The 164,224-nt window shown below is 51.9% G+C and carries 130 protein-coding genes and 2 tRNA genes; 74 read left to right on the top strand and 58 right to left on the bottom strand.

The genetic code is table 11. The annotated features are described in order from the left end of the window. Positions 1-69: 69 nt before the first annotated feature. The 3 genes from BM123_RS14455 to obgE all read left to right on the top strand — a co-directional run bounded on the left by BM123_RS14455 (position 70) and on the right by obgE (position 12,863). Positions 70-10,998 carry a T9SS type A sorting domain-containing protein gene (locus BM123_RS14455; RefSeq protein WP_217642170.1) on the top strand — a complete coding sequence of 3,643 codons (10,929 nt, stop codon included), beginning with the start codon at positions 70-72 and terminating at the stop codon, positions 10,996-10,998. 202 nt (positions 10,999-11,200) lie between these two features. Then, positions 11,201-11,782 carry an adenylate kinase gene (locus BM123_RS14450; RefSeq protein WP_090169743.1) on the top strand — a complete coding sequence of 194 codons (582 nt, stop codon included), beginning with the start codon at positions 11,201-11,203 and terminating at the stop codon, positions 11,780-11,782. A gap of 43 nt (positions 11,783-11,825) precedes the next feature. Continuing rightward, positions 11,826-12,863, top strand: a complete 1,038-nt coding sequence (obgE, locus tag BM123_RS14445; protein WP_090169741.1) for a GTPase ObgE — start codon at positions 11,826-11,828, stop codon at positions 12,861-12,863. 115 nt (positions 12,864-12,978) lie between these two features. Here the strand turns inward: obgE and BM123_RS14440 are convergent, their stop codons facing one another. Continuing rightward, the gene (locus BM123_RS14440) at positions 12,979-14,331 is read right to left on the bottom strand and encodes a peptidoglycan-binding domain-containing protein (protein WP_090169740.1); all 1,353 of its coding nucleotides are present in this window, start codon (positions 14,329-14,331) and stop codon (positions 12,979-12,981) included. Between the two features lie 186 nt (positions 14,332-14,517). Here BM123_RS14440 and BM123_RS14435 point away from each other — a divergent pair, with 186 nt between their 5' ends. From BM123_RS14435 to BM123_RS14420, 4 genes are all read left to right on the top strand, one after another. Beyond that, entirely contained in the window at positions 14,518-15,078 is a 561-nt protein-coding gene (locus BM123_RS14435) for an RNA polymerase sigma factor (protein WP_090169738.1), read from the top strand. Further along, on the top strand, positions 15,068-15,448 hold the full coding sequence (locus BM123_RS14430; protein WP_090169736.1) for a hypothetical protein: 381 nt from the start codon (positions 15,068-15,070) through the stop codon (positions 15,446-15,448). The genes BM123_RS14435 and BM123_RS14430 overlap by 11 nt, the downstream gene beginning before the upstream one ends. Positions 15,449-15,451: 3 nt before the next feature. Further along, entirely contained in the window at positions 15,452-15,916 is a 465-nt protein-coding gene (locus BM123_RS14425) for a hypothetical protein (protein WP_090169734.1), read from the top strand. A 176-nt stretch (positions 15,917-16,092) separates the two neighbouring features. After that, positions 16,093-17,505 carry a tetratricopeptide repeat protein gene (locus BM123_RS14420; protein ID WP_175489400.1) on the top strand — a complete coding sequence of 471 codons (1,413 nt, stop codon included), beginning with the start codon at positions 16,093-16,095 and terminating at the stop codon, positions 17,503-17,505. A gap of 28 nt (positions 17,506-17,533) precedes the next feature. On the opposite strand, the gene BM123_RS14415 is transcribed toward BM123_RS14420, so the two are convergent. Both BM123_RS14415 and BM123_RS14410 read right to left on the bottom strand, forming a co-directional pair. Continuing rightward, complete coding sequence (locus BM123_RS14415; protein WP_262490474.1) at positions 17,534-18,001, bottom strand: TrmH family RNA methyltransferase; 468 nt, start codon at positions 17,999-18,001, stop codon at positions 17,534-17,536. 69 nt (positions 18,002-18,070) lie between these two features. Beyond that, a complete protein-coding gene (locus tag BM123_RS14410; RefSeq protein WP_090169727.1) occupies positions 18,071-18,520 on the bottom strand; it encodes an FKBP-type peptidyl-prolyl cis-trans isomerase in 450 nt (149 codons plus the stop codon). 267 nt (positions 18,521-18,787) lie between these two features. On the opposite strand from BM123_RS14410, the gene BM123_RS14405 reads away from it, so the two are divergent. Next, entirely contained in the window at positions 18,788-20,026 is a 1,239-nt protein-coding gene (locus BM123_RS14405) for an ADP-ribosylglycohydrolase family protein (protein ID WP_175489399.1), read from the top strand. 810 nt (positions 20,027-20,836) lie between these two features. Here the strand turns inward: BM123_RS14405 and guaB are convergent. The 5 genes from guaB to BM123_RS14380 all read right to left on the bottom strand — a co-directional run bounded on the left by guaB (position 20,837) and on the right by BM123_RS14380 (position 30,724). Continuing rightward, on the bottom strand, positions 20,837-22,318 hold the full coding sequence (guaB, locus tag BM123_RS14400) for an IMP dehydrogenase (protein ID WP_090169723.1): 1,482 nt from the start codon (positions 22,316-22,318) through the stop codon (positions 20,837-20,839). Between the two features lie 111 nt (positions 22,319-22,429). Further along, the gene (locus BM123_RS14395; protein WP_090169721.1) at positions 22,430-23,143 is read right to left on the bottom strand and encodes a ComF family protein; all 714 of its coding nucleotides are present in this window, start codon (positions 23,141-23,143) and stop codon (positions 22,430-22,432) included. Continuing rightward, positions 23,133-23,921, bottom strand: coding sequence for an outer membrane beta-barrel protein (locus BM123_RS14390; protein ID WP_090169719.1), 789 nt, complete (start codon positions 23,919-23,921; stop codon positions 23,133-23,135). Before BM123_RS14390 ends, BM123_RS14395 begins: the two co-directional genes overlap by 11 nt. 330 nt (positions 23,922-24,251) lie before the next feature. Continuing rightward, positions 24,252-25,694, bottom strand: coding sequence for a glucosaminidase domain-containing protein (locus BM123_RS14385; RefSeq protein WP_175489398.1), 1,443 nt, complete (start codon positions 25,692-25,694; stop codon positions 24,252-24,254). A 113-nt stretch (positions 25,695-25,807) separates the two neighbouring features. Then, positions 25,808-30,724 (bottom strand): T9SS type B sorting domain-containing protein, encoded by a 4,917-nt coding sequence (locus tag BM123_RS14380; RefSeq protein ID WP_175489397.1) that lies wholly within the window; start codon positions 30,722-30,724, stop codon positions 25,808-25,810. Between the two features lie 663 nt (positions 30,725-31,387). Between BM123_RS14380 and BM123_RS14375 the strand changes: the two genes are divergently transcribed. The 7 genes from BM123_RS14375 (at position 31,388) to BM123_RS14345 (ending at position 37,513) form a co-directional block, all read left to right on the top strand. Further along, the gene (locus BM123_RS14375) at positions 31,388-31,627 is read left to right on the top strand and encodes an acyl carrier protein (protein WP_090169714.1); all 240 of its coding nucleotides are present in this window, start codon (positions 31,388-31,390) and stop codon (positions 31,625-31,627) included. A 102-nt stretch (positions 31,628-31,729) separates the two neighbouring features. After that, positions 31,730-32,995 (top strand): beta-ketoacyl-ACP synthase II, encoded by a 1,266-nt coding sequence (gene fabF / locus BM123_RS14370; protein WP_090169712.1) that lies wholly within the window; start codon positions 31,730-31,732, stop codon positions 32,993-32,995. Between the two features lie 6 nt (positions 32,996-33,001). Continuing rightward, positions 33,002-33,751, top strand: a complete 750-nt coding sequence (rnc, locus tag BM123_RS14365; protein ID WP_245748566.1) for a ribonuclease III — start codon at positions 33,002-33,004, stop codon at positions 33,749-33,751. A 124-nt stretch (positions 33,752-33,875) separates the two neighbouring features. Beyond that, complete coding sequence (locus tag BM123_RS14360; RefSeq protein ID WP_090169710.1) at positions 33,876-35,042, top strand: sensor histidine kinase; 1,167 nt, start codon at positions 33,876-33,878, stop codon at positions 35,040-35,042. 161 nt (positions 35,043-35,203) lie between these two features. Next, complete coding sequence (mnmE, locus tag BM123_RS14355; RefSeq protein WP_090169709.1) at positions 35,204-36,601, top strand: tRNA uridine-5-carboxymethylaminomethyl(34) synthesis GTPase MnmE; 1,398 nt, start codon at positions 35,204-35,206, stop codon at positions 36,599-36,601. A 335-nt stretch (positions 36,602-36,936) separates the two neighbouring features. Continuing rightward, entirely contained in the window at positions 36,937-37,170 is a 234-nt protein-coding gene (locus tag BM123_RS14350; RefSeq protein WP_090169707.1) for a hypothetical protein, read from the top strand. After that, positions 37,148-37,513 (top strand): type II toxin-antitoxin system PemK/MazF family toxin, encoded by a 366-nt coding sequence (locus tag BM123_RS14345; RefSeq protein WP_090169705.1) that lies wholly within the window; start codon positions 37,148-37,150, stop codon positions 37,511-37,513. The genes BM123_RS14350 and BM123_RS14345 overlap by 23 nt, the downstream gene beginning before the upstream one ends. 173 nt (positions 37,514-37,686) lie before the next feature. On the opposite strand, the gene BM123_RS14340 is transcribed toward BM123_RS14345, so the two are convergent. After that, on the bottom strand, positions 37,687-38,457 hold the full coding sequence (locus BM123_RS14340) for a glycoside hydrolase family 73 protein (RefSeq protein WP_217642169.1): 771 nt from the start codon (positions 38,455-38,457) through the stop codon (positions 37,687-37,689). 150 nt (positions 38,458-38,607) lie between these two features. Between BM123_RS14340 and BM123_RS14335 the strand changes: the two genes are divergently transcribed. Further along, positions 38,608-39,108, top strand: a complete 501-nt coding sequence (locus BM123_RS14335) for an OmpH family outer membrane protein (RefSeq protein WP_090169703.1) — start codon at positions 38,608-38,610, stop codon at positions 39,106-39,108. Between the two features lie 38 nt (positions 39,109-39,146). Here the strand turns inward: BM123_RS14335 and BM123_RS14330 are convergent, their stop codons facing one another. The 3 genes from BM123_RS14330 to BM123_RS14320 all read right to left on the bottom strand — a co-directional run bounded on the left by BM123_RS14330 (position 39,147) and on the right by BM123_RS14320 (position 43,255). Further along, the gene (locus BM123_RS14330) at positions 39,147-40,187 is read right to left on the bottom strand and encodes a M50 family metallopeptidase (RefSeq protein WP_139211893.1); all 1,041 of its coding nucleotides are present in this window, start codon (positions 40,185-40,187) and stop codon (positions 39,147-39,149) included. A gap of 336 nt (positions 40,188-40,523) precedes the next feature. Then, positions 40,524-41,576: a lysylphosphatidylglycerol synthase transmembrane domain-containing protein gene (locus BM123_RS14325; protein ID WP_090169699.1), complete on the bottom strand. Its 1,053-nt coding sequence runs from the start codon at positions 41,574-41,576 to the stop codon at positions 40,524-40,526. 209 nt (positions 41,577-41,785) lie between these two features. After that, positions 41,786-43,255: a TlpA family protein disulfide reductase gene (locus tag BM123_RS14320; protein WP_090169696.1), complete on the bottom strand. Its 1,470-nt coding sequence runs from the start codon at positions 43,253-43,255 to the stop codon at positions 41,786-41,788. Positions 43,256-43,496: 241 nt separating this feature from the next. On the opposite strand from BM123_RS14320, the gene BM123_RS14315 reads away from it, so the two are divergent. The 6 genes from BM123_RS14315 to def all read left to right on the top strand — a co-directional run bounded on the left by BM123_RS14315 (position 43,497) and on the right by def (position 51,627). Next, positions 43,497-44,123 (top strand): TetR/AcrR family transcriptional regulator, encoded by a 627-nt coding sequence (locus BM123_RS14315; RefSeq protein WP_090169694.1) that lies wholly within the window; start codon positions 43,497-43,499, stop codon positions 44,121-44,123. A gap of 103 nt (positions 44,124-44,226) precedes the next feature. Continuing rightward, entirely contained in the window at positions 44,227-45,576 is a 1,350-nt protein-coding gene (locus BM123_RS14310) for a TolC family protein (RefSeq protein ID WP_090169692.1), read from the top strand. A gap of 77 nt (positions 45,577-45,653) precedes the next feature. After that, positions 45,654-46,826, top strand: coding sequence for an efflux RND transporter periplasmic adaptor subunit (locus BM123_RS14305; RefSeq protein ID WP_090169690.1), 1,173 nt, complete (start codon positions 45,654-45,656; stop codon positions 46,824-46,826). Between the two features lie 181 nt (positions 46,827-47,007). After that, entirely contained in the window at positions 47,008-50,484 is a 3,477-nt protein-coding gene (locus BM123_RS14300; RefSeq protein ID WP_090169687.1) for an efflux RND transporter permease subunit, read from the top strand. Positions 50,485-50,615: 131 nt separating this feature from the next. Beyond that, positions 50,616-51,026, top strand: coding sequence for a Holliday junction resolvase RuvX (gene ruvX / locus BM123_RS14295; RefSeq protein ID WP_090169685.1), 411 nt, complete (start codon positions 50,616-50,618; stop codon positions 51,024-51,026). 46 nt (positions 51,027-51,072) lie between these two features. Further along, positions 51,073-51,627, top strand: a complete 555-nt coding sequence (gene def, locus BM123_RS14290) for a peptide deformylase (RefSeq protein ID WP_090169683.1) — start codon at positions 51,073-51,075, stop codon at positions 51,625-51,627. A 29-nt stretch (positions 51,628-51,656) separates the two neighbouring features. Here the strand turns inward: def and BM123_RS14285 are convergent, their stop codons facing one another. Next, complete coding sequence (locus tag BM123_RS14285) at positions 51,657-52,313, bottom strand: ribonuclease H1 domain-containing protein (RefSeq protein ID WP_090169757.1); 657 nt, start codon at positions 52,311-52,313, stop codon at positions 51,657-51,659. An 82-nt stretch (positions 52,314-52,395) separates the two neighbouring features. Here BM123_RS14285 and BM123_RS14280 point away from each other — a divergent pair, with 82 nt between their 5' ends. From BM123_RS14280 to BM123_RS14235, 10 genes are all read left to right on the top strand, one after another. Next, a complete protein-coding gene (locus BM123_RS14280; RefSeq protein WP_090169680.1) occupies positions 52,396-53,214 on the top strand; it encodes a TatD family hydrolase in 819 nt (272 codons plus the stop codon). 121 nt (positions 53,215-53,335) lie between these two features. Beyond that, positions 53,336-53,422 (top strand) — tRNA-Ser (locus tag BM123_RS14275). 469 nt (positions 53,423-53,891) lie between these two features. Continuing rightward, positions 53,892-54,605 carry a MotA/TolQ/ExbB proton channel family protein gene (locus tag BM123_RS14270; protein WP_090169678.1) on the top strand — a complete coding sequence of 238 codons (714 nt, stop codon included), beginning with the start codon at positions 53,892-53,894 and terminating at the stop codon, positions 54,603-54,605. A 30-nt stretch (positions 54,606-54,635) separates the two neighbouring features. Then, on the top strand, positions 54,636-55,139 hold the full coding sequence (locus tag BM123_RS14265) for a hypothetical protein (RefSeq protein ID WP_090169677.1): 504 nt from the start codon (positions 54,636-54,638) through the stop codon (positions 55,137-55,139). A gap of 20 nt (positions 55,140-55,159) precedes the next feature. Next, positions 55,160-55,717 carry an ExbD/TolR family protein gene (locus BM123_RS14260; RefSeq protein ID WP_090169675.1) on the top strand — a complete coding sequence of 186 codons (558 nt, stop codon included), beginning with the start codon at positions 55,160-55,162 and terminating at the stop codon, positions 55,715-55,717. 124 nt (positions 55,718-55,841) lie between these two features. Continuing rightward, positions 55,842-56,318, top strand: a complete 477-nt coding sequence (locus BM123_RS14255) for an ExbD/TolR family protein (RefSeq protein ID WP_090169673.1) — start codon at positions 55,842-55,844, stop codon at positions 56,316-56,318. A gap of 75 nt (positions 56,319-56,393) precedes the next feature. After that, positions 56,394-56,609, top strand: a complete 216-nt coding sequence (locus BM123_RS14250) for a hypothetical protein (protein ID WP_090169671.1) — start codon at positions 56,394-56,396, stop codon at positions 56,607-56,609. A 218-nt stretch (positions 56,610-56,827) separates the two neighbouring features. Beyond that, complete coding sequence (gene uvrA / locus BM123_RS14245; RefSeq protein ID WP_245748564.1) at positions 56,828-59,758, top strand: excinuclease ABC subunit UvrA; 2,931 nt, start codon at positions 56,828-56,830, stop codon at positions 59,756-59,758. Positions 59,759-59,842: 84 nt separating this feature from the next. Next, positions 59,843-60,859 carry a PDDEXK nuclease domain-containing protein gene (locus BM123_RS14240; RefSeq protein WP_090169669.1) on the top strand — a complete coding sequence of 339 codons (1,017 nt, stop codon included), beginning with the start codon at positions 59,843-59,845 and terminating at the stop codon, positions 60,857-60,859. A gap of 44 nt (positions 60,860-60,903) precedes the next feature. Beyond that, positions 60,904-61,503, top strand: coding sequence for a YdeI/OmpD-associated family protein (locus BM123_RS14235; protein ID WP_090169667.1), 600 nt, complete (start codon positions 60,904-60,906; stop codon positions 61,501-61,503). A gap of 45 nt (positions 61,504-61,548) precedes the next feature. Here BM123_RS14235 and BM123_RS14230 read toward each other — a convergent pair whose 3' ends face one another. Further along, complete coding sequence (locus BM123_RS14230; RefSeq protein WP_245748563.1) at positions 61,549-62,703, bottom strand: hydroxymethylglutaryl-CoA reductase; 1,155 nt, start codon at positions 62,701-62,703, stop codon at positions 61,549-61,551. A gap of 178 nt (positions 62,704-62,881) precedes the next feature. Between BM123_RS14230 and BM123_RS14225 the strand changes: the two genes are divergently transcribed. Next, the gene (locus BM123_RS14225) at positions 62,882-63,616 is read left to right on the top strand and encodes a metallophosphoesterase (protein WP_090169663.1); all 735 of its coding nucleotides are present in this window, start codon (positions 62,882-62,884) and stop codon (positions 63,614-63,616) included. Positions 63,617-63,640: 24 nt separating this feature from the next. On the opposite strand, the gene BM123_RS14220 is transcribed toward BM123_RS14225, so the two are convergent. The 5 genes from BM123_RS14220 to gpmI all read right to left on the bottom strand — a co-directional run bounded on the left by BM123_RS14220 (position 63,641) and on the right by gpmI (position 68,857). Beyond that, positions 63,641-64,372 carry a TIGR04283 family arsenosugar biosynthesis glycosyltransferase gene (locus BM123_RS14220; protein WP_175489396.1) on the bottom strand — a complete coding sequence of 244 codons (732 nt, stop codon included), beginning with the start codon at positions 64,370-64,372 and terminating at the stop codon, positions 63,641-63,643. Further along, entirely contained in the window at positions 64,365-65,396 is a 1,032-nt protein-coding gene (locus tag BM123_RS14215; RefSeq protein WP_175489395.1) for an aldose epimerase family protein, read from the bottom strand. Before BM123_RS14215 ends, BM123_RS14220 begins: the two co-directional genes overlap by 8 nt. 105 nt (positions 65,397-65,501) lie before the next feature. Next, complete coding sequence (locus BM123_RS14210; protein WP_175489394.1) at positions 65,502-66,635, bottom strand: methylmalonyl-CoA mutase family protein; 1,134 nt, start codon at positions 66,633-66,635, stop codon at positions 65,502-65,504. A gap of 47 nt (positions 66,636-66,682) precedes the next feature. Next, a complete protein-coding gene (locus BM123_RS14205; RefSeq protein ID WP_090169657.1) occupies positions 66,683-67,156 on the bottom strand; it encodes an META domain-containing protein in 474 nt (157 codons plus the stop codon). A 165-nt stretch (positions 67,157-67,321) separates the two neighbouring features. Continuing rightward, positions 67,322-68,857 carry a 2,3-bisphosphoglycerate-independent phosphoglycerate mutase gene (gene gpmI, locus BM123_RS14200; protein WP_090169655.1) on the bottom strand — a complete coding sequence of 512 codons (1,536 nt, stop codon included), beginning with the start codon at positions 68,855-68,857 and terminating at the stop codon, positions 67,322-67,324. Between the two features lie 267 nt (positions 68,858-69,124). On the opposite strand from gpmI, the gene BM123_RS14195 reads away from it, so the two are divergent. After that, entirely contained in the window at positions 69,125-69,520 is a 396-nt protein-coding gene (locus BM123_RS14195) for a DUF4783 domain-containing protein (protein WP_090169654.1), read from the top strand. Positions 69,521-70,124: 604 nt separating this feature from the next. After that, positions 70,125-72,413: a zinc-dependent metalloprotease gene (locus tag BM123_RS14190; protein WP_175489393.1), complete on the top strand. Its 2,289-nt coding sequence runs from the start codon at positions 70,125-70,127 to the stop codon at positions 72,411-72,413. Here BM123_RS14190 and BM123_RS14185 read toward each other — a convergent pair. The 7 genes from BM123_RS14185 to BM123_RS14155 all read right to left on the bottom strand — a co-directional run bounded on the left by BM123_RS14185 (position 72,397) and on the right by BM123_RS14155 (position 76,344). Then, positions 72,397-73,422, bottom strand: a complete 1,026-nt coding sequence (locus tag BM123_RS14185; protein ID WP_090169751.1) for a glycosyltransferase family 9 protein — start codon at positions 73,420-73,422, stop codon at positions 72,397-72,399. The genes BM123_RS14190 and BM123_RS14185 overlap by 17 nt on opposite strands. 29 nt (positions 73,423-73,451) lie before the next feature. After that, positions 73,452-73,820 (bottom strand): PRC-barrel domain-containing protein, encoded by a 369-nt coding sequence (locus BM123_RS14180; protein WP_090169649.1) that lies wholly within the window; start codon positions 73,818-73,820, stop codon positions 73,452-73,454. Between the two features lie 145 nt (positions 73,821-73,965). Beyond that, positions 73,966-74,418 (bottom strand): hypothetical protein, encoded by a 453-nt coding sequence (locus BM123_RS14175; protein WP_090169648.1) that lies wholly within the window; start codon positions 74,416-74,418, stop codon positions 73,966-73,968. Beyond that, on the bottom strand, positions 74,415-74,783 hold the full coding sequence (locus BM123_RS14170; RefSeq protein ID WP_090169646.1) for a hypothetical protein: 369 nt from the start codon (positions 74,781-74,783) through the stop codon (positions 74,415-74,417). Before BM123_RS14170 ends, BM123_RS14175 begins: the two co-directional genes overlap by 4 nt. A gap of 102 nt (positions 74,784-74,885) precedes the next feature. Further along, entirely contained in the window at positions 74,886-75,299 is a 414-nt protein-coding gene (locus BM123_RS14165; protein WP_090169644.1) for a YtxH domain-containing protein, read from the bottom strand. Positions 75,300-75,477: 178 nt separating this feature from the next. Continuing rightward, positions 75,478-76,011: a response regulator transcription factor gene (locus BM123_RS14160; RefSeq protein WP_090169642.1), complete on the bottom strand. Its 534-nt coding sequence runs from the start codon at positions 76,009-76,011 to the stop codon at positions 75,478-75,480. A 12-nt stretch (positions 76,012-76,023) separates the two neighbouring features. Further along, positions 76,024-76,344 carry a thioredoxin family protein gene (locus tag BM123_RS14155; protein ID WP_090169640.1) on the bottom strand — a complete coding sequence of 107 codons (321 nt, stop codon included), beginning with the start codon at positions 76,342-76,344 and terminating at the stop codon, positions 76,024-76,026. Positions 76,345-76,675: 331 nt separating this feature from the next. Here BM123_RS14155 and BM123_RS14150 point away from each other — a divergent pair, with 331 nt between their 5' ends. Together BM123_RS14150 and BM123_RS14145 are read left to right on the top strand one after the other, a co-directional pair. Next, positions 76,676-77,188: an RNA polymerase sigma factor gene (locus BM123_RS14150; RefSeq protein WP_090169638.1), complete on the top strand. Its 513-nt coding sequence runs from the start codon at positions 76,676-76,678 to the stop codon at positions 77,186-77,188. A gap of 471 nt (positions 77,189-77,659) precedes the next feature. Then, positions 77,660-79,192 carry a hypothetical protein gene (locus tag BM123_RS14145; protein ID WP_139211891.1) on the top strand — a complete coding sequence of 511 codons (1,533 nt, stop codon included), beginning with the start codon at positions 77,660-77,662 and terminating at the stop codon, positions 79,190-79,192. A gap of 156 nt (positions 79,193-79,348) precedes the next feature. Here BM123_RS14145 and BM123_RS24725 read toward each other — a convergent pair whose 3' ends face one another. From BM123_RS24725 to BM123_RS24715, 3 genes are all read right to left on the bottom strand, one after another. After that, on the bottom strand, positions 79,349-79,483 hold the full coding sequence (locus BM123_RS24725) for a hypothetical protein (protein ID WP_262490473.1): 135 nt from the start codon (positions 79,481-79,483) through the stop codon (positions 79,349-79,351). A gap of 215 nt (positions 79,484-79,698) precedes the next feature. Beyond that, positions 79,699-79,833 (bottom strand): hypothetical protein, encoded by a 135-nt coding sequence (locus tag BM123_RS24720; protein WP_262490473.1) that lies wholly within the window; start codon positions 79,831-79,833, stop codon positions 79,699-79,701. Positions 79,834-80,047: 214 nt separating this feature from the next. After that, positions 80,048-80,182 carry a hypothetical protein gene (locus BM123_RS24715; protein WP_262490473.1) on the bottom strand — a complete coding sequence of 45 codons (135 nt, stop codon included), beginning with the start codon at positions 80,180-80,182 and terminating at the stop codon, positions 80,048-80,050. 183 nt (positions 80,183-80,365) lie between these two features. Between BM123_RS24715 and BM123_RS23950 the strand changes: the two genes are divergently transcribed. Beyond that, positions 80,366-80,563 (top strand): hypothetical protein, encoded by a 198-nt coding sequence (locus BM123_RS23950; RefSeq protein ID WP_139211890.1) that lies wholly within the window; start codon positions 80,366-80,368, stop codon positions 80,561-80,563. Between the two features lie 181 nt (positions 80,564-80,744). Here BM123_RS23950 and BM123_RS24710 read toward each other — a convergent pair whose 3' ends face one another. Next, on the bottom strand, positions 80,745-80,879 hold the full coding sequence (locus tag BM123_RS24710; protein WP_262490472.1) for a hypothetical protein: 135 nt from the start codon (positions 80,877-80,879) through the stop codon (positions 80,745-80,747). Between the two features lie 214 nt (positions 80,880-81,093). Then, positions 81,094-82,137 (bottom strand): PhoH family protein, encoded by a 1,044-nt coding sequence (locus BM123_RS14140; protein ID WP_090169635.1) that lies wholly within the window; start codon positions 82,135-82,137, stop codon positions 81,094-81,096. Between the two features lie 202 nt (positions 82,138-82,339). Here BM123_RS14140 and BM123_RS14135 point away from each other — a divergent pair, with 202 nt between their 5' ends. Further along, complete coding sequence (locus BM123_RS14135; protein ID WP_175489392.1) at positions 82,340-83,119, top strand: SAM hydrolase/SAM-dependent halogenase family protein; 780 nt, start codon at positions 82,340-82,342, stop codon at positions 83,117-83,119. Positions 83,120-83,211: 92 nt separating this feature from the next. Here BM123_RS14135 and BM123_RS14130 read toward each other — a convergent pair whose 3' ends face one another. Further along, positions 83,212-83,763, bottom strand: a complete 552-nt coding sequence (locus BM123_RS14130) for a DUF1572 family protein (RefSeq protein WP_090169631.1) — start codon at positions 83,761-83,763, stop codon at positions 83,212-83,214. A gap of 178 nt (positions 83,764-83,941) precedes the next feature. Further along, complete coding sequence (locus BM123_RS14125; protein WP_090169629.1) at positions 83,942-84,643, bottom strand: alpha/beta hydrolase-fold protein; 702 nt, start codon at positions 84,641-84,643, stop codon at positions 83,942-83,944. Positions 84,644-84,860: 217 nt separating this feature from the next. On the opposite strand from BM123_RS14125, the gene pyk reads away from it, so the two are divergent. From pyk to BM123_RS14110, 3 genes are all read left to right on the top strand, one after another. Beyond that, entirely contained in the window at positions 84,861-86,294 is a 1,434-nt protein-coding gene (gene pyk, locus BM123_RS14120) for a pyruvate kinase (protein WP_090169627.1), read from the top strand. 220 nt (positions 86,295-86,514) lie between these two features. Further along, on the top strand, positions 86,515-88,068 hold the full coding sequence (locus BM123_RS14115) for a tetratricopeptide repeat protein (RefSeq protein WP_090169626.1): 1,554 nt from the start codon (positions 86,515-86,517) through the stop codon (positions 88,066-88,068). Positions 88,069-88,176: 108 nt separating this feature from the next. Beyond that, positions 88,177-88,935 carry a DUF4292 domain-containing protein gene (locus tag BM123_RS14110; RefSeq protein ID WP_090169624.1) on the top strand — a complete coding sequence of 253 codons (759 nt, stop codon included), beginning with the start codon at positions 88,177-88,179 and terminating at the stop codon, positions 88,933-88,935. Positions 88,936-89,006: 71 nt separating this feature from the next. On the opposite strand, the gene BM123_RS14105 is transcribed toward BM123_RS14110, so the two are convergent. Continuing rightward, positions 89,007-90,353, bottom strand: a complete 1,347-nt coding sequence (locus BM123_RS14105; RefSeq protein ID WP_090169623.1) for an HlyD family secretion protein — start codon at positions 90,351-90,353, stop codon at positions 89,007-89,009. Positions 90,354-90,423: 70 nt separating this feature from the next. Beyond that, positions 90,424-91,866, bottom strand: coding sequence for a TolC family protein (locus tag BM123_RS14100; protein ID WP_090169620.1), 1,443 nt, complete (start codon positions 91,864-91,866; stop codon positions 90,424-90,426). Positions 91,867-92,038: 172 nt separating this feature from the next. On the opposite strand from BM123_RS14100, the gene BM123_RS14095 reads away from it, so the two are divergent. Further along, positions 92,039-92,527, top strand: coding sequence for a hypothetical protein (locus tag BM123_RS14095; RefSeq protein ID WP_090169619.1), 489 nt, complete (start codon positions 92,039-92,041; stop codon positions 92,525-92,527). A 21-nt stretch (positions 92,528-92,548) separates the two neighbouring features. Beyond that, positions 92,549-93,607: a M20/M25/M40 family metallo-hydrolase gene (locus BM123_RS14090; RefSeq protein ID WP_090169617.1), complete on the top strand. Its 1,059-nt coding sequence runs from the start codon at positions 92,549-92,551 to the stop codon at positions 93,605-93,607. A 334-nt stretch (positions 93,608-93,941) separates the two neighbouring features. On the opposite strand, the gene BM123_RS14085 is transcribed toward BM123_RS14090, so the two are convergent. Then, positions 93,942-94,706, bottom strand: coding sequence for a Bax inhibitor-1/YccA family protein (locus BM123_RS14085; protein ID WP_090169615.1), 765 nt, complete (start codon positions 94,704-94,706; stop codon positions 93,942-93,944). A gap of 81 nt (positions 94,707-94,787) precedes the next feature. Then, on the bottom strand, positions 94,788-95,210 hold the full coding sequence (aroQ, locus tag BM123_RS14080; protein WP_090169613.1) for a type II 3-dehydroquinate dehydratase: 423 nt from the start codon (positions 95,208-95,210) through the stop codon (positions 94,788-94,790). Between the two features lie 127 nt (positions 95,211-95,337). Here aroQ and BM123_RS14075 point away from each other — a divergent pair, with 127 nt between their 5' ends. From BM123_RS14075 to BM123_RS14055, 5 genes are all read left to right on the top strand, one after another. Beyond that, on the top strand, positions 95,338-96,813 hold the full coding sequence (locus tag BM123_RS14075) for an oligosaccharide flippase family protein (RefSeq protein WP_090169611.1): 1,476 nt from the start codon (positions 95,338-95,340) through the stop codon (positions 96,811-96,813). Between the two features lie 69 nt (positions 96,814-96,882). Beyond that, on the top strand, positions 96,883-97,977 hold the full coding sequence (gene hemH, locus BM123_RS14070; protein ID WP_090169609.1) for a ferrochelatase: 1,095 nt from the start codon (positions 96,883-96,885) through the stop codon (positions 97,975-97,977). Positions 97,978-98,121: 144 nt separating this feature from the next. After that, positions 98,122-98,502, top strand: coding sequence for a four helix bundle protein (locus BM123_RS14065; RefSeq protein WP_245748562.1), 381 nt, complete (start codon positions 98,122-98,124; stop codon positions 98,500-98,502). Positions 98,503-98,603: 101 nt separating this feature from the next. After that, positions 98,604-99,230, top strand: a complete 627-nt coding sequence (gene bioD, locus BM123_RS14060) for a dethiobiotin synthase (RefSeq protein WP_090169607.1) — start codon at positions 98,604-98,606, stop codon at positions 99,228-99,230. 167 nt (positions 99,231-99,397) lie between these two features. Next, on the top strand, positions 99,398-100,294 hold the full coding sequence (locus tag BM123_RS14055; RefSeq protein WP_245748561.1) for a sugar phosphate isomerase/epimerase family protein: 897 nt from the start codon (positions 99,398-99,400) through the stop codon (positions 100,292-100,294). Positions 100,295-100,442: 148 nt separating this feature from the next. Here the strand turns inward: BM123_RS14055 and BM123_RS14050 are convergent, their stop codons facing one another. Continuing rightward, positions 100,443-103,898 (bottom strand): DUF7133 domain-containing protein, encoded by a 3,456-nt coding sequence (locus tag BM123_RS14050; RefSeq protein WP_090169604.1) that lies wholly within the window; start codon positions 103,896-103,898, stop codon positions 100,443-100,445. Positions 103,899-104,110: 212 nt separating this feature from the next. Here BM123_RS14050 and BM123_RS14045 point away from each other — a divergent pair, with 212 nt between their 5' ends. The 3 genes from BM123_RS14045 to BM123_RS14035 all read left to right on the top strand — a co-directional run bounded on the left by BM123_RS14045 (position 104,111) and on the right by BM123_RS14035 (position 106,672). Continuing rightward, positions 104,111-104,848 (top strand): phenylalanine 4-monooxygenase, encoded by a 738-nt coding sequence (locus BM123_RS14045; protein ID WP_090169603.1) that lies wholly within the window; start codon positions 104,111-104,113, stop codon positions 104,846-104,848. 292 nt (positions 104,849-105,140) lie between these two features. Beyond that, positions 105,141-105,719, top strand: a complete 579-nt coding sequence (locus tag BM123_RS14040; protein WP_090169602.1) for a TetR/AcrR family transcriptional regulator — start codon at positions 105,141-105,143, stop codon at positions 105,717-105,719. Then, positions 105,716-106,672, top strand: coding sequence for an alpha/beta fold hydrolase (locus BM123_RS14035; protein ID WP_090169600.1), 957 nt, complete (start codon positions 105,716-105,718; stop codon positions 106,670-106,672). Before BM123_RS14040 ends, BM123_RS14035 begins: the two co-directional genes overlap by 4 nt. Positions 106,673-106,706: 34 nt before the next feature. On the opposite strand, the gene BM123_RS24255 is transcribed toward BM123_RS14035, so the two are convergent. Further along, the gene (locus BM123_RS24255) at positions 106,707-106,859 is read right to left on the bottom strand and encodes a hypothetical protein (RefSeq protein ID WP_175489391.1); all 153 of its coding nucleotides are present in this window, start codon (positions 106,857-106,859) and stop codon (positions 106,707-106,709) included. A gap of 71 nt (positions 106,860-106,930) precedes the next feature. On the opposite strand from BM123_RS24255, the gene BM123_RS14030 reads away from it, so the two are divergent. Continuing rightward, positions 106,931-107,566 carry a peroxiredoxin gene (locus BM123_RS14030; RefSeq protein ID WP_090169748.1) on the top strand — a complete coding sequence of 212 codons (636 nt, stop codon included), beginning with the start codon at positions 106,931-106,933 and terminating at the stop codon, positions 107,564-107,566. 119 nt (positions 107,567-107,685) lie between these two features. Here BM123_RS14030 and BM123_RS24250 read toward each other — a convergent pair whose 3' ends face one another. From BM123_RS24250 to BM123_RS14010, 4 genes are all read right to left on the bottom strand, one after another. Continuing rightward, on the bottom strand, positions 107,686-109,134 hold the full coding sequence (locus BM123_RS24250; protein ID WP_090169598.1) for a hypothetical protein: 1,449 nt from the start codon (positions 109,132-109,134) through the stop codon (positions 107,686-107,688). Positions 109,135-109,216: 82 nt separating this feature from the next. Then, positions 109,217-110,629, bottom strand: a complete 1,413-nt coding sequence (locus BM123_RS14020; RefSeq protein ID WP_090169596.1) for a glycosyltransferase 87 family protein — start codon at positions 110,627-110,629, stop codon at positions 109,217-109,219. A gap of 25 nt (positions 110,630-110,654) precedes the next feature. Beyond that, positions 110,655-112,229: an NAD(P)/FAD-dependent oxidoreductase gene (locus BM123_RS14015; protein WP_090169594.1), complete on the bottom strand. Its 1,575-nt coding sequence runs from the start codon at positions 112,227-112,229 to the stop codon at positions 110,655-110,657. Positions 112,230-112,268: 39 nt separating this feature from the next. Continuing rightward, complete coding sequence (locus tag BM123_RS14010; protein WP_090169592.1) at positions 112,269-112,688, bottom strand: hypothetical protein; 420 nt, start codon at positions 112,686-112,688, stop codon at positions 112,269-112,271. A gap of 284 nt (positions 112,689-112,972) precedes the next feature. Here BM123_RS14010 and BM123_RS14005 point away from each other — a divergent pair, with 284 nt between their 5' ends. The 3 genes from BM123_RS14005 to BM123_RS13995 are packed head-to-tail and all read left to right on the top strand — an operon-like array spanning position 112,973 to position 114,720. Beyond that, positions 112,973-113,572: an RNA polymerase sigma factor gene (locus BM123_RS14005; RefSeq protein WP_245748560.1), complete on the top strand. Its 600-nt coding sequence runs from the start codon at positions 112,973-112,975 to the stop codon at positions 113,570-113,572. Beyond that, the gene (locus BM123_RS14000) at positions 113,572-113,865 is read left to right on the top strand and encodes a hypothetical protein (protein ID WP_090169590.1); all 294 of its coding nucleotides are present in this window, start codon (positions 113,572-113,574) and stop codon (positions 113,863-113,865) included. The genes BM123_RS14005 and BM123_RS14000 overlap by 1 nt, the downstream gene beginning before the upstream one ends. Before the next feature lie 6 nt (positions 113,866-113,871). Beyond that, positions 113,872-114,720 (top strand): mechanosensitive ion channel family protein, encoded by an 849-nt coding sequence (locus BM123_RS13995; protein WP_090169589.1) that lies wholly within the window; start codon positions 113,872-113,874, stop codon positions 114,718-114,720. A 779-nt stretch (positions 114,721-115,499) separates the two neighbouring features. On the opposite strand, the gene BM123_RS13990 is transcribed toward BM123_RS13995, so the two are convergent. The 4 genes from BM123_RS13990 to BM123_RS13975 form a co-directional block, all read right to left on the bottom strand. Continuing rightward, positions 115,500-116,471 carry a DUF3078 domain-containing protein gene (locus BM123_RS13990; RefSeq protein WP_090169587.1) on the bottom strand — a complete coding sequence of 324 codons (972 nt, stop codon included), beginning with the start codon at positions 116,469-116,471 and terminating at the stop codon, positions 115,500-115,502. 298 nt (positions 116,472-116,769) lie between these two features. After that, positions 116,770-116,843 (bottom strand) — tRNA-Met (locus BM123_RS13985). Between the two features lie 79 nt (positions 116,844-116,922). Further along, the gene (gene bshA, locus BM123_RS13980) at positions 116,923-118,086 is read right to left on the bottom strand and encodes an N-acetyl-alpha-D-glucosaminyl L-malate synthase BshA (RefSeq protein ID WP_090169585.1); all 1,164 of its coding nucleotides are present in this window, start codon (positions 118,084-118,086) and stop codon (positions 116,923-116,925) included. Between the two features lie 200 nt (positions 118,087-118,286). Beyond that, entirely contained in the window at positions 118,287-121,088 is a 2,802-nt protein-coding gene (locus BM123_RS13975; RefSeq protein ID WP_090169583.1) for a T9SS type A sorting domain-containing protein, read from the bottom strand. Between the two features lie 284 nt (positions 121,089-121,372). Between BM123_RS13975 and BM123_RS13970 the strand changes: the two genes are divergently transcribed. Next, positions 121,373-122,272, top strand: a complete 900-nt coding sequence (locus tag BM123_RS13970) for a MerR family transcriptional regulator (protein WP_090169581.1) — start codon at positions 121,373-121,375, stop codon at positions 122,270-122,272. A gap of 167 nt (positions 122,273-122,439) precedes the next feature. Here the strand turns inward: BM123_RS13970 and BM123_RS13965 are convergent, their stop codons facing one another. Then, positions 122,440-122,970 carry a hypothetical protein gene (locus BM123_RS13965; RefSeq protein ID WP_090169579.1) on the bottom strand — a complete coding sequence of 177 codons (531 nt, stop codon included), beginning with the start codon at positions 122,968-122,970 and terminating at the stop codon, positions 122,440-122,442. Positions 122,971-123,142: 172 nt separating this feature from the next. Further along, positions 123,143-124,003, bottom strand: coding sequence for a tetratricopeptide repeat protein (locus BM123_RS13960; protein WP_090169577.1), 861 nt, complete (start codon positions 124,001-124,003; stop codon positions 123,143-123,145). 215 nt (positions 124,004-124,218) lie between these two features. Between BM123_RS13960 and BM123_RS13955 the strand changes: the two genes are divergently transcribed. The 3 genes from BM123_RS13955 (at position 124,219) to BM123_RS13945 (ending at position 128,575) form a co-directional block, all read left to right on the top strand. Further along, positions 124,219-126,864: a sensor histidine kinase gene (locus BM123_RS13955; protein WP_175489390.1), complete on the top strand. Its 2,646-nt coding sequence runs from the start codon at positions 124,219-124,221 to the stop codon at positions 126,862-126,864. Between the two features lie 169 nt (positions 126,865-127,033). Continuing rightward, a complete protein-coding gene (locus tag BM123_RS13950) occupies positions 127,034-127,771 on the top strand; it encodes a LytR/AlgR family response regulator transcription factor (RefSeq protein ID WP_090169574.1) in 738 nt (245 codons plus the stop codon). Positions 127,772-127,912: 141 nt separating this feature from the next. Further along, positions 127,913-128,575 (top strand): hypothetical protein, encoded by a 663-nt coding sequence (locus BM123_RS13945; protein WP_090169573.1) that lies wholly within the window; start codon positions 127,913-127,915, stop codon positions 128,573-128,575. Positions 128,576-128,709: 134 nt separating this feature from the next. Here BM123_RS13945 and BM123_RS13940 read toward each other — a convergent pair whose 3' ends face one another. Continuing rightward, entirely contained in the window at positions 128,710-129,348 is a 639-nt protein-coding gene (locus tag BM123_RS13940; RefSeq protein ID WP_090169571.1) for a VOC family protein, read from the bottom strand. Positions 129,349-129,471: 123 nt separating this feature from the next. On the opposite strand from BM123_RS13940, the gene BM123_RS13935 reads away from it, so the two are divergent. Next, on the top strand, positions 129,472-130,008 hold the full coding sequence (locus BM123_RS13935; protein WP_090169570.1) for a hypothetical protein: 537 nt from the start codon (positions 129,472-129,474) through the stop codon (positions 130,006-130,008). 82 nt (positions 130,009-130,090) lie between these two features. Here the strand turns inward: BM123_RS13935 and BM123_RS13930 are convergent, their stop codons facing one another. The 6 genes from BM123_RS13930 to BM123_RS13905 all read right to left on the bottom strand — a co-directional run bounded on the left by BM123_RS13930 (position 130,091) and on the right by BM123_RS13905 (position 138,365). Next, complete coding sequence (locus BM123_RS13930; protein WP_090169567.1) at positions 130,091-130,594, bottom strand: hypothetical protein; 504 nt, start codon at positions 130,592-130,594, stop codon at positions 130,091-130,093. A gap of 432 nt (positions 130,595-131,026) precedes the next feature. Further along, entirely contained in the window at positions 131,027-133,903 is a 2,877-nt protein-coding gene (locus tag BM123_RS13925) for a M1 family metallopeptidase (protein ID WP_090169565.1), read from the bottom strand. A 267-nt stretch (positions 133,904-134,170) separates the two neighbouring features. After that, positions 134,171-135,352, bottom strand: a complete 1,182-nt coding sequence (locus tag BM123_RS13920; RefSeq protein ID WP_090169564.1) for a hypothetical protein — start codon at positions 135,350-135,352, stop codon at positions 134,171-134,173. A 93-nt stretch (positions 135,353-135,445) separates the two neighbouring features. Continuing rightward, positions 135,446-135,919: a hypothetical protein gene (locus BM123_RS13915; protein ID WP_090169562.1), complete on the bottom strand. Its 474-nt coding sequence runs from the start codon at positions 135,917-135,919 to the stop codon at positions 135,446-135,448. Further along, positions 135,909-137,096: an RHS repeat domain-containing protein gene (locus BM123_RS13910; RefSeq protein WP_090169561.1), complete on the bottom strand. Its 1,188-nt coding sequence runs from the start codon at positions 137,094-137,096 to the stop codon at positions 135,909-135,911. Before BM123_RS13910 ends, BM123_RS13915 begins: the two co-directional genes overlap by 11 nt. Positions 137,097-137,285: 189 nt before the next feature. Further along, on the bottom strand, positions 137,286-138,365 hold the full coding sequence (locus tag BM123_RS13905) for an IS110 family RNA-guided transposase (protein ID WP_090169559.1): 1,080 nt from the start codon (positions 138,363-138,365) through the stop codon (positions 137,286-137,288). Between the two features lie 498 nt (positions 138,366-138,863). Between BM123_RS13905 and BM123_RS13900 the strand changes: the two genes are divergently transcribed. After that, complete coding sequence (locus tag BM123_RS13900) at positions 138,864-140,396, top strand: Do family serine endopeptidase (protein ID WP_090169558.1); 1,533 nt, start codon at positions 138,864-138,866, stop codon at positions 140,394-140,396. Positions 140,397-140,565: 169 nt separating this feature from the next. Continuing rightward, a complete protein-coding gene (locus BM123_RS13895) occupies positions 140,566-141,021 on the top strand; it encodes a DUF2141 domain-containing protein (protein ID WP_090169556.1) in 456 nt (151 codons plus the stop codon). Positions 141,022-141,158: 137 nt separating this feature from the next. Here BM123_RS13895 and BM123_RS13890 read toward each other — a convergent pair whose 3' ends face one another. Both BM123_RS13890 and BM123_RS13885 read right to left on the bottom strand, forming a co-directional pair. Further along, on the bottom strand, positions 141,159-142,013 hold the full coding sequence (locus BM123_RS13890) for an SDR family oxidoreductase (protein WP_090169555.1): 855 nt from the start codon (positions 142,011-142,013) through the stop codon (positions 141,159-141,161). A 134-nt stretch (positions 142,014-142,147) separates the two neighbouring features. Beyond that, entirely contained in the window at positions 142,148-142,681 is a 534-nt protein-coding gene (locus tag BM123_RS13885; RefSeq protein WP_090169553.1) for a flavin reductase family protein, read from the bottom strand. Between the two features lie 264 nt (positions 142,682-142,945). On the opposite strand from BM123_RS13885, the gene BM123_RS13880 reads away from it, so the two are divergent. The 11 genes from BM123_RS13880 to BM123_RS13830 form a co-directional block, all read left to right on the top strand. After that, on the top strand, positions 142,946-143,704 hold the full coding sequence (locus BM123_RS13880; protein ID WP_090169551.1) for an MbnP family protein: 759 nt from the start codon (positions 142,946-142,948) through the stop codon (positions 143,702-143,704). A gap of 162 nt (positions 143,705-143,866) precedes the next feature. Next, positions 143,867-144,976 (top strand): cytochrome-c peroxidase, encoded by a 1,110-nt coding sequence (locus tag BM123_RS13875; RefSeq protein ID WP_245748559.1) that lies wholly within the window; start codon positions 143,867-143,869, stop codon positions 144,974-144,976. Between the two features lie 9 nt (positions 144,977-144,985). Continuing rightward, positions 144,986-146,116 (top strand): cytochrome-c peroxidase, encoded by a 1,131-nt coding sequence (locus BM123_RS13870; RefSeq protein ID WP_090169547.1) that lies wholly within the window; start codon positions 144,986-144,988, stop codon positions 146,114-146,116. A gap of 771 nt (positions 146,117-146,887) precedes the next feature. Further along, complete coding sequence (locus tag BM123_RS13865; RefSeq protein WP_175489389.1) at positions 146,888-153,430, top strand: SdrD B-like domain-containing protein; 6,543 nt, start codon at positions 146,888-146,890, stop codon at positions 153,428-153,430. A gap of 304 nt (positions 153,431-153,734) precedes the next feature. Beyond that, on the top strand, positions 153,735-155,366 hold the full coding sequence (locus BM123_RS13860) for an ABC-F family ATP-binding cassette domain-containing protein (RefSeq protein WP_090169542.1): 1,632 nt from the start codon (positions 153,735-153,737) through the stop codon (positions 155,364-155,366). A gap of 82 nt (positions 155,367-155,448) precedes the next feature. Next, a complete protein-coding gene (locus BM123_RS13855; RefSeq protein WP_090169540.1) occupies positions 155,449-156,354 on the top strand; it encodes a hypothetical protein in 906 nt (301 codons plus the stop codon). Positions 156,355-156,395: 41 nt separating this feature from the next. Then, positions 156,396-157,922: a bifunctional phosphoribosylaminoimidazolecarboxamide formyltransferase/IMP cyclohydrolase gene (gene purH / locus BM123_RS13850; RefSeq protein ID WP_090169538.1), complete on the top strand. Its 1,527-nt coding sequence runs from the start codon at positions 156,396-156,398 to the stop codon at positions 157,920-157,922. A gap of 69 nt (positions 157,923-157,991) precedes the next feature. Beyond that, a complete protein-coding gene (locus BM123_RS13845; protein ID WP_090169536.1) occupies positions 157,992-158,786 on the top strand; it encodes a type III pantothenate kinase in 795 nt (264 codons plus the stop codon). Further along, the gene (locus tag BM123_RS13840) at positions 158,767-160,146 is read left to right on the top strand and encodes a hypothetical protein (protein ID WP_090169535.1); all 1,380 of its coding nucleotides are present in this window, start codon (positions 158,767-158,769) and stop codon (positions 160,144-160,146) included. Before BM123_RS13845 ends, BM123_RS13840 begins: the two co-directional genes overlap by 20 nt. Positions 160,147-160,152: 6 nt before the next feature. Next, entirely contained in the window at positions 160,153-161,574 is a 1,422-nt protein-coding gene (locus BM123_RS13835; RefSeq protein WP_090169533.1) for a tetratricopeptide repeat protein, read from the top strand. A 356-nt stretch (positions 161,575-161,930) separates the two neighbouring features. Beyond that, the coding region (locus BM123_RS13830) for a hypothetical protein (RefSeq protein ID WP_139211888.1) at positions 161,931-164,224 on the top strand (2,294 nt) is incomplete at its 3' end.

Genomic DNA, 164,224 nt, shown 5'->3' with positions numbered 1-164,224 from the left:
GCTGAGATCAGCGCTGCTACTGACGAGACGGGTGATCCACAGGATGACACTGACTCTACACCAGATGACATGAATGACGAAGAGGTTGTTGATAATGACGACATCGACGGTAACGGCATGGAAGGTGGAGATGAAGATGATCACGATATCGAAACGGTCACTATCGAGACCTTCGACCTTGCACTGATCAAGACGCTTGCTCCAATGCAGGCAGCTACGGTTGAGCCAGGTGATACAATTGCCTACACCATTACGGTGATCAACCAGGGAGACATTCCTGCCGATAATATTGTAGTTACAGATTATCCATCTACGGAGCTCGTCTTTGAGACTATGGCCGGTAACGGAATGGACGATAATACGACCCTTGGTTGGTCAGTAGTTGGCGGTTTCCCCACAACGACTCTTACGGTTGCTGACGGTGAACTTCCTGCTGGCGGCCTTGCTCCTGGCGCATCTGCTACGATTGATATCTTCCTGACATTAACTAGCCCACTGCTACCTCCGGGCCTGCAGATCGATAACTTTGCTGAGATTAGTGGAGCTACCGATGAGAACGGTGATGAGCAGACGGACGATGACTCTGTCTATGATACTGATCCTGATGACGATACGCTGACTTCTGATAATGAAGTTGACGGTAACGGCAACAACCCAGGTGAGGATGATGATGATCACGATATCGCCAGTATTACAATTGAAGGCTTCGACCTTGCCCTGACGAAGGGACTTTCTGATGGTCAGTCTGACGAGGTTCGTCCTGGTGATACGATCGCTTACACGATCACGGTGATCAACCAGGGGATGATTGCCGCAGACAACATCGAGGTAACGGATTACCTGGATGCTGACGGTAACCTTTCTTTCGAAGCCGGAGTAACGGGCAACGAAGACTGGATGCTGGTTGGTGGTTTCCCCACCACTACGCTGACGGTTGCTGATGGAGAGCTTCCTGTTGGTGGTCTTGCTCCCGGAGCAATGACTACGGTAGAAATCTTCCTGACGCTGGCGAACCCGCTGCCATCTGGTGCGGTGATTACCAACGTTGCTGAGATCAGTGCTGCTACCGATGAGAACGGCGACCCACAGGACGATACAGACTCTACTCCGGACACTACGCCCGGAGATGATGAAGATGATATTGATGATGTATCGGTAACGGTTCAGACCTTTGACGTTGCCCTGATCAAGGAGCTTGCTGCTGGCCAGGACATGATTGTAGCACCTGGTGATACGGTTGCTTACACCATTACGGTCTTCAACCAGGGAGATATTCCTGCGGATAACATTGAGGTGACGGACTATGTCCCTGCCGATATGACCTTCGAACCCGGTGCCGGCAACGGAACGGATGATAACACCAGCCTTGGCTGGGCAGTAGTTGCAGGTAACCCAACGGCGACGATCACCATTCCTGGTGGTCTTGCTCCTGGAGCATCTACTACAATTGATATTTACCTGACGCTTGCCAGCCCATTACCTGCGGGATCTGACATCAGCAACTTTGCTGAGATCAGTGATGCAACGGATGAAAATGGCGATGAGCAGGTTGACATTGACTCTGAACTGGATAATGATCCGGATGATGATGACCTGACGTCTGACAACGAAGTTGACAGCGATGGCTCTATTCCTGGTCAGGATGATGACGACCACGATGTGGCCGTAATCACGACGGCTGAGTTTGACCTTGCGTTGACGAAGACGCTGTCTTCCGGTCAGTCTGCCAATGTTCGTCCTGGTGATACGATCGCTTACACGATCACGGTGATCAACCAGGGAGATATCGCAGCGGATAACGTCCTGGTTACGGATTACCTGCCAGCGGATATGAGCCTGACTTACGATGGTACCATCACTGGTAACGATGATGCTGGCTGGGCTGCTGCAACGGCTGGTGTTCAGCGTACGCTGACGGTTGCCGCTGGAGATCTTCCTGCAGGTGGTCTTGCTCCCGGAGCAACGGCTTCTGTAGAAGTGTTCCTGACACTTGCCAGTCCACTACCCGCCGGCTCTACTGTAGATAACTTCGCAGAAATCAGTGGTGCTACTGATGAAACAGGTGATCCACAGGATGACACTGACTCTACACCAGACGACATGAACGACGAAGATGTTGTCAATGACGACGACATCGACGGTAACGGCATGGAAGGTGGAGATGAAGATGATCACGATATCGAAACGGTTACTATTGAAACCTTCGATCTTGCGCTGACGAAGACTCTGGCTGTAGGGCAGTCTTTCGATGTGCGTCCCGGAGATACGATTGCATACACTATCACAGTGATTAACCAGGGTGATATTGCTGCGGATAACGTACTGGTTACGGATTATCTGCCAGCGGATATGAGCCTGATCTATGAAGGTGGAGTAATGGGTAATGATGATGCCGGTTGGGCAGTAGCTGCAACTGGTGTTCAACGTACGCTGACGGTTGCCGCTGGTGATCTGCCTGCAGGTGGTCTTGCTCCCGGAGCGACTGCCTCTGTAGATATCTTCCTTACGCTTGCCAACCCGCTACCTGCCGGTTCCACAATCAGCAACTTTGCTGAGATCAGTGACGCGACGGATGAGAATGGTGACCCACAGGTCGATGAAGACTCTACGCCAGACGACATGAACGACGAAGACGTTGTCAATGACGACGAAATCGACGGTAATGGTATGGAAGGCGGAGACGAGGATGACCACGATATTGCCGACGTTATGGTACAGTCCTTTGACCTGGCACTTATCAAAACACTTGCTGCAACTCAGTCTCCTGTAGTTGAACCAGGTGATACGGTTGCCTACACTATTACGGTTATTAACCAAGGCGATATCCCCGCTGACAATGTTACTGTAACGGACTACCTCCCAGCAGAACTCAGTTTTGAGATGATGGCTGGTAACGGAACGGATGATAATACCAGCTTAGGCTGGACTGACGTAGCAGGCAACCCAACAGCGACGCTCAGCGTCGCTGGCGGACAACTTCCTGCTGGTGGTCTTGCTCCTGGTGCATCTGCTTCAATTGACATCTTCCTGACACTGGCTAGCCCACTGCTGCCACCAGGAACACAAATTGACAACTTCGCTGAGATCAGTGATGCTACCGATGAGAACGGTGATGAGCAGACAGATGATGATTCTGTTTTTGACACTGATCCTGACGACGATACGCTGACTTCTGATAACGAAGTTGATGGTGACGGCAACAATCCCGGTGAGGATGATGACGATCACGATATCGCCAGCATCACCATTGAAGGATTTGACCTTGCATTGACGAAAACGCTGTCTCCTGGGCAGTCCTCCGATGTTGCTCCTGGTGATACGATCGCTTACACGATCACGGTCATCAACCAGGGAATGATTGCTGCTGATAACATTCTTGTAACTGATTATCTTCCTGCTGATGGTAGCTTGACCTACGAAGGAGGAGTAATGGGTAACGATGATGCTGGTTGGGCTCTTGCGTCTGCCGGTCCTCAGCGGACATTGACAGCTGGTAATGAACTGCCTGTTGGAGGCCTCGCTCCTGGTGAGACGGCTAGTGTTGAAATCTTCATTACGCTTGCTAATCCGCTCCCCGCAGGAGCTATGATCAGCAACTTTGCTGAGATTAGTGCAGCTACGGATGAGAACGGTGATCCACAAGACGACATCGACTCTACTCCGGATGATATGAACGATGAAGATGTTGTAAACGACAATGAGATCGACGGTAATGGCAATGAAGGTGGTGATGAAGATGACCACGACGTTGAAGTAGTTACCGTTCAAACGTTCGATTTAGCATTGCAAAAAATGTTAGCTGCAGGCCAGTCTAACATGGTTAACCCAGGTGATACAATCACTTATGACCTTGTAGTAACGAACCAGGGAGACATTGCTGCTGACAACATTCCTGTTGTTGACTTCATCCCTCCCGGAATGACGCTTGATGAAACCTTCGGAAACTATGTACTTGATCCTGCAACGATGACTGCTACGGATACCTTTACGGTGGCTGATGGCGAAATCCCCGCAGGAGGACTTCTTCCGGGAGAATCTGTGACTTTCCAGATTCAACTGGTAGTGACGGCTCCGGTTGCTGCGGGTACCAGCTTGCGCAACATTGCGGAACTTGGCGAGTCTACTGACCAAAACGGTGACCCACAGGTTGATGATGACTCTGTGCCAGTTGATCCTAATAACCCAGATACCATCGACGATAATGACGACGATGATATTGACGGTGATGGAACAAATGGTGGAGATGAAGACGAATCTGACTTCGAGGACGTCATCATTAATACTTTTGACCTTGCTTTGGCTAAGATTCTTAGCCCAGGACAAAGTGCACAAGTGCAGCCAGGGGATACTGTTTCCTTCGATATTGTAATCACCAACCAAGGTGATATCAATGCAGACAATGTGATGATTGCTGACTTCATTCCTTCCGGAATGATGTTTGACGGAACCATTTCTGGTAACGAAGTATGGTCTGAAACGGGTGGTGTTGCTACCACGGTTCTTACCGTTGCCGAAGGTGAGCTGCCTGTAGGTGGCATCGCTCCTGGCCAAACGGCTACAGCAACCATTATGCTTGTGCTTGCTTCTCCACAGACAGCAGGAATGAGCTTACGCAACTTCGCTGAAATTCAGGACGCAACGGACGATCTGGGCAATGAACAGATTGACGACGATTCTGACTACAACGAAAACGGTGAGCCCGTTGATGAAATCGCTGATACTGACAATGATAACATTGATGGTGACGGACAGAACGGTGGTGACGAGGACGAATCTGACTTTGAGGATGTTGAAATCCTGACGTTCGACCTTGCTCTTCAGAAAATGTTAGCTGCTGGTCAGTCTAACATGGTTAATCCTGGAGATACTATTACCTACGATCTGGTCATTACGAACCAGGGTGCGATTGCTGCTGACAACATTCCTGTTGTTGACTTCATTCCTGCTGGAATGAGTCTTGACATGAGCTTTGGCAATTTCGTATTCGATGCAGCCACCAACACCGCTACGGATACCTTCACGGTTGCTGACGGCGAACTGCCAGTAGGCGGTCTGGCAGCAGGTACTTCTGCTACCTTCCAGATTCAACTGGTACTTGACGCACCGCTCGCTGGTGATCTCACTTTCCGCAACATTGCCGAATTGGGTGAGTCTACTGATGAGAACGGTAACCCACAGGTTGATGATGATTCTACTCCTGTAGATCCTAACAACCCGGATGTCATCGATGATAACGACGATGATGACATCAACGGTGATGGAACCAATGGTGGTGATGAGGACGAGTCTGACTTCGAAGACATCATTACGAATACCTTCGATCTGGCCCTGACCAAGACACTTTCTCCTGGTCAAAGCGCAAATGTGGATGCTGGTGATACAGTAGCCTTCACTATCAGGGTATTCAACCAGGGTGCGATTGCTGCTGATAACATCCGTGTTTCTGATTACGCACCTTCCGCAGTTGATGGCTTTATGTTCGATCCTAGCCTTAACCCGGACTGGATGGTATATGCTGATATCAATGATACTACTTACATCGAAACAACACTCACTGACTTTGACGGGGCAGATGCTCTTGAGCCAGGAGCCTTTGTTGATGTTGAGATCTTCCTGACGGTTAACCCCGCAATGGAAGCTGTAATGTCACTGACGAACATTGCTGAAGTCAGTGATGCAACGGATGGCGTTGGTAACGATGTGATTGAAGTTGACTCGCCAATGGATACGATCCCTGGCAACGATACCTTCACAGACGATAATGATGTCAATGGCGACGGACTGGCTGGCGGTGATGAGGATAACTCTGACCCTGCAACCATCTTCGTTGGTGGCTTCGACCTTGCTCTGATCAAGACACTTGCCGACGGTGAGTCTAATGTAGTCAGTGCTGGTGATGAAGTAACGTTCGATATCACCGTTATTAACCAGGGAGCGATTACCGCAGACAACATAGTCGTTGTAGACTACGTGCCTGCAGGCTTCCTGTTTGACCCCGCGCTTAACCCGGGATGGGCACTGAATGATGATGGTAACCCGATTGATACACTGAGCATCGCTAACGGAGACCTTTTCGAAGGTGGACTTGAGCCCGGTGAATCGACCACAACTCAGATTACGCTAACGGTTGCACCGGAAATGTTCCCTGATTACACCATGGGTGTAATGGAAGATCCTGAAGGTGTTGAGTCCGGACAAGTTCTGATTAACGAAGCGGAGATTGCTTCTGCTACTGACGAAGATGGCAACGAAGTCGATGATATTGACTCTACGCCTGATGATACGCAGGGTAACGATGGAGACATCGATGATGATGATGTTAACGGCGGTGGTGACACTGACGGAGACGGCATTATCGACGATGACGAAGACGACAATGACATCGCTATTGTAACAGTAGAATGTTACCAGGATCCAGGCGTAGACAATACCATTACGGTATGTCTGGGCTGTGATGAGGCAGAAGTGGTCATCAACCTCTTCGAGTCTCTCGCTGGCCTGCCGAACATCGGAGGAACCTTCACGGAAGGTGACCTGTTCTTCATGGATGAAGACGGTAACCCAATCGCAGTTGACCTCAGTGATCCTGAGAATGTAGTGATCCCAGGTACGCTTGACCGTAGCCGAGACTACTCCATCGATTACACAATCGCTGCGGTAAATGATTGTCCGGAAATGACAGCAACCATCACGATTGACATCTTTGATATTCAGAACCTCTCTTGTAGTGGCTTCCAGAATATCTCTCTCGGTGAAGATTGTGAAGCTGAAATTACCCCTGACCTGATTCTCCAGGGTAACCTTGTATGTGCTAACTCACTTGAAGTTGTCCTGCTGACCAGCTCCGGAGATACCCTCCGTGATGCCAACGGAATGCCAACCTCAATCGTCGGTAACGACCAGGTTAATGAGACCTTATTCGTAAGCCTCGTTGACCCAATGTGTGACAATAGCTGTTGGGGACAAATTCTTGTAGAAGACAAGAAGCGTCCTGAGATTGAATGTCCGGATGATGTTTCCGGCTTTGACGGTAAAGACTTTATCTGTACCGATATTGATCAGATCCTCAACCAGGAGAGCAGCCTTGACTTTACCGGCCGTCCGTTTATTGCTGACAACTGTACACCAACGGATGAACTGATTCTTGAATTCAGTGACTTCCTGATTCCTAACCCGGATCCACAGTGTACTGTACAGACCATCCTCCGTACGTTCACGGTAACTGACGAGAGCGGTAACTTCAACAGCTGCGTCCAGGAAATCACTGTTCGTCCGGCTACGCTTGATGATGTGACGATCCCAACTGAAGAGGTTATTGAAATCTCTTGTGGCACGGACTATGAGACGCTGCCTAATGGTAACCCAGTTCCTTCTTTAGGAGGTGAGCCTACCATTATGACCGCATTAGGTATGTACAATATCCCAGGTAACGAAGGGTACTGTACTATTGCTGCCGGATTTACGGATGGTGAGCGTATCGTTACTTGTCCTGAAACGTTCAAGTTCGTTCGTACCTACCGCATTTTCGACTGGTGTGATCCAGATGGTGACCCAATCACTTACACACAGGTTATTAAGGTTGGTGACTTCGATGCACCAGTCTTCACTGGTCCTACCCAGGATAATGACTTTGACGGTGTGGCTGATGATGGCCCGCTGGTATTCCCAACCAACACGGGAGATGAGTGTACGGCCATCTTCCGCCTGGATGATGCGAGTATTACACTTACGGATAACTGCTCTGAGACGATCCTGCTGAGTGCTACGATCTACCCGAATGGTGATCTTACCAGTACGCCAATCGGAACGTTCACGGTTGACCTCAACGACGGAGATGCTGAAATCACTTCTCCGATCCCCGTTGGTACTCACATACTGCGTTACACCTACGTAGACGCCTGTGGTAATAGCGACTTTACGGACCTTGACTTCACGGTTGAAGACCGTACGGCTCCTGTTGCTATCTGCGAAGATGGACTTAACATCAGCCTGACGAGTGGCGCTGAAGACGGTGGCGTAAGCACGGGTGTTGCCATTCTGACACCTGATATGATTGACGCTGGTTCCAGCGATGACTGTTCTGATGTAACGCTGATGATTGCCCGCGTAAACGCGGATAACATCGCGACGGAAGCATACGATCAGGAAATCACACTGACCTGTGCTGACATCGGAGTTGTTCGTGTCGGCCTGAAAGTGACGGATGCACTCGGCAACGAGAACTTCTGTTGGCTTGACGTATTGGTTGAGGATAAGAATGCACCAACCTGTATTGCTCCTGCTCCAATTGAGATTAGCTGCATCGTAGCCCGGGCTACACTACCATCTGATATTATGGAAGCAACGGAAGAAGAGCTGAATGCAGCCTTTGGATTTGCTACCGGCGTCGATAACTGTAGTGTAACGGTTACTTCTACGATCTCAGGTGATGTGAACAGTTGTGGTGTGGGTAGCCTAACGCGGATCTTCACGGCTACGGACGGTGAAGGCTTTACCAACACCAATAACTGTCGCCAGCGGATCACGATCTACGGTGTACATGATTACCGTCTGACCTTCCCAACGGATGAAGAAGGTACTTGTGCTGAAGTTCCTGATTACAATGGAATCGTAGCGGACGAAGACGCTTGTGACCTGATCACAACTGATGTTGTGGTTGACACGCTCCGTACGCTTGAGGCCGGAGAAGAGTGCTTCAAACTGCGCGTGACTTATGATGTGATCAACTGGTGTGAGTACAACACACTCGGCCAGCCTTACCTGATCCCACGGGACGGTGATGGCATCCGAAACCCAGAGACACAGGTTCTTTACCTGAATGTCAACCCTGGAGCGGATGACCAGACTACTGCTGATGACTTTGCCTTCCTGAGTCGCTTCAGCGATCGCAATTACAACCCGAATGCTCCACAGCGTGATCAACTCCTTGATGACGGTGATGACACGGATGGTTCTGACGACGACAACGGAAGCGATAACATCGATGATGATGCTTACGCAGCTGACGACAGCCGCGGTCACTTCCGCTACATCCAGTTCATCAAGATTTACGACGAGGTGGCTCCGACCATCGATGCTGACGCTCCGGCTGAATGCTTCGCTGGAACTTCCGCTACCTGTACCGCAGATGTTGAACTGACCTTCACGGCCATTGACGAGTGTTCTGCCGCAACTGTAGCACTTGAACTTGATGCTAACTATGTAGTCGCTAATGGCTTCAACGCTGACAATGCTGCTGCCTTAGGCATCACGATCACCCGCAATGATGATGGTAACGGAAACTTCACCGTTAATGCTACCAACGTACCTGAGGGTAACCACGCTATCCGTGTAGTTGCCTCTGATGGTTGCGGAAACTCAGATGTTGAGATCATCGAGTTCTGTGTAACGGGAGACAAGGCTCCGACGCCAATCTGTATCCAGACGCTGACTGCTACACTGATGCCTGACGGCAACGGAGGTGGTATGGCCGCTATCTGGGCTTCAGACTTCATCGCTTCTGACGTAGAAGATTGCTTCGGTAACGTGATTGACAAGTACAGCATCTACACGGAAGTGGAAGCTGGTGCTACTGGATTCGGCCCTGCTGCCGGACGTGACGGTATTGATCTGACTTGTGCTGACCTGGGCGACCTGCCAGTACGTGTCTACTCTATCGACGATCGCGGAAACGCTGACTACTGTAGTGTTGTCGTTGAAGTACAGGCCTTCCAGGAAGGACTGTGTGAAGACACTGGTGGTAACCTCGCTGGTGTAATTATGACCGAATCCATGAATACTGTGGAAGACGTTGTGGTGAACCTGGAAGGTGTTGATGACATGACTCGTACCATGACGACGCTTGAGGACGGTGCATTCATCTTTACTGGTCTGCCAGTTGATGCTGATTACACCATCACGCCAACGCACTTCACTGATTACCTGAACGGAGTACGTACTTCCGATATCGTGGCCATCACCCGCCACATTCTCGGAGTCAACCTCCTGAACTCTCCTTACAAGTACGTCGCTGCTGACGTCGATGGTAATACCGAAATCAACGTCGGTGATATCATCAGCATCCGTCGATTGATCCTTGGATTGAGCGATGCTTACCCGAACGAGATGCCTAGCTGGTCGTTCATCCCTGCTGATTACGAGTTTGCTACCCTGGATAACCCATGGGCTGAAAGCTTCCCATCAGTAATTAACGTGAATGACTTTAACGCCAACATTGTGGATGCTGACTTCATCGGTGTCAAGTTGGGTGACGTAAACAGCAGCGCAGTAGCTAACGCTCAGCAGCCAGCCGTTCCACGGAGCCTCAACGGTGCCCTGGAACTGGAACTGGACGAAACGGAAATGATGCAGGGGGAAACCTACCGCATCCCCGTTACGGCTCCGGACCTCACGGAGGTAGATGGCTATCAATTCACCTTCGAATTTGACCAGACTGCTGTGACGATTGAATCCATTGAAGCCGGACTGGTCGGTCAGGGTAACTTTGGCTGGCGCTTCGCCAACCAGGGCCTGATCACTACCAGCTGGAACTGGGATGAAGTTGACGCTCCTGCTAACTGGACGGGCGAAGAGGTTCTCTTTACCGTAGTCGTACGTGCTGAAGCTAGCGGAAAGCTGAGCGAAGCGCTTGATGCGGGAAGCCGCTACACGGAAGCGGAAGCTTATACCCGTGGCGGAGAAGGTCTGCGGAACCTCAGCCTGATCTTCAACGAAGAGACGGTGGAAGTTGGTGGATACAGCCTGCTGCAGAACGTTCCTAACCCCGTTCGTAAGGAAACCACGATCGGATTCCAGCTGCCAGTTGCCCATGATGAAGTGACGATCTCCGTTACGGACGCTGCCGGCCGCCTGGTGAAGGAATTCAATCAGGAAGGCTTCGTTGGCTACAACAGCGTTCGCGTAAGCAAGCGTCAGCTTGGCGGTGCTTCCGGTGTGTACACTTACACGGTAACGGCCGGAGAGTGGATTGCCACCAAGCGAATGGTTATCGTGAAGTAACTAAACTACCCGCCCCGGGCAGTAGCCCGGAGGCTGATTTAATAGGAATTAACCCGCTCTTCCATTCCGGAGGAGCGGGTTTTTTTTATCCTTGCTCGCTAAAGAAGACACTTTGCACCTGCGGCCGCGCCTTATTCACTTACCTTAAATTCAATACTAAGACCCCGATGGCGTATCTTTGCCGTTCACACAGCAAAATCTTATGTACAATTTAATACTCTTCGGCCCTCCCGGATCCGGGAAGGGAACTCAGGCTGCCAAATTGGTCGAAGCCCATGGTTTTCTGCACATCAGTACGGGAGACATGTTCCGGTACGAGCTGAAGAATAATACGAAACTAGGACAGGAAGCCCGGGCCTACATGGACCGGGGAGACCTGGTACCCGATGAGGTTACGATTGCTATGCTGCGCAAACGGGTGGAAGATAACCCAGGGGTTCCGGGCATCATTTTTGATGGCTTCCCGCGAACGCCGCCCCAGGCAGAAGCGTTGAATGAATTGATGGATCAGCTGGATACGCAGATCAATGCGCTTATCTTATTGGACATCAACGAAGAAACCGTTGTTCAGAGAATACTGGGCCGTGGCGCTACCAGTGGCCGGGCTGATGATGCGGCAGTGGACACCATTAAAACCCGCTACGCTAACTTCCTGAAGTATACTTCTCCGGTTTTTGCGTACTACGAGGAGCTGGAGCTGGCGCACCGCGTCGATGGCCTTAAATCCATTGAGGAAGTAGCAGCCTCCGTTAAGGAGATTGTTGAAAAAGAAATGGACAAATAGGGTCCGGCTCCAAATTGGAGGAATAGAGAATTAGTAAACTGATATGGCAAACGGGAATTTCGTTGATTACGTGAAGATCTATCTCCGTTCCGGAGATGGAGGTCCCGGTTCTGCTCACTTCTACCGTGCTAAAGGCATTACGAAAGGCGGACCGGATGGTGGCGACGGTGGCCGTGGTGGCCATATCATTTTGCGGGGCAACCGGAATCTCTGGACCTTGCTCGGTTTTAAGTACCGCAAGCACACCAAAGCAAGCCACGGTGGTAACGGAAGTGGTAACCATCAACATGGTGCCAACGGAGAGGATGTTATTCTTGAGGTGCCGCTAGGAACGATCGTCCGGGATGCAGAAACCGGTAAGGTCGAGTTCGAGATGACGGATCACCTGGAAGAAAAAATTCTCGTTCCGGGCGGAAGGGGAGGAAAAGGAAACTCTTTTTTCAAGTCTTCAACCCATCAAACTCCCCGGTACGCCCAACCAGGAGAACCAGGTATTGAAACCTGGAAGGTGTTGGAGCTGAAAATTTTGGCGGACGTAGGCCTGGTGGGGCTTCCCAACGTGGGGAAGTCTACCTTGCTCTCGGTCGTCTCTGCTGCTAAGCCAGAGATCGCCAACTATGAGTTTACGACACTGGTGCCCAACCTGGGAATGGTGCAGTACCGCGACGGGAAATCGTTCGCGATGGCCGACATCCCTGGTATCATTGAGGGGGCCCACCAGGGAAAAGGGCTCGGACATCGCTTTCTGCGACATATTGAGCGCAATGCCTCACTGCTTTTTTGTATCCCGGCAGATGCTGATGATATTCAGGGGCAATACAATATTCTACTTAACGAATTACGGGAATACAATCCGGAACTACTGGATAAGCCCCGGATACTGACACTCACCCGGGCTGACCGGGTAGACGAGGAGCTGAAGGAAATGAGGAAAGACGAAATCCCCGATGACCTTCCGCATATTTATACTTCGGCCGTTACCGGAGAAGGACTCACGGAGTTAAAGGACATGCTCTACAAGCTGATTATTGCTCAGCGGGAAGAATCCGATGGGCGGCAGGTTCCTTTGGAGGAAGAGTGAAAACAGTGGGGTAGTAATAATCTTATTCCTGCAGAAGCTACCGCAGTTGCAGGTATCTTGCTGCGCGACCGTTCGGTAAGAAAGTCAAGCCAACATGTTCCCCTTGTCAATGGGACTACAGGAATCGATCCAATTGTGCGCCGATCAGGTTTTGCAGCATCGCCGTAGCGGTATCACGTGCGTCCGTTGCGCTCATGCCGGCGTCCATATAGCGATCTTCAAGGCGAACCTGGGACTGATGATAGCCCATGCGAAAGGCACCAAAAATTTTGGCGTGCATCGGGTCTTCTGTAGCCCAATCTTCAAGATTTGCCCATAAGGTTGTCGCCCAGGCGCGGGCCCGGGTAGCGGCAGCAGGAGTTAGTGCCGTTCGGGAATTAAATAAGGTGGCACGCAGTTGTTCCATTTGCTGTTCACGGGAGGTATTGGCGGTCCCTGCGGCAATATCTTGGGCTACGGCTACTAATACGGTGATTTCCGGCCAGTTTCCTACTGCGTCAGTCGACACATCGTTAAGGCTGGAGAGGAGACGGTATTTCCTTACCTCCGGCATTTCGTCCCAGGCACGCCGGTAAGCAGCGGTGGTGCCGGGGCCGTAAAATCCATCAATGCTCGCTTCATAGTATCCCTTCTCCTTGAGCAGTCGTTGTAATTCAGCAGCGCTGTGGCGCTTCGTTTTTCCATCGATGGCCGGCAGGCCAGCAGCAGTGGCAGCAGCAGGCAGGGAAGGAGTAGCGGGTGTAGTATTATAAGTTGCAGGCGCGGCCGCAGGTGCAGGGGAACGTGCTTCAGCAGTGGAGCCATAGGTGGCCGGTGTTGCCGCCGGCACGTTGTCTGTGTTGGCCGCAGGGCTCGTCTGCTGAGCCGCAGGAGTAGGCGTCGCTGCCGGAGGCGTATTCTGCAGGTTGATGGGAATCAATGGCTTTTTAATGCCCGTCTCGAAAGTAGACACAGGAATTAGCCGGACATTATTGATGCGCTTAACGAAAGCATCCTGATAGCCAAGCTCCCGAATGGTGGAAAGGAACTTCAGCGCCGTGGGGCCGTCAGGGTAAATACCGGTGACTATCTTGGAAAGCCCGTTCGCTGATTCGACGTAAAGTTGCCCCGCTCTTTCAAAGCCGGCCCAGTCAATGGCGCGTTCGCCCGAATGTAGCCCCAACTGAATAACGGTTACCTGCTGGCCCGTATTAGTTGGCAGTGTAAAGGCCTGGGCATTTCGGAAGCCTTGTTGCACCAGATTACCGGCAATGCTGGTTGCCTTGGCCTGATCGTTGTAGTGGCCCACGAACACTTCGGTGGTGTTGTCTTGCCCGGGAGTACCATAGACGAAGCCCAGTGACTTGAGATTGTTAAAGTCGCTGGCTTTGACGTCCCGAAAAATGCCTACCCGAACCGTAAAGAGGTCCTGGGCACTTAGTCCGGTGACGAAGCTGCAAAGAAGGAGGAGTAGAATAAATCGTTGCATGAGTTCTTGTCTATGGGTTGATACAAATAGAGTAACACCGAGAATAACGGTATGTGCACCAATGATGGTATCAGGCAGGTAAAACAGTGCTGATGAATTCCTCTCCCTTTTGTTTTTTGCTGAAGAGCGGATTAAACCATCAGGATTGATCGGTGTCCTATAACAGAACAGACTAAACGGATAACCTTGCCTGATCTGCCAGAGGAGAAAAAAATGTTGTCACAGCTGCAAGATACGCGTAGCCGTGCTTCAGCTTTTAGCCAAATGGTTAAGGCGTACGGCCCGATGTTGCATCGGCATCTGCTGCGGATGTTACAGTCATCAACGGATGTGGATGATGTTCTGCAGAACACCTTCGTGAAGGCATATCGTAACCTGGATAAGTTTCGGGGAGATAGCAAACTGTCGACCTGGCTTTACCGTATTGCGACCAACGAAGCCCTTAGCTGGCTGCGTAGCCGACAGCGAAGAGGGCAAAGGTTTTTAAGCGAAGGCCACCAGGACATGGCGCAGCGACAATTGAGTGCAGACCCCTATTTCGATGGTGATGCTGCGCAATTGGAATTACAACGTGCCATAGCAACTTTACCAGATAAGCAACGAGCGGTCTTTGTGTTCCGGTATTTTGATGACCTGCCTTACCGGGAGATCAGTGAAATTACGGGCACTTCCGAAGGAGCCCTGAAGGCCAGTTACCATCTGGCAGTAAAAAAAGTAGAAGAAAAATTGAAAGCGTATGTCCAATAAGGAAATGCGGGAATTGCCCGAGACACTGCGGAATCTTAAAGGTGCAGGTGATGGACTGAAGAGCCCTGATCCCGCTTACTTTGAGGCCCTGGCTAAAGCCAGCCTGGCCGAAGGACAGCGGACCGCAGTGGTAAGAAGACTACCTCTTCGCCAACTACTCGCTGCTGCCGCTGCGATACTCTTGCTGATCGGATTTTGGGTGTTCAGCCCGGGCGGGGAAGGAGCAGGCACTGATGGCGTGGCTGTAGCATCTTTGAGTAGCGAGGAGCTTCTCAACCAGCTGACGGCAGAAGACATCGATGCCTATATCGACGATCAATTATATGACTTTGAATCTGAGCTTTACGCAGAGGCTCCCCTAAATCAATAAGCTATGTGGAAGTATTTGCTATTACTTTTCTTTATGAGCTTAAGCTCTTTCAGTTCTGCTCAACCGGTTGGGCAGGCGCGAGATGATATGAGAGAAAAGCGACACGAAAGAATTCACCTGGCTCGTCAGGCTTTTATTACTGAGCAGTTAGCATTAAGCGAGGCCGAAGCAGCGGCCTTCTTCCCCGTTTTCTGGGCTTATGAGAAACAACTGGAAGCAATTAGAAAGGAAGGACTTCATGGCCGAAGATCCTCTGAACCGGTTTCAGAGATGACAGAAGCAGAGGCTAAGGCTGCTCTCCGTAAGCTGCAGGGAGAACGGAAGCGTATCACTGATTTGAGCATAGAAGCTGAAAATAAGTACATGGAAATACTTGCCGCGAAAAAAGTCTTAAAACTGGAAGCAGCGGAGCGGGCCTTCCGGAAAAAGCTTTGGGATAGAATGGGGAACCATAGAAAGCGTAACTAGGGGCTACCTGAAGCTCTAATGGCGGTTTTCGGACTAACTGCAAAAGTTTTTGAAGTCTTAAAACAACACAAAAAGTTTATTGCTAAAGGCAACTTTTATACGCTTCATATCGTATGTTTAGCAAGAGTTTCAGCCAATGGCCCGGGAGGTTATGCCGAAGCCTTTCTTCAGCCCTTATGAGTAATAAAAGAAATGACCAGCGGGACCTCGCCTTACAAGCATTGGTTAGCCGCTTCGAAAAAAGAAAAGAGCCCGGAAATTCTCTTTTTCTGTCAGCAGAGGAATTTGATGAATTACTGGTTCATTACTTCAATAAGCATGACTTTGACCGCACGCTGGAGGCCGCTGACCTGGCCATTACTCAGCATAACTTCACGCCTGAGTTTTACAAATGGAAAGCGTTAATTCATAAAATTAACCTGGAAGAGGATGAGGCATTAGCTGCGCTGGACAAGTTGAGTATTTATGCTCCTAATGATGAAGAGTCGCTGATGCTCCGGCTTGAAGTGTTGATTCATTTTGAAAAAAGGGAAGAGGCAAGATCCATTCTGGACAAGCTCCAAAGCGTAGTTGAAGGAGACGCCAAGCACAGTTTACTCGCTTTTTTTGATGGTCTGCTACTCATGCAGGTGAATCGATACGACGATAGCTGGCACGCTTTTGTAGAAGCAGTGAGACTGGATCCTTATCAGGAGCCTGCTCTGGATGAATTATTGAACGCGACTGAATTCGAATATCTCCGCTCACAGTTGGGGAAAGTATTGCAGCGCGTGTTGAATAAGGATCCGTTTAACGATCTGGTCTGGTATTACCTTGGGCTCTGGTATGACGATAAGGGGAATGACCACAAGGCCATGGAAGCCTTTGCTAACGCTCGTTCGCTGCAGGAAAACCCTCGTTACAATCTGGAGTATGCGGACAAACTCTTTGATCTGGATCATTATCAGCGGGCGCTGAAGGTTTATGGCACCTACTTTGATTCTCCGGAGTCAGAAGAAAGTTATGAGACCTACATGCGGGTGGGAAGGTCTTATCAAATGCTGGGAGATATTGATAAAGCCAAAGCCTCTTTTTTTCGGGCCATTGAGTTGGATCCTAATATGTACGACACCTACCAGCATCTGGGAGAATGCTTCGTTGTGGAAGAGAAATGGGGGGTAGCTGCTTATAACTATGGTCGTGCCGTTGAGCAATTGAACCATACGGCGGATTGTTGGATGGGGCTGGCGCTTTGCCAGGCAGCCATGAATGAAACGGAAGAAGCAGAAACGGCCTTCCGGCAAGCGCTGGAGATGAATGATCGCTACAGCGAAGCGATTGTAGCCTATGCTATCTTCATGGTCGATTGTGGGCGGGAGAGAGAGGCGCTTGACCTGATGACCGATTCTTTGGAACGATATCAGGATGCCGGCTTACTGTACGGTACGGTGGCTTTGCATCTCATGTGCAACAAGCGGCAATTGGCCCTGGAATACCTGAACGATGCTTTAGGTAGCTACTATGAAGATCACGATCTTCTGTTAGACTGGTACCCGGAGCTGAATAATGATGCTGAGGTACAGGCAATTTTCGCCTTGCACCGGCCTTAGCTAAAGGATGGTTTATGCCGTAATTGCCTTAAGCGTCAAATTGCGCTAAGAGGAGGTACACGGCAGCCCCCATTGCAACGGCAACGTTCATGGAGGTGTTTTGACCGAACATCGGTAAATGCACGGCTTGATCACAGATTGCCAGCAGCTCCGGCGCAATGCCTGCAGACTCAGAACCCGCGATGAGATATACTTCTCTGTCTCCGTTCAGAACGTGGTCGGGAAGCCGGTAGCTTAGCAGAGACTGGCTTTGATCCGTAATTTCAAGGACAATAATCAGGGCTCCCGCCTGCTGTTTAGCCACAAGCCAGGCAAGAGTGTCAATTGCAATGGCGTAAGGGATACTCCTTACCGTTGACCTTGCCGTCTTGTTAATTTTATTGTTGGGCGGAGCGGGGGTTTTTCCTCCTAAAACCAGGCCGGACAGCCCCGCAGCATCCGCCAGCCGGAACACGGAACCTACATTGAGGGGATCCCTCCAGTCCGGGCAAACCAGGTGAATGGGATGCCGACGGTCAGTGTTCCGTACTTCGTGATGTTCCAGCTGGCGGATGGGGATAGCTTTTTACTCAGAGAAAGAAACTAACTCGATGTCAAAAATCAAGTCGGAGTTAGGGCAGATAGAACCCACTGCGCGGCTGCCGTAGCCCAGCTCAGAAGGGATGAAAAGCTTCACCCGACCTCCCTGGCCGACGAGAGGAATACCCAGTTGCCAGCCCCGGATGAGGTTACTCAACCGGAAAGGCACCGCTGATCCGTTCGTTTCGTCAAATACAACATCATCAGTGGTTACACCACGGTAGTTGACCGTTACACTGGCAGTGGAAGAAGGGCGGTCAATACCTCCCGGGTCTTCGATGATATAGAGAAGGCCCTCTGCTCCTTCCTGTACGTTGAGGTTGTTATCCATGATGTACTGCTCAATAGTAATGAGGTTCTCACCACAGATGTCTTCTTTATTGCAGCCAAAGGCCAGAAACAAACAGCCCATAAAGAGCAAAGAGAAAAATTTCATTGGTTGGTTTTTTGAAAGAACGCAAAAATACGTTCGGATGCTGTCTGTTGAAGGAAAAGGAATACTGTATTTACAGTCTTTAGTCGTCTTTAACAGTAAACGGTCTTAAAGTGGTAACTAAGGCTTCCGTTGCCAGTGCCTCCGTTGTACCTTAACAGCATGGGTACCTCGCTTAGACAAGGTCTGTGCTTACTTCTGATCACGCTGATGGCTTGCGAGTCAGCGCCATCGACGGTAATGCCTGGCCAGAAACCGACCCAAAACGATATGAATACAGACTACACGGAAAGTGACTATCAGGATATTGGGCTAACGGATAGTTTGCTGTACGATAAAATTCTGGGGAGCCTCGTCGGCTCTGCCATCGGGGACGCAATGGGCGCGCCAACCGAGATGTGGAGCCGCTGGGACATTGGTGAAGAGTACGGCCACGTTGATGGTCTTGACCTGGTGCTCCGCGAACCGAGCCCCGAAGGCCCCTGGGACTTCAATCTCCCACCCGGTGCCGGAACCGATGACACCCGCTGGAAGGCCCTGATGATCAACTTCGTGCTCTCAGAGCATGATCTGATGCCCGACGGGACTGCCTTCCAACCTGAACCCCGTCGCTTCGCGGCCTACCTGAATGGGGCATACGAACGTAGCGTGCGGGACCTGAAGGAAACCGCCGGCCTTGAGCCGGAGCCCTTCGAAGACAATATGCGTCGCCTCACCTGGCTCCAGGAATGGGCCCGGGTAAGCCGCCCCTACGTGGAAGATGACATTGACGGCTATCGCAACGCACTCTCCCGGTTTTATGGCGGAGAAATGGCCTGTGGTGGAATGCTCTACGCCCCCGTGCTGGGGCTCTCCTTTCCCGGCCGCCCCGAGAAAGCTTACGCTGCAGCCTATGACCTGGGGCTATTTGACCTGGGCTACGCCCGGGACATTACCGGAATGACGGCGGCGCTGACCGCCGCCGCTTTCGCCCCCGATGCGACGACGGATACGCTGGCATCCGTACTCCGGGATGTAGACCCCGAGGGCTTCTTCCGCTCCCGCCTCTTGGGGCGGGTGGCTTACCAGCAGTACCGGCAGGCGCGCGCCATCGTCCGGGAAGCCCGTCGTGTAACGGAAGCTGACATGGAGGAAATGACCTTTCGCCTGCCGGATGGTTACCCGCACGACAGCCTCACCTTTGCCCAGACGCTAAAGGCCTACGAGCTTCTCAATAAAGCCAAGCAGGACGCTCCCTTCCACGCCGGAGAGATTCACTTGATTAACCTGACGGCGCTACTGTTTAGTAATCTGGAATTCCAATCCGCCATGGAGTTCATCACCAACTACGGCCGGGATAACGATACGGTGGCCGCCGTCACCGGCTCCATCCTTGGAGCGATGCACGGCTATTCTCAACTACCCCGCGATCAGCGGGAACTAGTCGTCAAGGTCAACCGCGAAGTATTGGGCATTGACCTGGAGCAATTGGGGTGGGAATTAACGGAGGCGGTGTTGGGACGGAGGTGAGTAGCCTCGTAGTGCTGGTAGTCTGCCGCGGGGGAAGCTTGCTTCGTTCGTAAAATCATGGCTTCTTCAACATCCCCTTGCACCTGCGTCCGCGCCAAAAAATATTCTGTCTCCGCGTTATCTGTGTAGTCTACGATCCTCGCCTGCCTCGTCCGGTAATCCACCATGCCACCTAAACGCGAGGCATTCCATCGCCTGCTACGCGGTGATTCCGTACCGTTGCAAAGAAGGAGACCCGTTCTTATCAGGACTAGTGATTTGCTGCTGCGTTACGGTGAGCTCTCTACCTAAAATTGCGGACTCAAATAAGCGAATGCGTGCTTATTCACCAGCTGCAAAGCAGCGTGTTTGCCCCATGCGGTAGCGACTACCGACTACCGAACTACATTACTACCAACTTCCTTTCCACCAGCTGCGAAGCAGCGTGCTTGCCCCATGCGGTAGCGACTACCGACTACCGAACTACATTACTACCAACTTCCTTTCCACCAGCTGCGAAGCAGCGTGCTTGCCCCATGCGGTAGCTACTACCGACTACCGAACTACATTACTACCAACTTCCTTTTCACCAGCTGCGAAGCAGCGTGCTTGCCCCATGCGGTAGCTACTACCGACTACCGAACTACATTACTACCAACTTCCTTTTCACCAGCTGCGAAGCAGCGTGCTTGCCCCATGCGGTAGCTACTACCGACTACCGAACTACATTACTACCAACTTCCTTTTCACCAGCTGCGAAGCAGCGTGTTAATCCCTTGCGGCAGCTACTACCGACTACCATACTACATTACTACCAAACTACCCCGGCGGTTACCGCCGCGAGTAATTAGGCGCCTCCTTCGTAATCGTAATATTATGCGGATGGCTCTCGGCCATACCGGCTCCACTGATCCGGACAAATTGCGCGTGCTGCAGAGCATCAATCGTGCCCGCACCACAGTAACCCATGCCTGCCCGCAGGCCACCGAGGTACTGGTTGACGACTTCGGCCAGGCTGCCCTTAAAGGGGATGCGACCTTCGATGCCTTCCGGAACGAGCTTCTTGACGTCGTCTTCTACGTCCTGAAAGTAACGGTCTTTGCTGCCTTTATTCATAGCGCCCAGGGAACCCATGCCACGGTAGACTTTGAACTTACGTCCGTCGTAAAGGATCGTTTCGCCCGGACTCTCATCTACACCGGCGAAGAGGCTACCCGCCATAATGGTGGAGGCTCCGGCGGCAAGCGCCTTAACGATGTCTCCGGAATAACGAATACCGCCGTCTCCGATGATCGGAACGCCGGTGCCTTTGAGCGCTTCGGCAGCGTTATGGATGGCACTTAATTGTGGAACACCAACACCAGCCACGATACGTGTAGTACAGATAGAACCGGGGCCGACGCCGACTTTTACGCCGTCCGCTCCGGCATCCGCCAGCGCGCGGGCAGCGGCACCGGTAGCTACGTTGCCACCAATGATCTGCAGATCGGGGAAAGTGGATTTTGTTTTGCTGACGGCATCAAGAACCCCACGGCTATGACCATGTGCGGTGTCGATTGTAATCACATCTACGTTAACATCGACCAGGGCTTGTACTCGTTCGAGCATGTCAGCGGTAACGCCGATGGCGCCCCCCACTACGAGACGACCGAAGCTGTCTTTACAGGCGTTGGGGTAGTCCTTCACCTTCATGATGTCTTTGTAGGTGATGAGGCCTTCCAGCTTTCCACTGTCACTCACTACGGGGAGCTTCTCAATCTTATGGCGCTGGAGAATGTCTTTGGCCTGGTCCAGGGTAGTGCCAACGGGAGCTGTGATCAGGTTCTCGGTGGTCATGATCTCACTGATGGGGCGTCCGGCGCTTTTCTCAAAACGGAGGTCCCGGTTGGTGAGAATACCAATGAGCATATAGGCGTCATTGACGATGGGAATACCGCCGATGCGATGACGCTTCATGAGTGCCTGGGCGTCTCCCACGGTAGCGTCGTGCTCCAGCGTGACGGGGTCGACAATCATGCCAGACTCTGAGCGCTTTACCATCCGGACCTGCTCGGCCTGCTCCGCAATGGTCATATTCTTATGCACAATGCCGATGCCTCCCTGGCGGGCTATTGCGATAGCCAGGCGGCCATCCGTAACGGTATCCATCGCGGCGGAAACGATCGGTGCGTTCAAACGAAGGCCGCGCGTTAGCTGGCTGGACAGATTCACTTCCCGGGGAAGTACTTCACTGTAAGCGGGGAGCAGGAGGACGTCGTCGAAGGTCAGGCCCTGCTCGGCAAATTTTGGGGGGTAGCTTTGGTTCGTTTCCATGCGCAAAGGTATAAAAGAGCATGGGACATGAGCAAGGGGTGCCGCATTAAGTGTTCATTAAGGGCGCGAACGCAGGTGCAGGGGGGAGTTGAAAGGCGATGAGCGTGCTGCTTACCCCTCCGTAATCGCCAATGTAGCAATACTCACCCGCGAGCCGGGGTAGGCTTCCAGCAATAGGTTACCACAGAAATCGAGGGTGGCCCCGGTAGTGATTACATCATCGACGAGTAACAGATGCTTACCGGAGAAGTCTCCCTTGTCAATGGCGAATGATTTACGCACGTTGTCCACCCGTTCGATGCGGCTCTTTTTTGTTTGCGAGCCGGTAAAACTCGTGCGCCGAAGCGCACGGTCAAAGACCGGAAGCCCCATTGCCGCTGCCATCCCGTCCGCTATTTTCTCCGCTTGATTGTAGCCCCGCTCATGGCGGCGGGTGGGGTGGATGGGAACGGGGATGATGCCGTGGAGGTCCGCCAGGGTGGGATGCTCCTTCAGATGGTTTCCCAGTTCTCTGCCCAGCTGAATCCCGACCTCCGGCCGCCGGTAATACTTAAGCGCGTGGATGAGGGATTGGCATACGGTCCCTGTATTAAAGAAATAGAGGGCGACGCCGAAGGTAAGGGGCAGGCGGCCGGTTAATCGGTCCGTAACCGGATTTTCGGCTTGCTTCCAGTAATTCGTCAGGGCCAGCTCACCGTAGCAGGAGATACAGAGCTGAGGCTCTTCCTTGCCGAAGAGGGGACGCTGACAATTAAGGCAAAGCGTAGGGTAGAGCAAAGACTGAAGCCCTGCCCCCAAAGAGGATAGTTGCTGTTTAATCGACATAGGTCCATTTGCGCAGGAAGCGGATGCCAAAGGAAATTTCAATGGTGAAATTCCGGATCTGCCGCTCCGGGATCGTCCGGTTACCCGCCCCGAAGGGATCGATCACGTTAGGAATGGCTCCTTGGTTATACTGGAAGCTAAGGTCCGGGTGAGCGGTGATTTCAACGAAACCTCCAATTTTATCGGAAATGGGGAACAGCGCTCCCGCACCGAAAGTAGCTCCGTAGGTGAATTCGTTGATGAACTCAGGGCTGTCAATCGGGTAATTGGCCCGGAAAGAAATTCCGAAGGAACTTTCCAGCTGGTCATACTCGCTCAGATTAGTGCTTAGGTTATACTCCGCTCTGAGGCCCAGGACGTAGTAAAGGTCGCCGAAACGGGCATACTGGAAAACAGATTTTGCCCCAAGCCCTAAGGAGATATTTTGAAAGCGGAAATCATCCGCGGGCAGCGTTACGCCACTCCCTCCGAAGGTGATGCCCCGTCGACGGCTGATTCTGCTGCCACGGGTATGGTAGCCCAGCTGCCCGTAAAGATTAAACCGACCGCTTGCAGGAACAGACTCTATGTAGAGAGCTCCATGATAACCAAGAAGTAATTCGGTCTCCAGCCCGGACCAGTCCTGACTACCCAGGCTGAGCCCTCCCTTCAGCCCGAAGAGGTAGCCTCCCCAGTCTACACCGTACTCTCCGTCCTGCTCAAGGTCTTGGGCGGAGAGGGCAGAAGGAAGCAGGAAAAGACAAAAGAAAAGCGGAAGCAGGAAGCGTATGCCAGTCACGGAGGTTGGATTGATTCTGCCGGCTAAGGTAAGGGTCTCTAAACTAAGTAAAGGGATGAGGCGTAAATCGTGATCGTTTATGAGAATTAAGGGCTAAAGTTGCAATAAAGATGGCTCATCCCGGAGTTTGGGCAGCCTTTTCTGTGTTTTCTCGGATGGAACCTGGTTCGGTCGGTATAAAAAAGCGATCAGCGGACAGCATTCAGAGCCGTTTTGCCTGAATGCTGTCCGCTGACCGCTAAAAATCCTATTATTTACCAGAAAACACCGTCATCTAATCCGAAAATTAGGGATGACTCATGTTTAGCTCCTAACTCACTTCTAATTTATCTACTTAATCTTCAGCTGCTGACCAATAGAAATGTTGTTGTTGGTCAGTTGATTAATCTGCTTGAGCCGATCTACCGTAAGACCGTACTTACGGCTAATGGCGTAAAGCGTTTCCCCAGCACTAACGGTGTGGTATTCCGGTTGCGGATTCGTTGGGTTCGTTGGGGGAACATTGACGGGAGGCTGCACAACCGGAGGGTTGACCGTAGTACCCGTTCCAGTAGAAGGAGTCGTTGTTGTCGGAGGGTAGCCAGTGCCGGAAGGGTAGGGGGTTGAAGGCGGATTCGTCGACGGATTGCCGGTTGTCGGATTCGGCGTTGTCGGCCGTGGCACTACCACCGGGCGGTTGCCCGTGGGGGTGGTGGTAGTTGTTCCGGTGTTCGTCTCATCGGTGGGCTCATCAATGATGATCCGACCGTCCGTATCGGTAGGGATTTCATTGATGATCGCATCAGGATCAGGGGTGCCCTCCAGACGGGGAGCATCTTTAATCTTGCTGCCCCGGAGCTTCACCTTAACTCCGGTGGCCGGGTTGTCAGTCTCCTGCAGACGGTTACGCTTGGCCAGCTTATCCAGTTTCAGACCGTACCGTTGGGCAATGTCATAGAGGGTCTCTCCAACTTCAACGGTGTGGTAGACTTCCTTACCGCGGTAACTATTCCGCTTCTTCTGCAGGTATACGCGATCGCCGGGAGGGATCTGCTGGTCATCCTTGCTCAGGCCTTCGTTATAATCCAGCAACCGGCGGGCACTCAGGTCTACCTGCTTAGCCACTTCCGCTACGCTAATGGGGGCTTCGCTGACGAAGTAGCTTACGTCATTCGCCCGCAGAATGCCGGTGATCATTTCATTGGTGGGCACTTCAACGTCTACGGGGTCTACCGCTCCCGGTGTATCGTATTGGTTAAGGTTGTAGCGCTCAATGAGGGAGATTAATAGCTCAGGGTAACGCGGGTTAGTGGCATAGCCTGCCTGGCGCAGGCCCTTAGCCCAGGCTTTGTAGTCGGTGGGCTCCAGGCGAAAGAGGAAGCCGTAGCGAAATGATTTGGCCGGGTCGCGCAAAAACTCAGAATGCGCCACGTAGCTGGCGTCCGGGTTACGGTACTGCCGGAAACAACTTTTAATCAGCTGACCATTGTCATCATAATCGTCATCCTTCTTATAGTACTCTTCTCCCTGCCAACCGCTTCCACACTTAATGCCGAAGTGATTGTTGGCGGATCTGGCAAGGGAGCTTTTTCCGGAATCGCTCTCCAGAATTCCCTGCGCCAGTTTGATGCTTGCCGGAACACCGGATCGCTCCATCTCACGGATCGCAATTTCTTTATAGCGCTTGATGTAGCGCTCCTGGTCTACGGTGAATATCAATTCTGATGGGATGGCCGAGGCGAAAACACTGCCGCCGAAAAGGAGCAGCAAACAGCCGAACAGATACTTAGTCATGATAATCGTGTTATTGGGTATGTGCGTAGTAACGTCAAATATGGGGCGCATGAGGCCTAACTCCCCCGGTTTTTAGTTTTTCTTATTTCTTTAGCCCGTCTTTTAGGAAAAATTTATCGCATCAGCACCAAGTCTCCCTTAAATGTCTGCGTAGTTCCGTTCGCAAAAGTAACCGTTATTGTGAAGACGTACACACCCTGTTCGTGTAACCGGCCCTCTTGGGTTGTCCCGTCCCAGCCCCAGTTGACGTCCTGGGGGCTGACTGGCCCATCCAGAATATAAACCTGTTGCCCCCAGCGGTTGAAAATGGCAAAGTTGCTGAAGGAGACCACCTCTTTGCGTCCGTAAATTCGGTAAGTGTCATTTACTCCGTCTCCGTTCGGGGAAAAAGCATTGGGAATATAGACGGGGACGTAACGGTCCACGACAACTTTAGCGGTCGTGGTCGTCGTACAGCCCAGCTCATCAATGGCGGTTATTTCGTAAGTAGTTGTTATCTCAGGAGCAACAAAAAAGGAAGAAGAACTCATGGGCTCCGGACTGCCGGGACTGACGAGATATTGATCGGCATTGAGGTCCGTGAGTACCTGAAGTCGGACACTGTCCCCCCGGGTGATGACCGAGAGGCCGGGCGTGACAACGATCTCTCCGGTAGGGGGCGGGGCAAAAGAGAAGTTCTCTGCCAGTCTGCAACCACGGCTGTCTTCCAGCTGAAAGCGGGTGGTCCCGACAATGGCGTCAATGGTGTTTGGAAGGCTCCCCACCTGGCGGAAACCATTCTGATCGTTTATGCTGTAAAGGTAAGGACCCGTGCCACCCGCAATGTCACGCAGGATGATCTGGGGGCTGGGCTGTAAGCAGCTGGCGGGTAAAGTATCAATACTGGCGACCAGCACCGGTGGTGCAAACAGGGCGGCTTGTGCAGTATCCTGACAGCCCCGGCTGCTGGTCACAATAAGAGAGTATACTCCGGCGGAGAGGCCATCCAGCGACCGGCCGTTTTCGCCGGTACTCCATTCGTAGGTGTAAGGGCCGAGATCGCCGCTGGGGGTAGCCAGCAGTGAGCCATCGGATTCTCCGGGGCAGCTGACGGCGTAGAGGCCGTCTCCACTCGTTACTTCAATACGGAGTTCCAGGTCAGAGGTTTCCACCTGGATGGAGCCACTGGTAATCGGTGCACAGGGCCCATCGTCGCTGGCGGATAAGATACTGATGGTTGTACCCGCCACTACCATTCGCTCGATCACCGTTTGACCGGGCGTAATCTGAAAAAACTCACCGGGTTGAGAACTGAGTTCCACCGTGGCAGTGCCCGTGCCATCATAGTTCAGGGTGATGTCCAGTAAGCCATCCGTACAGATAAAACCATCGCCACTGATGGATATCTCCGGAAGGGCGATCATGCCGACAGAAACTGACACCAGGCTATCACAGCCCTGCCCGGAAGCACCTGCTAAAGTAACTATCTGATTATTGGTAGGACCGTCAAAGCGGACGCTTCCGACGAAGAAAAAATCACCCTCACAAATCAGGGTGTCGATCGTGCTGGTTGCTAAAGGATAAAAATCAAGACTGACCGCGACGGTGCTGTCGCATCCGTTTACCGAGGGCAGGGGAATGATGACCTCATCGTTCGTTCTTCCGGCGTGGAAAATTTCGTCGAAATAACGAAGAGTGTCTCCGGTACATAGCGTGGTGTCCAGGGCGCCAAGCGCGGGTGCAAAGAAGGTTAGGGATACAGAGACCGTACTGTCACAACCGTTCACGGAAGGGAGGGGAATGATGACCTCATCATTCGTTCTTCCGGCGTGGAATAGTTCGTTGAAGTAGCGAAGAGTATCTCCGGCACAAAGGGTGGTGTCGAGGGCGCCGAGCGCAGGTGCAAAAAAGGTTAAGGATACAGAGACTGTACTGTCACAACCGTTCACGGAGGGGAGGGGAATGGTTACGTCGTCATTCATCCTGCCGAGGTGGAATATCTCGCCGAAGTAGCGCAAGGTGTCCTGGCGGCAGAGAGTGGTGTCCAGGCTGCCAAGGGCAGGCGGGAAAGGGGATACTTCCCGCGATTCATTCACATCTCTGCTGCAACCATTCGCATCCGTTACGGCCAAAAAGTCAATAGTGCTGCCGGCAAGGGTGCTGAGACCAAAATCACCGGGACAGAACTCCAGCAGGCTGTTCGCACTGCTTATTTCAATGGTCTCTGGCACCTGCGTCTGCGCCTGATTAACCACAAAACTCAGTTGGAATGGAAATGTCCCCTCCGCCACATAAGCAATCGAACTACAGTCGTCTTCACAAATCTGATTGAAGGCCGCAAGGCTCACACGGGGAAAGTTCTCAAAGGCATTGAAGGTAACCTGACCGATGGCTTCGCAGCCAAATATATCCGTTGCGGTAACGGTATAGCCACCCGGCAGCAGTCCCGTGACGGTGGCCGTTGTTTCGTTGTTACTCCACAGATAACGGACCGTTCCATTGGCGGCCATCGGGCTGGCCGTAGCTGATCCGGTAGCCAGATTACAATCAGGTTGGACGGCACTAACCGTCACGGTGAAATCTCCACAACCACCGGCATTCACCACGGCGTTGCAAGTCACACTACACTCATTGGCATCGAGAATGTCAATGCGATAATTGCCGGGAGAGAGCGCCCGGAAACTATCCATCGGTGGGCGCGCAACGGGCTGACCGTTCAGGCTGAAGCGATAAGGGGGCCTTCCGCCACTGAGCGAAAAGCCGACGACGCCATCGGCCAGCCCAATACTGGTTTCCGCCACTGCTCCACAGTTGAGCGTTAACAAGGCCGGTTGACTTACCATGATGTCATCAAGCGCCGTACAGCTCAGGGAATCAGTAACCGTAATGGCGTAGCTACCTGCCGGAAGATTGCCGGCAACGTTGTTGTCGCCCACTCCACCGACGCTCCACTGAAAGGAAAGTGTGCCCTGACCGCCGGAGGTTACGGCCTCTATTCTTGCCGTTTCCTCGCCAAAACAGTTGATGGACTCGGTTTGCATCAGGTCCACAAAGAAGGTATCGGGCTCGGCAATAGTAAAGCTGAGAGGAGCCACCGGGCATCCTGTATCATCACTGATGGTGACGGAGTAGTTGCCAGGGCTAAGTTGCTCAACGGTATCTCTGCCGTCGAGGGCATCTACGTTCCAGTCAATTTGCAGTCCTGTTCCGGCTCCACTAATGTCCAGGGTAATGATGCCGTCATCTTCGCCAAAACAGCTGATGTCGGTCTGGCCTCCGCTCATCGCCAGGTCACAGATCGGTTGATCAATAATGGCCGTACAGTTCTGCGTACATCCATTAGCGTCCTGAAGGGTGATTTGGTAAGCACCCGCCGGCAGATTGAAGAGGGTGTCTCCGCTCATCACCGGCCGGTCAGTAAGGGAGGGTAAAGCATTGCCATCCTGATCAGTAGCAACGTAACTGATAGAGTATCCGGCAGTGCCGCCGCTGATGTCGAACCAGATTCTGCCGTCATCGTTGTCAGGCAGCGTTTCGTTGGCGCGGTCGCAGGTGAAAAGCAGCGTTGGAGGATCAATGATGTCAAAGTCCCCCTCCAGGAAGCAGCCCCGGCTATCATTGATTTGATAGGCATAGTTTCCCGGACCGAGATTATCGAGGCTTGTGGTGTTGGAGCCATCAACGCCGGGCCCCGTCCAGAATATGACGGGGCTGTGGTCTCCGGTGAAGCTGATCTCTATCCGGCCGTCATTACGGCCATGGCAGCTTATTTGCCGCAATTCATTGAGGGTAAAGGTGAGGTCGCTGCAATCCGGCCCGGGAATTTCATAGAAGCGAAACTCACTACAGTCTGACCGCCCGGCTTCATAGACGGTGAAGACGTATTCGCCGATTTCAAATTCGCCGGCATTGATGAGCAGGCCGCCATTGTCGAACGGGCCAATGTCGTCCCGGAAAGTAGGCCCGGTATAACTGACGAAGTAATCCGGGGTGCCGTCCAGAATGGTAATGATGATGTTTCCGATGTTGTCTTCACTAACCGAAAAGTCAATGACGCAGGGCGGGTCCGGTAATACGATAGTACACATCTCGGAGCAGCTGGATATGACGTCGGTCACCGTAACGGTGTAACTGCCGGCCGGCAGGCCGGAAACGGTGTTGATCCCGTCTACCGCATTGTTTCTCATCCCGGATACGGGCCCGGTCCAGGAAATCGTATAGTCTCCGGAGCCGGAGAAGATATCTACGCTAAAGGACCCGTCGCTGGCGCCAAAAATGCTTGGCCCGCTCACCGGGCTACAGGTCATGGCTACATCATCGAGCTGAACAATGTTTCGGGTCCAGAAAGAAGTACAGCCGTAAAAGTCCATTACGGCAACCGTATAGATGCCGGGGGCCAGGTTGTCCACGTCGCGGGTAGTGGCGGTAAAGCCGTCAGGGCCGGTCCAGGAGAAGGACGCTCCACCTCCGTCACCATCCACACAATAAAGGTCGGCGGTTTGAAAGTTGAGCAGGTTGACGTATCCGCCGGTACCATTACAACCCAGATCTCGCACGTCAACGGTAAAGGGAGGGTTGGTCGTGGAAGGACAGGAAGGGAAAAAAGTATAAGAACACTCCGTGAAACAGCCAATAATGCCGCCATCCGGTCCTACATCGGGTTCTAGATCACCGTCAGCATCCATTACGTCCCAGACTTGTACCGTCCAGGTGCCGGGCTGCAGGCAGGCGTTGCTGCCGCCACCTGAGCCACCGATGGCCAAGCGCCCCCGGTAGGACACCCCGTCAGGTTCATTGGCAGGGTACACACTGCTGGAGGTGCCGGGCCTGACAATGTTAAAGGTGTCCGTGCCATTGTAAATTCTACTGAAGTAGAGGTTGTTCGTCCCCGTAGCGACCCACTCCATAAAAGCACCGTCGGATGGGTCCTCGTCTCCATTGATGGGCGTTTCTCCTTCGCAGCTAACAATGGTGATCGGACTGCTGGCCGGGTCACACGGCATTTTAGCAAGCGAAGCGGGCAAAGCTTCAACCTGGCGTTCAAGCCCCATTAATTCAATCGTTGGTTTTTGAGCAAAAACAGGCAAGTAGCCGAGAGTCGTCCATAAAACGCAACACATAAAACTTAACCTCATAATGCTGTTCGGACTTCTAGTGCAAAGAAGTAAATATGTAGATTTTTATCAAAGATAGCTTTTGAGAGGCCAATGTGGCGCTTGATCACCATTAAATCGGCCCTCCGGTCAGGGGAACATCAATTCTCATTCCATATTTCGTACTCTACCCTGCAGAATCACCTGTTTATCATAGAACCTGCCTTCAATAAAGTCATGAGTCAGGGTCGACCGGAGGCAAAAAAAACGGATTATAGTTATTTTTTACCCGCTCAGTAAGCAAGGAGCAACAGAAAATTTTGGCCTGTTTTTCTGGTTGAAAGGCCCAAAAAATCAAAAAAAACAGAAAAGGAGAAAAGTTTTTTGAGAGGTCCCCGGCTGGCGGGTTTAGTGTGGAAAACCAAGTTTTTTACGGTAAAAGCAGGTCATTTTAGAAGGATAATCGGTTCCAGTAGTAAAACCCTGCCATCAAATCGTATACTTACGCTGTTGTAATACTAAACCGCGGTATTCAAACCTTTTCTGAAGGCTTGGATTTGCTAAAGTAAACCTTTCGGGCTTTCTTTGCGCCGCAATTGTTCATTAAACGCCAATTATACTATGGCTAGCATTGAGGAAAAAGTGAAACAGATTATTGTCGACAAGCTCGGCGTAGACGAAGCAGAGGTCACCTCGGAGGCCAGCTTCCAAAACGACTTGGGAGCCGACAGTCTTGATACTGTAGAACTCATCATGGAATTCGAAAAAGAATTCGACATTAGCATCCCGGACGAGCAGGCGGAGAATATCCAGACCGTCGGCCAGGCTGTTACTTACCTTGAAGGCAGCGTAGACAAGTAATATTGTTCCCGTTCCCTTTCTTCCGCCGCCCGATGTGTCTGGTCTCCAGACCCCGGGCGGCGGTTTTTATTTTTGGTCGTTAGCCCAACAAAAGCAAAACCCATGAAGCGAGTAGTCGTAACCGGAATCGGTGCTCTGACCGCCATCGGGAATAGTGTTCCTGAATACCTCGAAGGTCTGCAGAGCGGTAAAAGCGGCGCTAAGCCCATTACCCAGTTCGATCCCGAACTCTTCAAAACACAGTTCGCCTGTGAAGTGACGGACTGGGATCCTACGCATTATCTCGATAAGCGAGAGATTCGACGTCTTGATCGCTACGTCATTATGGCCATGTACGCTGCGGAAGAAGCAATGCGTATGGCCGGTATCAAGAACGAAGACGGGACTACGGCTTTTGAGCTCAACCCCGACCGCGCCGGAGCCATTGTGGCCAGCGGTATTGGCGGGCTTCGCTCCCTGGAAAAAGAAATTGAGGATTTTGAAGGTGGGAGCGGAACGCCCCGCTACAATCCTTTCATGATCCCCCGGATGATCGCCAACATGGGCGCCGGGCACATCAGCATGGCTTACAATCTGCGTGGCCCTAGCTACGCAACGGTAAGTGCCTGTGCTTCCGGCGGTCACGCGCTGGCGGCTGCAGCTGACGATATCCGGCTTGGCCGGGCTGACCTGATGGTCACCGGAGGCGCCGAAGCCGTTGTCACCAAAGTAGGCATCGGCGGCTTCAACAGCATGAAAGCCCTGAGCACCCGTAATGACGACATGAAAACGGCCTCCCGCCCTTATGATGCGGACCGCGACGGTTTCGTGTTGGGCGAAGGTGCCGGTATTCTGGTCATCGAAAGCCTTGAGCATGCGCAGGCACGCGGAGCTACCATCCTGGCCGAAGTGGCGGGCTACGCCGCCAGCTCTGATGCGTACCACATCTCAGCACCTCACCCTGAAGGAGCAGGCGCTAAGATTGCCATGGAAAACGCCATGAAGTACGCCGGAATCTCTCCCGCCGAAGTGGATTACATCAATACGCACGGTACTTCTACTCCTCTGGGAGACACGGCCGAGCTGAAGGCCATTAAGCTCGCCTTCGGGGAAGATGTCTACAACCTGAACATCAGTTCTACCAAGTCCATGACCGGCCACCTGCTGGGAGCGGCTGCGGCCATCGAGTCGGTGGCTTGTATTCTGGCCATCCAGAATAGCTTCATTCCTCCTACGATTAACCACTTCACGGACGACCCCAATATTGACCCTCGCCTGAATCTGACCTTCAATAAAGCGGAGAATAAAACAGTGGATGTTGCACTGAGTAACACCTTCGGTTTTGGTGGGCACAACTCAGCCACTATCTTTAGGCGCTTCAAATCTTAGCCAACTGTGATCAAAGCGATCAGACGCTTTTATAATTATTACCTGTCTCCGGAGAAAGAATTCGTCCGGCGCCTAAGGCGTTTGTTGGGCTTCACCCCTGCTTATCTGCATTTGTTTAAGCTGGCTTTTCAGCATAAAAGCAGCAACCACGACAGCTCAACGAAGGCTTACGGCGGGCAGAACAACGAACGACTGGAGTACCTGGGTGATGCCGTTCTGGGGACCATCGTTGCGGAATATCTCTACAAGAAGTACCCTACGGAAGATGAGGGCTTCCTTACCAAAATGCGGTCCAAGATCGTAAAGCGCAAGAGTCTGAATGAGATCGGCTTCAATATGGGGCTGGACGAGATTCTCTCCACCTACAACAATACCCGCATCGCTAAGTCCATGCTGGGCAATGCCGTAGAGGCATTGGTGGGGGCCGTTTACGTGGAGCAAGGGTATAAACGGACGACGAGATTCATCGTCCGCAGAATGTTGCGCAGCTACGTAGACGTCGAGCATCTGGAGAGCTATGACGATAACTACAAAAGCCAATTACTGGAACACTGCCAGAAAAACGGACAGAAGGTGGACTACGCCGTCGTCAAACGTTTTAAACAGGACAAAAGAGATCGCTTCAAGGTAGCCGTAATGGTGAATGGTCGTAAAATGGCCGTTGGAGAAGATTTTAATAAGAAAAGTGCGGAGCAGATTGCGAGTCGCCGGGCCCTGCAGGACCTGGGGATTCAGGTTTCAGCTGCGGCAAGGTAGCCACCTTGCTTTTTACCCCACCTGGCACCTGCGCCATGCGCCCCCATTCTTCTCTCTTAAAAAACACGGGGACAAATACCCTATTCCGAAGGCCAATCGTTAGATTTAGGACCTTCTATCACGCATGAATATATTTCAAACTACTTCTCGTTGGCCCCTTTACCTTGCCGTTGTCGGACTGGTAATAGTGATCGCTTCGGTTTGGTATACCAATAATCTGGCGGCGCAACTGGCGACTACTGAGCAGAATTATGCTAACCTGTTTGGATTGGCCATTGAAGATCTTAATAAAATTGATACGGCAGAAGACCTGGAGCGGGATTTTACCCTGCAGAGCGAAATTCTTGACCGCATGGAAACGGTCCCTCGAATTCTGACTGACACAAAGGGGAACATTGAATCCTGGAACGGTTTCGGGAGCTGGGAGCCGGACACCAATGAGGTCCGAAAAATACTGGAAGAATGGATTGAGCAAGGAAGAGAACCCATTAGAATTGATGTGCAGATTATGTACTTCGGCGAAAGTCGCCTCCTCCGTCAACTCCGCTTCTTTCCTTACATCCAGGGTTTTCTGATCCTTTCGTTCATCATCATCGGCTTCATCGGCATTAACCAGGCCCGGAGAGCAGAGCAAAACCGGGTTTGGGTCGGGATGGCCAAAGAAACGGCCCACCAGTTAGGAACTCCCATCAGTGCCATTATGGGCTGGGTGGAGCACCTTAAGCTCATGTACGCAGAGGATGAAGATCTGATGGAGGTCTCCAGTGAGCTGGAAAAAGACGTAGACCGGCTTTCTATGGTCGCGAACCGATTCAGTAAGATCGGTGCCGCGCCGGAGTTGCAGTCCGTGAATGTTTACCTGGAACTGGCCCGGTGTCGGGAATACATGGAAAAAAGAGCCCCCCGGAAGGTTAATTTTGACTTTCCTGCACCTGATGCAGGGGAAGATATGATCGCGATCAATCCCTTATTATTTGATTGGGTGGTAGAAAACCTCCTCCGGAATGCACTCGATGCCATGGATGGGAAAGGAACCATATCCGGAGCTGTCCGCGTACTGGAAAACAAAGTAATGATTGACATCTCAGATACCGGAAAAGGCATCGCGCCCAAGGATATCCGCAAAGTCTTTAACCCTGGTTTTACCACAAAAAAAAGAGGCTGGGGGCTTGGGCTTAGCCTGGTGAAACGCATCGTGCAGGAATATCATAAGGGCAAAATTGCCGTCAGTCGGTCTGAGGTAGGGAAAGGAACCACTTTTACGATTACCCTGCCAAGAGTGATGAATTAGCGCGTTACGCGCTATTCAGACGCGGCTTCGCCAACTTTCTGGTATTTCTCAAAGAGGCATGCTAAAAGCGAAGCGTCTGCAAGGAGCGGAGCGACATCTAAAAGTAAAGCGAGCGCAGCGAGGCTTTACGTCTAAAAGGCGCAGCCGTCTATCTTTGCCCCATGCAAGAAACCATTGTCGCCATTGCCACTCCTTCGGGGGAAGGAGCCATCGGGGTCGTCCGTTTGTCGGGCGAAGGGTGTATTCGTATCGTGGATCCGTTTTTTCCGGCGCGGACGCTGGTGCAGAGTGAAGCCCGAAAAGCATGGTTTGGCATCCTGACCGATGAAACGGGTGAGGCGATTGACGAAGTCGTCATTACCCTCTACCGGGCCCCGGCGAGCTATACCGGAGAGGACGCCGTCGAAATCAGTTGTCACGGCAGCGCTTACATCCTCAGCAGGGTAGTGCAGCTTTGCCTTGATCACGGTGCCCGTATGGCGCAGCCCGGAGAATTCAGCCAGCGCGCTTTCCTCAACGGAAAGCTGGACCTGAGCCAGGCGGAGGCCGTTGCGGACCTGATCGCCAGTACCTCTGCAGCGGCTCATCGTATCGCCCTTGGGCAATTGCGTGGCGGCGTGAGTAACGAGATCGGAGAGCTGCGGCAGCAGCTGATCCATTTTGCCAGCCTGATCGAGCTGGAGCTGGACTTCGCCGAGGAAGACGTTGAATTCGCGGATAGAAACGAACTCCGCGAGCTGGTTGATCGCATCCGCGGCCGCATTGAAGCACTCACGACCAGCTTTCGCCTGGGCAATGCGATTAAGTTGGGGGTAACTACCGTCATCGCCGGCCGGCCCAACGCCGGCAAATCCACCCTGCTCAATGCCCTGCTCAATGAGGAACGGGCGATCGTCTCCGACATCGCCGGTACCACCAGGGATACCATCGAAGAGACGGTGAATATCGGCGGCGTAACCTTCCGCCTCGTAGATACCGCCGGTATCCGCGAAGCGACGGATACCATCGAAGCCATCGGCGTAGAGCGAGCGCTGGAAAGTGTCCGGACCAGCCAACTGCTGGTCTACGTTTTTGACGTCATCGAGACCGACCCCAAGACCCTCGCTGCAGACCTTGACCGGCTCTGGCAGCAGGACCTCCAGCTGATCATTGTGGCCAATAAAATGGACCTGAACCCTTACACTAAGTTTGAGCAATACTTCGGAGAAACTTACACGGGGAAGTGGCAGGTAGAGCAGGAAGACTTCGTCCCGATGATCGCCAGTGAGAAGAGTAATCTGGGCTATCTACAGGAGCGTTTGCTGGCGGCAGCAACGGGTGGGACGGCGCTGCTGGATCAGCAGCAGGTGATCCTCTCCAACGCCCGGCACTATGACGCTCTGCGGCGGGCGGATGAGGCACTCGTCCGGGTTTTAAATGGTTTAGCCAGCGGTGTGAGCCAGGATTTTGTGGCCATGGACATCCGCCAATCACTCCGGGAACTCGGCGAAATTACCGGCGAAATCACCACAGATGATTTGCTGGGAAACATTTTTTCCAGTTTTTGTATTGGGAAATAGACAGCCGTTTTCTGCTTAAACCCGACCGAATCGAAAATAATTCAACTTTTAGGAACTTTTTTTGCCGGCTAAGACATAAGCCTGTGTAAGCAGATCATTGATGCTAATCTGTCGGTTTTAGCCAGTATAAGGTGAAAAGAGAAGCCTGATTTTACTAACATCCCGTAGCGCGTAATCAAATAAGTGATTTTCGGCCTTTTAGGGCTGTGTCTGCCTAGTGTCATAACCCTTTCGCGATAAGGAACTTAGGCGTAGTTTTGTGTTACTACAGTTATAACAGCTCGTGACTTTTGTTTTTTGAAAGTCGTCATAAGAGCAAACTAAGGTTGCATAACGTGAATACAGGATTTGATACTTCTCTTCAGGCTTCGGCCGGCATTGGCTCGATTGCTCAAAAGCATTCGGATTTTCAGAACGAAACCAGTCGGACCGCAGAAGACAATAAATACGGACTCAGCGATCAGGAATATCGTGCTTACGTAAAGGACTGCCAAGAGTCCGTTGAGATGTGTTCCGACGTACACCACTTTTACAGTAACAACGCAGATGTCTTCAACTACTTCCTTTAAACCCCATCACGTTTACGCCCTAAGAAAACCGTTATCGCCTAATTCTCCCTTTAAGTTTGTCCTCGTCGTTACGAATGAGGAATTCGCCTACCGCCACCGTCAGCAGACCGTGACGGTTTTGCTTTTATCCCCAACCCCTCGGGAAACGGATAGCGAGATCAGGGTTCAGATACAGTCGAAATCTAACGGAGGAACAGCCACCCTGCCCGGAGACCACTGGGTTGCGGTAGACAGTTTGACCTTCATGCCTAAGGCAAATATGTTTGTTACCTCCGGTACGGAGATTTCTGAGCTGGAAAAAGGCATGGTCCGGAAGAAACTGGCGAACTGGCTGGCGCTATAAAAAATGCCCGCTCCCTGGCAGGGGAACGGGCCGTCACACTCAAAACGTCAAACCTATAATTCTTAAATGGTGGGTTGAGGCATAAGCAGCGCGTTCATCTCACAGTCAAGGGCCTACTTGCCTGCCTGTCCTCAGCCAGAGGGAAATCTCTCGGGCTTCCCACCATTATATCTTCAGAGCCGGTCGTATCGCCATAGCTCGAGGTCTTCGATCATGCGGATGAGTTTGTCCCCGTAGCGGGGATCGGTAGCGTAGCCTGCTTTACGCAGGCCGTGAGACCAGCCCTTATAATCGGTAATGGAAAGGTCAAAGAGGGGTTTGTATCTGCTCTTGAGCAAGACCTGACTGTGGGCACGGTAGCTTTCTTCGGGCGAGTCGAAATTTCTGAAGAAGTCTTTGTGGTGGTCGTCGCTGTGGTTGGAGCAATGCCCTTTGCGGCACTTCTTGCTGAAGCACTTGATGCCAAAGTGGTTGTTGTTCTTTCTGGCCAGGGTGCTACGGCCGGTCCCACTTTCCAAAAGACCCTGAGCGAGGGTTATACTGGCGGGGATTCGGTGAGTCTCCATCTCCGCCAGCGCGGTAAGTTTGTACAGGTCTACGTAGGCGAGTTGCTTTTTTTGCTTCTCGGTCCATTCCCTTTTGGGGGCACTGTAGCTGGTTAACTTTGCTTCCGCACCTCCCAATGCACCTGCGGACTGCGCCCCGGTAATGATAGGGCCATCGGTCATGTCTTTAAAAACGGATGTCTCGTTCAATGCAAAGAAATCCCCCCCATTAATACTGATACTCATGCTGAGTTCCTTACGGGTAACGATTATCGTTAAGGCGAACAAGAAAACCACCTTGGTCCAGGGACTATTGATCTGCTGCTGCACCCGACGGTATAATTCCCGGAAGAATAATTTCCATCCGGCAGGAATGGGGAGGTTAGCCTGATTAATCATTTTTGTTGCTTTATGTCCACAAGGTAGCAGTAAATGTTTTAAAATATCAAATTTTAAAACAAAAAAGTTTTAATTGTTTCTTTAACGCTTCCTTAAGGACCAGGGCTTTTCCATCGTGTTACCTTTGTTCATCAATCAGCCACGCCCCGAATGAAGCATTTACTCTTTTCTCTGCTGTTACTATTTGCTACCGTTTCCGTGAGCCATGCTCAGAAGTTCGGGCACGTCAATTTTGGCAATCTTCTCAGTGAAATGCCCGAAGTCAAGGCATCCGAAACGGAACTGGAAGCCTTTAACCAACAGCTTATTAAGCAGGGCGAAAAGATGGTGGAAGACTTAAAAGCGGCCGTTGCGAAAGCGGAAGCTAACAGCCTGAATACCACCCCCAAAGAGTTGGAGCAGATCAAGCAGAGACTCCAGCAGGACCAAGCTGCTATTCAGCAGTTTGAGCGGGAGATGGTGGTTAAAATCGAGCAAAAGCGGCAAGAATTATTGGGGCCTATCATCAAAAAAGCCCGCGAGGCCATCGATGCCGTTGCAAAAGAAAATGGCTATCAGATGGTCTTTGATTCCTCCCTGTTCAATTCTCTGTTGTTTACGGAAGATAGCAGTGATATGATGGAATTGGTAAAGGCAAAGTTGGGGATATAGCCTGATAATCCGGGAATTGCGACTGTTAACAACTGCCCTTATTTCCTCCATCTTTTAAGGAATCGCTTCCACGGCGTATCGAGCAGCTTCATCACGTCTTCAGTAAAGACGTAGCCTTCCAGCTGGCCGCGCTGACCGTAAATGGCCGCTCCGTAAACGTTGGCATGGACGATTTTTTCGGTGACGGCAAGAAGGTTCTCCGATGGCGAGGCCGTAACGAATTCATATTCACAATAAGGCTGAACGGAGCTGACCTCCTCCGTCGCTTCCTCCAGCAGAACGGTGGACTCCAGAAAGCCCCTTAGCTGGTTCCATTCATCGAATACGGGTAAGACCGGCCATCCTGCCTTCGTGAACAGCGCACAGGCCTGTTGGTAGTTGATCTGAGGAAAGACCCGGTAGCGTTCATTCGCTGGTCGTAAGACGGTAGAAAGCGCGTGTTTAGCGAGTCGGCGACGTTGCCACCCATTGCGATACTCTGCTATGGAAAGCAGTATGATGAAGCCAGCTCCTAGCATAAGTAAGGGGTCTCCGATCCGCCACCCGAGGTAGATTAAGGCCAGCCCGATAATCACGCCCAGAAAGGTAACAACAACGGTGGCCCGCCGTGCGCCCACTGGCCGGCGGAGCAGGGCACGCAGGATGCGGCCTCCGTCCAGGGGGTAGGCGGGCAGCAGGTTGCCGAAGGCAAGCAACAGATTGACGGAAATGGTGAGGCCGAGGAGCTGGTCTAACCATCCCGGCAAAACGACAATGTTCCCCGTAAGCTGGAAATAGTAGCGTAAGAGTAATTCCCCGTCAGGGCGGGAAAGAATCAGGGGGAAGGCGATCAGGGCCAGTGCAATGTTAGCCAGCGGACCTGCGGCATAAACCAGTACTTCATCCCGCACCCGCTCGGGCTGTTCTGGTAAATAGGCGCCACCGCCAAGTGGAAAGAGGACGATCTTCTCGGCCTGAACTCCCCGGTTGCGGGCCATGAGTGCATGACCCAGTTCATGAATGAGTACGAAGGCAAAAAGCAATAACGCGATGGCAGTCCACCAACCGGCTGCCCGCCAGTTTATGCCGTATTCCGGCACCCACGAAAAGTACAGGATCGCCGGAGGGAGTAGCAGGAAACTCCAGTGCAACTCTACGGGAACGCCGAAAATTCGGCCGGATCGCCAGGTGTAGGTGAGGATGGGAGGATTGGTTTGGGGTGAGTAGTCAGAAAATAACGCGGGATGCCGGCCGGTGGTTGCGGGGGCCGGGGTACCGGGTGCGGGTAGCGGGGTGTGTAGTATCGGGCGCGGGGTGGCGGTTAGCCAAAGGACGAAATTTTAGCTGATTTGATTTGGTGACGTATATAATACCTCGCTTTTTCCGGCACCCGGCACCCGGCACCCGGCACCCGGCACCTGGCACCCGACACCCGGCTACTCCGGTTCATAATCCGCATTGATTCTCGGCAGCGCCAGCAGGGCGATCAGGCCGATGAGCACATTGCAGCCAATGTTGATGGTAAAAAAGGAAATATTAGCCCAGCTGAAAGCATCCAATGAATGGATCCCGTAAAGTTTCAGGGCTTCGCCGGTGAGGAAGTGGTAGGTGCCCATTCCGCCCGGGCTGGGAATGACAATGCCCCAGCCACCGGAAACGAAGGTGACCAGCGCCGCCTCAATACTCAGGGCAGCGGTAGGAGAGAAGGCCAGAATGACGAAATAGGTCATCAGGATATACATCAGCCAGATGTTGAGGCTGTGGAAGAGAAACCAGAGGGGGCTTTCGACCTTGAGAATGGTTTGAATGCCTTCGCCGAAACCACGGATGATAGCTAATATTTTTTGCCCGATGACGCTGTCCATAATGCGTTGGCGCTGCCACCAGAGTAGGCCAAGAATCAGGATGCCGGCAATGGCACCAAAGATGGCCAGGTTGCGAAGCAGGTCAACTTTGTCTCCAAAGTCGGCTAATTCCATTGCGCGGTTCCACAACTTCTCCCGACCGAGGAGTAGGGCGATACCCGTTATGAGCAGCAGCATGATCACATCAACCATGCGGCCGACAACGACGGTGCCAATGACCCGTTCCAGGCTGATTTTCTCGTAGCGGGCCATGGCTGCAGGCCGCAGGACCTCGCCGAGCCGCGGAAAGCCGAGGTTGGCAAAGTATCCCAGGTTAATGGTCAGAAAAGCATTGGTGAGGCGGGGCGTTTTGCCGAAGGTGCGCAGCATCATGTTCCAGCGGGCGGCGCGGCTGAGGTTAGAGAGGGAAAAAGCCACCAGCGTCATGAGCAGCCACAAAGGGTTGGCGCTTTTGAAGTCATCGACCAGCTTGTCCAGCAGGCTACACTGATCGTCCGGCACTCCGTCTAAACGGCATTGTTCCAGATAGGCGGCCTGCTGGCTGCGATACATCAGGTACAGGATGCCGAAACCCACCCCGACGAAGAGGAGAAATTTCAGCGCGTTGGCCAGAGATTTATTCATGGGGGCAAAGGTAGGCTTGTTGACGGTTTGCTGGTAAGACGCCTGAAGACCCGTTATCGTTGCACGTAGATTTATTTGGCGCTCAACGCAGGTGCAAGGTTTTCTTTACCCATGGCTTCAGCCGTAGGGTAGTGGAATCATCGCTCTGCAACCCTTCCTTTGCACCTGCACGTTCAGCAGGCTTCGTACCCACGGCGAGCGCAAGAAGCCTAATCTAATAACTTGTCTACCTGTGCTTCCAGTCCATTCCCTGGCCCGCCGACTTTTGCCATTACCAGCTTCCCGCTCTGGTCAAATAGTGTGTGATGAGGAAAGCCACTAATGCCGAACAGATTGCTTAGGGTAGCTCTTTGTGCTTCGTTCAACTGATGGTGCTCAGCGGAAAAGGTTAATTCGCTAATTTGTTTCCGCCAGATGTTTTCCGGGCTTTTCACGGCCAGAAATACCAGAGCAACCTGATCCGCATCGTACTTTTTTGCAAATGCAGGGTAGTAATTCTTTAGTTCTGATACACAAGGAGGACACCAGGTGCCCCAAAAGTCAATTAGGACGACTTTACCCTTATGTTTCTCCAAAATGGCGGGTATAGGGTTGTCTTCCTCATTTGATAGCTCCTCGATTTGCTGTACGTACTGATTATGTGCCGATTTTTCTCCTTTGAGCACTGACAGCTTTTCTCGTAATGGAACCCGTAATGCGGGGTAAGGAGTCTGTCGCAAAAAGTTTTCCAGGTCCTCAATCAAACCGGTGGCGGTTGGCTCTACCATCATTTGCTGGTCATAGAAACGGGCGTACAATACATCCCGCCCAAAGCCGGAATACACACTGTCAATGGCTTTTCGGTACAGCTCGTAGTAGCGGTCCTTGCGCGCTTGTCCTTTCATGGACTTCGTCTGCAGGTAGCACTCGTGGGTAAGGGCCATGGCCTGGTAACTTAGGTCATTGATCTCTTCGTAGTTGTACACGGGCTTTTCGGTTACGACCGTTCCTGCGGTGGGGATCAGTAGCCGGGATAACTCTTCCTGCCCTGAGCTCATTCCCTTTTGCAGTGCCTGAACATTGAAATCATAGCGAACTTTGTTTTTGATAAATTCCTCGCCGTAGACATACACCAGTGGATTGTCGTAAGTATTCGCTTTCCGCAGGGAATCCAGGCGGGCTAGTCGTTGGGTGGCGATTTGTTGATTGACGGCCAGGATGGTGTCCGGATCGGTAGAGCCCCCCAGTTTTTCATTGATTGCCTCCCAGTCAAGCGGGGCGACGATGCTTATCATCTCTCCTATTTGTTCGGTCAGCGGGTTTTCGGGAGATTTAAAAACGAATGTCCCGTCGTCTTTACGGACCAGCCGGATGGTCAGGTCCTCCCCGGGAGGCAGCACGAGGTCATAGATCTTACTGCCGAGAATCAGGCTGTAGTTCGTCACCACGTTGGCGGTTGTTTCAAAGGTGAAACGCCCGCTTCTGTCTGCCGTAAGGTTTATGCTTTTCTGATCTTGTGTATGCCATGGATACCAGAACAGCGTTATACCAAGCGGGTCAACGGAAGCGTCGAAATCTTCTAGTTGCAGGTGGATGGTACTTGATTGAAGTTCGTCCCGGTAGGAATATTCAGGCATAGGCGGTGTTGAATGGCAGGCGAAGAGTATCGCCAACAAAAGAATAGTGCTTAGGTGTTTCATTCGTTGGATGGTCGGCGGTGGGCTATAAAAATAAGCTTATTTCAGGTGTTTGGTAAAAGAACAACCGGCCTGTACTTTTTAGTATTGGCGAGTTTTTTTTAGCACTCACCGTGGTCACTGAGCCAGCCGAACGTGCAGGTGCAAGGTTTTTTGTTCCCACGGCTTCAGCCGTGGGAACAAAAAAAACTTAAAAAACGAAGGAAACTTTAGAACCATTTAAAGTTTCCTTCGTTCTCGGTCGGTGAATGAAAACGAACAACTTCGACAAGAGCTGCTGAAAGCGGCCCACGATCTCTACATGCGCGTAGGGATTAAGAGTGTAAGTATGGACGATATCGCCCGGGAGGTGGGCGTATCGAAGAAGACCATCTATCAGATAGTGGAGAACAAGGAGCAACTCATCGAAATGGTGATGCAGCAGGATTCCTGTGAAGACCGAAGGATACTAGCCCGAAACCGATCAGAGTCCAAGGATGCCATCGATGAGTTTTTGCGCAACAGCCGTTTCTTCATTCGTCAGATGCGGCAGATCAGTCCGACGACCTTTCGGGACCTGCAAAAATATTACCCCAGTATCTGGAAGGAGCAAATGGAATCACACCATGCCGAGTTTCAGCAGTCCATTGCCGATAACCTTGAACGAGGTATGGAAGAAGGGCTGTATCGGGAAGATATTGAAAGTGACATCGTCTCTACGCTCTACTCCGGAATGATAAAAATGGTGATTGACCGGGCTCATTTTCCCGCTCAGGACAGATTGATCTCGGATATCATCAGCCAGCTAACCCGCTATCATTTTCACGGGATTACGAATCAATTTGGCCGGGAACGGCTTGAAAGTTACCTCAAGCAGGAAGCTTTGGAATAAATATTGAAACGCAATCAATCCAAAAGAAAACTCAGGAAGTTATCGGGATGCAACTTTTCAGCCCCGTTTCTGACATTACCTACAGTAATACAAGTACTTTAAGATGAACCTTTTTTCCCATCGTCCCGGACCGCTTCTGGCATTAATGCTGGCTGTTTGTTTGACGATTTCCCTCCGGGCGCAGGAATCCGCTCCTCAGGTTTTTAGCCTGGACGCTGCGGTAGAATATGCCATGGCCAACGGTACGGCCATAAAAAATGCCCGGGTGGACATTCTGGACGCGGAGCAAAACGTAAAGGAACGACTCAGTACGGGCCTGCCACAGATTAATGGCTCACTGGATTTTACCCACTACCTGAAAGTGCCCGTTCTGCCGCTACCCGAAGCCTTTGCCATGGGCGACCCCAATGCTCCGACGAGTATTGCTTTTCAGCTCAAGAATAGCTTTACGGCCGGGCTTAGCGCCCAGAGTATGCTCTTCGACGGGAGCTTCTTCGTTGGCCTGCGCGCAGCGCGCGCCAGTGGGGACTACTTCAACCTGCAGCTGGAAAATACGCAGCGGACGCTGCGGTCGCAGGTCGTAAAGGCCTACTTCCCTGTTTTGCTCCTGAAGACCAACGTCGGCATTCTGGATCGTAACATTTCCAACCTCGAAAAGCTGAAGAACGAAACCGAAGCACAGTATGAGGCAGGCTTTGTGGAGCAGCTGGACGTTGACCGTCTGGTACTTAGCTTGAACAACCTGCGTAGCCAGCGGGATCAGGTAGCCCGCCAGGGAGAGAACGCACTGCGTGCTCTGAAATTTACCCTCAATTATCCGCTGGAAGACGGCCTTCAGGTTGAAGACGATCTCGATAAGCTGGAAACGGAGATCGAAGCAGCGGCTCTGACGGCGGACATTCCGTACCTCCGGCGCCCGGAGCTTCGCCTCCTGGACAAAACCATCGAGCTGCAGAAGCTCAATGAAGAACTCACCCGGGCGGCTTATCTGCCTACAGTTTACGCCAACGTGGCGGCACAGTACCAATATCAGGGGGACAACTTCAGTGATGGCTTCTGGGCACCCACCGTGCTGGTTGGCCTGCAGGCTAACATCCCCATTTATGACTTTGGCGGACGTTCTGCCCGCAAAGAGCGCGCGATTCTTGCCACGCAGAAAGTCGTTAACCAGCGTAACGATGTAGAGCGAAGCATACAACTGGAGGTGCTTAACGCCCGGACCACCTTTGTTGGCGCCAGCGATCGGCTGGCCGTTGTTAAAAGCAACCTTGAGCTCGCCGAGCGGATCTACGAAACGACCCAGGTTAAATATCGTGAGGGCGTTGGCTCAAGTATTGAGATCGTACAGGCCGAACAGGCGCTTTATGAGTCTCAGGCCAACTATCTCAACGCACTTTACGAAACACTTGTCGCCAAAGAGGATCTGTATCTGGCCCTCGGCCGTCCTCAATAATGATGTAAGAACAGGGTCACCTATTCCTGCATTTTCCCCTCTATTTCCCCCCCCTTAGCAATATCCATCCCCACAAGATGAAAACTATACATTACCTACTTCCTTTGCTCTTTACCACGCTCCTTGCATCCTGCGGTAGCGCCGTCTCTGAAGACATTGTGCCCGAAGATCTGGCCGGGAAGAAAGAATACCTCCGAACGAAAAAAGCGGAGCTTCGACAGCTAACGCAAGACGTAGAAGCTCTGGAGCAGGAAATCTTCGCGGCAGACCCCAGTCTGGCACCGAAGGGAGTCCTGGTGGCTTACGAAGCGGTCTCGGCTTCCTCTTTTGAAAACTTCGCTAAAGTACAGGCGACCGTTCGGGCCTCCGAAACGGCAATGGCTACGCCACAATTGCCTGGTCGGATTATGAGCATGAAATATGAAGAAGGGGACAACATCCGCAAAGGAGCCCTGGTCGCCGTCATTGACGTGGAGGACATTACTACCCAACGGGCAGAACTGGAAACGGCGGCGGAGCTGGCCAAAACGGTCTTTGAACGCCAGAAACGGCTCTGGGACCAAAACATCGGTTCCGAGATTCAGTACCTCCAGGCTAAGAACAACTATGACAGGCTGCAGAAGCAGCTGGCCTCCATTGATGTTCAGACGGCGAAGAAAAACGTCTACGCTCCCATCTCCGGTACCGTTGACCGGGTGATGATGCGGCAGGGAGAAACGGCTGCTCCGGGAGCGCCGATTATCTCCATTCTCAATACAAACGATCTTGACGTAGTGGCGGATGCCTCCGAGAACCTGCTCACTAAAGTAAAGCGGGGCCAGAAAGTAAAAGTAAAGGTCCCTACGCTGGATCTTGAATTTATGGCTCCCGTTAGCCGGATCGGTAAAACGGTAGACCCTGCTAACCGGACTTTTGAGGTAGAAATTGATGTGCCCGGGAAATATCTCCGGACGCTGAAGGCTAACCTGCTGGCAGAAGTTGAAGTTCTGGACTTCGCCGGCGAGAATCTCATCGTCATTAGCCAGGATCAAATTCAACAGGAGATCGATGGCCGTCGTTTCGTCTTCCTGGCAAAGGAGGGCGAGGCCGGCCCCGTCGCCAAAAAGGTCTACGTAGAAACGGGCGAAAGCTATGAGAACAAAGCCGTCATTACTGCCGGGCTAAAAGTCGGTGACCGAATCATTACGGATGGCTCCCGTGGCCTGACGGACGGGCAGAAGGTAAGCTTAAGCCAAAATCCTATTCAGTAGGCAGGTTGCAGGTTGCAAGTTGCAAGGTGCAGGGTGTAAGGAAGGCCTTACTGGCTGCCCCCTGCGCCTAAGCTGCAACTCTGTAATCCGCAACCCGCACCCTGCAACCCACATCCAGTAACTCACAACCTGCAACCTGCAACCCGCAACCCGCAGCCCGCAACTTGTATCCCGCAACCCCATGGAACAGAATAAAAGAACATTCTCCCTGACCAACCTGGCAGTAGACAATTCCACCAGCGTCTTTCTGCTCACCATAATGATCTTCATCTTTGGTCTTTACGCCTATGATCAGGTGCCGAAGGAGCAGTTTCCGGAGGTGAAATTTCCGCAGGTATTTGTCAATACGCCCTACTTCGGTAACTCGGCGGCTGACATCGAAAGCCTGGTTACCCGGCCACTGGAAAAAGAACTTCAGAGCGTAGACGGGCTCAAGAAAATCACTTCTACCAGTATTCAGGATTTCTCGGTTATCACCGTAGAATTCAATGCTGATGAAGACATCGATGAAGCCGTGCGCCGGGTGAAGGACGCCGTTGATGTTGCCAAGCCGGAGCTACCCTCGGATCTGGATACAGACCCAACGATTCTGGAAATCTCTGCTTCTGACTTTCCCATCGTAACGGTTAACATGAGTGGAGACTATTCACCGGATGACCTGCGGCGCTACGGAGAAATGATGGAAGAAGAGATCGAAGACATTAAGGGCGTCAATGACGTACAGCTGAAGGGAGTGCAGGATCGGGAAATCGAGATTGCCGTTGATGTACGTAAAATGGAGAGTCTGGAAATCAGCTTTCAGGACATCGAAAATGCCATTGGCAGCGAGAACCTCACCCTTTCTGGCGGAGAGATTGTGAACAACAATGTTCGCCGTGCAATCCGGGTGGTTGGGGAATATCAGAATGCTGATGAACTGGCCAATACCATCGTGAAAAACGAGCGTCAGCGGCTGGTGTATCTCCGGGACATTGCGACGGTTGAATTCGGCTACGAAGACCCCATCAGTATTGCCCGGGCGAACGCCCTGCCGGTGGTAAGCCTGGATGTGATTAAGAAGTCAGGTGAAAACCTGTTGACTACTTCGGATGAAATTGAAGAGGTGGTTGCCAGAATGAAGAAGCAACTACCTGAAGATCTGGAGATCACCTTCTTCAACGACCAAAGTGACAACACCCGCGATCAGGTAGACAACCTGGAAAACAGTATCATCTCCGGGGTAATCCTCGTGGTTCTCGTACTTCTTTTCTTTCTCGGTCTGCGCAATGCCCTCTTTGTGGGTATCGCCATCCCATTGTCTATGCTAATGGGGATTTTATGGATTTGGCTGTCGGGCGTCACGCTTAACATTGTGGTACTCTTCGCCTTGATTCTGGCTCTTGGTCTGCTGGTGGATAACGGTATCGTGATTGTAGAGAACGTTTACCGGTATATGCAGCTTGGCCGAAAATCGGATAATGCCGCAAAGTTTGGTGCAGGCGAGGTTGCCTGGCCGATCATCGCCTCTACGGCAACCACCCTGGCGGCCTTTAGCCCCCTGGCCGTATGGCCGGGTATTGTGGGGGAGTTTATGAAATACTTCCCCATTACGTTGATTCTGGTACTCGGGTCTTCCCTCATTGTGGCACTGGTGATCAACCCCGTACTGGCTAAAAGCTTCATGAAGATTGATGAGCGTGCGGAAACGCAAAAGGGGCGCAGCCGCGGGATGCTGAGAACGTTGTTAATAGCAGGGCTCTTGATGGTTCTTGGCGTGCTTATTGGCCTGCTTGGCGGTCAGAAGTGGTTCTTCAACCTGATGGTGATCGTTACGATCACAACTTTGGTATACTATTTCATGCTACGCCCGGTATCGTTTGTCTTCCAGGACCGCTTCCTCCCCTGGCTCGAGGGCAAATACAAAGGCGCCATTAACTTCTCTCTGCGCTGGGGACGGAGTATTCTGTTTGGTACCATTGGCCTGTTCTTTTTGTCCATTTTCCTGATCTCCACCTCTAAGCGGGTGCAGGTAGAGTTCTTCCCCTCAGCGGACCCTCTCTACGTTAATGCTTTCGTAGAGCTGCCGCTGGGATCAGACATTATGGCCACCGACCTGGTGGCCAAGCAGCTGGAAACTAAAATTCTGAAGCTTCTGGAGCCTTATGATGAGGTGGTGGAATCTGTACTGACCCAGATCGGAGAGAATACCTCCGATCCCAATACCCCGCCGGAGCCCGGCGTTACGCCTAATAAAGCCAGAATTACCGTCAGCTTTGTCCCCTTCCGCGAACGGGGCGGTGTAAGCACGAACGTAATCATGCAGGAGATCCGGGAAACGGTTCAGGGAATTCCCGGGGCTAAGATCACTGTTGACAAAAATGCTGACGGACCTCCTACGGGCAAAGCCATCAACCTGGAGGTAACGGGGGAAGACCTGGAGAAGCTTATTCCCCTGGGAGACGACATCATCAGTTACATCAATTCTCAGGGCATTCCGGGTATTGAAGAGCTGACCGCTGACGTAAAGCTCGGCAAGCCCGAATTACTCGTTAAAGTTGATCGGGAAGCAGCCCGCCGGTTTGGCCTGAGTACTTTCCAGGTAGCCAGTGCTCTGCGGACATCCGTCTATGGTAAGGAAGTGAGTAAGTATAAGCTCGGGGAAGACGAGTTCCCGATCTTTATTCGCCTCCGGGAGCAGGATCGCAACAGCGTTGAAGCGCTGCTCGACCAGCGCATCACTTTCCGTGATCCCGCCAATGGCCAGATTTCTCAGGTGCCCATCAGTACGGTGGCGGACGTGGAGTACACCTCCACCTACTCCAGCATTAAACGTAAAGACCTGGACCGGGTGATCACCATCAGCTCTAACGTGCTGGATGGCTACGTAGGGAACAGCGTAGTGCCCCAGATTGAGGAAGCCCTGCAGGGCTATGATATGCCGGAGGGCTTCAACTACGCCTTTACCGGAGAGCAGCAGCAGCAACAGGAAGACCTGGGCTTTTTGCTCGGAGCTTTCGTCTTTGCTCTGTTTTTGATCTTCATTATCATCGTTGCTCAGTTTAACAGCATCAGTTCACCGTTCATAATCCTGACTTCAGTAGTGCTTTCACTAATCGGTGTCTTACTGGGCTATTACTTCTTTGGTGGAACACTGTCGATTGTCTTTACCGGTGTAGGTATCATCTCCCTGGCGGGAGTAGTGGTTAATAACGCCATCGTGCTGATTGACTACACCACCTTGCTGATGAAAGAAAAGGTAGCTGAACAGGGCCTGGAAAAAATCTCTGAGCTGGAGCTGGAGGACATTCGAAACGCTATCGTTGATGGCGGGTCTACCCGCCTCCGACCGGTACTGCTTACGGCAATTACTACCGTTCTGGGCCTGATTCCGCTGGCTATTGGTTTCAACTTTGACTTCTTCAGCTTTATCGCTACCTGGGATGGTCGCTACTTCCTCGGAGGAGACAATACCGCCATCTGGGGACCAATGGCCTGGACGATCATCTACGGTATGGTCTTCGCCACCTTCCTTACACTGGTCGTGGTGCCGGTAATGATGTGGCTCATCTATAAGTCTCGTCGGAGTATCAAATCTTTGGTGAAGCGACTGTCTTTTTCTTCGTCAGAAGACCGGAACCTGGCTATTGATAAAGACGCGATTGGCTCCGGCCAGTCTTAAACGCGCTCTTAATTACCGCTTGTAGCGCTAAGCCAAAACTGGCGCTACAAGCGTTCTTTGCACCTGCGCTCCGTCGCCCGGGAAACCTGGCAGAGGATTAGAACGTTATCACGTGGTAAAATTATCCCCACGTGCGTATCCTTGCCATTGATTACGGTTCTAAGAAGTGCGGAATTGCCGCTAGTGACCCGCTGCGAATTATCGCTACGGGCCTGGAGACTATACCTACCTGGCAGCTTTTCGACTGGCTGAAAACCTACCTCGAAAAAGAACCCGTCGGGGACCTGGTGATTGGTGAAAGCCTGCATAAAGATGGTAAACCCAACAAAATACATGAGCATGTTATTGGCTTTGAACGTAAATTTGCCAAACTATATCCAGAGATAACGCTACACAGACAAGACGAATTCCGGACTTCCAAACGTGCCATGGAAGCGCTCATTGAAATGGGGGTGCCTAAAATGAAAAGGCGGGAAAAGGAGCGTATTGATAAGATGGCTGCGACTATCATTTTGCAGGACTTTATGGAGTCCATCACGTAAGTCTTTTTGGCTTATTTAAAACAGTTTTACGAATTATCCACCTGTCATGAAATTACCGATTTACGCATATGGGCAACCTGTCCTCAAGAAAGTTGCTAAAGATATCACCCCGGATTATGAAGGCTTAGAGCAGCTCATCGAAGATATGTGGGAAACGATGGAAAATGCCAATGGCGTGGGCCTGGCTGCTCCTCAGATTGGCCGGTCTATCCGACTTTTTCTGGTAGATAGCGGACCGATGCATGAGGAAGGAGAAGAACATCTGGGGATTAAAAAGGTGTTCATCAATGCGGAAATTCTGGAGGAAGCCGGTGACGATTGTTCGTACTCCGAAGGATGTCTCAGTATCCCTGACCTCTCCGGAGATGTTGAGCGCCCGGAAGAAATCACCATCCGGTGGCTTGATGAGAACTTCGTTGAACACGAAGAAACATTCACTGGCTTGAACGCCCGCGTCATCCAGCATGAGTATGATCACATTGAAGGCATCCTGTTCACAGAACTACTTAAGCCACTCAAAAGGCGGATGATCAAACGGAAGCTGGAGAATATAAAGAAGGGCAATATCAGCGCTAAGTATCGGATGAAATTTGTGAAGTAGGCGCGAAGCGACGTCTTAAAGCGTAGCGTCTACTTTCTGCCAAAATCTGCGGGGATTTCTCCCCATGCCTTAGTGTTCCATTTATAGATTGGGTTCGTGACCGGGTTGGCCTTCAGCCATGCTTCGGCACGTTCAATATAGGTGTATAGTTCCTCTGTCCTGGGGGTTTTGGCAAGAGTGGTTTTACACTTTTTTTTCTGCACCCACCCGATGGCAATTTGGGAGTCACTGTAAATCGGCAGGTCGCCCATGTCTTGCCCTTTGAGGAAAGCAAGGGCATGAACGAGTGCCAGGAATTCACCGATATTATTGGTTCCCAGCGGGAATGCCCGGTGAAAGAGCTGTTTCTTTCCGGAGGTGGTGACACCCTGATATTCCATTTTTCCCGGGTTGCCGGAGCAGGCAGCGTCAACACTAATGCTGCGTGTGATGATTTTATCGGTATGAGGAGCATTTTGGCGGCGCTTCCGCAGGTTCGATGTTTTTCTGGCGGCAGGGGAGGTGGCGGCTTTTATGTAAGACTGGAAACCGTTGGCAAAGGCCGCTTCCGCCTGCCGGCGGTCGGGGAAAGATTTATACTTCGCACCTTTGTAGCCATCTATTTGTTGCTTGGCCGTAGGCCAATCCGTATAAACGCCGGGGCGATGCCCCAGCCAGACTACGTAGAACTTCGTTTTCTTTGCCATGGAGCGAAGGTAAGCCGAGCATTTTTTTCTCACCCCCCAACCACCAAAAAGGAATTGGGGCGCATTACTGTTATCGTAACCTATGTACATTGATACGCATACTCACCTCTATAGCACCAAGTTTGCTGCTGACCGCAAAGAAATGATGGCTCGTATCTCCGCCGCAGGGGTGGAATTAGCCATTATGCCGGCAGTGGATAGCAGCAGCCATGCTGAAATGCTTTTACTTGAAAAGGAGTATCCTGCCCTTACCTTAGCAATGATCGGTCTTCACCCGGTTAGCGTTAAAGAAAACTTTGAGGAAGAGCTGGCCATCATTGAAAACTACCTGGCGGAACGCCGTTGGGTGGCAATCGGTGAAATTGGGATGGATCTGTATTGGGATAAAAGCTTCCGGGAACAACAGGAAATTGCTTTTCGCAGGCAATGCCAGTGGGCAATTGACTACGATCTGCCGATTTGTATCCACGCCCGGGAGTCCATTGATGAGTTGTTGGCCATCATAAAGGATATTAACAACCCGAAACTCAGAGGCGTCTTTCACTGCTTTACGGGAAGCGTAGAGCAGGCACAGGAAGCCATCTCCCTGGGTTTCTATCTGGGAATCGGAGGAGTGGCAACCTTCAAGAATGGCGGCCTGGAACCCGTGCTAAAAGCAGCCCCACAGAATCGTATTTTACTCGAGACGGATGCTCCTTACCTGGCACCCGTCCCGAAGCGCGGAAAACGGAACGAGACAGCTTTTTTACCTTTCGTCGCAGAAAAAATTGCAGAAATTTGGGAAACTTCTCCTGAGGCCGTTGGCCGACAAACAAACGAAAATTCGTGGCAACTCTTTGAACTTGACCGCTTTGCACAGAAAGATTTCCCCTGGGCAGCTAAGCAAGCGCTCATAAAGTGAGTCTTAATTGTCTCAACAGCCAATAAAAATTTTGTTTTGTTGATCGTTTTTGCAATTTTTGCGTCTATTGCGAGCAAGGCTATCAACGGATAGCGAACATTAAGGCCTCACAATATGATTAGGAGAGGTGCTCGAGTGGCTGAAGAGGTACGCCTGGAAAGCGTATAGGCGGGTAACTGTCTCGAGGGTTCGAATCCCTCTCTCTCCGCATTGACAAGAAGGAGTTAGGTGAGAGATATTTTCCGACGGTCTCGTAGTGTTCGAACATTGAGCGCAGCGATCACGACTGAAGGGAGTCATCCCTCTCTCTCCGCATTGACAAGAAGGAGTTAGGTGAGAGATATTTTCCGACGGTCTCGTAGTGTTCGAACATTGAGCGCAGCGATCACGACTGAAAGGAGTCATCCCTCTCTCTCCGCATTGACAAGAAGGAGTTAAGCAGGAGATATTTTCCGACGGTCTCGTAGTGTTCGAACATTGAGCGCAGCGATCACGACTGAAAGGAGTTGTCCCTCTCTCCGCATTGAAAATTGTGATAAGTAAAAGTTCTGCTTATCTTATCGCATCAAATATCGCAACGGCGATATACTACTTACATTTACATTCTCCCGGCCCGGCAGGGCCGGCCCGGGGATTTCTTATCACGCACAAACTATTCGTTAAACCTAAATTTGGCTATGCGACATCTATTCAAGACGCTGGCGGCCCTTTCGCTGGTAGCATTTTCCGCTTCGGACCTGTTAGCACAGGACTCCGCTGGCTTCCAGGTTCTGAAGAAACAGTTCATCGATGGTGACTGGCGCTTCATGGCCATCGTACTTATCTGTCTGATTCTCGGACTGGCTTTCTGTATTGAGCGTATCATTACCCTCAACCTTGCATCCACTAATACGGACAAGCTGCTCAGCCGCATCGGTGAGCGCATTGAAGCCGGAGACATGGAAGGAGCCCGTGAGGTTGCTAAGTCCACTGCCGGCCCAACGGCCAGCGTTCTTTACGAAGGACTTCGCCACGCTGACGAAGGCCCCGACGCCGTTGAGAAAGCTATTGTTTCCTACGGTTCCGTTCAAATGGGCCTTTTGGAGCGTGGCCTCGTATGGATCTCTCTCTTTATCGCTATTGCACCCATGCTTGGGTTCATGGGTACGGTAATTGGTATGATCCAGGCCTTCAACCGTATCGAAACAGTTGGTGACCTTTCCCCTGCAGTTGTTGCCGGTGGTATTAAGGTAGCCCTTCTTACTACTGTATTCGGTCTTGTTGTGGCTATTATTCTTCAGATCCTGTACAACTACATTGTAAACAAGATCGACGGTATCGTTAACCGTATGGAAGATGCTTCTATCGCTCTGGTTGATACCATGGCTACGAACAACGTATTCCGCAAGTAATTTGCACTCACTACTAAATCCAATCATAGCATGTACGCATTTTTGAATAAATACGGTCAGGCGCTGGCTTTTGGGATTGGACTGCTGATTACGGTAATCTTCCTGGGAAGTATTTTCTCTGCTGACGAAGCTGTCTTTGATACTCTTCAGGGAGACGATCGGAGCTACGAAACAGACATCTTTAACTTTGGTATGATGGCCTCCATCGTATTGATTGTTATCGCTTTTCTCGCTGCCATCGTTTTCGGTGTTGCGCAGTTTGCCTCTGACCCTAAAGGTTCTTTAAAAGGAATCATCGGTTTGGTGGTACTCGCAGCCATCGTCTTCATCGGTTACTCTTCCGCTAACGGAGACATCGCCGCTGAGTCGCCTGAAATCCAGAACGCCATCAATAAGTTCACGACTTCTCAGGAAGCGACTTTCACGAGTGGCAACCTGAAGTTTATCAGTGGCGCCATCCTGGCAGCGCTGATCATGATTGCCCTTTCGGTGCTTTCACTGGTCGTGTTTGGTATTCGTGGCATCTTTAAGTAATCCGTTAAACTACCAAGACGATGGCTAAGACCAGTACAAGAGACCGGATGAGTAATGAGATTAATGCAGGCTCCATGGCGGATATCGCCTTCCTGCTGTTGATCTTCTTTCTTGTGACCACTACGATTGCTGAAGACAAGGGTATCCTCGTTAAGTTGCCACCATGGTCTGACGAAGAGCCTGACATCACTAAGCTGAAAGAACGTAACGTGTACTCTGTACTCGTAAACGCTCAGAACCAGTTGTTGGTCCGTGAAGAACCTATGCGCCTCGCCAACCTGCGCGAAAGCACTAAGGAGTTCATCATGAACCCCAACAATATGCCGAACATGGCTGAGTCTCCCCAAAACGCCATTATTTCGTTGAAAAATGACCGCGGTACCAATTACCAAACGTACCTGGCTGTTTACAACGAATTGAAGGGTGCCTATCAGGAACTTTGGGACGATCTGGCTAACAAACGGTACGGTGAGCCCTACACGGATGACATGGAATTCGCTAAGCGGAAGTCTATTCGTGAAGAGATTCCATTCGTAATCTCAGAAGCGGAACCCACCAGTTTCGGTGACGAACAGTAAAACAACCGGGCCGACTTCTACAATTAGTTGAGTCGGCCCGTTTTTTGCTGGCCTTCACCCACCAGTCGCGCTTTGTGCGGCATCTTACGGACACACAAGTCCTTAATAACTCTAAGAAATAATCATGGCTAAGTTTACCAAAAAGCGCGGTAAGTCAAAACCCGCGATCTCTACCGCCTCGCTGCCGGACATCATCTTCATGTTGCTCTTCTTCTTCATGATGGTAACCGTTTTGCGGGACTCTGACCTGAAGCTGCAGGTGAATACACCGGAAGCAACTGAGCTTACCAAGCTGGAAGAAAAGTCGTTGGTAAACTACATTTACGTTGGTAAGCCCACCAAGCAGTACCAGCAGGTTTACGGTACTTCTCCCCGCATTCAGTTGGGTGACAAGATCTCTACTGTCGAAGATATTCCTCTCTTCCTCGAGCAGCACAAAGTGAAGCTTCCTGAAGCTAAGCGTAGCCGTATTACTTCTTCCCTCCGCGTGGATGGCGAAGTAACGATGGGTATCGTACAGGACGTTAAAACCAAGCTTCGTAAGAGTAATCAGCTCAAAGTGAACTACTCTGCGGGTAAACGCTCCGAAGAGCTGAACTAATTCCTTCATCAGGAATAAGAAAAACCGAAAGCCGCTTCTCTCCCAGAGAGAAGCGGCTTTTTATATTTACGGGATATGACAGACGGACAAAAGCTGGGTCGGATCATTTTTTATCTCGAAAGCAAGGGGATGGGGTACCTACGCCTGGAAGGAACACGGGAGGAGTTTCACTTCCGGGGGAAGAACGTTATGTCCGGTAATTTGAAGAAAGGGGACTTGGTTTACTTCAAACTACGGGATGGAAAGCAGGGGTGGTTTGCGGATGAGATCAGAAAAGCGGGGTTAGCTTGAAGCAGGGGAGGGCGCTGCCGTGGTCACTGAGTCAGCCGAGTGTTTGGGGGTAATGGGATCACTTCAGAAGCAGGAGGTATTAGAGGATTGAAGCTTTTTATAACTTTGACACTGCAAATGCAACAATTGTACACAAAAAGTTTGTCAACCTTAGTACCTTTGATCCGTTGCAAAAAAGGTGTCATATAGATTAGTTGCTGGCACCCGAAAATTAAGGTATGCCCCCCGCTAAATCCACTGCTGCTAAAAAGACTTCCTCTGCACCTGCGTCAGCGCCCAAAAAGCGTACAAAGAAGGTGCAGGAATTGCCTCATTCCGAGCGGTTTCTCACGGTCGTTGGTGCCAAGGAGAACAACCTGCAGGACATCAGCGTAGAGCTGCCCCGCAATGAACTGGTGGTGATCACCGGACTGAGCGGTAGCGGAAAGTCAAGTCTCGCTTTCGATACCATTTATGCCGAAGGCCAGCGCCGCTACATGGAAACCTTCAGCAGCTACGCCCGGCAGTTTATGGGCACCATGGAGCGCCCGGACGTGGAACAGATCACGGGCCTTAGTCCCGTTATCTCCATTGAGCAGAAGACGACGAACCGCAGCCCCCGCTCCACGGTGGGCACGGTGACCGAAATCTATGATTTCCTCCGCCTGTTGTACGCCCGCGCCGGCACCGCCTACAGCTACGTAAGCGGCGAACCGATGTTGCGCTTTACCGAGGAGCAGATGAAAGAGCAGATTGCTGAGCGCTATGCGGGCAAGAAGATCATCGTCCTGGCGCCACTCGTCCGTGGCCGTAAAGGTCATTACCGGGAGTTGTTTGAGCAGGTCCGTAAACAGGGGTACACCAAAGTGCGGACGGATGGTGAGATCGTCGACATCACCGAAGGGATGCAGGTGAGTCGCTATAAAGTGCACGATATTGAGCTGGTCATTGACCGCCTGAAGATGCAGCCCGACCGGGCTGACCGCCTGAGCCAAAGCCTGCAAACCGCTCTGAAAATGGGAGACGGGCTCGTGTTTGTGCAGGATGTGGACACGGGTAAAACCTCGCCCTATTCCAAGAACCTGATGGACGCCGAAAACGGCATCAGCTACGAAGAGCCCAGCCCCAACTCTTTCAGCTTTAACTCTCCCTACGGCTACTGCAAAACCTGCCGGGGGCTTGGTCAGGTGAATAGTCCGGATATCGATAAAATTATCCCGGATCGTAGCAAGAGCATCAACAAAGGCGGTATCGTACCGCTGGGAGAAGGCCGCGATAACACGACCTTTAAGCAGGTTAAGGCGATTGCTAAAAAGTATAAGTTCAAACTGTCTGATCCGGTCAGTAAGTTGCCGGCGGATGGACTCAACGTTATCCTCTACGGAGAGAAAAAGAAGCCTGGCCGCCAGAAGAAAAGCCGCTATGACCGTATTGCCCATGACATGGTATGGGATGTAGAGAAAAACGGTCTGGTGAACATGATCACCCGCTGGTATGAAGAAACGACCAGCGAACGCATCCGGCAATGGGCGGAGGACTTCATGACCATCAACGAATGCCCTGAATGTGAAGGCGACCGCCTGCGAAAAGAATCCCGCTACTACAAAATCAAGGGTAAGACCATCAGCGACCTCGCCCGGATGGATCTGGGTGAACTCGGTGAATGGATGGAAACCGCCGAGGAGGGGATGGATAAACGGACGAAACTAATCGCTACCGACATCCTCAAAGAAATTCGCTTCCGCCTCAAGTTCCTGCTGCACGTAGGCCTGGGGTATCTGAGCCTGGACCGCCCGGGACGTAGCCTCTCCGGCGGAGAGGCGCAGCGCATCCGGCTGGCCACCCAGATCGGGAGCCAGCTGACCGGTATTACCTACATCCTGGATGAGCCTAGCATTGGGCTGCACCAGCGCGACAACCAACGGCTCATCACGGCCTTGCGCGATTTGACGGACATTGGTAATTCCGTTCTCGTCGTTGAGCACGACAAAGATATCATGATGGCCAGCGATTATCTGCTGGATCTCGGCCCCGGTGCAGGGGTGAAGGGCGGGAAAGTGGTTACTGCCGGTAAACCGAAAGAGTTCCTGCTCAAGAAGAACGCAGGTAGTGTTACCAGTGATTATCTCGCAGGCCGTAGGCAGATCGAGGTCCCGGCCAAACGCCGGAAAGGAAACAAGACCTACCTCGAACTCAAGGGCGCGAGCGGAAACAACCTGAAGAACGTCAGCATAAAAATCCCCCTGGGCACCTTTACCTGTGTAACGGGGGTGAGTGGCTCCGGAAAATCAACGTTGATCAATGAGACGCTTTACCCAATTCTCCGGCAGCATTTCTATAACAGTGTGAAGCGACCGATGGACTATAAGTCCGTCAAGGGGCTGGAGCACATTGACAAGGTCATTGACATTGATCAGAGCCCGATTGGGAGGACTCCACGGAGTAACCCGGCTACTTACACAGGCGTGTTTACGGATATTCGTGCCCTGTTCACCAAGTTGCCGGAGGCGCAGATTCGGGGCTATAAGCCGGGGCGCTTTAGTTTCAACGTTAAGGGCGGCCGTTGTGAGGTTTGCAAGGGTAGCGGCAGCCGCACCATCGAGATGAATTTCCTGCCGGATGTGGAGGTGGAATGTGAAACCTGCCTCGGGAAGCGCTTTAACCGGGAAACGCTGGAGATTCTGTACAAGGGAAAATCAATCACTGACGTGCTGAACATGTCGGTAGCTGAGGCGGCTGAGTTCTTTCAGCCCATTCCGAAGATATACCGTCGGATGAAAACGCTGGCGGACGTTGGTCTGGGTTACATAACCCTCGGGCAGCGGGCCACCACCCTTTCCGGTGGCGAAGCTCAGCGGGTGAAGCTGGCCGAAGAGCTGAGCAAGCGGGCAACGGGGCAGACGGTGTATATCCTTGATGAGCCAACGACAGGCCTTCACTTTGAAGATATCCAATACCTGCTACGCGTGCTTCAGGGGCTGGTGGACAAAGGCAACACCGTTATTGTGATTGAGCATACGATGGACGTCATTAAGGTGGCCGACTATATCATCGACATGGGACCCGAAGGCGGCCGGGGCGGCGGATCGGTCGTTGCCAAGGGGACTCCCGAGCAAATTGCCAAAGTGGAGGAAAGCCATACGGGGCGCTTTCTGAAGCTAGAGTTGTAAAAAATGTTTTAAACAAATTTTTAAAACTTTTTGGTTGTTTATTAGCCTGGCGCTACTTTTGGTGTCAGACCAGACACCCTATTAATGACAACGGCTTATACTTCCCTGCTCTCGGAGCTTACTACTACGGTGCGTACCGCTCGCGTACATGCTATTCAACAAGTTAATCGCTCACTCATTCTCATGTATTGGGAATTAGGACGGAAAATAGTGGAGAGCCAGACGGAGCATGGCTGGGGAGCGGGTGTAATTGATCGGATATCTAGAGACTTACGGGCGGAATTTCCTCAAGAGAAAGGATTATCCCCTAGAAATCTGCGTGATATGCGAAAACTTTACCTTACGTATAAGGCTTTTCCAAATATGCGACACACTGTCGCCAAATTACCTTGGGGGCATAATATACTTCTTTTGAGGAAGGGCTTTACTCAAGATAAGCGCGTCTTTTACTTAGAAAAATCATTCAAGCACGGCTGGGCCCGCGCCATCCTCGACTACCACATCGATGCCCAACTCTACGAAAGAAGCATTCTGGAAGCGCCCAGTAATAACTTCAAAGACACCCTTCCGGAAAATCTAATTGATCAAGCAAACGAAGCCATCAAGAGCAGTTATAACCTCGAGTTTTTAGGCATTGAAGAGGAAATCAAAGAACGAGAGTTGGAAGACCGCCTTATGGATCGTATCCGTGATTTTATCCTCGAACTCGGCTATGGCTTTACCTTCGTGGGCCGTCAGTATCGGGTTACGGTGGGCGATAGCGACTTTTGGGTGGATTTGCTTTTTTACCACCGGCAGTTGCAGTGCCTGGTGGCGATCGATCTGAAGGTCAAAAAGTTCATCCCTGAATACGCCGGTAAGATGAATTTTTACCTGGAGGTACTTGATGATACGATGAAGCTCCCCCATGAGAACCCTTCTATTGGTATGATCCTGTGTAAAGAGAAGAACGATGTGATCGTGGAATACTCCCTGAAATCGAATACCCGGCCTCTGGGGGTGGCGACTTATCGATTATTTGAAGAATTACCCCCGGAAATGAAGAGTAAGCTACCTACGCCCGAACAACTTCGGGAACAACTGGCGCTGGAGGAAGAGTGAAATTTTCGATAAAGTCATTATTTTTAAGCAGGAATTATCCCAATATGAAAAAGCCTTCTTCTCCCGAAGCCTACATCGCCCAGGCGCCCGCTCACTGGCAAGAGCGTTTGGACCAATTGCGGGAAATCCTGCTGGAACGGAGTGAATTAAACGAGGCTATTAAGTGGGCCATGCCGGTTTATTCGATTGAAAAGAAGAATGTGGCAACGCTCTTTTACGCGAAGGCCTACGTTGGTGTATGGTTCAGCCAGGGAGCACTACTGAGCGATCCGGACGGTATGCTGGTCAACGCAAGCCCGGGGAAGACGGTCGCACAGCGGCAGTTACGGTTTGGAGCCGAGGAGGCGGTGGACGCAGAGTTGGTACGTTCTTTCCTTAACGAAGCGGTAGAGAACCAGCTGATGGGCCTGGAAATGGAAGTACTACCGGCGGCCGAGCCGGTTATTCCCGTTGAATTGGCTGCTGTATTCAAGAAAGAGCCGGCGCTGTTTACCGCCTATTCCGCCATGCCGCCTTATAAGCAACGGGAATTTTGTGAAAGCATATCGGGTGCTAAGCGGGAGGAAACCCGACAGCGGAGATTAGAGAAGGCAATAGTGATGATTCGGGAAGGGAAGGGGCTATCGGATAAGTACCGTAAGTAGGGCGCCGGAGCGCGGGTGCAAGAATGGATTAACAAAGCAATGTACTTACCCCTTCCGCCCCAGCCGCTCATGGGCGGCGGAGAAATGCCCCGCTGCCAGGGCTGCGAGGATGGAGAGCTCGCCGGCCAGGCAAACGGCCGTCGCAATCTCAGCAAAACGCCGGGCTCCGCCCGTCCCGAAGCAATCAATCATTTCCAGGCACTCCCGCTGCGTCGGCAAGCCGGTTCCTCCGCCAACGGTCCCCACAATCAGGTTGGGTAGCGTAACGGAGCCGTAAAGATCTCCCGCTTCAGTTACTTCCATTCTAACGGTCCCTACGGAGGCTTCTGCCACACAGGCTACGTCTTGCCCGCAAGCGATAAACAAAGCCGTTAGCCCGTTCGCCAGGTGGGCATGAACCCCCATAGTGCCAGATTGTAGTGCACCATAACAGGCTGCCCGGCCGAATCGATCAATAGTCTCTGGCGTAGTTTTTAATACGCTGATGACGATGTCTCGGGGGACTACAATTTCCGCACATACCCGTTTCCCTCTAACGTTACGGAAGCTGACCCGGCTGGCTTTTTTATCGCCAGAGGCATTCACCTCCAAATACCATTCAACGATCTTTCCCGGGTAGCTGCTGGCAATAAACCGGCAAATGCGGTCGGTGCAGATGGTTACCATGTTTTGTCCGGCGGCATCCCCCGTGGTAAATTCTACCATCAGCGTTACGGCATTCCCTTCCAGCGTAGGCGTAATGGAGGTAAGCTTAGCGAAGCGACTGTTTTCTCCGGTTATGCGCTCAAATTCATGCTGGTGGACAGCGATCCACTTCAGAAAATCTGCCGCCGTCGCAAGGTCCTCAAATCTGAAATAAGGTGCTCGCTGTACGCCTTCACTGATTACTCTGGTTACTGCACCGCCACTCAGACTAATCGCTTTCATTCCTCTCGTAAAAGAAGCCACCAGCGCTCCTTCGGTTGTGGCCAGCGGAATACTGTACTCCCCCTTGGCATATTCCCCTTGCATCCGCAATGGCCCGGCCAGCCCAACCGGGACTCTGGCCATACCGATATAGTTTTCAATATTTCCGGCAAGTTCACTCCCCAACGGGTTAGGGGTTTTTCCCTCCAGATTCGGGAGGGAGCCAGAGGTAACTTTTGTTGGCTCCTTTGGCGCTGTTCCAGCAGCAGGAGTATTCATTAACGGACTAGACATAGGATAAGCTTGTTCTACCGGTGGAGGACGCAGGCACGCGGGCAATTGTTTTCTCAAATAAGAATATTGGGCAAGTTACTTCGCTGATTTGGTATACTTCTGGTTTTTAGCGGGGCTTAGGACAAATAGAATTCAGGACTAATGCTTAATTTGCGATCAATTAAGCTTTTAACCGGTCGTGTACACTAAAATTGCGCAAATTACGGACCTCCATCTCCTTACCCCAGGCGAACCCCTGATGGGCTTAAGTGTATTGGACCGTTTTAAGCAGGTTTTGGAACATAGTCGCTCTTTTGAGCCAGATGCTTATTTTCTGACGGGAGACTTCTGCGCGCATGATCCTGTACAGGAAGTCTATCATCAGCTCAGAAGCTTACTCGACGAGCTGCAGAAGCCCTACTATTTAACACCCGGAAACCATGATGACCGCGCCATGATGCGCAATGCATTCTTTCTGGAAGGACATGAGCAACAGCCCATCAAAGGCCTGGTGAAAGTAAATGAGAGATACTTCATTTTCCTCGATTCTTCTGCTGGCATAGTGGACAAGGAGCAGTTAGGGTGGCTCACTAAAGCACTTGGACAATATCCTCAGTCGGACATCGTCATTCACCATCCACCGATGAAGATGGGGGTTTCTTTTATGGATGAGAAGTATCCGCTGAAAGAAACGGAGAAACTGCTCAGTATCCTTCGGGCCGACGGCCGCCATCGGAGAATATTCTGCGGGCACTACCATACCGGAAGAATGATGACTCATCAGAATATGAGCATTCATCTCTGTCCGCCCACCAGCTTTTTTATTAACCCGGATGCAGATAGCTTTGAGCAGGAGTTTTTACCCCCGGCTTATTTACGGCTTAGCTGGGATGAAGAAGGCAATTTTCGGTCGATTCCTACCTACGTTATTTAGGGCTTAATCCCTTCCTTTGTTTGCTCAGGAGGACCTGAATGCACGAGAGTACAACTTTACCAATGTTGAGTGGCTGGCCCCGAGATAATAGAGGCAAAAGATTAGCACGAAGACTAGTTGAGTATAGACGACGCCATAACGGAAATACCGACGGGCAGAGGTGGTTACGTTTGCTGGTAGCAGGTAAAAACCACCGGCTAGTTTTCTTAGCTGGCGGGCAAGGATATGCCCTTCCATCAGGTACATCTCTTCTTTATATCCACCTGAAGTCCGAAAAAGGCTGGCGGATACAAAGAGCGATTGATCACCGAAGCGAAAGGCCATCAGGTTGAACCTGCTGCCTGCTGCGTAGCGTCGCAGCCACCAGCTTCTCTCCTGTTGGGCGAAGACGATGCTAAAGCAAGATGGTAAATGTTGCTGTGCAGCTGCTTGTAAGTGTGCCTGCCAGTCCGGCGGCGGCAAGGTGTCCGCGTGAAGAAACCATAGGTATTGTCCACGGGCGAACTTAGCCCCTTCATTTAATTGTCGAGACCGGGGAGGCAGTGAGTCTATGAGCTGAAGATGGCGGCTTTGGACGATCTCTTGTGTACCATCCCGACTCCCGCCATCAGAAATGATGATCTCAATCTCCGTTGGGCTAATGCCTGATCCTAGAACATCCAGTAAGGCAGGCAGATGCTCCGCCTCGTTTAGGGTCGGAATGATAATTGAGAGCCACGGAGCAGAGTTGTCGGAACTGTATTCTCCGCTATTCAAAGCGGTAAACTGTAGTAGTGGAGTAAACCTGTCCGGGGTCCAGGCGTGGTGTCTTAAAGTTAGCCTGGTTGGGTGAATCCGGGAAGTGCTGCGTTTCCAGGCAGATGGCGCCGTAGGTAGGCAAATCCGTTCCTCCTCTGCCCTTGAATTGACCCGCCGCAAAATTGGCGGTGAATATCTGTACGCCGGGCTCTGTCGTGAAACAACGCAGTTTTCTGCCGGAGGCTGGGTCGGTTACCAAGGCAAACTCCTTTAGACTCCCATCGTAATCATTTAGCTCGAAATTATGATCGTAGCCATTCGCCAGGGCTATTTGAGGGTGATCCGCCATGATGTCCCTGCCAATTTCTTTAGCGGTGGTGAAATCAAAGGGAGTACCCCGCACCGAAAGGTTTTCTCCGAATGGTATCATTTCATCATTTACGGGCGTAAATCGGTCGGCCTTTAAATGAAGTGTCTGCTGTAAGATGTTCTCTTCGTTACCAATATTGAAATAGGTATGATTGGTTAGATTGACAATAGTGGGCTTATTGGTCCGGGCTTCGTAGTATAGCCTTAGTTCATTGTCGTTGGTCCACTCATAGCGACAACTTACCCGAAGCTCTCCGGGGAAGCCCTGGTCTCCATCAGGGCTAATGTGGCTCAGCGTTACTATAGCAGCTTCTGCTGTAGTCGCGGTGTCTACACCCCAGAGATGATCATTGAAGCCCCTGGGGCCACCATGGAGTTGGTTGCCGTTGTTGTTAGGCTCCAGCATGAAGGTTTTGCCATCCAATGAAAACTGGCTGCCACCAATCCTGTTCCCATAACGGCCAACGAGCGCTCCGTAATAAGGGTGCTCTCCCAGATAACTCTCCAGATTGTCAAAACCAATGACCATCTCCTTCCCCTGCATAACAATGGAGGTGACGATGCCTCCATAATTGGTCAGGGAGAGGGTATTGCCCTGGTCGTTGGTGAGTTCAAACAGGCTTACTTTACCCGCAGGGCTCTCGCCCCATGCAGTAGAAGTGATCGTAGGCATTAAAGAAGAATTAACCGGTTTAGAAGTAGCGTTTGGGCGAGGTCGATTCATCGAAACTGATCAATAAAATTGAGAAAAGGAAAAGAACGATTAGCGACATCATATCTAGAATTCCACCGCAGAGGCAAAGCCCCCTTGCTTTTCAATGGTTTGGTATTTTTTCCATGCCGCTTCTACAAGAGCTTCCGTCATCGCATCCAGAAAAGCCTGGTCAACGGCTTTTTCAGAAAGACTGAGTTGTCCGGATCTGGCGTCGAGTTGGGTTTGCAGAGCGAGTTTTCGGCCTTCTTCTGTGGCTGATTGGAAGGGGCCGTCCGCCGGAGCCAGGAAGATCATATCCGCTCCACCAATGGCCGCCGCCAGCGTTTGCATTTGTAGCTGAAGACCATTGTCCAGTCCATCATCATTCAATACTGTAATGTCTGAATGGGCCGCAATTTCAGTGGTAGGCGTTGTCGTCAGGCCAATATCCTTTAAAACCCGACTCCAAAGAACACGTAAAGCCTTGAGCTTAGCGATGTCTCCGTAGAAGGAATAGCCTACCGTGAAGGCAAACTGTAAATGATTGTTGGCCAGTGCTGCGGGATAGCCCAATTCTTCAATCTGCTTCAGATAAGAGGCGCCTTTAGAAATCGCTAATGCGAGTTCAATGTCAGCGTCGGTAACACCATTATTGAAACCTGCAGCATTTACCTGCAGTACCCGGAAGTGAGGCATCCAGCGGGAAACGAAATAGAGCAGACGTATCAGTGGGGGGAAAGGAGGCTCTGACCAATCGAGGAGAGGGTCAAAATCAACCGATCCGGCTACTCCTTGCAGTTCGTGCCCTTCCCTGCGTAAATAGCGAACAAGATCCCGAAAGAGTTCCGCTGGATCCTGCCCCGGGTAGCGAAGCGTACAATGCAAAGACTGCTTTCTTATGTCTATTCCTTGCAGAATTTTAGCAATTTCCTCCGCGTCAGGCTGATGATACAGCCGGAACAACAATGCCTCCGCTCCGGATTGGACTTCCGCCCGTGCATAGTTATTGATTTCTTCGTTCTCTCCCGAATCAATGTAGGCACCTATTGTCCATCGGTTAAGATCAAGTCTGTCATCTCCTTTTGTCCGTCTGCTTATCTCTTTCAATAAAGCAGTATCCCGTTCCTCAACGGTAGTTCCCGTCGAGGTATTCAGATCGGCAAGCCAGTCTTCCTGTCCATTGGAATGAGTGGAAACAGTATGGTCAGAAGTAGACATAAAATGGGGCATTCGGTTAGTCAAAAAAAACGGAGGTGGAAAACGGACTATTGCTTCAGCTTGTCGTCGTTGCGGGCAAGTCTAAGTTGCTCCTTACCAGAAGTGATCAGGAGTGTCTTGGGGTTCACCATTTCCAGCTGGACGGTTCCATTGAGCATCTGTAGAATCATAGATTCTTGCTCAGCAGCATCTTCACAATACATCTTTGTGGCCATTACCCCCGGTATTTTCATTTTTGCGGGACTGCCACTCCAATCGCCACCAAAGCTGTTGCAGCCGGTGTTTCCGCCTATTTGTCCATCACGAAGTGCAATAAAACAACGCTCATTAACGGCAGGAATAGTCTTTCCGTCCCGCTCACAGCTAATGAGCGTCCAGGCAGATGGGATGGGTACTTTTTGCACTTCAGAGATGTTTTTATTGGCTGTAGGATCTTCCGGGCTCCGTCCGGCAGTATCTGGTTTTGGTTGACAAGCAGCCACAAAAATTAAAGCCAGGAACAGGAAGAAGAGGTTTCGCATGGGCTTTAAGGTAAGAAAGAGTAGCAAATTTTTGGGGAAGGATAGGTTTAGAGTAGCTTTTTAGAAGAGCTGGCGCTGCCGCAGGTGCAAGGCAGGCTCACCTTAGCAGGCTTCATCTTTATTCACGAGGCTCCCTGACGAAAGCGGTTTTTCCCGACTCTTTACCTAAGCCAGCAGGCTTACCCCCGTCATCTCTTCCGGTTGGGCTACGCCCATCAGGGCAAGCAGGGTTGGTGCTACATCTCCTAATTTACCACCATCTTTCAAGCTTAATTCCTGATCCGGGCCTACATAAATAACGGGGACGGGATTAGTCGTATGCGCAGTGTGCACGCTGCCATCTTCGTTTCGCATAATGTCTGAATTGCCATGGTCAGCAATAACAATAGCGTGGTATCCCTCTTCCTGCGCCGTAGCTAATAATTTCCCTAAACATTCGTCCACAACCTCTGCGGCCTTAATGGCCGCATCCCAAATGCCCGTATGCCCTACCATATCGGTATTGGCATAGTTGAGGCAAATGAAGTCCGGGCCATTGGTCTTCATATCCTCAACAATTGTATCCGTAATTCCGTAAGCACCCATTTCAGGCTTCTCGTCGTAGGTCTCTACGTCTCGTGGAGAGTCAATCAATAGACGTCTTTCACCGGGGAACTCCTCCTCCTGACCTCCGCTGAAAAAGAAGGTAACGTGCGCGTACTTTTCCGTCTCGGCAATTCTAACCTGCGTTTTTCCGGCTTCACTTACTACCTGCCCCATTGTCTTATTCAGGTCCTTACTGGGAAATAAAACTTCTACGTTGGTGAATTTTTCATCATACTGGGTCATACACAGGTACCGTAGGTCAGGAATTCGTTTCATCTCCTGCTCCGGAAAGTCTTCCTGAGTAAGCGCCCGGGTAATTTGTCGGGGACGATCCGTACGGAAGTTAAAGTTGATCACTACGTCACCTTCCTCAATGCGGGCAACCGGACTTCCGTCTGCCCGTAGCATCACGATTGGCTCTACGAACTCGTCGGTCTTTCCACTGTCGTACCAGGCCTGAATGGAGGATAGCACGTCCGTACTGCCAATGCCTTCACCTTTAACCATGGCATCATAAGCTTTCTCAATTCGTTCCCAGCGGGTATCCCGGTCCATCGCAAAAAAACGACCACTTACACTAGCCAGTCTGGTGGGCTGCCCATCTATGTGGTCCAGCAGCGTTTTTAAATGACCTTTGCCGGAATCGGGGGCTACATCTCTACCGTCCGTAAAGGCATGGATGAAAACCTTTTCATTGCCAGCCTTAGTCGCAATATCTGTTAACTTGAGAAGATGGTTGATGTGCGAGTGAACGCCTCCGTCACTTAGCAAACCGATCAGATGCACAGCCTTGCCGGATTCACGCGCGTAAGTAAGGGCATCCTGCAGGGCTTGTAGTTTAGCCAGCTCTCCTTCCCGGATAGCTTTGTTAATACGGGCAAAACTTTGGTAAACGACGCGCCCGGCTCCAATATTAAGGTGGCCGACCTCTGAATTGCCCATTTGCCCTTCGGGCAGCCCCACTTCCTCGCCGTAAGTTACCAGGGTAGCGCTGGGGCACTCTTTATAAATCCGGTCGAACACGGGGGTATTTGCTTGCGCTATAGCGTCAGCCTCTGGTCGTTGACCAATTCCCCAGCCATCAAGAATTACAAGTAGTGTTTTTCCGGTTTTCATGTTCCTTTATTTTATAGTGGCGAAGGTAGTAATTTGGCTGTGGCTTCGAAATTGGCGTTTTGAACCTGCTTTTTTAACCAAATATTAGCAATCCCCATGATGATGGGGGCGTTTGTTAGGAGTAATTTTAGTGACATTTGTATCACGAGTCGTCTAAATATCAGTTGTTTAGATGACCAGAAGCGCCAAAAATATCAACGGATATTGCTTTTGTGAGTCTCTTTCTACCATCCGGTAGATATCATTCTTGACCTAAACTACGATCCCATGAAACTTATGCTCTTTATATATATGGCTCTTCTTGGCCCTCTTTTTCCGGCCGCAGATCAGGCTCCGGTTGCACTGGACGATGTTTGCCGCGCCATTGGCGGTGGTGATATTGATCAGCTGGTAGCAGCCATGGATGCTGAGGTAGAACTCAGTATCCTTGATGAAGAAGACGTTTATAGCCGGGAGGAAGCTAAACAGGCTCTGAATGGCTTCTTTGCCAAATTTTCCCCCACGAGCTTCGGTAAGGTCCACCAGGGAGCCTCCAAATCAGACGATGCAGAGTATTGCATCGGTACACTGAGCACCAAAAACGGATCTTTTCGGGTATACGTCTACGTAGCCAAAAAGAATAACGGAGTAGTGCTGCAGGAATTAAGATTTGATCGGGGTTAAGCCTGATTTTTTCCATTCAGCCAGCCGCCACGAAATGATTTTCGTGGCGGCTGTGCTGTTTTATGAGGAGCCGGTTTATTTTTTTTGCCTACCGTTCCGTAAATAAAAAAGTGGTATTTGAGAAGCTTGTTTGCTGCAAAAAAAATTAAACAACAGGTTACTTCTCCTTTACTTGGGGGGGGCACCGATGACAAAGGACTAAGGCTGTTTTAACCATCCGTTTTTTGCTGTACCCCCGCATGTTTATTGACTTTTTCGGGTTTTTAGAATTACAAAGTGCAATTAAATTAACATTGGATTAAGGTGGTATTTACTTTAGGGTAGAAAAGCTGATAAGTTGATAAAACAACTTGAATTGGGTTAATCAAGGGCTTACAGATGTAGAAATTAAGTATTTATTATTTCCTAACTTGTTGTCCTGTCCCAATGCCGTGTCACTCTCTACACGCAGTTTAAAAACATGTCTCTCAAACAAACCTATTGGTACATCAGCATGATGCTGTTGTGCTCCTTCTCTCTATCTGCACAAATTCAATCACAACATAAATTGCCACTGCCGCCGGAGCTATTCCGAACGGCAGAAAGTAAACAACCTGTAAGGCAAATGCTTAAGCAGGAAATCGGTGATTTTGGTTTATTGGAATTGGACGAAGAATCTTACGCGCAGCTTTTAGCTGCTGCGCCCGCTGATTGGACGCTCACGCTGCCCGTTACGGCAGCGAATGCGCGAGAACTAACCTTGCACCTGCGTCCGCGCCCCTTGTTTCGTCAAGGTGTACGGCTTCGGCAAGCTTCTGCTGACCTTGCTTTAGTGGAGCCTTTCCTGGGCTTACACTATGTTGGCGAGATTGCCGGTGAGCCCGGAAGTCGCGTCAGTCTTAGTCTGCTCGATAACGAAATGACCGCGACTCTTAATCGCTCTGATGGAGAAAGACTTGCGCTTGGCCCGGCCAGAACGGGCGAAAAATCGGTGCCTTCTTCGGCCTACGTACTTTTTCCGGATGATCAATTACTCGACCGGCAGGAATTAGAATGTGCTACTCCGGATAGTGGCCTTCCTTACTCAGACAAAGAGCTGGGCCTGAATACGGAGGCGAAATCAACGGGTGGCTGTGTTGATATCTATTTCGAGGTAGACTACGACATCTTCTACGATAAAGGAAGTGTATCTGCTGCCGCCCAACACATCGCCGCTAACTTTAATGAAGTTGCTACGCTGTACGAAACAATCGGCATTGACCTCCGCATCAGCGAAATCTTTGTCTGGGATGAGGTGAGCCCTTACGCCGGAACGTCCAGTAGTGCCTTATTGACTCAGTTCCAGAATTATCGACAGTCCTTTAACGGAGATCTCGCCCAATTGGTGAGTTATCAGGCCAGTGGTGGAATTGCTGTGTTGGATGGCCTTTGCCATCCTTACAACGCTGCACGAATGAGCTTCTCCAGCATCCAGTCTAATTTTGCGGTAGTCCCCATTTACAGTTGGTCAACTCTGGTTATCGCTCATGAACTGGGCCACCTGATGGGAAGCCAACACACGCATGCCTGTGTCTGGAATGGAGATACGACAGCAATTGATGGCTGCCCGGGCTGGACAGAAGGCTATTGTGCCACCCCCGGCGTTCCTGCCGAAGGAGGCACAATCATGTCCTATTGCCACTTACGCTCAGTAGGCACCAACTTTATGAATGGGTTCAGCCCCCAGCCTGCGGCCGTTATGTCTGGCCGGGTTGCCAGCGCGCAAGGATGTGTTCAGGCAGCCTGCGAGCGTGATGATGACCATGAAGAGGAGGAGGATCCCGTCATGGAGATAAGCTGCGAAGAACAAACGGTTTATCTACGACTTACACTCGATGATTTTGGCATGGAAACCAGCTGGGAAATTCGCACGGAAACCGGTGAATTACACGCCAGTGGTGGCCCTTATCCTAAAAAGCAGGCCGGAAGGGTTATTCAGGACACAGTCTGCGTGCCGGACGGCTGCTACAACTTTATCATCCACGATAGTGATTTTGATGGTATTTGCTGTAAGTATGGTATGGGAAGCTATGAGTTGATTGACTCTTCCGGTGCTATTCTCGGTATTGGCAGTAAGTTCGATACGCTGGATATTATAGATTTCTGTCTGCCAGACTTACCCCCTTCACCGGATGGAGATTGTGAGGCCATCGACTTTTTTGAGCTAGTACCGGTTTCTTATGCTCCTAATCAGGATGCCGGAACGGTTACCGTTTCGGAGGACGGCAATGGTATCTATCTGGAGAATAACGCCTGGAAGGCCATTGAATATCCTTACGAAATTACCGAAGAAACCTGGGTGTCTTTCTGGTTTAAGTCCGATAGAGCAGGTGAGGTCCATGGGTTTGGAATGGATGATAACAACGTCATCTCCGCTAATCTGACTTTCCGCCTATACGGGACGCAAAACTGGGGAATCGGAGACTTTGACAATTACCCCGGTGATGGGAAGTGGAAATACTACCAGATCCCAATTGGTCAGTTCTATACCGGCCCCTCATCCTACTTGTTTTTTACCGCCGACCATGACGTAGGTACGGAAGACGGTAACAGCTATTTCCGGGGCATTACCGTATCGGAAGGAAGCCCTTGCGGAACAGACATTTTGCCCGAAACGGCGGGGCTGACGGTTCAGGAATCTTCCCTTCGCCTGCGCCCTAACCCGGCTAATGAAGTGCTGGAAGTTCGCTTGCCGGAAGGAAAAGAGAATGCGGCCTACCAGGTAATTGACCTGAACGGACGCATACTTACCTCCGGGAATATTCAGGGAGACCGGAAAACACTGTCCGTTGCTGATCTACCTCCGGGCACTTATATGTTCCGTTATCGTAAAGGACGCCAAAGCGAGACGAGGCGATTTACCGTATTTCATTGAGTAGATCGGATGCAGCCTTAGCCAGGGTTGCGGGGTCTTGCTCTTTGATGCAGCGAAAATGTCCCTTCGGGCATTGATCAAAGCCAATTTTTGAGCAGGGGCGGCAGGAAAGTCCGATGACTTCCTGTCGCCTTTGCTTTTCTTCGACCTCTCTTCCCGGAAGGTAAGGGTACATGCCGAAAGCAGGTACGGTGTTCCCCCAAACACTCACAATGGGCTTGTGAAAGGCGGCAGCGACGTGCATCAGACCTGTATCGTGGGTAACGACAATGGCTGCTTGCCGAACGAGGTCTGCTGAGCCGCCTAAAGAAAAACGACCGCATGCGTTAATCACGTGCTTGTGCTGGGCGGCAATGCGCGCTCCCGTTTCTTTTTCCGCCGGCCCACCAAGAAGTACAATCGGGTGGGGTAAAGCCGCGCAAAAATCGATCATCTGCTGCTCCGTCAACCGTTTGGTCGCATGGGCTGCGCCGATGACAAAGGCGATGTAATGGGCAGGGATTTTTTCTTTCTGAAGGTTGACAGCCTCGTCCGGACTGATAAAGTAATCGAGCCCGTTTCCGTCATTTCGGACACCCAGGGGGGCTGTTGCTGCCAGGTAGCGGTCTACGATATGCACCTTAGGTAATCGGTCGATTCCGAATCGGGTCAGGAGGAATTTTTCCAGGTTGAGTTTGGAAAAAGCATGCCATTTTGGGCGCGGCCGCAGGTGCCGGGCCTGGTGAATGGCCATGCGGGTCTTCAGCTCCCGGGTACGCAAATTAACGTGAAGGTCAATGACGTGGTCAAAGCCTTCCTGAACCAAGGCATCAAATACTTCAGAAATATCTTTCTTAATGATCCATAGACGGTCAATCCCGGGATGGTTTTTTAAAACCGCGGAGAAACTGGATTTCGTCAGGAAGTGTACTTCGGCATTGAGCTGTTCCTTCACCCCCCGGACAACCGGGGTGGTAAGAACGATGTCTCCGATGGAAGAAAAACGGATGATGAGTACCTTCATTGGCATGCCGCTAAGGTAGGTCACTGTACCTTATCTCAAAACAGCGTTTCGTTGTCACTACGATGACCCGCTACGGCCAGGTTAGGTAAAATTAGTTGGAGGAAGTCTCTGTACTTAAGTACAGTCTTGCTGGCATAATGTCCGGGGAGATCAAGGTAGATAGCATGATTCTCTCGTCCTATTCTTTGGTCAAAGATGATTTCATCCTCTTCCTGGCCCAGGTAAAAAAAGGAGTGGTGTATGGCAAAGAGGTGGTCAGGAGAGCAGGTCTCTACAATCAGGTAAGTGATTTTACCACTATCCTTATTACAAACGACATCGTGTAATGTGCCAATGTTGAGACCTTCCGGAGTATAAAGCTCACAATGAAGAAGGCTGGAGACAGAAAAAATCAAATTATGCATAGAGAAGAGTCTTCCACTTACTGAAAGACCTCAAGGTAGTTGTAACCAGGTTTCCTGCAGCGTTTGATGGGCTTATTGTGCCTGATTCTGTACTAAAAAGCAGAAAGGTAGTAGCATAAACCAGCCAGGATGAATTGGTGATTAGTTAATATTTTTTAGGGGGCTTACTTTCTTGTACGGCCTTCATGATCGCCTGAGCTGCCGGGATCATAACGCTGCCTAACTTAATAAGAGATGTCAAGGGCTTTTTCCTGGGGCGTTCTACAGCTTCAATTTTTCTCTTCTGTACAGTTTTTTGTTGGTCCCTTTTAAAGGTAGGTGTGTCGGCATAATCATCGTAAAGTTTCCCTACGGGCTCCTGATATACAATATTGCTTCTCTCTTTTCGCTTGGATATAAGCCTGGAAGCCAGAAACAGAACCGTTCCGATGCCAATTGCCGGAACAACAAGGTCTTGTATCAAGAAATTCTTTGCGGAAACGCTTGCGGGCGTTACACTATCAATCAATGCTTTTTGGGAGTAATCTAACTCGGATTCGAGTTGCTTTTTACGGTCCTGTATATCGCTTAGACTGCTTATGTTAGAAGAACTGTTCACTTGTCAGATGGCGTTTTTTCGGCGAAAAAAATAGTGATTACTTTTCTGATGACGGGGTTAATGATGATTACCCGCCGGAGTAGAAAAAGGAGTAACAGCAAAAGGAGGACAGCAAGAGCTACAATGCCAAAACCGTTGCCATAATCGGTTGCACCAGCAATATAGAAGGCAATGGCGATGAGGCCGAAGAGGGAAGCTATTGTGCCGAAGAGGCCGAGAACTACGGCAGTAATGGCTCCTGATATGGCGTTAGCTGATCTTTCAGCAGCACCAAGTTTGTATTGCTCTACTTTGCGGTCCACCAAAATATTGATGTAGCCATAGGTTTCTCCCGCTTTTTCGAGAAGTTCGTCTTTAGCCTTCATGTGTGATCAGTAGTTTGCGGGTAAAATATCAACGGCCGCGCGGCAGTTTAGTCCGGCGGCCGCTGAGTAAGAATTCCTTACGTAGTCATCCTGGGGGGACTACTAAGCTTTGCGTGCTTTAGCTTTTGCTTTTTCCATTCCACGCTTAAAGCTGCTTTCTACTCCGTCAGCGGCCTCACTGGCAGAGTCGCGAAGGGTCTGAGCTTTGCTCGTTACGGTAGATTTGATATTATCTGCTGTTTCGCTTGCCCATTCTTTTCCAGACTCAAGCGATGATTTGGCCTGATCGATGTATTCTTTGCCTTTTTCCCGGGCGTCAGTTGCTAAAGCAGATGCTCTTTCAGACATTTCGTGGCTGTACTCAGAAATCTGATTGCCATACTCGTCGAACTGAACCTGAGCTTTACGCCGCATGGCCCGTCCTTCGTTACTATTTAGGTAGTAGCCGACGGCGATACCTGCCAGAAGGCCAAATCCGAGGGCCCATCCTTTGCCGCTGTTATCTTGATTATTCATAATTAGTTGTTGTTGGGAATTCAGTTATAAAGAGGAAGAGGAAGTGAATCCGTCCTTCCTTTATTAAATCGCTTTGAGCAAGGTTTTTGTTCGTTTCAGTAGCTCTGAAAAGGTGTTTGACGATGAAAATATCCCTGAATCAGGCAAGAAATCCGGTTTCGGTGACAGATAGTGATCCTTAGCGAATATTATCAAAAACCTCCTGAAGCGTTTCCAATAGTTCTTCCTTACCCGGGATCTCGGCTTCCCGAAGCGCAGCAATGGTTTTCTGTATCCCGATCTGATTCTTTCTGCGGCGTTCCCATTCTTCCTCCTTATGACGGAGGACTGCCGCATTTTTCTCCAGAACAGACTCAAGTAATGGAGGTAATCGTTGAAGGTTCTCTTTCAATAAATAGCCAGATGCTCCATTAAGAATAGTCTCGGCTACGCGTTCCTCGTCGTTGAGGATACCAGTAATGAATACAAAGGGAGTACTGTCCAGATGTTCCCGTACGTATAGTAGTGCTTCCAACCCGTTCATGTCGGGGAGGTTGTAATCTGAAAGGACAATGTCAGGTTGGAATTCAATGAGTTTGGCTTCAAACTCTGTCCGGTTTCTTGCCACCGCAAAGAGAACCGAGGGCAAAAACTTTCTGACCTGACGCTTAGTGAGCAGCAGGTCGGCCTCCATGTCTTCCAGAATGAATACTTTGAAAATATCGTTACTCACGATTAGATGGGTTTATGCAACGCTGGCGTTGATGAGTTCGCTAATTTTGCCGGCACTTACGGGTTTAGTAATTCTGTGGAGCAGCTCTCCTTCTTTGATCAGTAAAATCCCCGGTGGAGATAAGAGGCTAAATAAACGGGCCAGCTGGGGCGAGGATTCGTAGTCTGCCTGGCTAAAATTGACGGAAGAAAAGTTTCCTGAAATGCTCTCCATAATGCTACGCATGATGATTCCGTTGCCGTCCCACGGAGAAGTCATTAATACGACTGTGAGACCCTCCTTGCTGAGTAAGGAAGGAATGTTTGTGTCGTTGATAATGTCAATTTTACTCATGATAAGGTTAGCTTCACTTATTTAGCCAGGAAGTTAGATCTCGGCTTTCTGGCATCTTAACCGGGTCTATAGAATCCATAAATGAGTCGGGTGTTTAGCCAAAGTTTACTTTTTTTTGGGACCCTGGCAAATGCAGAGCCTGAAATCAAGATGGAAAACCGAATACAGAAGGCGCGAGCTTATTGTATTTCATGAGTTGGCGAAATGTAGTAAACGATTTGGATTTTCATTAAGACTTAATTCTCTGTTAATCAGGTACTTGTGTGTTTGGCATGGTTCTTGTCATTATGGTGACTGTAAACGACTTGAAAAAAAGTAAATCCATATTATAATGACGAATCAACAGTTCCTATCCGAGATTGGCCGTTTTGAAAGCATCCTGTTCTCTTTCGCACTTCGACTGACAAAAAATTACGAGGATGCACAAGATCTGATGCAAGAGACGATCTTTCGCGCCTACAAGCACCGATCTAAATTCGCAGAGGGGACAAATTTTAAGAGTTGGTCATCTACCATTATGCGGAATACTTACATCAACCGTTATCGTAAAATGAAGAATCGCCGCCATGTAAATGAGCCGGTAGAGAGCTTCTTATACGCTGTAGAAAATCGTGGGGCCATTGCCAATGGCGGCGAGGCCAAGATGAGTTTCAAGGAATTGGAAGAAAAACTTCAGGTTATTAGTGAAATCTACCGGGTTCCCTTCCTGATGTTTTACCAGGGCTACGAGTATAAAGAGATTGCCGGGTACCTGAACATCCCCATCGGAACGGTGAAAAGTCGGATTTTCCTGGCGCGCAAGAAGCTGAAAGCACTGATTGGGGAGCGCCCAGTTGCCGTTTAATAACGGGATAAACCTCAGATATTCACGTTTTTGTGCAAAAATGAAGGGCCACTTCCTTGAAAAAAGGATAGTGGCCCTTATATTTAAGGCGTTTAGTTTTGGACCAGCTTATAGTAGGGTTATGTACAAACAAAAAACACCATGGTGCAATGTTTAGCAGGTTAGGACCCGCCAAACATTTTACCATGGTGAACTACGCATAATGCTATGAATAATAACGCTATGAACAACACGAAACAAACATAAGATCCGGCGTCGTATAGGATTGCCGGACAACACTTTTCTTTTGCCTTACGCTTTAAGACATTACAAAGATATAGCGCGCTTATTGTAGTTCTGGCGGCAAAATACACTGGTTAGTAAGCCTCTTTTTTCACTCATTTTTTTAATGAAAAAGCATTTAATAGCTGATAATCAGTTGTTTACAAGGTTTGAATTTGAAGTGTGTGGTAGGTTTCTTATCTTCACTTCATGAGAATTTTGCGCGAATTGCTGGCGGTGGCGGGAAAAAAGGCGGTTCTGGATCGACTTAATGATAAGAATGGAGCTTCGTTAACCCGAAAGCTAATTGAGCTTGCAGAGGATCCTGACCTCTCGGAGGATAATGTGGCCAAAAGGCTCTATGGACCCACCGCAAACCGAAAATTAGCCGCTTACAAGACCCTTAAGTCCAGGCTGAAAGAAATAATGATTGTTGCTATCCAGAAAGGGAAAGTGATGGAGCTGGACTACAGTAACTATAACGCTGCTTATGAAAGTGGTTTTAGGCAATTGTTCACGATTCAGATCTTGCTGGTATCTGGAGCTTATAACGCAGCCCGGGAAATTGCAAAGCAAACGTTTTACAGTGTTCGCGAATATGAGATCATCCCGCTAAATCATAGCCTTTCCAACCACCTTGCCTACCTTCATCTTGGAGTGGGATACAATGAGCAACTGGTAAAGAAGTACAATGATATAAACCGATACTACTCGAAGGCATTGTACGAGCTATCTAAGCTGGACAACAGATACCGCGAGGTCAGAGATATGACTTATGCTCATCGCAAAACCTTTTCTGAAGTTGGCAGGCGGACTTTGGAGTACTTAGAGGAGTTCAAAGAATCTCGAAAGACTTATGAGCATGTTTCCCAGTTTCAGGGTATGGTATATAGTCTTGAGATAACCGGTCTGATGTATGCTGGTAAGTACCGGGAGGCGATAGAATCTTCTAAAAAGGGCGAAAAAGTGCTGAGGAATTGTAAGGGAGCCAGCCATAGTGTTATCAATTTCCTTCTTTTGAACAGACTCGAAAGCATCCTTAAAGCCGAAAATTTTGAGCTGGGAAGATCTGAAATTGCCAGTGCTTATGAGGTGCTGCCCAAAAACTCAATCAATGGAATTAAGGTAGTGGAATATGCCATCAGGCTGGGGTTGAGAATGCAGGAATTCGATTATGCCTACTTAGCATTGGCGAACTTGAATCGCAGATTGATTAACCGGCTACTAACACCAAGGCACCAGGAATACTGGAAAATTTGGGAAGCATACGTTAACTTTCTTGTAGTAGCAGGTAGAATTGAACCCAAAGAAGATTGGGCAAAACTGCCTAAGTTTAAGTTTGCCCGGTTTTTCAATAATGTTCCTTCTTACTCCCGTAACAAAAATGGAATGAACATTCCTATTTTGATTTTACAGGCCCTGTACTTTATTGTTGAGGGGAAGTATGGGAAGGTAGTTGATCGTACTGAAGCACTAGAACGATACTGTAGCAGATACTTGAAAGACGATGAAAATCTCAGGCATAACTGCTTCTTCAAATTGCTTGTAATTACAGTTCAGGCCAATTTTCATAAGGGGGCTACGGAAAGAAAGGCTAAAACCGTTTATAATCGGATGATTAACGCCAAAGAACGGTCAATTGATATTGAGATTGTTCCCTACGAAGTTCTCTGGGATATCGTTTTGGAACACCTGACGGTTGAGCGCAGAGCGCGGGCTGTGTCTAAAGACCATGCTGGATAAGAATGTCTTCGATCATGATATTCTTACTTGGGAGGTTAGTGATGAGTTCTGCAAGAGCGGATGCTTTTTCCTTTGGTGTGGGTCAGTCCTTGCAGGCATTTGACCCGGTGGATAATCAGAATTCTGGTGAAAAGACCATCCACTAATGGCACCTTCTTACATCGGGATGTCTTCGATGACAACAGAGCTGGTGTTGTTGATTACTGCGCCCAGCCAGTCGGCAACGGAAGCGTAAACGGAGAGGATGGCGTCAATTTGGTCTGCGTTAAGCAGGTCGATAGCAAGTTCCATGTGTGGAGTATTTATTTTGATGAGGTTATCTTATGATGGAGAAGTACGGTCTAGATGAGAATGTCTTCGATCATGATATTTTTGCTTGGAGAGGTTAGTGATGAGTTCTGCAAGAGCAGATGCTTTTTCCTTTGGTGTGGGTCAGTCCTTGCAGGCATTTGACCCGGTGGATAATCAGAATTCTGGTGAAAAGACCATCCACTAATGGCACCTTCTTACATCGGGATGTCTTCGATGACAACAGAGCTGGTGTTGTTGATTACTGCGCCCAGCCAGTCGGCAACGGAAGCGTAAACGGAGAGGATGGCGTCAATTTGGTCTGCGTTAAGCAGGTCGATAGCAAGTTCCATGAGTAGAGTATTTATTTTGATGAGGTTATCTGATGATGGAGAAGTACGGTCTAGATGAGAATGTCTTCGATCATGATATTTTTACTTGGGAGGTTAGTGATGAGTTCTGCAAGAGCAGATGCTTTTTCCTTTGGTGTGGGTCAGTCCTTGCAGGCATTTGACCCGGTGGATAATCATAGTTCCGGTGAAAAGACCATCCACTAATGGCACCTTCTTACATCGGGATGTCCTCGATGACAACAGAGCTGGTGTTGTTGATTACTGCGCCCAGCCAGTCGGCAACGGAAGCGTAAACGGAGAGGATGGCGTCAATTTGGTCTGCGTTAAGCAGGTCGATAGCAAGTTCCATGAGTAGAGTATTTATTTTGATGAGGTTATCTGATGATGGAGAAGTACGGTCTAGATGAGAATGTCTTCGATCATGATATTTTACTTGGGAGGTTAGTGATGAGTTCTGCAAGAGCAGATGCTTTTTCCTTTGGTGTGGGTCAGTCCTGGCAGGCATTTGACCCGGTGGATAATCATAGTTCCGGTGAAAAGACCATCCACTAATGGCACCTTCTTACATCGGGATGTCTTCGATGACAACAGAGCTGGTGTTGTTGATTACTGCGCCCAGCTAGTCGGCAACGGAAGCGTAAACGGAGAGGATGGCGTCAATTTGGTCTGCGTTAAGCAGGTCGATAGCAAGTTCCATATGTGGAGTATTTATTTTGATGAGAGTATCTGATGATGGAGAAGTACGGTCTAGATGAGAATGTCTTCGATCATGATATTTTTACTTGGGAGGTTAGTGATGAGTTCTGCAAGAGCAGATGCTTTTTCCTTTGGTGTGGGCCAGTCCTTGCAGGCATTTGACCCGGTGGATAATCAGAATTCTGGTGAAAAGACCATCCACTAATGGCACCTTCTTACATCGGGATGTCTTCGATGACAACAGAGCTGGTGTTGTTGATTACTGCGCCCAGCCAGTCGGCAACAGAAGCGTAAACGGAGAGGATGGCGTCAATTTGGTCTGCGTTTAGCAGGTCGATAGCAAATTCCATGTGTGGAGTGTTTTGAGTGGTTATCTGATGATCCAAAGGTGTGGGCCTAATCGACTCGCTAAAGAGGCATTTTACGGGCCTAAGTAAGGCGCGTTTTTTGCTAATTTATGTCTTATTGTAGTTGTAAAACGCAGAAAGCCAGCACGTTAACGTGCTGGCTTCTTCTAAAAAAGTAAGTATTTTTGGCGGCTAAGCTTTATTCAATTTTAACATTTCAGCCCTCGTTTTTGTCATTTTTTCTTTTGCCGGGAGGGCCTAAGCGCTCAAAAGTGCTATCCTGGCGAGTAGAAAAACGACCTCTTCCTTCCTCTTCATCGGCCGCATCATAGGCCTTAATGATGGATTTAACGAGACGGTGACGAACGACATCGTCTGCCGTAAGGCGAACGGTGCCGATTCCCTTGATGGGGCTCAGGAGCTTAACGGCACGTCGTAAGCCGGAGACCTGATTATGGGGCAGGTCTACCTGACTAAGGTCACCGGTAATGATGGCTTTGGCAGATGGCCCCAGACGGGTAAGGAACATCTTGATCTGACTGGTAGTCGTATTCTGGGCTTCGTCCATAATGACGAAGCAGTTGTCCAGCGTCCGGCCACGCATGTAGGCCAGAGGAGCAATCTCGATGGTTCGGTCTTCGCGGAACTTAGCCTGTTTCTCCGCCGGAATCATATCGTCCAGCGCATCATACAGTGGCCGCAGGTAGGGGTCAATCTTATCTTGCAGGTCTCCGGGCAGGAAGCCAAGGCTCTCGCCGGCCTCTACGGCCGGCCGGGTGAGGATGATTTTCTTAACCGCCTTGTTCTTCAGGGCACGAACCGCCAGCGCAACGGCGGTATAGGTCTTACCCGTACCGGCGGGGCCGATGGCGAAGACAATGTCATTCGTCGCAGCAGATTCAACCAGTTTGGCCTGGTTGGCTGTCCGGGCTTTGATGGGCTTGCCCGTACGACCATACAGTATAGTCTTGTTTGAGGCACCATTGCCAAGCTTGGTCACGAAGGGATTTTCGCCGGCCATAATGTCTTCAACGGTTTGCTTGCTCAACTCCCGGTTATCTTGCAGCAGGCGCATCATAAGCTCCAGGTGGTGCTTGAGCTGTTGAGCCTGAGATTTATCGGCAGTGATTTTCACCTTCGTGCCACGCTGGGTAATTTTAGCGTCCGGGTAGGCTTCCCGCAGAATGTTCAGTTTCTTGTTGTTCTCTCCGAGAAGAGCCAGGGGATCTACCCCGTTGATGGATACTACGATTTCGCTCAAATGAGACAGTTTTTGTCGCCGCCTGCTTTGGCGACTGACCTGAACTCAAAACTACGAAACCTCGTCAAAAGTTTCAGACTTTGCACATACTACACCGCTTCTTTACCTTCCTTAGCACCTGCGACCGCGCCCCCCGTGACGTTCACACTACCCATTAATATCCGGCAACCCTACCTTTACCCCCCAAATATTACTTCATAACGTGGCAAATACACCCGCTTCCCTGGTTACCCTCACGACTGATTTTGGTCGGGAAGATTTTCATCTCCCCCGATTAAAGGCCCATCTGCTGGCCGCTCATCCTATGTTGCAACTGGTAGACATTAGCCATGATGTGCCTACCTACGACATCGTGCGGGCGGCTTTCATCTTCCGCCGGGTCTGGGGCCATTACCCGGCAGGAACAATTCACTTGCTGAGTGTCAATGATTATTATCAACCCCGGGGTCGATTTCTGGCGATCCGCCATGAGAAGCAATTTTTTATCGGACCAGACAATGGCATCTTTAGCCTGATTTTCGGCAGGATGCCGCGGGAAACATTTGTTCTGGACGGCTACACGAAGAACGATTCTCTGTCGTCCGTTTACGCCCGGGCCGTTGCGCATGTGGCTAAGGGCAAGCCTTTTCAGGAGGTTGGCCTGCCCGCCACCCGCTTTACTGAGCGGCTGGCTTTTCAACCGGTCATTGGCCCTGATTATATCCGTGGAGCCGTCACTTTTATTGATCGATTTGATAATGTGACCACCAATATCACCCGTCAGCTCTTCGAAGAGGTAGGTAAGGGGCGTGGCTTTCAGTTGCTCATCAAGCGCATGCAACCCATTGACGGGCTTAGTTTCCGCTATCACGACGTGCCGGAAGGAGAGCCACTTTGCCGCTTCGACAGTGACGGTTATCTGGAAGTAGCCATCAACCTGGGGCGGGCTTCCACACTATTGGGCATCCAGATGGAGGATATGGTGCAGGTGGAGTTTACTTAGTAATGATAATTACTATCACTACTACCATACTATTGTCCGGGCGCAGACGCAGGATGCAAACAGGAGTTAGAGGAGCAGGGGAAACTGCCCCCTCATTTTTTCATCAAGCCGTCCGTAAAGTGTCTCACCCCTTTTTCTTCGGCAAATTTTCCACGGTTGAAGCTTTTGGAATCCCCCTTCGGGATGGATAACGACCTCCAGTCCTTTCCCTTCATCTGCTTAGCCAGCATAACGATCTGCCCGATGTGGTAGGCGTAATGCGCCAGCTGCCGGTTCATGGCCTCCGCAACGGTGTGCCCTTCATTACGGATGTATATAATGGTATTGAGTTGCTCTGGCTGCAAACCATTAATGGCGCCTTCCAGCACGGCCCAGCCTTCAGCCCAGGCTTTTTCCAGTTCTGCCTGATGGTTGAAGTCGGCGACGAACTCATCGTCCCGGTCGCGCCATTCTTTTTCGCCGTCGGTCGTCAGGAAGTCGGTCCATCGACTTTTCATGTTCCCGTTGAGATGCTTCACAATGACGGCCACAGAGTTGGAGCCCGCCGCATCGTCCCGAAATAATTCCTCTTCGGTGAGCTGTGCCATGGCCCCTTCGCCGAGGTGGCGGTAGTAGGCGAATTGCTTTTGGTAGGAAGCTAACATGGTGTTTGGGGCTTTTAGTTCGTTGGTTCTTTAACTTCGCTGCTACTGCGTGGTGGGCTGCTGCACATTGGAGACGGCAACGTGAAATATTTTGCCTCCGATGCCTACAACATGCGGTAGCCCCAAAATACCAAAGAACCAAAGGACCAAAGAACCAAAGAACCAAAGAACCAAAACACTACAACATCGAAACATAATGCGGCAGCATCTCCAGCCACAGCGGCCAGTCGTGCTCGATATCTCCCCGGACGTCCAGCCAGTGGGGGATATTCTTTTTACGTAGGATTTCGCTGAATTTCAGGTTGCCGTCCAGGCAGATGTCCCAGTTGCTGGTGCCCAGGATGATCTTCATGTTCCAAAGGTCGCCATGGTCGGCATTGGGCATAAAGTCGACGGGGTTATTGAAGTACACATTGTCGTCATAATAGCCGTGCATAAACGATTTTATGTCGAATGCTCCACTCAGGCAGAAGAGGTGACTCACCATTTCGGGATGACGGAAAGCGAAGTTGCTGGCGCTGAATCCACCGAAGCTGATGCCACAACAGGCAATGCGTCCGCTGGGCGTGTTGTTCCTGATTTGGGGGACGAACTCCTCCGTCAGAAATTTATCGTATTGAATGTGTCTCAACACCCGGAACTTCGGGTGAATGTCTCCATACCAACTGGCATCGTTAATGCTGTCCGGACAGAACACCTGCACGAATCCACGCTCAATAAACCACCGGAGAGACTCTACCATCCCCCGATCTTTTGCTTCGTAATAACTACCTAATGTAGTAGGGAAAATGACGAGCGGCTGGCCATGGGTGCCAAAAGTGAGGATCTTGACATCATGCCCGAGGTGGTGGCTGTAAAAATTCGTGAGCGTTTCCTGCATAGTGGATTTTATTGGGTGGTTAAGGTAGCTAAATGTGTAGTAAAAGGGAGTTCTGGTAAAAAAAATATTCGCACATAGTTTTGGGCTAGGGCAATCGATGGCACCCATTTGAGGGAGGTCTCCAGAGCATTGACATCGTAAGATAAACGGTAAATAACTTCTCCATCTCTTACATTTGCGGTATTATTGTAAATTCTACACTATCCCCCCTCTGAAGATGAATATAACAGACCACCAGAATACCAAGATCGTTGCCACCGTCGGCCCTGCCTGTAGCTCCCGCGAAGGTCTTAAAGGTTTGATTGAAGCTGGCGTTGATTGCTTCCGTCTGAACTTCAGCCACGGAACCCACGAAGTACACGGCGCCATCATCCAACGGATTGTGGAGCTGAATAAAGAAATGGATACTCACGTAAGTATCCTGGCGGACCTCCAGGGGCCGAAACTCCGCGTCGGTAAGATGGAAGGAGAGGGCCTGCCCGTTGAGGAAGGCCAGATTGTTACCTTCACGAACACCGAATGTATTGGTAACGCCGAGCGGGTATACATGAGTTACCCGGAATTTGCCAAGGATGTAACAGTCGGTGAACGCGTCCTGGTAGATGATGGTACCCTGGTCTTCGAAGTAGTAGAAACCAATGGTACGGACACCGTTAAGCTCAAGACCCTCTTCGGTGGTCTGCTCAAGTCTAATAAAGGTGTCAACCTGCCCAACACAAAAATCAGCCTGCCGAGCCTGACCAAAAAGGATCGGGAAGACCTGGCCTATATGCTGACGCAGCCGGTCAACTGGATCGCCCTCAGCTTCGTCCGCCATCCCAAAGACTGTAAAGAACTCAAAGCACTGATTGATGCTGCCGGCCACCCGGCGAAGATCATTTCCAAAATCGAGAAGCCGGAGGCCATCGAAAACCTGGACAAGATCATCAAGCACTCCAACGCCATCATGGTAGCCCGCGGTGACCTGGGCATCGAGGTGCCCATGGAGCAGCTGCCCATCATCCAGAAAGACATCATCAAGCGCTGCATCCAGCGCGCACGGCCCGTCATCGTGGCGACCCAGATGATGGACTCCATGATCACCAATCCCGGCCCCACCCGGGCTGAGGTAACGGACGTTGCTAACGCAGTACTAGACGGAACGGACGCCGTAATGCTCTCCGGCGAAACCTCCGTTGGCCGCCACCCGGCACTCGTTGTGAAGGCCATGAATGCCATCATCCACGAAGCTGAAAAGATCTATGAAATCGGGATGAAGCGCCCTAAGTCAAACGCTAAAAGTGGAACCTTCGTCAGTGACGTTGTTTGTTCCGCTGCCGCCTGGGCAGCCCAAAACGTTGGTGCCCGCGGCATCGTGGGTATGACGCGTACGGGATATACCGCCTTCAAACTGTCAAGCTTCCGCCCGAGCTCGAAGATCTACATCTTCAGCGACCTGCAACACATGCTCAACACCCTGAACCTTTGTTGGGGCGTACGTTGCTATCACTACGATAACTTCACCAGCACCGATAGAACGGTAGAAGATATAACTCAGATTCTAAAGGATAAAGGACACGTGCAGGCGGGAGATATGACCGTTAATACTGGCTCCATGCCACTGGAAAAGCGCCGCCGGACGAACATGATGAAGATTACAATCGTGGATTAGGAGTCAGACAGTCAAGCCGCCCGATAGTAGCAGCCGCGGGGACAGACTCGCTCCGTTTGTGGCTACCCGACTTTCTGCCTGTCTTATCTGACTATTTTGACTTTCAGCCCTCCGGCTGAGACGTTATCAAAATCACAAGGCGAAGGATTATCCCCCCGTCAACGCAACGACGGGCGAAGCTGTGCGTTATCTATTGGTGTTCATCAATCCCCGTTCGCCGATGCGTAACGTACTACTACTCTGTTTTACCCTTTTTTCGAGCCTGCTATTGGCTCAAATGACCAAAAGCCAGACTCCCGCCGGGCTAAAAAATGAAGGTAGCTTCATTGAAGCCAAACGGGAAGCGCTGCTGGGCAAGACCACCGAAGCGATCGGCCTGTTCAAAGAATTGGCGGAGATGGAGCCGGATAACGATGCTATCCAGTTTGAGCTCGGTCGATTGCAATACGGAGAGGGAAATACCAACGATGCCATTAATCACCTGCGTAAGGCTTATGCTACTCGCCCCAACGAGGTCTACGCGGCTTTTCTGGCGGAGTTGTATCAAGCCAGTGGTCAGCACCGGGAAGGCGCGGCGCTTTTTGCGGGTCTGATTAAGAAAAACCCGGCACGGGAAGATTTTTACCTGGAGCGCGCAGCCTTTCTGGTGCGGGCACAGGATATTAGAGGAGCCATCGCCAGCTACAACCAACTGGAAGACCGAATCGGGGTAAACGCCGAACTGGCCCGGCGGAAGCACGCGCTCTATCTTGGGCAGGGCGATCAAAAGCGGGCGGAGAAAGAGCTGACGGCACTGGTGGCTGCCCAGCCCGACAACCTGGCGCACCGTCATTTGCTGGCGGGCTATTACCAAAGCCAGGGCGATGCCGGAAAGGCAAGAAAGACCTATCAGGAAATTCTGAGCATTCAACCCGCTGACGTGCGCGCTCAACTGGCCATGCAAGAGGTGGGCAATAAGCCCGCTGCTGCAGCGGACGACGATAAACTGCTGGCCTTGCTGGGCCGGGCGGACGTAGACATCGACCTGAAGGTCGGTAAGTTGCTTCCCCTGGTGCAGCAGGTGGCGAGCACGCAGGATGCAATGCTGGGACAACGAGCCATGCGCCTGGCGGCTGAACTCCGCCGGGTACACCCGGACGAGGCAAAGGCCGCCGCCATCGAGGGAGACCTGTATTTCCATACGGGGCAGCTGGACAAAGCCGCCGAAGCCTACATCGCGACCATTGAGTTAGACGATACCGTATACCCCGTCTGGGAACAGCTGCTGGCCACGCTGTACCTGGATAATCAGATCAGTGAACTGCGCAAATATGCGGAGGACGCACTGGATGTATACCCCAACCGCCCGGCCGTATACGTGCATTACGCCATCGGGGAAGCGCTGCGGGCTGATTTTGACGAAGCGAATTCTTTACTTAGCCAGGCGAGCCTGATGGTGAGCGGGCAGCCGGAGGCTGCCGCAGCCATGGAGGTATTAGCGGAGGCCTTCGCCGGCTTTGCGGAAGGGAACACTTCAGCGGGGCTGGACCTGGCTAAACTGCCGGGCGGAGCTGCCGGCCCGCTGGGCTTCCTGTGGGCAAACGCTGATAAAGCTGCCGCATTGCTGGCTTACGACCGGCCCGGTAATACGAATGCCCTCTTCCTGGAACTCCTGGGCGATGCCCAGGCCGCTGGCGGAGACAAGGCCGCCGCTGCCAAAACCTACGCCCGCGCTAAGTCAGCGGGTAGTAAGTCGGCGAAGCTCTCCGCGAAAATATCGAAGGTGCGGAGTTAGACCCGGATCTCCATTGCTTTTTAATCCAGTACTTTGCACCTGCGTCCGCGCCGCCTCTTTCCGAATCAATGGAAGGCCGGCTACCCGCATTGATCAAAACAAACTTCCATGCGTTTACTCCTATCTCTAGCCGCTTTTACTCTTTTTTTTGCTGCCAGCTGTACTAAAAAGGCCCTTGACGGGCGTGATGGCCGGGACGGACTCTCCGCCACCAGCAAGGCCAGCCAGGTGATGAAGGAGCTGGAAGACAGTCGCTTCGCTTCCCAATATTTTGAGGGTCGCGCTAAGGTTGACGTCAAGAGCCCCAAGATGAACATTGGTGGCACGGCTACCATCCGCGTAGAGCAGGATAAGGCCATCTGGATGAGCGTGAAAAAATTTGGTTTCGAAGGGGCAAGAGCCCTCATTCGCCCCGATTCCTTCTTTGTGATCAACCGCCTGAACGGAGACTATACCGCTGAGCCGCTCAGCTACATCGAGCGTAAATACAAGATCCCCGCCCGCTTTGATCTCCTGCAGGAAATGGTGATGGGCAACGCCGTTTTCTTTAGCCGCGACCTGGAGCTGGAAACCGTTGGAGAGAACTTTATTCTGAATGGCCGCGATAAGCGTTTTGCCACAAAGCACACCGTAGACGCCCGTGGCTACAAGCTATTAGGAATGGACCTGACCGAACTGGCCCAGGATCGTAAACTGGTCATCAATAACGCCGATTTTCGCCGGATCGAAGGGCAGGGAGATAATGATTTTGCCCACCAGCGTACCGTCGTGATTGACACAGAAGAAACGGGCAAGGCGACGCTGGATCTGGAGTTTACCCGCTTGTCATTTAGCGGGCCATTGGCGATGCCTTTTCAGCGGCGGTAGGGTTTGTACCGCCGACTTCAGTCGGCGGAATAGAGTAATTCGCCGACTGAAGTCGGCGGTACAAACCAAACCTAGTTGTTGTCATCATCATAAAACTTATCCTTCTCCTTCACGATTACCTTTTCTCCTTCCTTCAGGTTACGGCTAACGGCAGTGTAGGGGCCGGCAACAACGGCGTCTCCGGCTTCAAGGCCACTCTTGACCTCAATGACGGAAGCATCCTGTAATCCGGTAGTAACGACGACTTTGTCGACGGTGTCAGCCCGAACGACGAAGACCACTTCTTCCAGTTCGTCAATGCCAACGGCATCATCATCCTGTTCTTTTTCGCGGGTAGTGACGGCCTCGATGGGGATACTGATTACTCCTCCGGAGTTGCTGGTGAGAATGTCTACGCCCGCAGACATGCCCGGGCGGAAGGGGTAAAGGTTGCCGCCTTTTACGAGGTCGGCATAACTGGCGGGGTCGATGCTGATGCGAACTTCAAAGTTCGTGACCTGATCACTGTTGAGGACGTTGTCCGCCAGGCCAGCCGTCGTGCTGGAGTTTGCAATCTGGGTTACATTGCCCTTGAACTTGCGGTTAAGGTAGGCGTCTACTTCAACTTCAGCCGTCTGGCCGATTTTTACGGAAGGAACGTCGTTTTCGCTCACTTCTACGCGCACTTCCATGGCGTTGAGGTTAGCAATACGCATGAGTTCCGTACCCGCCATCTGGATGGTACCCACTACGCGTTCGCCTTGTTCTACGTTGAGCAAAGACACGACACCGCTCATGGGGGCGTAGATGGTCGTTCGCCGGAGGCTCGTCCGGAACTCAGAAAGGGTCGCCTCAGAAGATTCTACGCCGTACTGAGCAGCCCGGGCACTTTCTTTGGCTCCCTGGATGTTACTGTCTGCAGCCTTAAGATTAGCTTCCAGGCCACGGAGGGAAGCAGAGCTGGCTTCGAGGTCTGCCTGGCTAACTACGCCATCAGCGGCGAGTGCTTTATTACGATTGTAAATTTCCCGTGCATTAGCCAATTGAGCCTCGATCTGGGTTTTCTGAGCTTCCAGACTATTGATCTGGGCGCGGGCATTGGCCAGCTGTGCTTTGCTGCTGTTGACGTTGGCTGCGGCGCGGGCCACCTGGCTTTGGTAGGCGTCTGCGTCGATTTTAGCCAATAGTTGACCGGCTTTTACGCTGTCTCCTTCTTCGACGTAAAGCTCCACTACCTCGCCGGAGACATCAGAACTGATCTTGACTTCCGTTTGGGGGAATATCTTGCCGCTGGCGGAGACAATTTCCTGAATGGTCCTTTCTTTGGCTTCAGAGGTGAAGACCCGGGTGCCCGTTTCTTTATTGCTGTTCAGCACCATCGTTACGATGGTACCCAGGACAATGAGAAGAACGATGCCGATAATAATTTTGCGAGCCATGTTGATTAGACTGTTAGTGTGTGATACTGTTCAAAAAGCAGACCGAAGTCCGTTAATGGTGTGTCTGGTTTTACTCCAGGGTGAACCCCTGACCCAGATAGAAGCGAATAACCTGCCGGTTGAAAATAAGCTGGTATTTGCTGCGGGTGAATTCTGTTTTCGCCTGATCGAGCCGGTTCGTGGCCGTAACGAGATCCAGGCTGTTAGCCGCTCCTGCTTTGAAGCTGCGCTGGACGTTGTCATAGGCTGCCTGGGCAGCGTCCTGACTGATTTTAGCCGCGCGGTAACTTTCCTGAGCCCCGCGTAGGTTAGCCAGCGCGAGTTCTACATCATTACGGAGATTGTTCTCTGCCTGCTCAATGTCGAGTTGAGCGTTTAGCTTCTGTACTTGCGCCCGTTGGATATTCAGCTTGTTGCGGCCCTGGCTATAAATGGGGACATTGAGGCTCATGCCAACAGACTGGCCGAAGTTGCGGTTTAACTGGTCGAAATAGCCGATGTCGTTGAGGGTTCCTCCCACTGTTGTGATGGTTGAAATTCTGCCGGGCATGTTGTCCAGTAAAAGGTTCGGGACGGGGATGGTAATTTCCATTTCGTTGCTCCGGTCAAATTCTTTGGCAGCGGTGGAATAGTTGGTGCTCAGGCTACCGAAGAGGCTTACCGTTGGGCGTAATCCGGCTTCCGCCAGTTCAATGCCTACTTCTGAGGATTCCTTCCTCAGCTCTGCTGCCATTACCGTTGGCTGTATGCCCCGGGCCGAGAGGTAGACTTCGTTCACGTCGTAATTCTCGAAAAGCTGGGCTTCCGTCGGGTTTAACTCAGGAGTAGTAACGTTAAATTCCTGGTCGAAATCCAACTCCAATAAAATCTTGAGGGCGAGGTTGGCATTATTTAGCTGATTCTCGAGATCAATGATGGCTCGTTGATTCGCGGCCTGCTGCGCCACCAGGTCAAAGCGCTGGGCGGCGGGTAAAGCTCCGGCTTTGATGAGAGCGTCGGTGTTTTTCAGCTGATCATTCGTCAGTTGTAGTTGGGCACGGGAATTGGTGAGTTGCTCTTTGAGCAGTACGATGGTCAGGTAGCTATTGGCAACCTGGAGGCCAATATTGTTGGCCGTGACTTTTGTGTCAACCTCCGCTGCGGCAAGATCTAATTCTGCCTGCCGGAGACCGTTTTTGATTTGACCACCATTGTAAAGCGTTACCCCCACATTTAGGTTGTAGCCCTGAAAACCGATGGTTTGCTGATCAAAAGTGTTGGTCGTCGGGTCAATCGTCCGACCTAACTGAGCACCAACGTTGGTGGAACCACTGAGGGTTGGGAGCCGACCATTTTGGGCTTGTTGCCGCTGGATACGGGCAATTTCCTCAAAATTATTCAACCGCTTAACCTGCAGGTTATTGGTCAGCGCATACTCTACGGCGCGCTCCAGGGTCCAGTTGCCATTGGCAGACTGAGCCGAGAGGCCAAAAGAAAACAAGAAGAGTAAGGTAAATAAAGTAGTGTTCCGCATGTAGCATGGATTCTATGGTCGGCAAAGCTACCACGCGAAAGGGGTAGGAGAAATTTTATCTATGAACGGCGGCTAATTTTGGATGAATGGCAGCAGTCTTAGCGGAAATCTGATCATTGTCCTTAAGTGCTGTCTTGCAGACATGACGTAAGTATCCACTACCTTAGCCCCGATGAAACTCCGTTACACTTACCATTCTGAACACCATGCGGACAATAAAGACCGCTGGTTTCACTTCGTCCTCTTTGCTGGAGCCTTTCTGCTGCTACTGGCAGCGGGGCAACAGTTTTTCTTGTTTTTTACCGATTGGCACGCCAGTGACGAAGAACATAGCTGGTGGCACCTTGGCTTAGGTGTGATTTATTTACTGGGAGGATTATTGATGGCTTACGCCGGTTACCGGGCAGATCATGCCAGCCGGGGCGATTTGGATCGGTACGTGCGTGTCAGCGATAAGCACCTTGTCTGGAAACTGGACCAGAAGGAAGGAGAGCAGGAACTATTACTGGAAGATATTACCGGAATAGAACGGCCCAATGTCCGGGACCTTGTTCTGAAAGTTAAGGGTGGCAGCCAGATTTTTCTGCCGATTTACCTGATCACGCACGATGGCAAACAAGAAGAACTGATGGCTATTCTGCAAGCGCAAACCAAAGGGTAATCCACTGAACCCATCTCTACTATGTATCTGGAGCTTCTCCAATCGCTAATTGCCACTCCTTCGCTTTCCAGACAGGAGGAGGGGACGGCTGACCTCATTGAGGCTTTTCTTAAAGAACAAGGACTGCGTCCGAACCGTCACCTGAATAATGTCTGGCTCCGCTCCCGTAACTGGCAGGAGGGCCGGCCGGTCATTTTGCTTAACAGCCACCACGATACGGTAAAAGCTGCTGCCGGCTATACCCGGGATCCTCACCGACCAGATATTGAAGACGGTAAGCTTTTTGGATTAGGGAGTAATGATGCTGGCGGCGCGCTTGTCTCGCTGATCTCCACTTTTGTTGAGCTGGAGAATGAGGACAACCTGAACTGTAACTTACTACTGGCTGCGACCGCAGAAGAAGAAATTAGTGGCCCCAACGGCATTGCCGCTCTACTACCGCTTTTGGGAGCCATCGATGCCGGCATTGTAGGGGAACCCACCTTACTGGACCTGGCCATTGCGGAACGCGGCCTGGTTGTTATTGACGGAGAGGCTAAAGGAGTCAGCGGGCATGCCGCCCGCAAGGAAGGCGTCAACGCGCTATACCTGGCTCTTGATGATATTGCAGCGATTCGACGCCACTCGTTTAGCCGGCCAAGTGATTTGTTGGGGCCAACTTCTGCCAACGTTACCGTGCTTAATTCCGGAACCCAGCACAACGTAGTGCCCGATCGGGCGACCTTTTTGATCGACCTGCGCGTCAACGAAGCCTACCGCAATGAAGAGGCAGTGGCAGAGTTGCAGGCAGCCTGTCAGCACTCGGAGCTGAAGCCGCGTAGCCTCAGGCTGCAATCAAGCGGAATAGAAAAAACGCACCCTCTTGTGAAAGCCGGACTAAAAGTACGCCCAGGCGCATCTGCTTATGGATCACCAACGCTCTCCGATCAGGCCCTGATGCCGTTCCCGACGCTCAAACTTGGCCCCGGAGACAGCGCCCGTAGCCATACAGCTGATGAGTTCATCTTTGTGGAAGAGATCGAAGCCGCCAGGAAAATGTACGTGGCTTTATTGCGGGAAGCGTACGGAGTAGTCTTGTAGTCTCGTTGTCTGGTAGACTACCGCACTTTGTAGGTTTGACAGGCGGCAATGTTGGGGGGTATAACATTCGCCTCCCCCGTCTCCCACACGCGGTAGCCTACCAGTCAACAAGATCATCAGACATTTTTTTCTCTCCTCAGGCAGCGCATCCTTATTTCCCACCGTTACCCTGATAGTTTTGATGATGAAAGATTCTACAGCCTCACTTTATTCTCACTAGTAATTGCTTTCAAGGCTGTTTACGAAAAAGGGGAAAACGGACAGTATCCGTTTTCCCCTTTCTTTATTTTGCCACCAGCCAAAGCCGGGGCTGCGCTACGAAACGCTTCGGGTTTTAGTCACTGCTACTCAAGATAGCGAGTAAACGCAGTACCTCAATATAAAGCCAGACCAGTGTGACGATAAGGCCCATGGCACAGAACCATTCCATGTACTTGGGCGCGCGCATAGCGGCCGCTCGTTCAAAAGAATCGAAGTCCAGCAGTAAATTCAGGGTGGCAATGCCGATGATGAAAAGGCTGATGCCGATACCAATCATTCCACCTTCGTGGAGGAAGGGCATGTTGATGCCGAAGAAACTAAGGCCGATATTGATCAGGTAAACCAGGAAAATGCCACCCGTAGCCATCAGAATTCCGGTACGGAACTTCTGGGTGACCTTAATCAGGCCAGCCTTGTAAACGAAGAGCATCATGAACAGCAAGGCCATCGTGAGCAGCACCGCCTGAAAAACGATGCCCGCACCGAACCCGGCGGCATACATAGCAGTAACCGAGCCGACGAAAAGGCCTTCCAGCAGCGCATAAATCGGAGCCAGGGTAGGAGAGAGGTGGCGCTTGAAGGACATCACCAACACCAGGACCAGACCACCGATAGCTCCACCCCAAAGGAAGAGTGGGCTGGGGTTAGCGAAGGAGTAAAGGGAGGTGATCAGGAGCAGTGCGCCCATGATCAGAGATTTGTTGACGGCACCACTGACGGTCATGGGGTCAGTCTCAGCGCGCTGAGTAATACCACCGTCAAGGGTATTTGTTTTAGCAATAGCCTCCTCTTTGAGGAGCGGGTTGCTCGATTTAGTGAATCGATCAAAGAAAGCCATGGATAGGATTTTGTTGTTGTGTAAAGAAAACGTTTGAAATGGAAAGTCGTTGAGTTTGGCTTTTGATAGGCCGTCTTCTGACTAGAGGAAATAATCCACCGCCAACTCATAGCCCCGCAGGCCGAAGCCTACAATGATACCTTCCGCCACGGGTGAAACATAGCTGTGATGGCGGAAAGTCTCCCGTTTGTGCACATTGCTGATGTGTACCTCAATGACGGGCGTTTCAATGCCGGCGATGGCGTCAGCGATGGCAATACTCGTATGCGTGAGTGCGCCGGCATTCAGGACAATGCCGTCATAGCTAAAGCCCACTTCGTGTAATTTGTCCAGAATATGCCCTTCATGATTACTCTGAAAGTAAGTCAGGTCTACATCTGAATCAATGTATTTTCCCCGGAGGTGGATCATGAAGTCCTCGAAGGTGTCTTCCCCGTAAATTTCCGGCTCGCGTCGGCCGAGGAGATTAAGGTTGGGGCCGTTGATGATTAAAATGCGGAGCATATTGGTTCGTTGGTATTATGGTCTGTTGGCTTGAGCTACCTTTATCTCCACACAAGGTACGGGCTTCTTCACCTAAATTAATAGCGGAACCCAAATACCGACGAACCAAAACATCAACGAACTCAAAGTGGTAAGCTCCTTCTTTCGCAATGCCATCTTTCAGGTAAGTCTCAACTTACTGGTCAAAGGCGTCTACCTCTTCGGGGTGGAGCGGATGGTGCAAAACCTGCTGCCGGAAGGAGATTATGGGCTCTACTTCGCCCTGTTGGGCCTGGGAATGTTGCTGCAGGTAGTAGCGGATTTCGGTTTGCAGCTTTACAATAGCCGGGAGCTCAGCGGAGACCGGGAGCAGTTAGCTCAGTACTTCCCTTATTTCATCGGCCTGAAAATAATATTGGGAGCAGCCTTTTTTCTCGTCCTGCTGCCGGTAGGATGGTGGCTGGGCTATCGGGGAGCTGAAATATATCTCTTACTGATTGCCGGAGCGGTACAGTTCTTCAATAGTGTGGTGCTTTATTTACGTTCCAACTTGTCGGGGCTAGGGAAATACGCACTGGATGGCTGGTTCAGTATTATGGACAAGAGCCTGATGATTCTCTCCGTAGGCGGACTTCTGCTTTTCGCACCGGAGGAGCTGACCATTACCCGCTTTGCAGGCTTGCAATTGGCGAGTTGGGGAGTCACGGCGGTGTTGTTGGTTGTGGCGATTCGAGACCGGCTGCCACGGAAATTACCGCGTTTTGACCGGGCCACCTTCGGTAAACTACTGCGGGGCGGAGCTCCCTTCGCCCTGGCCGTCTTTCTGGCTACGGCCTACACCCGCACGGATGCCATCATGATTGAACGTCTGTTGGTAGACGGGGCAGAAGCCGCCAGCCACTACGCTGCAGCATACCGCTTACTCGATGCACTGAACATGGTCGGTTGGCTGCTGGCGGGCTTGCTCATCCCGATGTACGCCCGGCTGCAGGCGGAAGGGAAGGATGAGAAACCGCTACTGAAATTCAGTGTGCAATTATTGCTGGCGGGTTCGGTCTGCGCCGCCGTTCCCCTGGCGTTCTACAGCCAGCCGATAGTGGACTTACTCTACGATTTTGCGGAAAGCAGGACGGGACTGATCCTATTATTTCTGGCTTGCAGCTTCGTAGCGCAGTGCCTCAACTATGCCTATGGCTCCCTGCTCAGCGCAAGGGGCTTCATCGGGCGGATGAACAAGATATATGCGCTGGGCATCGTGCTTAATCTGGGGGGCAACTGGCTGGTGCTGCCGATCTACGGCGCTCCGGGGGCGGCGGCGATAACGTTGCTGACGCAAAGCTTCATTGCGGTGACCCAGGCGGTGCTGGCGCACCGGTGGCTGAACATTCCGGCTGGCACCATTGCCTGGTGGAAGACACTGCTTTTTGCAACCATCTTTGCATCCTGCGGCCTCGCCTTCTACCACTTCGCTCCTTTGCCCTGGCTCCCGGCCTGCTTGTTGCTTGGCGTGCTGGGGCTGGGAGGAGCATCGCTGTCCGGCCTGATCGACTGGCGACAATTGCAGGACTTGGGCACTTCAGCAGGCGCAGCAAGGGGCGCGGACGCAGGTGCCAGCAAAGGGTAAAAAAAGCAGGGGAAGGCTAAAGAACCACCGAAGCGAAAAACCAATGGACCCCAAATTCGTTATTCCGTCATGCACGTTCAAAAACACTTCGGTAAACAAGGGATATTACTCGTTAATCTGGGGACGCCCGATGAGCCAACGCCAAGGGCCGTTAATCGCTATCTCGGGGAGTTTCTCACCGACCCAAGGGTAATTGACAACCTGCCCGGCCCCGCTCAGCAACTGCTGGTGCGCGGCATCATTGCGCCCATTCGCTCCGGCATCGTTAATCCGTTCAAACCCGGTGGTTCTACCAAACTCTACCAGGAATTGTGGACGGAAAACGGAAGCCCGCTGAAATATTACGGCGAAATACTCACCGAAGCCGTCGCCAAAGAAATGGGCGACGACTTTATCGTTCGTCTCGCCATGCGCTACCAAAACCCCAGTATTGCTGACGCACTGAAGGAGTTGATGGACGCAGAAGTGAGTTCCATCACGATCTTTCCGCTCTTCCCGCAGTATGCCAGTGCCACCACCGGTAGTGTACACCAGGAGGTCATGCGACTGCTGAGTAAGGAGCAGATCATCCCGAACGTCAACATGGTTAACAGTTACTACGAGCACCCCGATCTGATCAGGGTCTTTGCTGACAATGCCCGTGATCTTGGTCCGATGGACCAGTGGGATCACATCATCTTCAGCTACCACGGTTTGCCGCAGCGGCAGCTCAAAAAAGGGGACCGTAGCGGTTGCCATTGTTATGCTGACGGTACTAACGCCTGCTGTAGCTCCATCAGCCGCGTGAACCAGTTTTGCTACAGCGCTCAGTGCCATGCCACTACCCGCGCCATCGTCGCGGAGCTTGGTCTCTCCGAAGGAAGCTACACAACCTCCTTCCAATCCCGTCTCGGCTTTGATGACTGGGCCAAGCCCTACACCATCGACGTGCTCGAAGACCTCGCCAAGAATAAGGGCGCGAAGAAACTACTCTGCTTCAGCCCGGCTTTCGTCGCTGACTGCCTGGAGACCACCATCGAAATCGGCCTGGAATACCAGGAAGAGTTCGAAGAGTGGGGCGGTGAGCACATTCAGCTCGTGCCTTCCCTGAACGGAGACCCACGTTGGATTGCGGCGGTGGTGGAGATGTTGCGGGAGGAAGTGGGGAGTAATGTAGTTTTGTAGGGGGTAGTAGTGTAGTGGCTGCCGCACTTTGGAGACCATTACTTATCCGTATTTAAACGTTTATAAACGTAAGTATTCGTTTAAAAAACGGCTAATGGCTAACGCGATGTTGACCTTTGGGGCACTCATTAAAAACAGCCCTTTATGTCACGTTCTACATTTACTACCTGGATGGCCTGGAAAAAAGGATTTAAGCTGGCTACCTCTATTTCCCGACTGGCTCGGGCAAAATTTCCCAAAGAAGAAAGATATAGTCTGACGGATCAGGTAAGACGATCTTCGCGTTCCGTATGTTCTAACCTGGCGGAAGCTTATGCAAAGCGTCGGTATCCCAAGCACTTCACGGCCAAGCTCACCGACTCCATGGGCGAAAATTATGAAACCCAAAATTGGCTCTTTTTCGCCCTGGACGAAGGCTACATTGATGAGGCTACCTTTGAGTCTTACATGGCCGCATCCGAAGAAGTAGGAAGGCTCTTATCTTATATGGATAATAATCCTCAGCAGTTTTTAAAGCCCAGATAAAATCAGAACCTGCTTCCTTCCCATGCGTGGCCTATCCTTCCTGCCTTGAGCGGTAGCTACTACAAAACTACATTACTACAAAACTACATTACTACACTACCATGTTCTTCCTCACCGGAATCCACACCGACGCCGGCAAAACCGTTACCGCCGCCTTCCTGCAGAAAGCCCTCGACGCTGATTACTGGAAACCCATTCAGGCGGGTGACCTGAACTTTGGCGATACGGATCGGGTAAAAGCCTGGACGGGTTCTGACGCCGAACGATTTCATCCCATCCGGCACGCACTCCGCACACCGGCGAGCCCACACTACGCAGCAGCGATTGATGGTGTAGAGATTAAGCTGTCCGATTTTATCCTGCCGGAAACGAACGGCCGACCCTTGATCGTGGAAGGTGCTGGGGGGCTCCTCGTCCCGATCAACGATCAGGAAACGATCACGGACCTGATCCTTCAGCTGGGCCTGCCCGTCATCCTGGTCTCCCGCCATTATCTGGGTAGCATCAACCATACCTTGTTGAGCATTGCGCTGCTGAAAGAGAAAAATATTCCCATCGCTGGCCTCATCTACTCTGGAGGAGATAGCCCGGAGACGGTCCGGATCATCGGAGAGCAGACCGGCGTCTGGCCGCTGGTAGAATTGCCCGAGCTGGAGACTCTTAACCCGGAGAGCATGAGCCAGGTGGCGGCGGAGTACGGCCCGAAATTACGGGCTGCCCTCCGGTGAACGCCGCCTCCGGCGGCGACCGGCCAAAGCGACCTCGGGTCGTGCTGAAAAAGAGTAGCGCGACCGGAGGTCGCTTTGGCCGGTCGCACGTTGAACGTGCTTACACCGGGTACTGAGTATTCGCCGGAAAGCGCCATATTGTGGTCCACACTACCTCTTCTTTTCAAATGATGGACCGTCGCCAGTTTCTCAACCACGCCAGCCTGCTAACTGCCGCTGCTCTGTTGCCAACCTCTGGTTGTTCTATGTCTGATCAACCCCAATTTAAAATGGGCTACCAGCTTTTCTCCGTCCGGGAAGACATGGCCCGGGAGCCCATCGATACCCTCCGGAAGTTAACCCTCATGGGCTACGAGGACTTTGAGATCTATGGCTTTGACGCCGATGCGAATAAAATTTACGGTCATTCTCCGACAGATTTCCGAAAGGTGCTAGACGATCTGAATATCACCACCACCAGCGGACATTTTGGCTTTCACCCTTTCCTGGATAAGCCGCTGGCAGAGTTGGATCGCTACGTGGATCAATGTATCGACTGCGCCAAAGCGCTGGGCATGCCTTACATCACCTGGCCCTGGATGGCACCGGAACAAAGAAGTCTGGAGACTTTCAAGCGCCTGCCCGAGATGCTGAATCGAATCGGAGAACGAGTCTCCGCTGCAGGCCTCGGCTTTGCCTACCATAACCACGATTTTGAGTTTGTGGAATATGACGGACAAACGGGCTACGATATCATCCTGCGGGAAACAGATCCCAACCTGGTTAAACTGCAAATCGATATGTACTGGGTGATGCATTCCGCAAAGCAAACGCCAAAGGAACTAATCGCCAGCCAACCCGGCCGCTTCGTCATGTGGCACATCAAAGACATGCACAAGCTTAGCCGGGACTATACCGAGTTGGGCAATGGCTCTATTAATTACGTAGAAGTATTACCCGACCCGACGCTGTCAGGACTGGAGTATTATTACCTGGAGCAAGGCGGGAACTATACCCACAATGCGATGCAAAGTGCGAAAGACAGTGCCGACTTTTTCAAGGAGCAGTTGCAGCGGTTTTTGTAGGTGACTTAATTGATTTGTTCACTACTGGGATCCTTCCGGTGAACGCCGCCTCCGGCGGCGACCGGCCAAAGCGACCTCCGGTCGCGCTGAAAAAGAGTAGCGCGACCGGAGGTCGCTTTGGCCGGTCGCACGTTGAACGTGATTACGCCTAGCCTTCCTCCCCCTTCATTTTTGCCAAAAACGCTACCAAATCCCGAATCTCCCGGCGGGAGATTTTGCCTTCGGCGGAGGGCATACTGGAAGGTAAGGTCTCTTCTTCAGCAATGTCTGCCTGAGCGATGGTGCGGCTATCCGTCTTACCGACCTTCAGCTTCAGGTGTTCTGGTGTACGTTCGAGGACGATACCGGAGAGTACTTCCTCATCTTTGAGGGTGACAAGCACCGTCTCGTGGCCCGCGGCCAGGGCCGCGCTCGGGCGGATGATGGAGGTCAGAATTTCCCTCGGCGTCATTCGGTGGCCAATGCCGGCCAGGTTAGGGCCAACGTTACCGCCATATTCGAAGATGGCGTGGCAGCGGGTACACTGAGCGCTGGAGTTCCAGTAAAAGACGCCGCGCCCGGCACCGGAATTACCGCCGGCAAGGGCGGAGGCGAACAGGCCCAGGTCGTCTTTTTTCAGCAAATCGGCTTCGTAGGCGGAGAGTTGTTCTGTCAGGGCAGTGTCGTCGTTTTTGGTTTCGATGGTTTCGATCAGATCGAGGTGTACTCCGGCAGGGAGTTTACCGTCGGCCATCCGGCCAATCAGCTCGCTGAGGTAAGCATTGGCGCCCGCTGTTTCCAGTTGGCCAAGACCGGTGATGGCAGCCTGGGCTTCCCGCACCGTGCCGTTATCAATCACGTCGGCGTAGAGCTCAACGGCTTTTTCGGGAGCGACACTTGATTTAGGTAGCAGGGACAGGGCACGGGAACGAACACTATTGTCGCGGTCTTCCATCGCCATACGGATCAGCTTGTCCAGTTCCGGAGCTTTTAAGTCATCGAGGGCAAAGAGCGCTTCTGCACGAATGTCAGCTGAGGGATCTTTAGCCAGCAGCCCGGAGAGTTGCTCCGTGGCGTCGGTGATCTTAAGCCCGGCAGCGGCGCGGATGGCCGCCATCCGAACGGCCGGTTCTCCTCCGGCCATCAGCCCGGCGATACTTTCGCCCAATTGCTGGCGCACGTAGTCGTCACTTTTGTTCCGCTCGCCGCGGTAGCGACCGTCTACCCGGTCAAAAAGAGAAGGACGTGCCCAGTGTGCGAGAGTGGCCAATGCTTCGGCGCGCATATCGGTCAGGTTAGCGGTGTTGTTGGCGTAGGTGACCAGATTGTCTACCGTTCGGTTATTGCCGACCGTCAGGTTGGCGTTGATGATGCGGCGGATGAGGGGCTCGCTCGTCCAGGCGCGCTTGTTCAGCATCTGCGCCAGGGGAGACATGGCTCCGGGGATCGTGTAATCATCGGTGATGGCGCGGGCGGCTTCGGCGACGACGTACTCGTCGGCGTCTTCAAGGAAGGCTTTTACCTCAGGAGATTCCATACGACGCAGGGCGACGATGGCGATGAGGCGCATGTTGCGGGTAGCGTCAGTAGCAAGGCTACGCATGGCCCCGGCATCGCCGATGCGGCCCAGGGCGATCATGCCGCCGTGGCGGAGCCAGGTGTCCTTACCGTCATCTTCACGCAGCATGGCGAGAATGGGCTGAACGGCGGCCTTGTTCTCCGTGCGCCCCAGGGCTTCCATAGCAAAGAAGCGCACCCGGGCGGAGGGGTGGGAGAGGAGGCCGATCAGGGTCTCTCCGGCAGCAGCGTGCTTCAGGTCGCCCACCAGGCGGGCGGCCTGGGCGATGATTTCCGGGTCGGCGTCCAGGAGGAAGGGTTCCAGATCGGTGATGCGGTCTTTGCCCTGACGGATCATCTGCGCCATGCCCCAGAGGGCGTGGATGCGGGCCAGCTGATTGGCCTGTGGGTCTTGTGCTACATCCTCAAGCGAGCCAAAGCCACCTAAGTCCGGCATGGAAGCTAAAAAGAACTGAGCTTTGCGACGAATGCGCTGATCCTGATGGCCTAGTAAATTCATGATCTCTCCAGTCGGCATTATGTCAAATTCAGCAGCCAGTAGCTCCTTCACCTCGCTTCGTAAAGCCACCTCTGCACCTGCGTCCGCGCCCATATCCAGTTTCCAGATACGACCTTCGTTTTTGGTGCCCCAACCGTTGATCCAGTCGCCACAGTAAAGGGCTCCGTCAGGGCCAAAGTCCAGCCCCGTAGGTAATATACCCTTGACGATGGTATCAGCGCTGGCCAGTGCAAAGCCTGCTCCATCGGGCTGCATCTTAAAAGCATGAATGGGAGATCTGCCCGGTGCTCCCCGGAACTCCGCCACAAAGAAGTGGTCGTAATATTTAGGTGCCAGCGCCGTGCCCGGGTTATACACCAGCCCGGTCGGGCCATTGACGAACTGCGCGATGGGTGGCAGGAAATAGGCGGCCTGCTCATTCTTCGCCTGCTCAGAATCCGGTGCCGGATAGCGGGTTTTGTACATTTCTTCGTCCATCCATACTTTATAGGTATTGTTCTTCGGGTCGGTGTATTTGCCGAACTGCCAGTTGATGCGCCAGCCGGTGTCGGAGCCATCAATGAGGTAGACGAGTCGTTCGCGTTCGCCGGCGTGGTCTCCGTCGTTGTCGACCGTGATCAGGTTGCCATATTTGTCCCAGGCGAACTCATGGGTGTTGCGCACACCGTGGGAGAAAACCTCAAAGTTGCTGCCGTCGGGGTCGCAGCGGACCACGACGCCGCGGTTGGGGTTCTTCCACTCCTTGCCGGATTTATCGACGACGTTCATCCCAATATCCCCGATGCCCCACCAGATGCGGCCCTGGGGGCCGACGGTGACGCCGCTCATGCCATGACCGCTGAAGCCGACGTGGACAGCATAGCCGTGGCTCAGGCTTTCGGTGCGGTCGGCAATGCCGTCCTTGTTGTCATCTCCGGTTTTCCAGAGATCGGGGCCGACACTCACATATACTTCGCCGTTAAGAAACTCAATGCCGTTAGCTACGTCAGTGATCTCTTCACCGAAATCTTCGAGGTAACGTTGGCTGCGGTCGGCGACACCATCGCCCGTCTCATCGGTAATGAACCAGATGTTTTCTTTCTCGACCGTCAGGTCTTTCCAGTCCTTCACACCATCTCCGTTGAGGTCTTTCAGGTGCGCTTCAGATTCTTCGCTGTCGGCGGAAAAAGTTTCCCGTAAAAACTTGCGGCGGTCTTCAACGGTCTCAAAAGACAGGGAGGCCGTCATCCAGTTTTGGTGGCCACGGATGTCAAATTCGGAGCTGGTTTGCCGGGTGGCCTGAGTGTAAAAAATGCGCCCATCCGGGGCAACGCTGATGGCAATGGGGTCCTGAACGAGCGAATCAGCTGCCCAGAGGGCCAGGTCAAAGCCGTCAGCAATTTCCACATTGGCTTCTTTACGAATGCGGGCAGCATCAAGGGCCGCGGCTTCCGGATGGATAGCGATCACACGATTCTCGTATTTATTCACGACTTCCTCGGGCGCACAGGCATAAAGAATGGTGGCAAGGGCGCACAGAGGCACCAGAATTTTATAAAGCTTTAGCATGATCCTACGTTTACCAAACAAGGTAAGCAGGCGCGGCCGCAGGTGCAAGGGGGAGTTGCAGACCGGTAGGCTTTAGAGCCAATCAGGCTGTATCTGGTTACGCTACCGGCTTCTTTAGGTCGCGTGGAAGCAGAATAAAAAACCATTAAAGAAAATTTATTTGCCAAGACAACAATTGCTGCACTATCTTTATTCTAAGAAAAAGATCAATTATGACTGCCAAACTTCCCCTCGATCAGGATTATGCCGCTTACACTCCGGCCGATTATGCCGTATGGAAAAAGCTGGCAGACCGACAAATGAAGGCGCTTCGCGAAGTGGCCTGTCAAGAATACCTGGACTGTCTTGATGCACTACACCCCATCCTCAGCCCTAACCATCCACCACGTTTTTCGGACCTGAACGGGCGGCTACTACCCGCCCAAGGATGGTCCATCAAGGTAGTTCCAGGTTTTTTGCCGGTTGACGAATTTTTTAGTCTGCTGGCCAATCGTCGCTTTTGCTCCAGTACCTGGCTTCGCAGTGAGGAGCAGCTCGATTACCTGGAGGAGCCGGATATGTTTCATGACATCTTCGGGCATATCCCCCTCTACCTCAACCATGAATACGGAGAATTTGCCCGCCGCCTCGGCGAGCTTGGCGTTCGCTTTAAAGATGATGAGGAAAAAGTAACCCAACTCCAGCGCCTCTACTGGTTTACCATTGAGTTTGGCGTGATGCGCCAAAACGGAGAAGTGAAGGTATACGGGGCCGGCATTTGCTCCAGCTACGGCGAAACCCGCCATGTGTTCGATAGTCCCAAAGTTGAAGTGGTTCCCTTCGTTCTCGACGAAGTTCTCGCTCAGGAGTTCATTATCACCGAAGTGCAGAATAAGTATTTTGCAATCCAGGACTTTAATGAGTTGTGGAAAGTGGTGGATGAGCTGGAGGCGCGTTGGGAGATGGAGTAGCCTCGGGATCTTAGTTCGCTTGGTCATGACTTCCCCGGATTACGTCGAGGCTTCGCCTCTTCCTTCATCCGGAGCGAAGGATGTTGGACCACTCTGTAGTCCTGATCCTGTAGGGATCAAACATCCTTAGCCCCGGACGAAGTGGTATGGCGAAGCCATCCACGTAGTCCGGGGAGTAAAGCGCAAAGCGCGACCCCTACAACATTCAAGAACCACTTATCCCCCCCAACATTTGGGCAGGAGCACATTTTTTTATTACCTTTACCGACCAACCGATCGGTAAAATAAAAATATGCCCAAACTTAAAACTACTCCGGAGGCCATCCTTCGTTCTGCCTGGGCGGTGTTTCACCGCCATGGCTATCACCATACTTCGCTACAACAATTGGCGGATGCGGCAGGCCTGGGTAAGGCCGGTATCCTGCATCACTTCGGCAGCAAGGCTGGCGTAATGCGTGCAGTGATTGCGTTTGCCATTGATTGGTACGAGCGCAAAGTGCTCTCGATTGTTGACAGAGAAGAGGACCTGGAAACCAGGTTCGAAGCTTTTGAGCGGAAGCATTTCGAACTTTGTCTTCTCAACGAGGGCAGTGGCTGCTTCTTTGCCAATAGCATTTTGGAGACAGGAGTAGATGGCGAATTTGCCCCCGAGCTACGGCAGTTTCACGAAAAGTGGTTAGCGGCGATGCAGCGCCTTTTAACGGAGCGTTTCTCCGAAGAGGAAGCAACCGAACGGGCTTACCGGCTCTTCGCTGACTATCAGGGCAGCGTCTTACTCTTCAAGCTCTACCGAGACCCGGTTCACCTGGAACGACTGATTGACCGCAGTCTGGAGAACCTTCATTTACCCATCACAACTTCTTCCCAATGAGCATCAAAGCAATGGCATTCAAAAGCCTGGGCCTGGGGCTAAATGCGCTGTCTTACGTTAATCCGGCTATGGCGGGCAAACTGGCCTTTCGCCTGTTCACCGCTCCCCCTAAGCCCAACGTACGGGCTAAAGAGTTGGCTTTCCTGAAAACGGCGGACCGGCATGACTTTAAGCATGAAGGCGTTACTATTCCGGTATACAGCTGGGGTAAAGCGGATGCTCCGGTCGTATTCTGCGCCTATGGCTGGGCCTATAACGCTGGTCGGTGGCGTCACTACGTTCCTGCCCTGACGGAGGCAGGGTACCGGGTGGTTGCTTTTGATCCGCCCGGCCATGGCCTGGCGGGTAAAGGGAGCCTGGACTACCCACGATACGTCGCCCTGGAAGTAGCGGTCCTGCAACGAACCGGCGGCTGTGATCTAGTGCTTTGCCATTCCTTTGGCGGAGGTTGCCTGGTGGAAGCGTTGACTACCCTGCCAAAAGAGTTGCGCCCCCGGCGTGCGGTCGTTATGGGAGTCTTTTCGGAAGTGAAATGGATCTTTCTCACTTTCGCAGCCAGCCTCGGCCTGCGGTCTGTTATTTTTGATCAAATGCAGGCCTACATCGAGCAGCGCACGGGCCGCAGCCTCGATGAGTTCGACGTGGCCAGAAATGCTACGTTGCTACCGGAGGTAAAGGCACTGCTCGTACACGATCCGGAAGACAAGGTGGTCGCCTTTCGCAACACCCTGCGCAATCACAGCCACTGGAAAGGAAGTGCGGTTTACACACCCAAAGGAGCCGGGCACCACCTGGGAACTGCCGGGGTCACCCGGGCAGTATTGGCTTTCCTTTTAGACGGCATCCTGCCGGAAGGAGCAAAGGTTAATGAAGGCGATATCGAACCCCTGCCAGCGATCGTCAGTGAAGCAGACCTGGCGGCGAGTGGCGGAGTGAGCGATTATTACCGCTAGAATAATAGAATCTGCTATTGAATCAGTGTTTGACTTACCTGTTTCGCAAGACCCGCTCCTGAAATGTATCTCCTCGCAGCACCCGGCGGATGAATCCGGCCAGCACTTCCTGTTCCTGAAAGAAGAAATGGCCCGCCACATCGTGATCAGCTCCCGTAAAGGTGATTAAAGAATGAATTAACCCCAACTTGGTTCGTGGTACCCGAAACTGAAACCATCCCGATTGCGTTCTTCTTACTCAACAAAACCCAAAATACTATGCCCATCCGCTTAGGCGAAACCGCTCCCGACTTTAACTCCCAAACGACTATGGGGGACATTAACTTTTATGATTGGGCTGGCGACAGCTGGGTCATTCTTTACAGCCACCCAAGCGACTTTACCCCGGTTTGTACCACCGAACTGGGTCGTACTGCAGCCCTGAAGGAGGAGTTCGAACGTCGTAATGCCAAAGCTATCGCGCTCAGTGTCGATGATCTTGACAGCCACATGAGCTGGCTCAAGGACATTGAGGAAACGCAACAGGTAGAAATGAATTTCCCCATTATTGCCGATCCCGACAAAAAGGTCGCCGTTGCTTATGATATGATGCACCCCGAAGCTGATGCGAAGTTTACCGTCCGTTCGGTGTATATCATCGATCCGAATAAAAAGGTACGTCTGACGCTGACTTACCCACCCTCAACGGGCCGTAACTTCCAGGAAATTCTCCGCGTTCTTGACAGCCTCCAGCTCACTGACGGCTACTCCGTCGCTACTCCCGTAGACTGGAAAGATGGCGAAGACGTCGTCGTCTCCCCAAGCATCAAAACAGAGGATATTCCTGATAAATTCCCCAAGGGACATAAGGTGATTAAGCCTTACCTGCGCACTACGCCGCAGCCAAATCGCTAATGGCTTCGCCATTCCAGATTTAGGCTGCGTTAGACGCGAAAGACGCTGCGCGCTTTCGCTTTTAGGCTTCGCCTTCGGTAAAAACTGTTCTTAGGAGTAGTGCTTTGCCGGAGGCGAAGCTATTTTACTTCGTACGTCATCTTCACGAGGCGCAATTTATTCCGGTGTTCACTGGGTAAAACCACCTCGTTGGCCGCCACCTGAACGCCATCGCGAAAGCGAAGACGCATGTTCAGGTCCCGGGTGTGAAACAAGCTGTTGCGGTCAAACTCTCCGCGGCCATTGACAACGTACTCACTAACCGTGTTTTCGAAGCGAATCTCATCGTTGAAGAGAAAACGCAGACTGCGTGGATTCTCCATCAGGAGGTAACCAGAGTAGACCCCGCCATCATCCTGACTGTATTGTTTCTTATGGAGGATATTACTCCAGTGCGGCTTCCCATCCGGGTGAATGCTGAAGACGATCATCTCGTCATAGTGGTAATCCACCAGCGGGCGGATCCCATAATTATTCACTACCTGCGTTCTGCTGGCGTTACTTCTTCGTTCCAGCTGCCGGTTTCTCTCGGTAATGATTAGCCCTCCGCCGTCCTGACGAAGAACAAGGTCCCGAACGGACAATTCATCGATGCCCGGATTTTTTTTGTTGAACTTCTTACCCTCAATATTCCTGATCAAGGTAGTAGGAAAAGGGGTGAAACGGGGGGAGGCTTGTGTCGGATTGGCCGGGTCAATGTTTAGCCAGTAATAGCCGTCCGCGCGGTTGAAATCTTTAGTGGTGTAAAGCCCGCCGGCCACGAGCTGCCGGTTAGTGTTGTCGTAGCGGAAGTAAATATCGTAGGTCAGGCTGTCTCCCATCGGAATTTCGAAGAAGCTGACCTGTCGGTCAGCAGCCCGGAAGGTGTGCACCTCGTATTTGTGTTCCTTTCGTTTACTGCGAAAATTGTCTCGCTCAATGATGAAGTAGAGATCTCCTTCGTTCGTGACTTCCGCCTGCATGAAGTCGTCATTAAAAAAGAATTTCTCGGGCTCCGTTTCGATGTCGTAGAGCAATTCCATATTCTCCAGGTCAATGCCAATGGAGCGAACCTTCGTTTGCTGTTCTGCAATCAGAAGGACCAGCTTTTTCTCATCGTCAGAGCGAAAGCTCTGGTCTTCGGGGGTAGTAAAAAAGGCACCGAAGTCAACCAGGGTGACGCTGTCCTGAAGATTCCCGGCAGGATTATACTGATCTAACTGAAGAAAATTTCTACCCTTTTCGCGGAAGAGGTAGAGCAGGTGGAAACCGGTTCCGTCTTGTTTCGCGACGGTTTCCATCAGGCGAATGTTGCGACCACGGAGTTCGAGTTCTTTTTCCCAGCTCTGACGCATATTACGGTCGTAGGCGGTCAGCAGATGCCTGGTGTCGCGGTCCTGAAAGAGTAGCACCTGACCGCCGAGCTTACCGATCAAATTGTACTCCGTATCGCTACGCATGGTCAGTTCATCGCTTACCGTCAGTACCTGGGCGCGGACGCAGGTGCAGAGGATGGTAGCAAGAAGCAGGGGGAAAAGGAGACGTCTCATCGGCGGAGGGCTTTGATATATAGACGAAAAAAAGGGGGAGTTAGTTGTACACTATTTTCGGCTTTAGCCGCAGCCTGACAATTTACCCTACGGCTGAAGCTGTGGGTACACGTCGCCATTCCCACAAGGCAAAGCCCAGCACTAAGAGATATTCAGTCCCCACCAGCCAGAGATTCTCTTCGTAGGGCACCGTCAGATAGTTCGTGTAAGTGAGCATGATCAGGAACGACCACACCAGCGGAAAGCGCCAGCGGGTGAACACACTGAGCGCAATCGGTACGCTCAGGTACCAGGGGTGGACGGTTGTGGCGCAAAGCAGGTACAGCACGAAGGCAAAAAGCCAGCCAGCGGCCAGGGAGGCCCAGTCACTTCGCCGGTCGAGCAGTGCCATCAGCAGAATCCCGACGGCGGAGGCTTTGGCCAGTAGTGGGCCAAAGACGGCGATCTGGTTCCAGCCTACGTCAAAATAGCCATAGGCCCGCGCTAAATAGTAGAGGCTGGCGTTGAACTCGAACTTGCGCTGGTACAACTCCAGGCTACTCTGGAAACCCTCCAGAAAGTCAGGAGAGAGCAGAAAGGGAAGGAAGAAGAGCAGGCAGGTGATACCGAAGGTTAAGGAGAAAAGCAGGAAGCGGCGGAGATATCGATACGACTCGACTACAGACCTGATCTTAAAGGGAGATCCCTTGATGAGCCGCCTAATCAAAAACGGCAACAACATCAACGGCAACAACTTACTCGCTACCGAGGCTGCCATGGCAACGGCACCTGCTACCAATTTACTTCGTTGTAGCAGGTAATAAGCCAGTAACAGGAAGAAGACCATTGCGCCTTCGAAGTGGAGGTTGCCCGTGATCTCGACGAGAATGAGTGGGTTGAGCCAGTAGTAGAGGAGACGAGGTCGCTGATCTTTGCTCTTTTCAACCTGCCATTGCACCTGCGGCCCCGCGCCCAATAACCGCCACATCACCCAAAGCGAGCCCAGCTCGCAGAGCAGCAAAAACAGCTTCATCACCACCGCTGCACCGTACCAACTGCCCGGGCTCAGCCAGGCGGAAGCCGTAAACACGCCCTGCGCAATGGGTGGGTAAATCGTGTAGTAGTCTGGTGAGTTGAGCCTGGCAAAAAGCTCCGGAGTCAGGCCCGGAATTTGATTTCCTGCCTCCAGGTAGTATGCCGGTAAGTGCGCGAAAGGGTTTTCGCCCGCTACGATCAGGTTCCCGTCCCAGATGAAGCGATAGACGTCGTCGCTTAGCAGCGGGAAGGCGAACACCAGGGCCACCCGAAGCAATATCCCCAGACCGATCAGCGGCTTCAAATACCGGGCCTCCGCCCGGTATACCAGCGCCAGGTAGCCCCCGAAGGCCACCACGAAAGCGCCAAATAAGGACCAGAACTGCTGCCGGTCTACCCCATAGCCCAGATAGAGGACGCCGGCGGAGAGGAGCAGGGAACCCCAAAGATGGCGAGTAATTGAAAGCTGGCTGGCAGGCATAATGGGTAGCTACGATACTGCAAAACTACCGAACTACACACTTAAAAACCGCCTGCGCCACATTCTGCCCGTCCATCGCTGCACTCAAAATGCCGCCGGCGTAGCCCGCACCTTCTCCGCAGGGGTAAAGATTATTCAGGTCAGGGTGCTGGAAGGTTTCCCGGTTCCGCGGGATGCGAATGGGGCTGGAAGTTCTGCTTTCCGTACCAATTACGTTGGCTTCTTCGGTGAAGTAGCCCTTCATTTTTCTGCTGAAGTCTTTCACTCCCTGCTGCAGGCGACTATAAATGCTACTGGGCAAAAGCTCATGCATTGGTGAGGAAATTAGACCCGGAATGTAGCTCGTCTCTGGTAGTGAGGAGGAAACCCGGCCATTGGCGAAGTCCGTCAGTCGCGCCGCTGGCGCGCGCTGGCTGCCGTCCGATGCCTGAAACATCGTCTGCTCCACCGAGCGTTGGAATTCCAGCCCGGCAAATACGCCGTGCTTGGCAAAAGGCTTCAGGTCTTCCAGCTCCACCGCTACGACGGTGCCGGAATTGGCGTAGGGACTGTCTCGCCGGCTCAGGCTCATACCGTTCACTACGATTTCTCCCGGAGCGGTGGATGCCGGTACCACCAGGCCACCCGGGCACATGCAAAAACTGAATACGCCCCGGTCTTTGACCTGGGTGACGAGTTTGTAGCTACTGGCGGGTAAATTCTCTTCCCGTTGCTCTTGCCGGTACTGAATCTTATCGATCAGCGCTTGCGGATGCTCGATCCGGACACCTAAGGCAAAGGGCTTAGCCTCCATCCGGATGTCGTGACGGTGAAGAAGATGATAAACGTCCCGGGCGGAATGACCGGTAGCAAAAATGTAGGCACTGGCGGTCAGCCGGTAATCTTCCCCCGCTTCATTGGTAATGATGAGTGCCTGTATATCTTCCTTCGTGCGCTCTAATTCGATTAGCCGGTGGCCAAAGCGAATGTCTCCGCCATAGTCCAGGATGCTTTGCCGCATATTTGCCACCACCTTTGGTAATTTGTTGGAGCCGATGTGCGGGTGAGCGTCAATAAGAATATCGGGCTGGGCGCCGTGCTCTGCCAGGAGGTGAAGCGCTTTCAGATAATTGCCCCGTTTGAGGCTGCGGGTGTAGAGCTTCCCGTCGGAGTAGGTGCCAGCGCCTCCTTCCCCAAAGCAATAGTTGGAGTTCGGGTCTACTTCACCGAATTGTTGAATGGCCCGAAGGCTACGGCGGCGGGCCTGTACGTCTTTCCCGCGCTCGATAATAATGGGGCGAAGCCCCAGTTCAATCAGCTCCAGGGCCGCAAACATTCCCGCCGGGCCGCAACCGATGATGACCACCTCTGGTGCATCAGATACATCCTTGAACAGGGAAGAGTAGGGCGTTTCGGGAGAGCGTTCTTCTCCCGGAGGTAAAATGCTGACCCGTAACCGGAAAACCGGGCGTCCTCTGGCGTCTACGCTACGGCGTTCCACGTGAATTTCTCCAACGTCAGCCGGAGCTAACGAGCCCTGCCGAAGAACGGCACGGCGAAGCGCTTCCTCATTGTGAAGGTCGGCGGGTGATAGTTTTATCTCAAGGATCGTACTTCCCATTGGGGCGAAGGTACGGTAGTTTGAGTCGAAAAAGGATCGCTAACGGCTTTCCCGGCGGAAGGTATTGTTGCCCGCTTCTTTAAACTCTTCGGGCATATAAACGACGATAAGGACCGTCTCTGATGTCGTTCCTTCCGTACCCTGAACCATCCGACGGGTTTGATCGGCGCTCACAAGTTGCAGCTGGTCGCCGTTTACCTCTTCGGCCAGTTCCCATCTCTTTTTTTCCAGGAAAAATTTCAGGATGTGCGGCTTGCCGTTGTTTAGCTTGACGCTGGTTTCAATCAGGATGTCGTCACCGGGCCACTGACGAACTTCCAGCTGGTCGTTGGCGTAGACCTCCAGGCTGACCTGATTGATTTCGTCCAGGTCTACGGTTTTGTGGTAGATGTCAGCCGGGTCCTGTGCAAAGGAGAGGGCTGCATAGCTCAGCAGAGCAATGATTAGCAAATGGCGCATTTAGAATTGTTTCGTTGTAGGGGAAAAATGGTGCTCTTAACTAGATAAAGTGTCCAAGTTCATTACGTAAACAGGTAACGAAATAAGATGTAGCCGTGTTGCCCTTAAAAAAAGAAGTGACGAAAAACGGGGCTAAAGGACTACTTTAAGGAGACTAATTGCTCCTTATTCACAGATCGTTCTTCGTGAATGAAAATTCATAACTATCTTGCGTGACCATAACTTTTCTATAACGTCTCACCAGGGCAGATTTTCTTGTTACCTGCCCGGATTAAACCTGATACATGTCTCGCGATCACGCTTTGGGCCCTTGCCAACCAGAGATGGAAGATCTTGCGATCATCCAGGCTTACCGGGAGAAGCGGCATAGTGTTTGTTTTCGATTGCTTCATGATCGGTATGCTGGAAAGATTTACAGCAAGGCGATCACGATGCTTCGGGATCAGGATGAGGCTGAAGATGCAACTCAGGAAATTTTCACGAAAATTTTCTTGAACCTGGGCAAGTTTCAAGGACAATCTAAGTTTTCTACGTGGGTCTATTCGGTCACTTACAACTTCTGTATCGATAAGATTCGCAAAGAAAAAAGAAGCCGGGAGCTTTTCGCTGATGAGCTGGAAAACCCGCCAGATGTTGAGATTGATGATGATAATGATCAAGAGTTAATCAATATGCAAGTACACGAATTGCGTAGGGTTTTACTCAAAATGTCAGATGCTGATCGGACACTTTTGTTATTGAAGTATAAGGATGGTGTGAAGATTAAAGATATTGCCAAGATGTTCGATAAAAATGAATCGGCCATTAAGATGCAACTCAAAAGAGCCAAAGAAAAAGCAAAGAGATTCTTTAAAGAAAACTCGCTATCCACTATTGAACGCTAATGAACGGTTTTCTACAACTTAAGGATGAAGAAATTAACGCATTTGTACAAGTGCGTCAGGACACAGTTCGTAATACCGTAGAATCCCGTCTGGGGACTTATCACTTCATTGGTGATGTTGTGGAGCTTTTCTTTCCGAAAGTAGCGGATACCATTACTGTCTTAGCGGGCGGGGATGTGATAAATCCGGATTCTGAGTACCTTACCATTGAGGAAGGAGGAAGTATTGAAGACAATTTAAACGATCGCAGACTACCCTCCGGGCCCGGCGATCAGGATGAGATTATACGTTAAGCACCCATGGAGTCCATATTTGAAGTTTTACAAGCGCAAACTTTGCAATTGCTGGATATTATTCCTGCATTGATCAAAGCTGTAATCATTTTTCTGGTCGGTTGGTTGCTGGCCAAAATTATCGCCCGCATCATCAAGCGGTCATTATCTGCTATCGGAGTTGACAAGCTGGCCGAGAAGTTGATGAGTATCGATATTTTCCAAAAGTCTAATATTAACCTGGTGCCCAGTAAAATTGCGGCGTCGGGAGCGTATTACTTCATTATCATCATCTTCGCCATGTCGGCTATTCAGGCCCTGGGAATGCGGATGATCTCAGACCTGATGTCTGATTTCATCGCCTTCATCCCTAATGGTATCACGGCATTTGTCGTTCTGATGTTGGGCATCTTTCTGTCAGATGCAATCAAGAAAATCATTATTACGACTTGCAAATCGCTCGGGATTACCTCTGGTAATCTGATCGGTAATGTTGTTTTCTACTTTTTACTGTTGAATATCGTTCTTATCGCCTTGCGCCAGGCGCAGTTGCAAACCCGGTTTATGGAAACTAATATTTCCATTATGCTGGCGGGGATTGCTGGTGCCTTTGCTATTGGTTACGGCATGGCCAGCCGTCATCTGATGGGAAGCTTACTGGCTGGTTTTTATAACCGCGGTAAGATGAAGGTAGGCGACGAGGTAACCATCGATGGAATGCGGGGGGAAATCATAACGATCAATAACAACGATATTATCCTGCGGGCCGAAGACAGCGAATACATCGTTCCTTTTAGCAAGGTCTCCTCCGCTGGGGTGGAAATCCATACCCGCCGGGACGCAGGTCCTGCGCTGCCTCCGCACGAAGGTACCTAGACTTCAGGCGGATACATTCTCATTTTATTTTCTTGCATGCGAGTCACTCCGTTGCGGCTTCGCCGCCACTGCGTACCGTCGCTAGGAATTTAGATCCGTCCCTGCCGGGACTAAGGATTCTGCGGTGGCGTGTAATTATCCTCGTTACTGAATGACATTTGGGCGGGGACTAAATCGTATATCAAATATCGCCAATCGCATATCGCCTGTCTTCTCCGGTCGAGTCACTCCGTTGCGGCTTCGCCGCCACTGCGTACCGTCGCTAGGAATTTAGATCCGTCCCTGCCGGGACTAAGGATTCTGCGGTGGCGTGTAATTATCCTCGTTACTGAATGACATTTGGGCGGGGACTAAATCGTATATCAAATATCGCCAATCGCATATCGCCTGTCTTCTCCGGTCGAGTCACTCCGTTGCGGCTTCGCCGCCACTCCGTACCGTCGCTAGGAATTTAGATCCGTCCCCACTGGGACTAATGATTCTGCGGCGGCGTGTAGCTTTTCTCGTTAATGAATGACTTGTGGCCGGCGACTAAATCGCATATCAAATATCGCCAATCGCATATCGCATATCGCATATCCTAAGGGCGGCGGCGACGGAGTCATTTAGCAAAATGAGGCGCGGATGTGGTTACAGAGCTTGCAGAATGAAGAGGCGCAAAGAAACAATTCTGCCGGAAAGCAAAGAAGGCAATGAAAGCATCCGAGCTCTCATTGCCTTCTCTGGCGTTTAACATTGCACCTGCGGCTGCGCCACCTGCAATGCACTGAAAATTTGGTTTAGAAACCGTAAGTCAGGCCCAAAGCCGTGTAAGACTGGAGTCCGGGAGGGTACTCGAAGCCTGCCTTGCGAATGCCAACGGTAAAGCCAACACCTACGCCTTTCCAAAGATCAGCGATATTGAAAGAGTTGATCCAGGTGTACTCGAACAAGCCTTCTTCGCTGGTCATTTCTACGCCGTTCTCATCGATGAAGGGGATCGTTGTCTCGTCGTTGCTGTAAGGAAGGAAAACGCCGAGGTTAGAGGTCCATGCCACGCCGCCGGGAAGCTCCAGAGCGTAAGTTGCCTTGATCTTGGCGCCAAGGGCAGACTGGCTCTCCACTGCGTCAGCACCAGAAAAAGCGAAGTGGTAAGTGAGGGGATGAGCCACCACTACCAGATTAGGAATAGAGGAAGGCGTCCAGGTAGCGCCAACACCGACGTCTGCGGTACCGGGGCTGAGGAAGTTGAACACGGAGGTGTTCAGGTCACCTAAAACCGTAGCGGCGATGTCCGGAGAGAGGCGGAAACCGTAGAGAGAAGAAGCGATGAGAACATCACCGTTACGATTTTCGAGGAAGTCGCTTCCTGCCTGATCATCATTGGTGTTGTTGTCGAGGCCCTGCCAGCTTACGTTGGTCGTCAGGGTATTCCGCCAGAAAGTCTTCTCTTTGATGTTGTTAGCGTAGCCGTTTACACCAATGTTGAGGGTAGAAGAAGAACTGTTGGGGTTAGCATTGGCTGCCCAGTTGTTAGAACCGCCGAAGTTGAGGCCCAGCAAGCCGCTAATGCCGGTCTGCCATCCTGAGAGTAATTCAATCTGCTTGCTGAGATCAGCCAGCTCACCATTGAAAGCATCAGCTTCTGCTTGCTTCTCGCTCTGCATAGCCATCAGTTCGGCCTTCTTTGCTTTGACTTCTTCCAGCGTTTGAGCCTGGATGCCGCCGGCAGCCAGCACAAAGAGGAGGATAAAAGTGAAAATATTCTTCATGTAAGTAAGAATTAATTGGTTTGAATACTAGTTAGCGAACAGTGATTTTACTCATCGCTCGGCTCTTTTGACGTGAAACCTTTACAGGGTCACTTCCTTAGGGGGCGCAAATTTGAGGAAAATTTTGATATTAGTGTGCACTAACTGCAAGCCCGTAGTCTTTTAAGCCACTCCGTTGCGAAAGAGGGCTGCACTTTTAAGAAGGGAGGACGGATGAGTATGGCTTTAGATGCTGCCCCAAAGGAAGGGAAAGAAAAAAGGAGTCACGGTTTTCACCGTAACTCCCTGACTTTCTATGTAGCGCGAGGGTGACTCGAACACCCGACCTCAGGATTATGAATCCTGCGCTCTAACCGGCTGAGCTACCGCGCCATTTTGGTTAAGCGGCTGCAAAGATAGGCAGGCAAGTGGTTTTGTGCAACAGGATGAGAAATTTTGTCTCCATTATTGATTAACACTCACTTTCCGGCTCTTCCACCGTGTTAATACTGTTCTGGATGACCTCTTTATAGTAGTTCTCGTATTTAGGGATGATCTCCTCAATATCGAAGCGGGCGGCCTGCGCCAGCGCGGCGGCGCGGAAACGGCCGAGGATTTTATCGTCCTTCAGGATGCGGAGGGCATCCTCCGCCATCTTGTCGACCATGCCTACGCCGGAGAGGTAGCCGGTCTGCCCGTCGATGTTTACCTCGGGGATACCGCCCACGTCGCTGGAGATGACGGGAACCTGGCAGGCCATGGCCTCCAGGGCGGCCAGGCCGAAAGACTCGCTGGCAGAGGGTAGGAGGAAGAGATCAGAGACGGCGAGCAGCTCCTCGATGGCATCCTGTTTGCCGAGGAAGCGGATGTCTTGACTCAGGCCGAGCTTACGGCTCAGTTCTTCACAGCGGCTCCGTTCGGGGCCATCGCCGATGAGGAGGAGCTTGCTGGGGATTTCGTCGTGGACGATCTTGAAGATGTAGATCACGTCGTCTACCCGTTTCACCGGGCGGAAGTTGGATACGTGGATCAGGATGCGCTCTCCGTTCGGAGCAATGGCGGCCTTGAAGTGTTCTTTATTGTCGCGCTTAAAGCGCTTAAAGTCAATGAAGTTGTAGATCACCTCGATCTTGCGGCAGATCTCGAAGTTGTCCAATGTGTCCTTCTTCAGGGATTTGGATACGGCCGTTACCCCATCAGACTTGTTAATGGCAAAGGTGATCGTCGGGGCAAAGGCGGGGTTAGTGCCCACCAGGGTAATGTCCGTCCCGTGCAGGGTAGTAACGAAGGGCACATACTTACCCCGACTGATGAGGATCTTCCGCGCCATATATGCCACTGAGGCGTGTGGGACCGCATAATGTACGTGTAGCAGCTCGATGCCGTAGTTCTCAATGACATCTACCAACTTGGAGGCGAGCGAGGTTTCGTAAGGCACGTACTCAAAGAGTGGATAATCGGCTCCACTATCTACTTCATGGTAGAAAACATTAGTCTGGAAATTACCCAATCTTGCCGGGCGGCGATAGGTAATAAAATGAACCTCATGGCCCCTACGGGCCATTCCCAAACCTAGTTCTGTGGCCAACACACCACTACCACCGTAGGTAGGGTAACAAACTACTCCAATCTTCATGGCTACTTAAAGTCTTTTCCGGGCGGATTAGTTTGATGGCAGGGCGGATTGCTGCAAAATGGTCGTAAGGAGACCCTTTCTCCTTCCCACTCCTCCGCTCTGCGAACTCTGCGTGCGAACTCATTAGCTGCGCAGCAGCCCCAAAAGCTTCTCCCCACTTCCCAGGTGCGGTAGCCTACAAAACTACTGACACTAGAAGACTACCGAAGCACCACCCGCACCGTCCGTGCCGCCAGGCCTGTATTCACCCGGAGGAGGTAAATACCTGCAGGGAAGTTACTGAGCTCAAGCCCCTCATTTAGCAGTCGGCTACGACCGAAGTCACGGCGCAACAGCTCACGCCCGGTCAGGTCATAGATGGTTGCGGTGAGTTCGCTGCTTTCGGGTAGTTCGAGGCGAAGGTTGAGCAAGCCGCTCGTCGGGTTAGGAGAAACGTTGAGACTGGAGAGCAGGCCTTCGGGGTCTTCCGCATCCGTGCCGAAGTCAACTTCGAAGGCAATGTTGTCGGTACATCCCAGCGCATCCGTAACGGTTACGGCATAGTTGCCGATCGCTAAGTCGCCCAGGGAGGCGACGGTCTCTCCGGTACTCCACTCGAAGGTGTAAGGCGCCAGGCCGTCGAAGACGTAGACGGTAGCTACACCATCGTCTTCCTCAGGATCAGTGACGTTGAGGATGTCCGTCACCAGACCGAGATCTTCGGGGCAGCGGGGGATGCTGACGCTGTTGATTTCCACGACGGTCTCACCAGAGAGGGCCTCAAAGAGGAAGGTAAACCGAACGGGGGTACCCTCAAATGTCTCCAGGCTGAAAGCGTAGTCACCGGATCGCAGCGTATCAATCACCACGAATTCTCCGGTTACATCACACTCATCCCGCCCAATGGTAAGTCTGACGAAACCGGTGCTGACGTCAGGCATTCCCGGATCACTCAGCGTAACGGTAAACCGCAGCGAGTCCGTAATCTCAATTCCCGTGTACTCCGCCGTGCTGAAGCTGTTGTTGCCAGCAGTAATACCGATGGTATCGAACAAGGCCAAAGTACCGCTCGGAGCCTGGGCTACCCGGAATATTCCTCCGGTGTTGTTCCAGCGATCGGGGTATTCACCGTCAGAAAAATCTTCGAGGAAGGGAACGGGTTGGTTGGTCTCGAAAGCAACCAAAGCAGTGTCGTTACTTGCCTGCACGTCGCCGGTAAGGGTAACCCAGACCGGAAAGGGATCGGTAAAAGTGTTCGCGCCAGGCAGGGAAGCGGTGAATACCGCTGTTTGCCCGGGTCGCAGAGTGTCTGGATAACGTTCCGTAACGACAGCTCCGGAGAGCAGGTAGTTGATGTCGATGTTTCGGGCGGTAGTGGTGCCTACGTTGGCGAAAGTAAAATTAAGGCCGGCGTTAGTGAATGGAGCACAGGCCGAACTCACCCGCGCCGTCACTGCCGCCAGATTATTCTCCGCCCGGTCCCCCAGGCTGACGGCATCCACCAGAACACCTTCCATGGTGTCGTCGCGGCTGGACTCAAAGGCGAAGCGGAACTGAATTTCGCCCAGCCCGGCGACTCCTTCAATGAGTTGGGCCACCATCAGCGGCTCTGCGGCGAAGCCGTCGTTGCTTTCCCACCACTGGTTCGGCAGGTCGTTATACCAGTTATAGCCGGCGGGGCTGGTAAGTACTTTGGTCCAGTTTTCGCCCTGGTCGGTGGTCAGCTCGAGCCAGGCGTGGTCAAAGTCATCCTCCAGTTCGAGTTGCAGGACGGCGCTGAAGAAGGGATCCTCCGTGCGGTCCGTCAGATCAAAACAGGGCGAGTAGAGGTAGCTCATCTCGTTGTTGTTGTGGTCGCCGCGCAGGTTCGTCACCCAGGCGCGTTCGCCCTGTGGGGCACGATCAAGAGTTACTCCGTTAGGCAGGCCCCACTGCCAGGAGACGGGGCTGCGGCCGGCGCGCTCTCCGCGCCAGAAGCCATCGCTGTCTTCGAAGTTTTCGGTATAGGGTAGCTCTGCGATCAGCGGCGTATGCACCACGAAAAAGTCCATGGTGTCATTCGTCATGTCTTCATCGCCTTCGAGCTCGGTCCAGACGGTAAATTTGTAGGTGCCCGGTTGGTCCAGAAAGGCATTGATGTCGAAGGTGAAAAACTCGGTACTGTCTACCCCGACCACACCGGTGAAGATGCCGTCCTGCGGGCGGCCAACACCCGCGGGCTGATCATTGATGGCGAAGTCGACGTTGAAAAAGGCCTGAGCCTCGCCACCAAAGTTGGTAATGCCGATGGTGACGGCCTCCGTACTCAGGTCACAGCCACTCAGCGGAGAGGCCAGGGCCGTAATGCCGACGTCGGCCTGCTTTTGGGTCTGGATGAGGAAGGGACCACGGCGGGCACTGGTGTCATCCAGGGTCTGGCAGATGGTACTCACCCAGAAGGCGTAGACGGTGTCCGGTTGCAGGTCGGTGACGCGGGTCATCGTGTCGGTAAGCAACACTTGCTCTCCCGTCATATCCGTAGCGGGGTCAAACGTTTCTCCTTGTCCGTATTCGATCCGGTATTGGGGGTTGTTGGCCGGGTCTCCCGGTTGAAACTTGATGTCGGCGGTGGTAGACCTGACCCGGAACAACTCAATAGTAGAGGCGGGCGGTGGCGCACAGGCTACGCAGGCCGCCGTAAAGGAGAAAACGTCCAGGCCGGTCTCCAGGTTAGCGCCCCGGTATATCAGGCTGTCGTTATTGTCGAGAATAGAAAAGGTAATCTCTTCTCCGAAAGGCCCCGAAAGGAAATCAAGGCTCACCGCATCACCGGTGCTGACCGGGAAAAAGACAGCTGCAGAACGGCCGTCTTCCAGGGTGTAGACGGAGGGGACGCCATTGACCCGGATGGTCAGCTCTCCGCCATTCCAGCCATCTTCGGTCACCAGGTCTTCCATCAGTAGCTGAAAGCGACAGTTTTGGGCCGACAGGCCAAGGCTCAAAGCCAGGAAGAAGAGCGGAAGACAGAAACGGAGCTTGATCATCGGTACGAGGTTTTAGCAGAGTTGGAGGCGCGGACGCAGGTGCAAGGTAAGTTAATGGCAGCAAGGAAGCGGGACATTTAACGCAGCGGCCCGGCCGCTGCAAAATACGTGTTTAACCTTGCTTTAATTACCTTTGCCCGCACCTGCGTTTGCGCCCGATAACTTTGAGTGGCGAAAAATAGCCAAAAGCACACAAACCGATAGTGCTTAAAAAGCTGAACCATTAGCTAATGTTGGCGTTAGTCCCCCGGCAGGCATAAATTAATGTAGTACAATCCCTCGATTTGGCTGTTTATTCCATCAGTGACCTGGAGAAACTCACCGGCATAAAGGCCGCGACCCTCCGTGCCTGGGAGCAGCGATACGAGATCATCACGCCCCGGCGTACGGAAACCAATATTCGCTACTATCTGGACGAAGACCTGCGGGAGCTGCTCAACGTTGCCCTGTTGAATAAAAACGGGATGCGGATATCGAAGATCGCTAAACTGCGCGCTGATGAGCGCGCCGCCCGGGTAGCCGAGATCAGCTCCATCAGCATCAGCCCGGATACCCAGCCCGATGCGCTCACGCTGGCCGTTGTTGAGATGGACGAGTTCATGTTCAGCCACATCGTCGATACCAATATTCGCCAACGCGGCTTCGAAGAAACGATGCTGGAACTGATCTATCCTTTTCTGGATAAGCTTGGTGTACTTTACTTCACCGGCTCCGTTACTTCGGTGCAGGAGGCTTTCATCAGTAACCTGATCCGCCGCAAAGTGATTGCCGCCACGGATGCGCTGCCCCTGCTGAAGCGCCGTCGTCGGCCGGTTTTCTGCCTCTACCTGCCGGAGGGCGAACGTCAGGAACTTAGCTTGCTCTTTATCCAGTACCTGCTACGCAAACGTCAGTTTTCCACGGTTTACCTCGGCGGGGATGTAGCGATCTCGGAGCTCAGCGATATTTCCTCCATTACGGAAATCGATTACTTCTTTACCATTTTCTCCAACGCTTTCGTCAATGAACCCGTAGAGCAACACATCGAGGCCGTCCTGAAGGGTAGCCCCGATTGTGAATTCCTCCTCACGGGTTATCAGGCTTCTTTGCACGACTTCTCCGGCCACGAGCGCGTTCATACGCTGAACGGCCTGGAAGAAATGCTGGCTTTCGTGAAGGAGGTGGGCAATGGGTTGGTGGGGTAGTACTACCTATGTGGATCAGGGCTCAATCTTCAGAGTAAGCTGACGATTTGGGCTCTCTCAAGTCTTTCTCCACTCGGCGGAGGAGCGAAACTCCTTCGTCATAACGCTCGGCCGATGAGCTCGTCGGTCGCGGAGGGTAGGGAAGCCAATGGTTATCCCCCCAAGCCTTATTTCAATTCATCGAGGATTTCTGCTGCAGGGAACAACCCTCCAGCCTGCAGACCTTTCAAGAGCTCCAGGTTTTTGCCTGCTTCTTCGAGCTCTTCATTTCTGAGCTCCAACAGGGCCTGGTAGTAGACAAAAGCTGCTTTTGCCACAGGGGCCTCTTTCGGCATCGCCTCCAGGTAAATTCTCCCCTCGGCATATTCCCCACTTGCCATGGCGGCAGTCGCCGCGAGTAACTCGATGGTGTATTCTTCGGGCTCAGGGTTACTCTCCAGATAAGCCCGAAAAGCAGTAAGCGCATAATCATAGCGCCCTTCCTGATGATCGCTAATCCCTTGCCGGAGAATGGAGGCGTCCGTATCGGTAGCCACAGCTGTCAACACCCGCTGCGCCCCGTAACCGCCCGGAGGGACGGGACTGAAGTATTCCGCATACAGCAAAGCTCCCTTCCGGGCAGTTTGGTATTGGCTGACCGCCAGCGTACAGAGTGCCAGCAGCAATAAACCAAAAAGTAGAGGGAGCGCTTTTTTCAAGACGAATACTTAATTGTGCTGCAAAGGTACGGCGGGGATCGGTGGGAATTGGTTAGGGAACGGTTAATTTGTTGAGGTATAGGTTGCAGGTTGCAGGATGCCGGGTGCGGGGTGCAGGGTGGCACCTCCAACCTGCAACCTGCAACTTGCAACTTGCAACTTGCAACCTGCCTCAATACCCCCGCAAATCCGAAAATCCTTCCAGGCTAATAATCTGCCAATCGTTCAGCACCCGCTCCACCTCTGCGGGGTGGATGGCAGCGATGGCGACCAGAGTTGTGCCATGGTCGGGGCTGGGGACGAGGTCGTTGTAGTACTCCGGGAAGCTCTTTTTCTCCGTTTCCGTAGCGTTGCTGCGGTTGAGTTGGGTCGTGCGGGTGGCGTTGCTCCAAACCTCAAAACCTAAGCCGGCTTCAAAGCAGAGCTTTTCCAGCTGTTGGATGGCAGCGGATTTACTGGTATGCAGCAGGCAGCTGTGGGTAGTATAGGGTGATTTTTTTATTCGCGACAGAGACTGATAGACGGGAATTCGTCGCTGATCGACGACGTTGGTACCCCGGCGGCTACGCCGGTCGTAGAGCATCATGTCCCGATAGCGCATTCCGCTGCCCGGGTGAGGGATGCTGAGGATGCGGCCGCGACTGGCATCCAGGGGTTGCATCCAGAGGATTTCGTAGCCGTCGGCTCCCTTGAGCTCGAGGCCCAGTGGCCGGTCGAGCGGAACCCGCTCGAAACCAAACTTACTCCATACCGTCTGCGCTACCCGCATTCGGCCAAGGCCTACGGCCGCCAGGCCGAGGTGCCACCAGGAGTCCCGGTCATCAGCATCCAGCGCCACGGCCTTCTTGAAATAGTGAAAAGCGGGTTTCCACTCCCGCCGCCGATGATAGATGTGCCCCAGCGCAATGAAACCTTCCGGCCACTCCGGCACCAGACGGATGATCTTCTTCAACAGCTTGACCGACGTATACACGTCCCCTACTTTATCGTAGCGGAGGGCTTCCTCATAAAGGGCCATGTAGTTCGGATCCATCGATGGGTCGTCAGGCAATGCTGTTCGGTTTGTTTAGGGCGAAGATAACGATGGCGGCGTTGGGAAGTTGCATGGAGAGGTGGACTGCTACGCAGCTTCGGTTAACCACAGAGTTGCTTTGCGTAAAAAAAATCGTGCAGCGACGCCCTCCCACGACTCCTCAGTGCGGTAGCCTGCCAGACCACAAGACCATCAGACTACCGTATCTTTCCCCTGTGTTACGCCTCCTTATATACACACTGTTCTTCAGTCTGACACTTCCCCTCACGGCCCAACCCTTCGGTTTCCTCAACTGGTCGGTCGCCGAGGGGCTGCCCCAAAGCCAGGCCTCCGCCCTGGCCGAAGACACCCACGGCTACCTCTGGGTAGGCACCCGGGGCGGGGGCGTTGCGCGCTTTGACGGGGCAACCTTTCGGGTGTACACCATTGCTGACGGGCTGGGAGACAACTTCGTCAACGGCGTTTCCATCGACGAGGAAGGGAACGTGCTGGTGGCTACTAACACCGGTAATGCGTTGCTAAAATCAGGAGCGGAGGTTTTTGTCGCCACAAATCGCCGGCCCGAATTGCCCATCGTCGTTGATCCGCCCAACGATACCCTGAAGAGTGTAACGGCTTATTTGTCAATCCCCGGCGGCCGCAGCCTCGTCGGTACCCGCAACAACGGTCTCTACCTGCTGGATAGCAAAGCCACCATCCTCAAACAGTATACCGAAGCTGACGGCTTGCCTCAGAATGCCATCCGTGCCTTGTTAACCGACCGGCAGGGCCGGCACTGGATCGCCACCTCCGGTGGCGGCATCAGCCGGATGATCCCCACGGGAATGAGCCACTACGACCTCAACGACGGCCTGCTTGGGGAAAGAATTTACGCCCTCTGCGAAGGAAAAAACGGACGCCTTTGGGTCGGAGCTTCCCGCCAGGGAATGCAGTACTATGACTCTACGGGCTTCCACCGGCCAACGGTGAAGGACCCGACGAAAGGCGTAAAAATTACCTCCATCGTACAGGATGAAGCCGGCGATACTTACTTCGCTACGGATGGACGGGGCATTGTCGTGCTCAGTGACAGTGGTCGGGTAGACCGTATCACCCGCCAGGAAGACCTGCCGGAAGACTGGATTATGCGATTGCTTCCGGAGAAGGAGGCCGGGAAAATATGGGCCGTCAGCTATCGGGATGCCGTCGCTTCCATTGAGCGAATAGACTCCACTTTTCAGCTGACGACCTTCACCCTGCCGGATGGCGCAGCGGAGTCGAAGTTCTCCGACGCTATTCCTCACCCGGCGGGTGGGCTGTTGATGGGAACTCAGGAAGGGAAGGTACTCCACTGGAACCCGACCAGCGAAAAGCTAGTGACTTATGGCGCGGCCAATGGTCTGCCCGCAGGACCGGTCAAAGCGCTGGCCCTGCGCCGGAATACACAGTTGTGGGTGGCCGTGGCGGGCTACGGGCTTTACTTCACGGATTTGCGGCAAGTCAATCCTACCTTCTTTCCACTGCCTCCACTCTTCCGGGATTTATCGACAAATATTTTTCAGCTGACCGCGGCGCCTGACCGGCCGGAACTCTGGATTGGCACCGAACGGGGCGTTAGCCGCTTGTACCTGAATAAGGATGGACTGCCCGATTACCTGCGTCACTACGGTCGGTCGGAAGGCTTTCTGGGTGGAGAAACAACTGCTGCTTCCCTGATCGATGCGCAAGAGAACATCTGGTTTGGTACGATGAACGGACTCGTCCGCTACGAGGATGATACCCCGGGGGACTACCTGGAGCCGCCACCTACTTTTCTGGAGAGCATCAATCTGTTCTATAAACCGCTGGATACGGCAGATTACCGGCTGGAAAATGGCGTTCCTCATTTCTCCGCCAGCAATAACCACCTCAACTTTCGCTTCCGGGCCATTGATCTGACTTATCCAGAACGCATCCGTTACCGCTGGAGACTGGGAGGCGGAGAAGGGGATTGGTCGCCGCCTTCGGATGAGTCTTCAGTACGCTACGCTGGCCTTCCGAGCGGTCGCTATGACTTCGCCGTCGCGGCCACCACCGACGGCGGAAAGACCTGGGGCGAGCCAGTGGAATATACCTTCGTGATCGAGAGCCCGCTCTGGAGATCTACCTGGTTTCTGGGGCTGGTGAGTTTGTTGGGTGCCATATTTTTGATCGGCGGCTTTTACGCCTTCTATCGTAGGGTCCAAACGCGGGAGGCCGCTAAAAGAAAGCAATTGGAAGCCCGCAACGAGGTGCTGGAACTGGAACGCAAAGCACTGCAGTTGCAGATGAACCCGCACTTCATCTTTAACGCCCTCAATGGCATCCGCGGACTGGTAGACGGCCATCATGACGCCGAAGCGCGCGATCAGATCAGTCGTTTTGCCGGGCTGATGCGCGGCATTCTGAACAACAGCCGGCAGGCCAGTATTCCGCTTACGGACGAGATCAAAACCCTCGAAGATTATCTGCGGATGGAGCAATTCTGTCAGCCATTTTCTTTTACGTTTACCATCCACCCTCCCGGAGAGGAAGACCCCGAGGAGATCAGTTTGCCGCCCATGCTCTTGCAGCCTTTTGTGGAAAATGCTGTGCTGCACGGACTCTCCGGAAAAGAAACGGGAGGTCACATCGACGTACGGTTCATCATGCGCGGCCGCAGGATGCAATGTTTGGTGGAAGACAACGGCATCGGCCGCCAGGCGGCCGCCGCGCTGAGGAAGTCTCGTGCCCCCGGGCATAAGTCCGTAGCGCTCGAAGTTACCCGCGCCCGGGTGGAAGCCATGAAGGGGAAGCTCAGCATCAGTGACCGCCCGGAGGGCGGTACGGTGGTTGACCTGACGATCCCGGTGGAGACCTGGTAAGGAGGGATTAGTCTTGTTGTCTGGTAGGCTGCCGCATTTTGTAGGCGGCAATGTAGGGTAGGTGTTATCTTGGCCAAAACTACCTCTCGCGGCCGCCTATCACACCTCTGAAATGCGGCAGCCTGCCAGACTACCCCTCGCGGTAGCCCAAAGAACCAAATGACCAACCATGACCGCCATCATCATCGAAGACATGCCCCAGGCCCTGGCCGCCCTCAAAGCTGACCTGGCCGCGCACTGCCCGGAAGTAGAGATTATCGGTACGGCTGACAGCGTCGTCTCCGCCGCCAAGTTGCTGCGCTCGGAGAAACCCGACATACTTTTTCTCGACATCATGCTCGGGGACGGTACCAGCTTTGATATCCTGGAGATCGTGCCTGATCTGAGCTCAGAGCTGATTTTTGTGACGGCCTCCGACGAATTTGCCGTACGGGCCTTCCGCTTCGCGGCAGTGGATTACCTGCTTAAACCAGTAGAAAGTGAACTGCTGCGCGCGGCCGTTGACCGCGCCATCGAGCGCCGGGGGCAGGCTCACCCCGAAAGTATTGACCTGCTCAAGAATACCATTCGCCACCCCGATGATCTACCCGAGAGAATCAGCCTCCATACCTCTGAAAACATCGTTGTAGCGACGATCAAAGACATCATCCGCTGCGAGTCGGATTCCAATAACACCCGCTTTTTTCTGCAGGGCGAGAAACCGGTCTTCGTCACCAAAACCCTCAAGCACTACGAGCGGTTGCTGAACGAGCATCACTTCATTCGGGTACACCAGTCTCACCTCGTCAATCTTCGCCACGTCGTGGAGTTTAAAAAGGTAGACTCCGGCTACCTCCGCCTGAGCAACGGCGATGAAGTGCCCGTCGCCAGCCGGAAACGGGCGGAGGTGGTGGAGTTATTGCGCTAAGAAAACTTTGCTCCTCATCCCCTCACACCGCACCTGCGGCCGCGCCCCAAAAGACAAAACCGCCCGACCAATCGACGAAGTGCCGAACCAAGCCCGCCACCCAAGCGTACTCTTCCTACCTTTAGGTTCCAAGATTTCCCCATGATTCCATTGACCATCATCAGCGTTTTATTGCTCGTCGCTCTGTTGACCATTTTCAAAATGTGGAGCAGCAACCGCATGCCCGGTAAAAAGCAGCGTGCCCGCGCCGTCCGCGAACTCAAAGAAGAGATGGATAGCTGGAGTGCTGACCTCGTGCCGCTGAATAAAGAAGAGCTGGACCTGTTCAGCCTGGCGCAGGACAAGCAAGTCGTGAAAACCGGAGCGGGCGCTACCGCTAAAGGCACCTTTACCACCATTTTTCACGAGCCGGTGGTGAGTTACAGCTACCGCCGCTACCTCGGTAAGCAGGTCAACGAGTTGCTCTACGCCCGCACGGCGGAGCACGATTACGTCTACTGGACCGAAAACGGAAAGACCACCCTGGAAATCGATGATCAACCCGTAGGGACACTTTCCAACGGCGCGCTGCTCGGCGCCCGCACCGGCAAACCTATCGCCCAAATCGCCGCCGAAGCCGAAGAGAATTACCTGCCCATCAGTGTCGGCAACCGGAAAGTAGGCTCCATCACCACCTCGCCCACCAGCAAGACCGATCCGCTGAGCCAGCGCGCCTTCGAGTTCATCCCCGATGACCTCAACGAAAAGGAGGAACAACTGCTGATGAGCCTGGCAACGCTGGAACTGGTGCGACGGAGCCTGTAGATTCCCTGATTTACGCTCTTTGCCCATTATCGCGAAAGAATGGCTAATTAAGTACGATGGGCTCCCTCGTCGGCTTTGCCGACTCGGTCAACCATCGCTACATCAAACGCCCTTCCAGGGCTGGCTTTGCCTGTTTACCGGTAATTGGTAAGGACCACCTGGCCTGCCGGTCCAACTAACTCAGCCCGGAGAAATTCTTTTTCAGAAGTAGCAATGGTTACTTCAGGCGTGCTTTTGCAAAGGGTGCTAATCAAGTTCGACTTCGGAGCAGAGACACGAAAGAAGCGCAAACGACAACCCACCTCTGGCAAGCGCTCTGCAGGCGAAGGGTCTCCACACCAGTCGATCAGGAAGGGTAGGGTGCGAACGGCTTCCGTTCCGGGGTCGGTGAGTTGCCAGCGCAGCGTTTTGCCGCTGTCGAGTTGGCGGCTACCGGGCTGTATGGCGCCTGCACCGGGAATTTGTGTTTCCAGGAGTTTAGCCTTGCTTATAAGGTCTGCTCCATTGACTTGTAGCCCCCAACGGCTTAGCCTGCCGGGCAGCTCTTTAGGCAGATGATCCGCGCCCATCCAGCGATTGCCAGAGAACTCCAGATTGTCGGGGTCAACGGCCATCAGCTCGAAGTAAGTCTTCGGGCCAATCCGTAGCAACACGTTTTTGGTTCCCCGATTGAGGTGGCGGCCGCCGGGGGAAAAGCTTACACCGAGGGCCTTACCCAGCTTGGCGGCGGCTTCATCGAGGTCATGGACGAGGTATACTAAATGATCTATCATGGGCGCGTTTGTACCGCCGACTGCGCTTCGCGTAGGCTTTCGGCGGTCAGTCGGTGGGTTCTTATTCCGCCGACTGAAGTCGGCGGTACAAAACCAATATCCCCCAAATACATTTATTTACCAATGAAACACATCCAAGCGCTGTTCCTTTTACTCCTTTTCCCCTTCTTTTCGGCTTGCGATGGCAACACCGCCGCCCGGAAGGCCGCCCGTGGCGAAAATTACGTGCCAGCGCCGAACCGGATTTTCTTCAAAAACACCCGCGCCCGGCACTACACTGCCGAAGACTTGCCGGCTAACTTTACCGTCTATCGGCACGAAGATATTCTGGCGTCCGATGCCGCATTGATACCCACCATTGTTGACCGATGGATTGAAGATCGAGCCCAGCTTTTATTAGAAACCCGCCTGCAGCAGAGTGATTCACCTCAGTTCCGCCCTTTTCGTATGGAAGTATCCCCAGACGATGAGTGGCAAGTTATCCCCTTAACGACTCCTCCAACGGTCGACGAAATCAAAGTGCTCCAGGATCATATATATCAGGGCCACCAGCTGCGCATCGTCTCCGGCCTGGATACGCTGAATGCGTTTCCCCAGAGTGCGCTGCCCGCTGCCCGCGAAGTTTTTAATGATTTCCTCCGTCTGATTGATCAGGAATAGGTAGTATCTAAAAGGCCGTTAGGCCGTCTACACGAAAACGAGCACAGCTCTGTTTCCGTCTAAAGACCTCGCATAGCGATTTCTACCCTGCCACCCGTCTCCAGCCATAGCGAATGAAGATCAGCAGGACAATGAAGATGATCAGTAAGTACTGAATCGGCATGTAGGTAAAGGCTACAATACGGACTCTGTCGATAAACCACATAATTACCAATACGGAAGAGATCATCATCACCAGTCCGCCCAGTCGGCTGAAACCCGGTAGCGATTCGATCCGAACCTGTTTTTTGACAATGAAGAAGGTCAGTAGCATACTGGCAATGGGGAGAATCTGGAGCAGGAGGTTGGCATCCATAATGCTGGCCCGTTCAAACAGCCACTTATACACGTTATAAGCGATCGATAAAATAGCGGGCACGGCTACGAGGTATACCAGCGTACTGTAGAGGTAGTTCCACGGGGGAAGGTGGCCTTCTTCGCTTTCCATCCAACCCGCCAGCAAAGCGGCGAAGGGGATCAGCGCAAAATAGAAAAGTACGTTGGCCGGGTGGTTGAGGGCGTAGTCGAAGAAGTCTTGTAGCGTCATGGGGCGAAGATAAGAGTAGTATTTTGGTTCTTTGGTCTTTTGGGCTACCGCATTTTACAGGTCGCAAAGTGTGAGGGCGCACGCTTTTTAAACCAGGAGCCCAAGGTCTCCGAAGTGTGGCAGCCTAAAGACAGAGAGAGTTTAATTTTTGAGAGTTTAGGAGAGTATATAGGATGTTTTCCCTCTCTGCGTTCTCTCCTCCCTCCGCGCCCTTCTGCGTGAAAAAAGTCGCGCAGTGGCGCCTCCCCCGCCTCCAAAATGCGGCAGCCTCAAGACCGGGGAGTTGGATTTTAGGATTTAAAGCAGGATAGATAGGATGTTCCCCTCTGCGTTCTCTCCTCCCTCCGCGCCCTTCTGCGTGAAAAAAGTCGCGCAGCGACGCCTCCAAAGTGCGGCAGCCCCAAAAGACCAAAGAACCAAAGAACCAAAAGACTAAAAAACATCATCCACCCACCGCCAAGGCATCCCCCCCGCCAGATCGATCCGGAAAGAAATCCGGCTTAGCAGGCTGCCCCGCTGTTCGAGGAGCATTTTGGTGTCGGGGTCGGAGACGAGGGGAAGGTAGATCCCCGCGCGTCCTTGCAGGACGCTGAGGGAGACACCACCCACCCAGCTTACCTCCCCGCTCAGGGGATCGGAGCTGGTGGATCGGAAGCCGTAGTAGCCGGCATCCAGGAACACCCCGAAAGGAATCCCAAGTGGCTGGAAGGGTAAGTCGGCGTCCAGGTTGAGGGCCGTCAGGTATTTATTGCTGGTGCCGAAAGGGAGGGACGGACTGATGGGCGCGCGGAAGCCGCCCTGCCGGCGGCTCAATTGCTGCTCGTGCCAGCCGTCAGCGCGGCGACCGAAGTAGAGGTCGTCGTAGCGGTAATCGCTGTTGGCATTGTCGACAAGGGAGAAGCCGCTGGGCAGTCGGGCGGCGCTCTCGCTCAGGGAATTGCTGAGAAAGGTACCGCCGTAGAGGCGCCAGCGGAGGAAGCGGCTGCGCTCGTATTGGTAGCCGCCGGTGAGCTCGCCTTCCAGGCGGAGGTGGCGGGCCTCGAAGGCTTCGGAGCGCAGGTCGTCCCGGTCTTTATACTCCAGAGAGATTTTGTAAGCCAAGGGGTTGAGCTCCCGCGCCAGCTCCCGCTCGTAGCCGAGGCGGAGGAAGTGATTGGTTTCCTCCTGCTCGCCGACCGGAATGGGGGAGCCCTCGAAAAGGGGGCGGTCTTTGCTCAGCCGAATGAGTTGAAGAGACAGCCGGCTCTTGCGCTGAGTGATGGGCGGATGGTCGAATACCAGCTCTCCCTTCAGGGCGGTGCGGGCGTAGGCGTAGGCTTCCTCCGTTTGCGGCAGCGTGAAGTCGCTGAAGCCTTGGGTGCCCAGACTGATGAGGGCCTGTTGCACCCCGGCCATCGGGCGGGGAATGCGGTAGCGGCCACCGGCAAAACCGGCCAGCGTTCCGCTGCCAAAACCGTACATCGGGGCCAGCATCCACTCGAAACGACGGGGCTCCAGGGTGCGGTTGTGGAGGGCGGCACCGAGCAGAATGCCGTCGTGGGTGTTGTAGCCGGCCAGCGGAAGGGCGAAGAGTTGGGTTCGCTGCGGATCGTCTTGTTGTGTGCCGAAGCCAAGACTCAGTTTTCGGATACCGCCGGACCATAAATCCAGCGGGCTATTGGGCGCGGACGCAGGTGCAAGGCGAGGACCAGAGACAGCCGTGCCGTCCTTCCCATTCCAGTCCGTCGTTTTCGTCGTCATAAACCCTTCGGCGAACCAGGGGGAGAGTTCTTCGCGCAGGTTATCGTCCATCGTCCGGAAGAAATCTTCCGGCCCGGGGTGGCGGAAGGCCCAGTCGCGGTAGTAAGCCTGCATCGCAGCGTCCAGCTGGTCTGTGCCAACGTATTGTTCCAACTCCGTCAGCGCCAGGGTGGGTTTGCTGTAGGCTTCGATCCAGTAGTTCATCTGGGAGAGGCTGTCGGAACGGGTGTCCGGTGCCTGGTCCTTTCCCTGTCGGGCGGTGTAGTGGTAGCCGAGACGGTTATAGTCTACGTTTCCGACGACGGGATAGAGCAGCTCCCTATCCGGATAGTAGGTGTCCATGTACCGTTTTTCGTAGTAGCTGTTGAGGCCTTCGTCCATCCAGGGGTGATCCCTTTCGTTGCTGCCCAGGATGCCGTAGAACCAGTTATGGCCGACCTCATGGGTAAGGACTTCGTCCAGATCAGCGGCGGAGCCGTTGCGACCGATGACGGTAATCATCGGGTATTCCATGCCGCCGCCGGCGCTGAGCGCCGACTGCAAACCCGTCACCTGCGGGTAAGGATAAACACCAACGTGGTCCGAGTAAAAACGGGTGGCCCGTTTCAGGTAGTCCGTGGCGTCTTTCCACAAGCCCGCTTCCGTTTCGGTGAACATTGCCCAGACGTCGATCGGCCCTTGCTCCTTTACCTCACTCTGCACCTGCGTGCGCGCCACATTGAGGGTGTCATACAGCACCTTGAACCGTTTATCCGCAAACCAGGCAAAGTCATGCACCCGCTCCGCCACGTAGGTAATGGTCTTCTTCTCCGCCGCCGAGGCTGGAAAGGGCTCCCGTACGTAACCATTGGAAAGGTCGTCGCGGGCCGCCAGTGCCGCCCGGTCTGTTTCCGCCTTTTCCAGTAGCCAGTCGCGTTCTTCCGCTTCCCGCAGTGTGCCGGTAGCGCCCACTACATAGTTCTTCGGCAGGGTCAGTTGCACCTGGAAACTACCAAACTCGCTGTAAAATTCCCCCTGGTCGAGATAGGGCATCGGGTGCCAGCCGTCCTGGTCATAAACGGCCGGCTTAGGGTACCACTGCGTCATCTGATACGACTGGCCTACGTGGCCCAACCGCGAGAAGCTGGCCGGGATTTTTACCCGGAAGGGCGTCTCGATCACCACCTCGTCACCCGGTTGCAGGCCCTTCGGCAGGCGGAGCCAGGTAATGTCCGTTGCCGCAAACTGATGGCTGGCGTCATAACCATCCACCTTGAAGTTCAAGCTGTCCAGCGTGCCCCGGTATTTCTTATCGGCATAGTGAAAGCGCGTGCTGCCATTGCGCAGTTGCTGCCGGGCAAAAGCACTCTCGTCTTCCGCATAGGCCCGGGGCCAGAGGTGGAAGGCGATGCTGTCCAGCACGTCAGTTGAATTGTTTTTGTACGTCAGCCGCAGGTGGGCGTGAAGTTCGTGCTTGTCGTCGTCGAGCCGGGCTTCAATGTCGTAGTGGACTTCCTGCTGGAAGTAGCTCTGCGCCAGCAGGCTTTGATGGACGATTAAAAAAGAAAGCAGGACTAGGAGCACGCGCATGGATCGGAAGGCTTTGGCGCTAAGGTCGGGTTTGGGGGGGATATGGGGAAACGGTAATACCGGATCGTACGGATAACGAAAACATCGGGGCAAGCCCCGATGCTACGAGAGGCGGACCTCCGGTCCTTCTCCACCCGGCCTCCACCCCATCAGCCCCGGATGGGGCGTCTTTCGGTAGCGATGGCCGACCAAGTCGGCGCAGCCGACGCGGGAGCCCATCGCGCGCATAGCCCCATCGTGGGGCGTAGCCCATCGCAAGATTCCAACTCAATCCTTCCTGCCCAATTCATAACTAAGCCCCAAAAAAGTATAAGTGGGTACAGCACTTAAATTGAAAAAGTCTGCTCCGAGTAAGGGGTGTTCCACTCTAAGGTTAATCCCCACCGGCCCCAGTGAGACAGACAAACCAGGCCCCGCCATCCCAAACAGTATCCCTTCAGTATAGGAAACGGTGCGGGTGGATGTTTCATTCCCATCGTTATTCAGCCGGGTGGTAAAGGTTTTTTCTTCCTGCCCGTACGTAGGGATGATGAAAAGGCTTAGGGTCGGGCGTAATTTGCTTTTATGGGTAAGCAGAAACGCGGCTTCCAGGGGAACCCGTAGCAACCATTCGTTTTGCCCCTCGTCATCAAGGGGTGTCAGCAACAATACTCCGAGCCCCGCCCCCATGGTCAGGGAGTTGGATTGGAGTACATTTTGAAAGCGTAAGGAGTAGTCTCCGGTAAAGGTGCTACCTAATGAGTTATTACCGATAACGTTGAAACTCCGTGGAGAACCGCTTAGGGAGAGCTGGTGCCATATCTTCCTCTTGTCGCTAGTGTTCAATACGACATTGCTGCCGGCTGGGTTCAGGAAAAGGTTGTAGTCCGTAACGAGTCCGGATAAGTCCTCGTCCCGAAATTTCAGCTTTTCGACCCGCTTATTGACTTCCGGCCAGTCTGCCATCAGGTAACGCAGCCCGCCCCGGTACTTTTCCTGTACCCGGAAGCGAGACTGCGTAAGTTGTTCTTCCACTCGTTCCAGCTTGTAGAGTTGCCCCGATGGTCGCTGGAAGTAGTACACATAGTTTTTTACATCAGAAAGGGCCTGAAAATATTCGTTGCCCCGTAGCTCTACCCGGAAAAGTGTGTTTTCACCATCGACTAAGACTAACGCAAAGCGTGGCACCATCATCTCTTCCCCTTCGGCGGAGGTGAAGGTATGGGTGATCTTGCGGTAGTGAATACCCTGCTCCGGAAAGCCGAAGCCCTGGATGTCTGTGGTAGATAAGGCTTGAATGTTGCCGTCGTCTTCACGTACCTGAACGCTTAAGTAGTCGCTTCCCTCCTGGCTGATGGCAGCCCGGATGCTGTCTCCAGCCTGCTGATAGTAGTAGCCAGGCTGGAAGTTTTTTATTTGGGCCTGGAGGGGGAGGGAGAGGAGGAAAAATATAATGTAGGGTGTCTTCATTGTAATGAAGGCGGATTTTAATTGATTAGAGAGATTAATTGGTTGCGTTGAAGGTGATAAAGTTAATCTTTAATGGAACTTCTACATTTGCGACTAATTTATAATTTGAACTGCTGGAATTTTACTCGCAATGAAACACAGGATTAAACCTATAAACGTTCCTGTAATGATATCAGATTTTAATGGCTGATCTGGCTGTCCCCAGCCAAAGAGTAGTTTTGTGAAAGTAATTATGCCAATAATTTCAAGCCAGTTGATTATGAAGAGCGGATTGCCAGACAATATGATTGACCATTTTCCTTTGGCGAAGAAAAGATAGAATATTATAATAGGATAATAAGTTGTGAAAAGTGTTTTTTGCCCCACATCGCCTTTCCAAAGTATAAGTGACGAAGCAAGAATGATTATCCACTTGAATAACGTTATTCCGTAGCTTTCATAGCTTGCCTCACTTATATAGTTCATCGTGCCATTAAAACCATATCTAAACATGGTGAAATGGATTGTGTCAACAACTAAATAAATAAGAAGAGAGATGAGTGTTATTCTTTCCGATTTAATTTTCATTAGACTTGTAGTTGCGAATAAGATTAATAAGAAGATCGTATGCTTCTCGATTGTTTAACTGTACATGTCCTTTAATCGCTACTTCTCCATTTTGACTAGAAGTTACAGCTCCAAATCGTTTTTCTACAGTGCCATCTTTATTCGTATAGTTGTAGGAGAATCCAAATACTTGGCCACGTTCAGTATCTACATAGTCAAGCTCTGTGAAATCACTAACCTTCAATCCTGCGGAATTGTAAAAACTTGGCGCTTTTTTAAACTTGAGACCGTATTTTGCGTATGATGTTCTCATCTTTGATTCACCATAAATTGCGCGCATGAAGTTAACCCTTGGTACATTTGAAAGTTCCATTTCTTTATGGTCCCGAATTCTTTCTCCAGTTTCGTGCTGCCAAGCGTGTCCGAGCTCATGATACAAGATATATTGGCTTTTTCTAGACCCTTTTTCTATAGAGGAATACCAAGAAGTGCCAACAGCTAAAACGGATCGAGCAGGGATAGTTGAAAACGTTGACCAATTCCATTCTGCTCTATCGTAATAATGAGTATTTGATGTCGTATTCGTTACCCTTATTTTATAATTATTTTCTGAACTAATAAGTCTGTTTAGCAGACTTCTACCAGCATGAAAAGTAGAAATGAAGGCAATGTTTCTTAGAGATGTATACCTACGGTTTATAAGGATTATTTTTTTTCCATCGGGGTCAAGAGCGTTTACAGGCATGTTGCCTACATAAGAATATGAACTAATGGGAACGTATTTGTCAGCCAACGGATCAACCTGCCCCCACCTCCCACTAGCCGCATCATACCACCGCGCCCCATAATCGATCAGGCCAACTTCTCCAATGAGTTCTTTACCGTTGTAGTTTTCGCGGGAGTTGGTCCCTGCCACATCCCCAAACACCCCGCCTCCTTTCTGCTGCAGTCCAAAGGGGTAGAAATCCATGACTTGTCCGACTTCTGCCGTTGGGCCAAGGAGTTCTACTTTTTTGTCTTTGTTTCGGTCGGTGAAGGTCAGACGGATGTTTCCAAGGTGGTCCTTATGGTAGTATTCAGGAAAGAGTTCTTCGTTTTCTGCGTCAAAAACCAAGCGGCCATCGCCCGTATTGGCAGCTTCGAGGGTGTACTCCTCTTCGTCATCCTTTTTTTCGAAGGTCAGGGCTCCGACGTACATTCTGCTTAGTTTATCGTTCTGATCTTGAATGTTGGTGACTTTTTGTAATAAAGGTAGCGTATGCCAACTTTGTGTACCAGTACCTCCCAACGAAAACTTCAGTAACTAGCTCATTAGGCCAGCCCCGGAGGTGCTATGTAAATTTCCAAGGCTTCCGGGAAGTTTTTATCTTTGATTTAAGAAGACGGTTTAGCTTGCTAGGCCAGTCACCGTAGGCGAGCCTTCGAGCTCGCCTATCTTTTTTGTTGTCCGGCTCCGGTGTATCTCGGCCTGATAGGGCTGTCCGGACTTAACTACACCAAAGGCTACACGGAGTAGTTGGCGGATTACGGCCGTTCGGGCCTGTTTTTTCTCCATCCCCTTTTCGATAGCTTTCGTATAGGTTTTAGCGAATACGCTTTTACCCCGCGATATTGACCCCAGGCCTGGATACGGCGCTGACCGTAGATGTGCATTACCCCGTTTGGAGATTCGACTGGTCCCATTCACTGACGTTCCGGACTGATTTTGGATGATATCTAGGCCAGCATACTTGATTAGCTGGTTGCGATTTTCAAACAGGTGAAAACAGTCAGTTTCAGCCATGATTACATAGGCCGTTATCTTGCCTATGTAAGGAATAGAGACTAGTAGCTCATACCTTTCACCAAGCGTCTTGTCTTGTTCTCGTAGCAGGTCCATTTCAAGCTCAATTTCCTTGATCTGTTTTTGTAAAAAGCGTACCTGTTTTTCAAGCCGCTTGATGGTAACTTTTAGTGGCTTATGACCTGCCCGAAGCGCCTTTAAGCGATTTTTGGACATCGTGCAAGTTTTCGTAAGTGCCTCGCGCTCACGAGATAACTCTCGTAGTTGGCGCATTAGTGGACTCATTGGTGCCCAAGCGATAGGAACATGACGAGAGACGTAGCTAGCAATGATTTTAGCGTCAATGGCATCCGTCTTAGAGAACTCATTGAGGCTACGGGCGAAGTACTTAATCTTATTGGCAAGAATGACGCTGAGCGTATAGCCTTGCTCAAAAAGAAAGTAAGCGAGTGGTTCATAGTATCGGCCAGTGGCTTCCATGCCCACATGGACTAACTCTTTAAGGGCCCCTTTGGTCGATAGCCATTCAGCAAATGCTTTGCTGCCAGTTAGTGTATTTTTAAACTGCTTAGTGGCTACCATTTCAAGGGTACGATTATCGTAGACTTTTTGCAGGCAAGCATCAAAGCTCTCCGATGAGATGTCTACACCGACACAGTAGGCGATTATGTTAGAATTTGTCATTGTATGGTGAAGGTCAAATGGTGAAACAATAGACAAAGAACTTCCGTCGTCTTCCCTTGTAGCTTTATCGTTCCTAGCAGCGAAAATGACTACTGGATTAAGTGCTATCGTGACTCTAAAAGCCTTCTAACTGAAGCGGTAGAACTCCGGGAGTGACTGGTCCTGAAAGATCGTCTAAGGGACGTTCGACCTGCATTCAGCTAAAAGTAAGATCGTTATTTTAGTCGTAGCTAACGATGAATAATGATCCTGATACAAACATACAAGGGGCGTCTCCCCGTAGCGATGACCGACCAAGTCGGCGCAGCCGACGCGGGAGCCCATCGCGCTTGGCAAGCGCACACGCAGCCCCATCGCGCAAAGCCAACTACAAGGCCTGCCCCCCGTTAACCAACGTTAATAACCGTTAACCCACCCAACCAAACCCTGGTCTCAGCGGTCTTTAGCATACACTTTGATCCAAAACATCCGTTCCCTAGATATAAAAGTGAGAAAAGCATGAAAAAACTACTGTTCATCGTCCTCGCCGCCGTAGTGGGCGGCCTCGCCGCCCTCGGCGGCGCCCAACTCTTTGGTTGGAACCAACAAGTAAAGTACGTAGAGGTAGCGGGCCAGCCGGCCGTGGAGTACGCCAACTTCGCTGACCCGGCCACCACTACCAACGTTAACCCGGCCCCGACCACGGGCTTTGCCACAGCAGCTGATAAGGCACTTCCCGCCGTAGTACACATCAAGGCCAGTAAGCAAGCCAGTGGGCGTAGCGTTGGCGGTAACCCCTTCGGTATTGATCCGGATCAAATGCCCGACGCCTTCCGCGACCTGTTCGGCAACCCTTCACCAGATGGCAGAACGCCTCAGCGGCAGGCACCATTACAGCAGGGCTCCGGCTCCGGTGTCATCATCAGCCCCGACGGTTACATCGCTACGAATAACCACGTAGTGGATGGCGCCGAAAACCTGGAAGTAGTGCTCAACGATATGCAGACCTATGAGGCGGAGATTATCGGTGTTGACCCAACGACAGACATCGCCCTCATCAAGATCGACGCTACCAATCTGCCAACGGTCAAGTTTGCCGACAGCGATAAACTCCGCATTGGCGAGTGGGTGGTGGCCGTAGGCAACCCTTTCAGTCTGACGAGCACGGTCACGGCCGGCATCGTCTCCGCCAAGGGGCGTAGCATCGATATCGTCCGCCGTACCGGCGGCGAGCTGGCCATCGAGTCGTTCATCCAGACAGATGCCGTCGTTAATCCCGGGAATTCGGGTGGCGCCCTGGTCGACATCAACGGCGACCTGGTGGGCATCAACACTGCCATCAGCAGCCCGACGGGTGTGTTCGCCGGCTACAGCTTTGCCGTTCCTTCGGCGATTGTGAGCAAGGTCGTAAAGGACCTTCGTGAATTTGGTGTCGTACAGCGTGGCCTGTTGGGTGCCCGGATCATCGAGCTGAACACCGCTTTTGCCGAAGAGAAAGGCATTGACCGCGATAATGGTGTATTCGTTAATGAAGTAACCGAGAACAGTGCCGCGGAAGAAGCGGGTCTGAAGGCAGGAGACGTGATCACTGCCGTTGACGGTGTGCCAACTCTCCGCAATAGCGAGCTGCTCGAACAGCTCGGTCGCCGCCGGCCGGGAGACAATGTCGTCATCACCTATGAACGCGGAGGTGACGAAAGGCAGGCAACCGCCCGTCTGAAAAACTCCGAAGGCAATACGGAAGCTATTCTTCCCAAGCCCGTTCCGGAAGTCGTCTCTGAACTGGGGGCTGAATTTGTCGACGTCGATGAAACGGTTGCCGAAGAGCTGGAAATTTCCGGCGGTGTGCAGATCGCCGACATCAAATCCGGCCTTCTTTATGAGCAAACAAAGCTCCGTCCGGGCTTCATCATCACCCACGTGGATGATCGCCGGGTAAAGGACGTCGAAGACTTCAATAAGATCATGAGTCGCGCCAGCGGTGCCGTCGGCATTGAAGGGGTTTACCCGGACAACCCCGATAAGGTGATCGGGCTAGCGATTAAGAAGTAGTGTAGTTTTGTAGTAATGTAGTTTTGTAGTAGTGTAGTGCTGCCTAACCCCCCTGCGGCAGCACTACACTACTACAAAACTACCCGACTACATTACTCCATTAGTCGTGAAGTGACAGTCTGAAGCCTCCGTCTACACATCTTTTGCCAGTCAAGATAGTTGTGTATACATGATCCGCAAGTTGTCACTACTATTGGTTTTGCCGCTGCTTACACTTTTGAGTGTAGCGACTCCCGGGCCATTGGAGGCTCCTACCCGGACGTTGACTTTGTCCGTAGATAACATCCGGACGGCCAGTGGCACGATATGGGTGGGGGTTTATACTTCCGAAGACGATTTTCTGGACCGGGAAAAAGCACGACTGGTCGCCGCAAAGGTGAACACTGCCGGTCGGGTCTACATCGAAATCCCGGATATGATGATCGGTAAGGAATATGCTCTCGGCCTTTTCCACGACGTTAACGATAACGGAGAGTTTGACCTGAACTGGCTGGGCCTTCCGTCGGAGCCATGGGCCTTCAGCGGTACGCCTAAAACAAGGCTTCGGTTACCTTATTTTAATGAGGTAAGCTTCCGGGTGGATGGAATGACCCCGGGGAAGATGGTGAGGCTGCGGAAGTGGTAGTTCTGCTGATTCGGAAACCCGACCGGTCTTTGGTGTCGTAATGAGTTACTCTATTATGGAACACAAAAAAGCGGACAGCATATTATCCCTGAGGCTTGAATGCTGTCCGCTGATTATTAGAACATGAATAGTGCAAACTACCCACCCGTCACCATACCACCATTGATGTGAATGGTTTGACCGGCGATGTAGCTGGAGTCTTCGCTGGCGAGGAAGACGTAGGCGGGGCCCAGTTCGCTGGGCTGCCCGGGGCGGCCCATGGGGGTATTGGCACCGAAGTCTTTGGTGTTGTTCATGCCACCGGGGATGAAGGGTGTCCAGATGGGGCCGGGAGCTACGGTGTTGACGCGAATGCCCTTCGGTGTCAGGCTGTCGGCCAGAGAGCGGCTAAAGGCGAGGTTAGCTCCCTTGGTGGAGCTGTAATCCAGCATAGAGCCCATGCCCATGAAGGCATTGACCGAAGAAGTATTGATGATCGTTGAGCCTTTTTTCAGGTGCGGCATGGCAGCACGGGCGAAAAAGAAATAGCCATCGACGTTGGTACGGAAGGTCTTGCGCCAGTGCTCGTCGGAAATTTTGGTGAAGTCTTCAATCTGATCCTGAAAACCGGCATTATTGACGAGGCAATCCAGCTGGCCAAATTCGGCGATGGTTTCTTTGACGACGTAGTTGCAGAAAGAAGAGTCCCCCTGGTCGCCAGCAAAAGTGAGGCAACGGCGGCCTTCGCGTTCTACCAGTTCTTTGGTCGTTCTGGCGTCGCGGTCTTCGTTGAGGTAAACGATGGCTACATCGGCCCCCTCGCGGGCAAAATGCACGGCTACGGAGCGGCCAATGCCGCTGTCGCCACCGGTTATGATGGCTACTTTATTTTCCAGTTTACCGCTACCTCTGTATCCATCGCGGATTACTTCGGGGCTGGGGTCCATTTTAAATTCTACACCAGGATTACGGTCTTGTACCTGATTGTCAATATCATTAGCGTCGGGTTTCATCGGATAATAGTTTTGTGGGGTGGTATAAATAATAGGTCTGCTGACCGCGCGCAGGCAGTGTCAGGGCGCCGGAGCGCGGGTGCAGAGATGGGGCTTAAAAAGCAGGGGAGGGGATGAGCGAAAGCTCAGGTCAATTAACTGCGGGCACTGGTGCCGGCGTATTCAAAGCGGGTATCCCGCTCGGTAATGGGCTCACCATCATTGACGATAACATCTTCCACGTAGCCTACGAATAAGAGATGGTCTCCGTCGGTGGTCAGGGCATCATGGAGGCGGCAGTCCAGCGTTGCTACCCCACAATCGAGGATGGGAGCACCGGTGGTACCTTCTTTGTAGGAGATACCGTTGACCGTATTGCCGGAATAGTCAACATCGGAGTTGTTCGCAAATCGCTCGATCAGGTCCCGTTCGTCTTTGCCCAGAATGGTCAGAGAAAATACCTGACTTTTCTGAATGGTTTCGTTCAGGTCACTGTCTTTCTGAATGGCGATGGTAATGAGCGGTGGCTGGAAGCTGGTTTGCATCGCCCAGCTTACGGTGCCGGCACTTACCCAGTCTTTTGATCTGGTTGCCAGCTCTTCTCCGTCTGCACGAGTAGCTACTACATAGAAGCCATAGCTAAGTTGTTGAAGGGCCTCGTTAAGCCTGGTTTTGGTTGGGTTAGACATTATGTCTTGATTTTAAAGTTTACTAAATAAAATGAATATGCACTGTTCTCGTAACGGAAACAATGCGAGCCGTGTTCGTCAATGATTTATGTCATTAAGGCTACAATAACCCAATCGGTACAAATCAAAAGCAAGCTGAGGGGCGTTTACCTGGCGTCATCTTTTGCTAAATTAACCTCCCCTTGCACCAGCGTCCGCGCCGAAAAAGCCCAGGGGGAAGATGGAAATGCTGTCTGAATATTGCCAGCTCAAAGTTGCTTCGACATGAAAAGCTATTTTTATTTTCTGTTACCCCTTTTACTCCTGATCGTCTCCTGCGAGGATGATGATGACCCGGTAAGCACCGAAGCAGAATTGAGCATTGCCTTTCGGGGTGAATTCGGGGAAGATGATCTCGCTATCCAGAGCGCCACTTATGATTATCCAACCGGCGAGCAACTGAAGGTTCTTCTCTTTCAATACTACCTCTCCGATCTGGAACTTCTCCCCGCTGATGGTGGAGATGCCGTGCGCCTGTCAGACATCGAGCTGATCCGCTGGATGTCCGCTACCGAAGGCCCCGTAGCCACCAAAACCTATACGGTGCCCACCGGAGATTATCAGGGCATTCGCTTCGGGCTCGGCGTTAAGCCTGAATTGAACGCTCAGGACCCCAATAACTCCCCCGCTGACGGGACGCTCAACGAAAATGAGTTCTGGAACGCCAGCGCCCGCTACGTATTCGCCAAGATCGAAGCAAACGCGGATATGGAAGGAGACGGTGTTTTTGATACGCCGTTAACCTACCATATGGGGAGCGATGCACTGTATACGACAATTACCTTTACTCAGGACTTTAGCCTTGATGGTAGCAACGACCCTCAGCTAACCATCATCTCGGACGTTTTAGCCGCACTCTCTGACGGCAACAATACCTTCGATATTTCTGATGCTGACCAGCAGCGGGTCCACGGTGGAAACCAGGCCATCGCCAGTGATATCTGGAACCGGCTGGCGAATCAGTTTGAGCTGGAAGTTCGCTAGAGTATGAGATTGGAGGGTATCCATCCTTATTTTACCATAGTGGTGGCATTTTGCCATTGCCTATACAGGCTTTTCTCATCATTTAAGAAAATTTTCATCGAAGGGTCACCCCTCTCCAGCGAGGAACGAGCGGCATGGACCTCGGAGCAAACTCGTAGAGTTTTGCGGAGAAGCTGCGCAGCAAAAGGGGCCGGGGGAGAGGTTTCTGTATTCATAGCCGCTCTCCTCTTACTCCTCACCGCCTGCCAACCCGCCGAAGAACCCGTTCTCATCCCCGAACCCGAAGCCTTTGCCTCCATCATTTACCCGTCAGACAATCCTACCACCAGGGCTGGGTTGGCTTTGGGGAGAGACCTGTTCTTTGATCCCATTCTTTCGGCAGACTCAACGATAAGTTGTGGTACCTGCCACCAACCGGAGCGCGCTTTTACTGACGGGCTGGAAAAGAGCATTGGCATCTATGGTCGGGTGGGGCGTCGTAACGCGCCGGGCCTTACCAACGTCGGCTACCTCTATGAGACGCTATTCTGGGACGGCCGGGCGGATAATCTGGAAGCGCAGGCTTTGCACCCCATCGCAGAAGCGAATGAAATGGGTGGTAGCTGGCCATTGGTGGTCAGTAAGCTGCGGCAGCACGCAGATTACTGGCCTCGCCTGCAGGAGGCTTTTGGCCTGACGGCTAAAAAGGAACTCTCACCGGATCATGTTGGCAAAGCACTGGCCCAGTTTCAGCGTTCGCTTATCTCAGGAGACAGTAAGTATGACCGCGTAGAGCGGGGAGTGGACACCTACGACGAACTGGAAGCATTAGGCTACGCCATTTTTTTTGATTTAGCCGATGACCCGGACGGAGCGTTCGCTAACCTGCCGACAGGAGAATGTGCGCACTGCCATACGCCGCCGCACTTCACGAATCAGCGATTTTTTAATAATGGCCTCGACCTGGCGCACGACCTGGCTGATTTTGATGATGCTGGTCGGGGCGCCATCACGGAGAATCCTTTTGACCGGGGGGTGTTCCGGACACCGACCCTTCGGAACATAGCGCTTACGGCTCCCTACATGCACGATGGCCGGATGAAAACCCTGGCCGAGGTAGTTGATCACTACAATTCAGGCGGACAGTATGCCGAGAACCGAAGTGCTAATGTCTTCCCTCTTGGCCTGAACCCAAGACAAAAAGCCGGTTTGTTGGCCTTCTTGCAAACCCTTACGGATACTTCTTTCGTTAATAATGAGAATTATCGCCCGCTGCAACTGTCTGGCGAATAAGCTATTTCTATGCAACGTATTCTGGTAGTACTGGCCCTGGCGATCCTCTTTTTCTCTGCGAGTTGTGAGCCAGACCCACCGATAAGCTGTGATACTTGTCCGGAAGAGCCCGTTGACCGGGCAATCAGTGGACCATCAACACCCCTTGACTACAGTCTGGAAGTACCGGACTATCTGCCTGCTCCTATTCTTGACGAGGCTAATCCGCTGACCGTTGAGGGCATTGAGCTGGGACGCCGACTCTTCTACGACAAGATTATGGGCCGGGACAGTGCCTTTGCCTGTGCGGATTGCCACCAACAGGACAAAGCTTTTACGGACGGCAGAGCGCTGGCTGCGGGCATAGATGGAAGACTCGGAACGCGCAGCACCATGTCGATTGTCAATCTCGCATTTAACCCCAACGGTTTTCACTGGGATGGTGCCTTTGGTAAGCTATGGGAGCAGGCCATTCACCCCGTAGAGAATATGCTTGAGATGGACGAAGACTGGGAGAACGTTTTGATCAGACTTCGGCGGAGTGATGATTACCCGGAGCGCTTTCGTGCGGCCTTTGGCATCAGCCGGACCTCAGAGATTACGCAGGAGTTGGCCGTAAAGGCCATTGCTCAGTTTGAAATGACGATCATTTCAGCGGACAGCCACTTTGACCGGGTGGTGTACCAGAATTCAGAGTTTTTCACGGAGGAAGAACAGTTGGGAGCGGATAGTCTCTTTTTCGTTGAGGATGTACCGGTAGGAACCTTGCACCCCGGTTGTGGCCATTGTCATAATGCCCCATCTTTTGGAGATAACCGCTTCAAAAATAATGGGCTTGATGCGGTAAGCAGTCTGGATGACTTTTCTGATAAGGGACTGGGTGAGGTAAGTGGGAGCCGTTTTGACAATGGTAAATTCCGTACGCCTACCCTGAGAAATATTGCACTGACGGCTCCTTACATGCACGATGGGCGGTTTGCCACACTGGAAGAAGTGCTCGATCATTATGCTGCAGGAGGGCATGGAGTGGAAAATGAAGACCCGAATATTACGGGCTTTAGCCTCAATGATCGACAGAAGGCTGCGCTGTTGGCCTTCTTAAAAAGCCTTACGGATGAGAGCCTGATCGAAGATTCCCGGTTTTCTTCTCCTTTTGAGTAAAAAAAGGCGGGCAGGGCATTATTTTTTTGCAAAAAGTGCAAAATCAAGAGCGCGGGGAAGAAAAAATGCAAAAAAAATGAAGGAATTGGAGCAGATTTTTTTTGCGATAGAGTTATTGTGTTTCACTTTTTGTGATTGTAAATGGCTGGTAATCATGTTTTTATGATCTTATTTTAAATATTTTTTGTCACAAATTGATTAATGTGTCTTTTCTCTGGGCCTAATGATGCCCGATAATTGTATTGTCAAACGAAAGCAGAGATCGATGAACGCATCGATACTTTGGAAATACACACAGAGATTTTACCTTAGGTAGTAAGTCAGCCAGGATTTAAGAATGGCTGACTTACTACCCATAGTTTTCTCCCCTCGTTTTGACCACCAATCAAAGATTACGGGGCTTCGGCCCACTTTTTGCAATATTTTCATGAGATTACGATTTGTCAAATGGGTCATACCGGGCTAAGCTGCCTGGTGTGACCCATTTCTTTTTTTGCGTCCTAGTGAACACAGGGTGAAATTTTGGATTTGTGTAAACGGTGTCTGAATTGTTACCTTGTGCTTGGTTAGAAACCAGAGAACAACACGATTTAAGAGCTTAGGGAGTATTTACTGAAGAAACAAGATTTCCGTAAGACCGGTAGGTTTGATCCGGTTAACGGTCGTGCTTTATTTTTGGCCACATCTTTGATGGTGGTTGAACCGAATTTAAGACAGCCTCTTTCCCAGGAGGTTTTTACATCCCATCAGCTTATCAATCATAATTCCATTATGCCGAAACTTCTACTCTTTTCCAGACCTCTTCATGGAGGGCTGACGGTTCTTTTTCTATTCTTAACTTCTGCTCTTTTTGCGCAATTAAACGTAAGTGTAGAAGGAGAAGATATCCTTTGTTTTGGGCTCTCTTCGGGAACTGCGACAGCAACCGTTTCGAACGGTACGGCGCCTTTCTCTTATGCCTGGAGTAACGGAGGATCTACCGCCGCGATCACTAACCTCAATGCGGGGACGTATGGAGTGACCGTAACTGACGCAAATAATATTTCTGGAACAGCCTCCGTAACCCTTTCGGAGCCTAGCCGCGTGACGGCTACGATTACGGACCCCACCGAATGTGAGGGGCCTTTTACTATTGCGGCAGAGCCGCAGGGAGGTGTTACTCCTTACCGCTATAACTGGTCTACCGGAGCTGATACCCGTGGGGTTTCTGTTCCTGCCGGAGACTACTGTGTGACGGTCGTTGACGCGAATTTATGTGGTTATGTGGCTTGTACTACGATTGAAGAAAACCCTCCATCAGTAACTGTTGTCGGCGTTGACGCTCAATGTTTCGGCGATGATGACGGAGCAATTACTGCCAATCCGGCCGGTGGCACTGCCCCCTACAGCTACGCCTGGTCTAATGGAGGTGTTGGTCAGACGATCTCTGGCCTTTCCCCCGGCGTTTACCGCGTTACCTTAACGGACGCACGAGGATGTACTGCTACCGCAGCTACTACGGTTAGTGAGCCTACCGAAATCACGGGCAACATCTTTGGCGATAATTCTGTCTGCCCCGGTGAGTCTGATGCTTTCATTCGCATTAATCCTACCGGTGGTACACCTCCTTACTCTTATAACTGGAGCCCGGGTGGATTTACCGGTCAAGGAATCGGTCCACTCTCTTCAGGTACTTACCGGGTAACGGTAACGGATGCCAACGAGTGTGAAATGGTTCGCTCTTACGTCATCACAGAGTCCAGCGATGTTAGCGTTGCCATTACCGGAGATGATCTTCTTTGTGGAGCAACTTCTACCGGAACACTAACCGCAGCGCCAGTATCTGGCCCGGTTAGCCAGTATACCTATGCCTGGAGCAATGGTGGCAACGGACCAACCATTAGTAATGTTGGAACTGGTACTTACACCGTTACGGCTACAGATGCTAACGGATGTACGGGAACGGCAACTGCTACTATCCGTGTTATTGACCTGAACGTATCACTGAGCAGCACTCCTGTAAGCTGTAATGATGGCAGCGACGGTACCGCTACGGCTACTGTGTCAGGAGGAGATGCCCCTTATGAGTACGACTGGAGCAATGGAATGACTACGGCTACCATCAGCGGTCTTACTGCGGGCACTTACCGTGTTACCATTACGGAAGCAAATAATTGTAAGGTAACGGGCCAGGTTACAATCGTGGAACCGAATGACCTGCAGCTTTCTATCCAGGCAACGGACATTAGCTGTAATGGCGACAATGACGGTGCACTGGACCTCTCTGTTAGCGGAGGAACTCCCGGATATACCTACCAGTGGAGTAACGGTGCTACCAGCCAGGATCTTAACGGCCTTGCCGCCGGCACCTATACTGTTACCGTAACGGATGCCAACGGATGTACCGACGTTACTTCAGGTACCGTTCGTGAACCTGCCGGAATTATCATTACCCCCATCGTTACCGATGTGGATTGTAATGGTGATGAAAACGGCCGGATCGCCCTTAGCGTAGATGGTGGTAACGCCCCATTCTCCTACCAGTGGAATACCGGACAAACCAGCAGAGTTATTACTGATCTTACCTCAGGCACTTACACTGTTACCGTTACGGATGCTAATGAATGTACCGCAACGGGTACTTACAATGTCGATGAGCCTGCATTGATTTTGGTCACCGGACAGGAAACCAATGTCAACTGTTTTAATGGAAATGATGGAAGCATTAACCTGACGGCATCAGGTGGTACTGCCCCATACAGCTACCGCTGGAGTAATGGACGGACTACTCAGGATATTTCCGGTCTTACCGCCGGCACTTACACGGTAGCCGTTACCGATGCTAACGGATGTGAGCAAACGGCTTCATTCACGATTCAACAACCAACAGCTATTGCCCTCACGGCGGTGACTGATGATGTCAACTGTAATGGTGGATCAGATGGTAGCATTAATGCTTCGGTTTCAGGTGGCACGCCAGCCTATTCTTATGCCTGGAGCAATGGTGCTGTAACTGAAGATGTTACTAATCTTTCCGCAGGTACCTATACGCTTACGGTAACGGATGCTAACGGATGTACTGCAATGCGCAGCTTTACCGTTGGCGCACCGGCGGCCATCAACGCTACGGCCCGGGTGGAAGAGGCTGCCTGTTTTGAGGAGTCTACCGGCTCGATTGACCTTACGGTTTCAGGAGGAACAACTCCTTACACCTACGCCTGGAGTAATGGCCCGGTAACGCAGGACATCAGTGGCCTGGCTGCTGGCGACTACAGCGTTACCGTTACGGATGCAAACAACTGTAGTGTTGAGCGCTCCTTTACGGTTACTCAGCGCCCTGACATTGTTGTAACCGGTACGGCAACACCCTCTGCCTGTAATGATGATGCTTCCGGAAGTATCGATATTTCTGTTAGTGGAGGAACTGCTCCCTACACTTACGTCTGGAGTAACGGCCGAACCACCCAGGACATCAGCGGCCTTACCGCTGGTACTTACATGGTTTCTATCACGGATGCGAACGGTTGTTTCGCCGGTGGCTCCCTTGTCGTTGACGAACCAACTGACATTGTAGTCTCAGGTATCCCAACAGATGCTAACTGCTTTAACGGAAATGATGGAAGCATCAACTTAACCGTGTCTGGAGGTTCTGCTCCTTACAGCTATGGCTGGAGCAATGGCCAGACAACGGAAGATATTTCCGGCCTGTCTGCGGGTACTTACCGGGTGACCGTTACGGATGCTAACGAATGTGAAGACATCACTACCTACACCATCGGACAGCCTACAGCCATTGGCATCACGGCTACCGTTGAAGATGTAAGCTGTAATGGTGATAGCGATGGAAGTATTGACGCCTCCGTATCTGGTGGAACACAACCTTATTCTTTCGCCTGGAGTAACGGTGCTGCTACTGAAGACATCGGTAACCTCTCCGCAGGAACTTACACTCTTACGGTAACCGACGCGAACGGCTGTACGGCTAACCGCAGCTTTACCGTTGGTCAACCATCCGCTATTGCCGCTTCTGCGCAAGTAACGGATGTTGCCTGTGAGGGTGACGCTACCGGCGCCATCAACCTTTCAGTCTCAGGCGGTGTATCCCCTTACTCTTACCTCTGGAGTAACGGTGCAACTACGCAAGACATTAGCGATTTGGTAGCGGGTGACTACACCGTCACCATTACGGATTCTAACCGTTGTGCCACAACCCGGTCTTTCACCGTTGGAGCAGGTTCTACGATCACCGTAAGTGGTACGGCTAACGCTGCTGCCTGTAACAATGAAGCTACTGGTTCAGTAGATATCTCCGTTAGCGGAGGAACGGCTCCATATGCCTACCGTTGGAGTAACGGTGCAACTACTCAGGACATCAGCGGCCTGGCCGCTGGAACCTACACGGTTGCGGTAACGGATGCCAACGGCTGTATGCAGTCAGGCTCTTTCACGGTGGATCAGCCCGGCGACGTCAACTTGGCGATTACGGCCCCAACCATCACCTGTGGTGGTACGGCTACCGGCTCTATTACCGTTCTGCCTTCTGGTGGCACACCTCCTTACACTTACCAATGGAGTAATGGTGCTGTAACCCCTGAAATCACTAATGTACCTGCCGGACTATATATGGTAACCGTCACGGATGCAAACGGATGTTCGGAGGTTACGACCGGTATCTCGCTCAGCGAGCTACCTCAGCTCTCCTGTAACGTAGTTATCGATCAGCCTGCCACCAGTGGTAACGATGGTCAGCTTTCCGTGGACATCGATGGTGGTACAGCTCCTTACTCTTACGTTTGGAGTAATAACGCTACAACGCCTACGATCAGCAACCTGGCCGCTGGAACTTACTCCGTTACCATTACGGATGCTAATGGTTGTACTACCGAATGTACCGGAACACTGCAGGCATTCTCCGGTATCGGAGATTACGTATGGGAAGATTGGAACGTCAATGGTCAGCAAGATCCAGGAGAACCCGGTATTTCTGACTATCCCGTCTACCTGAAAAATGCTGCTGGTGTAATCATCGATTCTACCCGGACGGATGAAAATGGCTTTTACTCCTTTATGGGACTCATTCCCGGAGACTATTCCATCTTGTTCCCCGAAGCACCCGGTGGTATCCGTACCATCTTTAATTCTGGAAACGATGCTACGGACAATGATGCTGACCCATCAATGAACGGTATGACACAGGTTTATAACCTGGAGCCCGGAGAGTTCAATATGACCGTTGATGCCGGTTTCTTTGCGGAGCCTAACGGTGAAATTACCGACCCCTGTAACTGTCTTAACAACGCTACGGATGAGCTTAATGGTCAGTTCTCAGAAGTAGTAGAGATCGTTGCAAACCCCGGTCAGACATGGACAATCATTGCCGCAGAAAATATGTTCAGCACAACCAGTGCTGCACCTCCGGCTGCTCCGACTCCAATTGCTATTGGAACCGTACTTCCGCAGGTTGGTCTCTTCGAAAACTTTGACGAATTGGCGATCTACCGTCTTGATCTCTTCCTGGTGGATAGCCTGCCGTACAGCGTAACACTTAGTAATGGTGTTTACGAGTTAACGCTGAGAAATCAGTGTTTCTACCCCGTAGTCCGCTACGTGGAAACGCCACCGGATAGCCTCTGTCGTTTTGATCCAACCTTCGACCTCAACGGCTTTGGTTTGCTTAACAACCAGCCCCTGGCTGGAAATGTAAGCTTCACCATTGGAGGTGTTGCGGCTACTGAAATTGACCCAATGGCACTGCCCGTTGGCCCGAACGTGATTACCGCACAGTTTACGCCATCTGATCCCGACGAATGTGTTGTGGAAGCAGAACGTATTGTGGTAATCGTTGATGAGTGTGATGCTAAGCTGGGTAACTTCGTCTTCGAAGACATCAACGGTAATGGCGTTCAGGATGCCGGCGAGCCGGGTATTCCTGGCGTAAAGGTTACCGTAACGAGCCAGGACGGCACGTATATGGACATGACCACGACCGATGAAAACGGCTTCTACTGTTTCTTCGTTCCTCCGGGCACGTACAAGATCACCTTCGAGCAGCCCGAAGATTTCGTCCCAACTACGCCAAACGCTGGTGTTAATGACGAACTGGACAGTGACATGGACCCCGCCATGCTGATGACGGGCTTCTACACCGTTGGCCCTGACGAGGAGAACCTTACCATCGACGCCGGTTTCATTAACCCATGTCGTCAGAACGTAAGCAACCCGGGAACCATCGCTCAAAGCCAGACACTTTGTGGTCCGGGTAACGTACCGCAGCCATTCACCGAAATCGCCCCGGCTTCGGGTGGTGTTGGCCAGATTGAGTACCTCTGGATGTACAATACGGAAGATGCTGGCCAGGATATTTCTTACTGGCAGGCAGTGCCAAACAGTAACTCGCCTAACTTCGCTCCCGGTCCGATTTACGAGACGACCTACTTCGTGCGTTGTGTACGCCGCAACAATTGCCCTTACATCGAGGGTAACGTGCTGACGGTGGAAGTAGGCAATGACGCAGTAGCTGACGTTAGCGGACCGAGTTCCATCTGTGTGGGGGAAGACGCGATTTTCCAGGCCGTTAACCCCGGTGCCGGCGCTCGTTTCAGCTGGACCTTCTCTGGTTCTGCAACCGTAACTTCCAGTACGCAGCCAACGGTGACTACCTCCTGGCAGACCTTTGGTAACTTCTCGGCCACGCTGACCGTTACCCGTAATGGTTGTGTAAGCACGCAGGTGTTCAATGTTTCTGTGCTTAACTCTCCAACCCGTTGTGGCGGCAACCTCACCGCCTCCGGTGCGGTGAATAACCTGCAACTGCGTGACGTGATGATCGAATGGCAGGTTCCTGCTGATGGAACGGAGTACGCTTTTGAGCTCGAACGTTCAACGGACGGTCAGAACTTCAGCCCCGTTGCTACAGTGACCACGCCTGACTTCGTATCCAGTGGCAATATGGCTATCTTCCGTCAGGGGGACATCAGCCCGCTCGCTGGCCGCAACTTCTACCGGGTTCGGATGATGGACGCAGAATACGGTGACATGCTCTCCAACGTTGTGGAGATGCAGCTTGCCGGAACCTCTGCCTCCCTTGGCCGAATCTTCCCGAACCCCGCCCGCGAAGGAATGATCCACGTTGAAATGACCGAAGAGTCGGATGTTGACCTGCCAACGAGCGTTCAGCTTTACGATGTTCGGGGTAATTCTGTAGGCCCACGCCAGTACCTGCGTCCGGGGGCCGGAATTATCAATCTACCGACTACCAATGTTTCTGCAGGGGTTTACTTCCTGCGTATGATGGTAGGTGACAGAACGGAAACGCACCGGGTGATTCTGGAATAGAATCCGAACACGGTACGTCAATCATTGCTGAAAAATGTAATGAATAAATTATCCCCTTGCGCTGGTCAGCTACCGGCGCAGGGGGATTTTTTTTGCGAGCCAAAGTAATCTTGTGGCGCAGCCGCAGGTGCAATGAATGTATCAAGGGCAGGGGAGGGCAGGCCGCCTTCCCCTTGCTTTTTTGTTCCTTCCTCTGCACCTGCGGACCGCGCCCACCTCTTCTGAAGAAACGGCTAATTCGATATCCATTTGATTGCCGCCACTAAAAGCCGTAATTTTGCGGCCCCAAAAAGCTCTTCGTCCTATGTTAAATGTATCAGATCTTACCGTACAGTTTGGTAAACGCGTCCTCTTCAATGAGGTTAATCTGCAGTTTAACCACGGTAACTGCTATGGTGTAATCGGAGCCAACGGCGCCGGAAAGTCTACTTTTCTTAAGGTGGTTTCCGGGGACCTGGACCCCACCCGCGGCCACGTAAGCCTGGAACCGGGTAACCGTATGGCGGTGCTTAGTCAGAATCACTTTGGCTTCGAAGAGCATACGGTACTTGATACCGTAAAGATGGGCCACGAAGAACTCTATGCCATCGAGCAGGAGAAGAACGCTATCTATATGAACCCTGAGGCAACGGATGCCGACGGAATGCGCGCCGCTGAACTGGAGAACAAATACGGTGAAATGGGCGGCTGGACGGCTGACTCCGACGCCGCAGAGCTACTCTCCAATATGGGCATCAAGGAAGATCTGCACTACAAACTGATGCAGGAATTGAGTGGCCCCGAGAAGGTAAAGGTTCTGCTGGCGCAGGCACTGTTCGGTGACCCCGACCTGCTTCTGCTCGATGAGCCGACGAACGATCTGGACGCAAAGACCGTCCACTGGCTGGCGGACTTCCTGGCGGGCTTCCCGAACACGATCATCATTGTAAGTCACGACCGTTATTTTCTGGACATGGTCTGTACTCACATCGTGGATATTGACCGTCAGCAAGCTACGATCTACACGGGTAACTATACCTTCTGGTATGAATCCAGCCAGCTTGCCCTGCAGCAGCAGGCAAATAAAAACAAGAAGATGGAGCAGAAACGGGCAGAAATGCTGGAGTTTATCCAGCGATTCAGCGCGAATGCTTCGAAGTCAAAGCAGGCTACCAGCCGAAAGAAGGCACTGGAAAAACTCAATATTGAAGACATTAAGCCCAGCTCCAGAAAGTACCCCTTCATTGCTTTTCAGCCAGAACGGCCGCCAGGGGATCAGATATTGAAAGTTACCAATCTGAGCAAAAAATCGCCCGACGGAACGCTCCTTTTCTCTGATGTATCCTTCACCATGAACAGTGGTGATAAGATTACCCTGCTGGCCGATGAAGCTACGGCTCTGACGGCCTTTTACGAAATACTGGCTGGTGAAACGGAAGCGGATACGGGAACAATCGAGTGGGGTCAGACGATCAAGGTCCAGCACCTGCCCAACGAGAATGCGGAGTACTTTCAGGCTGCCAACGGTTTAAACCTGGTGGAATGGCTCCGGCAGTATTCTCAGAATAAAGATGAGCAGTTTATCCGGGGCTTTTTGGGCCGGATGCTCTTTGCCGGAGAGGAGGTTCATAAGGATTCCAGCGTTCTCTCCGGAGGAGAAAAAGTGCGCTGTATGTTGAGTAAGATGATGCTTAACTCACCTAACTTCCTGTTGCTGGACGAGCCTACGAACCACCTTGATTTGGAATCGATCACGGCGATGAACAACGCACTGGTGGATTTTAAAGGCAACCTCATCATGAGTAGTCATGACCATAAATTGGTGGAAACTTCTACTAACCGCATTATTGAAATCGGGCCTAATGGAATGATTGATAGCCTGTTGGATTACGATGAGTACCTCACGTCTCCTGCCATTGCGGAGAAGCGTAATGCGCTCGTTGGTGCCTCTGCCTGATAATTGACGACTAAACTTATCGCCGTTTATTATGGCTTATAAGTGGTCCGTGGCTACATTCGCGACATAAGCCTACCCATCCTTGCCTACGTTCGACCATTTTATTGCCATTGACTGGAGTGCCCGTAACCGGGCGAGCCCGGTTCGCCCTTCCCGGGATGCTATCTGGCTGGCACAGGCTGGTGCTAAGGGACGAATTTCTGTCCGTTATTTCCGTACCCGTCATGAATGTGTTGTCTACTTGCGTAAAAGACTGTCAGCGTTGGCCAAAGCGGGGAAAAGAGTATTGGTGGGTTGGGATTTTTCCTTCGGCTATCCCAAGGGGCTCGGGAAGTCCTTGAAACTGCAAAAAAAATCAACCTGGAAAAACATCTGGCAGGAACTCCACGAGTTGGTGAAAGATGATGACCGCAACGGAAATAACCGCTTTGCGGTAGGTGCGGAACTTAACCGCCGGATAAGCCGGGGAGGTGGCCCTTTTTGGGGGGTACCCGTCGGGCAGAGTGGAATTTTTCTGGGCTCAAAAAAAGATTTTCGCTATCCCGTCATTACTAAAAAGGCCGTGCTAAAGGAACGCCGGCTGGTGGAGCAACGAGTGCCTAAAATGCAACCAGCCTGGAAGTTAGCCTATACCGGAAGTGTGGGTAGCCAGACTTTACTGGGCTTGCCACGCCTGTATCAACTGCGTTTTTTGGATGAGACCTTAAGCGCCTGCAGTCTGATTTGGCCTTTCGAAACAGATTTCGACCAAAGTATTCCTGCTCAGGGAGCGTGCATTATTCACGCTGAGATCTACCCCAGTATGCTGCAGTTTGATACCAGTGACAAGATTCCTGACCGGGCTCAGGTACGTGCTTATATCGGCTGGCTACAGAAAAACCAATCGGCTGGCAGTTTATCCCGCTGGTTAGCAGAACCCGAGGGCTTAAGTGCTAAAGAACGCAAACGTGTGGTTCGCCATGAGGGCTGGGTATTGGGGGTGGAGTAATCATTGCTTATCTTCGCGGCCTCAAAACCGTAAGGCTCTATATGACTGCCAGGAAAATAAAATCTGCTCTAGTCTCCGTTTACCATAAGGATGGCCTCGGCCCGATAGTTGATGCGCTCCAGCAAATGGGCGTTACTATCTACAGCACCGGGGGAACGGAAACATTTATTCGCGACCGAGGAATCGAAGTTGTTCCGGTCGAGGAGCTTACCGGCTACCCTTCCATTCTGGATGGTCGGGTGAAGACGCTTCACCCCAAAGTCCACGGTGGTATTCTCGCCCGTCGGGATCCTGACCACCTCGGGCAACTGGCTAAGTACGATATCCCCGAAATAGATCTCATTATTGTAGACCTCTACCCGTTCGAGGAGACCGTCGCCAATACGGAAGAAGAAGATCTTATAATCGAGAAAATCGATATTGGAGGAATTGCTCTCATCCGCGCGGCAGCAAAAAACTATCGGGACGTGGTCATTGTACCCAGCCGGGACGATTATGCTACTCTTCAGGAGTTGCTGGACGTGAAACAGGGAGTAAGTGAACTGACGGACCGCCGGAATCTGGCCCGCAGAGCCTTTGCGGTCAGCAGCCATTACGACACGGCCATCTTTAACTACTTCAATGAGGATGGTGGTCTGGACACCTTTAAGGTGTCAGAGATGCGTACAACTCCTTTGCGGTACGGTGAAAACCCACACCAGAATGCGACCTTCTACGGCCGCCTGGAAGGAATGTTTACCAAACTCAATGGTAAAGACATCAGCTACAATAACCTGGTAGATATAGATGCGGCAGTAGCCATTATGCAGGAATTTGAAGACGGGGACCCCGCCTTTGCAATCCTGAAACACACCAATGCTTGCGGTATGGCGGTGCGCCCTACTCAGTTGGAAGCCTGGCATGCCGCATTGGCGGCAGATAATGTCTCCGCCTTCGGTGGGATTTTAATCACCAACAAACCCGTAGAACTGGGTACGGCTCAGGAGATAGACAAACTTTTCTACGAAGTGTTGATCGCTCCTGATTTCACGGATTCCGCGCTTGAGCTCCTCAGTAAGAAGAGTAAGCGTATCCTTTTGCAGTACCATCACCTGGAACAGCGCACGCGTAGCTTTAAGACATTGCTGAATGGCGTGGTGGCGCAGGATACGGATCTGCGCAGTGAAACAGCGGATGATTTCAAAGTGGTTACCGAACGCGCACCCAACGAAGCAGAGATCGCAGACCTGGTCTTTGCCAACAAATGTGCCAAGCACCTGAAGTCTAACACCATCGCATTGGTGAAAGCAGGGCAAATGATTGCCATGGGTTGTGGCCAAACCAGCCGCGTGGATGCCCTGAAGCAGGCTATCGATAAAGCCGGTCGTTTCGGCTTTGATGTCGCAGGCTCGGTAATGGCTTCAGATGCGTTCTTCCCCTTCAGTGATTGTGTGGAAATTGCCCACGAAGCGGGCGTAACGGCCGTTGTACAGCCGGGAGGGTCCATTCGGGATAAAGACTCCATCGCCGCATGTAACGAAAGAAAAATGGCGATGGTCACCACCGGAGTTCGCCATTTTAAGCATTAAACCAAATTTTTAACGCCGGCTTAAGAACCATCACCCCCGTGAAATACGTCTTATCGCCGACTCTGTAAGATGGGCACTGCAACGAATCATCATCTCGTCATTGACATTGGTAACACCGTAGCGAAAGCGGCGGTGTTCCTCGATAAGGTGATGATCGGGCCGGTAATCCGCTTTTCTGACCAGGAATGGGAGGAGGTGGACCGGTTGGTAACCAACCATGGGGTGAAAAAAATCATCTATTCCACGGTGGCAAACGTGCCACCCGCAAAGTGGATAGATAAATGGGAATCCGGGCAATGCCTGGTGTTGGCCTTAGGGCCTGATTTGGTCCTTCCATTTTCTTCCGTTTATACTACGATGGAAACCCTGGGACAAGACCGGATAGCGGTAGTAGCGGGAAGCATGGCTATTCCAACTACCTCTGCACCCTGCGGGACGCCCCAAACATCTGCCTTGCCGGCAAGATTAATCGTTGATGCGGGTACTTGTGTCACTTTCGACCTGATCGATGGCTCTGCTACTTATCTCGGCGGTAACATCAGCCCGGGAATACGGATGCGGCTACAGGCGATGCACACCTTTACGGCCCGGTTGCCGGATACGCCTCCGGCGGACCCCTCCGGCCGGGTAGGGTGGTCAACGGCTTCGGCTCTTCGGCACGGTGGCCAGTTAGGGGTGGTTTATGAAACAGAAGGACTCTTCCTTCGGCTTCAAAAGCAATACCCCGACCTGGAACTACTACTGACGGGTGGCGATGCCAATTTCCTGGCTGGTAAGCTTAGCGTTCCTTTTTCACTTCACCCCAACCTGGTCCTGAGCGGGCTGAATCAAATATTGTCTAATTATGTTCAAAACGAATCGTAAACCAAGTCTGCTGCTCCTGTTCGCCCTGCTCTGCTGGGCGGCTACGAGTGTATCCGCTCAATCGCTGGTGTCAGACTTTGTTGACATTCGGCCTAAGCTGAACAGTCCGCTAAGCCGCTTTGGCCTTGGCAACCCGCTGGATCAGGTGCACGCCGTAGCTTCCGGTATGGGAGGCCTGGAGAGTGCTTACCAGAACCCCTTTCACCTTAATATTCAGAACCCAGCCAGTTTGGCGAACCTTCAATCGACGAGCTTCGAGGTTGGGGTCTACGCCCGTAACGCCAATTTATCCGATGCCAACGGTTCGGTGAATACCTGGCAGGGGAACCTCCGGTATCTGGCCTTAGGGTTTCCTCTGCGAAACCCCATCAGTTTGAACCTCGAACGGCAGCAAAATTCCTGGAACGCAGGTATGGCCTTTTCTTTAGCCCCTACTTCTTTAGTGGGCTATGACCTCAGGCTGGAAAGCGAAGATCCCGATTTTGGTACTACCTCCAATACTCTAAAGGGCAATGGTGGAGCTTACCGCTTTTCCTGGTCTACGGCTTTCCGCTTCCGTTACCTGTCTGCGGGCTTAAATGTGAACTACAACTTTGGTAAGATTACCAATAGCCGCATCGTTACTTTTGATGATGTGCCGGAATCTCTGGCTTCAGAATTTCTTGAAGATGTAGCCATCAGCGGCTTTAGCCTCGGCTACGGGCTTCAATATGTCTATAACTTTAAAACGCCCAATAAGAACGGTGTTATGGTGCCTAATGGCAAGCGAATAGTTGTTGGTGTGAATGGTAACATTGGTAACGATGTTGACACGGATGCCAGCCTTTTGTTTCGTCGATTTAGCCCTAACGGCCAGTTATTCGTGTCTGACACCCTGCGCTCCATAACGCAACAACAAGGCGTTTTGACGCTGCCTACCACTTATTCTGTGGGGGTAGCTTACGAAGATATCAACCGTATTTTCATCGGCGTGGATTATGGCAACCGTGCTTACAGTCAATACCGTAATGACGCCCAGCCAGATGAACTGCTGGACGCCGCCCGAATCGCTTTTGGCCTGCAATACATACCAAATGCGTCATCTTATAACCGTTTTTGGAAACGGGTTCGTTACCGTGCCGGTCTTCGGCTCGAAGAAGATGGTCGTTCAGTAGATGGTGTTCAGGCACGTCGCAATGCGGTTACTTTCGGACTGGGGATGCCCCTCCGCCTGCCACGCCAACAAGTCTCCTTCCTTGATCTTGCTGTAGAAATTGGTAAGTTTGGGGTCCCAAATATTCTTGACGAAAACTACATACAATTTACTGCGGGGTTCTCCTTGAACGATAACTCCTGGTTCTTCAAACGTAAACTCAACTAGACCAACATGCGAACTATCATTAGTACCGCTACCGCCTTGGGCGGTCGCACCCTGGCCCTGATGCTGATACTCTGCGCTTCTTTTAGCGTAGCTAACGCCCAGTGTGAAAACTGGACGGACTCTCCTCAGAAGGAGCAAGCCGAAAATGCCCACGTTGCTTACCGCAACTTTGTTAAAAACAAGACAGTCGCTGATCTGGTGGCAATGACGGAGGACGAATTCAATAACGCCTTCAATAATTGGAAAAAGGCCTACGACATCGCTCCCGCTGCGGATGGTGGACGTCCTTTCCATTACCGGGACGGTCGCCTCTTTTACGGTGCATTAGCACAAAAAGAAACGGATGCCGCCAAAAAGAAAGAGCTTCAGGAACGGTTGATTTCCTTTTACGATGAAGAGCTGAACTGCTACCCGGATGCTGAAGCATTTCTTCTCGGTCGTAAAGGCTACGATATGTTTTACATGACCGGGTACAGCATGGAAGCCATCGATGTGCTGGAAATGGCCATGGACAAAGGCAAAGAAGCTACTGAATACATCGTGCTGCCACCACTCGGTGCGCTACTGGATTACTACTTCGGTGAAGGTGAGATCGATAACGCCCGCGTACGGGAGCTTTACGAAAAGGGAGTCGCAATTGCTGATGCCAATATCGAAAAAGGCGGAGACTACAAGCAATACTACGAAGACGCTAAGGCAAATCTGGATGCCAGTGTGCAAAAGCACGCTGATAAGATTTTCGACTGTGCTTACTTCAAAAACGAACTGATGCCTAAGTACGAAGAGAACAAGGAAGACCTTGAAATCATTCGCTACATCATCACTAAGCTGAAAACACAGGGGTGTGATGAGAATGATAAGGACGTTGCCATGATGCAGGCTCAGTACGACGCGATTTACGCCACGAAGGCCGCTGAGTATGAAGCAGAGCGTCGCCGGATGAACCCTGCTTATGACGCTGACCTCATTTTCAAGAGTGGTGACTTCGCTGGTGCCGTTAGCCGTTACCAGGAAGCTATCGATGCTGCGGATGACGATGAGAAAAAGGCGCAATACTACTACCAGATGGCTTCTATCCAGTCTGGCAAGCTGCGTCAGTACGGTGCTGCCCGCCAGAACGCCAATAAGGCGGCCAAGCTTAATGACAGCTGGGGCAAGCCTTACCTGTTGATTGGTGATATCTACGCCCGTCTTGGCAGTAGTTGTGGTGATTCTTACCAGCAGCGACTGGCAGTTCTGGCAGCCATCGACAAGTACCGTTATGCGAAAAGCATTGACGCAGAGGTAGCTGGTGATGCAAACAGACGTATCGCTAACTACAGTGGTTCCATGCCGATCCGTAGCGAATCTTTCCAACGTGGAGACAAGGAAGGAGATCGCATCAAAGTTGGATGTGGTATCGGAGAAACCGTAACCTTACGGTTCTAAATTCCCTTTCCTTAAGGAAGTATCATCCCGGTCAGAGAGCAATCTCCCTGACCGGGATGATTGTTTTTGGAGACTTTACCCCCGACAAAAAACGGGTTGTAACAAGTTGTTGACCGTTTTTGCGCAGCCGCAGGTGCAAAGAGAAAACCAATGGGCAGTGAATGTCAACTATTTGCGATTTTTTACTCTTAAATATCGTTCTTGACTTGGTCAAACCCCGGGCAAAGCAGTAGCTTTACGCGATCTTAAAAGACCAATGTCTAGCCTGCTCCTACTCAGGCAAAGTTTAACCATATCTACATCCTTGTTTTTTGGATGGTGTTTTTTTTTCTTAATCTCATTTAAATCGTAATCTTATGAAACAAGCAATACAATTGCTTACGTTCGCATTCTGCTGTCTTTTCAGCACAATGCTGACGGCACAGGTGTACGAGGTCAATCTGGCCAACGTCACCGATATTAATCTTACCCTGAATGACGAATGTCAGGGGCTTGTAATTCCAGAAATGGTCCTCCGTGGTGACTATGACGTCGATGGTGACGGTGAAGTACCCGGTTCTGAACTTTTTGATATCGTTGTTCTTGACAACGACCCTTCTAACGGCCCTATCGTTGACGGCTGTGGTTCTTTCCAGTACCGGGTAACTACTCCGGATGAAGGCGTATTTCCCGCAATTTCTGACTTTACCGGTCCTTTTGCTGCGGAGAACTGGGACGTCTTCAATGGCAACCTTGATGGAACTCCTGTAACGGGAGCCGATGAGTCAAGCACGGTGTTTACGTCTAATACTCTTACTCTTTCTACTTTCGGTGGAGAAGATGATGGTGGACGTATTCTCGCTAATGCTATTTACTCTTTCACTCAGGAAGGTGTTTTAACCTTCGATTATGACTTCAATGGTGCTGATGAAGGTTTTGATTTCGGTATCATTCTCTATGACTTTGAAGGTGTGGAGATTGAGCGTATCATCTCTCAGAGCGAGGCAGCCAGTGGTTCTGCTACTATCGATGTCCTTCCTGGATACCGTGTTATTTTCGCTGTTAATGATGACGGCTTTACTCCAATTTTCTCTGATGATCCTACGCAGCGGACAATTCTTGAGATCAGCTCTTTCGTTTTCGATCAGACGGACACTGCTGTTCCCGTTACTGGTTTTGAAACCAGCTGGGGTATCGTTAACGCTGAAGACAAAACTCCTCCAGCTGTTGTAACGACTCCTGATGATGTTGAACTTCTTTGTGTTGACGTTGATGGTAACACCCTGACGACGCTGAACGAAACGGTAAACAAGTGTTACCGTGTCTTCTCTGCAACCGGTGCTACGGTTCCTGGTTCTATGGCTACTGCTCTTCGTAACCGCCTGTTTGCTGGTGGTTCTTCTCCACTCGTACCGACTTTCACGGACGGCTGTACGGAGCAGATCGAAGTTTGTGTAAACGACGTACTCGTTTACGATGCTCAGGATCCTAACTGTGAAGACGTTGTGCTCACGCGCACCTTCACCGCTACCGAAATCGCTACCTGCCCATCAGCAGCCGGCGAAGAAAACCCAAGCGTAACGGCTTCTTACACCATCACTTTCAGCCGTCCTTCTTTGGATGACCTGAGTGCTGACAACATCGAAGACGTTGTTAACTACGAGCAGTGTGGAACGGCTAACCCCACCCGCGCTGACTACCCCGCTCCTCGTACGCAAGACTTCCCATTCCTGGAAGTTGCTGGCCGTACTTTCAACTTGAGCGCTGGTGAAGCAGTATGTAACATCGGTGTAACCTATGCTGACGGCGAGGCCATCGTTACCTGCCCCTTCACTTACAAGTTCGTTCGTACTTACACCGTTATCGACTGGTGTGACCCAAGCGATGTTCGCACTTTCACGCAAGTTGTGAAAGTTGGCGACACGACTGCTCCTACGTTCTCTGGTCCTACGCAGGATCGTGACTTCGACGGTGTTGTTGACGGCGACCTGATCTACACGACCAATGCCGGTAACGTTTGTGCTGCTTACATCCGCCTGGACGCTGGTATCAGCGCTACGGACAACTGCTCTGACAACGTAACCATCACGGCTAGCATCTACCCAGGTGCTGACCTGAGCGCTACGCCAATCGGTGCTTTCGACGTTGACCCTACGGACAACCGCGCAGAAGTAACTTCTGCCATCCCCGTTGGCTGTCACCTTCTCCGCTACACCTACACCGATGAGTGTGGTAACAGCGACTTCTCTGACTACCCATTCTGCGTAGAAGACGGAACTGCTCCGGTTGCTATCTGTGAAGATGGCCTGAACGTAAGCATCTCCAGCGGTTCTGCTGCCGGTGGTGCCAGCACGGGTATCGCTATCCTTACCCCATCTATGATCGACCGGGGTTCTTACGATGACTGTTCCGGTGTAACGCTGGAAATCGCTCGCGTAAACGCTGAGAACATTGCTACTGAAGTATACGACCAGGAACTGGTGCTGACTTGTGCTGATCTCGGTACGGTTCGCGTTGGCCTGAAAGTAACTGATGCGGAAGGCAACATGAACTTCTGCTGGTTGGACGTACTTGTTGAAGACAAGAACGCTCCTACTTGTATCGCTCCCGGTCCCGTTGAAATCAGCTGTATCGTAGCTCGTGCTACGCTTCCTGATGACATCATGGAAGC

It is taken from the genome of Neolewinella agarilytica (genome assembly GCF_900110645.1).
Classification (GTDB): domain Bacteria; phylum Bacteroidota; class Bacteroidia; order Chitinophagales; family Saprospiraceae; genus Neolewinella; species Neolewinella agarilytica.
The sequence above is the reverse complement of the archived record's forward strand: the minus strand, read 5'-3'. Positions and strand labels throughout refer to the sequence as shown.

Bases quoted from the DNA above. Each gene is read 5' to 3' on its own strand.
- BM123_RS24725 (WP_262490473.1), bottom strand. From the start codon at position 79,483: ATGGAACTTGCTATCGACCTGCTTAACGCAGACCAAATTGACGCCATC.
- BM123_RS14170 (WP_090169646.1), bottom strand. From the start codon at position 74,783: ATGAAGGCTAAAGACGAACTTCTCGAAAAAGCGGGAGAAACCTATGGC.
- BM123_RS14125 (WP_090169629.1), bottom strand. From the start codon at position 84,643: ATGCAGGAAACGCTCACGAATTTTTACAGCCACCACCTCGGGCATGAT.
- BM123_RS14360 (WP_090169710.1), top strand. From the start codon at position 33,876: ATGAATATATTTCAAACTACTTCTCGTTGGCCCCTTTACCTTGCCGTT.
- uvrA (WP_245748564.1), top strand. From the start codon at position 56,828: ATGCCCCCCGCTAAATCCACTGCTGCTAAAAAGACTTCCTCTGCACCT.
- BM123_RS14340 (WP_217642169.1), bottom strand. From the start codon at position 38,457: ATGATTAATCAGGCTAACCTCCCCATTCCTGCCGGATGGAAATTATTC.
- BM123_RS14150 (WP_090169638.1), top strand. From the start codon at position 76,676: ATGACGAATCAACAGTTCCTATCCGAGATTGGCCGTTTTGAAAGCATC.
- BM123_RS14420 (WP_175489400.1), top strand. From the start codon at position 16,093: ATGAGTAATAAAAGAAATGACCAGCGGGACCTCGCCTTACAAGCATTG.
- BM123_RS14325 (WP_090169699.1), bottom strand. From the start codon at position 41,576: ATGAATAAATCTCTGGCCAACGCGCTGAAATTTCTCCTCTTCGTCGGG.
- BM123_RS14005 (WP_245748560.1), top strand. From the start codon at position 112,973: ATGTCTCGCGATCACGCTTTGGGCCCTTGCCAACCAGAGATGGAAGAT.
- guaB (WP_090169723.1), bottom strand. From the start codon at position 22,318: ATGGAAACGAACCAAAGCTACCCCCCAAAATTTGCCGAGCAGGGCCTG.
- BM123_RS14240 (WP_090169669.1), top strand. From the start codon at position 59,843: ATGACAACGGCTTATACTTCCCTGCTCTCGGAGCTTACTACTACGGTG.
- BM123_RS14045 (WP_090169603.1), top strand. From the start codon at position 104,111: ATGACTGCCAAACTTCCCCTCGATCAGGATTATGCCGCTTACACTCCG.
- BM123_RS13860 (WP_090169542.1), top strand. From the start codon at position 153,735: ATGTTAAATGTATCAGATCTTACCGTACAGTTTGGTAAACGCGTCCTC.
- BM123_RS14285 (WP_090169757.1), bottom strand. From the start codon at position 52,313: ATGGCAAAGAAAACGAAGTTCTACGTAGTCTGGCTGGGGCATCGCCCC.
- BM123_RS14255 (WP_090169673.1), top strand. From the start codon at position 55,842: ATGGCTAAGTTTACCAAAAAGCGCGGTAAGTCAAAACCCGCGATCTCT.
- BM123_RS14195 (WP_090169654.1), top strand. From the start codon at position 69,125: ATGAAACTTATGCTCTTTATATATATGGCTCTTCTTGGCCCTCTTTTT.
- BM123_RS13945 (WP_090169573.1), top strand. From the start codon at position 127,913: ATGATTCCATTGACCATCATCAGCGTTTTATTGCTCGTCGCTCTGTTG.
- BM123_RS14100 (WP_090169620.1), bottom strand. From the start codon at position 91,866: ATGCGGAACACTACTTTATTTACCTTACTCTTCTTGTTTTCTTTTGGC.
- BM123_RS14450 (WP_090169743.1), top strand. From the start codon at position 11,201: ATGTACAATTTAATACTCTTCGGCCCTCCCGGATCCGGGAAGGGAACT.
- BM123_RS14260 (WP_090169675.1), top strand. From the start codon at position 55,160: ATGGCTAAGACCAGTACAAGAGACCGGATGAGTAATGAGATTAATGCA.
- BM123_RS13905 (WP_090169559.1), bottom strand. From the start codon at position 138,365: ATGACAAATTCTAACATAATCGCCTACTGTGTCGGTGTAGACATCTCA.
- bshA (WP_090169585.1), bottom strand. From the start codon at position 118,086: ATGAAGATTGGAGTAGTTTGTTACCCTACCTACGGTGGTAGTGGTGTG.
- BM123_RS14335 (WP_090169703.1), top strand. From the start codon at position 38,608: ATGAAGCATTTACTCTTTTCTCTGCTGTTACTATTTGCTACCGTTTCC.
- BM123_RS14430 (WP_090169736.1), top strand. From the start codon at position 15,068: ATGTCCAATAAGGAAATGCGGGAATTGCCCGAGACACTGCGGAATCTT.
- BM123_RS24720 (WP_262490473.1), bottom strand. From the start codon at position 79,833: ATGGAACTTGCTATCGACCTGCTTAACGCAGACCAAATTGACGCCATC.
- BM123_RS14000 (WP_090169590.1), top strand. From the start codon at position 113,572: ATGAACGGTTTTCTACAACTTAAGGATGAAGAAATTAACGCATTTGTA.
- BM123_RS14215 (WP_175489395.1), bottom strand. From the start codon at position 65,396: ATGCCTACGATCACTTCTACTGCATGGGGCGAGAGCCCTGCGGGTAAA.
- BM123_RS13845 (WP_090169536.1), top strand. From the start codon at position 157,992: ATGGGCACTGCAACGAATCATCATCTCGTCATTGACATTGGTAACACC.
- BM123_RS14230 (WP_245748563.1), bottom strand. From the start codon at position 62,703: ATGTCTAGTCCGTTAATGAATACTCCTGCTGCTGGAACAGCGCCAAAG.
- BM123_RS14440 (WP_090169740.1), bottom strand. From the start codon at position 14,331: ATGCAACGATTTATTCTACTCCTCCTTCTTTGCAGCTTCGTCACCGGA.
- BM123_RS14425 (WP_090169734.1), top strand. From the start codon at position 15,452: ATGTGGAAGTATTTGCTATTACTTTTCTTTATGAGCTTAAGCTCTTTC.
- BM123_RS13975 (WP_090169583.1), bottom strand. From the start codon at position 121,088: ATGATCAAGCTCCGTTTCTGTCTTCCGCTCTTCTTCCTGGCTTTGAGC.
- BM123_RS14405 (WP_175489399.1), top strand. From the start codon at position 18,788: ATGAATACAGACTACACGGAAAGTGACTATCAGGATATTGGGCTAACG.
- BM123_RS14010 (WP_090169592.1), bottom strand. From the start codon at position 112,688: ATGCGCCATTTGCTAATCATTGCTCTGCTGAGCTATGCAGCCCTCTCC.
- BM123_RS14310 (WP_090169692.1), top strand. From the start codon at position 44,227: ATGAACCTTTTTTCCCATCGTCCCGGACCGCTTCTGGCATTAATGCTG.
- BM123_RS13950 (WP_090169574.1), top strand. From the start codon at position 127,034: ATGACCGCCATCATCATCGAAGACATGCCCCAGGCCCTGGCCGCCCTC.
- BM123_RS13995 (WP_090169589.1), top strand. From the start codon at position 113,872: ATGGAGTCCATATTTGAAGTTTTACAAGCGCAAACTTTGCAATTGCTG.
- BM123_RS13940 (WP_090169571.1), bottom strand. From the start codon at position 129,348: ATGATAGATCATTTAGTATACCTCGTCCATGACCTCGATGAAGCCGCC.
- BM123_RS14250 (WP_090169671.1), top strand. From the start codon at position 56,394: ATGACAGACGGACAAAAGCTGGGTCGGATCATTTTTTATCTCGAAAGC.
- hemH (WP_090169609.1), top strand. From the start codon at position 96,883: ATGCACGTTCAAAAACACTTCGGTAAACAAGGGATATTACTCGTTAAT.
- BM123_RS13895 (WP_090169556.1), top strand. From the start codon at position 140,566: ATGATCCGCAAGTTGTCACTACTATTGGTTTTGCCGCTGCTTACACTT.
- BM123_RS14395 (WP_090169721.1), bottom strand. From the start codon at position 23,143: ATGTCGATTAAACAGCAACTATCCTCTTTGGGGGCAGGGCTTCAGTCT.
- BM123_RS14035 (WP_090169600.1), top strand. From the start codon at position 105,716: ATGAGCATCAAAGCAATGGCATTCAAAAGCCTGGGCCTGGGGCTAAAT.
- BM123_RS13935 (WP_090169570.1), top strand. From the start codon at position 129,472: ATGAAACACATCCAAGCGCTGTTCCTTTTACTCCTTTTCCCCTTCTTT.
- BM123_RS14130 (WP_090169631.1), bottom strand. From the start codon at position 83,763: ATGTTAGCTTCCTACCAAAAGCAATTCGCCTACTACCGCCACCTCGGC.
- BM123_RS14155 (WP_090169640.1), bottom strand. From the start codon at position 76,344: ATGAGTAAAATTGACATTATCAACGACACAAACATTCCTTCCTTACTC.
- BM123_RS14345 (WP_090169705.1), top strand. From the start codon at position 37,148: ATGTCTTCAACTACTTCCTTTAAACCCCATCACGTTTACGCCCTAAGA.
- BM123_RS14090 (WP_090169617.1), top strand. From the start codon at position 92,549: ATGTATCTGGAGCTTCTCCAATCGCTAATTGCCACTCCTTCGCTTTCC.
- BM123_RS13870 (WP_090169547.1), top strand. From the start codon at position 144,986: ATGCAACGTATTCTGGTAGTACTGGCCCTGGCGATCCTCTTTTTCTCT.
- BM123_RS13880 (WP_090169551.1), top strand. From the start codon at position 142,946: ATGAAAAGCTATTTTTATTTTCTGTTACCCCTTTTACTCCTGATCGTC.
- BM123_RS14210 (WP_175489394.1), bottom strand. From the start codon at position 66,635: ATGTCTACTTCTGACCATACTGTTTCCACTCATTCCAATGGACAGGAA.
- BM123_RS14105 (WP_090169623.1), bottom strand. From the start codon at position 90,353: ATGGCTCGCAAAATTATTATCGGCATCGTTCTTCTCATTGTCCTGGGT.
- bioD (WP_090169607.1), top strand. From the start codon at position 98,604: ATGTTCTTCCTCACCGGAATCCACACCGACGCCGGCAAAACCGTTACC.
- BM123_RS14410 (WP_090169727.1), bottom strand. From the start codon at position 18,520: ATGAAATTTTTCTCTTTGCTCTTTATGGGCTGTTTGTTTCTGGCCTTT.
- BM123_RS14235 (WP_090169667.1), top strand. From the start codon at position 60,904: ATGAAAAAGCCTTCTTCTCCCGAAGCCTACATCGCCCAGGCGCCCGCT.
- BM123_RS14385 (WP_175489398.1), bottom strand. From the start codon at position 25,694: ATGACTAAGTATCTGTTCGGCTGTTTGCTGCTCCTTTTCGGCGGCAGT.
- BM123_RS13920 (WP_090169564.1), bottom strand. From the start codon at position 135,352: ATGAAGACACCCTACATTATATTTTTCCTCCTCTCCCTCCCCCTCCAG.
- BM123_RS13910 (WP_090169561.1), bottom strand. From the start codon at position 137,096: ATGTACGTCGGAGCCCTGACCTTCGAAAAAAAGGATGACGAAGAGGAG.
- pyk (WP_090169627.1), top strand. From the start codon at position 84,861: ATGAATATAACAGACCACCAGAATACCAAGATCGTTGCCACCGTCGGC.
- BM123_RS14165 (WP_090169644.1), bottom strand. From the start codon at position 75,299: ATGAATAATCAAGATAACAGCGGCAAAGGATGGGCCCTCGGATTTGGC.
- BM123_RS13890 (WP_090169555.1), bottom strand. From the start codon at position 142,013: ATGAAACCCGACGCTAATGATATTGACAATCAGGTACAAGACCGTAAT.
- gpmI (WP_090169655.1), bottom strand. From the start codon at position 68,857: ATGAAAACCGGAAAAACACTACTTGTAATTCTTGATGGCTGGGGAATT.
- BM123_RS14085 (WP_090169615.1), bottom strand. From the start codon at position 94,706: ATGGCTTTCTTTGATCGATTCACTAAATCGAGCAACCCGCTCCTCAAA.
- BM123_RS14065 (WP_245748562.1), top strand. From the start codon at position 98,122: ATGTCACGTTCTACATTTACTACCTGGATGGCCTGGAAAAAAGGATTT.
- BM123_RS14455 (WP_217642170.1), top strand. From the start codon at position 70: ATGAATGACGAAGAGGTTGTTGATAATGACGACATCGACGGTAACGGC.
- BM123_RS13900 (WP_090169558.1), top strand. From the start codon at position 138,864: ATGAAAAAACTACTGTTCATCGTCCTCGCCGCCGTAGTGGGCGGCCTC.
- BM123_RS14375 (WP_090169714.1), top strand. From the start codon at position 31,388: ATGGCTAGCATTGAGGAAAAAGTGAAACAGATTATTGTCGACAAGCTC.
- def (WP_090169683.1), top strand. From the start codon at position 51,073: ATGAAATTACCGATTTACGCATATGGGCAACCTGTCCTCAAGAAAGTT.
- BM123_RS13925 (WP_090169565.1), bottom strand. From the start codon at position 133,903: ATGCGCGTGCTCCTAGTCCTGCTTTCTTTTTTAATCGTCCATCAAAGC.
- fabF (WP_090169712.1), top strand. From the start codon at position 31,730: ATGAAGCGAGTAGTCGTAACCGGAATCGGTGCTCTGACCGCCATCGGG.
- BM123_RS14185 (WP_090169751.1), bottom strand. From the start codon at position 73,422: ATGCCAATGAAGGTACTCATCATCCGTTTTTCTTCCATCGGAGACATC.
- BM123_RS14380 (WP_175489397.1), bottom strand. From the start codon at position 30,724: ATGGGGCTTGAACGCCAGGTTGAAGCTTTGCCCGCTTCGCTTGCTAAA.
- BM123_RS24715 (WP_262490473.1), bottom strand. From the start codon at position 80,182: ATGGAACTTGCTATCGACCTGCTTAACGCAGACCAAATTGACGCCATC.
- BM123_RS14320 (WP_090169696.1), bottom strand. From the start codon at position 43,255: ATGAAACACCTAAGCACTATTCTTTTGTTGGCGATACTCTTCGCCTGC.
- aroQ (WP_090169613.1), bottom strand. From the start codon at position 95,210: ATGCTCCGCATTTTAATCATCAACGGCCCCAACCTTAATCTCCTCGGC.
- BM123_RS13915 (WP_090169562.1), bottom strand. From the start codon at position 135,919: ATGAAAATTAAATCGGAAAGAATAACACTCATCTCTCTTCTTATTTAT.
- BM123_RS14020 (WP_090169596.1), bottom strand. From the start codon at position 110,629: ATGCCTGCCAGCCAGCTTTCAATTACTCGCCATCTTTGGGGTTCCCTG.
- BM123_RS13835 (WP_090169533.1), top strand. From the start codon at position 160,153: ATGCGAACTATCATTAGTACCGCTACCGCCTTGGGCGGTCGCACCCTG.
- BM123_RS13960 (WP_090169577.1), bottom strand. From the start codon at position 124,003: ATGGATCCGAACTACATGGCCCTTTATGAGGAAGCCCTCCGCTACGAT.
- BM123_RS14015 (WP_090169594.1), bottom strand. From the start codon at position 112,229: ATGGGAAGTACGATCCTTGAGATAAAACTATCACCCGCCGACCTTCAC.
- BM123_RS14305 (WP_090169690.1), top strand. From the start codon at position 45,654: ATGAAAACTATACATTACCTACTTCCTTTGCTCTTTACCACGCTCCTT.
- BM123_RS14030 (WP_090169748.1), top strand. From the start codon at position 106,931: ATGCCCATCCGCTTAGGCGAAACCGCTCCCGACTTTAACTCCCAAACG.
- BM123_RS14095 (WP_090169619.1), top strand. From the start codon at position 92,039: ATGAAACTCCGTTACACTTACCATTCTGAACACCATGCGGACAATAAA.
- BM123_RS14055 (WP_245748561.1), top strand. From the start codon at position 99,398: ATGATGGACCGTCGCCAGTTTCTCAACCACGCCAGCCTGCTAACTGCC.
- BM123_RS13865 (WP_175489389.1), top strand. From the start codon at position 146,888: ATGCCGAAACTTCTACTCTTTTCCAGACCTCTTCATGGAGGGCTGACG.
- purH (WP_090169538.1), top strand. From the start codon at position 156,396: ATGACTGCCAGGAAAATAAAATCTGCTCTAGTCTCCGTTTACCATAAG.
- BM123_RS13885 (WP_090169553.1), bottom strand. From the start codon at position 142,681: ATGTCTAACCCAACCAAAACCAGGCTTAACGAGGCCCTTCAACAACTT.
- BM123_RS14280 (WP_090169680.1), top strand. From the start codon at position 52,396: ATGTACATTGATACGCATACTCACCTCTATAGCACCAAGTTTGCTGCT.
- BM123_RS14270 (WP_090169678.1), top strand. From the start codon at position 53,892: ATGCGACATCTATTCAAGACGCTGGCGGCCCTTTCGCTGGTAGCATTT.
- obgE (WP_090169741.1), top strand. From the start codon at position 11,826: ATGGCAAACGGGAATTTCGTTGATTACGTGAAGATCTATCTCCGTTCC.
- BM123_RS14205 (WP_090169657.1), bottom strand. From the start codon at position 67,156: ATGCGAAACCTCTTCTTCCTGTTCCTGGCTTTAATTTTTGTGGCTGCT.
- BM123_RS14145 (WP_139211891.1), top strand. From the start codon at position 77,660: ATGAGAATTTTGCGCGAATTGCTGGCGGTGGCGGGAAAAAAGGCGGTT.
- BM123_RS14115 (WP_090169626.1), top strand. From the start codon at position 86,515: ATGCGTAACGTACTACTACTCTGTTTTACCCTTTTTTCGAGCCTGCTA.
- mnmE (WP_090169709.1), top strand. From the start codon at position 35,204: ATGCAAGAAACCATTGTCGCCATTGCCACTCCTTCGGGGGAAGGAGCC.
- BM123_RS24710 (WP_262490472.1), bottom strand. From the start codon at position 80,879: ATGGAATTTGCTATCGACCTGCTAAACGCAGACCAAATTGACGCCATC.
- BM123_RS14050 (WP_090169604.1), bottom strand. From the start codon at position 103,898: ATGCTAAAGCTTTATAAAATTCTGGTGCCTCTGTGCGCCCTTGCCACC.
- BM123_RS14265 (WP_090169677.1), top strand. From the start codon at position 54,636: ATGTACGCATTTTTGAATAAATACGGTCAGGCGCTGGCTTTTGGGATT.
- BM123_RS14040 (WP_090169602.1), top strand. From the start codon at position 105,141: ATGCCCAAACTTAAAACTACTCCGGAGGCCATCCTTCGTTCTGCCTGG.
- BM123_RS14180 (WP_090169649.1), bottom strand. From the start codon at position 73,820: ATGCATAATTTGATTTTTTCTGTCTCCAGCCTTCTTCATTGTGAGCTT.
- BM123_RS14190 (WP_175489393.1), top strand. From the start codon at position 70,125: ATGCTTAAGCAGGAAATCGGTGATTTTGGTTTATTGGAATTGGACGAA.
- BM123_RS14110 (WP_090169624.1), top strand. From the start codon at position 88,177: ATGCGTTTACTCCTATCTCTAGCCGCTTTTACTCTTTTTTTTGCTGCC.
- BM123_RS14300 (WP_090169687.1), top strand. From the start codon at position 47,008: ATGGAACAGAATAAAAGAACATTCTCCCTGACCAACCTGGCAGTAGAC.
- BM123_RS13840 (WP_090169535.1), top strand. From the start codon at position 158,767: ATGTTCAAAACGAATCGTAAACCAAGTCTGCTGCTCCTGTTCGCCCTG.
- BM123_RS24250 (WP_090169598.1), bottom strand. From the start codon at position 109,134: ATGAGACGTCTCCTTTTCCCCCTGCTTCTTGCTACCATCCTCTGCACC.
- BM123_RS13930 (WP_090169567.1), bottom strand. From the start codon at position 130,594: ATGACGCTACAAGACTTCTTCGACTACGCCCTCAACCACCCGGCCAAC.
- BM123_RS13990 (WP_090169587.1), bottom strand. From the start codon at position 116,471: ATGAAGAATATTTTCACTTTTATCCTCCTCTTTGTGCTGGCTGCCGGC.